Source organism: Aeromonas sp. 96A (assembly GCF_051919165.1).
In the GTDB taxonomy this organism is placed as follows: domain Bacteria; phylum Pseudomonadota; class Gammaproteobacteria; order Enterobacterales; family Aeromonadaceae; genus Aeromonas; species Aeromonas veronii.
The window spans coordinates 1,146,258-1,374,368 of record NZ_JBQBFE010000001.1 but is presented as its reverse complement, the minus strand read 5'-3'; the positions used below and the strand labels follow the sequence as shown (position 1 = coordinate 1,374,368).

Sequence of the window (228,111 nt, the reverse complement as noted above, 5' to 3'; positions counted from 1 at the left end):
GTCCATACGGGATCTTTCAACAGCCAAACGTGATGGCGACGTTTATGGCAACTGGCCTTGCCCTTGCTATCTGGCTGGAATTGCGACGAGAGGGTGGTCGATTGCTGATGGCGTTGCGCTATGGTGTCATTCTATCTACAGCACTGTTGCTGGTTGTGTTGCAATCCCGGGTGGGCCAATTAGGCGGCTTGCTAGCGCTGTTGTTATTGATGCCGCAACTCCATCGCCATCGATTGTTATGGCGTGTATTGGCTCTGGTTATTTTTGCGGTAGCCCTTGGCCTTCTATCACAGTACTGGATGGCAGGAGCAAAGCGCGGATTAGAGATCTATCAGTCCGGTGGATATCGCCCTATCTATTGGATCTATTGCGCCAAACTGATTGCCGAAGCTCCCTGGAGTGGGTGGGGATACGGCAGTTTTGAATCTGTTTTTCTCCATCACTACATGGCTGATAAAGCACTGAATCCGTCTATGGTGCAGATTGAGTACAATCTTGACCACCCCCACAACGAGTTTCTCTATTGGGCTGTTGAGGGCGGTATTGCACCCATGGTCGGCATAGTGATCATGGGGGGCGCATTATTATGGCGTCTGGCGAGTGTGCGTTGGGTAAATGCCATGGGGCTGTTTGCCCTGGTTACGCCGATATTGCTTCATACCCAGACGGAATACCCGCTCTACCATGCGATCGTGTTGTGGTGGCTTTTGCTGACGCTGATTTATATCATCGATACCGAAATTGAAGAGACCAACCTGGCGAGTCAGGGGGGCTCATCATGGTGGGATATGGAGTGCCGACCATGGTTGTTACTGCGATTTATGGCGATCGCTATCCCGCTGCTGGTTGTTCCCTTTATGCTCACAGCAATTCACACCGCATGGGTAGTCACAAAGTACGAAAGAGGTGGGTATAAAGAGCCGACTTTGCTACTTGATATCGTCAATCCCATGGCTTGGTTGACCCGAGTGGAATTTGATGTGAACTCAGTTCGTCTGATGGTGGGCTTGCAGACAAATAACAAGACCGAACTGGAAGCTTATCTGGGGTGGGGGCAGGCATTCGTACGCCATACACCGCGTGCCAACATATACGCCAATATGGTGATCGCGCTTAATGCATTGGGTCGTATAGAGGAAGCCAATGCGATGCGGGCAGAAGCACTTAAGCTCTATCCAACCGAGCCCCTTTTAACTGAATCTGCTTCACAGGCAGTGATTAGCGGTGTTGACCAATCAGGCAAGAATATAACCATAAATAAATAGTGCTATTTGGATACATAGAAAGCCAGCCCTTAAAAACGGCTGGCTTTTTTATTTTTTTTTCCTTCTGGGCAACTAGTATCTGAACAGTCTGTTTTCGGACGTATGCGTCTGTCAAACGGGCGACGAAAAGCATATTTGAAATGTCACACTTTGCTTTCAACTAATTGATTAATATGTAATTTTATTGGTGGCGCTGAATGGGTTGATAGTCAATTGGGAGTATCCCCCTCATCATCAGGTGAAGGGACAGGTTCTAGACGTGTTCATTGCTAAACAGATAGGCACAGTCTTGTCACATGATGTTGAACGTATGGTAGAAATGTGCGCTCAGGCTTATAAAGCAGGCTACCGAGTTTGTTTTGTTGGATGCTGAACTGGAAATTAATGAGTCTTGAAATACTGATGTTTCTTGAACACAAGATGGTAATCACCACTCTACCCAGAAGATCTGCATTCCAGCCAGTTTGTTATTGATAGTGGCAAGCATTCGATCTTGATGGTGAAATTTAAGAAAAAAAAGAACGTTAATATAGAAAAACTGTATGTTCTCGAGAATTGTCCATGCTATTCTGAAACGGTATCCCTGTAACCGACTTTTTTGTGAGGAAATAATGAACGAGTTTCTGAAAGTTCTGCTGAACATTCGCAGTTTGCGTGCGGCTATTCGTGAGCTGCCGTTTGAGCAACTGCTGGAAGCTAAAGAGAAGTTTGATCTGGTTTACCAAGAGCGCGCCGATTCTGTTGAACAGGAGCGTGCTGAACAGGAAGAGCGTCAGCGCAAGCTGAATGAATTCACCGAAATGCTGCAGCAGGCTGGTATTGATCCTCGCGAGCTGCTGGCGACTGCCGCTGCTCCAGCTGCTGCGACTGGCGCTGCCAAGAGCAAGCGTGCTCCGCGTCCGGCTAAATACAAGTACGAAGAAGATGGTCAGGAAAAAACCTGGACCGGTCAAGGCCGTATGCCGAAAGCCATTGCTGCTCAAGTAGCACTGGGTAAAGACCTGAACGATTTCCTGATCTAATTCGTCAGGTTCAGAGATTGAATAATGCCGCCCTTGGGTGGCATTATTTTTTGCCTTTTTACTCGTCGTTATCCAATCCGCCTTCTGCCGCTCTGCTATCTACATCCTCGCTTGTATCCTTTTTACCGTCGTTTTACCGCACTGTTACTTTGCTCAATATCCCTCGCTGTTTGCGATTAATTTTGTCGTGCAGGATTAACTGCGTGATATCGCTATTTGTATGCGTCGTGCAGATATGAGCTTCGGATATGTCGCTCATGATTCACGGGGCGCGGCTCGGCAAGAGCCGAGCTCTCTGCTGATGGAATATCCGGTAACCGTTATCTCCGATCAGGGGGCGTGAGGTAGAGAGAGCAGCAAGGTATGGCCGGGATAGTCAGGGTCGCTGATGCATGTAATTGGCTGCGCTGCCATGACTTCCTCTGATAATGGGCAATGAAGTTCGGCTGCAGTGTGGGAGAGGAAATTCTGTATGGTCTATGGCGATGATATTCCCCACTCTGTAGGCAGAGTGGGGAATAGCTAGGTGAAGCGCTATCGGGGCGCCACGCTATCGCTGCCACCCAGGGCACGATAGATTTTGGCAGTGGTGGTGAGCTGCTCTTTTTGCTGGGCCAGCAGGCTCTGCTGGGCATCCCACAGTCGGTTCTGCTCATCGAGCCAAGCCTGTACACCGGTCGCTCCCGCCTGGAAGCGAGCCTTTGCCAGGCGTTCGGCCTCCTGGGCATAACTCAGTTGTTCCTGCAGATAATCGAGTCGCTGCTGGCCATAGTGGCGGACGGCCAGATTGTCTTCCACCTCCACCAGTGCGGTGTAGAGCTGTTTGCGAAACTCGGTTTCAGCAATCTGGTAATCCAGCTCTGAGCTTTCAATGGCGAGCTGGGTGCGGTTGTATTCGAGGAAGGGGAGGGCAAGGCTGGCTCCCAGCGTACCAACCGGATTTTGCAGCACCTGCGCCAATCTATCGGATGCGGTGCTGGCACTGCCGGTCAGGGTCAGGCTGGGGTAGAAGCTGGTGCGGATCTCATCCCCTTTAGCCAGCGTCTTGCGCAGCCGCAATTCGGCCGCTTTGACATCGGGGCGGCCTGCCAGCACATCGGCCGGAATACCCACCGCAAGCTCAGGAATGGTCTGCTTTGCAAGGGAAGCGGGTGCATACTCCAGCGGCCCGCTGCTGCGGCCCAGCAACAGACGCAGGGCATTGCGAGCTTGCTCCTGCTGCGCCTTGAGGGAGGCCAGCTCGGCCTGTTTTCCGGCCAACTGTTGGCGTGCCTGCGCCAGATCGAGTCGGGTGATGGCGCCAGCCTGGTATTTGGTCTGGGTCAGCTGCTCAGTTCGGGACAGGTTGGCCAACTGCTGTTCTCCGAGCGTGATGGCAGAGCCGAGATAGCCGAGCTGCCAATACTGCTCCAGGGTATTGCCGATCAGCAGTAGTCGGGTGCTGGCGAGATCCTGCTCGCTTGCCGCCGCTTCCCAGCTTGCCTGATCTCGCACCGAGGCAAGCTTGCCCCACAAATCCACTTCGTAACTGAGGCTCAGCGAGGGGCCCAGACTGTTGGTGCCTTTGCCGGTTTTCAGATCCTTGTTGCCACTGGCTGCGATAGTGCCATTGACCGAGGGGGTGAGGTTGGTATCGGCCTGCTCGGCGCCCAGTCTGGCGCTTTTGAGCTTGAGGGCCGCCACATGCATGTCCGGGTTGGCGGCCAGTACAGCCTCGACCAATTTGTCGAGCTGGGGATCATGAAATTCCCGCCACCAGAGGCCAGCCTGCATAGCCAGTTGGGCGCCCTCTGCCTGTTGCCATGCAGGGGCGATCGCCAGCTCGGGTCTTTGATAGGTGCTGTGCTGACTACAGCCGCTGAGGGCCATGCAGAGAGCCAGCCAGGAGAGTTTGTGCATTGTTATTCCCTCGCCAGTGCGACAACAGGGTCGAGCCGCGCCGCATTGCGTGCCGGCAGGTAACCAAACAGGATCCCGATGAGTGACGAGCAGCCAAAGGCCATCAGGATGGAGAAGAGCGAGAACTGCATCTTGATGGAGTCCACCAGCAGTGAAAAGAGCGCACCAATGCCTAGCGAGAGGCCGACGCCGAAGATCCCCCCCAGCAGGCTCACCATCACGGCTTCAATCAGGAATTGCTGCAGGATATCCGACTGGCGGGCGCCCACGGCCATGCGAATGCCGATCTCGCGGGTGCGCTCGACCACTGACACCAGCATGATGTTCATCACGCCCACCCCGCCGACGATCAGCGAGATCACCGCGATAGCCGAGACCATCAGGGTCATGGTGGCGGTGGTTTTCTCTACCGATTTGATTATGCTGTCGCTGCTGAAGGTGAAGAAATCCTTCACCCCGTGGCGCTTGGTGATCAGCTCGATCACCGCCTGCTCGGCCAGTGCCGGTTGTACCCCGTCTTTGACCCGGATGGTGATCTGGCTGAAGTGGTGCTGCGAGATGAGGCGACTCATCACCGCGCTGTAGGGCAGCCAGATATTGACCGACTGGCTGGTGGGGCCGAAGCCGGTCTCCTGCGAAACCACGCCGACAATCCGCACCGGCAAGGTGCCGACCAGTACTACCTTGCCCACAGGATCCTCCTTGCCAAGCAGGCTGGTGATGCTCTTCTTGTCCACCACGGCGACGGCGGCACGCTGCTGGATATCTTGCCACTCCAGTAAGCGACCACTGACCAGCGTCATCCCTTTCACCTTGAAATAGTCGTTACCGACCCCGGTCACGTTGCCGCTGTTGGTCTTGTTGCGGTAGCGCAACTGCCCTGAGCTGCCGATCTCGGGGCTGGCGCCCGCAAGATAGGGTTGCCCCAACAGGGCATCGAGGTCCCCCTTGTTGAGAGTCTGGATGCTGGCCATCTTCTCATCGCCCCATCCTTTACCCGGGAAGATTTCGATGGTGTTGGTGCCCATCGCATTGATCTGGTCGATCACCTTGGCGCGCGCCCCCTGGCCAAGAGCGACCACGCTCACCACGGCGGCGATACCGATGATGATACCGAGCATGGTGAGGAAGGTGCGCATCCGGTGGGCGAGCATGGCATGGATCGCCATCCGTCCCGCTTCCCGATAACGATCCCAGTCGTGACACATGGCGCCTTTAGTGGGCGCTATTTTTTGAGGGGCTACAGCGGTGGCTGGAGCCAACACGGCCGTTTGGCAGGGGCCGCTATCTTGTTCAATCCGACCATCCTTGAGAGTGATGATCCGGTCGGCATGGCTGGCCACGTTCATATCGTGGGTGACCAGAATGATGGTGTGGCCCTGAGCGTGCAGCTCCTTGAGGATCGCCATCACCTCCTTGCCGCTCTGGCTATCCAGTGCGCCGGTCGGTTCATCGGCGAGGATCACTTCGCCGCCATTGGCCAGCGCCCGGGCGATACTGACCCGCTGCTGCTGACCGCCGGAGAGTTGGCCAGGGGTGTGGTAGCTGCGATCGGCCAGACCCAGTCTGCCCAGCATCTGACGTGCGCGCGCCTGGCGATCCGGGCGGCTTGTGCCGGCATAGACGGCGGGGATCTCCACGTTGGCGGCGGCATCGAGATGGGGCAGCAGGTGGTAGCGCTGAAAGATAAAGCCGAAGTGGTGGCAGCGCAGCCGGGCCAGCGCCAACGCATCCATGGTGGCGGTGTCCTGACCGCGAAACAGATACTGGCCGCTGCTCGGGCTATCGAGACAACCCAGCAGGTTCATCAGGGTCGACTTACCGGAGCCGGACGCGCCGACAATGGCGATCATCTCTCCTGCCGTGATAGTGAGATCAAGAGGGTGGAGCACGGTGACTTCGCTGTCGCCGCTCTGGTAGCGTCGCTCGACCCCTTTCAGCTGGATCAACGGCAGCTGGTTCAGGGGCTCACTCATAGCATCACCGCCATCTCATCATTGTCGGCGGGGGCTCCGTGATTGAGCTGCACCTCCTCCTTCTCACTCAGCCCGCTGATCACCTCAATGCGGATCTCATCCTTCATACCGGTTTTGATATGGCGGGTTTCGGTCGTCTCATCGTCCTTGATCACGGTGACTTCATACTCGTTGTCACCCAGCGACTTGCCGAGAGCGGTTTGCGGCACAGTGAGCACCTGCTTGCGCTCGCCGAGCACTATGGTCACCTGGGTGGTCATTGCCACCCGCAGGGTATGATCGGGATTAGGCACATCAAACAGGGCGTAGTAGTAGACAGCCGCATTGCTGGTGGTGGTGCCGGTGGTGGCCTGATCGTTGATGTTGGTAGGCGCTAACTCCACGGCGCGAAGGGTACCCTGATAGCGGGTATCCGGATCGCCGATCAGGGTGAAGTAGACCGGCATGCCAGCGTTGACCTTGGTGACATCAGCTTCGGAGATCTGCGCCTTGACCGTCATGGTCTCGAGATTGGCCAGCTTGAGCACGGTCGGCACCGTCTGGCTGGCAGCCAGGGTCTGGCCCTGACGGGTCACAATGCTGATGACGGTGCCATCCATCGGCGCCAGGATCTTGGTGTAGCCCAGCTCGGTCTTGGCCCGATCAACTTTGATCAGGGCATTGTCGATATTGGCCTGGCTGTTTTGCAATTCGGCGCGGGTGACAGCCAGCAGTGCCTCGGCACTCTCCAGATCGGCCCGTGAGCTCGCCTCCTGCTTGAACATCTGCTGCTGGCGCCGCCAGGCGAGCTCGTTCTGTTTGAGTTGCGCCTGCTTGATCTTGAGCTGGGCGCGGTTGCTGGCAAGTTCAGCCTCGGCCGTCTTGAGGTTGTTCTGGGCAATCAGGGGATCGATCTCGGCCAGCAGGTCTCCCTGTTTGACCTGATCACCGGCCTCGACGGCCAGCTTGGTGACCTGACCGGAGACCTGGGCCCCCACATCAACCTGCTCAACGGCCTGCAGCACACCACTGGCCAGTACGGTTTGGGCAATATCCTCGCGGGTCACCTGAGCGGTCAGCATCGCCTTGGGTGGTTGACTGGGCCAGAGCAGCCAGCCGAGGAGTACCACGGCGATCAGCATGGTGATAGCCAGGGTTCTCTGCTTGGGGGTTATGTTCATCGATCACCTGAATGGAAACGGAAAAGGTTGTGCGCGGCGATTATCCTGCAGCAAAGCCCTGATAAATAACAGCCGCAAATATGTAAGCAAAGTTATGGCGTTAACTGTCAATAAGCCGTGAAAGGAGTAAGCGAGAGACCGCAGTGGTGAGCAAGATGGTCAGCAAGAGGATAGGGAGTGCCGCTGGCGGTGGCGATGAAAAAGCCCTGCGCAGAGGCAGGGCTTTGGAATAGGTGATGGCGAGGGAAGATCAGGCCTTGGCCAGCAGATCCATCACCCAGGGCAGACCCTGCTTCTTGCGGCTGACAAAGCCCGGGTGGTAGCTGGACTCGGCCGGTACTTTGGCGTGCTCGGTAAAGTAGATACGGCTGGCAGCCGCAGTCAGGTCAGTCACCATCAGCACGAAGAAGTCGAGCCCTTCGCTCGCCACGCGCTGGGCCATCTCCTGCTGCAGGGTTTCGATCTGGTCGGCAAGCTGTTGTTCGCTGCCCACTTCGATCTGGCTCATGATGAAGTTCAGACCTTCGGCTTGGAATGCCTTCTCATCCTGCTGCAGCAGTTGAGCCGGAGTCAGGCCGCTCAGGTCGGTTTTCGCCATCAGCAGCTGTTGGCCGAATTCGGCCAGCGATACTTCGGCCAGCGGTGCCAGACGCTCACAAGCGATCTTGTCCTGCTCGGTGGTGGTCGGCGAGGTGAGACAGAGGGTGTCGCTCATGATGGCACCCAGCATCAGGCGAGCCTGGCTGCGGGTCACAGTGCCTTGCTGGCTCAGCAGATCGAAGGCGATGGTGCAGGTGCAACCGACGGCCCGGATCCAGGCATCCAGCGGAGACTGGGTGACCAGAGTGCCGAGACGGTGGTGATCCACCAGACCCAATACATTGGCTTGTGCCAGTGTGGCAGGGCCCTGTTCCAGATCACTGAAATCCACCAGCCAGACATCTTCACCAGTCAAATCTTTGGTCAGCAACTCGGGTTCGCTGACGCCAGCCTGCTCCAGAATAAAACGGGTTTCGGTGCGCAGGTCACCCAGACGCCATGGGGTGGCCTGACGGCCCTGGCCATTGAGCCAGTCGGTGATAACCAGCGCACTGCAGATACTGTCGCTATCAGGATTCTTGTGACCAAAAACGTGGATCATAGACAAAGCCTCACAATTGGATACCCATAAAGGGGGGCAACACTATGCGAAATCCGCCACATGAAGGCAACCGGATCCACGCCCATGTTGCTGCCAGCTTCGCCTAACTCGCCATTTTATTGATCTGGGTCGGTAATCCTGACGCGTGTTCGGTTCTCACTGTTGGCTATTGGCTATTGGCTATTGGCTATTGGCTATTGGCTATTGGCTATTGCGGACTGCGCAGGCAATGGTGCCCGCTTGTGCCTGCGTAGTCAGCATGTTCGGTCAGCCCTGTCAGTCGCCATCGCTGCAAAACGCGTTATCACCTGATTCAGCGGCGTAGCAGCTCGCGAGCATTGGCCAGGGTGTTGTCGGTGATCTGGTCGCCTCCAAGCAGCCGTGCCAATTCATTGAGACGGGCAGCCTCATCAAGGGCACTCATTTGGGTTTCGGTGGTTTTGCCATCGGTATGCTTGCTCACCACCATATGCTGGTGGCCGTTGCCTGCCACCTGAGGCAAGTGAGTGACCACCATCACCTGGGTTGACTCGCCGAGCTGGCGCAGCAGGCGACCGACCACGGCGGCAGTTGGGCCGCTGATCCCCACATCCACTTCGTCGAAAATCAGGGTCGGGGTTGAGACCTTGCGAGCACTGATCACCACGATGGCAAGGCTGATGCGCGACAGCTCACCGCCTGAGGCTACCTTGCCAAGCGGTTGGATCGGTTGGCCCGGGTTGGTGGTGACCATAAATTCCACCCGATCTATACCCAGCGGAGAGAGGCTGCTCTGGGCATCGGGGCGCACCTCGATGGCAAAGCGGCCATCGGGCATCGCCAGTTCGTGCATGCTGCTGGTTACCTTGGCGCCCAGCTCCTGGGCGTAACGCTGACGGCTCTGACTCAGGGCTTCGGCGGCCTGGACAAAAGCCTGACGGGCCTCGGCCAGCTCATCTTCCATCCCCTCTAACCGCTCTTCATCGGAGTTGAGGCGAGCAAGATCAGAGGCCAGCTCCTGATGGTACTGAGCCAGATCTGCCGGTTTGACATGGTGCTTGCGGGCCAGATTGATCGCCTTGGAGAGGCGGGCTTCCAGCTCGTTAAAACGCTCGGGATCCAGTTCCAGCCGATCGAGGTAGCTACGCAGTTCGCTGTGGCTCTCCTGCACGCCGATCAGCGCTTCGTTCAGCATCTCCAGTACCGGGGTAAGGCGGCTGTCCATGCTGACCAGCCCTTCGGCCCGATCAACGGCGGTCTGCAGCAGACCGGCAATAGTGGTCTCTTCGTTGTCATAGAGCAGATCGAGGCAAGCCCCGCACTCCTGCATCAGCTCGGTGCCGTTGGCCAGACGCTGGTGCTCCTCTTCTATCTCTTCGAACTCCCCCGGTTGCAGGGCAAATTCGTCCAGCTCCTGCACCTGGTACTCGATCAGCTGGCGGCGGGCCTCCCGCTGTTGCTGCTCGGCCTTGAGCCGGTTCAGCTCGTTTTGCAGTTGGCGCCACTGCTGATAGTGCTGGCGCACCTCGTCGAGCAGCAGATGGTGACCGGCATAACCGTCGAGCAGAGCGAGCTGGTAATCGGGTTTGAGCAGCATCTGGTGGGCATGTTGACCGTGCACGTTGACCAGTAGCTGGCCCAGATTCTTGAGCTGGGTGAGGGGGACAGGCACGCCGTTGATATAGCTGCGTGAGCGCCCCTCGGCGGAGATGACTCGCCGCACGATACATTCATCTTCGTTTTCCAGCTCGTTGGTAGTGAGCCAGGCGCGGGCGGCCGGATTGTTGTCCAGCAGGAAGCGGGCGCTGACCTCGCTTTTATCGCTATCGGGTCGCACCATGCCCGCTTCGGCCCGCTCTCCGAGACAGAGACCGAGAGCATCGATGGCGATGGATTTACCGGCACCGGTCTCACCGGTGATGCAGGTCATGCCCGGTTGCAGATCGAGTTCGAGAAACTTGACGATGGCGAAGTTGTTGACGGTCAGCTGGGTCAGCATGGTCTCATCCTGTATAGGTCAACATTACTGTGAATGCATCCAGTATATACTGGTCTTATATACAGTAAAGAGGGCGCCGTCATTTTTAACAAAGGAAAGCCGCGCCAGTACGGTATGGCTATGAAAATGCGGTACTGATATGAGAGTGCAGGGGAAGTTGCCACGACAGAAAAGATAAGGGCGCCAATTCAGACGCCCTCTCTGGCAATGCCGTTGTCGGTCAGCGCCGATTAAAACAGCTTGCTGCCCCAGCCGAGCTTGTTGCGCAGCACGTGGAAGTAGCTGTAGTCGAGGGGATGCACCAGATGAAGCTGGTGGTGGCTCTTCTTGATGAGGATCTCGTCCCCCGGGTGGACCGCCAGCGTCACCTGGCCGTCACAGCTCACCTGCATGGCATCGTCCTGATTGTCCGGCGAGACCAGCAGCCGTACTTCGCTGTCGGCATCGAGCACGATGGGGCGACTGCTCAGGGTGTGCGGGAACATGGGCACCAGCGTGATGGCGTTGAGCTTGGGGGTGAGGATGGCGCCACCTGCCGACAAGGAGTAGGCGGTCGAGCCGGTCGGGGTGGCCACTATGATGCCGTCCGAGCGCTGGCTATACATAAAGCTGCCATCGATATAGACCTCGAACTCGATCATGTGGGCGATCTTGCCCGGGTGTAGTACCGCCTCGTTGACCGCCAGATTGCTCGACTTGCGCTCGCCGTGGCGATAGACCGAGGCTTCCAGCAGGAAGCGGTGTTCGCTCTTGTAGTGGCCGGACAGCACCTGCTCCAGTGGCAGCAGGTAATCCTGCGGCGAGAGATCGGTCAGAAAGCCGAGGTTACCCCGGTTGACCCCGATCACTGCTACATCGAAGCGTGACAGCACCCGCGCCGCCCCCAGCATGTTGCCGTCGCCGCCGACCACGATGGCGAGATCGGCCTGCTGGCCCAGTTGCACCAGATCCATCACGTTTTCATCGAGGATGCTCAGGGTCTGGGCGACCCGGCTCTCCACCAGTACCCGAAAGCCGCGGGCGGTCAGGTATTGATGCAGGCCGGTCAGCGTCTGGTTGGCCCCCTCATGGTGGGGTTTGCCAATCAGGGCGATGGTTTTGAACGGAGAATCCATAGTCAGTCAGATCTGGGATGGGTATTGCGGGCCAGTATACAGTGCTTTGCTCCGCTTGTGACGCTCTCCCGTGTGACGGGGCCGGCTATCCCCTTGAGGCTACTGGTTAAACGGTGAGCGGTAACCCGGATAAACCGACGGTTGCGGCTATTCAGCAACCCTGATTGCCCTTTACCCCTTGAAAGCCGGGGATGCATCCCCATAATAGCGCCAACATAGTCGGTCTGTTGTCGTCCGGTCGCTCAACCAGACGTCAGGGCCCTCATAAGTAACCCCGGAATTGGAGATGTCATGAACCACGAAGAGCAAAAGGTTGAAGCGATGGAGCAAGTGGAAGCCCAGCCAGTCGAGCCGACCGATGTAGACAGTGAAGTGACAGCCGAGCAGGCCCGCATTGCCGAACTGGAAGCGCAGCTGGAAACCGCCATCCAAAAAGCGGCGGAAGAGCGTGAACGCGCCCTGCGTACCGCCGCCGAGATGGAGAACCTGCGCCGTCGTACCGAGCTGGATGTGGAGAAGGCGCACAAATTCGCTCTGGAGAAGTTCGCCAATGAACTGCTGCCGGTGCTGGACAACCTTGAGCGTGCCATCGAACTGGCCGACAAGGAGAACGAAGCCCTCAAGCCGATGATCGAAGGTGTCGAGCTGACCCTGAAATCCATGCAGAGCGGCGTGGCCAAGTTTGGTCTGGTGGCGCTCGACCCGATCAACCAGCCGTTTGACCCCAACGCCCATCAGGCGATGAGCATGGTACCGAGTGCCGATGTGGCCCCGAACACCGTCATTGCAGTGATGCAGAAGGGCTATGACCTCAACGGTCGGGTGATCCGTCCTGCCATGGTGATGATCGCCAAAGCGGTCGACTGATTGGCTGTGGGTGCCCGAGCCCGCCCTGTGGCGGGCTTTTTGTTTCGCAGTGCAGCACCTGTTCATCTTGCTCGGTTTTACGGCTCAACGTGACCGCGCAGCCATGACAAAGGGTGTGGTTTTTTAGAGTTGGGGCTTGAAGCTGCGTCTGGCGACCCCATATAGGTAGCAAGGCCGCGGCGGCACAAAAAATTTGATGCCGGGAGCTTGAAAGCCAGATTGGCAGCCCCCACCTAGCCGTTAACGCATTAAGGCGAGTTCCTCGCCGGTTTATTCAAAGTATTTGGAGATTCGTCAAATGGGTAAAATCATCGGTATTGACCTGGGTACTACCAACTCCTGCGTCGCTATTCTGGATGGCGACACTGCTCGCGTGATCGAGAACGCAGAAGGCGATCGTACTACTCCGTCCATCATTGCCTATGCCGATGATGGCGAGATCCTGGTTGGTCAGCCGGCCAAGCGTCAGGCCATCACCAACCCGAAAAACACCCTGTTCGCCATCAAGCGTCTGATTGGTCGTCGTTTTGAAGATGAAGAAGTGCAGCGTGACCTGAAAATCATGCCGTACGCCATCGCCAAAGCTGACAACGGCGACGCTTGGGTTGAAGTGAAGGGCAAGAAAATGGCACCGCCGCAGATCTCTGCCGAAGTGCTGAAAAAGATGAAGAAGACCGCTGAAGACTATCTGGGCGAGCCGGTAACCGAAGCCGTTATCACTGTTCCGGCCTACTTCAACGACGCCCAGCGTCAGGCTACCAAGGATGCCGGTCGCATCGCCGGTCTGGATGTAAAACGCATCATCAACGAGCCGACTGCTGCTGCTTTCGCTTACGGCGTGAACAAGGTCAAGGGCGAGCGCAAGGTTGCCGTATATGACCTGGGTGGCGGTACTTTCGATATCTCCATCATCGAGATCGACGAAGTGGAAGGCGAAACCACCTTCGAAGTACTGGCGACCAACGGTAACACCCACCTGGGTGGTGAAGACTTCGACAACCGCGTCATCAACTATCTGGTAGACGAGTTCAAGCGTGAGCAGGGCATCGACCTGCGTAACGACCAGCTGGCTCTGCAGCGTCTGAAAGATGCCGCCGAGAAAGCCAAGATCGAGCTCTCTTCTGCCCAGCAGACCGACGTCAACCTGCCGTACATAACTGCAGATGCCACTGGTCCGAAGCACATGAACATCAAGGTGACCCGCGCCAAGCTGGAATCCCTGGTGGAAGACATGGTGAAAGACTCTCTTGAGCCGGTTCGTGTCGCCCTGAAAGATTCCGGTCTGGCAGTTGGCGAGATCGACGACGTAATTCTGGTTGGTGGTCAGACCCGTATGCCGCTGGTTCAGAAGACCGTTGCCGAGTTCTTTGGCAAAGAGCCGCGTAAAGACGTCAACCCGGACGAAGCCGTGGCCATGGGTGCTGCCATCCAGGGTGCCGTACTGTCCGGTGACAAGACCGACGTACTGCTGCTGGACGTTACCCCGCTCTCCCTGGGTATCGAAACCATGGGCAGCGTGATGACTGCGCTGATCGAGAAGAACACCACTATCCCGACCAAGAAGTCCCAGGTGTTCTCTACTGCCGAAGACAACCAGTCTGCCGTGACCATTCACGTGCTGCAGGGTGAGCGCAAGCGCGCCAGCGACAACAAGTCTCTGGGCCAGTTCAACCTGGAAGGCATCCGTCCGGCACCGCGTGGTCTGCCGCAGATCGAAGTGACCTTCGACATCGATGCCAACGGTATCCTGCACGTCTCTGCGAAAGACAAAGAGACCAACAAAGAGCAGAAGATCACCATCCAGGCCTCCTCTGGTCTGTCTGATGACGAGATCGAGCGCATGGTACGCGAAGCCGAAGCCAACGCGGCCGAGGACAAGAAGTTTGAAGAGCTGGTACAGGCTCGCAACCAGGCTGATGGTCTGGTCCACTCCGTACGCAAGCAGATCACCGAAGCCGGTGAAGCCCTGCCTGCCGACGACAAGACCAAGATCGAAGCCGCTCTGAGCGAGCTGGAAGCGGCCATCAAGGGTGACGACAAGGCTGCTATCGAAGCCAAACAGCAGGCTCTGCTGGAAGCGTCCCAGAAGCTGATGGAAATTGCCCAGCAGCAGGCTCAGGCCCAGGGTGCAGCCGGTGCTGATGCCGGTCAGTCCTCCTCTTCTGCCAAGGCTGACGACGACGTAGTCGACGCCGAGTTCGAAGAAGTGAAAGACGACAAGAAGTAAGCCCTACCCAGATGGGCGGAGTCCGCTTCGCCCATCGGCTTGGTCAATGAATTCACGGGCGTTGGGTAACCAACGCCCGTCTGCGTAACCACAGGATGAGTATGTCGAAGCGCGATTTCTACGAAGTACTGGGTGTGGCGAAAGATGCCGACGATCGCGAGATCAAGAAGGCGTACAAGCGCCTGGCCATGAAGTATCACCCTGATCGTAACCAGGGTGATGCCGCATCCGAAGAGAAGTTCAAAGAGGTCAAGGAAGCCTACGAGGTCCTGACCGATGCCAACCTGCGTGCCCGTTACGACCAGTACGGCCATGCCGGTGTCGACCCGAGCCAGGGTGGCGGTGGCCACGGTGGCTTTGGCGGCGGTGCCGACTTCGCCGACATGTTTGGTGACGTATTCGGTGACATCTTCGGCGGTGGCCGTGGTGGTGCCCGTCGTGGCCCGGCCCGTGGCTCCGACCTGCGTTACACCATGGAGCTGACGCTGGAAGAGGCGGTACGCGGGGTCTCCAAGGAGATCAAGGTGCCGACCCTGGTTCACTGTGAAGTCTGTAACGGCTCCGGTGCCCACACCGGCAGCAGTGCCCAGACCTGCCCGACCTGCCACGGCTCCGGCCAGGTGCAGATGCGTCAGGGCTTCTTCGCGGTGCAGCAGGCATGTCCGCACTGTCACGGTCGCGGCAAGATCATCAAGGATCCGTGCCGCAAGTGCCACGGTGAAGGTCGCTACCAGCGCACCAAGACCCTGTCGGTGAAAATTCCGGCGGGCGTCGATACCGGCGATCGCATCCGTCTCTCCGGTGAAGGGGAGGCAGGGGAGGCAGGGGCTCCGGCAGGGGATCTCTACGTACAGGTGCACGTCAAAGAGCACGAGATCTTCGTGCGTGACGGCAACAACCTCTACTGCGAAGTGCCCATCAGCTTCACCGCAGCTGCGCTGGGTGGCGAGATTGAAGTGCCGACCCTGGATGGCCGCGTCAAGCTGAAGGTCACTCCGGAGACCCAGACCGGCAAGATGTTCCGCATGCGCGGCAAGGGCGTCAAGTCCGTGCGCTCCGGTCAGGTAGGGGATCTGATGTGCAAGGTGGTGATCGAGACGCCGGTCAACCTCACCGAGCAGCAGAAAGAGCTGTTGCGCCAGCTGGACGAGTCGTTCAGCGGTGCCGCTGCCAAGACCCACAAGCCGAAATCGGAAGGCTTCTTCGAAGGGGTGAAACGCTTCTTCGACGATCTGACCAGCTGATTTCAGCGACCCGAATAAACAGAGCCGGCCTTGTGCCGGCTCTTTTTTTGCCCGCCGTTTCGCCAGGATCCGCCCTATTGAGTGGATCCTGATGAGGGATCCTCCTCACAACTCCCGCCAATTCCTGCTGTACAAATGTTATCCCGCTCACACTGTCGCTGAAACGGTTTAGTTGCTGTATTGAGTTGGCTAAAGCGGTTTAGCTATGCTCCATCTGTCGATAACAACAGCGCCCGTCCGGGCCACAGATGACAGGTGAGGAAGATGATGATGTTCAAGAGCAAGTTGGCGCTGGCGGTAGCGCTGGGATTGGGGATGAGCAGCCCGCTGTGGGCGGCGCAGGCGAGTGTTGCAGGTGAGAGTGTCGAGGCCAGACTGGCGGCGCTGGAGGCGCGGGTACAGGCGGCTGAAGCGAGAGCCGAGGCAGCAGAGAGCCGTGCCAGTCAGGCGGAAGTGAAGGCGAGTGCGGCCAGCGAGCAGGCGCAGGTGGCCAACAACCGCAGCCAGAAGGTGGATGAGAAGACCGCTGGTGCCCAGGGCTTCGAGTTTCACGGCTATGCCCGCTCGGGCCTGTTGGTCAACAGCAATGGCAACGGTGGGCGCGGCGGCCCCTACATCACGCCAGCCGGTTCGGTGGGTGGGGCCGTCGGTCGCCTTGGCAACGAGGATGACACCTACATGGAGGCCAACCTGCTGAAAACCCAGACCTTCGAGGATGGCAGCTGGGCCCGCTACAAGCTGATGCTGGCAGACGGGGTGGAGACCAGCAACGACTGGACCGCCAGCGATTCGAGCCTCAATACCCGTCAGGTGTTTGCCGAGATCGGTAATCTGGCGAGCTTCGACGGCCCCTTCAAGAATGCGGTGCTGTGGGCGGGCAAGCGTTTTGACCGCGACAACTTCGACATCCACTGGCTCGATTCCGACGTGGTGTTCCTGGCCGGTACCGGCGGCGGCGTCTACGACGTGCAGCTGGCCGACAGCTGGAAGGCCAACTTCTCTCTCTATGGCCGCGATTACGGCGACATCAGCGCCAGCGGTCTCTCCGATATCGAGAGCTACATCCTCACCATGAACAACCGCGTCGGCAACTGGCAGTGGATGGTGAACGGTCTCTCGGCCAAGGACAATGACGCCCGCATCAATGACAAGGGGGCGGGCAGCGAGGCGGCGGACAAGGGGGCACACACCCTGTTGGCCTACCACGGCGAGAGCTTCTTTGGCCTCAACCCCGGTTTTGCCAAGGCAGCGGTGCTGTACGGTCATGGGTTGGGGGCCGAGGTCAAGGGGCTGGGCTCTGACAGCGAACTGCTGCCGGACGCCGATGCAGTGCGGGTCGCCGTGTTTGGCGCCACCGATCTCAACTCGCGCTGGCGTTTTGCCCCGGCCCTGCTGGCCGAGCAGAGTCAGGATCGTTACGTGAAAGGGGACGAGTACCGCTGGCTCACCTTCAATACCCGGGTGGCGCAGGTGCTGAGCCAGAACGTCGAACTGGTCTACGAGGCAGCCTGGCAATACATGGACCTTGATCCCAAGGGCTACAAGGGACGCCAGGCGGTGAACGGCAACTTCACCAAGCTCACCTTCGCCCCCACCTTCAAGGCGCAGACCGCCGGTTTCTTCGAACGGCCTGAGCTTAGGGTGTTCGCCAGCTGGATGGACTGGTCCTCCGAGCTCGACAACTACGCCAGCGACGATGCCATGGGCCAGAGCAACTTCACCGCCGGTGGCGAGTGGAACTTTGGCGTACAGATGGAAACCTGGTTCTAGTTCGTTATCCCGATCACAAAAATGGCAGTCGGTGCCGAGATCTGTTGGTTGGCTAAAACGGTTTAGCTGATAATGCCAGCCAACAGAACAGAGTTTGGGTTTGACCGTGGATCCGATGCAGCAGTGGAGTAGCAAGGTGACGAATCGTGTGTGGGTAATGGGGGATGCGGTGGTGGACTTGATCCCGGAAGGGGTGTTGCACTACCTCAAGTGTCCGGGTGGCGCACCCGCCAATGTGGCTGTTGGCGTGGCACGGCTGGGTGGCGATGCGGCCTTTATCGGCCGGGTTGGTGCTGACCCGTTCGGCCGCTTTATGGCCGACACCCTGAGCGGGGAGGGGGTGGATATCGGTGCGCTGTGGCTCGATCCAGACCATCGCACCTCTACCGTGCTGGTGGCACTGGATGATGAGGGGGAGCGCAGCTTCACCTTTATGGTGCGCCCCAGTGCCGACCAGTTCCTCACCCCGGATGAGTTGCCCCGCTTCAAGGCCGGTCAGTGGCTGCTCACCTGCTCCATCGCGCTCGCCAACGAACCGGTGCGCACCAGCTGCCTGCAGGCCATGGCGGCCATCAAGGCGGCAGGCGGGCGGGTCTGTTTCGACCCCAACCTGCGCCCCGAGGTTTGGGGCTACCCCGCCGAGATGCTGCCGCTGGTGCGCGAAGCCATCGCACAGGCGGATGTGGTCAAGCTCTCCATTGAGGAGCTGCAACTGCTGAGTGGCGAGGATGAACTGGTCTCCGGGCTTGCGACTCTCTCTGGCCCGGCGCTGGTACTGGTGACCAGAGGGGCGGCCGGGGTGGTGGCTCGCCTTGATGGCGAGTTGCTGGAGTGGGTGGGGAAGAAAGTGACGCCCATCGACACCACGGGGGCGGGGGATGCCTTCGTCGCCGGTCTGCTGGCGGCGCTGGCCGGGCGCTCGTCGCTGCCGACGCTAGCCGAGCTACCCGCCATCCTGGCTCAGGCCCACGGCTGCGGGGCGCTCGCCACCACCGCCAAGGGGGCCATGACGGCGCTGCCGACCCGCTCCGAACTGGATGCCTTTTTGCGATCAAGCGCAAGCGGCTGTTGAGCTGAGGCTAGAAGCCCGGCTCGACAGCCCTTACTCTCATGTGACAAGGGCCCGCCAGCGTGGCGGGTCATAAGAGGAATAATATGAATATCAGTGCGATAGCCAAGGATCTGGTGCCCCTGCTCGGGGGCAAGGAGAATATCGTCAGCGCTGCCCACTGCGCCACCCGGCTGCGGTTGGTGCTGGCCGATGACAGCAAGGTAAACAAGGCCGCCATCGACAAGCTGGAGGGGGTCAAGGGGTGCTTTAGCAACGCGGGCCAAATTCAGGTGATCTTCGGCACCGGTCTGGTCAACAAGGTCTATGCGGAGTTTGTGGCGCTGACCGGTACCGGCACCGCCAGCAAGGCGGAGCTGACCGACATGGCAGCGGCCAAGCTCAACGTGGCCCAGCGGTTGGCGCGAACCCTCTCCAACATCTTCGTGCCGATCATTCCGGCCATCGTCGCCTCAGGTCTGCTGATGGGGCTGCTCGGCATGGTGCGCACCTACGGCTGGGTCAATGCCGACAGCGCCCTGTTTGTGATGCTCGACATGTTCAGCTCGGCGGCCTTTATCATACTGCCGATCCTCATCGGCTTTACGGCAGCACGTGAGTTTGGTGGCAATCCGTACCTCGGGGCGACCCTTGGCGGCATCCTCACCCACCCGGCGTTGACCAACGCCTGGGGCGTGGCCGGTGGTTTCAAGACCATGGACTTTTTCGGGCTGGATGTGGCGATGATCGGCTATCAGGGCACCGTCTTCCCGGTGCTCTTGGCAGTCTGGTTTATGTCCCATCTGGAGAAACAGCTGCGCAAGCGCATTCCGGATGCGCTGGATCTAATCCTCACGCCGTTCCTCACCGTCATCATCACCGGTTTCGTGGCGCTGCTCTTTATCGGCCCAGCGGGTCGGGTATTGGGGGATGGCATCTCGTTCGGTCTGAGCGCCCTCTATGAGCAGGCTGGCTGGTTGGCGGGGCTGGTGTTTGGCGGCACTTACTCGCTTATCGTCATCACCGGTATCCACCACAGCTTCCATGCCATCGAGGCGGGGCTGCTGGCCAATCCGCAAATTGGCGTCAACTTCCTGCTGCCCATCTGGGCCATGGCCAACGTGGCACAGGGTGGGGCTTGCCTCGCGGTCTACTTCAAGACTCGCGACGTGAAGATCAAGGCCATTACCGTGCCGGCTGCCATGTCCTGCCTGCTGGGTATCACGGAAGCGGCGATCTTCGGGGTGAACCTGCGCTACATCAAACCCTTCCTCGCCGGTCTGTTTGGCGGGGCCTGCGGCGGCGCCTACGTGGTGGCGGCCAAGGTGGGGATGACGGCGGTGGGGCTGACGGGTATTCCCGGCATGGCCATCGTCCAGCCCATGAGCCTTGTTCATTACATCATCGGGCTGGTGATCGCCTTTGGCGCCGCCTTCGCCGCTTCCTACCTGCTCAAGTACAAGGTGGAGTGATGAAGGAAAGCGATCTTCTCAACCAGATTGTCCGGTCGCTGCTGGCCGGACAGCTCAAGGCGGCGGCCGATCCCCATCGGCCCCGCTGGCATCTGGCAGCCCCGGTGGGGCTGCTTAACGATCCCAACGGCTTTATCGAGCACGACGGGCGCTACCACCTCTTCTACCAGTGGAACCCGCTTGGCTGCGAGCACCGCAACAAGGGCTGGGGCCATGTCACCTCCACCGATTTGCTGCATTGGCAGCACGAGCCGGTGGCGCTGTTGCCCACCGAAGCCTATGAGAGCCACGGCTGCTATTCGGGCTCTGCGGTGAGCGACGAGCAGGGGCGTCTGACCCTTATCTACACCGGCAATGTCAAATACCCGGATGGCAGCCGCACCGCCTATCAGTGTCTGGCCCGCGCCGACGGTGAGGGCGGTTTTGCCAAGCTGGGGCCTGTGCTGGATCTGCCCGCAGGCTACAGCGGCCATGTGCGCGACCCCAAGGTGTGGCACGACGGCCAGCAGTGGCTAATGGTGCTGGGGGCCCGCACCCTGGATGACAAGGGCGAAGTGCTGCTCTATCGCGGCGACACCCTGCAAAGCTGGCAGCGGGTGGGCTCCATCGCCGGTAGCGGGCGAGGGGGGCTGGGTGAGTTTGGCTATATGTGGGAGTGCCCGGATCTCTTCCCGCTGGGGGATCAGCATGTGCTGATCAGCTGCCCGCAGGGGATTGCCCCGGCAGGCGAGCATTATCGCAACCTCTACCAGTGCGGCTGGCTTTCTGGCAACTTCGACGGCGAGCGCTTCGAGCATGGGGCTTTCCACGAGCTGGACCGGGGCTTCGAGTTCTATGCGCCGCAAACCACTCGGGACAGTCAGGGTCGCCGCCTCCTGTTTGGCTGGTTGGGGCTGCCGGAGGAGAACGAGATGAGCCAGCCTACGGTCGCTTACGGCTGGATCCACCAGATGAGCTGCCCGCGGGAGCTGTTCTGGCAGGATGAGTGGCTCTGCCAGCGGCCGGTGGCCGAGCTTGCGGCATTGAAGGGAGAGTTGACCCGCTTCGAGGGGACGCTTGGCGAGTTTCCGGGGCTGGCCATCGACTCGGCCTGGCTCGATCTGGACCTGTGTGGTGAGGGGAGCCTCTGGTTTGGGGCCGTGACCGAGCTGGTGTGGCAGCCGGGGCGCATCACCTTGCGGCGCCAGAACTGGCAGAGCAGAGCGTGGGAGACCCGCAGCAGCCCATGGGCTGGCGGGCGGATCACCGTCCTGTGCGATCGCTCCAGTCTGGAGTGTTTCATCGATGAGGGTCGTCACAGCCTGTCGGCGCGCTACTTCCCCGGGGACAAGCCGCAACTTTCATCAGGTAACGGCGATGATGGCTGCAAAATTTGCCTCAATCACTGGCCGCTGTCGGCGTGCCTAGTACAATAGCCCGGTTCTAGTCAGCCGGGAGGCCAGGTGGAGAAGAAGAAACGGATCACGATTGCCCAGATCGCCGAACTGGCGGGGGTGTCCAAGGCGACCGCCAGTCTGGTGCTCAACGGGAAGAGTGCGGAGTACCGGATTGCCGACGATACCCGCAAGCGCATTCAGGCGGTGGCGGAGGAGTGTCACTACCTGCCGAGCTTTCACGCCCGCTCCCTGCGCGAGACCCGCAGTTACACCTGGGGGCTGGTGATCCCCGATCTCACCAACTTCGGTTTTGCCCGCATAGCCCGCGCCCTCGAGGCCCACTGCCGGGAGTCGGGTATCCAGCTGCTGATCGCCTGCTCCGAGGATGATCCCGCCCTCGAGCAGCGGGTGGTGGACAACCTCATCAGCCGCCAGGTGGATGGGCTGATTGTCGCCTCCAGCGGCCACAGCGATGACATCTATGCCCGCATCCACGACCGCCTGCCGGTGGTGCAGCTCGACCGCCATATTGGCGAGTCGCGCCTGCCCATGGTGATCTCCGATGCCTGCAAGGCCACCGCCGAGCTGGTGCGGGACATGACCAGCGAGTGCGGCGAGCAGATCTACTACTTCGGTGGCCTGCTGGATCTCTCCCCTAGTCGTCACCGGCTGGCGGGCTATGAGCTGGGGCTCCATCGCGCCGGTTTTGAAGCCGATGCCGCCCGGGTGCGCCATCGCGACTACCAGCCGAGCTCCGGTTATCAGCTGATGGCCGAGCTGGTGGCCGAGCTGGGGGGCCCCCCCAGGGGGCTCTTTACCGCCTCCTTTACCCTGCTGGAAGGGGTGCTGCGCTACCTCAACGAGGCGGGGTTGATGGAGACGGGGATGCGGCTGTGCACCTTCGATGATCACGACCTGCTCGACTGCATTCCCATGCGCATCGACTCGGTGGCGCAGGATTGTCCGGCGCTGGCCCACGCCGTTTTCGAGCTAATGCAGCAACTGATTGCGGGTAATCCCCCTGCGCAGACGGCCCAGGTGATCGCCCCCAGGGTGCGCTGGCGCAGTCGTCGCTAGCCACTCTTCGCTCATCCATATGAGAAAGCCCCGCCATTGCTGGCGGGGCTTTTTGCCGTTGGTGGATGGAGCCATTCAATCCGTGGTGCTGGCGCGCCAGAATATCTGCTTGATATGGGGATGAATGCCGAGTTTCACCATCAGGGCATCCAGTTCGTCGCCATCAATGGAGGTGGCCAGCAGCACCGCCGAGATCTCCAGATCCCTCTCGCCAAATGGCTCGATGTCGAGCTCGCTCATGGGATAGTTGGCCTGCTCCAGCATCTCTTCGAGCCAGTGCAGCACCTCCTTTTGATGCTCACGGGGGGTCAGGGCAGTCACCTTGTAGGTGACTTCAGTATCCAGATTGTCTACCGGGCGACGGTTGATCTGGTTGACCAGTGGTCGCAGCAGGGTGTTGGCGGCCAGCACGAATAACGCGCCCAGGATTGCTTCCATGGCGAGCCCTGCGCCACAGGCGGCGCCGACCGCTGCCACGCCCCAGAGGGTGGCGGCGGTGTTGATGCCGCGGATATTGCCTGACTCGCGCATGATGACACCGGCGCCGAGAAAGCCGATGCCGGAGACAATATAGGCCACCACATGGACCACGTTGTAGTTGCCGCCGTGCAGGTCATAGATTCGCTGGGCCAAGCTGACGAACAGGGCTGCCCCCACGGCGACCAGCACGTTGGTGCGAAGGCCCGCGGTACGTTGGCGGTACTGGCGCTCCAGCCCGACCAGACTGCCAAGCACAAAGGCGAGCAGCAGGCTGGCCAGGGTGTCGAGCAGGGAGATCATGTCAATTTGTTGCCACATCTTCATGGCGTACTCCTTCTGATGAGCGCTGGTTTGGTGCAATCCATGATGAAACGCCGGGAGGCAGATGGATCAGGGGATGATTGCGCGGATGGCCAGCAGAAAAACAACACAGCGCACCGCCCCTCGGGCACTTGGGGGTGAGCCGAGCATAGGCGCGAACATACGTGCGAGCATGAACGGCGTATCGGCTATCCGATCCGCCGCAGAGCAAGCTGTTGCTCACGACAAGGGGGCCAGCGTGGCTGGCCCCTTTCACTGTGGTTAACGCGGGTGTGCGGTCAGTTGAGTTCGGGATCGCAGTCGATGCGCGGGCGCAGTTGCCAGCGCACCGGATGTGCTACTCCGACCTGATGAACAAACTGCACCAGATAGCGTCGCTGGGGCGGGGTGCACTGCAGGTTGAGCACCAGCTCACGCCCGCCGCCGCGACCCGGCTTCATCGATTGCATCGGTTGCAGCCCGGCCGGTTGCAGGGTGTGGTTCACCATATCCAGCACCTGCTCCATATCGGCGCGATCCTCGCAGCGGATCTGCAGCCGGTAGTGGTGCTGGCGCTGTTTGCCGCCCAGCCAGCGTGGCAGTATGCCACGGCCGAGCCGGCTCAACAGGGGGTGAACCCGGGTAGCAACAGAACCTGTTGCGACCGCGCGATCCGCAGCCGGTTTGATTGAGATAAAACGCATAGCAGCCTCCTTGTGGGAAGCAGAAACTATGCAGGCATGGCGACCGTGGCGGTTGGCCACAGGTCACCAGACGTCAAGTGTAAAAAGGGAGAAGAGGGGAGTGGATTTCCGCTTCTCGCAGGGTTGCGAGCATGCGGCAGAGAAAGACCTGCGGCTAGCTCGCGACCTTGGTACCGACGATGAGGGTCGGTCTACAACTGTCACTTGATGAGTTGCCCACTGATGGTCTCCGCTATTGATAAGAGGCTCGAATGATAGCCGAGGCGGCAGGCAGGGTAAACCCCGCGCTGCCGGCAGCAACATCTTGAAACATAATCGAAAGCCCCGTTTTTGCCGCGCAGGGCCGCCAAAAGCAGACCCGGCGAGGGCCGGGTCTGCGGGGTCATTCGGTCTTGTCGATACCGAGGTATTTGAGCATCAGTTTCTCGTAGATGGGCTCGGTATCCCCCACCTGCATCTTGTGCAGGAAGTACTTCTCAAAGGCGATCTTGGCCAGATGGACCCACTTTCCTTTCTTGAACCAGGCGACGTTGCGCGGCGGGATCTGCGGCATGGCGACGAAGGCGGCGCCGGTGTCCCCCATGTCCGCCAGACAGATGGCATTCCATACTGCCTTGGTCACCGGCGGCTGGCCGCTGAGCTCCGCCTTGATGTTGTGGCTCAGGGTGCGCACCATCGCCTCAATCATGTAGCCGGTCTTGGGCACCCCGGTTGGTACCGGCGTCTTGTGCGGCGGGGCAATGGCGATGCAGACCCCGGCGGCGTAAATCTGCGGGAAGGTGGGGTTGCGCTGGTGTTCGTCGACGATGACAAAGCCGCGGGGATTGACCAGCCCCTCGATGCTCCGCAGCGGCGCAATGCCGACAAAGGCGGGCAGCATCATGGCGTGTTTGTAGGGCAGAGTGTGGGTGCGCTTGATGTTGCCCTCATCGTCCAGCTCCTCCACCGTCATCTGGCCATCTTGCGCCGCCACGGTGCGGGCATTGCAGATCCACTGCACATCGCGCATCCGCAGTTCGCTCTCCAGCATCCCCTTGGAGTCACCCACGCCGTTGAGACCCAGATGGCCGATGTAGGGCTCGCTGGTGACAAAGGTCATGGGCACATTTTTTCTCACCTTCTTGTCGCGCAGGTGGCGATCGAGGATGAATGCGTACTCGTAGGCGGGACCGAAGCAGGAGGCGCCCGGCATGGCGCCGACAATCACAGGGCCGGGCTCATCGACCAGGGCACTGACACTGTGGCGGCACTCTTCGGCGTGGGAGAGGGTACAGACGCTGGTGGTGCCACCGGATTCGGGGCCAGCCCCCGTCACCTCGTCAAAGGCGAGGGCCGGGCCGGTGCAGATCGCCAGAAAGTCGTAACGCAGGGTCTGGCCATCGGAGAGGGTGAGCTGCTGCGCCGCCGGTTGCAGCTCGGTCAGGGCGGCATGGATAAAGCGGATCCCCTTTTTCTTCACATGGGGTTCGATGGGGATCGAGGTCTCCTTGCGCTCCCGCCACTGGACTGCAATCCAGGGGTTGGAGGGGGTAAATTCAAAGTCCGGCTTGTCATTGATGAGGATCACCTCATGCTGCTTGCCCAGTTCGGCCTTGAGTTCGTAGGCGGCAGACATGCCTCCGAGACCCGCGCCGATGACGATTACCGTTGCCATGTTCAGCCTCCTGCGTTTATTACACGCTCATGTGAGCCGGGTCATCCGACCCGTTTATTTAAATCCTATCCGTTTGAGGATCATCGCTGCCGGACAGAAACCGGTGAATGCGCTCTGGATCAGGTTGACCCCGACAAAGGCACTCAACCAGACAAAGCCCGGATGAACCCAGGTGGTAAGGATCAGCGAGAGCAGCAACATGCAACCCGCGACGATTCTGACTCCGTTATCTACTGTCATGGTCTTTCTCCTTATCTACTTTAGATATTGCTAATTTAGTGTTGTTTTATACAATAGAACAAATATCAGCAATTGCTAATTTACTCTTATGAGCCAATTCGACGAGATGAACAGACATGCGACAGCCGCCGCCTCCCTGCTCAAGGCGTTGGCTCATCCCGAACGCCTGATGGTGCTCTGCCAGCTGGTGGAGGGGGAGAAGGGGGTCGGGGAGCTGCTGGCCCATAGCCAACTCGGGCAGTCGGCCTTCTCCCAGCAACTTTCGGTATTGAAGCGCTACGGCCTGATCCGTTCGCGCAAGGTCTCCCAGCAGATCTACTACTCGCTGGTGAGCGAGGCGGCCGCCGATGTGCTGGGGGCGCTGCAAACCCATTTTTGTCACTCGGAAAATAAGGAATCTTGATGATGGAAAGCCAATGGCTGCTCTCTTTGGGCGGTGGCATGCTGGCGGGGCTGTCGGCCCTGATCTTGATGTTGTTCAACGGCCGGGTGGCCGGGATCAGCGGCATTCTGGCCGGTGCGCTGCAACACCGTGCGCCCTGGCGGGTGCTGTTTCTGCTGGGACTGGGGGCGGGAGCCTGGTTGGCGCTGACCCTGGGCTGGGCCACCATGCCTGCATTCACCACGCTGCCCGGCTGGCCCGTTGTGCTACTGGCCGGTCTGCTGGTCGGGGTCGGTACCCGTCTTGGCAATGGCTGCACCAGCGGCCACGGCATCTGTGGCATGGGGCGGCTCTCCCGGCGCTCCATCGTCGCCACCCTGACCTTTATGGCGGCTGGCTTTATCACCGTCTTCGTCACTCATCATCTGCTGTAAGGGGCTGATTGCCATGAAGTTGCTGACAAGTTTGTTTGCGGGTGTGTTGTTCGGACTGGGGATGGCCATCTCCGGCATGATGGATCCCGCCCGGGTCACCGGTTTTCTCGATCTGGCCGGGGCCTGGGATCCCAGCCTCGCCTTTGTGATGGGGGGCGCCCTGCTGGTCTTTATGCCGGGTTACTTTCTGCTGGTGAAACCCCGTCGCCAGAGTGTGCTGGGGGAGCCCATCGCTGCCGTACCGGCCCCTCGGCTGGAGCGCCGGCTGATCGGCGGGGCGGCGCTGTTTGGCATCGGCTGGGGATTGGTGGGTATCTGCCCGGGGCCTGCTCTGAGTCTCATTTCCAGCGGGCAGCCCATGATAATGTTGTTTATAGCGGCCATGGTGGCCGGGATCTTGCTGTTTGACCGAGGGCTGGCCAGGGTGCTGACCAAGGCGCCAGTTCGGGGAGTGGATAAGGTGCGCCAGTCCCATACCGCCTGATCCCGTGAAGTGACAGATTACGCCAGGGAAGGAGAGTAATGATGGAAAAGATCCGGTTGCTGGGGATCACATTGATGGTGATGACATCGCAGGCCATGACATCCCCCTGGGCCTTTGCCGCGGACGGGGAGCCAGAGCCCCTGTTGACAGTAGCGCCACGGCCGGTGACTGACTGGCTGACGCTGGATGGCACCGTCAGTGCCATCAATCAGGGGACGGTGGCGGCCCAGACCAGCGGCCGGGTCTCCCGCATGCTGGTGGATGTGAACGATCAGGTGCAGGCGGGGCAACCGCTGCTGGAGATCAGCGGCAAGGAGCAGTTTGCCGCCGTCACGGGTGCCGAGGCGCGGCTGGCGCGGGCACAGGCTCAGCAAGTGGAAGCCGAGCGCCAGCTCGCCCGCTTTCAGGCGCTGATTGCCAAGGGGGTGATCACCCGCGCCCAGCTCGATAATGCCCAGGCGACGGATCGCGCCGCCCGCGCCGAGGTGAACGCTGCCGATGCAGCTCTCACTCAGGCCCGCGAGGCCTACGGTTATACCCGCATTCTGGCTCCCTACGCCGGAGTGGTGACCAAACGGCTGGTGGAGTTGGGGGAGACTGTCGCCCCCGGTACCCCGCTGCTCTCCGGCTTCTCCCTCGACACCTTGCGGGTGGAGGTGGAGTTGCCCCAATCCACCCTGACGCTTGCTCGTGAGCCTGCGGATGTGCAGGTGCTGCTGCCGGATGGCAGGGCCGTTACCCCGGTCAAATTGACCCGCTTCAACTATGCCGACAGCCAGAGCCATGCCTTCAGGTTGCGCCTCGACTTGCCGCCGCAAACCACCGGGGTATTGCCCGGCATGTGGCTCAAGGTGCAGCTCAAGCAGGGTGAGCGTCAGGTGTTGCAGGTGCCGGATCGCACCTTGCTGCGGCAAGGGGAGTTCAACGGTGTCTACCTGCAACAGCCCGCTGGCTGGGCCCTGACGCCGGTGCGGGTAGGCCATTGCTTTGAAGGGCAGTGCGAGATCCTGGCCGGTCTGCAAGCCGGTGACAAGCTGGCCCCTGATGCTTGGGCGCAGCAGCAGGAGATGGCCCATGAGTAGCGAGCTGAACGGTAACAAGGAGAGACTGGGGCCTGCGGGTCGACTAGCTGCGCTGTTTCAGGGCTCGGCTATCACTCCGCTGCTGGCACTGGTGGGGCTGCTGCTCGGTCTGTTTGCGGTGCTGGTGACCCCCAAGGAGGAGGAGCCGCAGATCGATGTCACCTTCGCCGATGTCTACATTCCCTTCCCGGGAGCCACTCCGGCTGAAGTGGCCTCTCTCGTTACCACCCCAGCCGAGCAGGTGGTCTCCCAGATAAAGGGCATTGATACCCTCTACTCTTTTTCCCAACCCGATGGCGCCCTGCTGGTGGTGGTGTTCAAGGTGGGGGTGAGCCGCGAGCAGGCCATCGTCGATCTCAACAACCAGCTCGACTCCAACCGCGACTGGTTGCCACAGGGGATCGGGGTCGGTCAACCACTGGTAAAACCCCGGGGGATCGATGATGTCCCTATCGTCAGTTTGACCTTATGGAGCAAAGAGGGGAGCAAGCAACTGGGGGCACCCGAACTGACCCAGGTCGCCCATGAGCTGGAGACCGAACTCAAGCGCATTCCCGGTACCCGCGATATTTACACGCTGGGCAGCCAGAGTGCCGTGTTGCGGGTGATGCCGGATCCGGCGGCCCTTAGCGCCCACGGCATCAGCTGGGGCGAGCTGAGTCAGCGACTGGCGGCCGCCAATCAGGTAGGCACGACACAGGCTATCGAGCAGAACAACAGTGAGATTAAGGTACAGGTGGGGCAGTTCCTGCAAAGCGAGCAGGAGGCTAGAGAGCTGGTGATGGGGCTGCACGACGGCAAGCCGGTCTATCTGGGGGAGGTGGCCAGGGTCTCTCTGGGTCAGGAGACTCCGACCAAGCGCAGCTGGATGGGGCTGGGGGATCGCAGCTATCCGGCGGTGACCCTGGCCATCGGCAAGCAGCCAGGCCAGAACGCGGTCGATGTGGCCAAGCGGGTGGAGGCGCGGGTCGAGAGTCTCAAGAATCGGCTTATTCCGGCCGGGGTCGAGGTGACGGTGACCCGGGACTACGGCGTCACCGCCGAGACCAAATCCAACACCCTGATCGGCAAGCTGATTTTTGCCACCACGGCGGTGGTGCTGCTGGTGCTGGTGAGCATGGGCTGGCGCGAGGCGCTGGTGGTGGGCGTTGCCATCGTCATCACCCTGGCACTGACCCTGTTTGCCAGCTGGGCCTGGGGCTTTACCCTCAACCGGGTGTCGCTGTTTGCGCTGATCTTCTCCATCGGCATTCTGGTGGATGACGCCATAGTCGTGGTGGAGAACATCCACCGCCATCGCGGTTTGGGCAAGGGGTCGCTCAAGGAGCTTATTCCGGGGGCGGTAGACGAGGTGGGGGGGCCGACCATACTGGCGACCCTGACCGTCATTGCGGCTCTGCTGCCGATGGCCTTTGTCAGCGGGCTGATGGGTCCTTACATGAGCCCCATCCCCATCAATGCCAGCATGGGGATGCTTATCTCCCTGCTGGTGGCCTTTATCTTCTCCCCCTGGCTGGCGAGCCATTTGCTCAAAGGTGAGGTGCACGGTGCCCACGGCGAGGCCAAGGCGGGTCTTTTTCACCGGCTGATGACCCCTTTCCTGATTGGTGATGGCGCCAAGCGCGCCAGACGCAAACTCTGGCTGGTGGTGTTGCTGCTGGTCGGGGCCGCCACCGCAATGCCGGTGGTGCAGTGGGTGGTGCTCAAGATGCTCCCCTTTGACAACAAGTCGGAATTTCAGCTGGTGCTCGATATGCCGGAGGGGGCGACCCTGGAGCAGACCGAGCGCACCCTGCTGGCGGTCGGACGAGAGCTTGCCAAGGTGGAGGAGGTGAAGGATTACCAGATCTACGCCGGCACCGCCGCCCCCATCAATTTCAACGGGCTGGTGCGCCACTACTTTATCCGCAGCGGCGCTAACGTGGGGGATATTCAGGTCAATCTGGTGGACAAGCATGAGCGGGATCGCAGCAGTCACCAGATTGCCCAGTCGGTTCGGGAGCCGCTGCAGGCCATCGCCAGTGCGGCAGGGGGCAACCTGAAAGTCGTTGAGGTGCCGCCCGGCCCGCCGGTCTGGTCACCTATCGTTGCTGAAATCTATGGCCCAACTCAGGCCGCCCGCGAAGCGGCGGCTCGCGCCGTACAGGCTCGTTTTGTGGCCACGGCGGATCTGGTGGATGTGGATATCTATCTGACCGACCCGCAGCCCAAGTGGCGGCTGGTGGTGGATCGCAGCAAGGCGGCCCTGCTCGGGGTCGATCTCGGGGATCTGGTGAACACCCTCAATGGCGGGGGGGGTTATCAGGATGCCAGCTGGCTGCAGGGTCACGGCGCCAAGTATCCGGTGCCGATCCGTATCGAATTGGCTCCCGGTGACAAACGGGATCTGGCGGGCGTACTGGCCCTCAAGGTGCGCAGCCAGAGCGGCCAGCTGGTGCGGGTCTCCGAGCTGGTGAGTCGCCGTGATGAGGTGGCCCCCAGCTATATCATGCACAAGAACATGCAGCCCATGGTGATGGTGGTGGCCGACATGGGTGGCCATACCGACAGCCCGCTCTACGGCATGTTTGCCGCCGGTGCCGATATCGACCTGCCCCAATATTACGTGCAGCAGCCCGACAAGCTGGGGGAGGTGGCGCTGTTGTGGGACGGTGAGTGGAAGATTACCTACGAGACCTTCCGCGACATGGGTATCGCCTACGGGGTGGGGATGATCCTCATCTATCTGCTGGTGGTGGCCCAGTTCCGCTCCTATCTGGTGCCGCTCATCATCATGGCCCCCATTCCGCTCACCATCATAGGGGTGATGCCGGGCCACGCCCTGTTGGGGGCCCAGTTTACCGCTACCTCGATGATCGGGATGATCGCCCTGGCCGGGATCATCGTACGCAACAGCATCCTGCTGGTGGACTTTATCGAGCAGCAGCGCAGCGCCGGAGTGGCGTTCGAGCAGGCGGTGATCGAAGCGGCGCAGGTGCGGGCCAAACCCATCATGCTGACGGCGTTGGCGGCGATGATCGGAGCCCTGTTTATCCTCGATGATCCCATCTTTAACGGACTGGCCATCAGCCTGATTTTCGGGATCCTGGTCTCCACTTTGCTCACCCTGGTGGTGATACCCTTGCTCTATTATGCCCTGCTCTCCCGACGCTCATGACGGGAGTCACTAGCGAAAGGATGCGCGATGAAGAGAGGTTGGTTGTGGTGGGGAAGTTGCGTCGTGGTAGCGGTGGCTGCGGCAGCATGGTGGTGGCGACCGCAGCCGACGCCGATCAGACTGGCAGAGGTCGGGCGGGGGGATGTGCTGGTCACCGTGGTCAATACCCGGGCTGGCACCATCAAGTCGTGCCAGCGGGCCGGGCTCAGTCTGCCCGGTGGCGGCGTGGTGGAGCAGATCGCCGTCAAGGCCGGGGAGCGGGTAGCCCGGGGAGATCTGCTGCTGACCCTCTGGAGTGACGATATTCATGCCGATCTCGCCCGGGCCCGCGCCCAGCAGGCGCTCGGCAAGACCCAGCGCGAGGAGCGTTGCAGCGAGGCGGCCTACTACGAGCGGGAGGCTAACCGGCTGGCCACCTTGCTGGCCAAAAACCTCACCTCCCGCACCCTCGCCGAGCAGGCCCAGAATCTGGCCGATACCCGCCGCTATGTCTGTCAGGCATCCCGCCAGCAGGAGCGGGTTGACGAGGCGCTGGTCGCCCAGGTGGAGGCCCGCTTGAGCGAGCGTCGCCTGCTGGCGCCGTTTGCCGGGGTGGTGGCGGAGGTCAACAGCAAGCTGGGCGAATACATGACTCCCTCACCGCCCGGGGTTGCCATGCCTCCGGTGATCGATCTTATCGACGATCGCTGCCTCTATGTCTCTGCCCCCATCGATGAGGTGGATGCCGCCCGCCTCAAGGTGGGCCAGTCTGCCCGGGTACTGCTCGATGCCATGCCCGGGCGCGATTTTGCCGCCACCGTCACCCGTATCGCCCCCTATGTGAAGGAGCTGGAGAAGCAGGCCCGCACCGTCGAGGTGGAGGCTACGCTCACTGCCCTGCCCACCGATGTCCCCCTGCTTATCGGCTACAGCGCTGACCTCGAAGTCGAAGTGACCCGCGCTACCGATGTGCTGCGGGTAGCGGCCAGCAGCCGGGCCGACGATGGCAGCGTGCTGCGCCTGGAAGGGGATAAGCTGGTGCGGGTGGTGCCCCGCTGGGGCGTGGAGAACTGGAACTGGATTGAGGTGGCCGAGGGGCTCGCTGCCAGTGATCGGCTGGCAGCCCAGCCCGGACAGATTGTCGGGGAGGGCCCTTTCAGCGCCGCCACGGAGCAGACGGATGAGTGATCTCATTCGCCTTGATGCCGTCAGCCGTCGTTTCACTCTGGGGGGGAGCGAAGTGGCCGCCCTCGACCGCGTATCCCTGCGGGTTGCCGAGGGGGAGTATCTGGCGGTGATGGGCCCCTCTGGCTCCGGCAAATCGACTCTGCTCAATGTGCTGGGGCTGCTGGATCGGCCCGATGAGGGGCGTTACTGGCTGGGAGGGGAGGATACCGCCACCCTGTCAGAGCCGGCGCTGGCCCAGCTGCGCGGCCATCGCATCGGTTTCGTGTTCCAGTCGTTTCACCTTATCTCCCGCCTCACCGCCCGTGAAAACGTCGAGCTGCCGCTGATGCTGTGCGGGATCGCCCCCGCCGAGCGCCATCGCCGAAGCCAGCAGTTGCTGGGGGAGCTGGGGTTGGAAAACCGGGCCGGGCACCGCCCTGCCGAGCTCTCCGGCGGTCAGCGTCAGCGGGTAGCCATCGCCCGGGCCATGGCAATGGCGCCGCGGCTGATCCTGGCCGACGAACCCACCGGCAATCTCGACTCCCGCTCCGGGGAGGAGGTGATTACCCTGCTGGAGGGGCTCAACCGGGAGCAGGGGATCACGCTGGTGGTGGTGACCCACGATCCGCGCCTCGGTGAACGGGCGGGCAGACGGATCCTGATGAACGATGGCCGCATCAACATTGATAGCGGCGGTGGCTGAATGCGGCGGCCCGATGTGATCCGCTTTGCCGCCGTGGCGTTATTGCGTCAGCGTTCACGGGCGCTGGTCTTGATCCTGGCGGTGAGTCTGAGCGTCACCTCGGTGCTGCTACTCACCGCGCTGGGGGAGGGGGCGAGGCGCTATGTGGCCGACCAGTTCAGCTCCCTTGGCAAGGATCTGCTGGTGATGTTCCCCGGCCGCAAGGAGACCACCGGCGGGCTGCCGCCGGTCACCGGCAACAGTCTGCGGCAGATCACTCTCGATGATATGCACTACCTTGGCCAGCATCAGCCAAACGTGCGGCTGGTGCCGCTGGTGATGGGCTTTGCCGAGGCCAAACAGGGGGCGCGGCTGCGCCAGACCATGCTGCTTGGCAGCAGCAACGGGCTGCGCGATACCCACGGGCTGGAGCTGCTCTCCGGCCGCTGGCTACCGGGGGATGCCGCAGAGGATCGCCCGGCCGTTCTGCTCGGGGCCAAGGTGGCCCGTGAGCTGTTCGGTCAGGCCGATCCGGTCGGCCAGTGGCTGCGTTTTGACAATCGTCGCTTTCGGGTGGTGGGGGTCTTCACCAGCCAGAGCAGCAATCTGGGGATGGATATGGCCGAGGCGGCGCTGATCCCGGTGGGCAGCGCCATGCGGCTATTCAACACCGAGGGGCTGTTTCGGCTGCTGATCCAGCCGCTGGCGGGGCAAGCGGTGCCGCCGCTGGTCAAGCGACTGGAGCAGCTGATGCAGGCGCGCCACGGGGTGCTCGATGTGACCGTGGTGCGCCGTGACGCCATGCTGGCCACCTTCTCCACCATTCTCTCGACCCTCACCCTGGCAGTTGCCGGTATCGGTGCCATCAGCCTGCTGGTCTCCGGCATCATGATGATGAATCTGGCGCTGATCAGCACCCGCCAGCGCACCGGCGAGATCGGCCTGCTCAAGGCGCTGGGGGCCGACAGTCGCCAGATCCGCCAGCTGTTTTTGTGGGAGGCGCTGCTGTTGAGCGGCAGTGGCGCGCTGTTTGGCACTGTGTTGGGCTATGCCCTGGTTAGCCTCGCCGGAGTGATTTGGCCCGGATTTCCGGCGGCGGTCCCTCTGCTCGCTACTTTCTGCACCATACCGGCGGCCCTGCTGACCGGGCTGTTTTTTAGCTGGCTGCCCGCCTCCCGGGCGGCACGGCAAGATCCGGTCAGCAGCCTGCGCAGCGGGCAGTGGAGCGGTGGCTGATGCGCGCTGCTGATCTGCTTTTCTGGCTCTGGCGCGCCTTGCTGGCGGGGCGCAGTCGCAGCCTGCTGTCGGCGCTCGGCATTGCCATCGGGATCGCCTCGGTGACCCTGCTCACCGGCATCGGCGAGGGGCTCAGGCTCTATCTGCTCGACAGCTTCTCCCAATTTGGCACCCGGTTGATCGCCGTGACCCCGGGCAAGACCGAAACCGCAGGCGGCCCGCCCGGCATCCTCTCCAGCAGCCGTCCCCTGCTGCTGGAGGATGCCGATGCCCTCGCCAGATTGGCAGGGGTAGAGGCGGCGCTCCCTGTGGTGCAGGGGCAGGGGGAGGTACGCAGCCGCGGGCTCACCCGCAGCACCGCCATTCTGGGCACAGGTCCGGCGGCGCTCTCCGGCTGGCGACTCACCCTGGTGCAGGGGCGTTTTCTGCCCGCGGATGACAGTGCCATGCCCCGCGCCTATGCGGTGCTGGGGGCCAAGGTGGCAGCGGAGCTGTTCCCTGGTGGCGATGCGCCGGGGAGCCTGCTGCGCGCCGGTGATCGCCGTTTTCGGGTGGCCGGGGTGCTGGCCCCCAAGGGGCAATTTCTCGGCTTTGATCTGGATGACATGATCTATCTGCCCGCCGCCCACGCCCAGGCGCTGTTCAACAAGGAGGGGCTGCAGGAGATCGACGTCATCTATCGCGCCGGGCAGAGGGAGGCCGACATCTCGGCCCAGATCAGGCGGGTGCTGATCGCTCGCCACGGCGCCGAGGATTTTACCCTCACCTCCCAGCAGGACATGCTGACCAGCCTCGACAAGATACTCTCCATCATCAAGCTGGCGGTTGGCGGGCTCGGCATTATCTCGCTGCTGATCGGGGCGGTCGGCATCTTCAGCATCATGAGCATCGCCCAGCAGGAGCGGATCCCCGAGGTGGGCTTGCTGATGGCGTTGGGCTGCCCGCGGCGGCGCATTCTATTGCTGTTTCTGCTCGAAGCCGTGGTGCTGGCGCTGCTGGGCGGGGCCATGGGGCTGGCCCTGCTCGGCGGGCTCAAGCTGCTGCTCACCCTGCTGGCGGCCGGCTTGCCGCTCACCCTCCATCCTCTCTATCTGCTGCTGGCGCTCGGTTGCAGCGCGCTGGTTGGCCTATTGGCCGGGGTCGCTCCTGCGCTGCGGGCAGTGCGTCTCGACCCCGTGGTTGCCCTGCGGGGTGACTAGGCGATCCCTTCTGCGATCGACACGCTGCGCTCTGATCTGAACAGGGGGAAGTAGCGGCGATCCGCCTGACTCATGTGGCCGACCACCAGCTCCTGAATGATGAAGTTGAGCAGCTCGTCGTTGCCCAGCGTCCCCGCTTTGGCGGCGTGCAGCAGCTGACCTGCCTTGTTGAGCAGGCGCTGGTGATCCTGATGGTGGCTGACGAGCTCCCGATAGTCGATCTCCGCCAGCATCTGCTCTTCAAAGGCGAAGTGGTGACGAGCCATGTCGAACAGGCTCTCCAGACTCTCCAGAAACGGGGCCGGATCCTCGTGCTGATCTTTCATCCGCTCCAGCAGCCGGTTGGTCAATACGAAGAGCTGGCGATGCTCGGCATCGATGCGCGGGTGACCGCACTCGTGGCCGGGTTGCCACAGCAGGGCGCCCTGCTCGGGATCAAGGCCTTCGGTATAGAGGCAGACCCGGCCGCGGCCGCGATTCTTCGCCTGATACATGGCCTGATCGGCGTGGTGCATCAGGGTCTTGGCATCCTCCCCGTGCTCGGGATAGAGCGCCAGCCCGATACTGCTGGAGATGAGCAGTTCCTGCCCCTCCAGCTGGAACGGATGGCGCAGCTGCTGGTGCAGCTTGTCGGCCACCGCCAGCACTTCGTCGCCACTCTCCGGCAGCAAGATAACGAACTCGTCGCCCCCCAGCCGCGCCACCAGATCCTGTTTGCGCACGCAGTGGCTCATCCGCTCGGCCACCATATTGAGCAGAATATCCCCGGTCTCGTGGCCGAAGGTGTCGTTGATCGGTTTGAAGTGATCGAGATCGATAAACATCAGCGCCAGCGGACGGGGTGCCTCCTGCTCCATCAGCTCCTTGAGCCGTTGCTGCAGCAAGCGGCGATTGGGCAGCCCGGTGAGGGGGTCGTAGAAGGCGAGGCGGCGCATCATCTCCTCCCGCGCTGCCCGCTCGGTGATATCCCGGGTGACCCCGAGGATCGCCTCCGGCTGGGCATTGTGGTTGCCATGGAGGGTGGTGATGGTCTCGGTCGCCACCAGATGGCCATCCTTGTGGCGCAGCTGGGTGCGAATGACCCGGCGGGTCTGGTCGTGCTCACCCCGCTGCCAGGCCTCCAGGGTGGCGGAGATCTCCTCGCGTAGCAGTTGTCTTGAGGCCTCCGGCAGTAGCTGTTTGAGGGGCAGGGCAAACAGCTCGGGGGCCTCGTAGCCGCTCAGGGGGGCGATGGCCGGACTGACATAGCGAAAGCGCAAGCTGGCGGCATCCATGGTCCAGATCACATCGGCGCTGTTCTCCGCCACGAAGCGATAGTGCTGCTCGCTCTGGGCCAGTTCACGGGTCAGCCGCTGGCGATCCCGCGCCTCCTCACGCAGGCGCAGATAGAGGTGCAAAAAGATGCCGAGCAGGGTCATCAGGGTAAAGGTGATGAGCATGGCCACCGCCACGCTCTTGTCGAGCAGTTGCCGTTGCTGGCGCAGCCGCTCCTGCGCCGGATCGTAGATAAAGCGGTCGAGGTTGGGCAATACCGTGAGCATGCCCGCCTCCAGATAGGTTTTGGCGATCTGCAGCCAGCGCTCCTGCTGCATGTAGCCAGGTTCGATCAGATCCGGCTGCATCAGCGCTCTGGTTTCGCGAGCCTCGAACTCCAGCTGTTCACGGCCAGCCCCGGTCGGGTACTGCTCCATGATCAGGTTGATCATCTCTTCGGGGTGGTCCATCGCATAGCGCCACCCCTTGAGGCTGGCCTGCTGGAAGGCGTAGACCCGATCCTGTCGGGTGATCAGCTCCCGTTCGGAGGTAAACAGGTTGTCGCCGTAGAAGTCAAAGTCGATGGTGCGCGGGCTGAAGACCCGATAGGGGATGCCTCTTTGCTGCAGATAGAAGGGCTCGGTAGTGCTGTAGGCGCTGATGGCATCCACCTTGCCCGCCAGCAGTGCCTGTATCCCCTGTTTGTAGGGGAGGGTGACCCAGTCGCGGCTGCGGGTCTGGTGAGAAAGGTAGGTCAGCAGCTCGTTGGAGCCTGGCTCCAGCATCAGTCGCTTGTTGGCCAGATCGGCCGGGTTGCGAATATCTGGCCGATCCAGCGTGAGCAGAACCAGCGGCGAGTGCTGCAGCAGGGCGGCGAGCACCACCACCGGACGACCGGCAGCCCGATCCAGCAGCAGATCACTGCCGCTGATGCCAAAATGGGCCTTTCCCGAGATCACCTCGCTGACCACATCGGTGCGGGAGTCCGCTTCGCGCAGGGTGACATGCAGACCGGCCTCCCGATAAAACCCTTTGGCGATGGCCGCGTAGTAACCGGCAAACTGGAACTGGTGTTGCCACGGCAACTGGACGATGACCTGCTCGCCGGCTCGCACGGGGGGAGAGGTCAGGGTCGCGATGACCATACCGACCAGCATTGGCAGAAACCAGCTGAGGGGCTGGCGGGGGGCTGCGTTCTCCGTCATACAACGTTTCTCTCGGGAGCGGTGTCTAGGCTAGATTCAAGCAATTTTGTGTCACCTGCAAGGGGAGAAAAGGCGTTTGCAATGGGGTATAGGGGGGTTGGAAAGTCATTTTTGTGTCGTTCATCACACGGGATGGATACATGCCGTTTTTTTGCAAGTTATGTGACCAATAAGAGAGTCATATGGCCTATCGAAGTGGTCGCATTCTAGCCACTTTTTCCCGTCTTTATCGTTATCATTGTGGCTAAACTGCATTTTTTCCGTGGTTGCACGTCAAGCTGTGTCGTTATATCAATAGATACTTTTAGGGGGCGGTCAGGTGTGACGCAAATGTGTCGTGGCTGCTGCGCACCGGTTAATGTGCAACGGCTCAGTGATGGTACCCCGTCAGTGTTATCATGCTGTCCCCAGTTCCGGATAAGGTCTTTTTATGTCCCGCTTGCGTCTGCTTGTCTCCGACTCTCACGATCCCCTGTTCAATCTGGCCGTTGAGGAGTGCATCTTCCGCCAGATGGACCCCGGCCAGCGGGTGCTGTTCCTCTGGCGCAATGCCAATACCGTGGTGATTGGCCGTGCCCAGAATCCGTGGAAGGAGTGCAATACCCGCCGCATGGAAGAGGACGGGGTGACCCTGGCGCGTCGCAGCAGCGGTGGCGGCGCCGTGTTCCACGACCTTGGCAACAGCTGCTTCACCTTCATGGCGGGCAAGCCGGAGTATGACAAGAGCGTCTCCACCGCCATCGTGCTGGACGGGCTCAAGCGATTGGGGATCGAGGCGTTTGCCTCCGGTCGCAACGATCTGCTGGTAGCCACCCCGGACGGGGAGCGCAAGGTATCGGGGTCGGCCTATCGGGAGACTCTGGATCGCGGATTCCACCACGGCACCCTGCTGCTGGACGCCGATCTCGGCCGCCTTGCCAACTACCTCAACCCCGACCCCAAGAAGCTGGCGGCCAAGGGGATCACCTCGGTGCGCAGCCGGGTGGCCAATCTGTGCGAACTGCTGCCGGGGATCGACCATCAACAGGTGAGCGAGGCGCTGGTCGAGGCCTTCTTCCACCATTACGGCGCGCGAGTTGAGCCCGAGCATATCTCCCCCGAGCAGATGCCCGATCTGCCCGGTTTTGCCGAGACCTTCGCCCGCCAGCGCAGTTGGGAGTGGAACTATGGCCATGCCCCGGCCTTCAGCCATCTGCTGGAGGAGCGGTTCAGCTGGGGCGGGGTGGAACTGCACTTTGATGTGGAGAAAGGGGTCATCACCCGGGCGCAGCTCTTTAGCGATACTCTGGAGCCGGCCCCGTTTGATCTGCTGGCGGCCGAACTGGCGGGTTGTGGCTATCGACCGGACGCTGTTTCCGCGCGCCTGCAACCCTGGCTGGCGGCCTTTCCGCAGCAGCAGAGCGAGCTGGCGGAGTTTGCCGAGTGGCTGTTGGCCTCCCTGCGTTAAGGGGGACGATGCGCTGATGGTGGTCTGGTAGTGAGGGCGCTGTCAGCCAGGGTGGGAGCAAGATCACGAAATATAAAGAGGCGCCTCAAAGGCGCCTTTTTGCCAGCCCTTGTTATGGCTGATACATGACAAAAAGTAGGGTAGGCCATTAGATATTGTCACTGTTAGCCCCTCTGGTACAGGGGTATAACGGCCGCACATTTGCTGTACTAATGGTATAAAAATGAGTGACTTAGTTTATCTTCAAGACGAAAGCGTCAATGCCGTCCACCCCGATTTTTCCGCCCGTTTCGCCACCGTCAAAGCCAACTTTTTCTCGCGCAATCCCGATCTCTGGCCCGTTTTTCACGAACCCGGATTTGCCACCCTCAACGAATTTCGGGCCCGTGGTCTGGCTCCCGATGCCCGTTTGAATGCCTGGCCAGATGGCCGCGCCCGCCTGGCCGATCTCTGCGAGACCATGCCGGTGCCCGCCACCATGCGCACTCCGGGCGAGCCGATGGCCGAGCTGTTGTTTGCCGCCGCGCTGTCGAAGGATTGGGAGAACCCCTCCAGCGTCGAGAACGTCATCACCATGTCGGCGGATCCCGCCATCTATGGCGCCCAGATGGGTATTTTGGCCAACCCCAATCTGGTCTACTCCGAATATGCCGGAGTGGCCGAGGAGCTGGAGAAGAAGGTGGTGCGCCAGATTGCGCTGCTGGCGGGTTACGACCCGGCTCGCGCCACCGGCATCTTCACCCAGGGGGGGACCTTCTGTAACCTCTATGGCTACCTGCTCGGCATTCGCAAAAGCCTGCCGGAAGCCAAGCACAAGGGGCTTGGCCACTATCAGGATTACCGCATCATCAACTCCCAGGGCGGTCACTACTCCAACATCACCAACCTCTCCCTGCTCGGGGTCGACATCGAGAACAAGACCATCCGCATTCAGGTCGGCGAGAACAACGACATCGATCTCGACCACCTCGAGCGCACCCTGACCGCCTGTTTTGCCCTGAAACACGTGGTGCCCGCCATCATGCTCACCATGGGTACTACCGACACCTTCGGGGTGGATCAGGTGAAACCCGTGTTCGAGCTGCGCAATCGCCTCTGCGAGCAGTTCGAAGTGGCGGTCAAACCGCACATTCACGTCGATGCCGCCATCGGCTGGTCGATGATCTTCTTCCTCGATTACGACTTTGCCGCCAACCCGCTTGGCATCAATGCCGCGACCCTGGCCGGGATCGAGCGCAACGTGGCGCGCTTTGCCGAGCTCAAATATGCCGACTCCTTCACCGTCGACTTCCAGAAGTGGGGCTATGTACCCTACACCTCCAGTCTGGTGATGATTAAAGAGCAGGATGACCTCAAGGCGATGGAGAATGACCCGGAGAACTTCTCCTACTTCGAGCGGGACATTCAGGGCCAGACCCACCTGCAATCCACCATCGAGTGCTCCCGCGGCGCGAGTGGCCTGTTCGGTGCCTATGCGGCGCTCAACTATATGGGGGTGGAGGGGTATCGCATCGTGCTGGCCCACTGCCTGCAAAATGCCAACTACTTCCGCTATCGCCTGAGTCAGCTTGGCAACGTCAAGCTGGTGGCGCAGGAGAATCAGGGGCCGAGCGTCGGCTTCAAGATCTACAACCCCGAGTGGGTGAGCGATCCGGAAGCCGAATTTGCCTTCGAGCTGGCACGCTCCAGCGATCCTGCCTACAAGGCTCGGCTGCAGCGCAATACCGACTATCACCGCAGCCTGTTCAAGGGGCGCGGCAAAGTCGGGCTCTATACCAACTGGGTGGAGGCGGTGGCCCACTCCGACTATGACGCCCGCGGCAAATACTCCTACATCGCCGGGGAGAAGGCGGTATTTATGAACCCTGCCTGCACCCGCGAGCAGATCGACGCCTTTATCGACCATATTCGCGGTTGATGGATGTTGCCCTGACAGCCGAGCGCAGCCTGTGATGGCAAGAGGCGGTCAGGGTACCTCGCCAACAGATAAACAAAGGGCAAGCTGGCTGGCTTGCCCTTCTGTTTTTGCAGCACTGTGCGTAAGTAGTAGGGAAGGCTGGGTTCAGAGGGTCAGCAACTGCTCGTTCTCGACAATCTCGCACCCGGCGGGCAGTTTCGAGAGGGCGATCATGGCGCGGGCCACCTGACTGGCCTCGATGGCACGCCAGCGGGCGAGCTTGCCCACCAGCAGCGGCCGAAACAGCGGGTAGATAGTCTGAAAGATCTGCTCGGAGAGGCGCGGTGGCTGGCGATCCCCGAGCAGCATGGCGGGCCGCACGATGGCGAGCCGTGGCCAGGATTGGGCCAGCAGGGCCTGCTCCATCTCCCCCTTGGTACGCGGATAGAGAGCCGGGGACGATGCACTGGCCCCCATGCTCGAGACCACGATAAGGCGCTGACAGCCGTGACGGCGGGCCAGCTCTGCAAAGGCGACCACATAGTCGAGATCGACCCGGCGAAACGCCTCGGCAGAGCCCGCCTCCTTGCGGGTGGTGCCGAGGGCACAGAAGGCGATATCCACCGGGCGGGAGAGGGTAACGCTGGCCAGATCATCAAAATTGACCGGTAGCCAGTGGTGCGCCTCCTTGCCCGGCTTGCGACAGAGCAGGGTCAGTTCATGTTCGGCAGGCAGTTGCTGCACCAGTTCGCGACCGATCAGGCCGCTGGCTCCGGCAATCAGGATCCGGCTCATGGGGATTCTCCCTGTGTCATTCGATGGTGTTGATGCCATGGTGGCTGCTCATCAGCATCAGGCAATTTGCGGGCAGCTGCAATGGGGAGAAATGACTCAGTGTTGTCGGGCAGGATGAATTACGCGGGGCTGGATAAAACAAAACCGGCGCGAGGCCGGTTTTGCAGGATATCAGAGCGGGGTATTGAAGGCTGCTGGCAGCGGGAAGTCACCCGTCACTGTGGTCAGCCTGTCGTTGGCGAAGGTGACAGTGAGCTCTTTGCGCTCCTTGTCGCCGTGGCCCGGCTGGAATTCATAGAGGTAGTACCAGGTGTTGGGGTCAAAGCCGTCACGCAGCATGGGGGTCCCCAGCACATAGCTGACCTGCTCGCGGGTCATCCCCTGGCGCAGTTTGTCGACCTGTTTTTGTTCCACATAGTTGCCCTGGGGAATATCGATACGATAGACCAGGCTGCAACCGGAGAGGGTGAGGGCGGTCAAAGCCGCGGCAATCAGGTGTTTCATCCGCATATCGAGTTCAGATCATCCATACAGTCTTTTTGGCTCGGCAAATCATACCGACTCCCTCCACGGAAGTAAAAAGCCATTGATCCATCAGCCAATAAAAAGGGCCGCACTGCGACCCTTTCTGGCAATCCGGCAGCCGTTACATGGCGGCGCGGAAGATGGCGACGATCTCTTCGTGGCTCGCCTGTTTCGGGTTGGTGAAGCCGCAGGCATCTTTCAGGGCGTTGCTGGCCAGGGTATCGAAGTCATCGGCCTTGACGCCGAGTTGCTCCAGACCCGCCGGGATCTTCACATCCAGCGCCAGCTGCTTGATGGCGGCAATGGCAGCGGCAGCGCCCTGCTCGTCGTTCATTGCACTCACGTCCACACCCATGTAGCGGGCGACATCCTTCAGACGAGCCGCGCTCACCTGGGCGTTGAACGCCTGAACATGGGGCAGCAGCACGGCGTTGCAGACACCGTGGGGCAGGTCATAGAAACCGCCCAGCTGGTGGGCCATGGCGTGTACGTAGCCCAGGCTTGCGTTGTTGAAGGCCATGCCGGCCAGGAACTGGGCATAGGCCATCTGCTCGCGGGCGTGCAGATCATCGCCGTGGTGAACGGCGGTGCGCAGGTGCTTGGCGATCAGCTCGATGGCCATCACGGCGCTGGCATCGGTCACCGGGGTGGCGATGGTGGAGACATAGGCTTCGATGGCGTGGGTCAGGGCATCCATACCGGTGGCGGCGGTGAGACCGGCTGGCTTGGCCAGCATCAGCTCGGGGTCGTTGACCGACATCAGCGGGGTAACGTGTTTGTCGATGATGGCCATTTTCACGTGGCGCGCTTCGTCGGTAATGATGCAGAAGCGGGTCATCTCGGAGGCGGTACCGGCGGTGGTGTTGATGGCGATAAGCGGCAACTGCGGCTTGGCGGAGCGATCCACCCCTTCGTAATCCTTGATGCTGCCACCGTTGGCGGCGACCAGCGCAATGCCCTTGGCGCAGTCGTGGGGCGAGCCGCCACCCAGCGAGATGACGCAGTCGCAGCCGTTGGCCTTGATCATGGCCAGACCCGCTTCAACGTTGCTGGTGGTGGGGTTGGGTTTGGTCTCATCGAAAACTGCGCTTTCAATGCCATGTTCAGCCAACAGGGTGGTGAGCTTGGCGACCACGCCGATCTGGTTGAGGATTTTGTCGGTGACGATCAGCGCCTTGCGATAGCCGTAACCCTTGATATCGGCGGCAGCCTCTTGCAGACAGCCGGCACCCATCAGGTTGATTGCGGGAATATAGAATTTGAATGTAGCCATGATGGACTTCCTATAGTTAGCCATTAAGTGGTAGTTGAGAGCTAGGCTACCATCTAGAAAGGGATACAAAAGCATCTTGTTTACAACTTTACGGGGTCGATCACGAGTCGTTAATTAAGCGCTGAACCAGGCTTGACTTTCCCGCATCTGACTCGATTGGCAGAAAAACGTTTGTCAATTATTTCATTGAGTTAGCAAACGTTTTGCACAATGTTTGTCACTGTCAATGCGTGGAAGTGTGAGGCGCTTCAAGGAATTGGAAAGCGCTTTCGACCATAGTTGGCGCCTCCCCGAAGAGGGGGGTAAAGGCTTGAAAGTATCATAAAGAATCATCTTAACTTGTGCCCTGACCATGCTGGCAGGGGGCAACCAGGAGTCCAATATGTCTGATGTATTTCACTTGGGTTTGAAGAAAGCGGATCTGCAAGGCGCCACCCTGGCGATCGTCCCCGGTGACCCCGAGCGCGTGAAGCGTATCGCAGAGCTGTTGGATAACCCGGTGCACCTGGCCAGCCATCGTGAATTCACTACCTGGCGCGGCGAGATGGACGGCAAGGCCGTGATCATCTGCTCTACCGGTATTGGTGGCCCGTCCACCTCCATCGCGGTAGAAGAGCTGGCCCAGCTTGGCATCCGCACCTTCCTGCGTATCGGCACCACCGGCGCCATCCAGCCGCACCTGAACGTGGGTGACGTGATCGTGACCACCGGTTCCGTGCGCCTCGACGGTGCCAGCCTGCACTTCGCACCGATGGAGTTCCCGGCTGTTGCCGACTTCGACTGCACCACCGCGCTGGTGAACACCGCCAAAGAGATGGGCTCCAAGCTGCACATCGGTGTGACTGCCTCCTCTGACACCTTCTACCCGGGTCAGGAGCGTTACGATACCGTATCCGGCCGCGTAGTGAGCCGTTTCCAGGGTTCCATGAAAGAGTGGCAAGCCATGGGCGTGCTGAACTATGAAATGGAATCTGCAACCCTGCTGACCATGTGCTCCAGCCAGGGCCTGCGTGCCGGTATGGTGGCTGGCGTTATCGTCAACCGCACCCAGCAAGAGATCCCGAACGCCGAGACCATGGCGAAGACCGAATCTGATGCCATCAAGATCGTACTGGGCGCTGCCCGCAAGCTGATCTGATAGCACCACAAAGAGTGGGGGGTGGGGGCCGTTGCGAAAGCGCGGCCCCTATCTTTATCCGCCGTTTATCGCTTTTCCTCTCCCGTCACGCCTTTCACTGATCCCGTCGCACTCGCACTTGTTGTTCCTACCCATTGCCTCTAAAACGGCGCTGGGCAGCGCACTTGCATCGGCTCGCCGCTCACCGGATGAGCAAAATCCAGCTCGCTGGCATGCAGCATCAGCCGCGGTGCCTGTTCGCAGCCAGGCGGCAGCAGGCCACCATAGAGATCGCAGCCGAGGATGGGGTGGCCCAGCAGCTGGCTGTGGATGCGCAGCTGATGGGTGCGGCCGGTCTCCGGCAGCAGTCGTACCCGGGTCAAAGGCACGGTCTGCCCCTGCATCTGTTGCGCCAGCCGCTCAACTACCTGATAGCGGGAGCGAGCGGGTTTGCCACTGGCGGCGCAGATCTTCATCAGCGGGAAAATGGCCGGGTCCTTGGCGATAGGGGCGTCGATAACTCCTTCATCACTGGCCAGATGACCGCACAGCAGGGCGCTGTAGGCCTTGCTCACCGCCCGCTGACTGAACTGCTGGCAGAGCAGGGCATTGATGGCCTTGTTTCTGGCCACCACCATGATGCCTGAGGTGCCAAAATCGAGGCGATGCACCAAGGTACAGCCGGGGTAATCCTGCACCAGTCGATAATGCACCGAGTCGAGGTTCTGCGGGTTCTTGCCTGACAGACTCAGCAGGCCGCTCGGCTTGTTGATGAGCAACAGGTGCTCATCTTCGAACAGGATCTCGATGGCGGCATTGCAGGGCGGGGCAATAAAGGTGTCGACGATAACGGACATAGGTGGCACAGGCTGGAAACGGGGGGCGATCATACCCGAACCGGCGCGGCCGGGCGAATGGGTGGTGCGCAGCCTCGGAAAATGAACGGCATGACGCCATGCAAACTTTTGATAGTGAGCCGTGTTGAGCGAGGTGGCGTGCCGTGCAAACCGCCCAGGTCAGCAATAAGGCCCCGTTTTGTGACCCCTTCCCGAGTTCATCCGAGGCTTGCTTGTTAAGGTATGGCTCCCTGTTATGTTGTAAGGACTCATCCCATGGCACAGCCCGTTATTCTCGATTGTGATCCCGGCCACGACGACGCCATCGCCCTCATTCTGGCGCTGGCCAGCCCAGAACTTGACGTGTTGGCAGTTACCACCAGCGCGGGCAACCAGACGCCGGACAAGACCCTCAACAATGCCCTGCGCATCCTCACCTTGCTGGGGCGGGACGATATTCCGGTAGCGGCCGGGGCGCCGAAACCGCTGGCCCGCGAGTTGATTATCGCCGACAACGTCCATGGCGAATCGGGCCTCGATGGCCCCAAGTTGCCGGATCCCGCCTTTGTACCGCAGGGGATGACGGGGATCGAGCTGATGGCCAAATGTCTGCGCGAGAGCCCGCAGCCCGTGACTTTGGTGCCGACCGGGCCGCTGACCAATATCGCCCTGCTGCTGGCGGCTCATCCCGAGCTCAAACCCAAGATTGCCCGCATCGTATTGATGGGGGGCGCCGCAGGTGCCGGCAACTGGACGCCTGCGGCGGAATTCAATATTTATGTGGATCCGGAAGCGGCCGATATGGTTTTCAAGTCGGGGATCCCCATCACCATGTGCGGCCTTGATGTGACCCACGAGGCGCAGGTGATGGACGAGGATATCGAGCGGGTGCGCGCCATCACCAACCCGGTAGCCCAGTGCGTGGCCGGGCTGCTCGACTTTTTCATGATCTACCATCGGGATCCCAAGTGGGGATTTGCTGGTGCACCGCTCCACGACCCCTGTACCATTGCCTGGTTGCTGGCTCCCGAGCTGTTCCACGGAGTCGAGTGCCGGGTCGATATCGAGACCAGAGGGGAGCATACCGTGGGGATGACGGTGGTGGATCGTTATGGTCTGACCGGCAAGCCAGCCAATGCGCTGGTATTGTTGGGGCTGGATCGTCCGGGCTTTATCGATCTGCTGGTGACGCGGCTGCGGGCGTTTGACTGAGCGCCGGTTCATTTTTGCAAGAAGGGGCGGGGAATGTGGAAGAGAGGCTTGGTGCTGCTGGCCGGGTTGCAACTGACAGGCTGTGCGACGCCATTCGAGCGGATGTGGCAGGGGCTGGCGACCTGTGAATTTACCGATCTCTATGTGGATGAGACGGGCAGGCCCGCCAATCTACAATTGGCCAACTACACCCCCTACAAGGTGAGCGACGGCTTTGCCTGGTACAAGGTGCACGAGGAGCTGCACGGCTTGCCGGTGGTCGGTTTTATCGTGCCCGCCTCCAGCTTCGAAGTGTATGCCCTGTTTGTCGATACTCCCATCGCCAATGCCCGCCGCTTGACCCACAATGCCTACGGCAGCGAGTTTGGCGACGAGCAGAAGCATGACGAGGGGTTGGCGCCCCTGCTGCTGCGCGACCCCAACAACCCCAAGCGCTCCATCATCGACTGCACCCGCGGCGAGTCTGACGGGGAGCTTGAGGATTCGGCCATGCCCGAGTAGAGCCACCTGTCACGCCATCGACCTGGAAAAAGAGGGGCCAGCCTTGTCGGCTGGCCCCTCTTTAATTTAAAGCAGAGTGCGATTGCAGAGCGGTTCCCGGATCAGGGATAGCTCAACGTCTCTTTGATAAGCGGCAGTTGAGCCTTGATCCACGCCGGATTGATGGGACCCCAGTCGCTGATGCGGTAGTGCCCCTGCAGGTGGCGAGCCCCCTCGGTCTGCTCGAAGGCGCAGCTGATGTCGAGCTCGGCCAGCGCCGTCAGGGTATCCTGCGCGGTGCGGCGCGGCATGCCGGTCGCCTCCATGATGGCAGGCACCGTATCCGTGCCCTGGCTGATCAGCCAGGCCACGTAGAGCCGCCGGTAGAAGCTGGTGCGGGTCTTGCTCGGCTCACTCATATCTCGTCCTCAAGACGATCGAAGTAGCGCCAGGTCGCGATGGCGGCTTTGCCCATCACCAGTGCCCAGAGGCCGAACCAGAACCAGCGGAAGAAGCTCCAGGTGGAGGCGTCAGGCTCAGTGCTCTCAATCTTGGTGACGTTGGGGAACATGGAGAACATGTTCACGCGCCAACCGTAGGAGGTGATGATGGCCAGGCGTTTCTCGAACTCCATGGACTTGGCCTTGGCCTGGACGTCGGCGGCGTTGAACTTGAAGTAGAAGGGCCAGCCCCACTCGGTATCTTCATTGCGAAACACCCGGATCTTCTCGCCGGGGCGTTCGGTGTAGATGTAATAGACGTCGGTGGTGGGGCCGTCAGCCGGGTTTTTCTGGCTGATGGGGCCATCCTTGTCGGTGCGCTTCACCTCGACCCCGGTGATGGTAGCGATGGTGTGCTCCGGCAGGTAGTAGTCGAGCCAGGCGGCGGAAATGAGGGCGATGAGCCCCAGGGCGATAAAAGCGGGTTTCTTGAATCTCAGGCTCATGGTGTGCTCACGTGAGGGGGAGTAACGTGCCTCTACCATACCGATATTTGACAGGGCAGCCCAGCCCCTTATGGCACCAACGGCCAAAAAATGGCGTTTAAAACAGAGACAAAGCCATTGCTCCATCAACAAGAAAGGCCCTTGCGGGCCTTTTTGTCTGGTTCACTTTGTGCGCTTACAGCTGGAATTGGGCCAGCTGCTTGCGTTGCTGCTCGGCGAGCTGCGAGAGTTCGTTGCTGGCACTGGCGCTCTGGCTGATGCCGGCGGAGCTCTGGCTCACGATCTCGTGAATATTGGTGATGTTGCGGTTGATGTCGGCAGTGACGCAGGACTGCTCCTCGGCGGCGGTGGCGACCTGGGCGTTGGCGTCGTTGATCTGGCGCACGGCACCGGTAATGCCGCTCAGCAGATCCTGCACCTGAGCGGACAAGCGCTGGTTATGGCTGAGGATCTCCAGAGTCTCCTGCACGCCGTTGTTGGCGGATTGGGACTGGCTCTGCAGCCGCTCGATGATGGCCTGGATCTCCTTGGTGGAGTCCTGGGTACGGGCCGCCAGCATTCTCACTTCGTCGGCCACCACCGCAAAACCACGGCCCGTTTCACCGGCACGGGCCGCTTCGATGGCGGCATTGAGCGCCAGCAGGTTGGTCTGCTCGGAGATCCCCTGGATCACTTCAATTACCTTGCCGATCTGCTCGGACTGGGATTTGAGCTGGGCCACGATGGCGGCAGCATCTTCCAGACTGCCTGCCATCCGGCTGTTGGCGGCGATGCTTTCGGTAAAGAGGGCGAGCCCCTGTTCGACCCGGCCATTGGCATCCCGCGCCAGCTCGTCGGCGATGGCGGCGTTGTGGTTGACGTTGTCTGCGGTGCTGGAGAGTTCGGTTACGGCGGAGGCGACCTGTTCGATCTCGCTGTGCTGCTGCTTTGCATTGGCCTCGGACTGGGTCATCACGGCGGCCAGCTCGGTGGCGGCGGAGGCGACGCTGTTGCTGATCCCGGTCAGGTTCTCGATGGTGTTGCCGAGCTGGGTAAGGGTGAGGTTGATATCTTTGGCCAGACGGGTCAGTTCGTTGTTGCCCTCCGCTTTGGCGCGCACGTTGAAGCGCCCTTGCGCCACGGCGTGCATCACCTCTTGCAACTGACCGATGGGGCTGACGATGCGCCCAGAGAGGACCCAGCCGCAGATCAGCGCCGCCAGCAGGGTACCGGCGGTGAGCAGCAGGGTACGCAGCAGGGTGGCGTCGTAGTGGGCCTGCTCTTCGGCCAGCTCTTGCTGGATCAGCTGGTTGATGTGGGCGGACATGCTGTCGATCTGCTTGATCAGCTGTTCACCCAGCTCGCGGAAATGGAGGCGAGCCGCCTCGTAGGCGACCGGATCGCCGCCACCCTGATGTTTTTGCGCCAGCAGCGGCAGCATGTTGCTGCGGGTATGGCTGAGGTAGGCCTGCAGGGCGGCAGCGACCTGACGGTTATCCTGCTCGGCACCGGGGAGCACCAGACGGCCGAGGATGGTATTGATCTCCTGCTCGGCGCTGTTGAGGTTTGCGGGCAGTGCGGCAAACAGCTTGGCATCGTAGAGGCCATAGATGGCGCTGGTGCGCAGCCGGTAGGTGGCGTGGATCAGTTTGGCAATATCGTCCTTGTGCTGGACCACGGTCTGGGTCGTCTCATCTATGTCATTGATGGCTTCATCCAGACCCTGTTTGCTGATGGCGATCATCACCATCATCAGCAGGCTGGCCAGCAGCAAAGGTATCAAGACCTGAACGCGTATTGATAGATTATTCAATGACATAAGTGGCTCTAATCCGGAATTGGAGGAGCCGACATCTTACACATGCACATCAGGAGCTGTCACAGGCTTTTATTGCTGAAATGTGCTGAAGAAAAGGTTTTTTCTTGTGAGAAAGGAGCCATTTAGGCATGATTGAGCGCTTTATCCCCTGAATATGTGGTACAACTGGCTGGGTTGTGTCAATCCTGTCCCGTTTTCGTGATTTCCCGCTCTCGTCATATGGAGGTGTGTTGTGTCCAGCTGGATCGATCCGGCCATTCTGGCTCTGTTTATCCCGACCTTTTTCTTTGTCTCGGTGACCCCCGGCATGTGCATGACCCTGTCGATGACCCTGGGGATGAGCCTGGGGGTGCGCCGTACCCTGCACATGATGTGGGGGGAGCTGATCGGGGTCGGGCTGGTCTCGGTGCTGTCGGTGATCGGGGTGGCAGCCATCATGCTCAACTACCCGGGGATCTTCGCCGCCTTCAAATATGTGGGGGGCGCCTATCTGGTGTGGCTCGGCATCCAGATGTGGCAGGCCAAGGGGAAGATGGCCATTCCGGCGGATCTCTCGGCCGGTCAACAGACCAGCGCCATGGGGCTGGCGCTGCAGGGTTTCGTCACCGCCATCGCCAACCCCAAGGGGTGGGCCTTCATGATCTCCCTGCTACCCCCCTTTATCTCTGCCGACAAGCCGATGGCGCCGCAGATCAGCGCGCTGGTGGCGCTGATCCTGGTCATCGAGTTCTCCTGCCTGCTGCTCTACGCCAGCGGTGGCCGCACCCTGCGCCACTTCCTCGCCAAGAGCGGCAATGTCACCCTGATGAACCGCATCGCCGGTACCCTGATGCTGGGGGTGGGAGTCTGGCTGGCGCTCGGGTAAGAGCTGTCAGTGACTCTCGCCACAAAAGAAAAATGCCACCGGTCGGTGGCATTTTTTATGGGCGCCGGGTGGCTCAGCGAGGCTTGAAACGCTCGACCCAGGGGTTGGCGGTGAGGCCGTGCAGGATGACGCTCAATATGATGGTGCAGAGCACGGTGGCGATGATGGGGCGCTGGCCAATCAGGGCAGGCTCGTTTTGCAGCACCATCACCGCAAAGACGATGCTGGCAAGGCCCCGCGGCCCGAACCAGCCGATAAAGAGCTTGAGTTCGGGCTTGAGGCCGGTGCCGATGAGGCTCAGCCAAACCGGCACCATCCGCAGCAGGGTGAGGCTGGCAAAGGCATAGAGCCAGTATTGCCAGTGCAGCAGCTCCGGCAGAATGGGCATCAGGGTCGCGCCAAACACCATCCAGATCACCACGGAGAGCAGGTCGCCGTAGCCTTCGCAGCTGTCCATATAGGCGTGCTTGTGCTCGCCTAGGCGGTGGCCGATAAAGAGGCCGCCGACAAAGGCGGCGATAAAGCCGCTCCCCCCGAGAGTCTGTGCCAGCGCAAAGCAGAGCAGGGCCAGCCCCGGCATGGTGAGCTGGCGCCAGAGCGGCAGTTGCCAGCCGTTGAGATAGGAGATTTTCAGTAGCCGGATGGTGAGGCTGGTCAGCACAAAGGCGACCAGCAGGCCAATGCCGATCTCCTCCAGCATCAGGGTGATGGCCAGGGTGGCGGTGCCTGCGTGCTGCTCCGTGGGGGCGATAAGGGCCAGCAGCAGAAGCAGCACCGGTACGCAGATGCCGTCGTTGAGGCCGCTCTCCTGATTGAGCCCTTCACGCACCGGTGCCGGCACCGCGGGGTTGCTTACCACCGCCTTGCCGAGCGCCGCATCGGTGGGGGCAAGAATGGTCGAGAGGATCGCCATCTCCAGCAGTGGCAGGTCGGGGAAAATCCAGTGGCCAAACAGGGCGCCACAAAGCAGGGTGAGGGGCAGGCCAATCAGCAGCAGCCGGATGGGGAGCTGGCGGTTGGCCAGCAATACCTGCCAGTTGGTGTTGGCGGCATCGTTGAACAGCACGATCACCAGCGTCAGCTCGGCCAGCAGCTTGATGCCAGCGCTGTCGATAGAGAGGGAGAGCAGCTCCAGCCCTCCCGGCCCCAGCAACCAGCCGGTCAGCAGAAAGAGCAGGGGGCCGTTGACCAGTTTTGACTCGAAGCGCCCCGCGATCAGGCTGTAGATCAGCAAGAAGGCGGCGATCACCGCCAGATTCTGGTAAAGCAGGTGTGCATCCATACAACCTCCTTTCTGCCCCCGCAGGGGCGGTTTAATCGGTCAGGCAGTCGGGATCGAACACATACTCCCCGTCCAGCCAGCGCACGATTTCGTCGACGCAGGATTGGTCACGAAACGGCAGATAGCGCGCCTTGAGGGCGGCAATCTGCTCGGGGGTGAGCTGTGCCAGCCCCAGATCCTGAAACAGCGGCAGGTCGGCCTCGATCATCGCCGAGATCTGCGGGCCGCAGGTGGCGTTGAGGGCGGCATGCAGCGCCTTGTCGGGGTCGTACTGCTTGCCGAGTCGGTAGCTCATCGGCAGGGTGGCGAGGGGCAGGGCGGAGAGTGCCGCCTGCTTCATCGGGTTGACCGCGTGGCCAGAGACCAGCTCTGCCAGCTCGGCGGGGCGGTTCTCGAAGGCGCGCAGGTGCAGGTAGCTGCTCGCCTTGCTGCCATCGTTAACCGGGTAGTTGTCCCACAGGAAGGGCTTGCGGCCGAGCAGTTCGGTCACCTGCTTGAGGTGACTGGCTGGATATTCGCTGGAGCAGACCTTGGGGCCGGTCCAGAAGATCTCGAAACGGCGATCGAGCTGCTCGCCAAGCTCCTCCAGATAGCGGGGAGGCATGGCGCCGAACACCTTCTCCAGCACCGGGTCGGTCGAGTAGTAGCTGGGGCAGAAGATGAGGCGGGTCGCCTTGCTGTGGGCCGCGATGTCGTGGGCGATGGTGAGCTGGTGACGGGCCAGATCCGGGGTATCCCCCTTCATATCGTCAAACAGCACCGCCAGAATATCGGGCTGGAGCATCTCGTCGATGAGGCGCACTTTCTCAAGCAGCGCCGAGCGTTTGCGATCGTAGTCGTGATGAGCCCCCATGGGGCTCAAGCCCACCCCGAAGGCGAGCCCGTTGGCGCGGCACTGGCGCGCCAGCTCGGCGAGATCGGCCAGCTGCTGCTCGGGCCAGGGGAGGGCCCAGTGCTTGCGCAGATAGCCATCCTCTTTCGGGGCGTAGATATAGAAGCCGTAACCGTGGCGCGGCAGCCACTGGGCGTAGCGGGCGCGGGCCTGCCAGCTCCATCCCTTGCCAAAAAAGCCTTCAATGACCCCCAGATTGGTTGCGGGGGGCAGGGGGCCGGATAGCAAACTTTGATATGGCATAACACTCTCCCTTCTTGCTGGGGACTTGATACGGGACGGTCGGTCAGACCGGGTCCTCTTCCTGAAAGCGCACCCCGATCTTGCCCGGCACGCTCTCGTCCATTTCGGCCACGGTCCAGATCAGGCCCTGCCATTCGATGTTGTCACCGACCACCAGATTATCGCCCAACTGGCTGGCAATAAAATCGCCCAGTGTCTGATCCGCCACCTCGCTCACATCCAGCCCGTAAAGAGGGGCGAGATCCACCAGTCGTGCCGCCGCTTCCAGCAGGAAGTCACCGAAGAAGCGGGGGCCGAGATCCTGTTCCGGTGCCTGACTGAACAGCTGACCGAGGGCGGGGAGGTCGCGTTCGTGACCGATCACGCAGAGGATGTCATCGGCCTGCAGACAGGTACTGCCCGAGGGGTGGAGCAGCTCGCGGCCGCGAAACAGGGCGCAGATCCGGGTGCCGGTAGGCATCTGCAGATCCCGCAGCGGCGAGCCGATGCACCACTTCTCCTCCCCCAGCTGGTAGACGAAGGTCTCCCACTGGCTGTCGAGATCGATCTCGAGGCCGGAGCGGTTGATGGGCGACGGCGGTGCCGGTACCTCCACCCGCGCCAGTTTTGAGGCCAGCGGCAGCGAGCTGCCCTGCAAAATCAGCGAAACCAGCACCACGAAGAAGGCGACGTTGAAGTAGAGCTGGGCGTTGGGCAGCCCCGCCATCATGGGGAACACAGCCAGAATGATGGGCACGGCGCCGCGCAGACCGACCCAGGAGATAAACCAGCGCTCGCGGGGGGCGAAGTTCTTGAACGGCAGCAGCCCGATCCAGACCGACACCGGGCGGGCAAACAGGATCATCCACATCGCCAGCGCCAGCGCGGGCAGGGCGATGGGCAGCAGCTTGTGGGGGGAGGCGAGCAGCCCCAGCACCAGAAACATGCCGATTTGGCTGAGCCAGGTCAGACCGTCCAGCACCGACAATGTGGTGCTGCGGCTGCGCAGGGCGAGGTTACCGAGCAACAGACCGGTGAGATAGATGGCGAGAATGCCGCTGCCACCGACCGCCGTGGTGAGGGCGAAGATCAGCAGGCCGCCGCTGACGGTGAGCAGTGGATAGAGTCCCGGCGCCAGGCGGGCGGTGTTGATAAGGCGCCACAGCAGCCAGCCGCCGCCAAGGCCAATCCCGGCGCCAAGTCCAAACTGCTTGACCAGTTGCAGCAGCAGGAAGCCCCCATCCAGCCCTTGCTGGGCGGTGGCGAGCACCTCGATCAGGGTGACGGTAAGAAACACCGCCATGGGGTCGTTGCTGCCTGACTCTATCTCCAGCGTCGCGCTCACCCGCTCGTTGAGACTGCGTCCGCCAAGCAGGGAGAAGACCGCCGCCGCATCGGTGGAGCCGACGATGGCGCCGATCAGCATCCCCTGCATCAGACTGAGGTCAAACAGCCAGGCGGCGGCCAGACCCGTCAGGCCGGTGGTGATGGCCACCCCGACCGTCGCCAGCGACAAGGCAGGCCAGAGCGCCACCCGGAACGATGAGACCCGGGTGCGCATGCCGCCGTCGAGCAGAATGATGGCGAGCGCCAGGTTGCCCACCAGATAGGCGATGGAGTAGTCAGCGAAGTGGATACCACCTGGGCCATCCTCACCGGCCAGCATGCCGACGGCGAGGAAGATAACCAGAATGGGAATACCGAGGCGGGAAGAGAGGGCGCTCAACAGTACGCTGGCTCCCACCAACAGGGCAGCGACAAAAAAGAAACTGTTGATGGTAGCGGCATCCAAGGGCGAACTCCTTCCTGGTAATGTGCAAAGTAGGCACATTATATGCAGTTAGGCCCCCCTTGTGTGGCTTATTTGTGCATCAATTTGCACTTTCTTACATTTTTCATCCCTTTTTTCAGCATGGGCGCGCCATATTCTGACAGTGACGGGGTTAACAAAAGCGGAGTCAAAGGAGCGTCGATTTCAGGATACGCAGGGAGGAGAGGGCGGGGAAAAGTGAAACGGCACAGCAGAGGGAGAGGGGAGCACAAGGGCGCTCCCCACGGGATGGGGGCGGGATTCAGTCGTCCTCGTCATCCTTCACTTCGCGGATCTTGTCCTTGTAGTTGGGCAACTGCTTCTCCAGCCGTTTCATGTCTTTGATGGCATTGAGAAACAGCCCGAGCAGGAACAGCAGCGGCAACCCTATCCACAGCCAGAGATTCATGGGATTTTCCTTTCGTCAGGACAGGTGGTGACATAACGGGCCAAAATTTCATCAAGGTTGGCCAATATGGTCGACTTGCCTTCAATATCCGCCTGTTGCAGACAAAGCGCCAGTGCCGCGGGATCGAGTCGCTGCTCGTCGGACTCCAGCGAAAAGCTGATATGCCAGGGCTCGTAGGCGACCCCGCTCTCTGCTCCGACCGGCTTGGCATAAGGGAGGAAGAAGCCGAAGTCGCTCATATGGTCGCTGAGCCACTCGCTGAGATCTGCAAACCAGCCCCCGGCTTCATACTCCCAGGGCTCCAGCGCCAGTTTGGTATCGGCGGGCAGGCAGTCTGGGTCGTAGATATCGAGATCGGTCCCCCAGTGGTGACGGCTGGTGCCGGGCAGAGCGCTCCAGCGCAGGATGGCGTGCAGCCGCTCTATCTCGCCCAGTTGCAGGGCATCGATGGGCTGACTGTTGGCATCGAGCAGCGGCCGTTCGCCGCGCCACTTGCCATTCCAGATGGCGAGCTGGCGCTCGAAGCTGCGCCAGCTGGAGGCCGCCTGCAGGTTGAACCCCTCATAGGCGGCTGCCACCTGCATGTCGTTGAAGGCCGCGGCGGTGGCGGCAGTCAGACGATGGGGGCCGCGCCCCACCAGAATAAGGTGGCTCTCGTCGAGCCCCAGCAGTTGTTCCTGCGTCATGCCAGCAATCTCTCGAGCACCCCTTGGTACATGTCCGCCAGCAGATCCAGATCGTCCGCCTTCACGCACTCGTTCACCTTGTGAATGGTGGCGTTGACGGGACCGAGCTCAATCACCTCGGCGCCGGTAGGGGCGATAAAGCGCCCGTCCGAGGTGCCGCCGGTGGTGAGCAGGGCCGGTCGCTGACCATTAACCAGTTCTATGGCCGCCACGGCCGCATCGAGCAGCGCGCCGGTATCGGTGAGGAAAGGTTGGCCGGAGAGGGTCCAGTTCAGCTGATAATCGAGGCCATGTTTATCCAGCAGCGCTTCGACCCGCTCACGGATATCCATGTCGGTCAGTTCGGTACTGAAGCGGAAGTTGAATTGCACCTGCAACTCGCCCGGAATGACGTTGGAGGCGCCGGTGCCGGCCTGAATGTTGGCGATCTGGAAGCTGGTGGGGGGGAAGTAGGCGTTACCCTCATCCCACACGGTCGCGGCAAGCTGGGCCAGCGCTGGCGCGGCTTTGTGAATGGGGTTGTCAGCCAGATGGGGATAGGCCACATGGCCCTGCACCCCGCGCACCAGCAGATCGCCGGTGATGGAGCCGCGGCGGCCGTTTTTCACTACATCTCCGACCACGGCGGTAGAGGAGGGCTCGCCGACGATGCACCAGCGGATCTTCTCGTTGCGGGCCTCCAGGGTGTCGATCACCCGGGTGGTGCCATTGATAAAGGGCCCCTCCTCATCGGAGGTGATGAGAAAGGCGATGGACCCGGTGTGATCCGGATGCTCGGCCACGAAGCGCTCGACCGCCACCACCATGGAAGCCAGCGAGCCCTTCATGTCGGCGGCGCCACGGCCGTAGAGCACGCCATCCCTGATGGTCGGCTCGAACGGCGGAGTGTGCCATTTGTCCAGCGGCCCGGCGGGCACCACGTCGGTGTGGCCAGCGAAGCAGAACAGCGGCCCCTCACTGCCGCGGCGGGCCCAGAGGTTGGTGGTGTCCTCAAACACCATGGGCTCGATGACAAACCCTAGCTTGGCGAGGCGCTCCGCCATCAGGGTCTGGCACCCTTCATCGAGGGGGGTAACGGAGGGGCGGCGGATCAGATCCTTGGCCAGTGCGATGACATCCGACATCAGTTGTCCTTAGTTGTCCTTAACGGGAGAAGAGGGATTGGTAGTGATCAGCCTTGAAACCCAGAGTCAGTTCGCCGTCACGGTCGAGCAGCGGGCGCTTGATCATGGCCGGGTGCTCCAGCAGCAGGGCGCGCGCCTTGGCGGTGTCGAGCCCCTGTTTGGCCTCATCCGGCAGGGCGCGGAAGGTGGTGCCGCGGCTGTTGAGCAGGGCTTCCCAGCCGAGTTTTGCCAGCCAGCTGTCCAGATCGTCCGGGTTCAGGCCGTCGGCGCGGTGGTCGTGAAAGCGGTAGTCGATACCGGCCTCATCCAGCCACTTGCGGGCTTTCTTGATGGTGTCGCAGTTTTTGGGGGAAATGCCGTAGAGCACAACTTTGCATTCGGTCTTGTTTTCCATGGAGTTCACCGTGTTCCGTTCAATGGGCCATAGCATACAGGCGATCACTATGCAGGGAAATGTGGCTACCTTGGGCTGGTCGTCTGACGATGGGCTGTTCTTCTGCAATGTGGTGATTTCGGTAAAAATAACTTTGATTGCATATTGTGTAAAGTGCCGACCAACTGGTAGGCTCATCCCATCTTAATTTTCAGCCGTGCTCACTTGCTTCCAATGTGAGCCAATAGCAAAGGAGTTGCCATGAGTCGCCCCGTGAAAGCCTATTCCTATATTCGATTCAGTACCCCCAAGCAGGCGCAAGGAGATAGTTATCGCCGCCAGCTTCAGCAGGCTATGGATTACTGTGCTGAGCACAATCTCCAGCTTGATGACAAGACGATTGATGATTTCGGCACGAGTGCATTTCGTGGTGCCAACATGTCTGAAGGGGCGTTAGGTCGCTTCGTTGATGCTGTGAAGCACGGTGAGATTGAACAGGGGTCATACCTGCTGGTTGAGTCAGTAGACCGTCTGAGCAGACAAGCAGTCGAAGAGGCCCTTGAACAGTTCCTAGCTATTGTGAGGGCGGGGATCGTCATTGTAACCCTCTCTGATAAGCAGGTCTTTCGTAGAGGTCAGGTGGACTTCACCAAGCTGATAGTCTCAATCGTCTACATGGCTCGTGCTAATGATGAGTCAGAGATGAAAAGCCGTCGGAGCCGTGCAGCATGGTCAAATGGCCGTGAGCAGGCAAGAAAGAACAACAAAGTGATAGCTAACTCCCGTCTACCTTCATGGCTCACTAGGGATGGGGAGCAGATCGTCCCTATCTCCGAACGAGTAGCTATTGTGAACGAGATGTTTGAAATGGCGAAGTCAGGCTGTGGCTATGAGCAGATTGCTAAGGTATTCCTAGACAAAGGCTACAAAACATTCGGCAAAGAGGCTGACTGGCGTCCGGCAGGTATTCAAGCGGTCATCAAGAGTCAAGCGGTGATCGGTGTTTTCCAGCCACATGTCATTGAGAACGGCCATCGGGTGCCTGCTGATGAGCCAATCTTGGGGTACTACCCCACGATAGTCTCCCCAGCCTTGTTTGAAGAGGTGCAACACCTTATCAGCAAGAGAAACAAGCATAGTGGTTCCTATCGCAAGGGAACCTTTAACAATCTCTTCAGTGGTGTACTTCGCTGTCAGTGTGGTGAGTCATTACGTTATCAAAACAAAGGGCGAGCAGGGAGCCCAAGAAACTATCTGGTTTGTCCCAAGCAAAACACCGCTGGGTGCAAATTACCGAACATGCTTTACGGCAAGGTTGAACCACAACTTTTGCAAGCAGTGTTCTTGCTGAACAGGGTAATGAAGCAACGGGTTGAGGGGGAGGATAAAACAATCGCTCTTAGAACCACGCTAGCCGAATTACGAGTTCAGCTAGAGGTTGAGACCCTGAAGAGAAAGAAGGCAGCTCAACTTGTGCTGGATAACGATAATGATGCGGATTATCGAGTCTTGTTCGAGCAATGCAAGAAGAAGACGCAAGCCTTAGAAAAGCAAATTCAACGAGCTGAAAGTGATCTTATGAGCCGGGAGCTATCAGTGAAAACGCTCAATTACTTCGTAGCTCCTGAAGACCTTCGCAGTACGGAGCAACGCCAACGATTCAACGGCCAGCTGAAAACAGCGTTGAAGGAAATTCGATTCCGCTTTGATGGCGGCTATCTGTGGGCTGAGTATATGGATATTGATGGTGGTCGCGTATTGACGCAGATCTTTGAAGACAAGTTGGCGGGGAGTTCGATTTATGACGGGTCTAGCTACCTAGTAAGAAAGACTCAAACTGAAGCTCCTTATGGTGTTGACCCTTCAGTTATGCAGCAGGAGATGGACGATTACATTCGAAATCTCCAGAAGAATGATGATGGTACAGATCCAGATTTCGAAGATTTGAGCTCGGAATATTCCAAGTAAAAAGCTGTGATGAGGTGCTATTGAACATGACAGCAATTTTCATTGGCCAACCTGCCCGAGGGATTATCGACCCCAGATCATTGCTATCACAAATACCTGGTTTCAATGGGCGGTACAGTCAGTACGTCAGGCGGGCAATCGCCAACATCCGGCAGATGCAGGGGCTTGACCTGCCGGAGGTTCCCGAACCGGATAATGGATTGGGGACGTGGACTCCCTTACAAGCCTTGGCTGTGTTGACCTATGGCCCCAGCTCTCACTTAAACCTGAGGCTAATAGCGGAGATCGAGCAGCTTACCGGGTTGGAGTTACCACATGATGAAAGGCAGAGCCGCCATGAGGCTGCATTTTATGTGGAATACTTGGCCCCGCTGGTTACTTACTTTCAAATGCAGCAACCGGGTTTGCGAATGGAGGTGATCCCGCAGTTCGATTGCGACCCTTACCGGGTGGATTTTCGGGTAGATTTGCAGTGGTTCGACCCAGACGGAAAGTATTTTGACAAACCGACCCGGCAGGAAACCTACTTGCTGGAGTTTGACGAAGCCTATCATCTGGAGCCAGCGAACCGCAAAGCAGACCAGCAGCGTGATACTTATATCGAGCAGCTGACGGGCCTCAGGCCGCTCAGGATTCGCCATGAGGAGCAAGAGCTGTGGGCTACCATTTGCCGGACTCAGGGACGCATATTGAGCGTTGAGGAGTACCTGCAAGAGCTGTTGGTGGCTATGGCAAAGCCGGGTGATGGCCGACATCTTGATATCACGCGAGATTCTGCCCAGAGTGCTTATACCTGCGATCCAGCCGGGTATCTGCGATATCCAGCTCAGCCGGGACGAGACCTTAAAGCGATTGCAGAGCGGCTTGGCTGGCGGTTGAGTCAGAGGCATAGCGGTAATCTGGCATATCACCGTCTGACCCCGCCGTGAGTGACTGCCAATCGACACATTTCGGGGTGATGTGTCTGGTCGATTTGAGTCTCATCGACACATCTGACAACGTGTTCATAGGCTTTTCGGGCGGTTGTGTGCGATGTGTGTGCTGTGCCACCCCGATTTATATATCCACTTATGGACACACCACCTATTCACTACTCATTTACTGCACCGAGGGGGGAACCTACCAGCCACCCGAAGGAGATAAATCAAGAAGATAGCAACGATCCCGCCCCGTTGGCTGCTCTGAAAAAACAATCCCAAACCCCACCAGCTTAAGGAAATCAAGCAGGCAACATTGAGACCCAATGCCGGTATAAGCCAGATGAGACCAACACCATAGGAGAACCCCATGGAATACATCACATCTGGCCCCTTGTCAGGAGCCATCCAGCAAGGAGAAGGCGTATGAATGAGCAGCAAGGAAACCCGTTACTGAAAGCGTTGGAGGCGGCACTGCTGGCAGCCTTGGGCGTCCTCATCAAGGAGGCCGTCAACTCGATGCAGACACCGCCATCCCCACCGAAGGAGCCGGACGCTCAATAGACCATGCCCGTGTGACAGACCGGAAGCCCCCCGGCAACCCCTGTCACACGGGTTGGTTTTCGAGTTTTGACACGTTTTTCTTGCAGGGTCTTGAGCCTATTGGGAGGCCATCATGGCAATCATCGGGTATGCCCGTGTCTCGACCACGGGGCAATCGCTGGAGCAGCAACTGACAGCTCTGGCGGAGTGTGAAAAAGTTTTTCAGGAGAAGGTCAGCGGGAGCAAGACGGATAGGCCGCAACTACAGGCAATGCTTGAATTTGCCCGCTCTGGAGACGTGCTAAAAGTCACCAAGCTGGATCGTCTGGCCCGGAACACCCGGCACTTGCTGGAGATCACAGACCAGTTACACGCCAAAGAGGTAACATTACAGATCCAGAATCTGGGCATCGACACGGCGACACCAACGGGTAAGCTGATGCTGACCATGATCGGGGCCATCGCCACGTTCGAGCGGGAAATCATGCTAGAGCGTCAGGCGGAAGGGATCGCCTTGGCGAAGGCCAAAGGGGTCTACAAAGGCCGCAAACCGACCGCGATAGAAAAGCGGGATGAGGTATTGCACTTGTTTTCGCAAGGCCTTACAAAGGCATCAGTAGCGAAACGATTAGGGATAAGTGTGTCGAGTGTTTATCGAATACTAGGTCACACTTAAATAACGAAAACTCCAACTATGAAAGGACTCTCAGAATGAACAAAAAAGATAGAATAGCTTCAGTGATTTCGTTGTTTGGCCTAGTGCTAATGATCCTTTTCGTATTTGGAGGAGCCGCTCCACTAGCAGTAATTTCATTTCTAATAATTGCAGCGTATTGGGGGTATAGGTTTATTAAGGGTGACATTAGCTTTATTGGTGATAAATATAAAAGTTAGAGTTGGCCAAGGCAATCACTGGTCTTGAACAGTGATTGCCTAATGTCAGGCTTTAATCACAAATTACACTTGAGCCTGCTATTTGACATTTTGAACCATCAGAGCCGAGAATAGTGTTACCGACCCGCCTGTATGTTGTTTTGCTAGATCCGTAAGACAATGAAGGTTGCTCTACAGGTATATATTGATATGTTGACTGGCTTGAACTATCAAGTGACTGCCCGACTTGGTTTAGAGTGTTGCTTAGCGATGCCATCTGAGCATTGTATAAATCTACTTGAGACTTATACATCAAGATATCCTCATATGTCATAGCATCCCGATATCCGGTGTTGTTTTTATCTCCATCCATACAGATAATTCTAGTGTCTGAAACCTGACGATAGACATATTTACAGTTAGAGTCGCCCATCATGTAGTATTTCCCTGCATAGAGGGTTGGGTATGCATTGCTTGAACAACCAGCAATCATAAAAATACTCGCGATACAAAAGAATAGCTTCATGCTCTTCCTCCTTGGGACATATGAATGCTATAAGTTCTACTTCCCAATATAAATCACTGCTGATTGTTAGTTCAATACTCAACGTACAACTTTCAATATCGTAGTATGAGTCAACTCAGACCTCGTGCAGTATAGAAGAAAACCTGTGCAACAAGGCAAGGCATGGTTTATTTTGCGGCTCTTCCACTATGAATGGCTCGCAGTTCTTGATGCCATAGAGGGTGATGGCCATGGGGAGTCCTTCTCTTGTGGGCGCTGGCCGTGGCCGCGCCCGAAAATCCGAATCAACGCAGTGCAAGGGCCCGATTCTGGCATTGTGGCGATCGCATGGCAACGCCGATGGTCCGGCTCGCGGGTTTTACCGGGACTGGTCACACCTGAACGGCGATTTTGAGCACAAGGTCAGAAGCTGTGGGGCTAGTGTGCCCGATGGGGTTGGGTATTGCGGGAGAAGATCGACTATTGCTGGAGAAAAAGAGAAGGGGGCAAACACCAGATAGCCAAAACGCGCCAGCGGGCGCGTTTTGGTCGGCATCATCAAGCACCTCAATCAGTGCAGGGTGGTCCACTCATGGTCAAAGACCCGGGCCCGTTCCCAGGGTGCATCAGGCAGGCTGGAAGAGAGGCCAGTGTATTTGCCCACGTCATCCACCACGATGGCAGAGAGGATCGGCAGGTTGTTTTCGGTGCAGTACATGCGGATGCGTTGCAGCAGGGTGCGCAGTTCATCCTGGCACTGCTCCAGCCCGGCCTGCTTGGCCAGTTTGGAGTAACGAATGGTAGTGCGTTCCTTTGCAGACTCGACGAGGATGTCCCACAGCTTGTAGTCGCAGGTCGAAGCACCTGCGGTGGCTTGGCTTGTCATAACTCTCTCCGGCGCGAAATGGTCGCTATATGTCGAAGCGCATCTTCGCCAGTTCGGCGCCGTCATATGTTGATCCAACGCAAAAAAGAGGGGAGTCGCGTCACACAATTCCCGGATATGGGGTGACAAAGGTTTTTCAGTAGTTGAAATAACGAAAAATTGTTACATGGTCGACATATTATGCTAATGAATCACGGTGACGGCACCTTTATTGATAGGGATCAAAGGCAAACAGTGGTCAGATCACTAGATTTCGCTCTTCGATAAATTTATCAGGAGTGAATATTGGAACTTTTATTCGTCTTGCTCGTTCTGGTCGCCGTGGTCTACGGCATTATCAAGGATTACAACCCGCAGGCGGTGCTGGCGCTGGCGGGCATGGCCATTTTTGCGGTGGCCTACTGGCTGGGGCTGCACCCCATTCTCCCCGCTGACAAGAGCACTGGTTTCGCCCTGTTCGATCTGTTCGAAGTGTTCAAGGGGATCTTCTCCTACCGCGCGGCGGGCCTCGGCCTCACCATCATGGCGGTGGCGGGTTTTGCCACCTACATGTCCCATATCGGGGCCTCCCAGGCGCTGGTGCGAGTGGCGGTCAAGCCGGTGGCGGGCATCCAGTCCAGCTACCTGATGCTCTCCATCTGTTATCTGGTGGCGGTATTCGTCTCTCTGTTCGTCACCTCCGCCACCGGCCTTGGCCTGCTGTTGATGGTCACCATGTATCCGGTGATGCGCAACCTCGGCATCAGCCCGGCCTCCGCCTGTGGCGTCATCGCCACCTCCCAGGCGTTTGAAATTGGCCCGACCCAGACCAACGCCATCTTCTCCGCCGGTCAATCCGGCATGGATCCGACCAGCTATTTCGTTGACTACCAAATCTGGCTGGTGGCCCCCATGCTGCTGGTGACCATGGTGCTGCACTTCTTCTGGCAGCGTTACTGCGATCGCAAGGATGGCTGGGATCCTGCGCTCCATCGTGGCGATCACGCCGAGCTGGACGAGCAGGGCACCGAGAGCGTGCAGGCGCCCACCTGGTATGCCCTGCTGCCGATCATCCCCTTCGTGCTGATGATGACCTTCTCCAAGCTGCTGGTGAGCGACATCAAGATGAGCGTGGAGGTGGCCATGCTGCTGTCGGTCTTTATCGGCATGCTGTGCGAGCTGCTGCGTAGCCGCTCGGTGCGTACCGCGTTTGCCGGGCTGTCGAGCTTCCTCGATGGTATGGGCAAGGTGTTTGGCCCCGTGGTGGCGCTCATCGTCTGTGCCGAGCTGTTTGCCGAATCCCTCAAGGCCATCGGCGCCATCGATACCCTGCTGCACTCTGCCAGCAATGCCGGTATCGGCAGCGGTCTGATGACCCTGGTGATGGTGGCGCTGATCATGGTAGCGGCGGTCATCATGGGCTCCGGCAACGCGGCGTTCCTCAGCTTCTCGACCCTGGCACCGGCGGTGGCGGCCAAGTTTGGCGTACCTGCGGTGACCATGCTGCTGCCGATGCAGCTCGCTTCCAGTATCGGCCGTACCGTCTCCCCCATCGCAGCGGTACTGATCGCCTGTGCGGGGATTGCCAAGGTATCGCCCTTTACCGTGGTCAAGCGCACCAGCGTGCCGATGGCGGGGGCGCTGCTGACGGCGCTGACCCTCAACTATCTGCTGTTTATGTAGTGATGTGGGTTATGTAGTGGTGTTTGGAATTTACCGGTCGGGCGGGTGGCATGGCTGCCCGCCTTTTTCTCACTGTGTCGCATTGTTGCAATAGACGATCGGCCATCAACGCTGATTGTTGCATGGAGAAGATAATGATAGTTGTAAAGAGCCCGTTTTCCCTCGATAGCTATCTGGCCGATCTGGCCCCGCTCATCAACCTCGATTGCGGTACTCGCACCCCGGCCGGGGTGGCGAAGGTGGCCGACATCATGACCGAGAAATATGAGGCCATCGGCTGGCAGGTGACTCGCCACCAGTTCGCTGCCGAGTGCGGCCCCTGCCTCGAGATCACCAATGCGCCGGGTGCCGATCACTACGACGTGATGCTGTGCGGCCACATGGATACCGTCTTCCCCGAGGGGACGGCGGCCAAGCGCCCGCTGAAAATTGAAGGCAATCAAGCCTTTGGCCCCGGCGTCTCGGACATGAAGAGCGGCCTGCTCTCTATCTGGTATGCCCTCAAAGAGATGGATCCGGCATTGCTTGCCAAGCTCAAGGTGCTGGTCTGCTACAACTGCGACGAAGAGATTGGCTCCCCCTGGTCGAAAGATTGGCTGGTGGAGAAGGCCAAACAGAGCGGCTGCGTGCTGGTGGCCGAGGCAGCCCGTCCCAACGGGGATCTCATCAGCGCCCGCAAGGGCAATGCCAAGTACCGCATCACCTTCCACGGCAAGGCCTCCCACGCCGGTTCGGCCCTCACCGAAGGGATCTCTGCCATTACCGAGTTGGCGCACTGGGTGCTGGCCATCAACGAGCAGGTCAACATGACCACGGGTACCACCATGAACGTCGGCGTGGTACAGGGCGGCACCGGTGTCAACGTGGTGCCGGACTTTGCCGAGGCGATCGTCGATCTGCGCTTCTGGAGCAACGAAGAGGCCGCTGCGGTACACGATCGGCTCACCTTTATGGCCAACAATCCCTTCCTCGCGGGTTGTCGGGTCGAGGTTGATCGCCAGACCTTCAAGCCGGCGATGCGCCCGAGCGGTGACACCGAGGCGCTGATGGCACTGGTGGAGGCGGCAGCCAAAGAGGAGGGGATCCCCTTCAACTGGCTGGAGGCCGGTGGCGGTTCGGATGCCAACTTCACCGCCGCCGCAGGCGTGCCGTCCCTCGATGGCTTCGGCCCCATGGGGGGTGGTTTCCACTCGGAGGCGGAATTCCTGCTGCTGGAGAGCATCGAGCCGCGGATCCGCCTGCTGCAGCGGGTACTGGGCAAGCTGGCGAAATAAGCCTGTTTATTCCTTGTTCGGGCGTCATGGCCCGCTCAAAACTGGTCCGCTCAAATCCAAACGGGAGGCTGTTGCCTCCCGTTTTTTTATCTCGATTTTTCGCGCGCTAAGTGAGTTGGCTGCTTGCTTGAGGCCGTTACCCCTGTGGCTCGGCCAGATAGGCCAGATGATCCTGCCGCGCCACCAGCCAGCCATCGAGGCGCAGCGGGGCGGCAAAGCCCGGGCCGTCGGTCACCATGGTGTGGTACTCCCCCTGCTCGCCACAGGCATCGAAGTCCTCGCGCTCGGCCAGTTGTTGTAGCTCGCAGAGGGTGGCGGCATCGAGGGTGCGGCCAGTCCACTCGGGGGCCAGCACCCGGGTATCGACGCAGGAGAGGTGGGCGACGATGCCGCGGGCCAGCATATCCGCCAGCAAGGCTTGGCGAGATTGCTGCCAGAGCGGGGTATGGACGGTGAGCCCGAGCGGGCGGCAGCGCTCGCAGATCCAGTTAGGCGCACCGCCCACGCTGTCGATATCGCCGGTGACTACGCCATCGAGTTGCCACTCTTCCTTGAGCCGTGCCAGTGCCCGCTCATAACCGAGATCGAACGGCGCTTCTATGGTGACCAGCAGATGGGGCAGCCCGAGGGCTTCCGCCTGACGGCGCACCAGCGGCAAGGGGTGAGCGAGAAATCGGGGTTCTGGCGGGGCAAAGGTGGCCAGTGCCATCACCTGATGGCCCGCTTGGCGAGCATGACAGAGGGCCAGCATGGCATCTTTGCCACCGCTCCAGAGCAGGATGACGCGAGACATGGATGAGATTCCGGTGGTGAACGAGGGGGCATGCTACCCAGCGGCGTGGGCAGAGGTAAAGGCATTGTGTCCGGAAATGGCGGCGGGGAAATGGTTGGGGTCACAGAGCGGGAAAAAGCAGGCCCCCGAAGCGGGGGCCTGTATTGCAATAGCGTGGTAAACGCCGCTGCGATCAGAGCAGGATGCTGGTGAGGATAAAGCCCAGCGAGCAGGAGGTCACCACCCCGATCAGCCCCGGAATGATGAAGCTGTGGTTGATGATGAACTTGCCGATGCGGGTGGTGCCGGAGCGGTCGAAACCGATACAGGCCAGATCGCTCGGGTAGGTCGGCAGCACGAAGTAGCCGTAGCTGGCTGGCAGGAAGGCGATCAGCAGCTTGGGTTCGACACCCAGCGCCAGCCCCATGGGGGCGATGGCGGTCAGGGCAGCGGCCTGGCTGTTCACCAGCTTGGAGATGAGGAACAGCACCAGCGCGTAGGTCCAGGGCTGGGCCTGTACCACATGGGCCAGGGTCTCTTTGAGCAGGGGCATGTGAGCCTGGAAGAAGGTCTCACTCATCCATGCCACCCCGAATACGGAGAAGATGGCGACCATGCCCGCCTTGAAGACGGCGCCGTTGGCGATCTCGCCCGGCTTGACCTTGCAGCGCATCAGGATGATGGCACCGGCGATCAGCATCATCATCTGGATCACCAGGTTCATGGAGAGCGGGCCGGTTTTGTCCTTGATGGTGAACACCGGACGCAGACCTTCGTTGGCACCGAGCAATACCACGGCGGCGATGGCGGCGAAGAAGATCCAGGTAGACCAGTAGGCCTCTTTCGGGAACTTGGTGTTGAGCAGGGTTTCACCGCCGCCGTAGATGAAGGCGCGCTGTTCCGGGTCTTTGATCTTGGCCTGGAACTCTTCGTCCTTGTCCAGATCCTTGCCGCGACGCAGGCTCCACAGGGCAGCCACGATGACACCGGTCAGGGAGGAGGGGATGGCGATCATCAGGATGTCGAGCAGGCCGTAAGCCTGACCGATACCGTGACCGGCCGCCAGAATGGAGACCATGGAGACCACGGCAACGGAGACCGGGGAGGCGCAGATGGCCATCTGGGAGGCAACGGAGGCCACTGCCATCGGGCGCTCGGGACGGATGTTCTTCTGCAGCGCGATGTCAGCGATGATGGGGAACATGGTGTAGACCACGTGGCCGGTACCGCACAGGAAGGTGAGGGTCCAGGTGGTGAGCGGCGCCAGGATAGTGATGTATTGCGGGTGACGGCGCAGCAGACGCTCGGCCACTTGCATCATCAGGTTGAGGCCACCGGCAGTCTGCAGGGTGGCGGCACAGCCGATCACCGCCAGAATGGTCAGCATTACCTGAACAGGCGGTTCGCCCGGCACCAGGCCGAAGACGAAGGTCAGCAGGAAGAGACCGATACCACTGATGAGACCGAGTCCCATGCCCCCAAAGCGGGTACCCAGCAGCAAGCAGCCGAGTACCACTAAAAATTCCATCAAGATCATTCCGTTACCTCGTGTGATTCAACCCATATTGCCGCGGGTAGCCTGAACCATGAATTGTCATTGTCTGTTTTATTTAGCCCAAAAGGGTTAGTTGCTATTCTGCTCCCCTGAAAAAGTGAAAAAATTGAGTTACTTCAATAACTCGATGAATTTTTGATTAAACCACTTAAAAACCACGTACTAACAAAAACATCATTTTTGTCACCAAGTGGTATCACTCGGGGCCAAGCCATCGGGTGGTCATGGCGGTAGAGCAGAGCGGCAACAGGGCTGCAGGGGAGGGGCATAAAAAGGGCTCGATTGCGGCAGAAGAGGGTGAAAAAGCCAGCGCTCAGGCTACTTTTGCCAGCAAGGGCTGACTTTGGCGGGTTGGCTCATTTGGCCGCAGGTGCTTGCTGCAGATAGCGGCGCTGATAATCCTCGCTCAGCTTGGCAATATCCAATCTGGCAATGGCCTGCGCCACCCGTTGCTGCAACGCCTGCTGATCGGGGCGAAACATGATGTGCAGGCTCTTGTGTTCGAGGATCTTCGGGTGAAATTGCAATCCGGCGCTGCTCAGCTTGCGATCATGGTTGATGAGCCAGTGGAAGACATTCCGATCGACCACCGCCAGATCGAGCCGGTCGCGCTGCAATTTGCGCAGGTTGAGCAGGTCGGAATCGACGGCGGCAGTGTTGAGGCGCTTGCTAGCCATCAGGGCATCGAATTCACGGGTGTTGACGTACCCCTCCACCACGCCGATCCGGTAGGGGGCGAGATCCGTGAGCTGCTGCCAGGGGATGGGGGGGCCTGAGCGCTGCGCCATACCCAGCACGCTGTCGCCTACGCTGGCGGAGCTGCGCCACAGGGTGGGCAGGGTGTCGGAGAGGTACTCGGGAAAATAGCCGCTATAAGGCTGGGTCGGGTCGGCCGCCAGCCGCACCGCCCGCTGCCACGGATAGAAGTCGAACGTCACTTCCAGTCCAGCCTCGGCAAAGGCGCGCTTGACGATATGACCAGTAAGGCCGCCATCGGGCAGGCTCTGGCTGGTGTAGGGTGGCCACTCCAGGGTGGTCAGACGAACGGACTCTGCCCACAGTTGAACAGGCATGCAGGACAGCAATAGCGAAAGCAGCAGGCGATATCCCATAGGCGACGAGTTCCTTGTGCCGGTTGATCCTGAGTATCACCCATAACGGTGACAATAAAAAAGCCGACCCACAGGTCGGCTTTTGCAATGCAGTGGCAAGATGCCGCTGATCAGAACTCGGCGGTACGCGGAGTACGCGGGAACGGGATCACGTCGCGGACGTTGCCCATGCCGGTCACGTAGACCACCAGACGCTCGAAGCCCAGACCGAAGCCGGAGTGCGGCACGGTACCGAAGCGACGCAGGTCGCGATACCACCAGTAATCTTCCTTGTTCAGGCCCATCTCGGCCAGACGGGCATCCAGCACGTCCAGACGCTCTTCACGCTGGGAACCACCGATGATCTCGCCGATGCCCGGTGCCAGTACGTCCATCGCGGCAACGGTCTTGCCGTCGTCGTTGAGGCGCATGTAGAAGGCCTTGATATCTTTCGGGTAGTTCTTCACCACCACCGGAGACTTGAAGTGCTCCTCGGCCAGATAGCGCTCGTGCTCGGAGGAGAGATCGATACCCCAGGAGACCGGGAACTCGAACTTCTTGCCGCAGTTTTGCAGCACTTCGATAGCGTCGGTGTAGTCGATCTGGGCGAAGTCGGAGGAGACGAAACGCTCCAGACGGCCGATTGCATCCTTGTCCACGTGCTGGGCGAAGAACTCCAGATCGTCGCGACGCTCGGTCAGTACGGCGTTGAAGACATACTTCAGCATGGCTTCGGCCAGTGCGGCGTTATCTTCCAGATCGTTGAAGGCCACTTCCGGCTCAACCATCCAGAACTCGGCCAGGTGGCGGCTGGTGTTGGAGTTTTCAGCGCGGAAGGTCGGGCCGAAGGTGTAGACCTTGGAGAGGGCGCAGGCATAGGTTTCGGCGTTCAGCTGGCCGGATACGGTCAGGAAAGCCTCTTTGCCGAAGAAATCTTCGTTGTAGTCCACCTTGCCGGCGTCGGTGCGCGGCAGGTTTTCCATGTCCAGAGTGGAGACGCGGAACATCTCGCCGGCACCTTCGGTGTCGGAAGCGGTGATGAGCGGGGTCGCAACCCAGAGGAAACCCTCTTCGTGGAAGAAGCGGTGGATGGCTTGCGCCAGGCAGTGACGAACGCGGGTCACGGCGCCAACGATGTTGGTGCGCGGGCGCAGGTGGGCCTGTTCACGCAGGTATTCGATGCTGTGGCGCTTGGCGGCCATCGGGTAGGTGTCCGGATCTTCGACCCAGCCGACTACCTTCACCTCGGTCGCCTGCAGTTCGAAAGCCTGGCCGCTGCCCTGAGAGGCGGCAACCACGCCGGTCACTTCCACGGAGCAGGCAGTGGTCAGACGCAGCACTTCATTCTCGTAATTGGCCAGGGTATTGGGGACAACTGCCTGTACCGGATGGAAACAGGAGCCATCGGAAATGGCCAAAAATGAGATCCCCGCCTTGGAATCACGGCGAGTCCGGATCCACCCTTTGACAGTTTGGGTGGTGCCGACCGGATACTTACCGGCCAGCACATCTACTACGGATGCGTGCGTCATCGAAATATTGTCTCCAGCTTGTTCTTGCAGCGCTATTTGCAACACTAGGGAGTCTGGCCCGGGCACAGATGGCCCACCATGGCAGACTAAGCCGTCAATCTTACCCGCGCGGGTTTGATAAACAAGCAAAAATGTCGGACTCTGGTGGGGTTTTCGGCATGGTTCACTCAACAAGAGTGTCACGGGCGCAGGAGAGGTGGGTGAAAGATCGGCGGCATGGGCCAGATTGGCTGACATGGGTGTTGCAGGGGCTGGTGATGCTCTGCTGGGGCGGCTTTATCGTGCTGCTCTCCCTTTACCACTATGCCCGTCCCGAAATTGCCTACGGTTTTCTGGTCTATGGCGGGATCGAGGTGCGCGATTATTGGGACCCGGCCCTTACCCCCTGGCTGGTCTACGGGCTCTGGAGCTGCTGCGCCCTGACGCTGGCGGTGTTGTTGCTGGAGCGCAAGCGCAGCCGCCGTCAGGATGACTCCCGGCATGTCAATCTGGCTATCCTGCTATTGGTACTGATCGCCAGCTTGCTCTTCTACTACGTCGGTTAAGTACCCGCCTCAGCGGGGCTGATCCGGCTCCTGCTTGCTGGCCTTGGTGCGCTTGCCGAGCTGTCGCTCCACGCTGTCGAGCATCTGGTTGTAGGCCACCGCCACCCGGCCAATCTCGTCGCCGTCATCTCCCTCCAGCCGGTGGCCGAAGTCGTGCAAGTCGGTGGCCTCTTCCATGGAGCGGGTCAACTGGTTGAGAGGGCGCACGATCCAGGTGCGGATGACCCAGAGGGTCAGCAGCAGTCCCATCCCGAAAATGCCGGTGAGGATCAGCGCCGAGGTGAGGATATTCTGCTCGACCCGGGTAAACAGCGAATCGAGGGAGTAGTCAAAGCGCACCGCACCAAGCACGGTGTTCTCCGGCACCAGATGACAGCTGGTGCAGTCGGTGCCGCGAAAATCCTTCTTGGCCAGCAGCGGTCGGGTCACTACCAGACGGCTGTGCATGCCGTTGTGCACCACCTCCAGGCTCCCTTTGCCCGCCAGAGCCAGCTCATCAAACTCATCCTTTACCTGTTCTGTTTCCCGTCCCGGCCCGAACTGTTTGCTCACCGCGTCGCCACGGACGATGCGGGCATCCTCCACATGGGCATGGTCGAGAAACTTGCCGCGCAGGGTATCGCGGGCATCCATCTTGCCGGTCAGCATCAGCATGTTGAGGCCGTCGAAATAGGCTTCGGTCTGCTCGCGGCTCTGCTCCTTGATGAGGGTCAGGATGAGATCGCGCTCGCGCACCGCCTGATAGGCTGCGGAGAAGACCAGTACCATGGAGAAGATGAAGAGCAGGAAAAAGTTGATTTTGGCAGCAATGGAGAGGCGCATGAGCAGTCTTTCTTGATGGTAAAACCGCAGCAGTTTACCCCTCTTGGGGCCTCAGGTCTGGTGTTTTGCTCACATTACGGCAAGTGAAAGCGCACTGAAGTGGATAAAGTTGCCCTCTTTATATATCAAATGCGGGTAGCCAAACGGGCGGCAGCGATGGCCGCCCGCTGTATGCATTAAAACTCGCCCTCGGTGATGGCCTGACGGATGGCGCCGGTCAATACCCTCAACTCTTCAGGGGTGATGACGAAGGGGGGCATCAGGTAGATCAGCTTGCCAAAGGGGCGGATCCAGGCGCCCAGTTCGACAAACTTGCGCTGGATGCGCGCCACATCCACCCGCTCTTTCATCTCCACCACCCCGATGGCGCCGAGCACTCGCACATCCGCGACCGCCGGGTGCAGGGTCAGCTCTACCAGTTCGGTACGCAGCTGATGCTCGATGGTGCGCACTCGCTCCTGCCACGGTGAGGCGAGCAGCAGATCGATAGAGGCGTTGGCCACCGCGCAGGCGAGCGGGTTGCCCATAAAGGTGGGGCCGTGCATAAAGACCCCCGCCTTGCCGTCACAGATGGTGCGGGCAACATGCTCGGTGGTCAGGGTCGCCGAGAGGGTGAGGTAGCCGCCGGTAAGCGCCTTGCCCAGACACATGATGTCGGGGCTGATCCCCGCCCAGTCGCAGGCAAACAGCTGGCCGGTGCGGCCAAAGCCGGTGGCAATCTCGTCAGCTATGAGCAGCACGCCGAACTCGTCGCACAGGGCGCGCACCCACTGCAGGTAGCGGGGGTGATAGAAGCGCATGCCGCCAGCGCCCTGCACTATGGGCTCAAGCACGATGGCGGCGATCTCCTCGTGATGATCCGCCATGAGTGTGGCCAGCTCCACCACGCACTGCTCGTCCCACTCGGCGTGGAAGCGACAGCTGGGTGCTTCGACAAAATAGTGTTCCGGCAGGAATCCCTTGTAGAGCTCATGCATGCCGCCATCGGGATCGCAGACGCTCATGGCGCCAAAGGTGTCGCCGTGATAGCCGCTGCGCAGGGCGACAAATTTGGCTCTGGGCGTCCCCTTGGCGTGCCAGAACTGCTGCGCCATCTTGAGCGCCACTTCCACTGCCACCGAGCCGGAATCGGCCAGAAATACCCGATCAAGCCCCTTCGGAGTGATCTCCACCAGCTTGCGGCAGAGCTCGACCGCCGGGGCGTGGGTGAGGCCGCCAAACATCACGTGGGACATCTTGCCGAGCTGGGCGGTGGCGGCGGCGTCCAACTCCGGCACCTGATAGCCGTGCACGCAAGCCCACCAGGAGCTCATGCCATCCACCAGTTCACGGCCGTCGCTGAGAGTGATCTTCACCCCTTTGGCGCTGGCCACTTCATAGCAGGGCAGGGGGTGAGTGAGGGAGGTATAGGGGTGCCAGATGTGGTGCAGGTCGAATTCTTGATTGGTCATTTGTTGTTCTGTTGTCAATTAGTTTGATCTGGTCGGTGTTGACAGTCTACGCGTGCTCTCTACACTAGCCAACAATTTCAGCCACTTGGCACTGCGCATCACCCTGAGCGCGCGGGCCCGGCGGCGGGTTTTGTGGCCGTCCATCCCAAGATGGCGGGCGCAGGATCCCACTAATAACAACCGGAAGCCATGTATGAATGCTCTCACTGCGGGCGGGCACGCCCTTCGTCATGACTGGACCCTCGCCGAGGTTCAGGCCCTGTTTGCCTTGCCGTTTAACGATCTGCTGTTTCAGGCCCAGACCGTCCACCGCGCCCACTTTGACCCGAACGAAGTGCAGGTGAGCACCTTGCTTTCCATCAAGACCGGCGCTTGCCCGGAAGATTGCAAATATTGTCCCCAGAGCGCCCGTTACCACACCGGTCTTGAGGCCGAGCGGCTGATGGAGGTGGAGAAGGTGCTGGAGCGGGCCCGTGAAGCGAAGGCCAACGGCTCGTCCCGTTTCTGCATGGGGGCCGCCTGGCGCAACCCCAAAGAAAAAGACATGCCCTACATCATCCGGATGATTGAGGAGGTGCGCGGGCTGGGGATGGAGACCTGCATGACGCTAGGGATGCTCACCGCCGATCAGGCGGCGCGTCTTGGCGCTGCGGGGCTTGATTACTACAACCACAACCTCGATACATCGCCGGAGTTTTACGGCGAGATCATCTCCACCCGCACCTATCAGGACAGGCTCGATACCCTGGAGCATGTGCGCGGTGCCGGTATGAAGGTCTGCTCTGGCGGCATCGTCGGCATGGGTGAGCAGGCGAAAGATCGGGCGGGTCTCTTGATGGCGCTCGCCAACCTGCCGCGCCACCCCGAAAGTGTGCCCATCAACATGCTGGTCAAGGTGAAGGGAACGCCGCTGGAGAACGAGGAGAACCTCGATCCGTTCGAATTTATCCGCACCATCGCGGTGGCGCGGATCATGATGCCCGCCTCCCATGTGCGTCTCTCCGCCGGGCGGGAGAAGATGAATGAGCAGATGCAGGCCATGTGTTTTATGGCCGGGGCCAACTCCATCTTCTACGGCTGCAAGTTGCTGACCACCCCCAACCCGGACGAAAACAGCGATATGCAGCTGTTCAAGCGGCTCGGCATTCGCCCCGCCCAGCGGGCCCAGAAGCCGGATCAGGTTCAAGAAGAGGAGCTGCTGGCCGAGGTGAGTCGCCAGAGCGAGCCCACCGAGATGTTTTATGACGCCACCCGCCCCCGTGCAGGGGCTGCGCGGTCATGAACGGCCCTGCAGTAACGGGCCCTTTTGTGTTGGGCACGGCGCTGGCCGAGCGCGAGCAGGTGGGTCTGCTGCGCAACCGCATCGCGACCGACGGAGCGAGTGGCGGGCAGCTCAGGGTTGCGGGGCGCGACTACCTCAATTTTTCCGCCAACGACTATCTGGGACTGGCAGATCATCCCGCCATCAAGGTCGCCTTCAACTCGGGGATTGAGCGTTATGGTACGGGCTCCGGCGCCTCGCCGCTGGTGACCGGTTACAGCCGTGCCCACCAACAGCTTGAGGAGACCCTGGCCGAGTGGCTCGGGGTGGAGGCGGTGTTGCTGTTCAACTGCGGTTTTTCCGCCAATCAGGCGGTGCTGAGAGCGCTGCTCGGCAAGGAGCATCTGCTGTGGCAGGACAAACTCAACCACGCCTCTTTGCAGGAGATGGGCAGCCAGCTCCCTTGCAAGATGAAGCGTTTTGCCCACAACGATATGGCGGCCCTTGAACGACAGCTTGAGCCCAATCGCGGACTGATTGTCTCGGAAGGGGTGTTCAGTATGGACGGGGATCAAGGCCCCTGGCGCGAGCTCGCAACCCTCGCCGCCCAAAGCGGCAACTGGCTGATGATCGACGATGCCCACGGCCTCGGTGTGCTGGGGCCTGAGGGGCGCGGCACCCTGGCGGCGCAGGGAGTAAATCCTGCCAACGTGCATATCCAGATGGGCACCTTTGGCAAGGCGCTTGGCGTCGCTGGCGCCTTTGTCGGCGGCAGCCGCGAGCTGGTGGAGTATCTGGTCAACTTCGCTCGCCACTATGTCTACAGCACCCATATGCCCGCCGCGCAGGCTTGCGCGGTCAGCAAGAGTATCGAGCTGGTGCGCGCCGCCGATGAGTCCCGCACCCATCTTGGCCAGCTGATCGCTCGCTTCCGGCAAGGGGCAAAGGATCAGGGTTGGCAGCTTGGCGCGAGCGATACCCCGATTCAGCCGCTGCTGGTGGGGGAGAGCAGTGTTGCCCTGCAACTGGCTGAACGACTGCGGGAGCGCGGCGTCTGGGTGAGCGCCATCCGCCCGCCCACTGTGCCGGTCGCTACGGCCCGGCTGCGCATCACTCTGAGTGCGGCTCACCGCGAGCAGGATGTGGATCGCCTGCTCGATGCCTTGGGGGTCTGCCCTGCAGTTACAACGCTTGGGGAGGCTCACCATGGCTGAGCGCTTTCAAACGGTCGACAAGGCGCAGCTTGCTCGCCGTTTCGGCGCCGCCGCTCGTCATTACGATGCCCACGCCCGCTTTCAGCAGGAGGTGGGTCAGGCTCTGTTGGAATGGATGCCAGACAGGCTGGTTGGCACTGATCTGACTGTGAGCGGGCTGGATCTGGGCTGCGGCACCGGCTTTTTCTTGCCCCAACTGGCGAACCGTTGTCACCAGCTGGTGGGGCTGGATCTCGCCCCCGGCATGCTGGCGCAGGCCGCCTTGCGTGGCAGCGGTGCTCGCCTGCTCTGCGGCGATGCGGAGCAGCTTCCTTTCGCCGATAACGCGTTCGACTGGGTTTTCTCCAGTCTGGCGCTGCAGTGGTGCGAGCGTCCGGCCCAGGCTTTTGGCGAGCTGCTGCGGGTGGTCAAACCGGGCGGCCAGATCTTTTTCTCAACCCTGCTCGATGAGTCGCTCTGGCAGTTGCGAGCCGCCTGGCAGCAGCTTGATGGTCACGCCCATGTCAATCGCTTCCTCAGCCTGCCACAATTGGAGCAGGCGCTGGCTAGCGCCGGGGTATCTGCTCCCGAGCTGCGTGGTATCACCTGGGATCTCGCCTATCTTGAATTGCCGCAGTTGTTGCGCGATCTCAAGGGGATTGGGGCCAATCAGGTCAATGACAATCAGGGGCGTGCCGCCCCGGCCGGTCTGAGTGGTCGCGCCAGATTGCAGCAGCTGGCTCAGGCGTATGAGGCGTTTCGCCAGCCAGATGGCAGGCTGGTCGCCAGTTATCGGGTGTGCCTCGGCCGTCTCAGCAAGCCTTGCTGAGCGCCGGGAATCGCATTGTGTGCAGGGTAGTCAACGGGCCCTGCCAAGGAGAGAACCGTATGAAATCATTCTTTATCACCGGCACCGATACCGATGTGGGCAAGACGCTGGTGGCGCGCACCCTGCTGCGCGAATTCAGCGCACAGGGAATCAAGTGCGCGGGTTACAAGCCTGTCTCGGCCGGATGTGCCCGCACCCCGGACGGGCTGCGCAACCTGGATGCTGTCCTGTTGCAGGAGGCGGCGAGCCTGCCGCTGCCCTATGAGGTAGTCAATCCGTTCGCCTATGAGCCGCCGATTGCGCCCCATATCGCCGCCAGCGAGGCGCGCCAGCCTATCACCATGCAGGGGTTGAGCGAGGGGCTGCGCAAGATTGAACAGGCCGGGGCCGAACTGGCGGTAGTGGAAGGGGCGGGGGGCTGGTATCTGCCGCTCGATCGCAAGCATCTGCTGTCGGACTGGGTCAAGCAGGAGAACATGGCGGTGATCATGGTGGTGGGGGCCAAGCTGGGTTGCCTCAACCATGCGCTGCTCACCTTTGCCGCCATTCGCAATGATCAGCTGCCGGTGGCGGGGTGGGTAATTAATCGGCTCCATGGTTCCATGAGCCATTATCAGGAAAATCTGGACACCCTGAGGGGCTTGCTGCCAGCCCCCTTCCTCGGCGAAATTCCGTTTATAAACAATCCGCTTGAAGCCGATTTGCAGGGGCGTCTCGATATCTCGCCGCTACTTTGACGGCATATTCAGCGAACATTCATCGAATCTCCCTAGAATGTCGACATTAACATGATCAGGTGGGGATCCCGAGTGATCCCCGGTCATGTCCCTTATCTTCACAAGGAGTCTATATGAAGCGAATTATGCTATTCCTGGTGACCAACCTGGCCGTCATGCTGGTGCTGGGGGTGGTACTCAATATCCTGTTCTCGGTTCTGGGGATCAACAAGTCCAGCATTTCCGGGCTGTTGGTGTTCTGTGCCGTGTTCGGTTTTGGGGGTTCCTTTATCTCCTTGCTGATGTCCAAGTGGATGGCCAAGCGCAGCTATGGCGTCCAGGTCATCGAGCAACCCCGTAACGAGACCGAGCACTGGCTGGTGAGCACTGTGGCCCGTCAGGCCCGCGAAGCGGGTATCAAGATGCCGGAAGTGGGGATCTACGACTCTCCCGAGATGAACGCCTTTGCCACCGGTGCCCGCCGCGATGATTCGCTGGTGGCGGTCTCCTCCGGTCTGCTCTACAGCATGAGCCGTGACGAGGCGGAAGCGGTGCTGGCCCACGAGGTTAGCCACGTGGCCAATGGCGACATGGTGACCCTGACCCTGATCCAGGGGGTAGTGAACACCTTCGTGATGTTCTTCGCTCGCATCGTGGCTGGCGTGATCAGCAACTTCTTCAGCTCCAACAACGAGGAAGAGAGCAGCAGCACCGGCGGTTTTGCCTACATGATCACCGTGTTCGTGCTGGAGATGCTGTTCGGTATTCTGGCCTCCATCATCGTCATGTGGTTCAGCCGTCAGCGCGAGTTCCGTGCTGATGCCGGTGCCGCCAAGCTGGCCGGTCGTGACAAGATGATTGCCGCCCTTGAGCGCCTCTCCCGCGGTGCCGAGCCGCAGCTGGAAGGCTCCATGATGGCCTTTGGCATCAACGGCAAGCGCTCCATGAGCGAGCTGTTCATGAGCCACCCGCCCATCGAGCAGCGTATCGCCGCCCTGCGTGGTTGATAGATACTGAATGACGGGAGATGACCCCGAATAAAAAACGGCTGCCTTCGGGCAGCCGTTTTGCTTTTCAGCGTTCTTTAAAGCTTGAAGTGCCCCATCTCCTGGCGCAGTACCCGTGACAGCTGCTTGAGCTTGGCCGCCTCTTGCGACACGTGACGGGCGGCATCCCCCGATTGCTCGGAGAGGGAGGTGATGTTGCCGACGGTAGAGACTACCTCGTTGGCGGCGGTGGACTGCTCGCGTAGGGTGTGGCTGATCTCCCCCATCAGGCCGGTGAGGTTGGAGGCGTGGCTCTGGATGCTGGCGATCGCCTCGCCGGTCTGGTTGGCCAGCGTGACCCCGCGGGAGACGTTGTTGACCGTGTTCTCCATGCTGCGAATGGAGGCATCCGCCCCGCCCTGGATTTTGCTAATCATCCCGGTGATCTGCTGGGTTGAGGCCGCCGAGCGACTGGCCAGATTGCGCACCTCGTCGGCCACCACCGCGAAGCCGCGACCCTGTTCACCGGCCCGCGCCGCCTCGATGGCTGCGTTGAGAGCCAGCAGGTTGGTCTGATCGGCGATGCCGCGGATCACCCCGATGATCTCCGAAATCTGCTGGGTATGGCCGTTGAGCTCGGAGATGGTGCTGGCCGCATCCCCCACTGTGGTGGAGATATTCTCGATGCTGCCGAGCGTCTCTTTAATGACCCCCGAACCCTCCTCCAGGGTATTGGCTGAGACCTTGCTCAGCTCGTCGGCATGGGTGGCGTTGTCGGAGAGGTGACTGATGCTCACCACCAGCTCCTCGATGGCGGCGGCCATGGTCTGGGTGCTGGTTTGCTGATCGGTGGCAAACTGGGCGGTCTGCTCGGCGATCTGGGCGATGCTGTCGGCAGAGTGGGACAGCTCCTCGGTGGAGTGGGAGACCTTGGCGATGATCCCCTTGAGGGTGGTCTGCATACCGCCGAGCAGGCCGATCAGGCTCTCTTTCGATCCTGGCGGCACCTTGATGGGGCGCGAGAAGTCCCCTTCCGCCATCATATGAAGATCGGTCTTGAGCTGTTCGACCGAGGTGCCCACCAGATCGAGCAGGGAGCGATAGGTGCGCCAGAGGAAGAACATCAACACCAGACCGAGGGCGATAAAGAGATAGCGCAGCATGTCGGTATTGGCGATGGCGCTCTCGACTGCCTCATGGTTGCGCTGCTCCATCATCACGTAGAAGTCATCGATGGGGGACATGATGCGCCCCTTGTTCTGGTGATAGGCCTTGTCATGCATCATGGCGATGGCTTTTTGCTGGTTGGCAACCAGGTCGCCATCAGTCTGCTGTACCAGCTTGAAGGCGGCGACCTCGGTGTTGACCAGCGCATCCGAGTTGTTTTTGGCCTCGTTCAGTTTGGCGAGCTCACCGTCGGTGAAACCGGCATCCTTCATCAGGTCGATCAGGCCACGGCGAACATTGCTGTCGGGGCGGGGATTCTGGCCGTTGGCGGCGACAAAGTCCCAGTAGATACGGTTGTAGCCATCCGGTCTCGGCTGCTCGCCGTTGCGAATGGCCAGGATCCGCATGTACTGCTGTTCGTAGGCTGGATCCTTGGTGATGACGTAGGTGCGCCCGAGTCGGGTCAGATCATCGGAGGATTGGCGCAGTTCGTCGGCCAGCAGGTAGGAGACATATTGTTGTCGATAACTCTCTTCCAGTTGTTTACCCGCCCAGCTGTAGGCGAAAAACACCAGTGACAGCAGGATCAGGGTGATGACGGATAGCAGCAGGTTGAGCTGAAAGGCGGGCTTGTTCTGTTCCATGGTATGGGCGTCCTTTCCCTATGGCTGAGTGTCGTATGGAGCATCGCCAAGTCAATGGCTGGCAAGGCTTTTTGCTCTGAGAGTATAGGAAGGGAAACTCACAGATGAAGGCCGTGGGGACAAATTAAGGGCGGATCAGCTGAACAAGTGTGGATAAAGATGACCGGGGTCAATTCCCCGGTCATCTGGGGTGGCGTGAGTTAATGCGGCCCGATCACCCGATCACCCGATCACCCGATCATAGGATTTCAAGGTCGGTGAGCGGCACGGCGCAGCAGGCAAGGATCTTGCCCTCGGCCAGCTCGGCGGCGGTGATGGCGGGGGCGTCGGGGTGATCCACCTCGCCCGAGATCAGCGTCTGTTTGCAACTGCCGCAGATGCCGGCGCGGCAGCTCCATGGCAGCTCTACACCTTGCTTGTTGGCCTGATCCAGCACAGTGCCCTGATTGTTGCCGGTAAAGGCTTGGGCGCCGATACGCAGTTGCACCGCCTGATGGGGGCGGGCCACCGAGAGAATGGCGCCGCCAAAACTCTCCTGTCTGATCCGTGCGGCCGGTACGCTGAGGGCTGCAACTTTGGCGGCTGCATCGGCCATAAAGCCGTGGGGGCCGCAGATAAAGACCTCTTTTTCGGCCAGCCCTTTGATCCGTTGCAGATGCTCATCATTGAGTCGTCCTTGCAGCCCCTGCCAGTGACTGTCCGGCTGGCTCAGGATCAGGGTGAGGGTCATCCCCTGCTGTGCCATGGCGTGCAGTTCGCTGGCGGCGGGAATGTCCGCTTCGCTGCGGCACAGGTGCATAAAGTGAACCTCTTCCAGCTCCCCGCGTAGCGCCAGGGTGCGGGCAATCGCCAGCATGGGGGTGACGCCGGAGCCTGCGGAGAGCAACAGTAGGTTGCGCTCGCGGCCCAGGTAAAAATCGCCAGCGGGGTTGGCGGCCAGCAGCCGGTCGCCCACCTGCAGTTGCTGGTGCAGCCAGTGGGAGATGCGGCCACCCTCCACCTTTTTGACGCTGATGCTGTAACGCTCCGGGTGATCCGGTGTGGAGCTCAGGGTATAGCGCCGCAGGATCCGTTCATTTTTGATATCGAGGCTGATGGGCAGATGCTGGCCAGGCAGGTAGTCGGGCAGTGGCTCGCCATCGGCTGCTTCGAACCAGAAGGTCTCCAGATCCCGCGCCAGCGGTTCGCGGGCCACGCAGACCAGCTCCCGCTTCTTCGGTGCGGCGGCGGGATAGACCACCGGACGGGTGCGCTCCAGTACTTCGATCTCGCTGCCTGCCTCAATCCATCCCTCGTTCAGCGCCACCAGATTCTGGCCGAAGTAGACCTCGCCATCCTCGCCACGGCGGTAGCGGGTGAGGGTGGCCAGCGGCTCTTTCAGGGCGTTGAAGCGATCGGTGCCCGCTTCCACCGTGGTCATGATGCAGCGGCTGCAGGGCTTGACCACTTTAAATTCCACTTCGCCGATGCGGATACGTACCCAACTGTCCTCCTCGAAGGGCTGGGTATTGCTTGCTACCAGATTGGTGCGGAATTGGCTCATCTGGTGCAGGGCATCGGAGCGCAGATTGAGATCCTCAAGGGAGGCCTGGCTTATCAGCAGCAGCGGATAACCGTCGGCAAAGCTGACCCGGGTGCCGGTCTTCTCGCGAAAACGATCCGAGGTTTCACCCAGCCAGAGCAGTTGCACCGTCTCCCCTGCCACCCGGCTTAGCCACCCATCGGCTTTGGGGTCGGTGTGCAGGGCGGTGAAACGGTCGCTCCAGACTCCGGTAGCTTGCGGGGCGCGGCTGAAGTCGACCTCTTGCAGGGTGAGGGGTTCAAAGCCCGGATAGCGCAGTTGCAAGCCTCCTTCGATGGGGGTGGCCACGACCTGTTGCAGCTGGGGATGGGTACGGGCGGTGATAAAGGTGCCGTCCGGTTTGACCACCATGTAGCGGCGATCCCCTGCCAGTCCCTCTTCGGTCACCCGGGCGCGAGCCAGCGGCATACCTGCAGTCGATTTGATGGGGTAGAGGTGAATGCTGTCTAGCCTGGGCATCTTCATATCCTTGTGACGCGGCGCGATCGCCTGGAAAAAGGGGAACATAACGGTTCCCCGGCGATCCGGCAATCCTTTCAAGGGGGCGGTCTATAGTTGGGAAAAGAGAACAAGAGGGCATCGGGATGAAAATAAGCTGGTTGCTGGCGGGGAGCCTTTTTTGCCACGGGCTCTGGGCGCAGGAGCTGACCCTGACCACGGGAGAGTATCCCCCTTACTGCTCCGAGACGCTGAAATATCAGGGGCTAATCCCTCATGTGGTGAGCGAGGCATTCAAGAGTGAAGGGGTGAGCGTCAAGTTCCAGTTTCTTCCCTGGAAGCGGGCCTTTCGCTTGTCGGAGGAGGGCGTAGTGGATGGCACTGTCCACTGGTATGAGTCGAGCGAGCGGCGCAAAACCCATCTCTACAGCGATCCCATCCTGAGCGAGACCTACGTCTGGTTCTATCTCAAGTCAGATCCGCTGGAATGGCGTGGCTATCAGGATCTGGCGGATCGCAAGTTGGCTGCGGTCAGTGGCTATACCTACAATGCAGATTTTTTTGCAGCCATCGCGCAGGTGCCGCTGCAGGTGCAGTTCGTCACCCGGCTGCGCCAGAGCTTTGATCTGCTGCTTTCCGGCCGCGCCGACCTGACCCTGGAGAACATAGATGTCGGCTACTACTCCCTGCGTCAGTTCTACCCGGCCAGCACGGTCGATCTCTTTGCAACCCATTCAAAACCTGTGATGAAGGTCGAAGGTCACCTGCTGATCAGCCGCAAGCGTGCCAACGCTGACGAGCTGATCAAAACCTTCAATCGGGGCCTCGCCAAACTGAAAGCCAGCGGTCAGCTGGAGAAGATGTTACTTGAGTCACGTTCTGGTCTCTATGAACCATAAAGTGCAACATTTTTTGATCCTGATTCGCTAATCAGTACAAAAAAGCGGCCATTATCGACTTAGTTCCCAGTTTCTAACGCTTTCGCTTCTTCCCCATCCGGCCACCGTCCGCTTCGGCTACACGGTATCAAGCGCCATCGGGTGGGGCCTGTCACACAAAAAGAAGAAAGCAATGTATGAGCAAACAACTGGACATGACCCCATTGCCGGATCTTTCCCTGAAAACGGGAACAGGCCCGGTGCGTACCCGGCTACCCGTCTGGCGGCCGGCCCTGCCACCCTGCAATCACGCCTGCCCGGCCGGAGAAAATATCCAGGCCTGGCTCTCTTTGGCGCAGGCCGGCCGTTTTGAGGCGGCCTGGCAGACCCTGATCGAAGAGAACCCCTTGCCCGCCATTCATGGCCGGGTCTGCTATCACCCCTGCGAGAGCGCCTGCAACCGCGGTCAGGTGGATGAATCCGTCTCCATCCACGCCATCGAGCGCTTCCTCGGCGACGAGGCGCTGGCCCGTGGTTGGCAGCCTGCGCCACCTGCCCCTGCCAGCGGCAAGAAGGTGCTGGTCATAGGCGCCGGCCCCTCCGGCCTCTCCTGCGCCTGGCATCTAAACCGGCTCGGTCATCAGGTGGAGATCCGCGAAGCGGGGCCACTGGCGGGCGGCATGCTGCGCTTCGGTATTCCCGCTTACCGTCTGCCTCGCGACGTGCTGGATCGGGAGGTGGCCCGTATCGTGGCGGCCGGGGTGACCCTGACCCTCAACCACAAGGTGGAGGATGTGCTGCGCGAGCGCGACGAGGGGGGCTTTGACGCCGTCTTTATGGCCATTGGCGCCCATCTGGCCAAGCGGGTCGATATTCCGGCCCGGGAAGCGGGCAAGATCCTCGATGCGGTGAGTTTCCTAGAGCAGGCCAGTCTGGCCGAAGAGCAGGGCTTGCCGCCACCCAAACTGGGACGGCGGGTAGCGATTTATGGGGGTGGCAATACCGCCATGGATGCGGCCCGTACCGCCCGCCGTTTGGGCGTTGAAGAGGCAATGATCATCTACCGCCGCGACCGGGACCATATGCCAGCCCACGCCTTCGAAGCCGACGAGGCCGAGGAGGAGGGGATCAAGATCAACTGGCTGCGCACCATTCGCCAGCTCGATAGCACCAATATCGAAGTGGAGGTGATGGCGCTGGATGCCGAAGGCAAGCCGGTACCCACCGGCAAGTTTGAAACCCTCGAAGCGGACTCCCTGATTCTGGCGCTGGGCCAAGAGGTGGACTTGAGTGTGCTGGAGAGCATCCCCGGCGTGCGGGTCAACAAGGAGGGGGTCGTACAGGTGGCGGGCAACCTGATGACGGATGTGCCGGGTCTGTTTGCGGGCGGCGACATGGTGCCCTCCGAGCGCACCGTCACCATCGCCACCGGCCACGGCAAGAAGGCGGCACGCCACATGGATGCCTGGCTGCGCGGTCGCCACTACCACAAACCGCTCTCCTACCCGCTGGTGGGGCCGGAGCAGTTGCAACTCTGGTTCCAGACCCATGCCCCTGCCAGCAGTCAGCCGGTCAAACCGGCGTGGGCGCGGGATGACTTTGGCGAGATCATAGGCGGGCTGGATGAGGTGGCCGCCCGTTACGAGGCGGCGCGCTGCTACTCCTGCGGCAACTGCTTCGAGTGTGACGGCTGCTATGGCAGCTGCCCCGAGCAGGCCATCGCCAAGCTGGGGCCGGGCAAGGGCTATCAGGTCGATGCGGCACTTTGCACCGGCTGCGGTGCCTGCCATGACCAGTGTCCTTGTCACGCCATCGAGCTGCGCCAACCGGAGGAGTCCCAATGAAACATGAACTGATCATGGTTGACGGCAACGAAGCCGCGGCCCGGGTGGCGTACCAGCTGAGCGAAGTGTGTGCCATCTACCCCATCACCCCGAGCTCGACCATGGCCGAACTGGCCGATGCCTGGGCGGCGGAGGGGCAGACCAACCTCTGGGGCAACATTCCCACAGTCGTGGAGATGCAGAGTGAAGGGGGAGCTGCCGGCACGGTACACGGCGCCCTGCAGGCGGGGGCGCTCGCCACCACCTTCACCGCCAGTCAGGGGCTGATGCTGATGCTGCCCAACATGTACAAGATTGCCGGTGAGCTCACCTCGGCAGTGTTCCATGTGGCGGCCCGCTCGCTGGCGGCGCAGGGGCTGTCGATTTTTGGCGACCATCAGGATGTGATGGCGGCGCGCAGCACCGGCTTTGCCATGCTTGCCTCCGGCTCGGTGCAGGAGGCGCAGGACTTGGCTTTGGTCGCCCACAGCGTCACCCTGCAGTGCCGGGTGCCCTTTATCCACTTCTTCGACGGGTTCCGTACCTCCCACGAGGTGAACAAGATAGTCGCCCTGCACAAAGATGAGATCCGGGCCCTTATCGACAACGACTGGGTGCGCGCCCACCGTGCGCGGGCGCTGAACCCGGATCATCCAGTGATGCGCGGCACCGCCCAGAACCCGGATACCTATTTCCAGTCCCGCGAGAGCGTCAACCCCTTCTACGAGGCGGTACCGGCGCGGGTGCAGCAGTGCATGGACAACCTGGGCGAGTTGACCGGCCGCCACTACCGGCTGGTGGAGTATCACGGCGCAACCGATGCCACCGACGTCATCGTGCTGATGGGCTCGGGGGCGGCTACCGCCCGCACGACTGTGGATTGGCTCAATCGGCAGGATCGCAAGACCGGCGTGCTGGTCATTCGCCTCTATCGCCCCTTCCCGGTACAGGCGCTGCTCGACGCGCTGCCGCAGAGCGTGCGGCGCATCGCCGTGCTGGATCGCACCAAGGAGCCGGGGGCGGGCGGCGAGCCGTTGCTGCTGGATGTGCAGAGCGCGCTGATCGACGGTTTACAGCGCGGCCTTATCAAGCGGCTGCCCTGGCTCAGTGGCGGCCGTTACGGCCTCTCCTCCAAGGAGTTCACCCCCGCCATGTGCGCGGCTGTGTTCGAGGAGCTGGCATCCGATACGCCGCGCCCCCGCTTTACCGTGGGGATAGTGGATGATGTATCGGGCCTCAGTCTGGCCTGGCACCCCATCGGCGATCTGGAGCCAGCCAGCAGGGTACGGGCGCTCTTCTTCGGCCTTGGTGCCGATGGCACTGTGGGCGCCAACAAGAACAGCATCAAGATCATCGGCGAGCTGGAGGGCTTCCACGCCCAGGGCTACTTCGTCTACGACTCCAAAAAGTCGGGCTCACGCACCGTCTCCCACCTGCGCTTTGGCCCCGAGCCCATCGATGCCCCCTGGCTTATCGAGCAGGCGAGCTTTATCGGTTGCCACCAGTGGGGCTTTGTCGAGTCGGTAGACCTGCTGGAGCATGCCGCCGAAGGGGCGACCCTGCTGCTCAATGCTCCCTATGAGCCTGACCGGGTCTGGGCCGAGCTGCCCGAGCGGCTGCGCGCCCGCATCCGTGCCCTCGATATCCGCCTCTACTGCATCGACGGCGATCGGGTGGCCGAGCGCAACGGCATGGGCAATCGCATCAACACCATTATGCAGACCTGTTTCTTCGCGCTGGCTGGCATCTTGCCGCGGGATGAGGCGATTGCGCTGATCAAGGAGAGCATCGAGAAGAGCTATGCCCGCAAGGGGCCCGAAGTGGTTGAGCGCAACTTCGCGGCGGTGGATGACACCCTGGCCCACCTCCATCAGGTGGCCATCCCGGCCGGTGAGGAGCAGATCAGCGACTATCCGCTGCCATTGGCGCCCGGCGGCAGTGAGTTTGTCCAGCGGGTCACCGGCGAGATGCTGGCGGGGCGCGGCGATCTGATCCCCGTCTCCATGCTGCCGGTGGATGGCACTTACCCCACCGCCACCAGCCGCTTCGAGAAGCGGGATATCGCCCGCGAGATCCCGATTTGGCATTCGGATATCTGCATCCAGTGCGGCAACTGTGTCTTTGTCTGCCCCCACGCGGCGCTGCGGGCCAAGTTCTACCATCAGGACTGGCTGGCGACGGCCCCCGAGGCGGCGCAATCGGTACCCGTCACCGCCAAGGGGTTTCCCGACAGCCGCTACACATTGCAGCTCTATCCGGAGGATTGCACCGGTTGTGGCCAGTGCGTGCAGGCTTGTCCGGTGCGGGCCGGAGCGGATGAGAGCCATGAAGGCGAGCGGGCCATCGCCATGATGGACAAGGCGCCCCATCTGGCTGGCCAGAAGCAGGCGCTGCGCTGGTTCGAGAGCCTGCCCTGGCCTGCCCGCGAGCGGGTGGACTTCTCCACGGTGCGCGGTGCCCAGTTCCTCGAACCCCTGTTCGAGTTCTCCGGTGCCTGCGCCGGCTGCGGCGAGACTCCGTATCTCAAGCTGCTGACCCAGCTGTTTGGCGATCGCATGCTGGTGGCCAACGCCACCGGTTGCTCCTCCATCTACGGCGGCAACCTGCCGACTACGCCGTGGGCCAAGAACGGCGAAGGGAAGGGGCCGGCCTGGTCGAACTCCCTGTTCGAGGACAACGCCGAGTTTGGCTTTGGCTTCCGTCTCACCGCCGATCAGCATCACGGTCAGGCGGTGGCGGCCCTCGAAGCGATGAAAGGGGAGCTGGGGGAAGCGTTGGTCGAGTCGCTTATCAACGCCCCGCAGCGGCTGGAGTCGGAGATCCGCGCCCAGCGCACCCGGGTGGCGCAAGTGCGCGAGCGGTTGGAAGAGGTGAAATCCGGCAAGGCTCGCGAGCTGCTCTCCTTGATTGATCAGCTGGTGCGCCGTTCGGTCTGGATCATCGGCGGCGATGGCTGGGCCTATGACATCGGCTCAGCGGGGCTCGATCATGTGCTCGCCTCCGGACGCGATGTGAACGTGCTGGTGATGGATACCGAGGTCTACTCCAACACCGGTGGCCAGATGTCGAAATCGACGCCGCTCGGCGCCGTCGCCAAGTTCGCGGCGGGAGGCAAGACGCTGGCCAAAAAGGATGTGGCGTTGCAGGCCATCTCCTACGGCAACGTCTATGTTGCCCGCATCGCCTTTGGTGCCAACCCGCAGCAGGCGCTGCAGGCCTTGCGTGAGGCGGAGGCCTATCCGGGCCCGTCGCTTATCATCGCCTACAGCCACTGCATCGCCCACGGCATCGACATGGAGTTTGGCCTGACCCAGCAAAAACGCGCCGTGGCCTCCGGTCACTGGCCACTGATGCGCTACAACCCGGTACTGCGCAGATCGGGGCAGAACCCCTTCAGCCTCGACAGCCTGCGCCCCTCCATCCCCCTCGCTGAATACCGGCAGGAGGAGACCCGTTATCGGGTGCTGGCCCAGAGCCATCCGGAGGAGGCCGAACGGCTGATGCAGGTGGCGCAAAAAGTGGCGTGGCAGAAGTGGGCCACCTACGAGGAGATGGCCACCCGCGAGGCCAGCCATTTCCATCCGCCGGTGTGAGGATGGAGTGAGTGAAATATAACCAAGCGGGCCATTGGCCCGCTTTTTTAGGTTAAATAGAAAACAGGAAACCTATATATCCCAGAGTAGGGCTGGCAATTATGACTGTTAATAATTGAAAGCAAACAAAGTTTGAATTAATGTACTGGTATGATTGATAAGGCTGCAAATAACATAATTCTTTATCTATTTAGGTCATAGGGGAGAGTATGGATTGGTTTGAAGAATATAAGAAGTTGGTGTTTTCCAATACAACATCTGTAGAGCAAATTAAAAAAGCTATTTCTCTTAAGTATGAACACATACCTAAGATTCTTTATAAATATCGCTCGGTAAATGATAACTCTATAAAAAATTTATTGGATGACACAATATGGTTATCAGACCCGAAAAATTTTAATGACCCTTATGATTGCTCATTTCATTATGATATAGAGCTGGATCCTGATAATAGGGAGTCAGTTTTATCAATGGCTCAAGAGAATGGATTAATAGAGCAGTTAACTGAAGAACAAGTTCAGTCAATTGCAGAAAGTCCTCATCCAATGGTAAAGCTACTTGAGCTTAGTTATCCAGAAAGACCTGATTATGGTCGTACTTGTGGAGAAGCTATACGTACTGTAATGAAAGATAGAGCAAAAAACCTTGTGAGAGAAACATCTGAAGGTTTTAAGCAAATGTTCAAGATTTGTTGTTTTTCTGAAAATCCAAAATCAATATTAATGTGGTCGCATTATGCCAGTTATCATACTGGTTTTTGTATAGGTTATGATTTTTACGAATTAGGAAAGGAAGATCTAAGAGCAAGTTCAATCTACCCTGTTATTTATTCAGATGAAATGTTTGATGCCAGTAACGTTTTTGGTAAAAATAAAACCACTAATAATGTTCTTTATCTTAATCAAGTTGCCCTGATGAAAAGTACAGAGTGGGCTTATGAAAAAGAATGGAGGCTTGTGTTTGGGAATATGATTTTCCCAAAAGAAATGCCTTATAGTATGCCAAAACCAAAACATGTTATTTTAGGTGCTAGAATTTCCTCTGCTCATGAAGATGAAATTAGGAGGGTATGTGAGGCTAAGAATATAGATGTTTTGAAAATGACAATGTCACACAACCGGTTTTCTTTAAAGATTAACAAGTGATCGTATAGGTCAGATATAGTATTTTAATTACTGATATTGTTAGCGAATGGGAAGCATGTACCACCACATTGTCGGCATTTATATATCTGCAAGCCAAGGCTTCCTTTTCCTACCAAGGCAGGTAAGCTGCGGGGCAAATAGCGTCAAGCAGGAGAAGGGACGATGACAGAGCAACATTTCGCCGGGACGATCGGCATTCTGGGGGCGGGGTGGCTGGGGCTGCCGCTGGCGCGGGCCCTGCTGGCGGCAGGCAAGCAGGTTGCGGTGACGGTCAGCAGCGCCGAGAAGGCGACCCGTCTGCAGGGGGAGGGGATCGATGCCTATCCGCTGACGATTTCTGCCCATATGTCGGATGCGTGGCCCATCCCCTGCGAATCGCTGGTTATCTGCGTACCGCCCAGCAAGACCGATGACTATCCGCAGGCGGTGGCAAGGGCTTGCGCGTTGGCCAAAGCGAATGGCACCCGGCGGGTGCTGTTTGTCAGCGCCACCTCGGTATGGGGCGCGGGGCAGCAGGAGGGTGAACAGCCCAAACCGCGCCATGCCCGTGGTGAGCGGATGCTGGCGGCGGAGCAGGCGGTGCTGGCGGCCGGTTTCGAGTCGGTGATGATAGTGCGCCCCTCCGGCCTTTATGGCCCGGATCGCCATCCCGGCCGTTTCCTCGCGGGCAAGACGCTGGATGGTGGCGCCCAGTCGGTCAATCTGGTCCATCTGGACGATGTGGTGGCGGCTTGCATGCTGCTGCTGGAGCGGGGCAAGGACGGGAATGTTTTCAATCTGAGTGCGCCTGTGCATCCGCGCCGCGAGCAGTTCTACCCCTTTGCGGCGCGCCAGCAGGGGCTGCCCGTGCCGGTCTTTATCGAGCCTGCCGGTGAATTTCAGCCCATCGACGGCCAGCTGATTTGTCAGCAGATGGGATTCAACTATCGCTGGCCCGATCCGGCCCACTGGTTTGCCGAGCTCGCCGCCTCGGGCAATTGAGGTTTGCCAAGGGGGTGATCGCCCCCTATCATGCCGCCATCCATGAGAGAGAGGCGGTAATGATGGTAGATACAAAACGTCACCCCGATGGGGAGTTGTTGCTGAGAACCCTGGCAATGCCAGCCGATACCAACCCCAATGGCGACATCTTTGGTGGCTGGATCATGTCCCAGATGGATATAGGTGGGGGCATTATGGCCAAGGAGCTGGCAAAAGGACGTATTTGTACCGTATCCGTCGAAGGCATGACCTTTCACAGTCCGGTCAAGGTGGGCGATGTGGTCTGCTGCTACGGCCGCTGCATGAAGATCGGCCGCAGCTCCATGAAGCTCAAGCTGGAGGTGTGGGTCAAGCCGGTACTGCGGGAAAACGATGCCCAGCGTTACTGTGTGACCGAGGGGATCTTCACCTATGTCGCCATCGACGAGCAGGGCAAATCCCGCCCGGTTCCGGTGAGTGCCTGATTAAATCAGCCGGGCATTGATGATGGATATTTCCTGCTCAAGCCCGGTTTTTTGCCGTATCATGCGTTCCAGCATCTCTTCCGAGCCCACATATTGCAGGGTGTCGAACAGGCAGAGATCGCATTGAGGGTCTCGTCTTATCTGATAGACGGTGGACAGCTCCACTTGATGACAATTTCCTTGTTGATCATAAAACGTCACGTTGTACCGAAGTTCTTTCGCCATGAGACAAGGTCCTTCTGGTTGGGTGGAACAGGGACTATCAGCTTAGTCGGCGTGGATGACGTTTGTGATGGTCGCAACAAAAAGCAAAGGCGGGCGGTTGTTAGCCAATGAAAAATAGTTATCGCATTCTTGGCACCTCCCTGCTGACCCTGGGGTTGGTAGGCTGTTTTGAGGTGCCGGATCAGAACCATCTGGTCACAGCTCAAGGGATTGTGCCGGGACTCGACTGCCAGCGTCCGCCGCTGGTAGCGTTGGCGACCACGGCGCTGCCCCGTGAATTCGGGGTGACGGTGTGGAATCTCTACAAGGGCCAGCGCAAGAACTGGCGTGAAGGGATGGACAGTTATGCCAAGGGGCAGGATCTGGTGCTGCTGCAAGAGTCGGCCACCCGTCCCGATATGCTCGACTGGCTGCGCGCCGGTGATTTCCAGTGGCAACAGCTGCAAGCCTTCACCCAGGGCGGCGTCTCGTTCGGGGTGATGACGGTGGCCAAGACCCCGCAGGCGTTCGTCTGTGGCGTGCGCTCTCCCGAGCCCTTGCTACGTATCCCCAAATCCGGGCTGGTGAGCCTCTATCCGCTGCAGGGCGATCCTGATGGCGTGATGGTCATCAATATCCATGCGGTCAATTTCGAGCTGGGGATGGCCACCTTCCGCGAGCAGCTCAACGATTTGACTGCGCTAGTGCGCCGCCATCAGGGGCCGGTTATTTTGGCCGGTGATTTCAATACCTGGAGTGACAAGCGCCAGTTCTGGTTAAGCAAATTGGTAGACGAGCTGGGCCTGCAAGAGGCCGTGCCGGTGCCTGACTTGCGCCGCACCGCCTTCGGTCGCCCGCTGGATCACCTCTACTACCGCAATCTGGATTTGGTCGAGGTGAGTTCACCGGCCACCGACAGTTCGGATCACAACCCCATCATTGCGCGCTTTGCCGCCCAGTCTGTGACTCCCTGACAAGAGATGGTGCGAGTTCCGCTCATAAAAAAATCCGGCGCCTGATGGCGCCGGATTTTTTATATGCTCTGGCGGTCAACCCGCTCGGGATGACCCGCAGGCATTACTGGTAGAGACCCAGATTCGCTTTGGCGTAGGCTTCGAAATCGGTGCAGCCACCGATGTGCTGCTCATCCAGGAAGATCTGCGGCACGGTATTGACCGGCTTACCGGCGCTCTTGGCCAGATCTTCTTTGGTGATGCCTTCGGCATGGATGTCCACGTAGCGGAATTTGAAGTCATCGCGCTGTTCGGTCAGCTGCTCGGCGATCTGTACGGCACGGACACAGTAGGGGCAACCCGGGCGACCAAAAATCACTGCAAACATATTTTCTCTCCGTTTTTTAAGCCGTTTATGTATGGCCGTTGATATGAGGCAGGCAACAGCATAGCCCTGCCTCGTGGCGACTTGAAGCCGAAATTATCGATACCCTGATTCGAGCGGGCCTATTGGATCAGCTCTCATCGGCGATCTGGATCGGCTGCTGCTGATAGATGCTCTCCAGCACCCCCTTCTCGAATACAGTCCAGGGCCACGGCGCCTTGCTGGCACGATAGCGCTCATGGGTGGCAGGATCTTGGGACAGGCCGCGCTGGAACATCACGAACGCCTTGCGCTGGCCGCCCGCGGTATCGATAAAGCCCACCAGATTGGAGGTGCCGGTGATGGTACCGGTCTTGGCGTGGACCTTGTTCTTCATCATGGGAGCGGTGACGCTGCGGCGCCACGCCAGGGTGCCATCCACCTGGGAGCTTGGCAGCAGCTTGATCAGGCCAAGTTCGGCATCATTTTTCTGGATGAAGTTCAGCACCGACATCATCTGACGGGCGCTGATGAGATTGTGAGCGGAGAGACCGGAGCCGTCTGCCAGGGTGGCGTTGCCCAGATCGATGCCGTTCTTGGTCAGGATAGCGCGCACCGCCATGGTGCCGCTGCGATAGCTGCCCGGCTTGTTGTAGTAGTGGCGGCCCACGGTTTTGAGGAAGGTATCGGCATAGAGGTTGTCCGATTTCTTCAGCATCTTGGCGAGCATCACCGGCAGGGAGACCGAGTAGTGGGTGCCGAGGGTCTCTGCTCCTTCAGGGGCCTTGTGGGTGACCCGCAGCAGGCCATCATGCTTGATGCCGGCCCGGTTCATCGCCCAGCGGATGTTGTCCCAGCCCCAGGCTTCCACATCGTGAATGGCGAAACGCAGACCCTGCGGCTCCTTGTTCGGGGTGATGCAGCCCTTGAGCTCGTAGAAGTTGCCCTTGGCCATGTCCACTTCCAGTGCGCAGAACTGGCGTGCCATGTCGCCATAGCTCATCACCTCCACGTTGTCGGCACCGATGCCGATGGGGACGCCGGTGGCCACGTTGCCGACTGCCGGTTTGCCAATCTGGGTGGCTGTGATGGTGCCGTAGGCGCAGTTCTTGTCGATGATGACCGAGGAGACAGGAGCGGCGAAGCAGAGGGTCTGATCCCCCCACGACCAGCCGTTGCCGCGCTCGTAGCCGTTGTAGGCGCCGGTGTTGACGTAGACATTGCCCTTGATGCTGGTGACGCCGAGCTGTTTGAACAGGGCCAGCAGATCCATGCGGGAGAGGGTGGGGTCGCCGACGAAGTTGATCCAGATATCGCCGTTGATGGTGTCACCCTGTTTGGCACCGGGCTGGGCCTGAATATCGGTGGCGAAGCGGAAGTCGGCACCCAGCTCGAGGCGGGCCGCCAGTGCGGTGAGCACCTTCATGGTGGAGGCGGGGGCGATCATCTGATCCGCGTGGCGGGCGAACTCGACGCCGTTATTGCCCTGCACCATGATGGCGTACTGGCCACCCTGAGGGGGCGTCAGCGGGGCGGCATGAGCCGCCAGAGAAGAAAAGAGAGCACAAAAACCAATCAACAGCCGCTGCATAACATCCTCTAACGTGACGAAGGGCCCGGCAGTGGTGCCGACCCTGATAATTCAACCCGCCGATGCGGGATCGACGGGATAACGCAATTCATGCCATGTAGGCCGGTCGCCATCATGCCATCGAGTTGGCGGTACGATAGCGGCCCTCATAATCAAAAATTTTCTCTTTTATCTGCCAGAAGCGACCCGATTTGCGGGCGATGACAAAATCCGGATGACGGAACTGGCTTTGCGCGGCCAGCACGCTCGCCAGGGTGGCAAATTCGGGCTCCAGCCCCGGGGCGGGCCAATGATGACGCACAAAGTGCTGTTGAAACAAGCGCCGTGCGCCCGGGGAGTGAAATCCGAAGTATTCGCTGAGGGTCAACCCATCCTCATCGTGATAGGTCACCTCCAGCCGCTCCCCCTGTTTGCCGCGCCCGGCTGTGAGGGTTAGCCCCGCACAGCGGATCACCATGCAATCCTTGAGATTGAGCGCCTCTTTAAGCTTGTCGTCAGGGTCCACCAGCAGCTGATCGCAGCTCTGGCAGCGGCGGGCGGCGATGTCGTTCTCCGCGCCACAGCCGGGGCAGATCTTGGCGCGAAAGCGGTAGTCACACTCTTCGCGGTTGCCCTCGTCATCTTCAAACAGTCCCTGACAGCGGCGGCCGTAGTGCTCGATCACCTTGCCATCCTCGTCGGTCTTGCCCCAGAAGGTGTTGGCAAAACCGCAGGCGGGGCAGGGCACCTGCACCGGCTCGGTACCGGCGTGGGGGCGGGGCTCCCCCACTTCGGGGGCGAACAGGTTGAAGTTGTTGCCCGCATAGTCGAGCACCAGACAATCGCTCTTGCCCGGCGAGAGACGCAGGCCCCGTCCGACGATCTGCTGGTAGAGGGAGACCGACTCGGTAGGTCTGAGCATCACGATAAGATCGACATGAGGGGCATCGAAGCCGGTGGTGAGCACCGCTACGTTGACCAGAAACTTGAGCTCCCGCGCCTTGAAGGCGCTGATGAGGGCATCGCGCTCCGGCCCCGGCGTCTCGCCGGTGATAAGAGCCGCCAGCTGGCCCCTGGAGCCAAGCAGGCCGTGAATTTCCCGTGCATGCTCGACGGTGGCGGCGAAGATCATCACCCCCTGCCGGTCGGCGGCATACTCCAGCACCTGACTCAGGATATGGGGTGTGACCCGCTGCTGGCGTTTGAGCTCGCCGTTGAGATCTGCCTCGCTAAAGAGGCCGTTCTCCCGCGCCACCAACTTGCTGAAGTCGTAGTGAACGATGGGGGCATCCACCATGCGCGGCGGCGTCAGGTAGCCGTTTTTGACCATAAAACGCAAGGGCAGCTCGAACACGCAGTCGCCAAACAGCCGCTCGCCGTGGCTCTTGACCATGCCGTGATAGTGGCGCCGGTAGATCCAGCCCAGCCCGAGCCGATAGGGAGTGGCTGTGAGACCGAGGATCTTGAGGGCCGGATTGGCGGCCTTGAGGTGGTCGATCACCTGATGGTACTGGCTGTCATCATCGAGCGAGACCCGATGGCACTCATCGATGATCAGCAGCGAGAACGCCCCGTCGAAGGCATCCAGATTGCGGGCGACCGACTGCACCGAGCCGAACACCACCTGGGCGCTCGCCTCCTTGCGATCCAGGCCGGCAGCGAAAATATCGGCCTTGAGCCCCCACGCCTCGTACTTGGCGTGGTTCTGCTCCACCAGCTCCTTGACGTGGGCCAGCACCAGCACCCGACCGCGCGCCTTGCGGGCCAGTTCGGCGATCACCAGACTCTTGCCAGCTCCGGTGGGCAGTACCACCACGGCGGGATCCGGGTGTTTGCGAAAGTGGCAGATCACGGCGTTGACGGCGTCGGTCTGATAGGGTCTGAGAACGAACATGGGGGCGTGGCGTTTGGGCATGGTGCGGCGCAGGGTGGCGCCATTATAGGGTGCTTGCCGCCACAAAAACAGCGGGCCAGCATGATGCCGGCCCGCAGGGTGCTTGGTTGCTGATCAATGGAACGGGAAGATGTAGTTCATCCAGCTTGCCATGCGCAGCAGTACTTTGCGCATCACAGATACATGGTGGAAGTACTGGGTGTAGACCGCAGCCTGCCCGCTGGCACCGGCAATCATCTGATACTTGGCCCACTCGGGGTCGGTAATGGAGATGACTACCGGCAGGCGACCCGGACGCACCGCCGTGTTCTGATCCAGCAGACCGGCGTTGGCCTGCACGTTACCGGCGGCAATGGCCGGAACCACGGCTGTCACCTTGCCTTTGAAGATTTTGCCGGGGACGCCATCGATCACTACTTCGGCCTCATCGCCCACCGCCAGTCGCTGCATGCTGTTCTGCCAGAACCAGCCGACGTAGGCGGTGTCATCCTTGTGGATGAAGGTCATCACCGGACGATACATGAAGGGGGTGGCGATCATGCCGGGGCGCAGGGCCAACTGCACCACATGACCATCGCTCGGGGCATAGACCACAGTTTGTGACTGCTGGTATTTGGCTTCCATCAGCTGGGCCTGCAGATCGTTCAGGGTAGCTTTCTGCTGGTCAATCTGGGCCACGATATCGTCCACGTTGGCCTGGGTGACGTCGAGGTCACGCTGCTTGCCCACGCCACGGCGCATCAGGTCGCTGGCGCGATCCCGATCCAGCCTGGCTGAGCGCAGTCTTGCCTCGATGGACTTGAGGTGCTCGCGGTTGGATTCGACCCGTGCGGTGAGGCTCTCCACTTTCAGGCGGAACGGCTCATCATCGAGGCGAAACAGCACATCTCCTTTCTTCACCGGCTGATTGGCCTGCACCGGAACCTCAACGACCCGGCCCTTGACCAGCGGCACTATGGGGGTGGAGACGTAGTAGTTGCGCGCCATCTCGGAGTAGGGGTGGTTGTAGTTCATCAGCATGATCAGGGTGCCGATGAGCAGCACGCCACCCAGTGCTGCGGTGGGGACGGTCCACTTGTTGAGCGGGATGCGGAAGATTTTGAATATGGCGACACACAGCGCCGTGTAGGTCAGGATCAGTAGCAGGTCCATGGTTTATCCCTGTTGCTCACTCTGTTCGATAGTGTTGATACGGCTCTTCAGATCCGCCAACTCCTGCTTGAGGGCCGCCAGCTCTTCTTCATCTTTTTGCAGCCGCTGGCTAAAGCCCCAGCCGCGATCGGGGCGATAGATGGTTGCCCAGATCCAGAGGAAGGGCCACAGCACATGCAGGGTAAACAGGCTGACCCAACCTGCCACGTGAATGGCATCCTGATGAGGGTGATTCCGATGTTTGGCAATCTCGTAAGGAATATCGTGGATAACGATGACTCCATAAAAAATGACCAGCCCGACAAAGACGAGCAGACCAAGTGCAAAATAATCAAGGGCCATTTATAACCTCCACTGGCATGACGCACAGCTTAATCATTGGTTCCAACAAGCACTAAAGCAATTAAGAATCACACATTTATCGTCAGTTCGCCCGGAATCTTAAAGCTATTCGCTGTATTGAAGCTGAAGCCGTTCAACAGTTGCATTATTAGTCTTTTTGTCATTAAAAAAGGCGCCATCAGGCGCCTTTTTTGTGCTGCTTTCGCTGCATTTTTTGCTGTTTTTACCCTTCGCTGGTACTGCTGACCAGCGGCTGGCGGAACTTCATCAGGAAGGCCACGGTAATGGCCGTCGTTGCAGTCAGGCCGATGATGGTGGAGGTCCCCATCTCCAGCCCGAACCCGATGGGGGCGTTGGCCAGATAGGTGATCACCACAGCAGTCATGAACATGGCGGGAATGGTGCAGATCCAGTGCAGCTTGCCCTCTTTGATGAGGTAGGCAGCCGCAGCCCACAGCATGATGACGGCGGTGGTCTGGTTGGCCCAGCCGAAGTAGCGCCAGATCACCCCGAATTCAGCCTTGGAGATGATGAAGCCAATGATAAACATGGGGATGGCGATCAGCAGACGCTTGGCCAGCGGCTTCTGGGTCATCTTCAGGAAGTCCGCCACGATCAGGCGAGCACTGCGAAACGCGGTGTCACCGGAGGTGATGGGCAGGATCACCACGCCGAGGATGGCCAGAATACCGCCCACGGTGCCGAGCAGGCTGGTGGAGACTTCGTGTACCACGGCTGCCGGGCCGCCGTTGGCCATAGTAGCGTTGAGCGCTTCGGTGCTGTCGTAGAAGGAGAGACCCAGGGTGCACCAGATAAGGGCGATGATCCCTTCACCGATCATTGCACCGTAGAAGATGAAGCGGCCGGATTTTTCGTTCTGCATGCAGCGCGCCATCAGCGGTGACTGGGTGGCGTGGAAGCCGGATACCGCGCCACAGGCGATGGTGATGAAGAGCAGCGGCCACAGTGGCAGCTCGGTCGGGTGCAGGTTGGAGAAGTCCATCCCTGTGTTGTAGAAGCCTTTGCCGGAGGCGATCAGGCCAACGATGAGGCCGACCGACATGAAGACCAGCAGGGCGCCGAAGATGGGGTAGAAGCGACCGATGATCTTGTCGATGGGGACTATGGTCGCGAGGATGTAGTAGGCAAAGATTGCCACGATCCAGTAGACCAGATCGGTGGAGGTGAGGTTGGCCAAGAGGCCCGCCGGGCTCAGCACGAATACCACGCCCACCAGCATCAGCAGCACCACGGCAAACAGGTTCATGAAGTGCTTGGCGGCGGTGCCCAGATGCTCACCGACCACGGTTGGCACCGAGGCACCCTTGGCGCGCACCGACAGCATGCCGGAGAAGTAGTCATGTACCGCACCGGCGAAGATGCAGCCAAAGACGATCCACAGCATGGCGACCGGGCCGTAGAGGGCACCCAGGATGGGGCCGAAGATGGGGCCGACACCTGCGATGTTGAGCAGTTGAACCAGATAGACTTTCTTGTCCGACATCGGGACATAGTCCACCCCGTCAGCCATGGTGATGGCGGGGGTTTTCAGCTCGGGTTTCGGGCTGAATATCCGTTCGATGAATTTGCCGTATATGAAGTAGCCGGCCACAAGTAAGCCGACACAGAGGAAGAACCAGATCATTGCTACGCTCCTGCATTGTTATTTTTTAGTGTGCAGAGCGAGTCTAAAACGGTTGCGCCTGACTGGCAGGTGAAACTCCCCGAGCGGCGCTTTGGCGCGCCGAGCGGTCGGCGGCTGTGATCAGGCGCACACTCCGCAGTTCAGTCCAGCCCCAGCTGATCTTTGAGCTCCTTGAGATAGCGACGACTGACCGGCACCCGGGCGCCGCTCGGGGTGACAATCTCTGCCAGCTGGTTATCCAGCAGCCGGATCTCGAAGATGGCGTTGGGGGAGACCAGATACTGGCGGTGGCAGCGCAGCAGCGGGCTCTTTTCTTCCAGCGATTTGAGGGTGAGCTGGGTGTGGAACAGCTCGCCCTGAGGCCACATGGACCCCGCCCAGATCGGAGAAGGCATACTCCACCTGCGCGATGGGGAGCAGCCTGACCCGATTGTGCAGATAGCCCGGAATATGTTCGATGGTGGGGGCCAGCCGCTCGATGGGCTGCGGGGAGATATCCTGCTTGAGGCGAGCGAGGGTCTTGGCGAGCCGGGCGGGCTCAACCGGCTTGAGCAGGTAGTCGAAGGCGTTCTCTTCAAATGCCTGAATGGCATATTCGTCAAAGGCGGTGACAAAGACGATGCGGGGCAGGGGGTCGAGCATGGCGACCAGCTCCATGCCGCTCAGCTTGGGCATCTGGATATCGAGGAACACCACGTCGGGCTTGAGGCGCTGAATAAGCGGCAGCGCCTCAATGGCGTTGGCCGCTTCCCCCACGATCTCGATGGCGGGATCGCAGGCCAGCTGCTGCCTCAGCTCTTCGCGGGCGTAGTGTTCGTCATCGACTATCAGGGTGCGGATCATGGTTGCTCCTTGGGGATGGTGAACGACACCCGGGTCCACTGTTCCGGCTCGCAGGCAATAGTCACGCCATAGCGCTCGCCAAAGGCGCTTTTCAGTCGCCGGTCTACGATGGTCATGCCCAGACCGTCGCCAGCGGGGTGCGCTTGCCAGGTGCCTGCATTATCTTCCACATGGATGGTGACGCTGGTGGGATGCTCTTCGGTCCAGAGGCGAATGCGCCCCTGCTCCAGCAGGGTCGAGATGCCGTGCTTGATGGCATTCTCGATCAGCGGTTGCAGGGTGAAGCTGGGCAGTCGCAGTGTGGCCAGATGGGGCGGGATCTCGTTTATCACCGTCAGCCGATCGCCAAAACGGGCCAACTCGATCTCCAGATAGGATTGGCAGTGCTCCTGCTCCTCTTGCAGGGTCGCAAGGCCGCTCTGGCGTTTGAGGTTCTTGCGAAAGAACAGTGACAGATGCAGCAGCAGATCCCGCGCCTTGTCCGGATCGCGCCGGGTGATGGCACTGATGGTGTTGAGGGTGTTGAACAGAAAGTGGGGGTTGATCTGGGCCTGGATCAGCTTGAGTTCGGACTGCACCAGCAGCCGCTGATGCTGCTCCAGCCGACCGGCCAGCAACTGCTGTGACAGCAGGTTGGCAATCCCTTCCCCCAGGGTGTGGTTGATCTTGAGAAACAGCCGCTTCTTCGGCTCGTAGAGCTTGATGGTGCCGATCACCCCCTTGTCCCCCTGCAGCGGGATCACTAGCACCGAGCCCAGCTGGCATGCGGGGGAGAGGCTGCAGCGATAGGGTTGACTGTTGCCATCGGCAAACAGCACCTTGTTCTGGGCGATGGCCTGCATGGTGATGGCTGACGCGATGGGGGTACCCGGCAGATGGTGATCTTCGCCGGTGCCGATAAAGGCGAGGATCTGCTCGGTGTCCGTGATGGCGACAGCCCCTACGCCGGTCTCCTCTTGAATGATGCGGGCAATCTTGTTGCTCGCCTCCGGGGTAAAGCCCTGACTCATGATCCCCACTGTGCGGTTGGCGATATTGAGCGCCTTGGCGGAGAAGACCCGGGAGAACTTCTCATACATCCGCTGCTGGTCGCGGATCATGCTGATAAAGAGCGCCGCGCCACAGGAGTTGGCGAGAATCATCGGGGTGGCGATGGTGCGCACCAGCAGCAGGGATTTGTCGAACGGGGTCGCCACCAGCAGGATGATCACCATCTGCATGATCTCGGCGTAGAGGGTGGTAAAAAAGGCGATACGCGGTTCAAACAGGGCATCCGTTCGTCCCGAGCGCATCAGTCGCCAGTGCACTATGCCCCCAAGCAACCCTTCGCAGGTGGTGGAGATGGCGCAGGCGAGATCGGTAAATCCCCCCAGCGTATAGCGGTGCAGACCGCCGGTCAGCCCCACCAGAAAGCCCACCAGCGGCCCCCCCAATAATCCCCCCAAGACGGCGCCGACCGCCCGGGTGTTGGCGATGGCATCGTCGATATCGAGGCCCACATAGGTGCCGAGGATACAAAAGCTGGAAAAGATGATGTATATCAGTATCTTGTGAGGTAGTCTCACGGAATAGTTGGCAAGCGGGCGCAGCAGCGGGCTTTTCGAGAAGAGATAGGCGATCACCAGGCTGACGCTCATCTGTTGCAGCAAGGAGAGGACCAACTGCATAAAAAACGCTCCTCATAAGCCAGCTGAAAAAATGTTCAGCCCGTGAATAAGTGTGATCAGGATCTTGTTCTGTTGGCCCAACTGGGCGCAACGGGACGCCAGTTTGCCAGAACAAGTTGATAAAACCATATTAAATCAGCATGTTAAATTGATATTTGTGTAAGCGGCAGCGGGTTGATATTGATGGATGGAGCATGAATGTATCCGCTGGATACGCCACACGGAGGTGGCATGCTCCGCCCGGCCCCTTGGCTGGGCGTTTTTTATACATGGTCAGTTGGCAACCTTCTGATGGGGGGTTGAGCAATTATTCCGGTTTGTCCAATGAGTTATCCCCAGCTTCTGGGGATAACTCAGAATGCAAAGTAGTAGCAGAAGCGGCGGGTCAGGTTGAAGAACTGCCGTTGTCCCTCATCGAGCTCTTCCTGTTTGATAAAAGCAGTGATGGTGCGTTCATCTTCCCGCAGATCGATCATGGCGACGGCTTCCGGCCGCTGGGCCTTGATATAGGGCAGGATCTTCGGCTTGAGGGGCATGGTGGGTTCGGTAGAGAGCACCAGTGCGATGCTCTCGTCGGAGAGTTTCACCAGTGAACCCGGTGGATAGACCCCCAGCACCTTGACCAGCAACTTGACCAGATTCTGGTCGAACTTCTTCTGGGATAACTTGTAGAGCTGGCTGATGGCCTGACTCGGCGCGGCCGGGTTACCGCTGTTGCGGGGATGGAGCAGCTCGTCGTAGAAGTCGACCAGCCCGATCAACCGCGCCAGCGGCGGGATCTCCCCGCCCTTGATCCCGAGCGGATAACCGCTGCCGTCGAGCCGCTCGTGGTGCAGATGGGCGACCTGACGGATTTTCGGTTCAAAGGCGTTGAGCTGGGTCAGCATCTCCAGCCCGTACTGGGGATGCATATTGAGGAAGTTCTGCTCGGCCTTGTTGAGATCCCCCCGTTTTTGGGTGATCTGGCTCGGGATTTTCAGTTCGCCGATATCGTGGATAAGTCCCGCAAGTCCCGTCTCCTCAATCTCGATGGGGTTCATGCCGAGTTCGCGGGCCATCAGCATGGCAATGAAAGCCACATTGAGGCTGTGTTGCAGCAAGATATCGGTGTGGGGGCTGCGAATAAGGTGGAGCCCGAGAGGCCCTTCATGCTGACTGAGGGTGAAGGCGGCATTGCGGACGATCTGGGCGGTATTGGCCAGCCCCTCATCCGGTTTGAGGTTCAGCGCCCCGAGTGCATCGCGCAGCTCGCTCATGGATTGGCCAAAGGCTTTGTCGGCGGCGCGCATGGAGCGGCGAAAGGCCTTTTCGTCAAAGGGGGGCGGGCCCGAGGCAATCAGCTCTTCCAACTCGTCAAGGTCAGGCCCGGCATCCGGGATATCGCCGCGCAGCAGCGGCTCGATGGGCAGATCGCTCTTGTCGGGGTCGACCATCAACAGGGTGAGATCAAGATGACGGAGAATGTCGAGTTGCTGCTGATCCTTGATCTTGAAGGTATTGAACATAAACGGGTGGTTAGTCCATCCCGTGGGGAGATGGATATAGTGGCCTACTCTCAATTGCTCTATCGAGGCTTGGATCAGTGCCATCGGTTAACCTGCATTTCATGAATGCCTACTCAACAAGCTAGCAAAATCCGATGGATAGACAACTAAAAATCCATTTCGGGGCTGCGGAGCACCCCGTGCTGTGATGGGGCGCACGAGCGCCGTGCTTCTCCTCTTAATTCGCGCTTAAGTTTTACTTCCTACGCTGGCCCCGTCGTTTTTGTTGGCTTGGCCGGCCCGCTGCGCTGCAGGTCGGTATGTAGGAGTTGTTTATGCGTGTAACTCTCGGTGTATTGCAGACCAATTTGTTGCTGGTGCTCTTTTTCGCCCTGGTACTGAATTGGCCAATCTTTTTGCATTTCTATACGGTGCTCAGCGCCCTGACCCATGTCAAAGCCGGATTTGCCATCTCGATCCCGCTGGTGCTGATCGCGGCGCTCAATGCCGTGTTTATTCCCTTCACGTTCCGGTTTGTGCTCAAGCCCTTTTTTACCGTGCTCATTCTGACTGGCTCCATCGTCAGCTACGCCATGCTCAAATACGGCGTCATCTTTGATGCTGGCATGATCCAGAACATAGTGGAGACCAACAGTGGTGAGGCGGGGGCCTATTTGAATGGCTCGGTTGCGCTCTGGTTTCTGCTGACCGGGCTGCTGCCTGTTCTGGTGCTCTGGTCACTGCGGATCCGCTATCCGGCTCGCTGGTATCAGGGGTTGGCGTGGCGGGCAGGTGTATTGGCTATCTCTCTGCTGTTTATCGGGGGCGTCGCGGCACTTTACTATCAGGATTACGCCTCGGTCGGTCGCAACAACAAGTCGCTGGCCAAAGAGATTGTGCCTGCCAACTATGTGCACGGCCTCTACAAATATGGGCGGGATGTGCGGTTTGCCACGCCGATCCCCTACCAACACTTGGGGACCGATGCCAGGGTGGTGGCCCGGGGAAGCAAGCCGACTTTGATGTTCCTGGTGGTGGGGGAGACGGCGCGCAGCCAGAACTACTCCCTTAACGGGTATGGCAAGGCAACCAACAGCTTCACGGCCAAAGAGCAGGGGGTTGTGTCGTTCAGGAATGTGCGCTCCTGCGGTACGGCTACTGCGGTTTCGGTGCCCTGCATGTTCTCCAACCTCACGCGCCGTGGCTACGATGACCAGCTTGCCAGCTCCCGTGACGGCCTGCTCGATGTGCTGCAACATGCCGGAGTCTCGGTATTGTGGAAAGAGAATGATGGCGGCTGCAAAGGGGTGTGCCGCAATGTGCCGACCATCGAGATCCTCCCCAAATCCTATCCTACGCTCTGTCAGGGGGAGTCTTGTTATGACGAGGTGCTGCTGGAGGGGCTGGATCAGCAGATTGCCGGCATGAAGGGCAACAAGTTGGTGGCTTTTCACCTGATGGGCAGCCATGGCCCGACCTATTTTCGTCGTTACCCTGCCAGCGAGCGCGTCTTTATGCCGGACTGCCCGCGCAGCGACATCGAAAACTGCAGCAACGAAGAGCTGGTCAACACCTATGACAACACCATCCGCTACACCGACAAGGTGGTGGGGCTGCTGATAGACAAGCTCAAGTCGCTGGAGAGCCAGTACGATGTGGGACTGGTCTATCTCTCCGATCACGGCGAATCCCTTGGGGCCATGGGGCTCTATCTGCACGGCACGCCCTACAAGTTTGCGCCGGATGATCAGACCCGGGTGCCGCTGCTGACCTGGTTCTCGCCTCAGTTACAGGCCGATCGCCAGCTGGATATGGGTTGCCTGGCGGCGGAGGCGAGCAGTCAGCGTTTCTCCCATGACAACCTCTTTCACTCCATGCTGGGGATCATGGATGTGCAGACCCGTGTTTACGACAACAAGCTGGATCTGTTCAAGCCATGTCGGGCGGGCTAAACCGCCAGCAAGCACACAATAGAAAACGGCAGCCACTGGCTGCCGTTTTGTTATCTCGCAAGATCAGTGTCTTACTTCTGCTCCATGATGATCTGCAGCAGATCTCCCTCCAGCAGGGCGCGCTTGACCAGCGCAAAGCCGCCATAGGTCGGCTGGTTCTGGAAGCGGGCTTTCACGATGGGCAGGCCACGGTGGAAGCTCGGCAGGGATTGATGCTCGACGCAGCGACGGATGGCCGGGAAGAGGATCTCTTCGGCGGCGGTGATTTCGCCGGCGATCAGCACCTTCTGCGGGTTGAACAGGTTGACCGTGATGGCCACCGCCCGTCCCAGATGCTCACCCACGTTCTCGATCACGCTGCGGGCCAGTTCATCGCCCGCCAACGCCGCCTTGCACACCTCCTGGATGGTGATGTGTTTCTCCTGCAGCGCGCTCTGGTGACCGCGGCTGATGAGCTCCTTCACCTTGTCGATGATCGCTTCGTTGGAGGCGATGGTCTCTAGGCAGCCGAAGTTGCCACAGTGACAGCGCTTGCCGAGCGGCTCGACCTGGATATGGCCGATCTCGCCGACGTTGCGGTTCTGGCCGAGGAACACCTGACCCTTGGTGATGATCCCCGAGCCCGTCCCCTGGTGAACACTCACCAGAATGGAGTCCATGCAGTCGCGGGACTCGCCGAAGAAGTGTTCGGCCAGTGCCAGCGAGCGGGTGTCGTTGCCCACGTAGCAGGGGAGGTTGAAGTGGTTCTCAAGCAGCTTCGCCAACCCCAGATTACGGATCTGGTACTTGGGGGTGTAGATGACCATGCCGGATTCCGGGTTGACCAGACCCGGCATGGTCAGCGCGATGCTGATGAGGTTGCGACAGCGTTCGCGGTTGGCATCGATAAAGGCGCCAATCTCCCGTAGCAGCATGTCGACCACGGGTTGCTGGTCGATCTCGGTCACCTGAATGACGTGCTGGTCGAGCTCCTTGCCATCTAGGTCATAGAGACTCAGTTGCAGGTAGCCGCGGCCCAGCTTGGCAGAGACAAACTGAAAGCGATGTTTGATGGTGGTCAGGGAGATGGCACGCCGCCCGCCGGTTGAGGCTTGCGGAGAGGTCTCCTTGATCAGGCCATGCTCGATCAGTTGCCGGGTTATTTTGGTCACGCTGGCCGGGGCCAGCTGACTCAACTCGGCAATCTTGACCCGGGAGATGGGGCCTTGCAGGTCGATGAGCCGATACACGGCTGCACTGTTGACCTGCTTGATAAGATCTACGTTTGCTATTTGTCCGCCAGTCATGATGTCACTGTTGTGTGTAGTGTCCGTTAACCACGGTCCCACGGACCGTGAAGTCCTGATCGAAGACAGTGAGGTTGGCTACTTTACCGACCTGGATACTACCGAGACGTGAGTCCCATCCAATGGCGCGAGCGGGGTAGAGGCTGGCCATTCTCAGTGCTTCATCGAGCGGTAATCCGACCTGCTTGACCAGATTTTCCACCCCCTCAATCATGGTGAGGGAGGAACCGCCGAGTGTACCATTCTCGTCGACACACTGACCATCGCGTAAAAAGACGGTGGTGCCACAAAAATCAAATTTCTCAAAGCCTTCCGGCGCTCCGGCTGCCGCGGTGGCATCGGTGACCAGCACCAGTCGCTCCCCCAGCGCCTTGTGAGCCAGACGCACGTTGGCCCAGTGCACATGGTGGCCATCGACGATGATGCCCGCATAGACATCTTTGCGATCGTAGATGGCGCCCACGACGCCCGGCTCGCGACCGTTGAGGGTCGGAGTCATGGCGTTGTAGAGGTGGGTCGCAAAGCGAATACCGTTATCGAACCCGGCCATCGCCTGATCGTAACTGGCGGCAGTGTGACCGGCCGAGACCAGAATGCCCGCTTCCACCAGACGGCGGATATGGGCCGGCTCGTTGCGCTCCGGAGCAAGGGTGATCTTGGTGATGGCATCCGCGTTGGCGCAGAAGAAGTCGATCATCTCGTCCGCTGGCTGGCGAATTTGCGCGGCAGGGTGGATCCCCTTGCGCTTGAGGTTGGTGTAAGGCCCTTCCAGATGGACGCCCAGCACCTCGTTGGGGTGTGCCGCCATGTAGTCACGGGTCACCGCAACGGCCTGCTTCATATCCGCATCCGGACTGGTGATCAGGGTCGGCAGGAAGCTGGTGGTACCGGATTTGAGGTTGGCCGCCTGCATGGTTGCCAGGGTCTCGACCGTGATGTCGGTGTTGAACATCACACCGCCACAGCCGTTGAGCTGCACATCGATAAAACCGGCGGTCAGGTTGGCGCCTTTGAGGTCAATCTGCTCGATGCCCGCAGGCAGTTCGGCCAGGTGAGAGATGGCGACAATCTTGTCGCCCTCGATAAGCACCCCGTAGCCGGTCAGCACGCAGCTGCCGGTGTAGAGGGTGCAGTTGGTCAATGCGTACATGGCGACTCCTTACAGACGGCCGATGTTGGCGGCTTCCAGTTGCTGGAAGTAGCGAACGGTCTTGACCTTGAGCTCCATGGTAGAGGGCTCGTCGCACACCATCATTCCCTTCGGATGCAGTTGCAGGGTGGAGATGGTCCACATGTGGTTGACGCTGCCTTCCACGGCGGCCTGCAGGGCCAGTGCCTTGCCGTGACCGGTGACCAGGATCATGATCTCTTCCGCATCCATCAGGGTGCCGACACCCACGGTCAGGGCCAGTTTGGGCACCTGCTCCATGTCGCCACCGAAGAAGCGGGAGTTGGCGATACGGGTATCTTCGGTCAGGGTCTTGACCCGGGTGCGGGAGGAGAGGGAAGAGGCCGGCTCGTTGAATGCGATGTGGCCGTCGTTACCCACGCCACCCATGAACAGGTGGATCTTGCCGTAGGACTTGATCTTGTCTTCGTAGCGCTTGCACTCGGCCACCAGATCCTCGGCATTGCCGTTGAGGATGTTGATGTTCTCGGGACGAATGTCGATGTGGCTGAAGAAGTTGTTGTGCATGAAGCTGTGGTAGCTCTCCGGGTGATCTTCCGGCAGGCCGACGTACTCGTCCATGTTGAAGGTGACCACATTCTGGAAGCTCACTTCACCGGCTTTGTGCAACTCGATCAGGCGCTTGTAGGTGTTGAGCGGGGTGCCACCGGTGGGCAGGCCCAGTACGAAAGGGCGATCGCTGGTCGGCTTGAACGCGTTGATGCGGTCAACGATGTAACGAGCAGACCACAGGCCTACTTGGCTGGCAGATTTCAACGGGATCAGGCGCATATGGGATACCTCTGTGTCGGGTTGCGACCGGTTTGGCGGTGGCAATTGGCTAAGACGGATTCAAGTTGTTTTATAGCGTAAATAAAGATTGCGAACTAAGCCACATCTATCCACCACCTTTATCTTGTTTGGGTGATAACGATCACGATTATCGGTTTATTAATTTGCGCAGCGAAATAAAAGCCCTAGACTGCCAATCAAGCCTTGATGGCTTATGCGTCAAACGTGATAAGCACTTAATTTCTAGAAAAACATTAACTAAGGAGAGGAACCGTGAACATTCTCGGTTATTTGCAAAAGATCGGCCGTGCCCTGATGGTGCCGGTAGCGGTATTGCCTGCCGCAGCGATCCTGATGGGGGTTGGCTACTGGATTGACCCGAATGGTTGGGGTGGTGACAGTGCGCTGGCTGCCTTCCTGATCAAAGCGGGCGCAGCCATTATCGATAACATGTCCGTACTGTTCGCAGTCGGTGTCGCTTACGGTATGTCCAAGGATAAAGACGGTTCTGCTGCTCTGGCAGGTCTGGTCGGCTTCCTGGTCGTTACCACCCTGCTGAGCCCGGGTGCTGTGGCCCAGATCAAGAGCATCCCGGTGGAGCAGGTTCCTGCCGCGTTTGCCAAGATCAGCAACCAGTTCGTGGGTATCCTGTGTGGTGTTATCGCCGCTGAGCTGTACAACCGCTTCAGCAGCGTCGAGCTGCACAAGGCACTCTCCTTCTTCTCCGGTCGTCGTCTGGTACCGATCGTAACCTCCGTGGTGATGATCGTCGTATCTTTCATCCTGATGGCCGTATGGCCGGCAATCTACGGTGGTCTGGTCTCCTTCGGTGAGTCCATCGTGAGCCTGGGCTCTACCGGTGCCGGTATCTACGCCTTCTTCAACCGTCTGCTGATCCCGATCGGTCTGCACCACGCCCTGAACTCCGTGTTCTGGTTCAACGTGGCCGGTATCAACGACATCCCGAACTTCCTGGGTGGTCAGGCTACCATCGATGCCGCTCTGGCCGCTGGCAAGAGCCTGGAGCAGGTGAAAGGCGTGGTCGGTATGTACCAGGCTGGCTTCTTCCCCATCATGATGTTCGGTCTGCCGGGTGCCGCTCTGGCCATCTACCACTCCGCCAAGAAAGAGAACAAAGAGAAAGTTGCCTCCATCATGATTGCAGCTGCCTTTGCTTCCTTCTTCACCGGTGTAACCGAGCCGCTCGAGTTCTCCTTCATGTTCGTGGCGCCGGTACTGTATGTCATCCACGCCGTACTGACCGGTATCTCCGTGTTCATCGCTGCCTCCATGCAGTGGATGGCCGGTTTCGGTTTCAGTGCCGGTCTGGTGGATATGGTGCTCTCCAGCCGTAACCCGCTGGCGACCAACTGGTACATGCTGATCCCTCAGGGTCTGGTCTTCTTCGGCCTCTACTACACCGTGTTCCGCGTAGTGATTGCCAAGCTGAACCTGAAAACCCCGGGTCGTGAAGATGACGAAGATAGTGCTCCGGCTGCCGCTCAATCTACCAACCGTACCGAGCTGGCCAAGCAATACCTGGAAGTGCTGGGTGGTCAAGAGAACCTGGTCTCCATCGATGCCTGCATCACCCGTCTGCGTCTGACTCTGAAAGACCGCAGCATCGTCGATGAGCGCAAGCTGAAAGCCCTGGGTGCGGCCGGTGTGGTCAAACTCGGTGAGCAGAACCTGCAGGTGATTCTGGGCCCATTGGCCGAAATCATCGCCGGTGAGATGAAAGCCCTGCGTTAATCGAGCGACTCGCTCACCTCAAGTCTAAGTCCATTGTTGACATAACTAAGGGCCCCGCTCAGGGGCCCCATATAAAAAAGCCAAGAAAATCCAACCTTTACTTCAAATGAGAGCAGCAGTTATGAACTTGAAACATTCTCTGTTAGCCATTGCCATGTCTACCGTTTTTGTCAGCCAGGTCCAGGCAGCCGATGCCGCCAAGCAGGCCGTGGTCGACTCCCTCGCCAACAACCTGGTGGTCAAGTATGAAGTGGTCACCAACGACGGTGCCGGTGCCGGCCTCGATTGCCAGGCGCTGGGTTCCGAGTGGGCGAGCTGTGGCGTTGCCAAGCTGCACCTGACCAATACCGGTGCGGACGTGACCTCCAAAGACTGGAGCATCTACGTCTCCTCCATCCGTCGTATCCAGCGTGTGGATAACGACCAGTTCACCATCACTCACCTGACCGGCGATCTCTATCGTTTGACGCCAACCGAGAAGTTCCAGGGCTTTGCCAAGGATGCCACGGTCGAAGTGCCGCTGGTGGTGGAATACTGGGTACTGTTCGAATCTGACATCATGCCGAACTGGTATGTCGCCAGCGAAGGTGCCGAGCCGAAAGTACTGGCCAGCATGAGCAACATCAATGATGCCAGCACCTACGAGAAGCCGATGCCAGCTGATGGCTGGAAGCGTACCAAGGATGACAAGAACATCCTGATGAACAGCGAGACCCGTTTCGCGGCCAACCAGACCAGCACCCTGCTGCCGGCTGGCAAGATTGACAACCAGATCCTGCCGACCCCGATGAAGCAGGTAGTCAAAGCTGGTCCGCAAATCGACTTCTCTACCATCAAGCTCAATGCCCTGGACTTGCCGAGCGATCGCGCCGATGCCTTGAAGGCTCAACTGACCAAGCTGGGTGTTACCCTCTCCGACACCGGCTACCCGGTGACCATCAAGCTCGGCAGCAAGCTCAAGCAGGCTGAAGGCTATGACATGACCATCGGTCAGAAGGGCACAGTGATCCAGGGTCGCGACATCGATGGGGCATTCTGGGGTGCACAATCCCTGATCTCCCTGCTGGGTGTTGATGACAAGCTGGTGAGCCCGATGACCGTCGAGGATGCGCCGCGCTTTGAATACCGTGGCATGCAGACCGACGTGGCCCGCCACTTCCGCAGTCTGGATACCATGAAGAAGCTGGTTGACCAGATGTCTGCCATGAAGCTCAACGTGCTGCACCTTGGCCTGACCAACGATGAAGGCTGGCGTCTGGAGATCCCGGGTCTGCCGGAGCTGACCCAGGTCGGTAGCCAGCGTTGCCACGACGAGTCCGAAACCAAGTGCCTGATGCCGCAACTGGGTTCCGGCCCGACCAGCGACAACCAGGGTTCCGGTTTCTACAGCAAGTCTGACTACGTGGATCTGGTGCGTTATGCCAAGGCCCGCGGTGTGACCGTGATCCCCGAGATCAACATGCCGGCCCACGCCCGTGCTGCCGTGGTCTCCATGGAAGCGCGCTACAAGCGTCTGATGGCGGAAGGCAAAGAAGCGGAAGCCAACCAGTTCCGTCTGACTGATCCGGCTGACACCTCCAACGTCACCTCCGTCCAGTTCTACGACAAGATGTCCTTCATCAACCCTTGCCAGCCGGGTGCTGCCACCTTCGTGGCCAAGGTAATGGATGAAGTTGCCCAGATGCACCAGGCCGCCGGTCAGCCGCTGACCGCATGGCACTACGGTGGTGATGAGGCGAAGAACATCATGCAGGGCGGTGGCTATCAGGATCCGGCCGTCACCAAGAAAGAAGAGCTGGTCGCCTGGAAAGGCAACGTCGACTCCAGCAAGCAGGACAAACCGTTTGGCAAGTCCCCGATGTGCCAGAAGATGATCGATGAAGGCAAGATCAAGGAAGTGGGCGAGCTGCCGGTTTACTTCGCCAAAGAAGTGGGCCAGATGGTCAAAGACCGCGGCTTCTCTACCCTGCAGGCGTGGGAAGATGGTCTGAAGTACGCCAGCGGTGCCAAGGACTTCGCCACCGACAACACCCGTGTCAACTTCTGGGAAACCCTCTACTGGGGTGGCTTCAACGAAGCGATGAAGTGGGCCCACAAGGGTTACCAAGTGGTGCTGTCCAACCCGGATTACCTCTACTTCGACTTCCCGAACGAAGTACACCCGGCCGAGCGTGGCTACTACTGGGCAACCCGTTTCAACGACACCCGCAAGGTGTTCGCCTTCGCCCCGGAAAACCTGCCGCAGAACGCCGAGACCTCGGTTGACCGCGATGGCAACGCCTTCGTGGCCAAGGGTGACCAGGATCCGGTCAAGTTCAAGGGGATCTCCGGTCAGCAGTGGAGTGAAACCGTGCGTACCGATGCTCAGTACGAGTACATGGTCTACCCGCGTATCTTCTCCGTGGCCGAGCGTGCCTGGCACAAAGGTGGCTTCGAGCTGAACTATGTGAAGGGTCGCGAGTTCTCCGGCGAGACCAAGTTCGTTAACAAGGCCACCCTCAACAAAGAGTGGAACCAGTTTGCCAACGTACTGGGTCAGCGCGTGCTGCCGAAACTGGATCAGGCCGGTGTTGAATACCGCCTCTCAGTACCGGGTGCCAAGGTAGTGAACGGTGTGCTGGAAGCGAACGTGGATCTGCCGGGTCTGCCCATCCAGTACAGCCTGGACGGCACCAACTGGAGTGCCTATGACGCCGCGGCCAAGCCGAGCGTGAATGGCAAGGTCTACCTGCGTACCACCAGCTTCGATGGCAAGCGCACCAGCCGCGTCACCGAACTGAACTGATAGCAGTCAACCGTTAACATGAGGTGGGTCGCAAGACCCGCCTTTCCCAAGGGCGATGGCGCATCGGATTTGGGAAAGGTTGACTGTGCGTGTGAGCCTTTGTTGTGTGTAATTGTCTGTTTTGTGTTTTTCATCACTTTCAGCCCCGCCCAGTGCGGGGCTTTTTTATGCATTTGGTGTGCAATGTGCCAAGCCACGCCGTTTTTAGCGGTGCAATGGCCGGGAAATGGCCCGGAAGTGCCAAATTCAGGTTGAGACAGCGCCCGTAATAAGGGATCATACCCGGCTTGACGGCGGGGGGATGAGGGTGCCAGCCGGCACAACTTCCGCCAGTGACGCTTTTTTGAGGTGAGCCATGAGTCAGGCGAACAGCCCAACTAACTTTATTCGTCAGATCATTGATGAAGATCTGGCCAGCGGTAAGCACAGCAGCGTGCATACCCGTTTTCCGCCCGAGCCGAACGGTTATCTCCATATCGGCCACGCCAAGTCCATCTGCCTGAACTTCGGCATCGCCCGCGACTATCAGGGCCAGTGTAACCTGCGTTTCGATGACACCAACCCGGTGAAGGAAGATATCGAGTACGTAGAGTCCATCAAGCAGGACGTACAGTGGCTCGGCTTCCAGTGGAACGGCGAGATCTGCTACTCCTCCGACTATTTCGACAAGCTGCACGGCTACGCAATCGAGCTGATTGAAAAGGGTCTGGCCTATGTGGACGAGCTGACGCCCGAGCAGATGCGCGAGTACCGTGGCACCCTGACTGAAGCTGGCAAGAACAGCCCGTTCCGCGATCGCAGTGTGGAAGAAAACCTGGCGCTGTTTGCCAAGATGAAGAACGGCGAGTTCGCCGAAGGCACCGCCTGCCTGCGCGCCAAGATCGACATGGCATCTCCCTTCATGGTGATGCGTGATCCGGTTATCTACCGTATCAAGTTTGCCCACCACCACCAGACCGGTGACAAGTGGTGCATCTACCCGATGTATGACTTCACCCACTGCATCTCGGACGCGCTGGAAGGGATCACCCACTCCATCTGTACCCTGGAGTTCCAGGACAACCGTCGTCTGTACGACTGGGTGCTGGACAACATCACCATCGACTGCCACCCCCGTCAGTACGAGTTCTCTCGTCTGAACCTCGAATACACCGTCATGTCCAAGCGCAAGTTGAACCTGCTGGTGACCGAGAAGCACGTTGATGGTTGGGATGACCCGCGCATGCTGACCGTCTCCGGTCTGCGTCGCCGTGGTTACACCCCGGCCTCCATCCGCGAGTTCTGCAAGCGCATCGGCGTCACCAAGCAGGACAACATCGTCGAGATGAGCATGCTGGAAGCCTGTATCCGTGAAGACCTCAACGAGCATGCACCGCGCGCCATGGCCGTGCTGCATCCGGTGAAAGTGGTTATCGAGAACCTGGCTGCCGACGAAGTGCTGACTGCCCCAGCCCACCCGAGCAATGCCGAGATGGGTACCCGCGAGCTGAACTTTACCCGCGAAATCTTCATCGACGAAGCGGACTTCAAAGAAGAGGCGAACAAGCAGTTCAAGCGTCTGGTGCTGGGCAAGGAAGTGCGTCTGCGCAATGCCTATGTGATCAAGGCCGAGCGCATCGAGAAAGATGCCGATGGCAAAGTCACCTGCATCTACTGCTCCTACGATCCCGAGACTCTGGGCAAGGATCCGGCCGATGGCCGCAAAGTGAAAGGGGTGATCCACTGGGTCAGCGCCACTCACTCCCTGCCAGCGGAAGTGCGTCTCTACGACCGTCTGTTCAAGGTGCCGAACCCGGGCGCCGAGGATGACTTCGAAGCCGCCCTGAATCCGGAATCCCTGGTGATCATCGAGGGAGCCCGTGTTGAGGCGTCGCTCAAGAACGCCAAGCCGGAGCAGGCTTACCAGTTCGAGCGTGAAGGTTACTTCTGCGCCGACAACAAGCTCTCCAGCCCGGAGCATCTGGTGTTTAACCGCACCGTTGCCCTGCGCGACTCCTGGGGAAAAGTCGAAGGCTAACTCAGTAGGGCAGGGGAGACCCTGCCCTGTGCGATGCCACGGCCTTCGCCGGACAATAAAAAAGCCAGCATCAGCTGGCTTTTTTATTGTCCGTTATCTGCAAGTCGCGGGCGATTATTCGTCGTGCTTGCACTCACCGGTAGCACAGTGACCGTAGAGGTAGAGGCTGTGATTGGTGAGACGGATATTGAATTTCTTGGCGATCTCGCGCTGACGCTGTTCGATCACTTCGTCGGAGAACTCGATCACCTTGCCGCAGTCGAGGCAAACCAGGTGGTCGTGGTGCTCCTGAGTGGCCAGCTCGAATACCGACTTGCCACCTTCGAAGTGGTGACGGGTAACGATACCGGCATCATCAAACTGGTTGAGAACGCGATAGACGGTAGCGAGACCAATCTCTTCACCCAGGTCGATCAGTCGTTTATAGAGATCTTCGGCGCTGGTGTGCTGGCAGTCCGGCTGTTGCAGGATTTCCAGGATTTTGACCCGGGGCAAGGTGATCTTGAGCCCGGCCTTTTTTAACGCTTGGTTGTTGTCTGCCATATTCTACTTATTCGCATTCTCGAAGGTGGGGTTATTCTGATGGACTGCCGCAGGAATGGCAACCTTGAACTCGCTTGGCCTGTCATTATAGGTCGTAGCCTCCCTAAAAATAAACCCAGCAATTCAAGGGGTTTAGCTATAAATGGCCGGTTGGATTGAAATAATCAATCGTGTCGTCCGACTTGCTGGCATGGCAGATGTTGATAAGATGTAACTTTCATATTCTGGTCGGATGAGATCCATGGATTGGCTTTTTGACAATGCGGCCTGGGTGCGCCGCGCACTCAACGCCTGGCCCCCTTTCTGGGGCGCCGGTATCAAGATAGAGACCCTGAGCGATGACTTTCGCTACTGCCGGGTGACCCTCAAATCCCGCTGGTGGAATAAGAATGCCAACCGCACCCAGTTTGGCGGCAGCATGTTTGCCATGACTGACCCCATCTATCCGCTGATGCTGATGGGCTACTTCAAGAATCGCTACTACGTCTGGGACAAGGCGGGCAGCATCAACTACATCAAGCCGGGCAAGGGCAAGCTGGTGGCCGAGTTTAACCTGACCGAGGGCAAGCTGGCCGAAATCGTGGCGGCGACCGAAGGTGGCAACAAGCACTTCCCCGAATTCGAGGTCACGGTGCAGGACAAGAGCGGCGAGCTGGTGGCGCAGGTCAAGCGCACCCTCTATGTGCGGGCCAAACCGGAGCACAGAGGGGAATAACAGGGGTGAATAAAGGCAGGCATCGCCACTTGCAGATACAACAAGGGCCCCGTCGGGGCCCTTGTTGTCAGAGGTATGAGGGGAAGCGGATTACTCCAGCTCGCCCAGGCACATCTCTTCGTGCAGTTGCTTGCACCAGCCCTTGACGCGCTCGGCGGTCAGCTCCGGCTGGCGATCTTCATCGATACCCAGACCGACAAAGTGCTTGTCATCGACCAGTGCCTTGGAGGCTTCGAACTCGTAGCCGGCAGTCGGCCAGTGACCGATGATGATGGCGCCTTTGGCTTCGACGATGTCGCGCAGGGTGCCCATGGCGTCGAGGAAGTACTCGGAATAGTCTTCCTGATCACCGCAACCGAAGATGGCGACCAGCTTGTTGGTGAAGTCGATTTCGCCCAGATCGGGGAAGAAGTCGTCCCAGTCGGCTTGGGCTTCGCCATAGTACCAAGTCGGGATGCCGAACATCAGCAGATCAAAGCTCTCGATGTCGGCCTTGCTGCTCTTGGCGATGTCACGGACTTCAATCAGGTTTTTGCCCAGCTCTTTCTGGATCATCTTGGCGACAGCTTCGGTGTTACCGGTATCGCTGCCAAAAAACAGACCTACACTTGCCATAGTGTTTAGTTACCCGTATTTGGTGTTAATGCTCAACGCTCAGACTGCAATGTCCACCGCAAAGGCGGACTCAATCTGTTGTTTCAGGATAGATTGGATCAGCTCGGCTCGGCTGATGTTCTGTTGCAACGCAAGTTGGTTCAGGCGCTCCAGCAACTCGGCCTCCACCTTTAACTCTACCCGCTTCAGCCCATTTTCCCGATCGCGCTTAAGCTGGTTACGCTTGTTGATCTTGAGCTGGGTCTCGCGGGGGAGTGGATTGGTCTTTGGCCTGCCGGGGCGCTTCTCATTTGCGAACAGATCCAGTGTTGTTCGATCAGTTTGCTGTTTGGCCATACATCACAGATGAAAGTAAGTTAGCCGAGTCCTGAGCCTTCCCAGCCCAGTTCGATCAGCCCCTTGGCGACAAAACCCGCACAACCCAGAAACAGTACCAACCAGACGATAAAACGACCGAAACGGGGCACGTTGCCGCGCTTGAGCACGTCCTGAATGGCCAGGCCAATCAATATGAAAATGGCCACAAAGAATAACTTGAGGCCCAAACTTTCGATCAGGTCGATATGTTCACTTAGCATGGATTGCGCACACTCCTTATGACCGGCGCACTATATCACAAAGGATTTGAAACTGTTAACCGCCTGTCGACAGGAAATCCACAACCAATTTGTTGAACAGAGCCGGTTTTTCCGCATGCAGCCAGTGGCCGGTACCTGCGATGACACGCACCTTTGCCGCCGGGAATTGGGCCAGGGCTGTCTCGCTGTATTGGGGCTGCATATAGTCAGAATTCCCCCCCTTGATAAAGAGCGCCGGCCCCTCGAAGCGGCGGTCATCCTCTGGCCAGCCCATGATGTTGGCGTAGTTTTGCTCAAGGGCGGGCACATTGAAGCGCCACCCCCAGCCATGCTCGCCTCTGGCGAAGGATTTGAGCAGGAACTGGCGCACCCCGGCGAGCTCGATATGCTGCGCCAGCATGGCTTCCGCTTCACTGCGGCTTTGCGGCGGCGTGCGCAGCGTGGCGTTGAGTCCGGCAAAGACATTCTGGTGGCGGGAGTGGGGATAGGCGACCGGTGCCATGTCGGCCACCACCAGCTTGGTCACCCGCTCTGGCGCCAGCTTGGCGACCTGCATCGCCACCTTGCCACCCATCGAGTGGCCAATCAGGGTCGCTTCGACAATCTCCAGCCGATCCATCAGGGTCAGGATGTCGGCCGCTTGCGCCGGATAGCTCATCTCGCTGCTATGAAAGGAGGCTCCGTGGTTGCGCAGATCGACGCTGATGACCCGGTACTGTTCGCATAGGGCTCGGGCCAGCAGGCCGAGGTTGTCGAGGCTGCCAAACAGGCCGTGGATCAGAATGACTGCCGGGCCCTGACCCTGCTCCTTGAAGTTCAATATGCTGTTTTGTTGCAAAATGACACCTTGTCGGTCGTGGGTGCGTATCGCTGTTTTATTTAACGCACTGGAAAGAAAAGGATTTCGTCCAATGGATTGGGATTTTATGTGGTTTTTTTTCTAAAAAATCCTATCCGGATCGGCTATCAGTGCGGCTGATCACACACTTGGCCCGCTATTATGCCGTATTCTCGATGAGATTCATGTACATCTGCCAGCCCCTTGCTTGGGCTGTCGGGTTTGCCTATGTATAATCGCCGCATCCGAATTTCGACGAGTCCAGCGCATCCCTATGAAAACCATCGAGCTTGATGACGATCTCTACTTCTATATCGCCAGCCAGACCCGGCACATTGGTGAGAGTGCCTCCGATATCCTGCGCCGTCTGCTGGAACAACCTGCTAACCAAGGTGTGCCGGTTGCCGAGCCCGTTGCCGTCGCGCAGCCCTGTACGGTAGCCACCCAACAAGGGCTGCAAGCCCTGCTCGATTCCGGTGAGCTGCAAAAAGAAGAGAAGTCCATCAACCGCTTTATGCTGGTGCTGAGAACCCTCTACCGGGATAACCCGGAAGGCTTTACCCAGGCCACCGAAATCAAGGGGCGCAAGCGCGTCTATTTCTCGCAGGATCCCGAGGCTCTGCGTGCCAGTGGCAGCACCACCAAGCCCAAGCCGGTACCGGAGACCCCGTTCTGGGTGATCACCAACACCAACACCAGCCGCAAGCAGAACATGGTGGCCCAGCTGATGGCCAGCATGGGCTATGGCGAAGAGGTGATCGCGCAGGTGTGTGGCGCAATTTAACGATTCTTCAAGACTCAGGCCTTGCCCGCCAAGGCCGCCATTACGCAAGGAAAATGCCATGGCTCAGCATTCCCACGCCGGTCAACCGGCCCGTTTAAGCGACCTGACCAACATCCCCCGTCTGGTCAGCGCCTACTACCTCAACAAGCCGGACATGAGCCGCCCCGAGCAGCGGGTGGCCTTTGGTACCTCCGGCCACCGTGGCAGTGCCTTGCACAGCGCCTTTACCGAATCCCATATTCTGGCGGTGACCCAGGCCCTGGTGGAGTATCGCCAGCAGGCCGGCATCACGGGCCCGCTGTTTGTCGGTATGGATACTCACGCTCTGTCCGAATCCGCCTTTGCCAGCGCCGTCGAAGTGCTGGCGGCCAATGGCGTCGAAACCCGCATTCAGGCTGGCCTCGGTTTTACCCCGACCCCGGTCATCTCTCACGCCATCCTGCGCCACAATGCAGGCAAACCGGCTGCCCGTGCTGACGGCGTGGTGATCACTCCGTCCCATAACCCGCCGGAAGATGGTGGCTTCAAGTACAACCCGCCCCACGGCGGTCCCGCCGAAGGGGAGATCACCAAGTGGGTCGAGGACCGTGCCAACGCCATTCTGGAAGCGGGTCTGGCTGGCGTGAAACGGATGCCGTTCGCCGAGGCGCTCAAGAGCCCGTTCGTGGCCCTGCACGACTATGTCACCCCCTATGTGGATGATCTGAAGAACGTGCTGGACATGGATGCCATCAAGAACGCGGGCATCAAGATCGGTGTCGATCCGCTGGGCGGCTCCGGTGTCGCCTACTGGGACGTCATCGCCAAGACCTATGGTCTGAACATCGAGGTGGTGAACTACAAGGTCGACCCGACCTTCTCCTTCATGACCCTGGATAAAGACGGCAAGATCCGGATGGACTGCTCCAGCCCGTTCGCCATGGCGAGCCTGATCGCGCTCAAGGACAAGTTCGACATCGCCCTTGGCAACGACCCTGACTACGACCGTCACGGCATCGTCACCAAGTCCGGCCTGATGAACCCGAACCACTATCTGGCGGTGGCAATCCAGTATCTGTTTACCCATCGCACCGGCTGGTCTGCCGATGCGGCCGTTGGCAAGACGCTGGTCTCTTCCTCCATGATCGACCGGGTTGCTGGCGAGATTGGCCGTACCCTCAAAGAGGTGCCGGTCGGCTTCAAGTGGTTCGTGGATGGCCTCTACAGCGGCGAGTTCGGCTTTGGTGGCGAGGAGAGCGCGGGCGCCTCTTTCCTGCGCAAAGATGGCACCGTCTGGACCACCGACAAGGATGGCTTCATTCTGGCGCTGCTGGCGGCAGAAATTCTGGCGGTGACCGGCAAGGATCCGCAGGCTCACTACGACGCACTGGAAGCCAAGTTTGGCCGCTCCAGCTATCGCCGTATCGACGCCCCGGCCAACAGTGCCCAGAAAGCGGTGCTCTCCAAGCTGGATCCGGCACTGGTAGAAGCCTCCACTCTGGCGGGTGAGCCCATCATCGCCAAGCTGACAAAGGCGCCGGGCAACGATGCCGCCATCGGCGGCCTCAAGGTGGTGACCGAGAACGGCTGGTTCGCGGCGCGCCCCTCCGGCACTGAGTCTATCTACAAGATCTACATGGAGAGTTTCAAGGGCGACGCGCACCTCGACCTCATCCAGCAAGAGGCCCAGCAGATCGTCTCTGCTGCGCTGGCCAAGGCAGGCGTATAAGCCACCTTCCAGTCGCTGACCGCTGACTAAAAAGAGGAGCCGTAATGGCTCCTCTTGTTTATGCATGGGTTGAGGTGGTCTGGTGTTTACACCTCGTTACAGATCCCTGTACTCGCTCGGCGGGCTTGCCAACGTTTGAAGAAGGGGCGTGCTGGCAGCTTCATCAGGAACAGGGAGAGCAGGATCACCCCGATGCCGAGCCACTGGCTGACATCCAGGGTTTCACCCACCATCAATACCCCAAGCGACACAGCCATCATGGGATTGGTGAGGGCCAGCATGCCCATCACCTCCGGGCCGTGGTGCTTTAATCCCCACAACCAGGCCCAGTAGCCCAGCGCGGTGTTGAGCAGGATCAACCAGAGCAATCCCGGCACACTGGCCGGATCCGGTAACGGCATTGGGCCAGCTAGCCACCAGGCGAGCGGGATCAGCATCAAGCCCCCAAGCAGCAATTGCCAGGCGGTCAGCGCCAGCAGATCGTTTACCGGCCAGTGGCGCATCCAGCGGCTGGATTGGCCGATCAGCACTGTGGCCAGCATGGCGCATGCAACTCCGACAGGATCCAGATTGGCAGAGGGGTTGAGCAACAGTAATACCCCAGCCAGCCCCATCAATCCCAGCAGTAGCCATTTCAGGCTTGGTCGTGTGCCATCTTGCAACCAGGCCAGTAGCATCAGCACCAGCGGCAGGGTGGCACCAAGTGTACCTGCTACTGCCCCCGGCAGCCGGAAGGCCGCCACAAACAGCAAAGCGAAGAAGGCGGCAATGTTGCAAAACGCCAACAGGAACTGCTTGCCCCAGGGCAGAGGCGGCATGCGCGGATGCAACAGTAACAAGAGCAGCCCGGCAGGCAGTGCCCGCCATACGGCAACCCAGTAGGGTGAGTAGTCAGTCAGGTAGAGGCTGACGACAGCATAGGTGCTGCCCCACAGCAGTGGAGCCAGCAAGGCGATCAGCATTGGCATTATTTATCTCTTCACAAAGTATCTTTAAGTGAAGATAAGTTAGCGCCAAATTGATTTATCATCAAGTATCTCGATATAAAGATAAGTGGTTGGCGATGGAATCAGATCATGTAGACCTGCTGCTGGCTCAGTGGGCCCGGCAGCGACCGGATCTCGACTGTTCTCCTATGGGGGTGCTGGGTCGGGTAGCCCGGATGGCGGCAATTGCCGGTCGTGAGGTGAGTGAAGAGCTCAAGGAGTGCGGCCTGCTTGGCACGGACTTCGACATTTTGGCGACCCTGCGTCGGTCGGGTGAGCCACTGACGCCGACAGTGCTCTACCAATCGGCCATGTTGAGTTCGGGTGCCATGACGGCCCGGCTCGACAAGCTGGCCGAGCGGGGACTGATAGAGCGGCAAGCGGCGCCCAGCGATCGGCGCAGCCTGCTGGTCTGCCTCACCGAATCGGGCAAAGCGCTTATCGACCGAGCGGTTGAGCTGCACGTGGCCAACGAGCGTCGCCTGTTGGCGCCACTGACCGAGGCGGAGCAGGCTCAGTTAGCGGCACTGCTCAAACGCTGGTTGCTGGAAAACGAATAACAAAAACGGGCCAGCAGGCCCGTTTTTGTTGGCAAATCAGTACCTGACTCAGTAACCGCCTTTGGCCTTTTTCACCGCCAGCCCCAGCTGCCACACCGCCATGGCGTAGTGGGTGCTGTGGTTGTAGCGGGTGATGGTGTAGAAGTTGGGCAGGCCGTACCAGTATTGGTAGCCGGTGCCGACATCGAGGCGCAGCAGGCTCGACTCGCTGTGGTTGCCCAGGCTGCTGGTGGGGGTGAGCCCTGCGCGGCGCAGGGTGGCAACTGGGTAGCGGGTCTGGAAGCCATGTTCATAGCCGGGCAGTTGGCCCTGACCGCGCACCGCCACCGGTTGGCCTTTCTCCCAGCCGTGGGCCTTGAAGTAGTTGGCGACGCTGCCGATGGCATCTACCGGATCCCACAGGTTGGTGTGGCCGTTGCCATCAAAGTCCACCGCATAGCGCTGGAAGCTGGAGGGCATAAACTGGCCGTAGCCCATGGCGCCTGCATAGGAGCCCTTGGGTTCGGTGGGGTCCATCCCCTCGTCGCGGGTCATCACCAGGAAGGCTTCCAGCTCGCTGGTGAAGAACTCGGCGCGACGCGGATAATCAAACGCCAGGGTGGCCAGCGCATCCAGAATGCGGGTCTTGCCCATCACCCGGCCCCAGCGGGTCTCGACCCCGATAATGCCGACGATGATCTCAGGCGGCACCCCGTAGATCTGCTCCGCCCGGTTCAGCTCGCTTGCGTATTCACGCCAGAAGTTGACGCCGTTCTGTACGTTGTCCGGGGTGATGAACTTGGCGCGATAGCGGTTCCAGGCACCGGTCGGGCCGGTGGGCTTGGCGGTGGTCGGCGCTTGGGCATCCATCAGGCGGATGATCCAGTCGTAACGCTCTGCCTGTGCCAGCACCTGATGCAGCTGGGCGTTGTCAAAACCGTGCTTCTCGACCATTTTCTGGACGAATCTGTCCACGTTGGGGCGATTGGCGAAGTCCCCCTTGCTAACCCCTTGTGTATAAACGGGTTTGCTCGATGGCGCCTGATTGATAAAGGCGCTCTTGGGTTGGGGGACGACCACGGGCTTTGGCGCGGGGGCGCTGCTGCAGCCACCGAGCAGGGGGAATAATGACAGAGTGAGAAGAGAGGCAAGGCGACGCATAGGGTTCTCAAAGAGACTGATAAAAGTGCCGCCATGGTAAAACATTGTCATCCGGGCGCAAGTGTTCCGTGCGCCGCACCCAGCGCCAATTCATCGCGTGATGGATTAGCCCTTCTGTGAGGACTGTGCTGTTTAGGGCTGGGGGGGACGCAGGGTGTGGTAACCGCTCCAGAGCCGGGTCAGGGTGGTGATGGCGCAGAGCAGGGCAAAGCCGTAGGCGAGCGGGGCGAAGGCGGCGGGCCACAGGCACATCAGCACAAAGAGGGCAATGGTCTCGCTCCCCTCGGTGAGGCCGCCCAAATAGTAGAGGGATTTGTGGTGGTAGACCGGATTGTCGATCCCCCGCTTGCCCGCCATGATGGCAAATGCCAGAAAGCTCGAGCCGGTGCCCATAAAGGCAAACAGCAGGGTGGCGGCGGGCAGCGCATTGGCAGGGGCGGCGAGGGCAAAGCCCAGCACCACGGCGGCGTAGAAAATAAAGTCGAGCGTGATGTCGAGAAAGCCACCGCAGTCGGTGATGCCGGTTTCCCGCGCCACGGCGCCATCGAGCCCGTCCAGCAGCCGGTTGAGCAGGATGGTCGCGAGTGCCCACTGATAGCTGCCAAAGGCCAGCAGCGGCAGCGCCAGCATGCCGATGGCAAAGCCGGTGAGGCTCACCTGATTGGCACTGATCCCTGCACGGCAGAGCGGTTTGGCAAGCTGGGTGAGGGGGCTGCGGATCACGGGGATCAGATGGCGATCAAACAAGGTGAACACTCCTCGGTTAACAGTGGCATTCGGTGAGGTTGAGTATGGTGCCCGGCGCGTCTTCCGCATCGTGGGTCACCAGGATGGCGGGGATGGCCAGCGCTTTGATCTGCGCGAACACCAGTTCGCGAAAGGCGGCCCGCAGCGGCTTGTCGAGGCGGGAGAAGGGCTCGTCCAGCAGCAGGGCGTCGGGTTCCGCCAACAGTGCCCGCAGCAGGCTGACCCGCGCCCGCTGCCCCCCTGACAGCAGCTGTGGCAGCTTGTCAGCCTGATCTGCCAGTGCGACCTGCGCCAATGCGGCCAGTGCCTTTTCCCGCCGCGCACGTTTTCCCTTGATGATCGCAGGCATGCCGAACATCAGGTTCTCCGCCACCGTCAGATGGTCGAACAGCAGGTCATCCTGAAACAGCATGCCGATGCGCCGTGCTTGCGCAGGCAAAGTGTTGAGTGGCCGCTCGCCGAGCCTTATCTCTCCCTCCAGCCGGATCGGGCCATTTCCTGCCAGCGCGCCGGGCAGTACCCCGGCGAGCCCTGCCAGCAGGGAGCTTTTACCGCAGCCGCTGGGCCCCATCAGGGTCAACACCTCGCCGGGGGCCACTTGCAGGGCAGGGAGTGAAAGCAGCGGATTTTCAGCAAGGTAAAGTCGAAGAGGCGTGGTGCTCAGCATATGGCTGTTTCCATCATGAGAGTTCATCGTGAGCCGCCCCCCTTGAGCGCCGGATTGATCCGCGCCGGCAGCCAGAGCGCCAGCAGGTAGATAACGAGTGGCAACAGCAGTTGCAGCAGGCCGTATAGACCCGCCAGCCGCCGATTGAGGCCGCTGCCGATGGCCACCGCTTCGGTGGTGATGGTGACCACTCTGCCTGCGCCAAAGAGCAGGGTCGGCAGATATTGGGCCAAACTCACCGCCGCCCCGACGCTGAAGGCAAACAGCAGCGGGCGCGCCAGTAGCGGCGCTTTGACCTGCCACCAGGCTCGCCATGGCGTAGCCCCCAGCAGCAGGGCGCTCTGGGTGATCCGCGGATCGAACTGGCGATAGGGGCCGTGCAGGCACAAATAGACATAGGGAAAGACAAACAGCAGCTGGCTCCAGAGCACCCAGCCCCAGCCAATACCTCTGCTTATCGAGTCATGTGCAAGCCAGTCCAGCCCGAGCCGGATGCCAAACAGCAGGCTCGCCTGCGGCAGCAACAACGGCAAGCAGATAAGCCAGAGCGGCCAGGGGCTGCGGCCGGCTTGTGCCTCCAGACTACACACCGCGATCACCAGTGCCAGCAAGCCGCTCGTCAGCGCCAGCAGCGCGCTGGTTGCCAGAAGCGGCAGCAGGTTTGGCAGCAGATCCAGCCAGTAATGACTGCTCCACTGGCTGGGCAAAAGGGCGGGAAAGGGCCAGCGGCGCGCCAGCGACCAGAGCAGCAGCGCCGCCAGCACCGCCAGATTGAGGGTGATCAGAGTGAATGCAGAGCCCGCTGCGAGCCGGTTGGCAAAGGAGTGGGGCGCCGCCCGTTTGCCATCGAGCCAGCAGCCTTTGCCCACCTCTTGATGAAGCCACTCCAGTAATTTGAGCAGGGCGATGAGCAGTGCCGTGATGGCGAGCAGCAGCAGGGCGCCGCTGGCGGTGGCGCCGCGCCAGAGCAGGTCCGGGTCCTGATACCAGAGCCACAACCGCACCGCCAGTGGGGCGGGGGCATCGGGCCCGAGCAGTTGGGCGAGATCCACCACCGCCACTCCGTAGGCCGCCACCGCATAGATGGGCAGGCGCAGGGCAGGCCAGAGCGCTGGCAGCAGCAGGCGCCACCAGACCTGGGGGGCGCTGAAACCGAGGCTCGCCCCCAGCCACTGCTGGCGTGCCAGCAGGATGGGTTGCTGTGCAGCCATCGCCATCAGCAGCAAAAAGGGGGTCTCCTTGAAAACGAGCAGTGCAATCAGCCCAAGCCCTAGAGGGTCGCGAATGGTTTGCCAGTCGGGAGGCAGTTCAAACCCGGTCAGCGCTGGCGAGACGAGCCGCAGCAGCCAGCCGGAGGGGGCGAGCAGAAAGGCAAAACCGATGGCAAAGGCGACATGGGGCATGGCCAGCATGGGCGAGAGCAGACGGTGGAGCAGCCCGAAAGCCCGGCTGTTGCTGTGGGCCAGCAGCAGGGTGGTCAACAGCAGAGTACCGAGGGTCGAGGCGGCGCCAATCCACAGACTCAGCGCAGCGGAGTGCCAAAGACCGGGTTGGGCGAGCAGCAAGGCGAGATGAGAGGCGGCCATCCCCTCCGCCAGCAGTTGCCACAGTCCCGCCAGCAGAGGGATGACGAAGATCGCCAGATAAATGACCGCCATCCCCGTACTCATACTGGGGTGGCGTGTCAACCGGCGCCACGGTCGGGAGCAGGAATGCGGGTGACCAGCAGCACTCATCAGTGACCGTAACGCTCGGCCCAGGCCGCTTCCAGCTTGAGCTGCCAGCTGGGGTGAGGCTCGGCTACCGCTTTGAAGCGCAGTGCCGGTTGCCCCTTGGCTGAATCAGGCAGCGCATCGGCCCGCAGCACGCTGGGATCACCCCAGAAGGCCGGATTGGCCTTGCGCGCCTGCGCCGCCGGGCTCAGCAGGAAGTTTGCCACCACTTTGGCACCCGCACGGGCACTGGCGTTGAAGGGGATGGCGAGAAAATGGCTGTTGGTGAGTGCCCCTTTCTCCATGGCGACGGCTTCCACGCTGGGGGGCAGGGCGCCAATCTGGGCGGCGCTCTGCGCCTCCTGCGGATTGAAGCTGATGGCCATGGCCAGTTCGCCATCATCGAGTAGCTGGCGGGTTTCGGCGGCGCTGGTGGGGAACAGTTTGCCCTTGCGCCAGAGTGCCGGATGCAGCTCATCGAGCCAGGCCCAGAGCGGGGCGGTGAGCTTGGCAAAGTCGCTCTCGGTCGCCTCCCGATAGAGGGGGGCTGGGTTTGGCGTCAATTCCAGCAGGATCTGCTTGAGAAAACTGGAGCCATGGAACTGGGGCGGCTTGGGATAGGTGAAGCGACCGGGATGGGCCTTGGCCCACGCCAGCAGAGCTGCAGCCGAGGTGGGCGCTCTGGCGACCTCTTCGGTGTCGACCATCAGATTGAGCTGGCCGATGCCCCAGGGGGCTTCCAGCCCTTCCACCGGCAGGGTGAAGTCCTCACTCACCGGCAGGCTGCTGTCTACCAGCGCCATGTTGGGCAGCTCGGCGGTAAAGGGGGCGCCGAGCAGCCCCTGCTCCTTGAGCGCCTTGAAATTCTCGCCGTTGACCCAGAGCAGGTCGATGGGGCCGCCAGCTTGCTTGCCCGCCAGCTTGTTGGCCAGCAGCTGGCTGACGCTCTGGGCGATATCATCCACCTTCACCTGCACCAGCTTGACCTGATAGTCGCGCGCCAGCTCCTGCCCAGCCCACACCAGATAGGCGTTGATCTCCGGGCTGCCGCCCCAGGCGTTGAAGTAGACGGTCTGTCCCTTCGCCTCCTCAAGGGTTCGTTGCCAGTTGTCATCAGGAGTGGCTAACAGCGGGCCGCTGGCGAGCAGTGGCAGGGTGCACAGCAGCGCATTTAGCCGCTGTTTGAGTTGTGAGAATGGCTTGAGCATAAACGTTTCCCTGATTGTCAGGCGCCACGGCGCCAGCGGTGATAACGGGCCAGCAACGCCAGCACCCGGGTGGGCTGGTGGGCCCGTTTCCATTCACCCGCCACATATTTGTTCCCCTCCATCAGGGTGGGATAGGCGTGAATGGTGCCGAGGATCTTGCCAAGACCGAGGCGGTGACGCATAGCGAGCACAAATTCGGCGATCCGTTCACCGGCGTGAGTGCCCACTATGGTGGCGCCAAGGATAGTATCCTTGCCCGGCACGGTGAGCACCTCGACAAAACCGTGGCGCTCGCCATCGGCAATGGCTCTGTCCAGCTCAGCCAGCTCGAAGCGGGTCGCCTCGAAGGGGATCCTCTGCGCTTCGGCCTCCTTGCGATTTAGGCCGACCCGGGCAATCTCCGGCGTGGTGTAGGTGGCCGCCGGAATGACCCGATAGTCCGCCCGAAAGCGCTTGAACTGGCCAAACAGGGCATTTACTGCCGCATACCAGGCCTGATGGGCGGCAAAGTGGGTGAACTGGTAAGGACCCGCTACGTCTCCCACTGCCAGTATGCTGGGGAAGTTGGTGGCAAGAAAGCCATCGACTGCGATGGTGCCGCGGGGGGCCAGCTCGACCCCCAACGCTTCGAGCCCGAAGCCGCTCACATTGGCGACCCGACCCAGTGCCAGCAGCAGTTGATCCCCTTCCACCACCTGTGTCTCATCGCCACGGCGCAGTTGCAGCCTGATGGGGAGAACCCCCTCGGCTGCGGGCAGATAGTCGGCTCGCTCGGCGCGCCAGCCGGTGAGTAGCTGCACACCATCGCGGCTCATCTGCCCTGCCAGGGCGTCGGCTACCTCTCTCTCTTCGCGGGGCAGCAGTTGCTCCGAGAGTTCCACCAAGGTCACGGGAATGCCGAGCAGCGCGAAGCTCTGGGCCAGCTCGCAGCCGATGGGGCCGCCGCCCAGCACCAGCAGGCGGCGCGGCGGGGTGCGCAGTTGCCAGAGGCTATCCGAGGTGAGGTAAGGCACCTGATCCAGCCCCGGCAGGTTGGGCACCAGCGGTCGGGCGCCGGTGGCGATAACGATATGGCGGCTGGCAAGGCGCTGGCCGTTAACCTCCACTTCCCAGGGGGAGACCAGTCGTGCCTCTCCCTCGATGCACTCCACCCCGAGCCCCTGATAGCGTTCGATGGAGTCGTGTGGCTCGACCTCCTTGATAACTTCAGCCACCCGCTCCATCACGGTGGCAAAATCGGCGCGGGAGTGGCTTTGGCTAAAGCCCAGCTCGTCGGCCTTGCGCTGCTCTGCGGCAAAGCGGGCGCTGCGGATCAATGCCTTGGAGGGGACACAGCCGCTGTTGAGGCAATCGCCCCCCATCTTGTGCTTCTCGATGAGCGCCACCTTGGCCTTCACCGCTGCCGCGATATAGCTGGTAACCAGCCCACCGGCACCGGCACCTATCACCAGCAGGTTGTAGTCGTAGCGAGCGGGTTTGCGGTAGGGAGAGAGCAAGCGGTGCAGCGCGAGCTTGGCGGTCAATTTCTTGACCAGCCAGGGCATCAGCCCCAGCAGGGTCAACGCGATCATCAGGCCGGGGGAGAGGATATTGCCGGTGCTGGTTAACTGGCCAAGCTCGCTCCCCGCCAGCACGTAGACGAAGGTGCCGGGCAGCATGCCAAGCTGGCTGACCCAGTAGTAGGTGCTGACTCTGATGGGGGTGAGCCCCATCAGCAGATTGACCAGAAAGAAGGGAAAGATGGGGATGAGGCGCAGGCTCAGCAGATAGAAGGTCCCCTCCTTCGCCATGCCGGACTGAAAGGTGGCCAGCTTGCCGCCAAAGCGGGTCATCACCCAGTCGCGCAGCAGAAAGCGGGCGCTGAGAAAGGCCAGGGTTGCGCCTAGGGTGCTGGCAAAGGAGACCAGCAGCAGCCCCCAGGCGACGCCGAACACAGCGCTGCCACCCAGGGTGAGCAAGCTGGCGCCGGGCAGGGAGAGGGCGGTGCTCAGCACATAGATAAGCACGAACAGCAGGCTGGCCGAGACAAAGTGGCTGTCGACCCATTGCGCCACTGCCGCCTGCTGGGCCTGCAAGGCGTCCAGAGTGAGGTAACGGCCAAGATCGAGGGCAAAAAAGGTGCCGATAAGGCTCCCCATCACCAGTGCAAGCAGCAGGCGGGTCCGGTTCATCAGGCGTCCTTGCTGTCTGGCTGGGCGGGGCGTTCCGGTTGCACCGGCAGCTGGCAGAAGCCCTGCGGCGCGATATCGAGGGCGGCGTTGAACTTGGCCGACATGTTCTGAAAGGCGATAAGACCGGTCAGCTCCACCATGGCATCGTCATCGAACCAGGGTTTGAGGCGGGCCGCCTGCTCATCGCTCACCCCATCGAGGCCAGTCATCGCTTCGGTGTAGTCGAGCACCGCTTTTTCCCGCTCGTCAAACAAGGGGCTTTCGCGCCAGTTGGCTAGCGCCTCCACCTTCTCGCTTGAACCGGCTCTCTTTACCAGGGTCATGGCGTTGATGTCGACGCAAAAACGACACCAGTTGAGCTGGGAGACCCGCACCGTCACCAGCGAGCGCAGCACGGGGTCGATGGGGGAGCGCTTGCGGTTGATGACGCCGTAGAGGGTGGCGACGGCGGCAAAGAGGCGCGGCGAGCGGCCCCAGCATTTGCCCGGAATAAGCACCTGACCATAGTTGCGCTTTTGCAGCCAGAAAAAGGGGCGGATAAACCAGGCATATTCCCGGTCGGGTTTGACCTCAACGCGCATCAGTTACCTTCTTGTTGTTTCACACTTACGGTTTCAAATTGGGTTTGTAGGCCTGACCGAGGCGCTCGTTCAGGCGGGTCAGGAAATCCTCGATCCGCGCCCGGTTGGTGCCCAGATCGCTTTGCCCCTGACGGGAGGCTGATCGCATATCGATGCGGGTCTCTTTGGGGCCAGCAAAGACCCGCAGCGCCACATCATCCTGAAAGCCGAACCAGCCGGTGGTGACCACTGCATCCAGACCATCCTGGCTCGGTCGTACCTGCCAGCCCAGCTCCTGCATCAGTTCGCTGGCTTCAATCACTACCTCGGCAGGAGAGGCCCTGGTAAAGAGAGGACCGGGTTTTGCCTCAACTGCTTTCAGCGGTGCGCTATTTATTGGCAGATCCTGCGCCGTTCTGAGCTCTGCCGCCCAGCGTAGCTGGGGGGGATTGTAGGGATCTGTGCTCACATCGTTGATCAGCGGCATGCGCAGCGCCTGTGCCACAAATGTCAGCGGCAGCAGTAGCGGCAAGGCGCCAAGGCCGCTGGCGTAGCGGTTGCGGCTCCAGGGCAGACGCACCAGCAAGATCAGGGAGACAAGGGCTCCGATGAGACAGATCGCAAAACCTATCCACCAGGGCCAGAGATGAAGGCGGCTGCCGAGGGCGCCAGCGAGCGGGAGTAACCAGGCCAGCAGGGGCCACAAGCAAGAGCGGGGCATAGCACGGGATCCATCGTCGAATGTGGACAATGCCGAGAAGGATAAACTTAATTGCCTGATAACGTTAGTAAATTGATGAGAGTTTGGCGTGGTTTTGGTCAGTTTTGCGAGGGAGATGCAGAGGTCGGTGAAGCCCGCCTGACGGGAGCTTCACCGAGAAAATGGTCAGTTGCGATGACTTAGTTGCGATAGAGCACTTTGATCAGATGGAAGCCGAACTTGGTGCGCACCGGTCCCAGCACCTTGAGCAGTTCGCCCTTGAAGACGGCATCGTCAAAGGGCTTGACCATATCCCCCTTGTTGAACTCCCCCAGATCGCCGCTGCGTTTTGCAGAAGCGCAGGTGGAGAAGCGCTTGGCCATCTGGCCGAAGTCGGCTCCCTTCTCAATCTTCTCCTTGATCTCCAGACACTGTTTTTCGGTCTTGACCAGAATGTGCTGGGCACAGGCTTTTTTCATCGGGGCGCTCCTGGGAGTGATGGCGAAGGTTGTTAACGCCAAGGGTGGTAGCAAATCGGGGCGCAAGAGTACCCCAATTTGCCACCGGCGTCAGCCATCACAGCCCGCCCTTTATCGGCCGTATTATTGGCGAGCGCGGGTGGCCAGCACGGCGCGGGGACGCGCTTGCCAGATGATCTCCAGCCCGAGCAGGGCGTAGAGGCTCCAGATGGCCAGCGGATTGAGCCACTCTCCCCCCAGTTGCAGGGTCATCAGGGCGCAACCTGCCAGCAGCAAGGTGATGCCCGGCAGCCGCCAGTGGACGGGCAGGGGGGCCAGCAGCGCCATCGCCAGCAGAATGCCGAGGCCAAACGGCAGGTTCAGGGCGGTAAAGGCCAGTGCCTGTTGGCCACTCATGCCGGTCAGCAGGGCCAGCAGGGCGCTGCAACAGGCGAGGAAGGTGATGAACTCGAGACGATCGGCAATATAGTCAGCCATTTGTTCGCTACGTGCATGCATGATGTGTCTCCTTCAGTTGATGGTTCAAGTGTGAGGGAGGGACGTTCGCAAAGGCAGCGGGATAATTCGATTGCGCTGAACGAGCAATTCTTAATCACCCGCTACGGCGGGCTTTAGGGTGTGCCGGGCTGGTTAAACGGTGAGGGTGGGGCTATGCCGACAAACTCTGTCGTGGTGGGTTTCTGGTTGCAAAGAGAGGAGGAGAGGTGACAAATGGTGCCTGATGGTGGGGTGAGCCTTATTCAGGGCAGGTCAATTCGCTTCCATCGGGAAAGCGGGCGGCGTCATTGTCACCAAAATGTGTGATTTGTGGTCAACCTCTTAAAAGATATGGCGAATTTGCCAATGGCGCCGCGCTGTCGCTGGCCGATGCCTATGTTAGGATAAGGTTCGCCATTTTTCTGGCGCGCATTTTTGTGTCACGGCCATGCACGGCATGGCGTGCTGCGCCGCATTCGGGGTTGGCCCGAAAGGGCGCTGGTTTCCTTCACCACAGATTCAGGAATATTGACCTTTGACAGGATGCATTTCATCCCTGCTGGCAGGGCGTTCACTGTCCGGCCCTGCGTTTCGCCGCGGCCTGCGGGTACTGGGGGTGGGCCTGTTGCTGTCGCTGCTGGCTTCGCCCGCGTTTGCCGCCAAGCTCACCTATCAGGTCAAGGGGTTGAAAGGGGAGAACAAGGATAACGTTGAAGCCTACCTCAATGCCCTGCCAGTCTATCAGGAGCGGCAATACCGTCCGGCCCGCGCCAAAATCACCGAGAGCGTGAAAAAGGCGCTGCAGGTATATGGCTACTACCAGCCGAAAATCACCCTGAGCCGCGACAAGAAAACCCCGTCCAAAGTGGTGATTGAGGTGGACAAGGGGGAGCCGGTCATCGTCTCCCGCCTCGATATTCTGTTGGAGGGGGATGCGGGCAGCGACGAGCTCTACAGCGCCCTGCTGGACAAGTTGTCCCTCAAAGAGGGCGAGCCCCTTAATCACGCCAAATATGAATCCATCAAGGCGGATCTCGGCAGCCTCGGGCTGGCCCGCGGTTACTTTGATGCCAAGCTGAGCAAGAGTCAGGTCAAGGTGTTCCCGGACAAGGGGACGGCAGAGATCTTTATTCTGTTCGAATCGGGCCATCGCTACCGTTTTGGCGAGATCCGCTATGATGCCACCCCCGAAGCGCTTCACCTGATCCGCCCGCTTATCAACATCAAGAGCGGCGACCCCTATCTCGCCATCCGTCTGGCCGAAATGTCGCAGGATGTCTCCTCCACCAAGCTGTTCCGTCAGGTCGATATCAAGCCGGTATTGAGCGAGGCGAGCAACTATCGGGTACCCATCGCGGTGACGCTGGATAACCGGGTCGATCACGAAATCGAGACCGGTATCGGTTACGCCACCGACGTGGGGCCGCGGATGAGTGCCACCTGGGAGAAGCCCTGGGTCAACCGCTACGGCCACCGCCTGTTTGCCACCGCCAAGGTGTCGGCGCCGGAGGCCGAGCTCAGCTTCGACTACCAGATCCCGGTGGGTAACCCGTTGCGGGACTACTACTCCATCCAGACCGGCTACCAGTACAAGGACAACAACGATACCCGCTCCGATCTCACTACCATCGGTGTGCACCGCTGGACGCGACGGCCGGAGAGCTGGGATCGGGACGTCTTTATCCGGCTGGAGAACGAGATCTATACCCAGGGCGCCGACGAGGGGAACAGCTTGCTGCTGATCCCCGGGGTCTCCTGGTCCCGACTGCGGGTGCGCGGCACTCTGGTGCCCGACTGGGGGGATCGCCAGCAGTTGACGCTGGAGTTCTCCGACCCCAGATGGGGTTCCGACATCAGCTTTATGCGGGTATGGGGGCGCAGCAAGTGGCTGCGAACTCTTGGCGATAACCACAGATTCCTGATGCGGGCAGAGCAGGGGGCCATCATAGGTGACAGCTTCTCGCTGGTGCCGCCGTCCTTGCGCTTCTTTACCGGTGGCGATCAGACGGTGCGCGGCTTTGGTTATGAGAGCATCTCCCCCACCGGGCCGGATGGCAAGCTGACCGGTGGTCGCTACACCAGCGTGGCCAGTCTGGAATACAACTACCGCTTCAGCGAGAAGTGGCTGGGGGCCATGTTTGTGGATGGCGGCACCTCCACCACCGATTACAGCGAGCCCTGGAAAATAGGTACCGGCGTCGGTGTGCGCTGGGTCACCCCCATCGGTCAGGTCAGGCTGGATCTGGCGGTCGGGGTATCGGAGGAGGACAAGCCCTTGCGGCTGCATTTCGCATTGGGGCCTGAATTATGATGTTGTCTAAACGCTTTTTTCTTTGGCCGCTGCGGCTGTATCTTGCGCGGGGGTCTGCATTGTGATCTGGCTAAAACGTATTTTTCTCTGGCTGATGGGGCTGGTGTTCCTGCTGCTCATCGGCGTCAGCCTGCTGGGCTTTACCCATCAGGGCAACAAGTGGTTGTGGCAACAGGCCAAGGGAGCGCTGCCTTCTCTTAAGGGGGAGCTGGTGGCGGGTCAGCTTGGCTATGGCTGGACCCTGGAAGGGGCCGGCTGGCAGGATGAGCTGGTGGATGTCACGGTGGATCGCGCCGTGCTCGACTGGGATCTCGGCAAGTTGCTGCAGGGCAAACTCTGGATCAAATCGCTTGAAGTGACTCATCCGGTGGTGAAGGTGGCCGACTCGGAGCCTGCCCCGGAAGAGCCGTCGGAGCCTTTTGTCTGGCATCCGCTCCCCCTCAAAATTCAGGTCGACAGCCTTAAGGTGGCCGATCTCGATCTGGCGGTGCCCGGTGTTGCCGTGACGCTGGGGTCCCTCGATATCGGCGCCACCCTCAATCGCAAGGGGCTGATTGTGCGCGGCCCGGTGCTCGATAACCTGAAGGTGACGCTGGATGATGCGGCACCCGCCAGCGCAGCCAAATCTGCCAAGCAGCCGGCCGCTAACGAGAAGCAAGCCGGTGCTGCGGTGGCGCGCAACGACAAGGCCAGCGCCAAGACCGTCAAACAGGGCAAAGGGACGCCAGCTGCGAACACGGCAAAGGCTGCCCCCATTCTCCTGCCCGCCATTCATCTTCCTTTCCCCATCCAGCTGGAAGGGGTCAGCGCGACCCGGGTGCAATATAAGCAGGGCGAGCTGATTGAAGGGCTCGACAAGCTTCTGCTGTCGGCCACCGCCGTCGATGATCGCATCGAGGTGCGCGAGCTCTCGCTGCGCCACGCCATAGCCGATCTGGCGCTCAAGGGCCACATTCAGCTAAGTGATGACTACCCGCTGGCGGTGACGCTGGATGCCAAGGCCCGCAAGGGGCTGCTGGATGGCGAGCTGCAGGGTGAGCAGGCCACGCTGGCGCTGAACGGTTCGGTCGGCAAGCTGGGGCTGGTGTTGTCGGCCAAGGGGCCGGTCGCCGCCAATCTCAAGGGCTCGCTGGCCGCCCTCGACCCGGATCTGCCTTTTGATTTGGCCCTCGACTGGAAGAGCCTCGGCTGGCCGTTGCACAAGCCTGCCAAAGATGAGCCGAGCTATCGGCTGGACAAGGGGGGCCTGACTGCCAAGGGCAAGCTCTCCGGCTACCAGTTTGCCCTCAATACCTCCGGCAAGGGAACCGATGTCCCCCCCTTCAAGCTTGCGCTGGACGGCAAGGGGGATCTGGAGCGGCTCAGCAAGATCGCTTTGCAGCTCAACGCCCTCAAGGGGGAGCTGAAGCTCGATGGCAAGCTCGCCTGGAACAAGGGGATCGAGTGGCAGGGGACCACACTGTTCAAGGGGATCAATCCGGCCGAGCTGCTGCCCGAGCTGAAAGGGACGCTGGCCGGTGAGCTGGAGAGCCGTTTCGTGATGAACGAAGCGGGTCACTGGGAGCTGAAACTGCCCAAGCTCAAGGTGGATGGCAAGCTCAACCAGTACCCGCTGGCCCTCAAGGGGGAGCTTAGCGGCAACGACAAGATGGAGTGGCAGATCCCGGCGATCTCGTTGCAAAGTGGCCCCAACCAGTTGCAGGCCAAGGGCAGCATCAGCACTGCCCAATGGAAGCTTGATGCCAACCTGCAGGCTCCCCAGCTGGGGGGTATCTATCCCGGCCTGAAAGGGGATATCAAGGGACAGGTGAAGGTCAGTGGCAATCAGCAGACGCCAAAAATCGATGCGGATCTGGCCTCCGACCGGCTCTACTATGCCGGCACCGACCTGAAGGGTATTAGCCTCAAGGGCAATGCGGTGATCGGCGCCAAACCGGCCGGTGAGCTCGCGTTGTTGGTGGCGCAGCTGAAACAGGGCGAAACCAAGCTCAGCCAGCTGGCCCTGAACCTCAGCGGCGATATCAGTCAGCATCTGTTGACCCTGACCATGAAGGGTGACCCTGTTGCGGCCAACCTCAAGCTCGGTGGCGGCGTGCGGGGGGATCACTGGCGCGGAGCGCTCTCCGAGTTGCAGCTGAAAACCCCGCTGCGCCGTTGGGACTTGAGCTCCCCCTGGGCACTGGATTTCGATCTGCCGCGTCAGCGGCTAGCGATGGGAGATCTCTGCCTCGGCTCCCAGGGGGCCAGCCTCTGCGTCAAGGGGAGTCAGGTCTCCGCTGCGCAGGGTACCCTGGAGTTTGCCCTGAGCGAGTTTGATCTCAAACGGCTGCGCCCCTGGTTGCCGGACAACTTCCGCTGGCAGGCGATGCTCTCGGCCGATGGCCGCGCCAGCTGGCGTGGCAATCAGCCGACCCTGCATGCGGTGGTGCGCACCACGCCGGGCACTTTTGTGGCAGATGGTCTCAAAACCGACTATCAACAGCTGGCTCTGGCCTTGGATTTCGAGCGGCAGCAGGCGGCCATTCGCCTCGATTTTGCCTCCAAGCAGATCGGCAATATCGATACCGACCTGCTGATCAGGGAGCCTGCCGGTCGCGGTCTGCTCGGTGGTCAGCTCAAGTTTGACGATCTCAAGCTCAATACCTTCGCGCCGCTCATCCCTGAGGTGCGCTCCCTGCAAGGGATCATCTCCGCCGATGCCCGCTTCGACGGCACGCTGGCGGCGCCCCTGCTGTTTGGCCAGCTCAACCTGCGTGACGGTGAAGTGCAGACCCACTCCGACATGGTGACCCTGACCAAGCTGGTGACCCGCCTCAAGATCGAGGGCAACCGTGCCGAGCTCGATGGCTCCATGCTGGTGGGCAAGGGGCCGCTGGCGTTGGGCGGCTGGCTCAGCTGGGCCAAGATGCCGGTCAACGGCAGCCTCACCATTCAGGGTAAGGATCTGGAGGCGCAATATCCGGGCATGGGCCGGGTCAGAGTCTCGCCCGATATCGCGGTGTCGCTGGGGGAGGAGACCCGCATTACCGGTCAGGTGGATATTCCCTGGGCACGTATTCTGGTCAAGAGCTTGCCGGATTCGGCGGTGGCGGTCTCAGACGATGTGACCGTGGTCTATGACGATCTGCCCCCGGCTCCCAAGCAGGCCAGCCTGCCGCTGGCGATGAAGGTGGCGATCCGCCTTGGCAACGATGTGAAGCTTGATGCCATGGGGCTGAAGACCGATGTCTCTGGCGGTCTCAATATCCGTCAGGATCCCGAGAAACCGCTGGCAGGCAACGGCCAGCTGGTGCTGACCAATGGCCGCTTCAAGGCCTATGGTCAGAACCTCATCATCAAGGAGGGGCGGATCCTCTTCTCCGGTCCGCTGGATCGGCCGTTCCTCAACATCGAGGCCAACCGGGATCCCGATACCATCGAGGGTCAGGTGACGGTCGGGGTGCGGGTGACTGGCCCTGCCAGCAAGCCGGAGATAACTGTCTACTCCGAGCCGCAGATGGCGCAGTCAGAGCAGCTCTCCTATCTGCTGCGCGGCAAAGGGCTGCAAACCAACGGAGAAGATGGCGGTTTCAACGGTCTGCTGGTGGCCGGTGCGGTCAATCAGGCCAATGGCGTGGTGTCGAGCATCGGCGAGTCGCTGGGGATGAGCGATGTCTCCCTCGATACCGCGGGCAGTGGTGACAACACCCAGGTGACGCTGTCTGCATATCTGCTGCCGGGCTTGCAGTTCCAGTACGGGGTCGGGGTCTTCAGCCCCATCGCCGAATTCAAGCTGCGCTACGAGGTATTGCCACGACTCTATCTGCAGGCGATGAGCGGGGTGGCTCAGGCGGTCGATATCTTCTATCGCTTTACTCTGTAACGCATCATCCCGTAACAGGGCTGATATGAACGTAAACGGGAGGCGCAGGCCTCCCGTTTTTTATTGCACGATCGGCTGCAGGCAAACAGCGATAAGGGGCTGGAGGGTAGAGGAATAACGGATTGGGCAGACCAGAAATGCGAAAACCCGGCGCTAGGCCGGGTTTTCTGAATGATGGTGGAGGGAGAAGGATTCGAACCTTCGAAGGCAGAGCCGTCAGATTTACAGTCTGATCCCTTTGGCCGCTCGGGAACCCCTCCACGGGGTATTGCTTTCAAATTGTCGCACTTGAAATGGTGGAGGGAGAAGGATTCGAACCTTCGAAGGCAGAGCCGTCAGATTTACAGTCTGATCCCTTTGGCCGCTCGGGAACCCCTCCACAAGTGCGAGGCGCATACTAACAGATCTTCCGGTTTTGTGAACCCCCAAGCAGGATTTTTCCATTAAAAGAATTGGATTTGTGGCCGATAACCAGTGAAATCGCCATTTTCGAGAGTTATCTCATGCTGCCCAGTTCAATCCGTAATCACCTGCTCGTCGATGAGGGCCAGTTGGGGCAGCGCCTCAACCGTGACCTGCAGCATGGCGATCGCGCTGATTTTCGGTTGCATCTGGCCCTGCTGACCGATGCGGTGGAGGAGCAGCCCTGGTTTGATGCCAAACCGGCGGCCACTTCCCAGAGCCGTGACTGGCGTCTGCACTTTGACCTGAGACCGGCAGAGGTGCTGGTGGCTGAAGGGGCGGGGAGTGACTGCAGTGCCATCAATGAGCGGCTGCAGCAGGGGGGAAGTATGGTGGATGTGCGGCTCTGGCTGGCGCTGCAAACACCGCCGCTGGCGGTCAAGCAATCCTTGCTGGATGAGGCAGTCTACGACAACCTGTCGCCGCTGGCGCGGGAGCGGTTGCAAGGAAAGCTGGCCGATATGCCACGACAGGAGGATCCGCTGGTATTGCTGCCGATCCTCGATCGTTTGCAAGAGGGGGTGGATACCCGGTTGCACTGGCTCAGCTGATGGCGCCTGTTCACTGACGTAACGCTGTGCTTGTCGGCAAATCACAGGCAACATAAAGGCGGGTAACCCCGCCTTTATGCTCTTTGGAATTTTTAGCCTTGCGGCATGCTATCAAGCGTCAGCTTCATCCGGTTGCGGCTGCTCTTTGAGGGCGGCATTGGCACGACGGGCAATCGGCTTTTCGGTATGACGGTTGAGTTGGCGCTCCAGTTTTTGCCCCAGTTCGTTGATGGCGGCGTAGAGATCCTCATGCTCTGCCTGGGCAAACAGTTTGCCGTTGGGGATGCCAGCACTGGCTTCGACAGTGAACATCAGACGCTCTTTGGAAACAATCACATGGGGTGTGATGAGAGGCACCTGAAGACGTTCGAGCTTTTCAAAACGGGATTCGATGCGCTCGCGGATAGCCGGGGTGATGTCGATGATTTTGCTGGTAATTTCGATTTTCATATTGGCCCCCTTCGGGTCGTCTTGCTTGTGTCTTCACCTTCAGATTACTCATTGGCAAAGATTGAAATGTGATCAATGTCACATAACCTTCCCTTGGCTATTCAGCAACTTATAAATTGTGATCTTTTCCGGTTTCGTGCCAAAAACAGCTTGAGCTCCATGAAACTGGCAGGCAGTATGACGGGAATAGGATCGTTTCTGTCCCTTCTTGGCAGCACTTCGTGTCGACCTCATGTCCGGTTTCCACTGCTTGATATCGCATGTTTGTACTCTTCCCTCGCAACCTCTGATCTGATGAGCGGATGCAGGGGGCGTTGTTATGCCTGATTGGACATCAAACGTGGTTGGTTGTTGTGTTGGAGTGGTAAATGAAGCAGCAGGCCACGCAAGTCATGTGGTTTTTCGATCGGCAACATGATCAGTGGAGTCTCTCTGATCAGGGGGCCTACCAGCAGTGGCAAGGGGAGGGCAATCATCCCTGGGCCGCTCGCCTGTTACCGGAAGATGAGGCAGGCTTTGCCGACTTTCTCGTCCGGCTTCATGAATCACATCTGCCTGAACAGTTTATCGGTCATCTGAAAGATGATCAGGGGCAGCTCAACCATGTGCTCTGGAGCGGCCAGTTTGTGCCCACCCAGCAGATCTGCTGTGGCTGGCTGGCCCCTCTTGATACCGCCAACAGTGCGGTCTCCTCCCTCAATCTCTCTTTGCCGTTGCTGCAAACCACCCTGCTCACCCAGTTGGCGCAGGCGCTCTCTGCCCGCACCGGGCTCGATTTCTTCAATACCCTGGTCAGCCAGTTGGCCCATATCCTCAAGGTGGATGCGGTCTGGGTGGGTGAGTTGTGCGGTGCCGACCGGGTCAAAGTGCTGGCCGCCGACGGGCTGGCGCAGAAGGATTATCCGCTGGCGGGATCCCCCTGTCAGGAGCTCTACAAGCAAGGGGCCATCTGTTTCGAGGTGATCGACCAGTCGCAGGAGTATCAACCCTGGCTGGCGGCCGGGCAGACTTATTATGGTCAGCCGCTGTTTGATGCCAGAGGCCAACTTCTGGGCCATCTGGCGCTGCTCTATTCGGCTCCGGCAGATACCAGCAACCTCACCTCGGTACTCAATACCTTTTCGGTACGGATGGTGGCCGAGCTGGAGCGCCTGCAATCAGATGCCCAGATGCGCCTCTCTGCCGTTGCATTCGAGACCCACGAAGGGATCATCATCACGGATCCGGGGTTCAAGATCCTGCGGGTCAACAACGCCTTCAGCCAGATCACCGGCTTTGACAGCCAGTCGGTGCTGGGCCTGCATCTGGAAGAGGATCTCTGGCCAAATCTGGGTGGGCTCGGTTACGAGCTCAATACCCTCAGCCGCTGGCAGGGGGAGACCCAGCGTCGCCATGTCGATGGTCACTCCTATCCCCAGTGGGAGATAGTGACGCCGGTGCAGGACGAGAAGGGGGTGATCAGCCACTTTGTCATCTGCTTCGAGGATATCTCCGAGCGCAAGGCGGCCGAGCGACGCATTCAGGATCTCGCCTATTACGACGAGCTGACCGGATTGCCCAATCGCCGTCAGCTCCACGAGACTCTGGTGCAGACCTTCAACGAGGCGACCCGCGACGGTCTGATTGGCGCCCTGCTCTTTATCGATCTCGATCACTTCAAGACCATCAACGACTCCCTCGGCCACGCTACCGGTGACTGGCTGCTCAAGGAGGTCGCCGCCCGTCTCAAACGGTTGGTGCGACAGGGGGATTGTCTGGCCCGCCTCGGTGGTGACGAGTTTGTGCTGCTGCTGCCATCGCTCTCGGCCAGCCCGCCCCAGGCGGAGATGCAGGCCGATATCATTGCCGAGCGGCTCATCACCGAGATTGCCGCTCCTTATACCTATGTGGGGCAGGTGCTGCACATCGGCGCCAGCGTTGGCATTACCCTGTTTCCGGATCGGGAGCAGGGGGTCGATGATCTGCTCAAGCAGGCGGATACCGCCATGTATCAGGCCAAGTCCGCTGGCCGCAAGACCCGTCGCTTCTTCGATGCCTCGATGCAGCAGCAGGCGGATCGCCGTTTGCTCATTCACAACGAATTGCGCAACGCCCTCAGCCAGCAAGAGCTGACCCTCTACTATCAGCCCCAGCATATGGTCGATGGCGGCGATATCATTGGTGTCGAGGCGCTGATCCGCTGGCAGCCAGCCGGTCGCTCGCTGGTCTCGCCGGCCGAATTTATCCCCATCGCCGAGGAGACGGACCTGATTGTCGATATCGGCAACTGGGTGCTGCACGAGGCGTGCGCCCAGTATGTGCTGTGGGAGGAAAACGGCATCCACATTCCGCAGATCTCGGTCAACGTCAGTGCCAAGCAGTTCCATGCCACCGATTTTGTCGAGCGGATCCACGATGTGTTGGCGCAAACCGGCATGGATCCGGCCTGCCTCAATCTGGAGATCACCGAGTCCGTGGTGCTGGGTCATGCCGAGGACACCATCAGCAAGATGACCGAGCTCAAGGAGCTCGGCATCAGCTTTGCCATCGACGATTTTGGCGCCGGTTACTCCTCCCTGAGCTACCTCAAGCGGCTGCCTGCCGATGAGCTCAAGATCGACCGCTCCTTCATTCAGGACATCCCGAAAGATGGCGACAACATGGCCATCGTCGAGGCGGTGATCGCCATGGCTCGACATATGGGGTTCAACGTCACGGCGGAAGGGGTGGAATCCCGCCAGCAACTGGAGTTTCTCAAGGCGCAGGGGTGCAGTTTCTATCAGGGCTATCTCGCCTCCAAGCCGCTGCCGGTGCCCTATCTGGAGAAATATGTACAGCGGCTGACCAGACCGGAGCAACTGCGTGAAATGCAGCTGAGCGAGGCAGAAAAATAGTCCTTGCTCCCCGCTGTAGCGCTGCCCGGCAACGGGTAGAATGAGAGGCAGTAGACCCACCGCCAGCGGGCGGTGTATTGCCCTCAATGGAGATGCTCAGTGAAAGCTGTATGGGGAATTGTTTTGTCGGCGCTGTTCGTGCCGACCCTGATGGCGCAGACTGCCGACCAGACGCTCTACCGTCAGGCGTATGACGCCGTACGGGCCAATGATCAGGCCCGTTTCCAGCAAATTCGTGCCCGGTTGACCCATTACCCCCTGCTCCCTTACCTCGATTACTATCAGCTCGCCTTTCGTCCGGGGGCGGCGGATTACAACGATGTGACCCGCTTTATCCGCCAGCATGGAGATACCCCCCAGTCCAACCGGCTGGAGCGCAGCTATCTGACCTATCTGGCCCAGAGCCAGCAGTGGTCGCAGTTCCTGCGCTTCTATCCGGCCAAGCCGAGCTCCACCGATCTGCTCTGCATGCACTATCAGGCGCTCTATTACACCGGCAAGCCGAAAGAGGCGTTGCAGGGGGCGGGCAAGATCTGGATGAGCGGTCAATCGCGTCCCGATGCCTGCTCCCCGCTGTTCCAGCTGTGGCAGGCATCCGGTCAGCGAACCCAGGAGAAGATCTGGCAGCGGATGACGCTGGCGTTCGAGGCGGAAAACCCCAACCTGATCCGCCACCTTGGCGCAACCCTGGGTAGCGGCTTGCAAAGCTATGGCGATCAGATGGTGACCCTGTTCGAGCAGCCTGCCAAGGCGATGAACCCGGCCTATTTCAGCAGCAATCCTTATTCTCGCAAGCTGCTCTCCCTCGGTTTGACCCGCTATGCCAATCAGGAGCCGGAGTCGGTGCTGCGCCAGCTTGCGCTGTTTCGCAGCCGTTTCGGCCTGACCCAGGCCGAGGTGAAACCGGTAGAACGTGCCATTGCCCGCCGCCTGCTGCTGGATCGCTCCATTGCCCAGCGTAGCTGGGTCGACAGCACGGTGAAAAAGCTGGCGGATCCCGACATTACCGAGCTGCGGGCGCGACTGGCCATCTGGGAGCAGGATTGGCGTGGCCTCTCCGGCTGGGTGAAGATGATGCCGATGGCCCGTCAGAAAGAGGATCGCTGGCGCTACTGGATGGCGCGCTCCCTTGAAGTGCAGGGGCAGCAAAAACCGGCGCGGGATCTCTATCTGGAGACCGCCAACCTGCGCGGTTTCTACGGTTTCATGGCCGCCCAGCGCACCGGCGTGCCTTATCGCATCAAGAACCAGAGCGTCAAGCATGTACCGGACTGGCGCACGGCCAGCCAGCGCTGGCCCTTCCTGTTGCGGGTACGCGAGCTGCTGGCGATGAACGAGATTGCGGCGGCCCGCTCGGAGTGGATCCACAACATGGATCGCAATCCGGTGGCCCAGCGCATCGAGTTTGGTCATATCGCCCTCAATCAGGGGTGGCACGAGCTGGCCATTCTCGCCAGCATTCGCGCCGAAGCGTGGGATGCTCTCGACCTGCGCTTCCCGCTGCCGCTCAAACGCACCTTCTCCCAGATGGCGCAAGAGCGCACCATGAACACCAGTTTGCTCTATGCCATTTCCCGTCAGGAGAGTGCCCTCTATCCGCTGGCCCAGTCGCCGGTGGGGGCGCGCGGCCTGATGCAGCTGATGCCTGCTACTGCCAAAGAGACCGCCGGCAAGCTGGGGGTGCCCTATCGCAACGAGCAGCAACTGTTTGATCCGACGATGAATATTCGTCTGGGGAGCGCCTATCTCAAGCGCTTGCTGGATGTCTATGACGGCAACCGGATCCTGGCGGCGGCCGCCTACAACGCCGGGCCGGGACGGGTAAAACGCTGGCGAGAGCAGAGTGAAAACAAGCCGATGGACGTGTGGGTCGAGAGCATCCCCTACAAGGAGACTCGCAACTACGTGCAAAACGTGTTGTCGTTCGATCTCATTTATCAGCACAAGCTGCAGCAGCCGCTGCGCTTCATGTCAGAGCGGGAGCTCAATCACGCCTATTGAGTCGGGGGCCGCCAGCCGGCCCCTGTTTTCAAATTTCCCTGCTGCCGGGTATCATCGGGTAAGGTTTTGTTACCAAAGGAAACATGCCTGGTGACCTGGCTCCGGGAATTGCATCAGGCCGCAGGGTATACTCGGGCGTCGGCATCGACAGGTTCCCCCACAATAAAGGAATGGATAGTGGCAACGATTAAAGACGTTTCTCAGCTGGCAAATGTGTCTATCTCCACCGTGTCGCGGGTTATCAACAACACGGCACAGGTAGCACCGGAAAAGCGTGAGGCCGTACTGGCGGCCATGAAGGAACTGAATTTTCGACCCAACAGTTTTGCCCAGGCACTGGTCAGCAAGCGTTCCAACTGCATTGGCGTGCTGGTTGGCGACCTCTGCGGCGGCCCCTTCTTTGCCCAGATGATGCGTGGCATCGAAACCATGGTCGATCAGGCCAACAAGTTCACCATCGTTATGTCTGGCAACCACGATATCGCGCGCGAGCGTCACGCCATTCAGGCGCTGCTGCAGCGCCAGTGCGATGCGCTGATCCTCCACAGCAAGGCGCTTCCGGACGAGGAGCTGAGCGAGCTGGCGGCTGGCTCTACCCCCATCGTGTTCATCAACCGTCAGGTGCCGGGCGCTGAAGATCGCTGCGTCTGGCTCGATAACCAGGCGGGGATCACCACCGCGTGCCAGCACTTGCTGGATGCCGGTCATCGCAACATCGCCTTTATCACCTCCGATGATGAAGAGTTTGTCGATGGTCAGCAGCGGATGGCCGGTTACACCCAAACTCTGGCCAGAGCCGGGATCGCCTTTGATCCTGCTCTCGTCAGCCGCGCCTATGCCGACGAAAATGGCGGCTATGTGGCGATGAGTGAACTGCTGGCCCGTGGTGTCGAGTTCACGGCCGTGCTCGGTTTCAACGACGGTATGGTGGCCGGCGCCATCTCTTGCCTGCTGGAGCGGGGTTACAAGATCCCGCAGCAGGTGTCGGTGGTGGGGTTCGACGATATCCCCTACGCCCGCTACATCTATCCCAAGCTCACCACGGTGCGCTACCCCATCGAGGAGATGGGCAGCCGCGCAGCCGAGCTGGCGCTGCGTCTGCTCGATCACAAGCCGGTGGACGGCTTGGCGCTCAAGTTTGAAGCCCAGCTGGTGGAGCGTGAGTCAGTCGCCTGACGTGCGTCAAACAGTGAACAACAAGGTGGCCCCATCGGGGCCACACTCTTTTCTGCGTTATCTCTCTAATCCGCCATTTATCCCGCCAGGGCGACCCGCTGCTGACGGCGCGCCTCAACCCCTTCTGCCACCATATCGAGCAGTTGTCTTGTCTGTTCCCAGCCGATACAGCTATCGGTGATCGACTGGCCGTAGCGCAGCGGTTTGCTGCCGATATCCTGACGCCCTTCGCAGATAAAACTTTCCACCATGATGGCGGCGATGGCATGGCTACCAGCACCCAGCTGGTCGGCAATGTCACGGGCAACCAGCAGCTGGCGGGCATGCTGCTTCTGGCTGTTGCCGTGGCTGCAATCAACCATCAGGCGAGGGGAGAGATGGTGCTGGCGCAGCAGCTCGCCAGCCTCTGCCACATGACAGCTCTGATAGTTGGGCTGGCGGCCACCGCGCAGGATCAGGTGGCAGTCGGGGTTGCCATGGCTGCGCACCAGTGCCAGCTGGCCATCACCGGAAGGCTGGGTATAGAGGTGGGCCGCCCGGCTGGCGAGGATCGCCCCGACAGCGATCCGGATATTGCCATCGGTGCCGTTTTTAAAACCGATGGGACAGGGGAGAGCTGAGGCCAGCTGGCGGTGGAGCTGGGATTCGGTGGTGCGGGCACCGATGGCGCCCCAGCTGATGAGATCCCCCAGATAGAGCATGCTGGTGAGATCGAGAAATTCGGTGGCACAGGCGAGCCCTTCCTGTCCAAGCGCCAACAGTAACTCCCGGGCCTGGGTTAGTCCCTTTTCCAGTTGATCGCTGTCATCAAGGTCGGGATCGAAGATAAATCCTTTCCAGCCGAGCGTCGTGCGCGGCTTTTCGAAATAGGTGCGCATTACCAGTTGCAGCTGCTCCCCGTATTGGCCCTGCAGTTCAGCGAGCCGGCCACCATAGTCGCGGGCGGCTGCCGGATCGTGAATGGAGCAGGGGCCGATCACCAGCAGCAGGCGATCATCCTCTCCCTGCAGAATATGGCGGGCTTGCAGGCGGCTGCGAGCGATCTGGCGAGTAAGCCGTGCCGGACAGGGTCTGGCCTTTAACATCTCGTCAGGGGTGGGCAGGGTGGCAAGGGGTGAAGCATTCAGAAGTGAGGTGAACATGAGCGATCCTGATGACAAATGGAAATCTGCATGCTCTTTGCTGTCCAGTGGGGATCTTCCCCTTATTCTCTTGGTTAACAGAGCGCGGGCATGGGCCCGCGCTCTGTTATATCGACCTTGGCTACCTTAGAAGCGGGCTGAGCCGCTGACGTAGTAGCTGCGACCCGGTTCGACGTTCTGGAAGACAGTATCTTTCTCTTGCAGGCGCACGTCGGTCAGGTTGTTGATCCCCAGTCGCAGGTCAAAGTTCTCGGTGACCTTGAAGCCGGTGCCGAGATCGAAGGTCTGATAGCTGGGCAGCTTGTGCAGTACGACAACCTTGTTGACGGTCTGCTCGGCAAACTGGGTGCCGGTGTAGGTGGTGCCGACAAAGGCATTTACCCGCTCGGTGGCCTGCCAAGTGATCTTGGCGTTGGCCTTGTGCTCCGGCCGCTCGGGCAGAGCCTGACCCTGATCGCCTTCCGCCTTGAGGTAGGTGTAGTTGGCACCAAGGTTGATATTGTCGGTCAGATCGAGCTTGCCGGTCAGCTCCAGCCCCTTGGTGGTGGCTTTCTCCAGGTTGTACCAGGTGCGGTCAGTGGAGTTCGGCAACTGCTTGAAGGTGAGCATGTCGTCGATGTCGGAGTAGAAGAGGGTGGCGCTGGTTTCCCAGATCCCTTCTCCTGCGATGACACCCAGCTCGTAGTTGGTGCTGGTTTCCGGCTTGACCTTGTCGCTGCCATAGATGCGGCAGCTGCCGCCGCAGCTCTCGATGCTGTAGCCGTTGGAGTACTGGTGCGGCGCCGGTGCCTTGAAGGCCTGGCTGACACCGCCTTTCACTGTCACCACATCGTTCATCTCATAGACCAGATAGCCGCGCGGGGTGAAGTGGCTGCCGTAGATCTCGTGGTGATCGTAACGGCCGCCCAGCGTGAAGGTCAGGCTGTCGGTCAGGCCGATCTCGTCCTGAGCGAACAGCGCCTCCTGGGAGTGACTCTCTTTGCCGCCGATATCCTTGTAGCTCACCGCATCCACCAGCTCCCGATCCAGATATTCACCACCCAGGGTCAGGTAGTGGTTGGCCAGCGCCAGGTTGGTATAGCCCTTGAGGGTCAAGGTGTTCTCTTCCAGCTCCCGCTGCTGCGGGGCAGAGTAGCTGGTGTTGAAGTCGTCGATCTGGGAGGTCTCGTAGTTGGCCATGACAGTGGTGTCACCCCAGCTCCAGTTCCCCTTGTGGGTCAGACCAAACAGGTTGCGATCGTTTTGCTGCTGGCGGCGGTGCACCTTGTTGCCGGTTTTGCGGAAGATATCGAGAGGCCGCTCATCCTGGTTGTAGAGGTAATCCAGCTCGAAGCGCTGCTGCTCATCCACCAGCCAGCTGAGGGTGGAGGCGAAGTTGCGGGTCTGTTTGGCTTCGATAAGGGGGATGCCGTCAGCAGCTTCGGTGGGGGTCCAGGCTTGACGGTCATACACCTCGCCGTTCATCCGGATCAGCAGGTTGTCGGTCAGCGGGCCGGTAAAGCCCAGGTTGGTTCTGTGCTGATCGCCGCCATCCTTGCCTTCGATAGCTTTGAAGTCGGCATCGGCCGCCCCTTGCCAGGTTTTGCCCGGCTGCTTGGTGATGATGTTGATGACACCACCGATGGCATCGGAGCCATAAAGTGCCGACATGGGGCCACGGATCACCTCGACCCTCTGGATCATGCCAAGGGGAACCGGAGTGTTGTCGAAGTTGCCGCCGCGCCACAGGGCATTGGAGGAGGAGAGGCGTTTGCCATCCACCAGTACCAGCGTGTATTTGCCGGACATGCCGCGAATACCGATATCGCTGCGGCCATTGGTGTCAGCTTCAGCCTGAATGCCCACTTCATGGCGCAGCAGGTCGGCAAGGTCATTGACGGGCGCTGCGGCGATCTGTTCGGCCGTGATGACAGAGATGGAGGCCGGTGCCGAGCGGGTATTGTGCGCCGTGGTGGTGACGGTAATCACCTCATCGGCTTGAGGGGCGTTGCTGGCGGCGATCGCTTGCTGGGTCAGCAGAGTGACGATGGTAGTAGCCAGCAGGCTGGGAGCAATAAAACGGGAGGTTGAGGATTTCATTATTTACATCTTCCATAATATACAAATGATAAGCGTTATCATTATCAAATTGAATTTGCTCCGATCGCAACTCTTTTTTATCGGCGAAGCTCAGTTTCGTTCGTCACCCTCTTTTGACTAAAAAGAAGTTAATGAAATTGATTCTCATTTGTATTGATCGTTTTTTCGCTCCTTGTTAGGATGCCGTTCACCCTGATATCTGGTGAGTCAAATGACTCACTTCTTTAAGTCGTATCAGGCAGTGATTCATTCCAAGGAGTAGCACCGTCATGTGTGACCATGCACTGGAAGGAGAGTGGCCCGCCACAGCGGTCGGGCTGGATAAAGTGTGCTGTTTTGCAAGCGGTGACAGGGTATTGGTCGCTTCCGGTATCCACGACAGTTTTACCGGCATCCCGCCGGAGAAGCTGCTCGCCCATCTGCGTCAGTTGCGCCAGCAGGGGATGGTCAATCCCATCGCCATCGGCGCCATTCCGTTTGATACCCAATCCCCCTGGCATCTGGTGATCTCGGCGCAATCGCAGTGGGTCGCAAGGGATGCGATGTTGCCCGCCAGCTGTTGCCAGCTCCATGGCGAGGTGAGCGAAGTGACCGGCTCCGCCCACTATCAGGGGGCTGTGCGGGCAGCGTTGCAGCAGTTCAGCGAGGGGCAGCTCGAGAAAGTGGTGTTGTCGCGCGCCATCGATGTGCAGAGCGCAGAGCAGACCTCCCCCGCACACGCCTATGGCTCTCTGTTGGCCCAGAATCCGGGCGCCTATGTGTTCCAGATCCCGCTGCCGGAGGGGGAGACCCTGCTTGGCGCCAGCCCCGAGCTGCTGGTATCACGCAGCGAGATGGCGGTGGTGAGCAATCCGCTGGCGGGCTCCCGTCCGCGCCACGCTTTTTCCGATCAACAGGCGGCCAGTGCCGAACTGCTGGGGGCCCAGAAGGATCGCTATGAACATGCGCTGGTGGCCGATGCAGTCGCCGCCGCCCTCGCTCCCTTCTGTCGCGAGCTGGATGTCCCTCTGGAGCCGCAGGTGATCGCCACTCCTACCATGTGGCACCTCTCGACCCGCATCGCCGGACGGCTCCATGAGCCCTCTCCCGTGCTGGCACTGGCGCTGGCGCTGCACCCGACACCAGCGGTATGCGGCACACCGCTCTCGGCAGCACGTCAGGCCATCGCTCAGCTCGAGGGGTACGATCGCCGCTTCTACTGTGGCGCCGTCGGTTGGATGGATGCCGATGGTAATGGCGAATGGGTGGTCACCATCCGCTGTGGTGTGCTGGCCGGCAGGCAACTGCGGCTCTATGCCGGCGCCGGGGTGGTGGTGGGCTCTTCGCCGGAAGCGGAGTGGCAGGAGACCGCTGCCAAGCTCGGCACCATGCTGCGTGCCTTCGGCCTCGAAAGCCGGGAACCGGAGGTAACTGCATGAAGCCGCTGGTGCCCTTTACCCCCTGGCCCGCCGAGCTGGCAGCCCACTACCGGGCGCAAGGGTGGTGGCGCGGACAACCGCTCACCGCCCTGCTCGATGACTTTGCCGAACGTTATCCCGAGCGCACGGCCCTGATCTGCGGCGAGCGAGCCCTCAGTTATGGCCAGTTAAAACGTGAGGTTGATGCGCTGGCGGCGCGGCTGGCCGCGCGCGGGCTGGGTCACGGCGATACAGCGCTGGTGCAGTTGCCCAACTGCGCCGAGTTCTATATCTGCTGGTTTGCCCTGATCCGCTGCGGAGTAGTTGCGGTGCATGCCCTCTACAGCCATCAGCGGCGCGAGCTGGTGGCCTTTGCCCGCCAGATTGAGCCCGCCTTGCTGGTACTCAGCCCCTCCCATCCCGGCTTTGCCGGTAAAGCGGGGAACTTGGCGGCCCTTGATGAGCTGGTATCGCCTTCTTGCCAGACACTGCTGTTCGAGCAGGTAGAAGGCTCCGATCTTCAGTCGGGATTTGCATGGTGTCAGCCTGACCCGATAGCCCGTGCTGATGGTTCGTCGCTGGCGGCCATCGAGCCAACTCCTACCCCGGCCGATCAAGTCGCTTTTTTCCAGCTCTCCGGCGGCAGCACCGGCACCCCCAAACTGATCCCCCGTACCCACGATGACTATGGCTACAGCGTGCGCCAGAGCGTAGCGGTGTGCGGCTGGGATGAGCGGGTGATCTATCTCTGCGCTCTGCCAGCGCCCCACAACTTTCCCCTGAGCTCCCCCGGGGCACTCGGGGTGTTTTATGCCGGTGGCTGCGTGGTGCTGGCAAAGGATCCTTCCGCAGCAACCTGTCTGCCGCTGGTGCAGCACCATCAGGTCAACTGGGCGGCACTGGTGCCACCGGCTCTGGCGCTCTGGCTGGAGGCGGCCAGCCACTATCCGCAGACCTCTCTGGAGTGTGTGCAGGTGGGGGGCGCGCGCCTCAGCCCGGCTCATGCCGATGCGGTAGCGAGCCGCCTTGGTTGCCGCTTGCAGCAGGTGTTTGGCATGGCCGAGGGGCTGGTCAACTACACCCGCATCGAGGATGACCAGTGGCACATCGTCAATACCCAGGGCCGCCCGATGAGCCCGGGCGACGAGGTGGAGGTGCGAGACAGCGACGGGCGCCCCTTGCCCGATGGCGAGTGCGGCGAACTCTGGACGCGCGGCCCTTATACCTTTCGTGGCTACTTCAAGGCTGATGCCCACAATCAGCGGGCTTTTGACCGGGACGGTTTCTACTGCACCGGCGATCTGGTCTGCCGCTTGCCCAGTGGTCATCTGATGGTGGTGGGGCGCAACAAGGATCAGATCAACCGGGGTGGGGAAAAGATCGACGCCCTCGAGATTGAAGAGCTGTTGCTGACCCACCCGGAGGTGCGGCAGGCGGCGCTGGTCGCCATGCCGGATCCCATGCTCGGGGAGCGCAGCTGCGCCTTTTTGATGTGCCGCGAGCCCCTCAATCTGCCCCGCTTGCGCCGTTTCCTGCGCGAGCAGGGGGTGGCCGATTACAAACTGCCGGATCGCCTGGTGCTGGTGGAGCAACTACCCCACACCCCGGTCGGCAAGATAGACAAACAGAGGCTGCGCGAGCAGCTCGCCAAGGAGTGTGCATGACCATTCAATCCCTCGCCGCCTACCCGCTGCCCACCGCCGAGGAGCTGCCCACCGGGCGGGTGAACTGGCCCTTCGAACCGGGCCGCGCCGCCTTGCTGGTCCACGATATGCAGCACTATTTCGTCGACTTCTACGGGCCGGACAATCCGCTGATCAATCAGGTCATCGACCATATCGCCACCCTGATCCGTCAGGCGCGAGCTCTTGGCATGCCGGTGGTCTATACCGCCCAGCCCGCCGAGCAGAGTCAGGCCGATCGGGCGCTGCTCAACGACATGTGGGGGCCCGGATTGACCCGAGCGCCGGAGCGTCAGCCGATTGTTTCGGCGCTGGCCCCCGAGCCGCAGGATACGGTGCTGACCAAGTGGCGCTACAGTGCTTTTTGCCGCTCTCCGCTGGTAGAGCTGATGGCCGAATGGGGGCGGGATCAGCTGGTGATCTGCGGCATCTACGGCCATATCGGGGTGATGCAGACGGCGGTCGATGCCTTTATGCACGATATCCGCCCCTTCCTGGTGGCAGATGCCATCGCCGACTTCTCCCGCGAGGATCATCTGCTGGCGCTCTCCTACGTCAGCCGCAATGCCGGTCGCGTGATTACCGTGGCCGAGGTGATGGCGGCCAGCAAACGTCCCCTGACTCGAGAGTCACTGCGTGCTCAGGTGTTGGCGCGGCTGCCCGCCGAGATGCAGCAGGAGCAGCCCACCGAGGATGACAACTTGCTCGACTACGGTCTCGACTCGCTGGCTGTGATGGGGCTGGTGGAAGAGTGGCGTCAGCAGGGGCTGGTGGTGGATCTGGCCGAGCTGGCCCGCACGCCGACCCTGGCTCACTGGTGGGATCTCCTCTCCCGTCAGCACAATGTCAGTCAACCCAATGTCAGTCAGGCCACGGCTTATCAGGTCAACGAAGTGCACGTCAGCGAACCGGAGTGCACCCCATGAGCGAGTGGCAAGGCAGAACCGTCTGGGTGACCGGCGCGGCGCAGGGAATTGGCCATGCGGTGGCGCGCACCTTTGCCGAGGCGGGGGCCAGCGTGGTGGCGCTCGATCAGCAACTGGCCGAGGCGCTGCCCGGCAACGTGAAGGGAGTGGTGATCGATGTCAGCGACAGCGAGGCCGTGACCCGCTGCTGCGAACAGCTGCTGGATGAGGGGCTGGGGCCCGATGTGCTGGTCAATGTCGCCGGCGTACTGGCGACCGGCAGGCTCGATGAGGTGGATGACGCCCTCTTGCAGCGCACCTTCGCCATCAACACCTTCGCCCCTTTCTACCTGATGCGGGCCCTGACCCCCTGGTTTCAGGGACGGCGCAGGGGCGCCATCGTCAATGTCTCCTCCAATGCCGGTCGGGTGCCGCGAGTGGGGATGGGCATCTATGGCGCCTCCAAGGCGGCGCTGACCAGTCTCACCCAAACGGCAGGGCTGGAACTCGCCCCCTATGGGGTGCGCTGCAATCTGGTGTCACCGGGCTCGACCCGTACCCCGATGCTGTACGGCATGTGGCAGGAGGGGGAACAGCGCGAAGGGGAGCTGCGCACCATCGCGGGCCTGCCCGGGCAGTTCAAGCTGGGGATCCCCCTTGGCAAATTGGGAACACCCGACGAGGTGGCTGCCTGCGTGCTGTTTCTCGCCTCCGATGCCGCCAGCCATATCACCCTGCAGGATCTGGTGGTCGATGGCGGTGCCACATTGGGGGTCTAGCCCGCGCGCTGCCGATCTGTCAGGCGTGACACTCTCTTAATGGAGGAGGCCTTGCCTCCTCGCTTTTCAGCCATGCGGGCAGGGGTAAGTCGCTGCCCGCTCGATGTTTGCGCAAGGACATTCCCATGGAACAGACAATGGCGATGCGCGCCACCCACCAACGTGGTGAGCACCCGCGCTGGCCGCTTACCACTGCTCAGGCGGGCATCTGGTTTGCCCAGCAAAAATACCCGCAGAGCCCCGCCTGCAATACCGGCGAGTACTGGCTGCTGGAGGGGGTGCTGGCTCCCCATCACTTCACCCGCGCGGTGCGCCAGACCATCGACGAGATCCCCGGTCTGCACTGCGCTTTTGTGGCTACTGCCGATGGCCCGCAGATGGTGGCCAACCCCGCGTGCTGGCAGCTGAGCGAACGGGATCTGCGCAGCGAAGCCGATCCGCTTGCGGCCGCGCAGGCCGAGATGCGTGCTCAGCTGGCCGTCCCCTTCAATCTGGCCGGGGGGCCGCTGTTTGCCACCACCCTCTATCGCCTTGGCGAGGGGCAGTGGGCCTGGTTTATCGCCGTGCACCATATCGCCATCGACGGCTTTGGCCTGAGTTTGCTCTGCCAGCGGGTGGCGAGCTGGTATGAGGCGCTCTGCGCCGGCGAGCAGCCAGCCCCCTGCCGTTATGCGACCCAGCAGGAGTTGTTGGCCGAAGAGGCGGCCTATCAGGATTCACCGCGCGCCGCGCGGGATCGCGATTTCTTCGTGCAGCAGCTGGCCGGGGTGGATAGCCCTGCGTCGCTCTCCCGTCGTCCGGCGCAAGGGCCGGGCCCCACTTATCGTCTTGAACAGCGTCTGGCTGGCCGCCAGTGGCAGGTACTGGTGGCACGGGCGAGTCGCTCGGCCTGTCACCCCTACAGCTTGCTGCTGGCGGCAGTGGCCAGCTATGTGCAGCGAATGAGCGGCGCTGGCGAGGTGGTGCTGGGTATTCCGCTGATGGGGCGGCTGGGCTCAGTGGCGACCGATACCCCCTGCATGAAGGTCAATGTAGTGCCCCTGCACATCGAGCTGAGCGGCACCAGCCGGGTAGGGGCGTTGCTGGCACAGGTCGAGCGGCAATTTGCCGCCCTGCGCCGCCATCAGGGCTGCCGTCAGGAGTGGTTGCAACAGCGTCAGCCGGGCCAGTCGCTATTTGGCCCTCAGGTCAATTTGATGCCCTTTGCCCGCACCCTCAGCGTTGGTGAAGGGCACAACCAGGTTCGTGGCGAGGTGCAGGTGCTGGCGGCGGGGCCGGTGGAGGAGTGCGCCTTCTACTTTGCCGAGGAGGCAGGCGCTATGACCCTGACCCTTGAAGCACATCAGGGGCGCTTCAGCCAACAGGAGAGTGAACGTCATCTGGCCCGGCTGGTAGCTTATCTGGCGGCCTGGAGTGAGGCGGGTGACGAGGCCCTGGCAGTGCGTTTGCCGCTGCTGCTGCACTGCGAGCAGGCTGAGCTGGCGCGCTGGAACCAAACCGACCATCCGTTGCCGACCACCACCCTGAGTGCACTGCTGGCCGGGGGGCTGGCGGCCGCGGATCAGAGTGCCATCGCGCTGGAGTGTGGCGCCGAACGCTGGAGTGTTGCCGAGCTGCGCCAGCGTACCCGCCAGCTGGCCAGCTATCTGGCGGGAAGGGGCGTGGGCCCCGGTTGTCGGGTGGCGGTGGTGATCCCGCGCTCTCCCGAGCTTATTCTCGCCCAGCAGGCCATCATGGCGGTGGGGGCCGTCTATGTGCCCGTTGACCCGGACTATCCGGCGGAGCGGATTGGCTACATTCTCGCCAGCAGCGATCCTGCGCTGGTGTTGACCAGCCATACGCTTCAGATGCCGCTCGACGTGGCCGCGCCACTTGTCTGCCTCGATGCCCCCGGTGTGGCAGAGCAGCTGGCGGCGGTAGCACCTTGTGATCTGCCAGCCCCCAAACCGGAAGATGCGGCCTACATCATCTACACCTCCGGTTCGACCGGTCGGCCCAAAGGGGTAGTGGTGAGCCATGGCGCCATTGTCAACCGGCTGCTCTGGATGCAGCACATGTATCCCATCGGCCCGGCGGATCGGGTGCTGCAAAAGACCCCGGCCGGTTTCGATGTCTCCATCTGGGAGTTCTTCTGGCCCTTTATGACCGGGGCGCGGCTGGTGCTCGCTAAACCGGGTGGCCACAAGGATCCCGCCTACCTTGCTGAGCTGATTGAGCAGGCCGGGATCACCACCTTGCACTTTGTCCCCTCCATGCTGCAGATCTTCGTCGCACAAGCCGAGCCTGCCCGTTGCCGCGCCCTGCGGCAAGTCTTCTGCTCCGGCGAGGCGCTGCCCGCGGATCTGGTGCAGCGTTGGTATGGGACATTCTCAGCCCCGCTGCACAACCTCTATGGCCCGACCGAGGCGGCGGTGGATGTCACCTGGTATCCCTGCCGGGCAGACGAGGCGGTGACCAGCGTGCCCATCGGCTATCCGGTCTGGAATACCAGTATCCACATTCTTGACCCCTGGTTGCAGCCGGTGCCCTCCGGTGTGGCAGGCGAGCTCTGGATCGGCGGCGTGCAGGTGGCGGAGGGCTACTTTGGCCAGCCCGAGCTCACCGCCGAGCGCTTTATTGCCAACCCCTTCGGAGCGGGACGGCTCTATCGCAGCGGCGATCTGGCCGCCTGGCGCGAGGATGGCGCCATCGAGTATCTGGGGCGCCTCGATTTTCAGGTGAAGATCCGTGGCCAGCGCATCGAACTGGAGGAGATCGAGCAGGTGCTGCTGCGCCATCCCCGAGTGGCGCAGGCGGTAGTGTTGGCCCCCGAATTTGCCCCCGGCGATCGCCGTCTGGTGGCCTACGTGGTGGCCGCAGATAGCAGAGAGCTGACGCTGGCCGAGCTGGCACCCGCCCTTGGCGCTGCCTTGCCCGACTACATGGTACCGGGGCTCCTGGTAAACCTGGCTGAGCTGCCGCTCACTCCCAATGGCAAGCTGGATCGCAAGGGGCTGCCGCTGCCCGATATGTCATCGGCAGTGGGTCAGTCGCTGCCGAAAACCCTGCTGGAGGAGCGGCTCTGCCGCCTCTTCGCCGAGGTGCTGGGGCTGGCGCGAGTCGGCGCCGACGATAACTTCTTTGCGCTCGGTGGCCACTCCCTGCTGGCGGCGCAGCTGGTGGTGCGCATTGAAGAGTCGACCGGACAGGCGCTCACTTTGGCCTGCCTGTTCGAAGCCCCCAGCCCCGCCCAGCTGGCGCGTCGTCTTGGCGGTGAGCGGGAGGCCATGCCTATGCTGTTGCCCCTGCGGGCGCATGGTGCGCAGTCGGGCGCATCGTGCCCCACCCTCTTTTGCGTCCACCCCGCGGGGGGGCTCGGCTGGTGTTATGCGCCGCTGGTGCCCCATCTGCCGGCCGACATGGCCGTCTATGCCCTGCAGGCGCGGGCGCTCTGTCAGCCCGATGCCCCGCTGCCCGCCAGTTTCGACGAGCTGGCGCTCGATTATGTGACCGAGCTGCGTCGTCAACAGAGCGAGGGGCCCTACTGGCTGCTCGGCTGGTCGCTCGGGGGGATGCTGGTGCACCGGATGGCCGCCATGCTGCAGGAGCAGGGACAAGAGGTGGCCATGGTGCTGCTGCTCGATGCCTACCCCTGTCAGCAGTGGCAGACCCAGCCGTTGCCCGACGAGCAGCGGATGCTCGATGCGCTGCTGCGGATGGGGGGGATTGCGGTTGCGGACGAGGCGCTCGACTCCCTCACTCGAGACGAGGTGGTGGCCCGACTGGGGGCGGAGGGGAGTGCGCTGGCCATGCTCGACGAGCAGGTTGTGAGCGCCATGATTGAGCTGGTGGGCCACAACAACCGGCTGATCCGTCAGCCGGTCGACTACTGCTACCACGGGGAGGTGATCTTTATCGAGGCGTCAGCCTCCCGCCAGCCCTGGCTGGATGGACGTGGCTGGGAGCCGCTGACAAAAGGCGAAATCCGCTATGAGCGCTTCCCCTGTCTGCATCAGGAGATGGTGCATCCCGACTGGCTGGCAAAGATCGGCGCCCTTATTTGTGAGCGGGTCTATGGGGTCGGGCAACAACCATACATCCGACAGGAGGGGGACGCATGACCCCTGTTGCTGCCATCCGGGAAGCCTTGCTGGCGGGCAAGTTGGTGGGGCTGGGGGAGCCGCATTGGCACCCGGATTATATCCGGCGCCAGCACGCCTGGCTGTGTGATCCGGCGCTCTGGGGAGTTATGACTGATCTGGTGCTGGAGTGCGGCAATCGCCATCATCAGGGCTTGTTCGATGCCTGGCTGGCGGGGGAGGAGAGCTGGCAGGGGGCGCCGCTGACGCTGGCACGACTCTATCCGGTCTGGCTCGACTCCTGCGCCTTTCCCGCCTGGATGGCCCCCGAGTTTCCGGCTCTCTTTTCCGCTCTGCGCCAGAGCAATATGGCGCGCCCTGAACATATGCGGCTGCGGGTGCATCTCTGCGAGCCCTTATTCGAGTGGCAGGAGATGAGCTCGGAGCGCTGGCAGCAACACAACAGGGGGCGGGATCAGGCGCTGGCCGACTATCTTCTAACACTTCCCCCGCGCGGCGTGGTGGTGCTGGCAGGGGCGCGCCATCTGCTCAAAGCTGCAGGGGATCCCCACTTTGCGCAGCCGACGCTGGGCCAGTTGCTGGAGGCCGCACGGCCGGGCTGGCTGCAGGTGCTTCACCCCTGGCCAATGGTTGATGAGAAGGGAGATGAGGAGGAGCGGGTGTGCGAGCTGGCCGGGATCGCGACTGCCGACCTCTATCCCCACTGGCCGACGCATCCGCCGCTGGAGACCCTCATCGATCGGTTGGTGCGCGTGGCTGACCGGGGACGGGAGATGCGAATTTGCCCCACCTTGCTGGCTGAGCCCTGGCGCAGCCGCTTGTTGAGTCGCGCTCACTTGCTGCCAGCGGGCATGGCCCGCCAGCTGCAACAGTGGTTGGCGTAACTGCTGGTTGGCGTAACCGCTGACTTGAGTAACAGAAGGGGGAGCAGGCTCCCCTTTTCAATATTTGGCATCCTGCATTCAGCGCTGCAAAGTTGCACCATTTACGGCATACCTTGCCACTCATCGCCGAAAATTCAGCTCCTTCGCTACTTTAAAGAAGTTTCTACTGGTCTTACCTGAGTAAATCCCTTTGCTTTTTATTTAACAAGGTATTTACATCTAGGTGTCACCAGCATCGGTGACGCTCACAACGGCAAGGAGCCAGTTATGACCCATGTCGACATCCCTTTCCTTCGTTACCTCGATGCGGAAGGGTGCCCGGTCGCCACCTTACCGACCTGGCTGGACAAGGCGATACTGCACACCTTCTATCGCAATATGGTGATGGTGCGCAGCTATGACAAAAAAGCGATTGCGCTGCAACGAACCGGCAAACTCGGTACTTTTCCCTCCCATCTCGGCGCAGAAGCCGTGGGGATTGGCATTGGTCTGGCCATGCAGCCGCAGGATGTCTACGTCCCCTACTATCGGGACATGCCCACCCTCTATGTGCGTGGCGTGCCGATGGAGAAGAACTTGCAATATTGGGGTGGGGACGAGCGGGGCAGTTATTTTCTCAAACCCGATGGGACTCCCTCTGAAGATCTCCCCATCTGCGTCCCCATCGCCACCCAGATCACTCACGCCTGCGGCATTGCGTCTGCCTTCAAACTGCGTAATCAACCGCGCGTCGCCGTAGTCACCATCGGCGACGGCGGCACCTCCAAGGGGGATTTTCTGGAGGGGCTTAACTGCGCCGGTGTCTGGCACCTGCCGATGGTCATCATCGTCAACAACAACCAGTGGGCCATCTCGGTGCCGCGCAAGCTGCAATCGAGCGCCCCTACGCTGGCCCAGAAGGGTATTGGCGCCGGGGTACGCAGCCTGCAGGTGGATGGCAACGATGTGGTCGCGGTCTACGATGCCGCCCGCAGTGCCGTCGAACGGGCCCGCAGCGGCAAGGGGCCGACCCTGATCGAGGCGGTCAGTTATCGCCTCGGCGATCACACCACGGCCGACGATGCCACTCGCTATCGCGATGGGGCCGAGGTCGAGGCAGCCTGGGCGAAAGAGCCGGTCAAGCGGCTGCGCCAGTTTATGAATAGCAAAGGCTGGTGGGATGAAGAGCAGGAGCAGAGCCTGCTGGCGGAAGCCACCCGGGAGGTAGAGCAGGCGGTCGCCCGCTATGAGGCGATGGCGCCCCAGCCGCCGGAGGCGATGCTCGATTATCACTACGCCAGCCTGCCCGCCGAACTCGTGCCCCAGCGCGAGCGAGTGATTGCCAAGGGGATGAAGCAGGAGGTTGGCCATGAGTGAGATCAGTTTGCTGGAAGCGGTCAACATGGCCCTTCACTACGAGATGGAGCACGACCCGGATGTGGTGGTGCTCGGCGAGGATGTCGGGGTCAACGGCGGGGTGTTTCGCGCCACTGTGGGCCTGCGCGACAAGTTCGGTTTCAAGCGGGTGATCGACACGCCGCTGGCCGAGGGATTGATCGCCGGGGTGGCGGTCGGCATGGCGACCCAGGGGCTCAAGCCGGTGGCGGAGTTCCAGTTTCAGGGCTTCATCTTCCCCGGGATGGAGCAGATCATCTGTCAGGCGGCACGGATGCGAAACCGCACCCGTGGCCGCCTCTCCTGTCCCCTCGTCTATCGCTCCCCCTATGGCGCGGGCATTCATTCGCCTGAACACCACAGCGAGAGTGTCGAGGCGCTGTTTGCCCATATTCCGGGGCTACGGGTTGTGATCCCTTCCAGCCCGAGACGCGCCTATGGCCTGCTGCTCTCGGCCATCCGCGATCCGGATCCCGTGATGTTTTTCGAACCGGATCGCATCTACCGCTCGATGAAATCCGAGGTGGTGGATGACGGTGTCGGCCTGCCGCTGGATGTCTGCTTCACCCTGCGCCCGGGCCGGGATATCACGATAGTGGCCTGGGGGGCCTGCATTCAGGAGGTGATGCGGGCGGCGAACCTGCTGGCCGAGCAGGATATCCAGTGCGAGGTGCTGGATCTGGCCACCATCAAGCCGCTGGATATGGAGACCATCCTCACCTCGGTACGCAAGACCGGCCGGTTACTGGTGGTGCATGAGGCGTGTGGCAGCTTCGGGGTCGGAGCCGAAATCGTGGCGCGGGTGACCGAGCAGGCACTTCCCAGCCTCAAGGCGCCGCCCAAGCGGCTGACCGGCGTGGATGCCGCCGTCCCCTACTATCGCAACGAGGCGTATTACCTCATCACCGAGCAGGATATCGCCGATGCCGCTCACCAGCTGATGGAGAACCAGTGACTATGAAATTTTTCAAATTACCGGATCTGGGTGAAGGGTTGGCCGAAGCCGAGATCGTCGAGTGGAAGGTGAGTGCCGGTGATACCGTTGCGGTCGATCAGGTGCTCTTGTCGGTGGAAACGGCCAAGGCGCTGGTGGACGTACCCTCTCCGGTGGCCGGGGTGATTGCCCGTCTCTGCGGCGCCGAGGGAGATATCCTCCATATTGGTGCGCCGCTGGTGGAGTTCGAGGGGGGTGAGGATGATGGTACCGTGGTGGGCAAGGTGAGCGCCCATCAGCAGCATATCGAGGATCACTTCGTGGTGGGGGCCATTGCCCCGGGGGGATCGCTGGTGCAAGCCATGCCTGCCGTGCGCCTGCTGGCGCAGAAGCTGGGTCTGGAAATCGACCGGATCAAGGGAAGTGGCAGCGGCGGCATGGTGACCGAGCTGGATGTGCAGCAGGCATTCGAGGCCCAGCAAAGCAGTGGCAACGAATTCCTCAAAGGGTCACGGCGTGCCATGGCCAAGGCGATGGAGCTCTCTCATCAGACTGTGGTGCCGGTCAGCATCACCGATGAGGTGGATTTGCGTCACTGGCGCCCTGATGAGGATGTGACGGTGCGCCTTATCAAGGCCATTGGCGTGGCGTGCCGCGCCGAGCCCTCGATGAACGCCTGGTTTGATGGCGACACCCTGTCACGGCGGCTGTTCAAAGAGGTCAATGTGGCCATCGCGGTGGATTCAAAGCATGGTCTCTATGTGCCGGTGATGGAGAACGTGGCCGAGCGGGAGGGGGCAGATATCCGGCAGGGGCTGGATCGGATGATCGCTGATGTTAAGGCGCGCGCCGTGCCGCGCGAGATGTTGCAGGGGGCGACCATTACGCTCACCAACTTCGGCGCCATCGCAGGCCGCTATGCCAGCCCCATTGTCACGCCGCCGCAGGTAGCCATCATAGGGGCAGGCAAACTGTTCGAAAAAGTGGTGTTCATCCATGGTGAAGCGCGTCCCGTCAGGGCATTGCCGCTGTCGATGACATTTGACCACAGAGCCTGTACTGGCGGGGAGGCGGCTCGTTTTCTCAGAGCGCTGGTCGAAGCGTTGGAAGCGGCCACCTTATAACGGTTTGTGCCCTGTCATTGGCAGGGCACAAATTTGTTTGCGTAATCTACAAAGCCACGTATAATCCAAACCAGCTTGAAAGGGCGATAGTTATGTCAATGAATACGATGTTTCACATCTTGTCCTGTTGTTCATAAGTTAATCCCGTTTTTTGAGCTTTACCCGCTGAAAAGCATAAGTAATTATTTTGAATACAGGTTTAAAAGATATGTCTAACATGATCACCGGTACCGTTAAGTTTTTCAACGAAACCAAAGGTTTTGGCTTCATCCAGCAAGAAAACGGCCCGGACGTTTTCGTTCACTTCAGCGCCATTCAAGGTAACGGTTTCCGTACCCTGGCTGAAGGTCAGCGCGTACAGTTCTCTGTGACCCAAGGTCAGAAAGGCCCGCAGGCTGAGAACGTAACCGCTCTGTAATTCTTACAGAATTTAAGAAAGCCGTGGTACCTCTGGTGCCACGGCTTTTTGTTTATCTGGCTTCTGCTACTGACTCCCATGTGCTGAATCATGCTGCTATCGCTCCTGCTTGCTGCCACCTTGACTCCGACGTCCGATGCGCCGGTACCGGTTCAATCCGCGATGGAAGCGCAGGTGATCTGCCAGCAGTTTGTCCAGGTCCGAATAGGTGCTGCGCTGCAACCCGATGAGGTAAATGCGCGACTGGTACCTGAAAGGGAGGGGGAGTGGCTGGTGGATGGCAAAGTAAAAGGACCCGAAGGTCCTTTGCTGTTTGCCTGTCATCTTCACCAAGGGGAGCGCTGGGAGCTACTCAACTTTTCGCTCTGGGCACCACAGCCGGTCAAAGCGGTTTGAGTGCGACCAACAGATGTTGCAGGTGTTCAACCATGGTCATGCCAAACGGGGTGAGATAGCCGCCATCTTCTGCGCTGATGAGCCCCTGTTGGTGCAGACGGGCTGCCGCTTGGCACAACTCTTCAGACATATCGCTGCGTAATTTAATCCCTAGGCTCATGTTGGCCGGATCAAAGCATGCCAGTATTTTCAAATCGTTCACGAATTCGTTAGAAACCTGGTCGATCCCAATCATGGATTTACTCCTTACGCTAAAGATGTATGCAAACTAACATCCCCGGATCCACTTTAGTGGGCGCTGGCTCAAATTATTGATCTTTGGCTGGATGCTGCGTTTCAAATGCTGTTTTTTTCGGCGTAATCAGATGGTTGGCTGACAGCTTCGCCAAGGGCCGAGCCGGACCAAACGTGGTAGGATAGGGCACTTCTTTATATCGGACGGTCTATTGGTGGCTGTTCGCCCTGTTCAAGGTATCGCTCATGGTCAAGATCACTCTGGTATCCCTGCTGCATTCACTTTGTGCCCGCTTTCCTGTCTACCCCGCTGCTTCGTTGACGTCCCTGCTGGATGCCCATCAGGGCGAGGTGTGGTTACCTGCACGCAAGGGGGCCGACATTGCACTGTTACGCAAGCATGCCAATGGGGCTCATGAGCTGGCGTCACTCGATGCGGGCTGGTGCGATTTTGCCGCCAGCGACAGCGGTGATACACCCGAGCTGGATGCACTGGCCAACTACGACAGCGAGATGATGGATAACCTGCTGATGTACTGGCACTGCGCCGCCAAGATCAACAGCCCGATCACCGATAACCTGTTCGAGTTGCGCCGCGAAGTGGTGGATGAAGCCCACGGGGTGAAACTTGCTGCCGCCTGGGAGCAACAGCAACAGCAGCGTTTTGAACAATTGATGACGATGGCGGCCAATGGCCGGGATCTGCTCTGCTTTGTCGAGGTGGAGTCCGCCTACTGGCTGCGGCAAAAGCTGAGCGAGCAGCCTGATGTGGAGCTGATCACCCCTGCGCTGTAAAAGGGGCAATATGATGGCTGGCGGTCTCGCTATCGAGGAGGCTGCTCTATCCTTATTTGCGTCATTGTCCTCCCCATCCGGTGCCAAGGGGCTGCAAGCTGGACAAGCTGACGACAAGATGTGAACATGGCGCCCTTTATCGAGAGAGAGACTTGGCCAATGAGCTATGAACTGAGCGACACCGAGCGCAATGCCGCGCTGCAACTGAACGCTGATTACCGTTACGATCACTTCATCAGCAAGCTGGTCGAGCATGAAGAGCTGTTCGTCCTGACTGACGAGCATGGCGTCATGATGCTGACCACCGACGATGAAGATTGCATCCCGGTATGGCCGCACCCGGAGTACGCCAAGGCGTGGGCCGAAGGTGAGTGGGCCGATTGCAAGCCGCAGTCCATCACCCTCAAGGTGTGGCTGGAGCGCTGGGTTGACGGTATGGAGCAGGACGAGCTGTGTGTTGCCGTGTTCCCGACCCCGGATCAGGAAGGCATCGTACTGGAGCCGGCTGACGTGGCTGACGCCATTGCCGAGAAGCAGGCCAAACGCGGCTGATCACCGAGCTATTCGCAACACCGGTTGCCAACAAAGACCCCGCTATCTGGCGGGGTCTTTTGTTTTAAGGACTTTTGCCGATGGGCTGATGGAATCAGGGCTGGCGATAAGTGGTGTCGATGATAGGCTCGGCCGGGAAAGTCTTGCCACTCTTGATGGCTGCCCTAGTCTCGGATTTTAGCTCTTCATCAATCCATAGCAGACCGCCATAGCTGTAACCGCTGTTGTCGCCCCCAAGAGGCCAGTAAAGCTGCTCGCTCTTGGGTGTTGCAGGTACTTTTGGCAGTTTTATCCAGCGCCAGGCGCCTTCCCGGGTGTAGGGCACCTGATAGGCGGGGACGAAGCTTGCCAGCTCATAGAGCCGCTGCTGGATCTGCCGTGACAGGGCCGCCTTTTTGGCAAAGTCGAACTCCTTGTCATACTGCTCCACCAGAGCCGTGATGGCATCGTCATCGATGTTCATGATGTTGTTGGTCTGGGGCTTGTTGGCGTTGACCTTGTGGAAGAACTCCCAATAGGCGGGATAGCGGCTGCCCGCCCAGGCCATCCAGGCGCTCTGGTGCTTTTTCTCCAGCATCGATTTGAAACCGGCCGATGCATCCATCAGGTTGAGCTCCAGATTAAGCCCCGCCTTCTTGGCCTCTTCCCGCAACAGCGTGAGCCGCTGGGCGTGCTCCGCCGTGGTGTAGGTGATAGCGAGGGTCAGTGACTGCCCCTTGTCGTTTTGCAAAATTCCCTGCGGCCCCACTTTGTTGAAACCGGCTTTGGCAAAGTATTCCCGTGCCAGTTTGGGAGCGAACGGACGGGCCTTGATCTCGCTGTTGGTAAACTCACCCTGACCTGAGCCATAACTGTTGAGTCGCTGGTAATCCCCCCGCAGCAGGGTGGTGAGCATCTTGTCGAGGTTGAGGGCATGCTGGATCCCGAGCCGCACATCGAGATTATTCAGCAGCGGATCGGCGGTGTTGAGATAGAGCCCCATTGGCGATTGCGGGGTCTGGTTGTAGAACCAGGTACGCGCGATATAACCCTTCTCGAACTCTGCAGTTTTGGTCTTGTCGTGCCACCAGTTGGGCATCACCAGCGGGAAGGTGTCGAGATCGCCGCGCAGGAAGTGCTGCCAGGCGATGTTCAGATCCCTGAGCACCTTGATCTCGATCCGCGCAGGATTGAAGCGATGCTGGAAGTAGCGCTCGTCATCCCCCCACCAGTTTTCAATCCGCTTGAAGGTGACCGATTTACCCTTTTTCACCTGATCGATCTGATAGGGGCCGGTGACTGGCAACACCTTCCAGTTGTACTCCTTGACCCAGTTGGCGGTGAGCTTGATGGCGTGGCTCGGCTCCGGGCTGATGGGCAGTGACTCGAGCAGATCCTGGCGGCTCTTTTCGGTGCCGCTGGTGATGGCCAGGGTGTGATCATCAAACTTGGTGATATCGGCTATCTGGGTGCTGTAGTAGTTGTTCTACCAGGGGTCGTTGATCTCTTTGCTGCGCATCATCTTGAGGGTAAAGAGCCAGTCATCGGCGGTGACCGGCTGGCCGTCTGACCAGCGCGCCTTGGGATTGATGCGAAAATAGAGGGTCTTGTTGTCGGCGCCGAAGGCCCACTCATTTGCCAGCATCGGCATGGGGTTGCCGGTAACGGGATGAGTGCTCAGCAGTGGCAGGTTGGTTTCCCGCACGTAACCGGCAAAGCCGCCGTTGGAGTCGGGGCCATATTTGCGCAGGGTCAGAGGGAAGCTGGTCATAAAGGTGCGAAAGGTGCCGCCGCGTTTGGCGGCCGGATCGGCATAGAGATGATCCTGGTTGTTTCTCTCCCACTTCAAGTCGGCGGGCAGCGTGGCACTCCAGCCAAACGGGCTCCAGCACAGGGCCAGGGTGATGGCGGTGGCGCGAATGATAGGGGAGAGTCGGCGCTCCCCGGCGGTGATGGTCGATGGCATGTCCTTGCTCTCCTGAAGTCTGCTTCCTGCAGCTCACACACTGGTGATGTCAGTCCCGATGGGGACTGGCTCATCATGGAAATTTTATCCTGTCAGGTCAATGAAATAGCGTGAATTAGCGGGCGGCCTAGGCCGCAACGCAGTGCAGGCTGATCCCCTTGGCCGCGATGGCGGCCCGCATGGGGGCGGGCAGGGCATCGTCGGTAACCAGCACGTTGATCTGGCCCGGCGCGCCAAGCTGGCTCGGGTGGATGGCGCCAAATTTGCTGCTGTCGGTGATCACCACATTGGTCATCCCCTTGGCCAGCACGCTGTTGACCACGTCGGCCCGCATCATATCGCGGCCGGTGAAACCCATCTCGGGATGAAAACCGTCGACCCCGATAAAGGCCTTGGAGAAGTGCACCTGCTCGATGCAGAGGCGCGTGAGCGGCCCCACCACGCTCTCGCTCTGATGCTGGAACAGCCCGCCGAGAAGCACCACCTGAGCTGGGGTGTCTTTGAGCAGATGGGCGATATAGCTGCTGATGGTGATGATGGTGACCCGTTTGTGCAAGGCTAGATGGCGCGCCAGCATGGCGTTGGCGCTGCCCCCCTCGATAAAGACCGTCTCGCCATCTTCCACCAGCTGGGCGGCTCGCTCGGCGAGGCGCTCCTTGAGCAGGTAATTGATGTTCATCCGTGCATCCGGGTCATCGGTCTCCAGCGCCATGGCCGAGCCGTGTACCCGTCTGAGCAGTCCCTGCTTCTCCAGCGCGGTGAGGTCGTTGCGCACCGTCACTTCAGACACGCCTGTGTGTCGGGAGAGTTCACTCACGCTCATCTTGCGAGCCTGATGGACCAGAGTGAGGATCAGTTGGTGGCGTGGATTCATGGTGCGCTCACATGCAAGGTGGTGGAAAGCGGCAAGCCACCCGTGGGGGTGGCTTGCCAATCATATGACGTCACTGGCGCAATGGGGGCGCCCCGTCAGAGACTGTGCTCGGTGCGGGCGATGATATCATCTTGCGCATCCGGGGATAAGGCGGTGAAGAAGGCTGAATAGCCCGCCACCCGTACCACCAGATCCCGGTACTGATCGGGATGGGCCTTGGCTGCCAGCAGGGTCTCCCGCGAGACGATGTTGTACTGCACATGCCACCCCTTGTGCACCTCGAAGAAGGTGCGTAACAGGCTCATCAGCTTGGCTTTGTCCCTCTCGTTCTCAAGGCTCGCCGGGCTCAGCTTCTGGTTGAGCAGCACCCCGCCGAGAATGGCCGCCGTGGGCAGCTTGCCGATGGAGTTGAACACCGCCGTGGGGCCGAGACGATCCGAACCCGACGAGGGGCTGGCCCCTTCCGCCAGCGGGGTGCGGGCATGGCGACCATCCGGGGTGGCCATGGTGGCGGCACCGAAGGGCACGTTGGCGGAGATGGAGGAGGTGCCCGCATAGTAGGTACCGCCGATGGGGCCACGGCCGAAGCGGGTGTTGTGCAGACCTTTGAGCTCGTCGATGTAGCTCTGGTAGGCCCGCACCAGCAGCAGGTCAACCTCGTCCAGATCGTTGCCGTATTTGGGGGCTGCGTTGGTGAGGCGCTGGCGCAATTGCTCCCCTGCCAGCCCGGTAAAGTCTTGCTCGAGTGCTTCGGCCAGCTCTTGCTGATCCACAATCCCCTGCTCGAACACCAGCTTCTTCAGGGCCGCCAGACTGTTGCCGAGGTTGGCAATTCCCACCTGCAGACCGGAGACCCAGTCATAGACGGCGCCTCCCTCCTTGATGGTCTTGCCACGCTCGATGCAGTCATCCACGAGGGTGCTGCAGAGGATGTCGTGGGCTTGAGCCTCCAGCACGCTGTCGACCACACAGTCGATCTCGATGGATTTGCGGGTGAAGTAGCGCACCTGCTCATCCCAGCGGGCCATCACCTCGTCAAAGTTGCCAAAGCTCCCGTCTCGCAGCGACTGAGGCTGGGGCAGGAATACCTTGTCGGTGGTGGCATCGCGGCCGCCATCCAGCGCCGCCAGCAGGATGCGGGCGAAGTTGATAAAGCTCATGCCGGTGCAGCGGTAGCCCCACTTGCCGGGCACAGCAGTCTCGATGCAACCGATGGCGGCGTAGTGGTGGGCATCTTCCACACTAACCCCGAGCTTGATGAACTCGGGGATCACCACTTCGTCGTTGTTGAAGGCGGGCATGCCGAAGCCGCAGCGGATCACCTGAATGCAGGCGTCGAGAAAATCCTCGCTCATCCCGGCATGGTAGCGCACCGAGAGGTTGGGCTGAGTTGAACGCAACTGGCCGCAGGACTCCAGAATCACGTAGGAGAGGCCATTGACCGCGTCATGGGCAGTGCCATCCCGCCAGTTCTGGCCGCCGATGGTGACGTTCTGATAGAGCGGGCTGCCGGCGGAGGCTTTGGAGTGGGTTCCGGAGCGGATCTTGTTCACCTCCAGCAACTTGAGCCAGCACCCTTGCAGCAGTTCGATGGCGCGGGGGCGTGACAGCGATTCCGACAGCTCCACCTCGCGGCGATACCAGGGGTAGAGGTACTGATCCATCCGGCCAAACGACACCGAGTGACCGTTGGATTCGATCTGCAGGATGAGCTGGATAAAGTAGCAGAGCTGCAGCGCCTGCCAGAAGGTCTCGGGGGACTGGTGGGCGATATGGGCGCAGTTGAGCGCTATGGTCTCAAGCTCGTTTCGGCGCTCGGGGCGAGATTCTTGTGCTGCCATATCATGGGCAAGTGCGGCGTAGCGCGAGATATGAGCGCTGACCGCATCCAGAGTGATGGCGACGGCGTGCAGGAACTGCTCGCGCTGCAGATCGGCCCAATCCGCCAAATCCAGCCGACTGCGGCGCTCGGCCACCTTGGCCTTGAAGCCATCGAGACCCAGCGTGAGCAGCTCCTCATAGTTGACCGCGAGGTGAGCATCCCCCGAGGTCATGTTGCCCTCGGCCTTGATGATGCCGCTCTCCAGCAGTGCTTTCTGCTCATCGGTAAAGAGGCCGAAGCAGCGATCCTGCACCGTCTGGCCTCGCCAGAAGGGGGTGAGGGCGTGGATGATCGCCTTGTCGGTTTCGCTGACGGCAAAACCGGCGCCGGGGCGGTCGGCCAGCTCGTCGATCTCCTTCTCAATCCAGCTCACCGTGTATTCGGGAAACAGTGGCGCCGCCCGCACCTGACTGGCCTGATTGCCGACGATCAGCTCGTCGTGCTTGATCCAGATGGTGCGCTCCTTGAGGTGATGAGCCAGCGCAAGAGCGCGGCGCACCGGCAGCGGTCGGGCGAGATGAGCCTGATAGGCCTCGGTGTAGTGGCGGACACGCTCGGTGCAGACCGGTGGCTGAACGATGTGGATCAGGCTCTCTTTGTGGGCGCGGATCCGCGGGCTGAGGGTATTGAGGTCGAGCTGGGTCATGATCTTATCCTCTGGTCACAGGGGTCAGCCCCTGACGTTGGGCGTATGCGTGGGCAAAGCTGAGTAAATCGGGGTCATCGAGCGGTGTCTCCGGCGCCTGATAGGGCAGATCCAGCAGGGCATATTTGCCCACGCCTAAGGTGTGGTAGGGGAGGAAGTGGATCTCCTGCACGGTGCCGAGGCTGGCGGCGGTGTCGGTGATGGCGCTGATCGATGTGCGGTCGGCATTGAAGCCGGGAATGAGCGGCACCCGGATCTGCATCGGTACGCCGTGCTCGGCGAGGCGTTTGAGGTTCGCGATGGGTAGCTCCACCTTGCCGCGGGTCCAGTTGAAGAATCGTTCTTTATCAACGTGTTTGAGATCCGCCAGCACCAGATCCAGTGAGGGGAGGCTTGGCTCAATCTGGTGCCAGGGCACATGGAGGCAGCTCTCGACTGCGGTGTGCAGCCCTTCGGCCTTGCAGCGGGCGAGCAGGGACGCGGCAAAGTCGGGCTGCATAAACGGCTCGCCACCGGAGAGGGTGACGCCACCGCCGCTGCGCTCGAAGAAGGGGCGATCCCGCAAGATGGTGTCCATCAGGGTGTCCAGCGTTTCATCGCGGCCGCACACCTGCAGCGCTTCGCTTGGGCAGAGGCCGCGCAGCCGTTCCACATCGTCGGCCTTGAGGGCAGAGCGACTGAGCTGGACGCCCTTGCTGTCACGCAAGATTGCCGGACACGCCTGGTTGCAGAGCTGGCATCCCTCGATGCATTGGCGCCGGTCGAGTAGTATGTCCGGCTTGGGAGAGCGGCTTTCCGGGTTTTGACACCACAGACAGGCCAGCGAGCACCCCTTGAGAAACACCAGGGTGCGAATGCCGGGGCCATCGTGAGTTGAATATCGTTGCAGGTCGAAAATCATACCGCCTCCTTTTGTATTTGCATTCTATTTGCTTTCATTCGAAATGTAACTTGATTTCGATCAAGCTGTTTGCAGATGTTTTATCGCTAGAATGGCGATATATTGAACATCCCGTTAAGGAGTTAGAGATGGAGCTGTATCTCGATACCGCCGATGTGGCGGCAGTACGTCGCTGGTCACGGATCCTGCCGTTGGCCGGTGTCACCACCAATCCTTCCATTACCGCCGCCGGGGGATTGCCGCTCTGTGAGCTGCTGCCCGCCCTGCGCGATGTGCTGGGGCCCAAGGCGCGCCTGTTTGCCCAGGTGATGGCCAAAACCGAAACCGAGATGGTGCGCGAGGCATTTGCCCTGCGTGAACTGGACCCGGATCTGGTGATCAAGATCCCGGTGTGCGCAGAAGGGCTGGCTGCCATCAAGAGCCTGACAGCCAACGGTGTGCCGACCCTGGGCACCGCTGTCTATACCCCGCTGCAGGGCTGGCTGGCGGCGGTAGCGGGGGCGGAATATGTCGCGCCCTACGTTAACCGGCTGGATGCCCAAGGTGGTGATGGCATTGCCACCGTGCAGGAGTTGCAACAGCTGCTTGCGCTGCACGCACCGAATAGCAAAGTGCTGGCTGCGTCATTTCGCACTCCCCGTCAGGCCCTTGACTGCCTGCTGGCCGGTTGCCAGTCCATCACCTTGCCGCTCGATGTGGCGGAGCAGCTGCTGAACGTGCCAGCGGTGGATGCGGCGCTAGCGAAGTTTGATCAGGATTGGCAGCGCGCCTTCGGTCGCTGATTGCAGTGACAAGCGGATTGTTGTGATAAAGGGGGGAGGGTGAAGCGCAAGTTGTGGGGATTGACCGACTAGACTTGAAAGAGGGGGCCAGGTTCGCTGGCCGCCCTGCAGTCTACCGGAGGTATCCCATGAGCGACCATCTGCTACTCCCCCATGGTGAAGATTTGCGTCGTGCGGTGCTTTGGCTCAGTGAGCACCACCAGTACGATATCTCTGCCATTGAAGAGGCCAGCCTGCGTTTTGATCTCTCGCCGCTGGATGAGGAGTTTCTGATCCAGCACTGGCTCGACAGCCAGCGCCAATCATGAATATCCGAGGTGAGAGATTTAGAAGAAGTTGGCGAGGTTGATGCCAAACTCTTTGGGGTCGACCGTGTTTTCGATGCTCTCCTGCACCCCTGACTTGGCCAGATCCAGCCACTGTACGTCGAGGTAGTGACGCTGGGTGGCGTGATAGATCACCTTGACCACCGGCTTGAGCGGCTGCTGCTCGTTGCGCTGCATCACGATAGCCAGGCGCTGGTTTGAGAGCTGTACCAGAGTGCCCACCGGATAGACCCCCATGCACTTGATGAACTTGGTAACCAGTTCGGCATCAAAGTGCTGATTGATCCCCTTGAGCAGAATGCGGAAGGCCTGGGTCGGCTGCATACCCGCTTTGTAGACCCGATCTGCAGTGATGGCATCATAGACATCGACGATGCCGCTCATCCGGGTATAGAGAGAGAGCTGCTCTCCCTTGAGTCGCTGCGGGTAGCCGGAGCCATCGAGCCGCTCGTGGTGGTTGGCGGCCACTTCCAGCATGGTGGGGGTGATGCCAGGGGTATTGCTGAGGATCTCGTAACTGTGCACCACATGCTGACGCATGATGGCGAACTCCTCATCGGTCAGTTTGCCCGGTTTGTGGAGCACCTCGTCCGGGGTCATGATCTTGCCCACGTCGTGCAGCAGGCCACCTAGGGTCAGCTCCTTGAGCACGCTGCGCTCAAGTCCCAGATAGCGGCCGAAGTTGGCCAGCAGAATGGCCACGTTCATGGAGTGCTCCATCAGGTAGGCATCCTTGGCGCGAATACGGGCCAGACAGAGCATGGCATCGCCGTGGGTGAACATGGTGTCCACCATCTCTTCGGCAACTTCGGCCAGCGGGGTGATGTCGATGGGCTCACCCGCTTTGAGGTGGCGAATGAACTTGCCTTGCAGCTCGCGCGCTTCCTGATAGAGGCGGCGGATTTTAAGCTCCCGTCCTTCGCCGTTGGCACTGGCACGGCGCCCTACCTGGGCGCTGTTGGCATTGAGATCGGGGGAGGTAACGGCGTCGCTTTCGGCACTGCCCAGCTTGCTGCGGGCCAGATCGATGCGTACCGTGAGCACCCCCTGACGTACCAGATTGGCAATTTGCGCCACGCTGGTCACCAAGCCCATCTGGGCGATCTCCATCCCACCTGTCTGGCTGGCGATAGCAATGACATACATGCCGGGTTTCAGCTGGTTGACGGGAATGACGGGATAGGATGCTTGAGACTTCATGAGGGCTTCCTGACTCTTATTATTATGAGTATCGTTCGGATGGGTCACACCGGAGAAGTGTAACATCGGATGACCAGTTCGTCATAATTGGCAACCCCTTAACAGTGGCGTTGTCGCCCCCGCCCGATATAATGACGCCCCTTTACTTGTTGGACTCCGAGGTTGTGAATGCGGCTTGATAAATTTCTGTGCGATTGTTCCGATTTGACCCGCTCGCTGGCAGGCAAACTGATCCGTCAGGGTGAGGTCATGGTGGATGGCATTGTGGTCAAGCAGCCCGCTTTTCATATCAATGAGCAGAGCCAGATCGAGTTTGACGGCGTGCTGCTGACGCTGGAGCAGCGCAACCGCTATTTCATGCTGCACAAACCGGAAGGTTACGTCTGCTCCAACGAGGATCCGGATCACCCGACTGTCTTCTTCCTGATGGATGAACCGGCGATGGGCAAGCTGCACGTAGTGGGTCGCCTCGACCTCGATACCACGGGTCTGGTGCTGGTGACCGATGACGGTCAGTGGTCCCACCGCATCACCTCGCCGCGTCACGAGTGTGCCAAGACCTATCACGTCTGGCTGGCCGATCCGGTGAGCCCGGATGCAATCGCGCTGTTCGCCGAAGGGGTCTACCTGCGTAACGAGACCGATAAAACCCGTCCTGCCCAGCTGGAAATTCTCGGCGAGTGCGAGGCCCGCCTGACCATCCACGAAGGCAAGTACCATCAGGTCAAGCGGATGTTTGCCTCCATCGGCAACAAGGTCATTGGCTTGCATCGCGAGCGGGTGGGGGGCTTGACGCTTGACGAAGAGCTGGCCCCTGGTGAATACCGCGAGCTGACCGCTGAGGAGATAGCCCTGTTCTGATCAGGGATAGCGCCGGGGGTCAGTGAGTGCTGAAACCCAGCACCAGCGCCGTGCCCAGGGTGGCAATCAGTGCACCCGCCCAGGCGGCAACGGATGGCCGCTCCCCCGAGTGCCACCACAACAGCGGCAGCAGCAGTACCGGCGTGGTGGAGGAGAGAATGGCCACCATGCCCACCTCGCCCTGCCGCAGCGCCATCAGGATCAGCGTCATCCCCAGCCCCATCGCCAGAAAACCGTTGGTGGCAATCATGGCGAGGATATGGCGATTGACCGGTTTGAGCGGCATGGCCAGCGGCAAGCGCCCCAGCCGCAGGACGCAGTGGGCCAGCAGGGCACTGCCCATCCGGATACCCGATGCACTCACCGCATCCACCTCACCACTCATCATCACCGGCTTGGCGATGATGGCTCCCACGCTCTGACACAGTGCCGCCGTCAGGCCAAGGCCAATTCCCAGCGCCAGATTGCCACGGATCTGCTCCCACTCGTTGCTGCTACTGCGTCTGCCAAACAGGATCGCCAGCATCACGCCAGCAAAGACCAGCATGGCCCCCAGCAGTCGCCAGCCCGTCAGCTGTTCATTAAAGAGCCATAGCCCAAGCAGGGCGGAAAACAGCGCATGGCAGGAGAAGAGCAGGGCACTGCGCCTTGGCCCCAGCCGATTCATGCAGGCAAACAGCGCCGTATCGCCCACGAAGATGCCGACCAGCCCCGAGATGGCGAGCAGAGGCAGGGCGCTTGCGGTGAGGGTTTGCCAGCCACCGGTGAGCAGACTCATGGTGCCGAGCATCAGGCTGACCAGAAACATGCGCCAGCGGCTGTAGGCAAATGCGCCGAGATGACGGGCCGGTTTGACCGAAATTAGCGCTGCAATTGCCCATAAACTGGCCGACGCGAGGGCCAGCCACTCATAACCCATAAAAACTCCTGAAAAAATTAACCCGAAAGACTCCATCTCCCGGGCAAGCCCGATACAATACGGGGCGTTTTCGGGGATAACAAGAGCGGCATCAGGCATTCATCAGGCGCATCGCCGGCCTTCCCCTCCTGCAGTGGTGTTATTCGAGGTTTTGTCATGAGGTATGGTTTCTTCCCCAAGCTGGCGCAACGCTGGCTCTCCCCGCTATTGCTTGCCGTGCTGGCAGGGCCCCTGGCCCATGCCACCACCGTTGAGCAGCAGCCTCTGCTTGCCGATCGGCAAACCCTGGTCAAGGGCAACGGTGCCGAGCCGGAGTCGCTGGATCCTGCGCTGGTGCGCTCCGGTTTTCCGGGGGAGGTCGTGCTGGTCGATCTGTTTGAAGGGCTGGTCAGCGAAGATGGTCAGGGGCATATCGTTCCTGCTCAGGCACAGCGCTGGGAGGTGAGTGAAGATGGGCTGGAGTGGCGATTCTTCCTGCGCCCCCAACTGAAGTGGTCCAATGGTGAGCCGCTGGTGGCCGCTGATTTTGTCTATGCCTGGCGCCGTCTGCTCGATCCGGCCATCAACTCCCCTTCTGCCGGATTGCTGCTGGCAACGGGGATCAACAATGCTCAATCCATCTATGCCGGCGCGCTGGAGCTCGGCAATCTGGGCATTGAAGCGCAAAGCGATCAGATCCTGAAAATCACCCTGGAGCGGCCGGCTCCCTATTTCCTGCAGCTCATCAGTCAGCGCCCCTTTGTGCCAGTCAATCAGAAGGCGATAGCCAAATTTGGCAAGCAGTGGACCGAACCCGGCAAGCTGGTGAGCAATGGTGCTTACCGGCTGACAAGTTGGACGCCAAACGAGCGGATAGAAGCCGAGCGCAATATCCACTACTGGGATGACCTTCACACCCGTATCGGACGGGTCACCTATCTGCCTATCACCTCGCAACATGCCGAACGGCTGCGCTATGAGGCTGGTGAAATCCAGCTCACCAACAAGGTCTCCCTCGGCTATTACCAGAAGATGAAGCGCGAATCTCCGGAGCGGCTCTGGGGCTTGCCGCTGTTTGGCACCTATCTCTATGCGTTCAATCTGAAGCGCCCCGAACTGCAGGATGTGCGGGTGCGTCAGGCGCTCTCCATGGCGGTTGATCGACAGCAGCTCATTGGATCGGTGAGCGGGCAGGATGAACAGGCGGCATGGTCGCTGTTGCCGGAGATGCCGGGTTACCCCCGGGTGATATTGCCTGTGGCGCTTGAAGATATGCCAACCCGCCAGGCCAAAGCGGCAGCGTTGCTGTCAGCGGCCGGGTATAACAGTGCCAATCCACTCAAGCTGAGCATTGCCTACAACAGCGCAGAAACCCACAAGCAGATGGCGATGGCCATTGCCGCCATGTGGCAGAAGCTGGGGGTACAGGTCACCCTCAACAGTCTGGAGTGGGGTGCCTATCAGGTGGCCAAGGATAGCGGTGATTTCCAGGTGGCCAGAAGCTTCCTGTTTGGCGATTACGTGGAGCCGTCTGCCATGTTGGGCAGCTTCCGTTGTCAGGATCTGCGTAACGAGAGCGGCTACTGCAATCCCGACTTTGATCTGCTGCTGGAGCAGGCAGCCAATACGCTGGACAGCGCGAGCCGGGTTGAACTCTACCGGCATGCCGAACAGTTGCTGCTTGAGGAGGCACCGATCCTCCCCGTGTATCATTACAATCAGATGAGACTGGTCGATCCCGCGCTGCGAGGGCTGCCCAGCCAGAATTTGAAAGGGACGATTGCTACCAAGGATCTCTATTTCAGCCCGCAGTGAGGTGCATTTCATGAAACTTGCCATCATTTCCGACATCCACGGCAGCATCATTGCGCTGGAGCGGGTGCTGACCCAACTTGAGCCCTGGCAGCCGGATCACTATCTGCTGCTCGGCGATCTGCTCAACCATGGCCCGCGCAATCCTCTGCCGGAAGGGTATAACCCGGCCGCCGTGGCCGATCGGCTCAACGAGCTGGCGCCACAGATCATCGCTGTGCGGGGCAATTGCGATTCCGAAGTGGATCAGATGCTGTTGCGCTTTCCCATCACAGCTCCCTACAACCAGTTGCTGATCGACGAGCGGCGCTGGTTTGCAAGCCATGGCCATCTTTATCGCCCGGACGAGGTACAGCTACCGCCGGGCAGTCTGTTCCTGAGCGGTCACACCCATGTGCCGGTGCTGGAGTGGCAGGGGGAGCGGGTATTGATGAACCCGGGGTCGATCTGTTTCCCGCGCGGCGAGTTGCCTGCCAGTTACGGGTGCTATGAGGACGGGGTGCTACGCGTCAATGCGTGTGAGGACGGGCGAGAGTTGTTGCGACTGGTGCTTTAAAACGGAGATCAAAAATGCAAGGCCTGATAAGAGATGTCAGGCCTTGATACCGTAGGAGCGGGTGCCAGAGCGAGTATTACCCTTGGCGTCATAGGTCAGGCTGTTGCGATCGCGCAGCTGACTCAGAAAGGTTGCCAGACGACGGTTTGAGACGATGCTCAATTCAAGCAAGCGACCGTTGATATCATTTTGTGCCTGGCAAGCATCCAGTTTTGCACGAAGCTGTGCCATCTCGTCGGGATAGGCTGCCAGCTGCAGTGCCAGTTCCGGCATCTCTGCCAGTGTCTTGTCCAGAGTTTCTATCGCAGCAAGCAACTGCTGTTTGCGCTCGGTCAGTGCGGGCAGGGCCAGTGCCTGATGCTGTTCGAGCAAGCTGAACTCCTCTTCCAGAATGCCTTGCATCTGGCTGAGGTAATCATCTTGGGTGTGCAGTAACGAAGGTAAATCCATCATCCCAGAACTTTGTCCAGATTGGCCTCGAAACTGAACATCTTCTTGGCCACAGCGTCGCTGTTAACCTGATATTCACCACTCGCGACGGCTTTTTTCAGCCGTTCGACCTTGCTCTCATTGCCGGTCGAGGCGGTATTGAGGTTTTGTTGCATCTTTTGCAATTGTTGCGCCTCACTGGTCAAGGAGACGGAGTCCAGCTTGACAGTAGCCGCTTTGTTTTCGGGCGATGAGGTGACTGACTTGCTGCCTGTCCCCTGGCTATTAGCGGTATTTTGCAACCGATTATTCGCCAAGTTGTTGATATTGTTGATGGCCATTTTAGTTACCTTCGTCTGCTTTAAGGTTTGCTTACCTGTTTATCGGTGCGGCAGATCAAAACTTTAGAAAAAAGTTGTCAAGGATCCGGATTTAAAAAGTGACCGATACGGCACCTACTGCACTGACTTTACCCTCAACGGTTTTGCCGGAGCGAATATTGACGAGTTTGATGATCTCTCCGAAGCTGCCATCTTGCAAGGCTCGGGCCATGGTTTTGATCTGGAAGTTGCTGTTTTCTGCCGTCAGGGTGACCTGATCCCCTTTGCACACGACACAAACCTGGCTCAAACGGATGGGTTGCCCCGGTTTTAGCTCCCGCTTGCTGCGTACTCCGATAAGAGGGGCTGTGTCAGTCAGGTAGTCGCCGCGGATCAGGGTCTGATCTTGATAGGCCAACACCAGCTGGCTTTCACTCAGCAGGTCCCCCTTGGCGATGGGGTTGGTCACAGTGACATAGGGCTTTTGAATGCTGACCCGCACCGGGAGATAGACGTCCCAAGGTTTGTCTTCCTCACATTTAAGGTAAACTGTTGTATTACGGCGAATTTCCATTTTTGCTGGTAAGCTGATGGTGAGCAGATCTTCGCAGCGGGTCAGTGGGAGCCGTTCATCCAGCGTGGCAGAGGTGACCTCGGCTCTGGCATCCAACGGAATATCCAGCTGGCTGTAAACGAACTCTTGTGCCTTTTCTTGCAGATAAGTAGTGACGTCCGAGGCGTAGCTGGAAGATATGCTGCCAAAAAAGAGGCTGATGAGTAAAAGTCGGTTAATCATTTTCGCTCGTTGGTCGATAAGTTGTTCACGCATATCACCATATTTAACTATGATTGCTTCAGAATCTGTTCGTTGTCACATCGATAGTCTGACGCAATCCATCACGCATGCATGATTAATGCCAAGCGTTTTTAGGGAGTGTTTATGGCCAGTATCCTGGACTCGGTCAACCAACGTACCCAGCTAGTGGGGCAAAACCGGCTGGAGTTGTTGTTGTTTCGTCTCAATGGACGTCAAAGATTTGGCATCAACGTATTCAAAGTGCGTGAAGTGTTGCAGTGTCCCCCCTTGACCGTGATGCCCAAACTGAACTCCTGCATCCGCGGGGTTGCACATATTCGTGGCCAGACTATCTCGGTCATCGACCTCAGCATGGCGGTTGGCAAACGCCCGATTGATGACCTGAGCAAATGCTTCATTATCATCTCCGAGTACAACCGCTCTATTCAGGGTTTTCTGGTGCATTCGGTCGAGCGCATCATCAATATGAACTGGGAATCCATCCTGCCTCCGCCTAAAGGTGCGGGTCGCATCAACTACATGACAGCCGTGACTGAAGTCGACGGCGAGTTGGTCGAAATTCTTGATGTTGAGCGGATATTGAACGAAATTTCGCCGGTTGCAACGGATGTTAGTGAGGAGTTGGTTCAGGCCAGTGTCGACCACCCGACTCTGGGGCGTCCTGTTCTTGTTGCGGATGACTCCTCAGTGGCACGCAAACAGGTACAACGTGCACTTGAGGCTATCGGTGTCGAGTGCGTGTTGGCTAAAGATGGTCGCGAAGCATTGAACATGCTGCTGGAAATGACCAAAAATGGTCCTATCAAGGATCAGGTTGCGCTGGTTATTTCGGATATCGAAATGCCGGAAATGGATGGCTATACCTTCACTGCCGAGATCCGGAATAATCCCAATCTCAAGGATTTGCATGTTATTCTGCATACCTCGCTCAGTGGAGTATTCAACCAGGCAATGGTGCAGAAAGTTGGTGCGAACAATTTTATCGCCAAGTTCCAGCCTGATGAATTGGCCAAGGCCGTACAAAACGCACTCTAATAAAGAAGAACTGCTGCATGAAGACACTTTCGGACGACTTATACAAACAGTTCAGCAACTTTCTGGCGGTACAGAGCGGAATTGTGCTGGGGGATAACAAACAGTATCTGGTGAAGAGCCGTCTTTCACCTTTGATGGCTCAGTTTGGCATCGAGAGTCTGTCTGATCTGGTTACCCGTGCAATGAGTGTGCGAGAGCGTGACCTGAAAATGGCCGTGGTGGATGCTATGACGACCAACGAGACCCTCTGGTTTCGTGATACCTATCCGTTTCAGCTTCTTACCGACAAGATTTTCCCCGAGTTGGGGAAAAGTGGCCGCCCCATCAAGATCTGGTCGGCTGCATCCTCGTCAGGTCAGGAACCCTATTCCATTGCCATGACGGCACTGGAGCAGCAGATGAAAAAGCCGGGGACCTTGCCTGGTGGCGTACAGATTGTCGGGACGGATATTTCGACGACCATGCTCAATCAGTGTAAGGAAGGCGTTTACGATAGCCTTGCTCTGGCGCGCGGTTTGTCACCGGAGCGCAAGAAGATGTTTTTTGAGCCTTACGGTGACAACAAGATGCGGGTTGCCGAGCGAGTCAGAAAATTGACCACCTTCCGGCCACTCAACTTGCTGGAGAGTTATAGTCTGCTCGGCAAGTTTGACATTATCTTTTGCCGTAACGTGCTCATCTATTTTGCGCCGGAAGTGAAGTCGAAGATCCTCAACCAGTTTGCTGCCAGTCTCAACCCCGGTGGATATCTGATGTTGGGCGCGTCGGAGTCACTGGCCGGGTTGACCGACCGGTTCGAGATGATCCGCTGTAATCCGGGGATTGTCTACAAGGTCAAATAGGCCTGATGGCCTTGATATTCGGGGTCTGCCGAATATTGCCAGTTCATGCAAAGAGGGAAGCAGCGAGCTTCCCTCTTTCTTTATCTACAGCTCAGTCTTTCTATTTACCTACCATATCTTGCCACTGCAAAAGTGGTTAAAACCTTAAGGTGGCCAAATGATGCCGTCTGACTCAGGGCACGAGATGTTCCTGTCGTTTTCGGTTTGCAATGTGCTCATACCAAAACCATCGAACTGAGTGATTTGCTTATGGCACACCTCTTGCAAACAAAATAAACCAAGCAGGAGGTGTGCTATGGCTCTTTCATTTGACAAGGCATTCGGTGTGCATCAACACACCATAAGCGTTCGCGCCAAGCGTGCTGAGGTGCTTTCCAGCAATATTGCCAACGCAGATACCCCGGGCTTCAAAGCCAGGGATATCAATTTTGCTCAGGCATTGCAGGAGGCCCAGTCGCATCAGGGGTTTGGTTTGGCAACGACCAGCGAAAAGCACTTTGCCTTGAATATGGACGCCCCAGGTACCGTGCAATATCGCAACCCGCTGCAACCGGATACCGGTGACGGCAATACAGTCGATGTGCAGCAGGAGCGCAGCGAATTTCTGCGCAATAGCCTCGAGTATCAAACCTCCCTTGAATTTATGAATAGCAAGATCAGTGGCCTGCTCAAGGCCCTGAAAGGAGAGCAGTGATGAGTTTGTTCAAGGTCTTTGACATAGCAGGCTCGGCTATGAGCGCACAGTCAGTGCGCCTCAACACGGTTGCCAGCAACATGGCCAACGCGGACAGCGTCAGCTCCAGTGTGGAAAATACTTACCACGCCAGGCGGCCAGTCTTTGCCGCCCAGCTCGATCAGGCGATGTCTGACAAGCAGGGCTCGGTCGGGGTTGAGGTGAAGGGGATTGTCGAGAGCAAGGCGCCACTGCTCAAGGAGTACAACCCCAACCACCCGATGGCGGATAAAGACGGTTTTATCTTCAAGCCAAACGTCAACATGGTTGAAGAGATGGCCGACATGATCAACGCCTCGCGCAGCTACCAGACCAACGTACAGGTTGCAGATTCGGCCAAGAAGATGCTGCAGCAGACGCTCCAGCTTGGCAAGTCCTGATAGGAGGGATGCAGCATGGTCGATACAACCAGTAATGTGAACGGCATCAGCCGTACCACGACCCAGACGACAGGCAGCACAACGGCGCCAAAGAAAGAGCTGGATCAGGCTTCATTTATGAAGCTGCTAACAATGCAATTGTCGTATCAAGACCCATTCAAACCTGTCGACAATGCCCAGATGCTCTCCCAAATGGCGTCCATGTCAACTTCGGAGGGGATCAGCAGTTTGTCTACCCAGATGGGGAAACTCAATGACCAGATGATTTCCAGTCAAGCCCTGCAAGCGTCCTCTTTGGTAGGTCAAAATGTGCTACTGCCAAGCAATATAAGCTATTTAGACAAAGAGGGGCCACTATCAGCAGTCGTAGCGGTTGGTACTACTAATAAATATGCGAATATCAAAATCACTATCGAAGACGAAAAAGGACAAGTTATCAAAGAGTTTCCCCTGGAAGGAGAGCAAAAAGGTAACGTTGAAGTTGCTTGGGATGGTACTGACAAGGCTGGTAACCGAGTTTCTGCAGGCAAGTATGTCGTCAAAGCCAGCGGTACTATTGATGGCAAGTCGGAAAATATTGCTGCATACGCTTATGCCAAAGTGGATAGCGTTGCCTTGGGTAATGCCACCAACCCGACTCGCCTCAACTTGAGAGGGCTGGGGAGCGAATATCTGAACAATATTCTGCAAATTTCAGGCACCAATTCAAATCCGACGGTTACACCGTCAAAAACCACGTCGACAGCATCGATCTAAGGAGCTGGATATGTCATTTAACAATGCCTTGAGCGGTGTCAACGCGGCACAAAAAGACTTGAACGTCACCGCCAACAACATTGCCAACGTTAACACCATGGGCTTTAAAGAGTCCCGTGCCGAGTTTGCGGATGTCTACGCCAACTCCATCTTTGTCAATGCCAAGACCCAGGTCGGTAACGGTGTGGCAACCGGCGCGGTTGCCCAGCAGTTCCATCAGGGAGCGCTGCAATTCACCAATAACGCACTGGATCTGGCGATTCAGGGTAATGGCTTCTTTGTGACCTCTGACGGTCTGACCAACCTGGATCGCACCTACACCCGTGCCGGTGCCTTCAAGCTCAATGAAAACAGCTATATGGTCAACAATCAGGGCCATTATCTGCAAGGTTATGAAATTAATACTGATGGTAGCCCGAAAGCAGTTAGTATCAATGCAACCAAGCCGATCCAGATCCCGGATCGTGCAGGTGAACCGGTGAAGACGACTAAAATAGAAGCAAGTTTCAACTTACCTTCAACTTCAACAACCAAACCGCAACCATTCAATCCTTCAACATTTGATCCAAAAGATTCAAAAACGTACTCGTCATCCACCTCTGTGGTTATTTATGATTCTTTGGGAGAACCTCATACTATTACTCAATATTTTGTCAGGGATGCGGATACCGTTGATCCGACCAAACCAGCAGATCCACCTGCTTGGCGCATGTATCTTTATCAGGGTGACAAGCCTATTGATATCGAAAATGGAACCGCCCCGACGATGGCTGCTGGCCTGAACCCAGCACCCAAAGCAGCCCAAATTACCTTTGGGTCTGATGGTAAAATGACGGGAATGATTCCTACTACGCTCAAAACTGAACCACTTGGGACTGTCGGTGCAACTGGTGCGGGCATTATTACTAATGGTGCCGACCCGACTCAGCAGATTGATATCAGTCTTGATTCGGTGACTCAATATGCTTCACCTTTTGAGGTCAGCAAATTGACACAGGATGGTTCTACTGTCGGCCGTTTGACCAAGGTGGAGATCACGCCAGATGGTATTGTGTCTGCAACTTACAGCAACGCCACCACCATCAAGGTAGCGATGGTCGCCATGGCCAAGTTTGCCAACTCACAAGGATTGACTCAGGTTGGTGATACCTCCTGGCGACAATCCCTGCTCTCTGGCGATGCTTTGCCGGGGACACCCAACTCGGGCACGTTTGGCACCATCAAATCTTCGGCGCTGGAGCAGTCCAACGTGGATTTGACCTCCGAGCTGGTGGACCTGATCACTGCCCAGCGTAACTTCCAGGCCAACTCCCGTTCTCTGGAGGTCAACAGTTCGCTGCAGCAGACCATCCTGCAGATCCGTTAATCTCGCAATAAATGATAATGAGAGGGGGCTTGGCCCCCTCTCTGTTTCTGTCGCATTCCCATCCTTATCCCCCCATATTTCTGCTGTTGGCACTCTAATTGCATTTCTCCTGTCAGAGTCATCTGTTTGACGGAGAATTCCATGGATCACCTGCTTTATATCGCCATGTCCGGGGCCAAAGAGACCATGAACAGCTTGGCTGTTCGCGGCAACAACCTCGCCAATGCCAATACAACCGGCTTCAAGTCCGATTTTGAGCAGGCCAGAAGCATGCAGGCATTCGGAGAGGGCTTGCCAAGCCGGGTGTTTGCCATGGCTGAGCGCCCGGGTCAGAACCTGCAGCATGGCATGCTGATGACCACCGGACGGGATCTGGACGTGGCGGTGGATGGGCCGGGCTGGATTGCCGTGCAGGATCCAAAGGGCGGCGAGGCCTATACCCGCATGGGGAATTTGCAGGTCAATGCGACCGGCAACTTACAAACCTCGACCGGCCTGAATGTGGTGGATGACGGCGGTCAGCCAATCGTGTTGCCGATGCCGATGGAGAAACTCGAGATCAATCGGGATGGCACCATCAGCGGTCGACCGGAAGGGGCTGCCGCCAACTTGCCGGAAGATTTCCAGCGGATCAAGCTGGTCAACCCGGCCGCCGATGCGGTGGAGAAGGGGCAAGATGGTCTGTTTCGCCGCAAGGATGGTCAGAATGAACCCGCCTCAGCCAATGTCGGCCTGATTGCCGGCTCCCTTGAGGGGAGCAACGTCAATGTGGTGGATGAGATGACCAACCTGATCCGGCTGCAACGCCAGTTCGAAACTCAGGTCAAAATCATGAAGACGGCCGAAGAGAATGATGAAGCTCAAACCCAACTGCTGCGAATCAGCTAATCAAGGAGTTACCTATGAATCCCGCACTCTGGATCAGCAAGACCGGGTTGGATGCACAGCAGACCAATATTTCGGTCACCTCGAACAACCTGGCGAACGCCAGCACCGTGGGCTTTAAAAAGTCACGGGCCATCTTTGAAGATCTGCTGTATCAAAACATCAACCAGCCCGGTGGCCGCTCTTCTGCCGATACCGAGCTCCCCTCCGGCTTGATGCTGGGGGCGGGTGCCAAGGTGGTGGCGACCCAGAAAAACCACAGCCAAGGTAACGTACAAACCACTGACAACTCGCTCGATTTGATGATCAGTGGTCGTGGCTACTTTGAAATTCAGCTGCCAGATGGCAGTGCTGCCTATACCCGTAATGGTCAGTTCACCCTCAACGATGAAGGGACCATAGTGACCCCGGGTAATGGCTACCCGCTGCAACCGGAAATCCAGATCCCGGAAAACGCCCAGAGCGTTACGGTGGGTGAAGATGGCCAGGTCTCGGTGCAGCTCAAGGGCGATGGCGCTTCTCAGGTCGTCGGTCAGATCAACATCTCCGACTTCGTTAATGCCAGCGGCTTGCAGCCGATGGGGGAGAACATGTTCGTCGAGACCCAATCCAGCGGCGCTGCTGCGCAGGGGACTGCCGGTGCCGATGGCTTGGGGGTGATCAAGCAGGGGATGCTGGAGACTTCCAACGTCAACGTGACCGAAGAGCTGGTGAACCTCATTCAGGCTCAGCGGGTCTACGAGATGAACTCCAAGGTGCTCTCCGCCGTGGACGGCATGATGTCCTTCCTGATCCAGCGTACCTAATTAGGAGGTGCATGATGAAAGCCGTATGGATGCTGGGATTGCTGGTGCTGGGAGGGTGTAGTAGCACTCCCAATACGCCCAAGCCTGATGATCCCGAGTTTTCCCCCGTCTACGGGGAGTCGGAGCCGGTGTCGGTGCGACCGACAGGGGCGATTTTCCAGCCGGATCAGGTCAATGGCATCTATTCGGATATCAAGGCACACAAGGTAGGCGACATCATTACCATCGAGTTGTCGGAGTCGACCTCCGCCTCGAAAAAGGCCAATACCCAGAGTGGCAAGGACAATAAATTTAATCTGGATCCGGTCAAGCTGGGTGGCGTGCCGGTCACCGCCAGTCCCTATGATCTTTCGGCTTCCATTGGTCAGAACAGCGCGTTCAAGGGGCAGGCCAAAGCGGATCAGAGCAACAGCTTGCAGGGCAATATTTCGGTCAGTGTGGCCAAGGTGCTGCCCAACGGCAATCTGGTGGTGCGCGGCGAGAAGTGGATCATGCTTAATAATGGCAATGAATATATCCGGATCACCGGCCTTATTCGCCCGGAGGACGTGACGTCTGATAACAGCGTTTCGTCCCAGAAAGTGGCCAATGCCCGCATTTACTACGGTGGTACCGGCGATCTGGCCAATAGCCAGGAGCAAGGGTGGCTTACCAGCTTTTTCAATGGTCCCTGGTGGCCGCTCTAGGAGATGTTATGAAGTCACTCCGTCTTGTCACTCTGCTTTGCTGTCTGCTGCCCTTGGGTGTGGCCAATGCGGCCCGGATCAAGGACATCAGCTCGGTTGAAGGGGTGCGTAACAACCAGCTGATTGGTTACGGTCTGGTGGTGGGGTTGCCCGGCACTGGCGAGAAGAACAACGCCTTCACCGAGCAGACCTTCCGTACCATGCTCAACAACTTTGGCATCAAGGTGCCGGACAACATCAAGCCCAAGATCAAGGATGTGGCTCCGGTGGCGATCCATGCCGACCTGCCCCCCTTCTCCAAGCCGGGCCAGACCATCGATGTGACGGTCTCTGCCATTGGCGAGGCCAAGAGCCTGCGGGGCGGCACTCTGCTGCAGAGCTTCCTGAAAGGGCTCGATGGGCGGGTTTATGCGGTCGCCCAGGGCAGTCTGGTGGTCGGTGGTCTGGGGGCCGAGGGGGCTGATGGTTCCAAGGTGGTGATCAATACCCCGACCGTCGGGCGGATTGCCAACGGTGCAACCGTGGAGCGGGAGGTGCCCAACTCCTTCAGTCAGGGGGACACCATCACCTTCAACCTTCACCGCCCAGACTTTACCACTGCGCGCCGTCTGGCCGATGTGGTCAACGATCTGGTGGGGCCGAATACCGCTCAGGCGCTCGATGCCACCTCGGTCAAGGTCTATGCCCCGCGAGATCCGGGTCAGCGCGTCTCCTATCTCGCCACCATCGAGAATCTGGAGGTGGATCCGGCCAACGAGGCGGCCAAGATCATCGTTAACTCCCGCACCGGCACCATAGTGATCGGCAGTCAGGTCAAGCTCAAACCTGCGGCCATCAGCCATGGCGGGTTGACGGTGACCATCGCCGAAAACCAGCAGGTCTCCCAGCCCAACCCGTTGGCAGGAGGAGAGACAACGGTGACCAACAACTCGACCATCAATGTCCAGCAGGAGCCGGGGCGGATGTTCAAGTTTGATACCGGTGCGACCCTGGACGATCTGGTCCGGGCGGTCAATCAGGTCGGGGTCGCCCCGGGTGATTTGATGGCCATCCTTGAGGCGCTGCAGCAGGCAGGCGCCATCGAAGGGCAACTGGTCATATTGTAACAAGCGGCAAGTGGTTGCCACGGGTGGCAATGAGGTAAGCAAAATGGCGGAGTTTGACAGCAACAGCGGCATGAATCTCGGGATGGTACAGGACATCAAGAACCTGGACCGTTTGCGCCAGATGAGCCAAAGCAAAGAGGGACAGGCCGAAGCGCTCAAGAGTGCGTCACGCCAGTTCGAGTCAATCTTTACCCAGATGCTGTTTCAGAGCATGCGTCAGGCCAACGGGGTGTTGACTCAGGACAACCCGATGAACAGCAGCTATACCCAGTTCTATGAAGGGATGCTGGATGAGCAGCGAGTTGCCGACATGTCCAGCAAGGGGGGGCTGGGATTGGCTGACATGGTGGCCAAGCAGCTCTCTCCCGAGACCTTTACCCATCAGGATGGACGGGTGCTCAAGATGCCGCAGCGCACCGAAAGGACCTACAAACCCTATCAGCCCCCTACGGCGGCTGCCGATGATTTGATCGCGGTATCAAAAGTTGGCAAAGATTTTGCTGAAAAAGAGATGGTCGAGGGGGCAAAGGAGAGTCACACACTCACTATGCCCCGTCGACCGCACCGCAGCATTCCGCCCATGGGACGCATGACCAGCGAAGAGAGCAGTGCCACCGGTAGTGGGGGCAAAGAGTTCGATACACCGGAAGAGTTTGTCAATCGCCTGATGCCGCTGGCCAAGAAAGCGGCCGACAAGCTGGGGTTAAGCCCGGCGGTACTGGTCGCCCAGGCGGCACTGGAGAGCGGTTGGGGCAAGCGGGTGATCAAGGATGGCGAGGGGCAGGTGACCCATAACCTGTTTGGCATCAAGGCCGATCCGCGCTGGGAAGGGCCAAAGGCGGTGGTCAGCACGCTCGAGTATGAGCAAGGCGTCGCCTCCCGCCAGAAAGCGGCATTTCGCTCTTATGGGTCGTTTGAAGAGAGCTTCAACGACTATGTGGACTTCCTCACTTCCGGCTCTCGCTACAAGGGAGCCCTGGCGAAGGTGGATAGCCCTGATCGCTACTTCGAGGCGCTGCAACAGGCGGGTTATGCCACCGACCCGCACTACGCCAGAAAATTGAAACAGGTATTGCGCAGTGATGCCATTGCCCAATACAACGAGATGGAGCTGTAACGTATGGCAAGCGACCTGCTTGGGATTGGTTCATCGGGCGTGCTGGCACAGCAACGCCTGCTGCAGACCACCAGTAACAACATAGTGAACGTCAATAGCCAGGGCTATGTGCGTGAGCGTACGCTGGTGTATACCAATACCATCGGTCTGGGGACCGGTGACATCAAGACCCAGCGGGTGATCAACGACTATATGCAGGGGGAGGTGCGCCGTGATACCTCTGCCTATCATGCCTCCCTGACCCATTATGAACAGCTGGCTGGCGTTGACAGCTTGCTGGGGAATACCAGCAACAGCGTGGGGGCGGCCATCACCTCCTACTTCAAGTCATTTCACTCTGCCAATGAATCGCCTGCCGAGATCGGTGGACGCAAGGTGGTGATGACGGAGTTGAGTGGCATGGTCAACCGTTTTCATACCCTCTCAGCGCAGCTCGACAAGCAGAGCGATACCCTCAACACCCGCATTGAAGATGAAACCAAGCAGGTCAACAGCCTGCTCACCAGCATCAATGATCTTAATCAGGCCATCATCCGCACCCAGGGGTCACCCGAAGAGAACCTGATGCTGTTTGATCAGCGGGATGAGGCGATCCGCCAGCTGTCGGAGAAGATGGATATTCGCACCGTAGCCCAACCTAACGGCAGCATGCTGGTCAATATGAGCACTGGCCATTCGTTGATCCTCGATGGGGGTGTCGCCCAGTTCAAGGTGATTGCAGGAGACCCTGACTCCCGGGATCAGGAGTTGCAACTGACTCTGGGGGATAATCAGGCAACCATCGACCACGATACGTTTGGTGGCGCCATGGGGGGGCTGTTCAAGGCGCGTACCGACCTTGAGCCTACCAAGCGCGAACTGGGGCAGCTGGCCGTGGCGATGGCCGATGCGATGAACCAGCAGAACCGCCTCGGGATGGACCTGGATAATGAAATTGGCGGTGATATATTCACCCTGCCAACCAGCAAGGGATTACCCTACGACGACAACACGGGGACGGTCGGGGCGAATGTCAGCTTCGTGCCGGGTAAGGGGACATCAGTGACCCCGTTTGATTACGAAGTGCGCTTTAGCAGCGCCACCGGTTATGAGGTGTTCTCGCTGGACAAGTCTGGTAATCGAACCTCTGTGGCGACTGGCACGACCCCTCCTGCAACGTTTGAACTCACGGGTCACGGCATTTCAATCGATCTCACCGGTGCGCCGGCTGCGGGTGACAGACTGTTGCTGCAACCGACCAAAAGTGCGGCCGCCGGTCTGGATCAGCTGATCACCCGACCGGAAGACTTGGCCTTGGCCTCTCCGCTTAAAGCGGAAAAGACCACCAATAATGGCGGCGGGGCTGATATCAAACTGGGTGGCGTATTTAATACAGGTGCGGGGTCAGGTTTTGGTACCAATAGTCTGAGCCCGACAGCGCCTCAGGTGGTCAAAATCGATGGCAGTGGTAACTATCAGGTGTTTCAAGCCGATGGTACTACCTTGATTGGCACGGCCCCTGCGAGCAGCAAAGGGCAAGACCTGATGTCAGCGATGATTAACCCCTTCCCCATTGGGACTGCGGTCTATGCCAACCCGAAACAGGCTCTCGGCTACGAGTTCAGCATCACCGGAACGGTGGATGCCGGTGACAGCTTCAAGCTCAGTTACAACAGCAATGGCTTTGCCGATAACAGCAATGGCCTGGTTCTGGCCGAGCTGCAAAACAAGGATCTGGTGCGCAAGAGCACCAATGGTGGGACGACCAACGACAAGATGACCTTCAATCAGGCCTATTCCGGGTTGGTGATGGAAGTGGGTAACAATACCAGCCAGGCAAAAACGCTGCTCAAGGCCAATGAGTCCAAGCTTATCCAGAGCACCGGCATCTTTGAAAGCGTGTCAGGGGTCAATCTGGAGGAGGAGGCGGCCAATCTGATCCGCTTCCAGCAATCCTATGCGGCATCGGCGCAAATCGTCAGCACGGCCAAAACCATTTTCGATACACTGCTCTCTTCCGTGAGGTAACGTCATGCGCATCACCACCAACATGATCTACGACCGGAATATCTATTCCCTCAACAGTGCCAACGAGCGGTTGAATACTGCCTACCAACAGCTGCAAACCGGTAATAAATTTCAGACTGCCGGCGAAGATCCCGCGGGGATGAGCCAGAAGATGGCACTGACCAAGGAGATCGACCTGTTCAAGCAGTACAGTGTCAATGGCAGCTTGCTGGAAAACAGCCTGGGACATGAGGAGACGGTATTAACGTCGATTAATAATGCGATGCTTAGTGCCCAGACCCTGATCCAGAAGTCAAATAATGGCGCTATCAGCATGGATGATCGCAAGGCTATTGCCAGCGAGCTGGAAGGGTTGCAGCAGCAGATGTTTGACCTGATGAATAGCAAAAACTCCTCGGGTGAATTTATATTTGGCGGTAATCAGAGCAAGACCCAGCCATATATCAAAGACGCCAACGGGAAATATATTTATCAGGGGGACCCTGGTCAGCGAAATATTCAGGTCTCACCCACAGTACAAATTGCTGCCAATGATTCCGGGCAGGACCTGTTTGAAATCGTGGCGACCAGAAGAACTGCCAGTGCAACCACCGCAAATATCAAGGTCGGAGTCGGCGATCAGGGCAACTTTGATAATTTCTATAAGTCCAATTATAACTCTGCACTGCCCAGCAACACCTATACCGTATCAACCACCATAGGCCCGCCTGATACCTATGATATCAAGGATGCCGGTGGTACTACCCTGCAAACGGGTAACTACACTGCTGGCACCAAGATCCCCTTCAATGGTCTGGAGTTGACCCTTGATTTGCCTGCAGGTGGTGCGGCTCAGCAGTTTGACCTTAATCCACCAAAAAATGACAACGTGCTGAACGGGATGTCGGATTTTATTACCGCTTTGCGTGATCCCGCTATTACTGCTGACAACTTTGCGTTGGAAGTAGCCGATGCTACCGTCCATATGAAAAATGCTCGCTTGAATATCGATCATGGGTTGGGTGAGCTGGGTGGCAGGATGAACAGTCTTGAGGCAGTCATGGATTCTAACGAGGGGTTGAGTACCCTCAACGCCGAGGCGAGAGCCAAGGTGTCGGAAGCGGATCTCTATGAAGTGATTTCCGCGCTGTCAAAAGAGGATGCGGCATTGAGTGCCTCGCAACTCTCTTTCAGCAAAATAAGCCGTCTGACGCTATTTGACTATATTCGTTAATTAAAGAAGGGCCCCTTTGGGGCCTTTTCTTTTATCCAGGTTTTGTAAATTGGTTCCGTGTCATCTCCTGCCAATTGTAACAAGCTGTTGCCGTTGCCAATTTAATGGTGGTTGCGGGGTTGACCTCCCAGCGGGATTGGATAATCATGCCGCCCGCACAACAGAGGGTTGTGCGAATTATTTGCAGCATCTCGTTAGGCGAGGCTCCTGTATAAACACAGGCCACTGATCTCACGACGTCCAGAGACGCCCAAGATCAGGACAGTTTTCATCGGATTAAGGTGTAAACCCAAGTGGCTTCCGGCATGCCGGATACGTTATACAGTGCTAAAGCTGGTACGTGGGGATGATGACACGCCGAACGGCGTCATTTCCTGCCTATTACTCGTCAATCAAATTGCTGTTTTCTTGTCGTTGCATCCGGCTATTTCCGGAGGCATTCAGGCTCGCCTGAAATCACATGAGGATATCTGTGATGAAGAAAACACATACCATTCTTAACCGTCACCAACTGCTCGATCTGGCCGCCCTGCAGGGTTGGCTGGAACATAATCTGGATCCGGTTCAGCGCGCCGATCAACTGCTGACCCTGCGTCCGGAAGAGCTCAACTGCATCTTTGATACCCTGCCAATTCCGCAAGGTGCCGAACTGCTCGGCTCACTCTCGGCCGAGAGTGCCGGGCGCCTGTTGCAGCGGCTCCATGGCAGCATCGTCAGCGTGTTGCAGGAGGCCATTCCCCGCCGCGAGATGGTCGCCATCCTGCGCAAACTGAGTCGTCAGGATCGCACTATGTTGCTGGCTCGCTTCCCGACCCAGGCGCAGGCCATGTATTACTCCCTGCTGGATTGGCCCACCGAGTCGGTGGGGGCCAACATGCGCCACGAATATCTGGCGGTGCGGGAGGAGGACACGGTCGGTCACGCCAAACAGCTGATCCACGATGCCTGGGACAATGCCCAGCTGTTTCGCCATATCTATGTGGTCAACGGGGATGGTCGTCTGCAAGGGAGCCTCTCCCTCAAGACCTTGCTGATCGCCGACCCGCTGGCCAGTGTCGCGACCCTGATGGATCGGGAGACGGTGCGGATCAACGCCCGTGCGGATCAGGAGTTGGCAGCGCGCCTGCTCATCGACCGCGATCTCTCGGTCCTGCCTGTCGAGGATCAGGGGCGACTGGTCGGTATTTTCCACGTCGATGATGCGGCGGATATTCTGGAGCTCGAATCCACCGAGGATGCCGAGATGCAAGGGGGCTCATCACCGCTCGATACCCCTTACTTGCAGGCGACGCCCTGGCAGCTGTGGCGCAAACGGGTGGGCTGGCTGCTCATCCTGTTTGTGGCGGAAGCTTACACCGGTACCGTGCTGCGGGCATTTGAGGAGCAGCTGGAAGCGGCCATCGCGCTGGCCTTCTTTATCCCCTTGCTGATCGGTACTGGTGGTAACAGCGGCACCCAGATCACCACCACCATAGTACGAGCCATGGCGGTCGGGGAGGTGAGTCTGCGCAATCTCGGCACAGTGCTGAAAAAAGAGCTCTCCACCGGTCTGCTCATCTCGGGTGCCATTGCCATGGCGGCCTGGGTACGGGCATGGAGTCTCGGCGTCGGTCCCCAGATTGGCATGGTGGTGACCTTTACCATCATCGCCATCGTGCTCTGGAGTGCCACGGTCGCATCCATTATTCCCATGGTGCTGCGTCGTTTCCGCATCGATCCGGCGGTGGTCTCTGCGCCATTCATAGCGACACTGGTGGATGGCACCGGCCTTATCATCTACTTCGAGATGGCCAAGTGGTTGTTGCCCGAGTTGCAGTAACCGGGAGATTGAGATGCAAAAGGCAGCCAGTGGGCTGCCTTTTTCATTTATCTTTCCGGTTTAGCCGAGCTGGAACAACAGTGGCCAGCCCTGCTCCTGGCAATAACGATGCTCCTTCTCCAGATTCTGCATCAGGAGACGGTTCTCCTCGCACCAGTCGATCGGCAGGGTCACGACCAGCTGATCGCCTTGTACCGCGACTTTCCACTCGGGCAACAGGTTGTCCTGCCGCTTGTGGTGAGCGGCGACTGCGAGGCGCAGGATGCGGATGCAACGCAGCACCGTCTGCATGTCGTGGTTGGGCAGGGGAGGCAGCTCGGAGAGCTTGAGCCCCTTGCGCTGAAAGCGTACCAGCGCTGCCAGCAGGGCCTGATCGTCCTGGTTGAAGCCAGGCAGGTCGGTGTGTTGCAGGATATAGGCGGAGTGGCGATGAATGCCGCTGTAGTTGATGGCAAGGCCAATTTCGTGCAGCCGCGCCGCCCAGCCGAGGATGGCTCGATAGGGCTCTATCTCCATCTGCCAGGGCTCTTGCAAGGAATCAAACAGGGTCAGCACGCTCTGCTCCACCCGGGCTGCTTGTTTGCGGTCCATCCGGTAGTGGGTGCCTAGCGCCTGTGCGGTACGCTCGCGAATATCGTGGTGCTGCAAGCGCTCCTCGAACTCATACAGCAATCCTTCGCGCAGAGCACCATCGGAGTAGTCGAGCCGCTCGATGGGCAATGAGGTAAACAGCCCGAGCAGGATGGCGACCGCAGCGGCAAACACTTCCTGACGCTCCTCGGTAAGCCCTGTCAGCTTGAGGTTATCGACTCGCTTGCGCTCAATCATCAGCGCCTTGAGCCGCTCCAGCCCTTCCAGCGTAATGCTGCCGTCAGTCAGCCCTTCACCCTGCAGCACGTCGCGCACGGTACGAATGGAGCCTGAGCTGCCAAGGCAGCTCTGCCAGCCCAGCTTGCGATACTGGTTGACGATGGGGGCGAGCTGGTGCTGCGCCTCCAGCACGGCATTGGTGAAGTGCTTGTCGCTCAGCTTGCCGCTGGCAAAGAAGCTCTGGGTAAAGCTGACGCAGCCCATCTTGCGGCTGGTGAGGGCCTTGTGTTCAAACCCTTCACCGATGATGAGCTCGGTGCTGCCGCCGCCGATATCGATCACCAGTACCTGGCCCTCGATATGCTGGGTATGGGCAACCCCCTGATAGATGAGGCGTGCTTCTTCCTGCCCGCTGATGATCTCGATAGGGTGGTTGAGCACCTTGGCTGCTTCACTCACAAATTCGCGCGCGTTGCTGGCACGGCGCAATGTGTAGGTACCGGCGATGCGGATCTGATCCGGTTTGATGTTGGTGAGCCGCTCGGCAAACAGCGACAGGCAGGCGAGGCCGCGTTCCATCGCCTCCGGGCTCATCCGCTTTTGCTCATCCATCCCTTCCGCCAGCCGCACCCGCTCCTTGATGCGATCGACGATGCGAAAACGCCCTTCGCTCAGATGGGCGATCACCATATGAAAACTGTTGGAGCCGAGATCCACGGCGGCATAGAGACTATTGTCCATTGTTTGACTCGATACGTTTGAGATAGTCGTAAATCGCCACCTGAGAGCGGATCTTGCGGCGGTTGCCCCGCTTCACATATTCGTTCTGCTGGTCGGCATCAATGACCCGCGCCTTGCAGGTATCACTCAGTTGTAGCTCGAGAATGTCCATGATGCGCTGCTTGAGCCGCTCGTCATAAATGGGGGTGCCCACCTCGATCCGGCCGTCGATATTGCGGCTCATCCAGTCGGCGCTGGAGATGTAGAGCTGGGGGTTGCCCTTGTTGTGGAACACCATCACCCGCGGGTGCTCGAGGAAGCGGTCGATGATGCTGATCACCTTGATGTTGTCACTGAGGCCCGGTACGCCAGGACGCAGGGCGCACATGCCACGGATGATCATCTGGATCGGTACTCCCGCCTGACCGGCGGCATAGAGGCGGTTGATGAGATCCTTGTCCACCAGATTGTTGATCTTGAGGATGATGCCGCTTGGCTGGCCCGCCTTGGCGTTGGAGAGCTCGTTGTCGATGAGACGATAGAGCTGACGTCTGCTGTTGATGGGGGAGACCAGCAGGTGGTTGAATTTGTATCGCTTATAGGGGTACTCGATGTATTCAAACACCCCTTCCACTTCGGCGGTGATATCCGGATTGCGGGTCAGCAGCGAGAAGTCGGTGTAGATCTTGGCTGTCTTCTCGTTGAAGTTACCGGTGCCGATATGGGCATAGCGCACCGCCTCGCCATTTTCGTGGCGGGTGATGAGGCAGAGCTTGGAGTGGATCTTGAGGCTCGGTACCCCGAATACCACCTTGACCCCGGCATCGGTAAGGATATTGGCCCAGTCGATGTTGGCCGCCTCGTCGAAACGGGCGCGCAACTCGACCACCACGGTCACCTTCTTGCCGTTGTTGGCGGCATCGATGAGGGAGTGGATGATCCGCGACTTCTTGGCGACCCGGTAGATATTGATGCGAATGGCGCTCACCGCCGGGTCGAACGCCGCCTGGCGCACCAGCTCGGTGAAGTGGTGGAACTTGTGGTACGGGTAGTAGAGCAGGATATCCTGCTTGGTAATCGCATCGAAGGCGTTGACGAAGCCGTCAAAATCGCGGCAATCGAGGGCCGGCAGCTTGGGGTTTTCCAGATAGTCACGGCCCACGTTGGGGAAGCCGATGAAATCCTTGAAGTTGTGGTAACGCCCGCCCGGCATGATGGCATCGTAGGAGCTGATCTGCAGCTTGAGCTTGAGGAAGCTGATCATGGCAGCGGGCATCTCCCGCTCGTAGACGAAGCGCACCGGCATGGCGGTGAGGCGCTGCTTCAAGCCGTCACTCATCTTGTCCACCAGGCTCAAGTCCAGCTGGTCGGAGAGATCATATTCGGCATCCCGGGTCAGCTTCACCGCATAGGCGGCAATCTCGTCGTAGTCGAAGAAGCCTTTGAAGATCTCGTCGAGGCAGAAGCGGATGACGTTATCCAGAATGATGATCTGCTTCTTGCGGCGGGTCCCTTCCGGCGGCAGCTGGAAGAAGCGGGGCAGGTCGTCGGTCGGCACTTCCACCAGGGCGTACTGGATCACCTGACCGTTCTTCTTCATCTCGATGGCCAGATAGGTGTACTCATCCTTGAGGAATTTGACCGGATTGACCTCCTTGTTGAGCAGGATCGGGATGATGTGACGCAGCACCTTCTCCTTGAAGAAGACCCGCAGCCACTTCTGAATGGCATCGGAGAGCTGGTTCTCGTTGACCAGGAAGATGTTGTGGCGGGCCAGCGCAATCAACAGCTCTTTATAGGTGTTGTCGAACGCTTCACCGAGCGCCATCACTTTTTGCTGGATGGCGCGCAGCAGCACTTTCGCTTCATCGTCGCCACCATGTACTTCATTGATGAGGATGCGACGCTTGACGTCCGATACCCGTACCTTGAAGAACTCATCCTGGTTGGAGGAGAAAATCCCCAGAAAACGAACCCGCTCGATGAGGGGCACCGTCTTGTCCATTGCCTCTTGCAACACCCGTTCATTGAATGAGAGCCAGCTCAGCTCTTTCTCTTCATACTGCTTGTCGGTGCTCATCTTGTGCCTCTGTTTCAGGTCGCGTCTGCGCGGCAGTTATGGCGTTAATATATGACAAATAAATGACAGTATTGTTACTGTTCGCTGAACGCTTCGTCGATGTCGACCACCAGATCGTCGGAGAGGGATTCCAGCGCGGTGATAAGCGTATCCATCGCGAGCCCGTCGGGCAGGGCAACCAGCGCATGGGCATAGAAGAGCGGGGCGCCGGAGTGGGGAGCCGGTTCACAGCCGGTAGTGAGATCGGCCACGTTGATCTCGAGTTGGCGCAGGATGCTGGCTACTTCATGGACGATGCCGGGGCGGTCGTTGCCGGTCACTGTCATCATGACTTGATGGGCTGGCTCGGCGGTAGGTGTCCCTTCGGCAAAGCTGATGGTCAGACCCGGTAGCAGGGCCAGTGCTTCGCACAGGCTGCGATAGTGCTCATCGGGGACAGAGACATGGAGGATACCGGCAAACTGTCCCGCCAGTTCGCTCATGGCGCTGCCCAGCCAGTTGCCCTTCTCGCGGCTGATGACGGCAGCCAGACTCTCGACGATCCCGGGTTTGTCTGCACCGATCACGGTGACCACCAATTGCTTTTGCATCCTGCTCTCCTTGAAATGGGATTTCTTGCTCTATCCCTATTGTGCCTGCTGGGGCTGGTCATATGAACCCCCGCCTGCTGACAAATAGATAAAAAGATGGGACTTTTCACTTTCTATACACGGGTCTGCTGCCTTGCTCCGTGGCGGCTGTGGTAAAGTAATTCCCCTTTCATGTCGTGAACTGGATCGTGCTCTCATGAATACCCTTGTCCTATCGGGATTGTTGTTGCTGGCGCTGCTTGTGCTGGCGATCTTCTGGAGCAGAGGCAGACAGCAAAAGCGCCTGCCCTATGATATGCAGGAGACCCTGTTCAGTCCCGCCGAGCGATCCTTCCTCGGGGTGCTGGATCTGGCGGTGGGTGACAAGGCCCGGGTCTTTGCCAAGGTGCGGGTGGCCGATGTGCTGACGCCGCAGGCCGGGATCGGCAAAAGCAAATGGCAGCAGCACTTCAACAAGATCAGTGCCAAGCATTTCGACTATCTGCTTTGCCACCCCGCGGATCTCTCCTTTATCTGCGCCATCGAACTCGATGACAGCTCCCATCGTCACCAGAAGCGCAAGGCGCGGGATCTCTTTCTGAAAACCGCCTGCGACAGCGCCGGTCTGCCGTTGCTGCAGATCTCGGCAAGTGCCAGCTATCTGGTGGAAGAACTGCGCGAACAGATCCTGCCGCTGCTGGTCAAAACCAGTGAACCATTGATCGACGATTTGCCGCACGGGGCGCGCCGCGAGCCGACGTTCAACCCTCTGTTGCTGGACGGAGTGGATGTCGGTGCCGGGATGCGTGGCCGCACTCCCCATGCCGAGGCTGTCTCGCACTCGTCATTTCACGAACCAGTCATCCAGTCCAAGGGGGGAGAGACGCCGCAGAGTGAGGGTGAACTGGTCGATGGCTTGTTCGCCGATGTGGAGGATGATGAAGAGCACGAGGTGCAGCACTGCCCCCGCTGCGATGCGCCGCTGGTGGAGCGGGAGGCGAAAAAAGGCCCCCACGCCGGTCGACTCTTTCTGGCTTGCAGCCGTTTTCCCGAATGTCGTTACGCGGCGCCGCACCACCATAATCGCCACTGAATGCGCTTCACCATGTCCCATGCTGCCCTCTGACGAGGGCAGTTTTCTTTCCGCTATTGGCGGCGTTTGTTAACGGCGCCAATGCAGAAAATTCCTCGGCAAAATTTATCTAATCTCCCGTTTCTGTCGATACACTTAGCCTGAATACGACAATTTTTGACAATGTGTCGGAATTTTGGCACTTTGTGTGCCAGCAAAAAGACAGTCGGTAGCTGTTTTATCATCAAATAAAACAATAAGTTAGTTCAGGACATCGCGAGGAATGGATATGGTGGAGATGGGCGTGTTGATTGTTGATGCCGATGCGCAGCGGCGCCAACAGTTGGGAACCGTGCTCTCGTTTATGGGGATCCCGTGGCAGGAGGTGGCACAAAGCGATCTGGATGTGGCCATCGAATCCTCCGGTCCGCTGCAAGGGGTGCTGGTGGGTGAGCTGACCGACCGTCCCTTGTCAGAGCTGCTGGCTGCCTTCCCTCGCACGCCATTCCTCTCGCTGGTTGAGGCCGACCTGCCCAACAGCAACTTTATCGGGGTGGCGCTCTCGCCTTTTACCTATGAATCCCTCACCCGTCATCTGCACTTCTGTCAGGCCTTTGTATCCTTGCATCCCCGTCAGCAGACCCATGACAAGGGGCAGGCCCTGCTGCGCTTGCTGGTGGGTAAAGGGAAGGGGATCCAGGAGGTACGCCGCCTCATCAGCCAGGTGGCCGAGACCGATGCCAACGTGCTGATCCTCGGGGAGTCTGGCACTGGTAAAGAGGTGGTGGCGCGCGCCATCCACGAACTCTCTTCCCGCAGCAGCGGCCCCTTCGTGCCCATCAACTGCGGCGCCATTCCGGCCGAATTGCTGGAGAGCGAACTGTTTGGCCACGAGAAGGGGGCGTTTACCGGCGCCATCGCGGCCCGTCGCGGTCGCTTCGAGCTGGCGCAGGGGGGCACCCTGTTTCTCGACGAGATCGGCGACATGCCGATGCCGATGCAGGTCAAACTGCTGCGGGTATTGCAGGAGCGGTTGTTCGACCGGGTCGGTGGCGGCAAGCCCATTCAGGCCGATGTGCGCATCATAGCGGCGACCCACCGGGATCTGGAGGCGATGATCCGCACTCAGGGTTTCCGCGAAGATCTCTACTACCGCCTCAACGTTTTCCCCATAGAGACGCCGCCGCTGCGGGATCGCATCGATGACATCCCGCTGCTGCTGCAAGAGCTGCTCAACCGCCATGCCGATCAGCACCACGGCTTTATCCGGCTGACCCAGCGGGCGCTGGAGTCACTGATGCAGTACCCCTGGCCCGGTAACGTGCGCGAGCTCTCCAACCTGCTGGAGCGGCTGCTGATCCTCTACCCGCACCAGATTGTCGATGTGGCCGATCTGCCTAGCCGTTATCGCCTGCTGCCGAGCGAGCCGCGTGATGAGCGGCTGACCGAGATGGATGAACGGGATGCGCTGGCGGCGGTGTTTCAGGAGCCGCCCGAGCTGGATCACTCCCTCGCCTCGGCCCGCACCATGCAGTTGCCGGAGGAGGGGGTCAACCTCAAAGAGATGCTGGCCGACCTCGAAGTGGAGCTGATCCGTCAGGCGCTGGAGTCTCAGGACGGGGTGGTGGCCCGCGCCGCCGATCTGCTCGGTATGCGCCGTACCACTTTGGTGGAGAAGATGAAAAAGTACGGGATGAGCAAGGACGTCTGAGGGTCAAAGCCTTGACGCAAATACGCAATTCATTGTTTTAGTACATATAATTTAGTGGCATGGAAATTGAATAACCTGACCCAATAGCCAGTTTGAGGTCAGGTTTATGACAATCCAGCAGCAGGACATGCCACTCCAGTCCCACGAAGTGAGCCAGCTCTATGCCATCTTCAAGGCGCTCCCCACCGGGGTGTTGCTGCTTGACGGGGCAGGGGTGGTCACCCGCGCGAATCCGGCGGCCATCTCCCTGCTGGGGGAGCCGTTGGAAGGGGAGCTCTGGCGTCACATCATTGCCCGCTGCTTCGAGCCGCGCGAGGATGATGGTCACGAGATCTCCCTGCGTGACGGGCGCCGGGTCCAGCTCTCGACCCAACCGCTGCCGGATCAGCCCGGCCAGCTGGTTTTTATCAATGACCTGACCGAAACCCGTAAACTGCAAGACCGCATCAACCACATGAAACGGCTGTCGGCGCTGGGCAATATGGCGGCCTCACTCGCCCACCAGATCCGCACGCCGCTCTCCGCTGCCATGCTCTATGCCGCCAATCTGGCCAACCGCACCCTCAAGCCGGAATCTCGCACTCAGTTTCAGCAAAAGCTGATGGCCCGTTTGCAGGATCTGGAGAAGCAGATCAACGACATCCTGCTGTTCGCCCGCAATGGCGACAATCAGGTGGTCACCCCCATCTCGGTACAAGGGCTGCTGGCCGAAGTGCAGGCTGGTGCCGAGGCCTTCTGTCAGCAACAGGGCTGCGAGCTGCACATGGAGGCGCCAGAGCCCGATCTCTGTCTGCTGGCCAACAGCAGCGCGTTGGCGGGAGCCATCAACAATCTGATTGCCAATGCCCAGCAGGCGGGGGCCACCTCGCTGCTGGTCAGCGCGGTGCGCAGCGGCGCCCGGGTGGAGATGCGCGTCATTGATAATGGCAAGGGGATCCCTTCCCATCAGCTCGGTCAGGTATTCGAACCCTTCTTTACCACTCGCTCCCAGGGCACTGGCCTCGGTCTGGCGGTGGTGCAATCTGTAGTGCGTGCCCATCAGGGGGAGGTCGGTGTGGCCTCGGTTCCCGGTGAAGGCACCTGCTTTACTCTGTCGTTCCCCCTGCACCAGCAACCGGTGCAGCTTGGAGGTGTAGCATGACACAGGCCAGGATCCTGGTAGTTGAAGATGACAATGGCCTGCGCGAAGCGCTGGTGGATACCCTTTTGCTCGGCGGTTATGAGTGCCGTGAAGCGGACAGCGGCGAGCGGGCTCTGCTGGCCCTCTCCCGTCAGCCATTTGACATGGTGATCTCCGATATCCAGATGGGGGGGATGGACGGCCTCACCCTGCTGGCCACCATCCGCCAGCAATATCCGCAGATACCTGTGCTGCTGATGACCGCCTACGCCAATATCGACGGTGCAGTGCGCGCCATGCGCGAAGGGGCCATCGACTATCTGGCCAAGCCATTTTCGCCGGAGGTGCTGCTCAATCAGGTCAGCCGTTATGTGCCCGCCCAGAAGGTGGAGAAGCGCGCCGTGGTTTACGGGGATCCCAAAACTGCCGAGCTGTTCCAGCTGGCGACCCGGGTGGCCAGAAGCGAAGCGACAGTGATGGTGACCGGCCCGAGCGGGACGGGTAAAGAGGTGCTGGCCCGTTACATTCACGATAACTCCAGCCGCGCCGAGCAGCCGTTCGTTGCCATTAACTGCGCCGCCATTCCGGAAAACATGCTGGAGGCGACCCTGTTTGGCTACGAGAAGGGGGCGTTTACCGGCGCGGTGCAGGGGTGCCCGGGCAAGTTCGAGCAGGCGCAGGGGGGCACCCTGCTGCTCGACGAGATCACCGAGATGGATCAGGGGTTGCAAGCCAAATTGTTGCGGGTGTTGCAGGAGAAAGAGGTAGAGCGGCTCGGCAGTCGCAAGATGATCCCGCTGGATGTGCGGGTCATCGCCACCAGTAACCGGGATTTGAAAAAAGCGGTGCAGGATGGCCTGTTCCGCGAAGATCTCTACTATCGCCTCAACGTCTTTCCGCTGCGCTGGTCTGCCCTGTGCGAGCGGCCCGGTGACATTCTGCCGCTGGCGGAACATCTGCTGGCGCTTCATGCCAGTCAGCAGGGGCTGCCGACACCGCAGTTGACGGATGCCTCGCGGGAACGGCTGCTGGCCCACCCCTGGCCCGGCAATGTGCGGGAGTTGGACAACGTGGTACAGCGTGCCCTGATCCTCAGCCCCGACGGGGTCATTGATTGTGACCACCTCATTCTGGAGGAGCTGGACGAGCAGGAGATGGAGTTTGTCAGCGTCGAGCGCAGCTATGGCGGCGATCGCCTCGGCAGCGAACTCAAGCAGCAGGAGCACCAGATCATCCTCGACACCCTGCAGGAGTGCAACGGCAGCCGCAAGGAGGTGGCCGACAAGCTCGGCATCAGCCCGCGCACCCTGCGCTACAAGCTGGCCCAGATGCGTGACGCCGGCATAGAGCTGCCCGCCTAGCACCTGTTGCCGGTGTCATGGCCTTGCCGGCCCGGCTCGATTATCATGGGGCCCTCGGCATCATGAGCCTGGGCCCCGTTGTGACTGCAGACAAGAGCCTGATCGCAGTCAAGGGGGAGCAGCGCCTTTACAAGGGACTCCTATGATCTCTCATCGCAAACTGGAAACCGTGCTCAACCACCTGCTCGAGCCTCACGCCATCAAGGACTACTGTCCCAACGGGCTGCAGGTGGAGGGGCGCGAGCGCATTCGCCGGGTGGTCACCGGCGTCACCGCCAGCCAGGCCCTGATCGATGCGGCCGTGGAGCAGGATGCCGATGCCATCCTGGTCCATCACGGCTACTTCTGGAGCGGAGAACCGCCCCAGATCACCGGCATGAAGCAGCGCCGCCTCAAGACCCTGCTGACCCACGACATCAACCTGTTTGCCTACCACCTGCCGCTGGACGTGCACCCCGAGGTGGGCAACAACGCCCAGCTCGCAAAGCTGCTCGGCATCAAGGTGCGCCGTGGTCTCGAACCCTGGAACAGCAAGAGTGTGGCCATGGTGGGCAAGCTGGAAGAGCCCATGAGCGGAGCCGACTTTGCCAGACTGATTGCCGAGCGGCTCGGTCGCGAGCCGCTCCATTGCGGTGACAGCGGCCCCGAGCTCATCAGCTCAGTGGCCTGGTGCACCGGCGGCGGCCAGAGCTATATCAACCAGGCGGCCGAGCAGGGCATCGATGCCTTTATCTCGGGTGAGGCTTCAGAGCAGACCATCCACACCGCCCGCGAGATGGGGATGCACTTCTACGCCGCAGGTCATCACGCCACCGAACGGTACGGCGTCAAGGCGCTGGGGGAGTGGCTCGCCACCGTGCACGGGCTGGAGGTGACCTTTATCGATATCGACAACCCGGTGTAGGGTCGATTAGCCGCATGGCGGCGTCATCGGACATGAATGCATGTCATGACGTCGATATGCAGAAATAACAAGGGAGGCCAAAGCCTCCCTTGTTACATTTTGCATGCAGCGAGCAGCGGTTACTCGCTGGCGTGACCCGCCAGGCCGAGTTCGGCGCCATCCAAGAGGGCGGCACCCTCCCGCATCTTGAGCCGTCCCTCGCAGAACCACTGCACCACCAGGGGGTAGATGCTGTGCTCCTGGACCTGGACCCGGGCAGCTACCTCGTCGGCACTGTCCCCTTCGAAGATGGGGACGCGAGCCTGCAGGATCACAGGGCCGCCGTCCAGCTCCTCGGTGACGAAGTGGACGCTGGCGCCGTGCTCGCGCTCCCCATCGTCGATGGCGCGCTGGTGGGTGTGCAGCCCCTGGTATTTCGGCAGCAACGAGGGGTGGATGTTGATCATCCGCCCGGCGAAGTGACGCACCAGATCGGCACTCAGGATCCGCATAAAGCCGGCCAGCACCACCAGATCCGGCTGATAGTCCGCCATCAGGGCGAGCAGGGCGACGTCATACTCCTCCCGGCTGGCAAACTGCTGCTGGGCCAGAATGGCGGTGGCCACCCCGGCTTCCTTGGCGCGAACCAGACCATAGGCATCGGCCCTGTTGCTGATGACGCCGACCACCTCACCGGCAACCTTGCCGCTGGCGCAGTGGTCGAGAATGGTCTGCAGGTTGCTGCCGTTGCCGGAGATCAACACCAGGATCCGTTTCATGGGGGAGGTCATTTTATGATGACTTGCTCCTCGCCATCGGCCGCCTTGGCGATGTGGCCTATGTGCCAGGCGTTCTCGCCTTCGGCCTTGAGCAGGGCCAGCGCCTTGTCCAGCTGATCCGCCGGCAGGGCGATGATCATGCCGACACCGCAGTTGAAGGTGCGGTACATCTCGTGACGGGTGACGTTGCCGGCCTGCTGCAGCCAGCTGAACACCGCCGGCCACTGCCAGCTCTGCTCGTCGATCACCGCCTGGGTATTGGCGGGCAGCACGCGGGGGATGTTCTCCCAGAAGCCGCCACCTGTGATGTGGGACAGGGCGTGGATCTCGCACTCCTTGATGAGCTTGAGCACCGGCTTCACATAGATGCGGGTCGGCTCCAGCAGGGCGTTGGCCAGGGTGGTGTCACCCAGCGGCTGATGCACGTCGGCCTGGGAGACTTCCAGGATCTTGCGCACCAGGGAGAAGCCGTTGGAGTGGGGGCCGCTCGCGGCCAGGGCGATCAGGGCATCCCCTTCGCCGACCTTGCTGCCGTCGATGATCTCGCTCTTCTCCACCACACCGACGCAGAAACCGGCGATGTCGTAGTCTTCCCCTTCATACATGCCAGGCATTTCGGCGGTCTCGCCGCCCACCAGGGCACAGCCGGACTGCTCGCAGCCTGCACCTATGCCGGTGACCACGGCGGCGGCGGTGTCCACATCCAGCTTGCCGGTGGCATAGTAGTCGAGGAAGAACAGGGGCTCGGCGCCTTGCACGATGAGGTCATTGACGCACATGGCCACCAGATCGATGCCCACGGTATCGTGCTTCTTCAGATCGATGGCCAGACGCAGCTTGGTGCCCACACCGTCGGTACCGGAGACCAGTACCGGCTCCTTGTAGCCAGCAGGGATTTGACACAGGGCCCCAAAGCCGCCAAGACCACCAAGGACTTCAGGACGACGAGTGCGCTTTGACACGCCCTTGATACGTTCAACCAGTGCATTGCCGGCATCGATATCCACGCCAGCATCCTTGTAGCTCAGTGAGGTTTTGTCAGTCACGCGTATTCCCCGTCATATAGAGAAGTGGAGGGTAAAATTCGGGGCGTATTCTACCAGTGGGCGGGTAAAAGCAGAAAGAAAATCGTTTGCGCGTTTTTGCGTGGAAAAGCTCTACAAGCCGCGGCTTTTGTTGTATGATTCCGCGATTTTTTGGCGCCGGTTCGAGGAGATAATAATGAAAGTCGTTGAAGTCAAACACCCCCTGGTCAAGCACAAGATCGGCCTGATGCGCGAAGGCGACATCAGCACCAAGCGTTTCCGTGAACTGGCCAAGGAAGTGGGCAGTCTGTTGACCTACGAAGCGACCTCTGACTTCGAAACCGAGAAAGTTACCATCGATGGCTGGAACGGGCCAGTGGAAGTTGACCAGATCAAGGGCAAGAAGGTCACCGTCGTGCCTATCCTGCGCGCCGGTCTTGGCATGATGGATGGTGTGCTCGAGCACATGCCGAGTGCCCGCGTCAGCGTGGTCGGTATCTACCGCGATGAAGAGACCCTGCAACCGGTTCCCTATTTCGAGAAGATCGTCAGCAACATCGAAGAGCGTCTGGCGCTGGTCATCGATCCGATGCTGGCCACCGGCGGCTCCATGATCGCCACCATCGATCTGCTGAAGAAGAAAGGCTGCCAATCCATCAAGGTGCTGGTACTGGTTGCCGCGCCGGAAGGGATCAAGGCGCTGGAAGCTGCTCACCCTGATGTAGAGCTATACTGCGCTTCTGTCGACCAGGGGCTGAACGAGAAAGGCTACATCGTGCCGGGTCTGGGCGATGCCGGCGACAAGATCTTCGGTACCAAATAAGTTAATGCCTTGAACCGCTTCCCATGTGGAAGGGGTGATCGGAGCCGGCGCATCGCCGGCTCTGCTGTTTGTGGCCGCTTGTGCCAGCCTTGCCGCAGGATGCGCCTTGCCGCTACCATAAGCACACTCTCCCATTTCGAGACTCTGTTCATGTTCAAACGTGTTGTGACCGCCCTCTGCTGCGGCTTGTCATTCATGGCCTCGGCCGCTCAGGTGACCGACCTCTATCAGGGCAAGGCCCCGACCAGTGGCGATATGGTGGCCGCTCAAGGGCAGGCTCTCGGTCAGGTGCTGATCAAGGTCACCGGCAAGCGCGACATCCTCACCCAACCTGTGGTGGTCAAGGCGCTGGCGGCCCCGGGCGACTATGTCAAAAGCTATGGCTATCAGGATCAGGACTCCGTCAAGTATCTGAAAGCCGAGTTCAAGAGTGACAAGGTCAACAGCCTGGTTTCCGAGAGCCAGTTTGCCCTGCTTGGCCCTGCGCGTCCCCAAATGGCCATCTGGCTGGTGGTGGATCAGGGGGAGCGTCACCTGCTGGCGGACCAATCCAGCGATGGTTGGGCGCAAGCCTTGCGCGAGCAGGCCCAGACGCTGGGGCTGCCCATCAGCATTCCGCTTATGGATCTCGATGACAACATGGCGGTCAGTGCCACCGACGTCTGGGGACGCTTTGCCGACCCGATTTTGCAGGCAAGCCAGCGCTATGGTGCCGAGATGGTGGTGTTGGGCAAGCTGACACCGGAAGGTGACAAGTGGAGCATCGATTGGGGACTCTACGGCCCCAAAGCGGCCGGTGAAGTGACCGAGCTGACCCGTGGCAATAGCACCGGCTCTCAGGCCGAAGTGGCGCAAGGGTTTGCTGATACCTTGGCGGCCTGGCTGGTGAAAAACTACGGTGCCCGCATTTCGGGTCCGGCAACCAGCCAGACCCTGGTGGTAGATGGCCTCTCCGAAGTGGACAGCATGATCGCCGTGCAGAAGATGCTGCAGGGGATGGCAAACGTAAGCAAGGTGGCGATCGGCAAGCTGGAGGGGGACCAGGTCACCTTCAACTTTACCCTGCAAGGGGATCAGGCCGAACTGGTGCGGGCGCTGCAGCTCGAGAGTCGTTTGCGCAAGGTTGACGATAATGGCAGCGGTTTGCGTTACCAATGGTCGCAGCCCTGATTTTATAAGGCTTTTGTAGACCGCCCGGCCTGTCCGGGCGGTTCTCTATCTGCCTTTGCGATGATACACTTAGCCACAAATGTCACAGTCAAAGCCCAACGAGTGAAGCAACCGGCCCAACTGTCTTTAGCCGTACAACTACCGGATGATGAAACCTTCGTCAGTTTTTATCCCGGCAACAATGCTCATCTGATCACCGCCCTCAAGAATGCGGCCATCGGTCAGGGGTCGCCTTTCCTCTATTTCTGGGGAGCCAAGGGATCCGGACGCTCTCATCTGCTCCACGCCACCTGTGCCGAGGTCAACGCCCGCGATGCGGCGGCGGCCTATCTCTCCCTCGATCAGTTTGAACAGCTCGACCCCAGCATGCTTGATGCCCTCGAAAGCCTGCCGCTGGTCTGTCTCGACAGCCTTGAGGCGATCGCCGGCAATGCCGTGTGGGAGCGGGCGCTGTTCGATTTCTACAACCGCTGGCAGGAGAAGGGCGAGGGGACGCTGGTGGTCACCGGCTGCAGCGCACCGCGCAAACTGGGACTGCAACTGCCGGATCTCGCTTCGCGCCTCGACTGGGGTGTCAGTTTCCATCTCGAAGAGCTGGATGATGAAGGCAAGCTCAGTGCCCTGCAGCTTCGTGCCGAGCTGCGGGGCTTCAAATTGCCCATCGATGTGGGCCGCTTCCTGCTCAACCGACTCTCCCGCGATATGCGCACCCTGCTCACCACTCTCAATCAGCTCGACAACGCCTCATTTCGCGCCAAGCGCAAGCTCACCATCCCCTTTGTCAAAGAGATCCTCGAGCTCTGAGCTTCTCGACTGTGTGCGGTTGTGGCCTGACTTTCGTTTGAATGGCAGATAAAAAGAAACCCCGGCTTCAGGCCCAATGCTGATCAGTTAAGGATCCATTGACCGATCCTTCTGCTGTAGGACAATCCGGAACCAATCACTGGTTCCGGATTTTTTTATGTCTATTGCAAACGACCTGAACGATGTTATTGAGGCATCTGGCGACATGCTGGCTCGGCTGGCCATTTTTGCCGACCATATTCCCGACGAATGGATTACTGCCGCTGCCGCCTTGTCTGAAAAGGCCACTATCCGCCGACGCCGCCTGCCTTCTGATATGGTCTTGTGGCTCGTCGTGGGGATGGCCTTTTTCCGCAATGAGCCCATCTCCGAGGTCGCTCGGCGCCTCAACATCTGTGCAGAAGGGTTGGCCAATGATGCCTTGCTCGCTGACAGTGCCCTGTCTCAAGCCCGTCAGCGACTCGGCAAACAGCCACTCGAGTGGCTGTTCAAGCAGTGTGCCTATGTGTGGGGGCGGGAACGTTATCCTGAAGACCATTGGCTCGGTTTACAGGTCTTTGCCATCGATGGGGCCCTGTTCCGAACTCAGGATATGCCTGAACTCAGAGCGCATTTCGGCTCGGGTAACACCTCAACCAACCGGCAGACACCCTACCCGATGCTGCGGTTGGTCACGCTGATGAATGTCCGCTCGCATGTCATTGCCAACGCGGCCATCAGCCCGTACCGCAAAGGGGAAATCCCCCTGGCCAGCGAGTTCATTCACTCATTGCCGGACAATTCGGTGACCCTGCTGGATAAAGGTTTCTTCGGTACCGACCTGTTGCTGCGTATTCAGGCCGAAGACACTGACCGTCACTGGCTCATCCCGGAACGCAAGGGGTTGGTATACACGGAACTTGAGCGCTATGGCGATGGTGACCGTCTATTGCAAATGAAGGTCTCACCTCAGGCTCGCAAGAAAAACCCGGCGTTGCCGACGCACTGGCAAGTTCGCGCAGTGACCTATGAGGTGGCCGGCAAGGAGAAAACGGTCTTTACCTCCCTGCCCGTGGCTCGATTCAGTGCAGCTCAGGTGGCGACCCTGTACCACGAGCGCTGGGAAATCGAGCTGGGATACCGGGATATCAAAAGCGCGATGCAGCACAACGCCATCACGCTGAGAAGCAAGAAAGTGGACTTGGTTTATCAGGAGCTGTGGGGATTGCTGCTTGGATACAATCTGGTCAGGCGGGAGGCGAGCCAGGCCGCCGTAGCTCATCAGCGCGCGCCTAATGAGGTGAGCTTCAAGTTTGCCTGTCAGTTCATCGCGAACCAGATGGCAGTGATGGCGGGCGCGTTATCGCCAGCCCATACCCCACGGAGGTTGGCAGAGTTGCGGGGCTGCATAGGCGTCATGTTTATAGAAAAATGCCCCAGGCCATCGAGACCTAGGGCGGTGAAGATATCAAAGACCCGTTTTCCGGTAGATCGCAATGCGGCTCCGCTTAAGTGAACAGCATTGCGGCTTCAGGCCGGGGTTTTGCTATTTCAAGGCAGCTCTCTTATTAGTGGAACTGATCTTCTTCGGTGGAGCCGGTCAGCGCGGTGACCGATGATTGGCCACCCTGAATGACGGTGGTCACCTTGTCGAAGTAACCGGTACCAACCTCCTGCTGGTGTGCCACGAAGGTGTAGCCACGGCTGGCGGCGGCAAATTCCGGCTCCTGCACCATCTCGACGTAGTGCTTCATCCCTTCGCCACGGGCGTACTGGTAGGCCAGTTCGTACATGTGGAACCACATGTTGTGGATACCCGCGAGGGTGATGAACTGGTACTTGTAGCCCATGTCGGAGAGCTCCTGCTGGAAGCGGGCGATGGTGGCATCGTCCAGATTCTTCTTCCAGTTGAAGCTCGGGGAGCAGTTGTAGGCCAGGATGCGATCCGGGAACTTGGCCTTGATTGCTTCGGCAAATTTACGCGCTTCGTCCAGATCCGGCTTGGCGGTTTCACACCACACCATGTCTGCGTAGGGTGCGTAAGCCAGACCGCGAGCGATGGCCTGATCGATACCGGCACGTACCTTGTAGAACCCTTCGGCAGTGCGCTCGCCAGTCAGGAAGTCTGCATCGTACGGGTCGGCGTCGGTGGTCAACAGGTCAGCGGCGTTGGCATCGGTACGGGCGATCACCAGGGTGGTGGTGCCGCATACATCGGCTGCCAGACGAGCGGCAACCAGCTTCTGCACCGCTTCCTGAGTCGGTACCAGCACCTTGCCGCCCATATGACCGCACTTCTTGACTGATGCCAGCTGATCTTCGAAGTGCACGCCAGCGGCGCCCGCTTCAATCATTCCCTTCATCAGTTCGAAGGCGTTAAGCACGCCGCCGAAACCGGCTTCTGCATCGGCCACGATCGGCAGGAAGTAGTCGATAAAGCCCTCATCCTGCGGCCCTACCTTGTTGGCCCACTGGATCTGGTCGGCACGGGCGAAGGAGTTGTTGATGCGCTCCACCACGGACGGTACGGAGTTGGCCGGGTAGAGGGACTGATCCGGATACATGGTGGAGGACAAGTTGTTGTCCGCCGCCACCTGCCAGCCGGAGAGGTAGATCGCCTCGATCCCCGCCTTGGCCTGCTGCACCGCCTGACCGCCGGTCAGGGCGCCGAGGCAGTTGACATAGCCTTTCTTGGCGTCGCCGTGGATCAGGCCCCACAGCTTGTCGGCACCGCGCTGAGCCAGGGTGTGCACCGGCTGCAAGCTGCCGCGCAGGTTCACCACATCTTCGGCGCTGTAGCCGCGCTTGATCCCTTTCCAGCGGGGGTTTTCCGCCCAGTCTTTCTCGATAGCCTGGATCTGTTGCTCACGGGTCAGTGCCATATCAGTTCCCTCTTTCATTGATTTCACGTTTCCATTGACTTGTTATTGGCGAGCCCCGCTGGGGGCCCGTGATTCAGAGCCGCTCGTAACCGGGCAGCGTCAGAAAATCGATCAGGGTGTCGGCGCAGGTGATCTCTTCCATCAGCTCGCTCGCCTCGGCAAAGCGACCTGCCTGCCAGCGTGCGGCGCCCACCTCGGCTTTGACCACCTCCAACTCCTCGGCCAGCATCTGGCGGAACAGCTCTTTGGTCACTACCTTGCCATTAGACAGGCTCTTGCCGTGGCGGATCCACTGCCAGATGGAGGTACGGGAGATCTCGGCGGTGGCGGCATCTTCCATCAGACCGTAGATGGGGACGCAGCCGTTGCCGTTGATCCAGGCCTCCAGATATTGCAGGGCAACCCGGATATTGGTGCGCATCCCCGCCTCGGTGCGCTCGCCCTCACAGGGGGCCAGCAGGTCGGTGGCGGTGATGGGGGCATCCTGCTCGCGCAGCACGCCGATCTGGTTCTTGGCACCCGCCGCAATGGTGGCGTTGAACACCGCCATGGCGGTATCAGCGAGGCCAGGGTGGGCGACCCAGGTACCGTCGTGGCCGTTGTTGGCTTCGCGCTCCTTGTCGGCCTTGACCTTGGCGAAGACCTGCTCGTTGACGGCCGCGTCCTTGGCCGGAATAAAGGCAGCCATACCGCCCATCGCCAGCGCTCCGCGTTTGTGACAGGTCTTGATCAGCAGCCGCGAGTAGGCGGAGAGGAACGGCTTGTCCATGGTCACCACCTGACGATCAGGCAGTACCCGATCCGGATGGTTCTTCAAGGTTTTGATATAGCTGAAGATGTAGTCCCAGCGGCCGCAGTTGAGGGCAACGATGTGATCCTTCATCTGATAGAGCAGCTCATCCATCTCGAATACGGCCGGTAGGGTTTCAATCAGCACGGTGGCCTTGATGGTGCCGCGGGGCAGGCCGAACTTGTCCTCGGTCCAGGCGAATACCTCGCTCCACCAGCGCCCCTCCAGATGGCTCTGCAGCTTGGGTACATAGAAGTAGGGGCCGGAGCCTTTGGCCAGCAGCGCCTGATAGTTGTGCAGGAAGTAGAGGGCAAAATCGAACAGGCCGCCTGGGATGGGCTCGCCATCGAAGGTGACATGTTTTTCCGGCAGGTGCAGACCGCGCACCCGGCAGATGAGGACGGCCGGATCGGTGCTCAGGGTATAAGCCTTTCCTTCCGGACTGGTGTAAGAGATGGTGCCGTTGACCGCATCGCGCAGGTTTATTTGGCCCTCGATCACCTTATTCCAGGCGGGGGCCAGTGAATCCTCAAAATCCGCCATGAACACTTTGACGTTGGCGTTGAGGGCGTTGATCACCATTTTGCGCTCGACCGGGCCGGTGATCTCCACACGGCGATCTTGCAGGTCGGCGGGAATGCCGCGAATGGTCCAGTCACCTTCACGGATGTGGGCGGTTTCCGGCAGGAAGTCCGGCAGCTCGCCACCATCGATACGGGCCTGACGTGCCACACGTTGTTTCAGCAATTCCCCTCTTTGGGGAGCAAAACGTTCCACCAGTTCGGAGACCAGAGCCACCGCGTCCGGCGTCAGAATTTGCGCGTATTCGGGCAGCATCTCGCCCTGGATGCGAAGGCGGGCGCTGCAGTGGGTCTGAGCCGGTGCCGACATAAGGTTCACTCCTTTGAGAATTACATTTTGAACTTACTAACTACGACTAAAGTCGAATCCCTGTTCCTGAAACGTTCCCGCAACAACGGGGTAACACGATTGATAAGGTGCGAAATATTGTTGAGTACGTCAACAGTTTTTTTTAAACGCCTGTTTTTTGGATATAGTTAAGTTTATGTTTTTTATTGCTTTATTGGGTTGGTATAAAAGCTCTACGCAGATGGTTATGCTCCTGCTTTTTCCCATCGGACAACGGCTAATTTGGGCCGTTACCCAGCCTCTTACTTTGTAACTTATTACGTAATAAAATTACAAATGCAAAAACAAATCCCGACCTAACTCCAAGCTTTGCCAAAACAGCCGTATAAAGCGCGTTTGAATGTGGCAATGAATGTTTTGCTAATACTAGGCCTGATTGGTGAACGTGCGTTTTAAACTTGGTGTGGTGATGCAGGCTCTGTTGGCACCAGCGGTTGCAGCTATGAAAAGTGAAGCGCAATAACGTAGGTTTGTATCAGTTGTCGGGGGGAATGCCGGAGAGGGAAGGGGGAGATACATCAGTCAATAATACTGCCATCCTTGATAGAATTAGCAGTTTGTCGTTTTTTGCAGATTTCTCGCCAAGGGCCTGAAACGGAGAGCGTTGAACAGGCGATGTGCCGGTGATTGAACAGCCATCTGGCCGTGCTCAATAGTCATCATCCGGTTCGGCCAGATCGATCACATCCAGCTGGATGACCTGTTCATTTTCGCTTTCGGTGTTGCAAGGGGTGTCGTGAGGAACGGAATAAAGCGTAATGGCGGGTGCGAAATTGGTGTTCTGGTTCATGCCTGGTCCTGTGTTGCACGCAAGCCGGACAGTGATCCCTTCACTCGTGTTTCCACCTCCCTGTGTTGTCTACCGGCGGAAAGTTGCGCATCTTAATGAGTTCGGAAAAAAGATTCAAGTGGTTCTGAGTGTTTTTTGTGCTTGATAGGTAGGCATCCTCAGGAGGATAAATCGGAGGCAAAAAAATAGCCCAGTCGTTTGACTGGGCTATTCTCGGGGAAAATGGTCGGTGTGAGAGGATTCGAACCTCCGACCCTCTACACCCCATGCAGATGCGCTACCTGGCTGCGCTACACACCGACGGAGTCAGACTCGGCTGACGGGGAGGAAGTCTAATAGCATGGCCAAACGGGTGCAACTCCTTTTTTATCATAGAGATGCCGATTGCTTCTTTATTGCTCAGTCGGGATGTGGCTTGGGTCTGACGTGCAGATTTGGCATAATCGCCGCCCTGTCACCGCGAGCTATCATGCCTGCTATCTATGGAATTATCTGACAGATGTGGATAGCTGGAATGCAAACAGCACAATTGAACAATATAAAGAGGGGATGGGCGTGAAACCATCAGAGGTCCCAGAAATACCGAGTCAGGCACAGAGTCAAACCGAGCAGGACGAACAGTGGATGCGCCATGCCATGGCATTGGCCGCCCGGGCCGAAGGAATTGGCGAGATCCCGGTCGGTGCCGTACTGGTGCTTGATGGTCAGGTGGTGGGAGAGGGGTGGAACCGCTCCATCAGCGAACACGATGCCTGTGCCCATGCCGAGGTGATGGCGATCCGGGCGGCGGGCAAGCAGCTGGCGAACTACCGCCTGCTCGACACCACTCTTTATGTGACGCTGGAGCCCTGCTGTATGTGTGCCGGTGCGCTGATCCATAGCCGGGTCAAGCGGGTGGTTTACGGCGCCCGAGATCTCAAGACCGGTGCCGCGGGGTCGGTGTTCGAGATCTTGCAGGACCCGCGCCACAACCACAGTGTCGAGCTGACCGGCGGCGTGCTGGCCGATGCCTGCTCGGCCCAGTTGTCGGCCTTCTTCAAGCGTCGCCGTGCCGAGAAAAAGGCGGCCAAACTGGCTCTGCAACAATCAAACGATACCCTTTCCTGAATCATTCGGGGGCAGCGCAGGCTGCCCTTGCTGATTATCAGCATAAATATCCCTTTATAAACAATATATTACGCTCGCCCGCCTTCGAAGGGATCCCCGCCCATTTTTCCGCTAACAACCTCTGTTAAAGCGTTCTCGATGTAACAAAACTGTCATGCAACCGCCATATAATGCCGCGAAGCCTAGCTTACATTGAGGTCTTGCATGTCATCGGAATCGTTAAACCTGGTCATGGCGGGCAGTAGAAAACGCCGGATCAAGGATAAATTGGCCAAATATGGCGTCACCACAGGCGGAGCCCTGGTACTGGTGGCGCTGCTGCTTATCTTCTTTTATCTGCTCTATGTGGTGAAACCCATCTTCAATGGCGCCTCCATGGAGCCGACCGCCTCGTTTACCCTGCCTGCCGCAGGGAAGACCGCCTGGCTCGGCGTGGAAGAGCAGAACGAGATCGGCTATCGCTTCAGCGATAAAGGGCAGGTCAACTTCTTTGCGGTGCAGGGAGATGACAAGATCAAGGTCGGCCAGTCACTGGGTCAGGCTCAGGTTGCTGGTGACATCACCACGGTAGCGACCCCGGCACCGGGCCAGCGGCTGATCGCTTACGGCTTTGCCGATGGCAAGGCGCAGGTCGTCCAGCCAGCGTTCAAGGTCTCCTATCCCAACGATGTGCGGGTGATTGAACCCAGCCTGCAATATCCCTTCGGCGAAGAGCCTGTGGTGATCGACCCGCAAGGGAAGGCATTGCAACTGATGGTGTTCGAAGCCACCAAGGACAAGATGGCGACCGCCGCCGTGACCGAAGATGGTCGTGGCGTGATGACGGTGATGAACGGTGAGGAGAACTTCATCTCCGGGGAGATTGAGTGGAGCAGTGAAAACTACACGATTCCCTCCCTGCCGCGCCATGTGGATCAGATGTTGCTGACCCCCAATCTGCGCATCCTGTTCGTGCGCGAGGGCAATCGCCTCTCCGTCTATGACATTCATAACCTGAGCGAAATCTCCCTGCGCAACGTGCTGGAGATCAATGCCCCCAACGCCAATGTGGCCCGGGTTCAGCTGCTCTCCGGCGCCTCTTCACTGCTGGTGGGTAATGACAACGGCGTGATTTCCCAGTGGTTCGAAGTGGCGAAGGATGGCAAACGCCAGTTCACCCAAATTCGTGACTTCAAGGGCGATGGCGCGGTAGATCTGCTGACTCCCGAGCACTTTCGCAAAGGCTTCATCAGTGCCGACAAGGATGGCATCATCAGCTTCTTCCACGCCACCGGCGAGACCAAGCTGCTGACCGAGACGGTGGAAGGGGGCGAACTCTCTGCCCTGGCCATCTCCCCCCGTCACAACCTGTTGCTGATGCAGCAAGGGAATACCTTCAAGCTCTTCTCGGTGGAGAACGAACACCCCGAAGTGACCTGGTCTGCCCTCTGGCAACAGGTGTGGTACGAAGGGTATCCGGAGCCCCAGTATGTGTGGCAATCCACCTCCGCCAGCAACGACTTTGAAGCCAAGCTGAGTTTGGTGCCGCTGGTATTCGGTACGCTGAAAGCCTCTTTCTACGCCATGGTGTTTGCTGTGCCGCTCGGCGTGGCCGGTGCCATCTATACCGCCTACTTCATGTCGGCGGGGCTGCGCAAATACGTCAAGCCGACGGTCGAGATCATGGCGGCGCTGCCGACCGTTATCCTGGGCTTCCTGGCGGGTCTGTGGCTGGCGCCCATCATCGAGGGGGCGCTGCCCGGGGTGATCCTGCTGCTGATATTGCTGCCGATGGGGATGTTGCTGACTGCATTGCTCTGGAACTATCTGCCGGAGCGCGGTAAGTCCTGGCTGCCGGAGGGGTGGCACGCCATCCTGCTGATCCCGGTGCTGCTGCTGATTGGCTGGGGTGCCTTCGCCTTGAGCCCGCTCATCGAGAATGCCTTTATGCACGGCGATTCGCGCATCTGGCTGACTCACGAAATGGGCATCAAGTTTGACCAGCGCAACTCGCTGGTGGTCGGTATCGCCATGGGCTTTGCGGTCATCCCCACCATCTTCTCCATCGCTGAAGATGCGGTCTTCTCGGTGCCCAAACACCTGACCCAGGGCTCGCTGGCGCTGGGGGCCACCCCGTGGCAGACCCTGAGCCGGGTGGTGATCCTCACTGCCAGCCCGGGCATCTTCTCTGCGGTGATGATGGGTCTTGGCCGCGCCGTGGGCGAGACCATGATCGTGCTGATGGCTACCGGCAACACCCCCATCATGGACTTCTCCATGTTCCAGGGGCTGCGCACCCTCGCCGCCAACATCGCGGTAGAGATGCCGGAATCGGAAGTGGGCAGCTCCCACTATCGGGTACTGTTCCTCGCGGCCTTCGTCCTGTTTGTGTTCACCTTTTTGTTCAACACCCTGGCCGAGTTTGTCCGTCAGCGGTTGCGTGAAAAATACAGCTCGATGTAAGGGGCGACTCTGTAATGGACAAGGAATCGACAATGGGTAAGTGGTTTAAATCAGGGGCCCCCTGGATCTGGATGACCGGCGGTGCCGTCAGCCTGAGTCTGGTGGCGGTACTGGGTCTGCTGCTGCTGATCGGCTGGCGTGGTCTGGTCTACTTCTGGCCGCACCCCATCTATGAGTGGCAGCTTGAAGACGCAAATGGCAACAAGAGCGTACTGATCGGCGAGATCAACGATCGCGAGCAGGTTCCGGTGGAGCGACTGCGCGCCGCAGGGCTGCCATTGGAAGGGGAAGAGCGCGAGCTGCTGACCCGCTATCTGGTCAAGACCGGCAACCGCGAGTTCGTTGACCTCGATTTTCGCTGGGTACTGGAGACGGACATCAAGTCCCAGAGCCAGCCAGCCGAGCTGGCCATGGTTGAGCGTGCCACCAACGGCAACTTCTATGGCTATATCGTCGGGGTGAAAGAGGATGGCCGCGAGCTCACCTCTGATCTGCATCCTGCCCTGCAGCGGGTGCTGGCGCGAGCCAATGCCCTCTCCGAACAGGCCAACGATCTGCAAAAAGGGGACATCGGCAGCATCAACTATCAACTGGAGCGGCTGCGCCTGAAAGAGCGCAAGGCCGAGCTGGATGACAAGCTGACCGATCAGCTCAAAGCCGAACTGGCCAGCGAGCGTCAGGCCCTCAACGATCGCTATCAGGTGCTGGAAAAAGAGCTCTTCTCACTGCGTAGCCAAGCGGACCGCGACGCCATCACCGTCAAGGATATGCGTGGCGAGCTGGTGACCATGCCGATGTCCAAGGTACTGGACGTGGTATGGCCCAACGACATGAGCCTGCTGGCCAAGGTGGGTCACTGGTTCCACCAGATCGGCAAGTTCGTCTCTGACGATCCCCGTGAAGCCAACACCGAGGGCGGGGTGTTCCCGGCCATCTTCGGCACCGTGTTCATGGTGTTCCTGATGGCGATCATCGTGACCCCGCTGGGGGTGGTAGCGGCAGTCTACCTGCACGAATATGCGGGCAAGAACAGTCTGACCAAGATCATCCGCATTGCGGTGATCAACCTGGCGGGCGTGCCCTCCATCGTTTACGGCGTGTTTGGTCTGGGCTTCTTCGTCTACACGCTCGGTGGTTCGCTGGATCAGCTGTTTTACCCGGAAGCGCTGCCGAGCCCGACCTTTGGCTCACCCGGCGTGATCTGGTCGGCGCTGACCCTGGCCATCCTGACCCTGCCGGTGGTGATTGTCTCCACCGAAGAGGGGTTGGCGCGGATCCCGAGCACCATCCGTCAGGGCTCGTTGGCACTGGGTGCAACCCAGGCCGAGACCCTGTGGCGCATCGTGCTGCCGATGGCGAGCCCGGCCATCATGACCGGCCTTATTCTGGCGATTGCCCGTGCGGCCGGTGAAGTGGCGCCGCTGATGCTGGTGGGGGTGGTGAAACTGGCACCGACCCTGCCGATGGATGGCAACTTCCCGTATCTGCATGTGGAGCGCAAGTTCATGCACCTGGGCTTCCACATCTATGACGTCGGCTTCCAGAGCCCCAACGTCGAGGCGGCCCGCCCGCTGGTCTACGCCACCTCCTTCCTGCTGGTGACGGTGATCGTGGGCCTGAACCTGACCGCTATCGGTATTCGTAACCACTTGCGCGAGAAATTCCGGTCGCTGGAGCATTAATCCGGCGCCGCTTGAGTGATACAAGAGTGAGATAACAGAGGGGCGGCCGAGCGCGAGCCGCCATCTCTCTGCACCAATACGTGAGGGGCGCCGGCAGCTGTCCGGCCACTCCAGATAGATTTTGAGGTAACAGATGATCAACGTAACGACCACGTCTACCCAGCACACCGCGCTGGACCTGCTCAACCTGACCCCGGAGCAGACCGCGCTGGAGGTGAAGGATCTCAACCTGTACTACGGCAGCAAGCAGGCGCTGTTCAACGTCAACATGAAGATCCCCAAAGGGCAGGTGACCGCCTTTATCGGCCCGTCAGGCTGTGGCAAATCGACCCTGCTGCGCTGCATCAACCGGATGAACGATCTGGTGGAGATCTGCCGCATCGAGGGGGAAATCCAACTGCACGGCCACAACATCTATGACAAGAGCGTTGATGTTTCCGCCCTGCGCCGTCAGGTGGGCATGGTGTTCCAGCGCCCGAACCCGTTCCCCAAGTCCATCTACGAGAACGTGGTCTATGGTCTGCGCCTGCAGGGGATCAACGATCGCCGCACCCTGGATGAGGCCGCCGAGCGCTCCTTGCGTGGTGCGGCCCTGTGGGACGAGGTGAAGGATCGTCTGCACGACAACGCCTTCGGTCTCTCCGGTGGTCAGCAGCAGCGTCTGGTGATTGCCCGTGCCATCGCCATCGAGCCGGAAGTGTTGCTGCTCGATGAACCGACCTCGGCGCTCGACCCCATCTCCACCCTCACCATCGAGGAGCTGATCAACGAGCTCAAGAGCCAGTTCACCGTGGTGATCGTGACCCACAACATGCAACAGGCTGCGCGCGTGTCGGATCAGACCGCCTTCATGTATATGGGCGAGCTTATCGAGTATTCGGATACCAACACCATTTTCACCACCCCGGCCAAGAAAAAGACCGAAGATTACATTACCGGTCGTTACGGCTAAGGAGAGGAGAGGATGAATCTCAGCAAACAGATTGGCAGTCGGTTCAACGGCTAAGGCATAATCGGAGCAATCAAGGATTATTTGTATGGACAATATGAATCTCAATAAACACATCTCCGGTCAGTTCAATGCCGAGCTAGAGAGCGTGCGCAACCAGGTGCTGGTGATGGGCGGTCTGGTAGAGCAGCAGCTCACCGACGCCATCGCGGCGATCCACGATCAGGATCTCGATGCTGCGCGCAAGATTGTGGCCAACGACCACAAGGTCAACGCCATGGAAGTGGCGATCGACGAGGAGTGCACCCGCATCATCGCCAAGCGTCAGCCGACTGCCTCCGACCTGCGACTGGTGATGGCCATCATCAAGACCATCACCGATCTGGAGCGCATTGGCGACGTGGCCGACAAGATCGCCCGCATGCTGACCGACAACGCCAACAAGCCGCAGCCGCCGCTGGTGTCGCTGGAGAACATGGGCCGTCGTACCATCAAGATGCTGCACGATGTACTCGACGCCTTCGCCCGCATGGATCTGGATGCGGCGCTGGCGGTCTACAAGGAAGATGACAAGGTAGACCGCGAGTACGAGTCCATCATCCGCGAGCTGATGACCTATATGATGGAAGATCCCCGTACCATCCCCCAGGTTCTCAACGTCCTGTGGGCGGCGCGGGCCATCGAGCGGGTCGGCGATCGTTGCCAGCACATCTGCGAGTACATCGTCTACTACGTGAAAGGCAAGGATGTGCGCCATACCAAGGCGGACGATCTGGGCACCTTGCTGGGCAAGGGCTAACCGGAAGTGAATAAAAAGGCGCGTGAAGCGCCTTTTTTGTTGCATAACTGGTCGGAGTAAGATAAAGCCCCCAACTGGCTGTTTTCTGATAGAATACTCCCCCTGTGTGAGTCTCGGATGGGCTCACGGTCCGGTCTCCCGGGCCCAGTTTGCCGTCTTGTGCTAAGGCGGGTGTAGCAATAGGTTAATCATGAGTTTTGCCGATAGTTTGTTCTTTTTAATGCTGCTGGTTGGCGGCAGTGTGTTCTTCTCCCTCTCCGAGATCTCTCTCGCCGCGTCTCGCAAAATCAAATTGCAGGTGATGGCGGATGAAGGTAATCGCCAGGCCGAAAAGGTGCTGGCCCTGCAGGCCCAGCCGGGCAACTTTTTCACCGTGGTGCAGATTGGCCTCAATACCGTCGCCATTCTGGGCGGTATTCTGGGTGAGTCTGCCCTCAACCCCGCCATCAAGGGGATTGTCTCCCAGTTCTACCAAGGGCCCTGGCTTGGCGAGATCAGCTCCGGTGCCTCCTTCGTGTTCGTCACCGGCATGTTTATCCTGATCGCCGATCTGATGCCCAAGCGTCTGGCCATGACCATGCCCGAGCAGATTGCCGTGGTGGTGGTGCGCCCGATGCTCTTCTTCGTCACCGTGTTGATGCCGCTGGTGTGGGTCTTCAACGGATTGGCCAACTCCCTGTTCCGTCTGATGCGCGTCTCCACGGTGCGTAACGACGAGATCACCTCCGACGATATCTATGCGGTGATGGATGCCGGTGCAGAGGCGGGGGTTATCCAGCGTGAGGAGCATCAGCTCATCGAGAACGTGTTCGAGTTGCAGTCCCTTGGTGTCACCTCTGCCATGACGGCCCGCGAGAGCCTCATCTACTTCACCCTGCAAGAGAGTGAAGAGAGCATCAAGGCAAAGATCGCCGAACATCCCCACAACAAGTTTCTGGTCTGTGACCACAACCTCGACAGCATCAAGGGCTTTGTCGATGCTAAAGAGCTGCTGATCCGCGTTATCGGCGGCCAGAGCATCGACCTTATCGGTGGCAACCTGGTGCAGAACGTCATCATCATCCCCGATACCCTGAACCTCTATGAGGCGATGGAGTACTTCAAGAATCATCGTGGCGACTTTGCCGTGGTGATGAATGAGTACGCGCTGGTGGTGGGGATTGTCACCATGAACGACCTGATGAGTACCGTCATGGGCGAGTGGGCGACTCATGTGGTGGAAGAGCAGATCGTCCAGCGCGACGAGAACTCCTGGCTGGTGGACGGGGTTACCCCCATCTCCGACGTGATGCGCGCCTTCGATATCGAAGAGTTCCCCGAGAACCAGAACTACGAGACCATCGCCGGCTTTATCATGTATATGCTGCGCAAGATCCCCAAGCGCACTGACTCGGTCAAATACGCCGGTTACAAGTTCGAAGTGGTGGATATCGACAGTTACAAGATTGATCAGCTGCTGGTTACCCGGGTCGAACCGGCTGTGGCCGAGAAGCCAGCTCAGGAATCGTAAAAGGAGCGACATAAGAGTCATGAAGATGCAGTCTCATTCCCGTGCGCTGGCCTGTGTCGCGCTCGCCCTGGCACTGGGTGCCTGTAGCCAGAGTGCGCCGCGCAAAGCCACAGTGGCAGCCAAGCCGGTTGCCCCCAAGCCTGCTGTGGTCGTGCCGCAGCCGGATCCCGATGCGGTGGTACAAAGTGGCATGGCCGAGCCGAGCCCGGTCTTTGACGAGCAGTATCACGGCCCGGATCAGGGGTCGCTGGAGTCGGTTACCGCCCTGTTTGCCCGTGGCTACATCGAGTCCGCCATGCGCGAGACCATGCTGGCTGCGGTGCACAATGACTATCCGCTGCTCGGCATGCGGGATGTGCGGTTGACCGATCCGGTCTCCAAATTCCTCACCTCCGAGCATGCGGCTACCACGGCCCATGACTACCTCTATGCGGGTGTGCAGCGTCGCCTCGGTCGTCCTCTCAGCCCTGCCCAGTGGGAGCAAATCTGGCGCGGTCTGCCGCAGCAGGGTCGGGTCTCCGACTGGGTCAAGCAGATCAAGCGAGTGCTGGCCGGGCGTTAAGTCGCCAGCTGATCAAGATTGTGATGAGGCCACCTTCGGGTGGCCTCTTGCATTTCTGCGTTTGCCTCGCCGTTTGCACGCTGATTTCTGCTGATACTGATTGCCGCCCGTGGCACTTTGTTTTATCTTGTTTTGGCCATCTAAACATCTGTATGTTTTTATGGCTGCATAATGAAAGGGCTTCCCAGGATGAAGCAGGACGATCTGCAGCGATTCAGCGTGAAACCGCAGATCAACAAAACAAACAGATAAATACGCAAATAAACAACGCACATAACAAAGAGACACGACAGATGGAAACCAGGGAATTGTGGGTGCTGGATGGGGGCATGGGGCGCGAGCTGGCACGGCGAGGGGCCCCGTTTCGTCAGCCGGAGTGGTCGGCGCTGGCCTTGATGGAGGCGCCAGAGACGGTGCGCGAGGTGCATCGGGCCTACGTGGCGAGCGGTGCCCGGGTCATCACCACCAACAGCTATGCGCTGGTGCCGTTTCATATCGGCGATGAGCGTTTCTTTGCCGACGGGGAGGGGCTGGCGGCGCTGGCTGGGCAACTGGCCCGCGAGGTGGCTGACGAGCAGAAGGGCGCCGTGCAGGTGGCGGGTTCCCTACCTCCGCTGTTTGGCTCCTACCGTGCCGATCTGTTCAAGGCGGACAAGGTGAGCGAGCTGGCTATCCCGCTTATCCGGGCGCTATCCCCTCATGTGGATATCTGGCTGGCCGAGACCATGAGCCTTGTCGCCGAGCCCTTGGCCCTCAAAGCGCTGTTGCCTGACGATGGTAAGCCGTTCTGGGTCTCCTTCACGCTGGAAGATGAGGCGCCGGGCAACGAGCCGCGACTGCGCTCCGGCGAGCGAGTCGCCGATGCGGTGACCGCGCTGGTGGCGGCTGGAGTCGATGCCATCCTGTTCAACTGCTGTCAGCCCGAGGTGATCGAGGGAGCGCTCAAGGTGGCAAGTGCTGCGTTGCAGGCAGAGGGTCGCAGCGACATCCGCCTCGGTGCCTATGCCAACGCCTTCCCGCCGCAGCCCAAAGAGGCCACCGCCAACGATGGCCTGGACGAGATCCGCGCCGATCTGGGGCCGCTGGATTACCTTGGCTGGGCCGAGCGCTGGCGCGCGGCCGGGGCGAATTTGATCGGCGGTTGCTGCGGTATCGGCCCCGAGCATATTCAGGCGCTGAGCAGCCGGTTGCGCTAAGGAGCATCCATGAAAGAGAGCAAGATTGGGCTCTGGTCACTCACCGCGCTGGTGTTCAGTTCCATGGTGGGGGCGGGGATTTTTAGCCTGCCCCAGAACATGGCCGAGGTGGCAGGCGCCCGCGCCGTGCTGATCGGCTGGGGCGTGACGGGGGGGGGTATCCTGGCGCTCGCCATGAGTTTTCTCTATCTGTCGCGGTTAAGGCCGGATCTCGACGGCGGTATCTACAGCTACGCCCGCGCCGGTTTTGGCGAGCTGGTGGGATTCTTCTCCGCCTGGGGTTATTGGCTCTGTGCCACCATCGGCGTGGTGGGTTATCTGGTCATTGCCTTTGCGGCGCTGGGCATTTTTATCGATACCCCCGAGCAGGTCTGGTTTGGCGAGGGAAACACTTTGGCTGCATTTGTCGGCGAGTCCTGCATCCTCTGGGCTGTGCACCTGCTGGTGGCCCGTGGCGTGCAGCAGGCGGCGCTGTTCAATCTGGTTGCGACTCTGGCCAAGAGCCTGCCGCTGCTGCTGTTTATCCTGTTCGCTTGCTACTGGTTCGACCCGGTCACCTTCGCGGCGGATCAGCAGGGCAGCACCCTGGCGGTGCCGGTATCCGAGCAGGTGCGCAACACCATGTTGATTACCCTCTGGGTCTTTACCGGCATCGAGGGGGCGGCGGTGTTGTCGGCCCGCGCCAGAAACCGGCGGGATGTGGGCACGGCCACCGTGCTCGGCGTGGTGCTGGCGCTGCTGCTCTATGTGCTCATCTCGGTGCTGGCGCTGGGAATATTGAGCCGCCCGGAGCTTGCGGCCCTGCCCAACCCCTCCATGGCTGGGTTGATGGCCCAGATGACCGGCTCCTGGGGCAAGCTGCTCATCAGTGTCGGTCTTATCGTCTCGGTGCTCGCCTCCTATGTGAGCTGGACGCTGTTCTCGGCCGAGGTGCCGTTCAGCGCGGCACGCCATGGCGCATTTCCCACCATCTTCCGGCGCCAGAACCGCAATGGGACGCCTATCGCATCACTCTGGCTCACCAGCCTGACGGTGCAGACTTGCCTGCTGCTGGTGTGGCTGCTCGGCAAGGGCTACACCAGCCTGCTGCTTATCTCTACCTCGATGATTTTGGTGCCCTACCTGCTGATCGGCCTGTTTTTGCTCAAGCTTTCGTTCAGCAGGAAGGGGGAGAGCGGGCAGGGCCGCGGTCTGATGCGGGCGGTGGCGCTGGTGTCGAGCGGTTACGGCTTCTGGCTGCTCTATGCCGCCGGGGTTGAGTATCTGTTGCTCTCCTTGCTGCTCTACGGGCCGGGTCTGCTGCTGTTTCTCTACAGCCGCCGTCAGCTGGGCGCAGATCTTTGCCTGAGCGGCCGCGAACGGCTATTGGCCGGAGTGACCTTGCTGAGCCTGATCCCCGCCGTCTGGTCGTTCGCCCATCTCTGATATCGAAGAGGTGACTGACCATAAAAGAGAGCGCTACTGTGGCGCTCTCTTGTTATCAGGGACTGGTTATCAGGGGCTTGCTATCCGGGAGTTGCTATTCGATGCGAAGGCTCAACGGCTGGCAGGCCCGGCCGGTTTGCCAAACAGCACCGCGAGTTTTTGTCGCCACGGCAGGCCACGGGCGTCACGCAGCATATCGTGCCACTCGTGGAAGGTGAGAGTGAGGGGGTTGAAGCTGTGGATCGGCTTGGTGATGCCGAAGCGGCACGGCTCGGCCGGGTCCTCCTCGACAAAGGTGCCAAACAGCCGATCCCAGATGATCAGCACCCCGGCGAAGTTGCGGTCTATGTACTTGGCGTTGCTGGCGTGGTGCACCCTGTGGTGGGAGGGGGTGTTGAAGATCCACTCAAGCCAGCCGAGTCTGCCTACCACCTGGGTGTGGACGAAGAACTGGAAGCCCAGACTCAGCAGCACGGTGGCGACCACCGCCTCGGGCGGGAAGCCGATGACAATCATCGGGATCCAGAACAGCCACATGCCGGAGATCGGATACATCAAGCTCTGGCGAAAGGCGGTGGAGAGGTTGAGCCGCTCCGAGCTGTGATGCACCACATGGGAGGCCCACAGCCAGCGAACATGGTGGCTGGTGAAGTGGAACAGCCAGTAACAGAGATCCTGCAACAGGAACAGCAGTAGCACACTCCAGAGATTCAGCTCGATATCGAACAGTCGCCAGCCCCAGAGGGTGTCATACAGATAAGCAATAGCGATGGCCGCCAGCGCATCGCCCCCTTGGTGCATCAGAGCCAGGGCTGCGTTGGCGAACAGATCCCGCCACTGGTAGGTGGCGGTGGGAAAGGCGGCGCCATGTTTGCGCAGGTAGAGCATCTCCCAGCCGACAAAGGCCAGAAAAACCGGGGAGAGGTAGAGCAGAAGCAGTTGCACATCCATATGCGGCCATCCATTCAGAGCAATTGCTCTCCAGCATAAAGGATGGCTTTAATATTTCATTAACATTTTTCTGCCAACGAAGAGATGGCATGAAATATGGCGCGGCAGCAGAGGAAGGCGCGGCGGATGGCTATGCTTGATGCAGGCTTTTTCAGGAGGTGCTGGCTTATGCGCGTCTGGTGTTGCTTGTTGTTGGGGTTGTGCATGATGGCGCACGCCAAGACCCGGGTCGAGATCCTGGCGGATGCCGCCTATCCCCCCTACTCCTGGCAGGAGGGGGAGGAGGTCAGGGGGATCTATGCAGACATCAT

193 protein-coding genes, 3 tRNA genes, 2 pseudogenes and 1 riboswitch (2 of these 199 running past the window's edge) are annotated in these 228,111 nt (G+C 59.7%); of the genes and pseudogenes, 109 read left to right on the top strand and 89 right to left on the bottom strand.

Features of this window, described 5'->3' with window-relative positions; genetic code table 11:
- Together ACTG2W_RS06190 and ACTG2W_RS06185 are read left to right on the top strand one after the other, a co-directional pair.
- Positions 1-1,265, top strand: the 3' portion of a protein-coding gene (locus tag ACTG2W_RS06190; protein ID WP_106842588.1) for a PglL family O-oligosaccharyltransferase. 451 nt of this gene lie to the left of the window's left edge; only the last 1,265 of its 1,716 coding nucleotides appear in the window; its start codon lies beyond the left edge, outside the window; it ends in the stop codon at positions 1,263-1,265.
- Positions 1,266-1,876: 611 nt separating this feature from the next.
- Complete coding sequence (locus tag ACTG2W_RS06185) at positions 1,877-2,287, top strand: H-NS family histone-like protein (RefSeq protein WP_005344269.1); 411 nt, start codon at positions 1,877-1,879, stop codon at positions 2,285-2,287.
- A gap of 534 nt (positions 2,288-2,821) precedes the next feature.
- Here ACTG2W_RS06185 and ACTG2W_RS06180 read toward each other — a convergent pair.
- From ACTG2W_RS06180 to nadK, 6 genes are all read right to left on the bottom strand, one after another.
- Complete coding sequence (locus tag ACTG2W_RS06180; RefSeq protein ID WP_106842544.1) at positions 2,822-4,186, bottom strand: efflux transporter outer membrane subunit; 1,365 nt, start codon at positions 4,184-4,186, stop codon at positions 2,822-2,824.
- A gap of 2 nt (positions 4,187-4,188) precedes the next feature.
- A complete protein-coding gene (locus ACTG2W_RS06175) occupies positions 4,189-6,162 on the bottom strand; it encodes a MacB family efflux pump subunit (protein WP_106842545.1) in 1,974 nt (657 codons plus the stop codon).
- Entirely contained in the window at positions 6,159-7,322 is a 1,164-nt protein-coding gene (gene macA, locus ACTG2W_RS06170; RefSeq protein ID WP_106842546.1) for a macrolide transporter subunit MacA, read from the bottom strand. Before macA ends, ACTG2W_RS06175 begins: the two co-directional genes overlap by 4 nt.
- A 250-nt stretch (positions 7,323-7,572) precedes the next feature.
- Positions 7,573-8,463 carry a manganese-dependent inorganic pyrophosphatase gene (locus ACTG2W_RS06165; RefSeq protein WP_100646371.1) on the bottom strand — a complete coding sequence of 297 codons (891 nt, stop codon included), beginning with the start codon at positions 8,461-8,463 and terminating at the stop codon, positions 7,573-7,575.
- Positions 8,464-8,776: 313 nt separating this feature from the next.
- Entirely contained in the window at positions 8,777-10,441 is a 1,665-nt protein-coding gene (recN, locus tag ACTG2W_RS06160; RefSeq protein ID WP_440016105.1) for a DNA repair protein RecN, read from the bottom strand.
- 230 nt (positions 10,442-10,671) lie between these two features.
- A complete protein-coding gene (gene nadK, locus ACTG2W_RS06155) occupies positions 10,672-11,556 on the bottom strand; it encodes an NAD(+) kinase (protein WP_005338038.1) in 885 nt (294 codons plus the stop codon).
- A gap of 291 nt (positions 11,557-11,847) precedes the next feature.
- Between nadK and grpE the strand changes: the two genes are divergently transcribed.
- The 8 genes from grpE (at position 11,848) to ACTG2W_RS06115 (ending at position 22,637) form a co-directional block, all read left to right on the top strand.
- Complete coding sequence (gene grpE, locus ACTG2W_RS06150; RefSeq protein ID WP_005338036.1) at positions 11,848-12,423, top strand: nucleotide exchange factor GrpE; 576 nt, start codon at positions 11,848-11,850, stop codon at positions 12,421-12,423.
- Positions 12,424-12,721: 298 nt separating this feature from the next.
- A complete protein-coding gene (gene dnaK / locus ACTG2W_RS06145; protein WP_005338034.1) occupies positions 12,722-14,650 on the top strand; it encodes a molecular chaperone DnaK in 1,929 nt (642 codons plus the stop codon).
- Between the two features lie 101 nt (positions 14,651-14,751).
- The gene (gene dnaJ, locus ACTG2W_RS06140; protein ID WP_005338032.1) at positions 14,752-15,894 is read left to right on the top strand and encodes a molecular chaperone DnaJ; all 1,143 of its coding nucleotides are present in this window, start codon (positions 14,752-14,754) and stop codon (positions 15,892-15,894) included.
- Between the two features lie 264 nt (positions 15,895-16,158).
- Positions 16,159-17,664: a carbohydrate porin gene (locus ACTG2W_RS06135; RefSeq protein ID WP_227273316.1), complete on the top strand. Its 1,506-nt coding sequence runs from the start codon at positions 16,159-16,161 to the stop codon at positions 17,662-17,664.
- A gap of 115 nt (positions 17,665-17,779) precedes the next feature.
- Positions 17,780-18,736: an aminoimidazole riboside kinase gene (locus ACTG2W_RS06130; RefSeq protein ID WP_440016104.1), complete on the top strand. Its 957-nt coding sequence runs from the start codon at positions 17,780-17,782 to the stop codon at positions 18,734-18,736.
- Positions 18,737-18,819: 83 nt separating this feature from the next.
- Entirely contained in the window at positions 18,820-20,184 is a 1,365-nt protein-coding gene (locus tag ACTG2W_RS06125) for a sucrose-specific PTS transporter subunit IIBC (RefSeq protein WP_040094833.1), read from the top strand.
- Complete coding sequence (locus ACTG2W_RS06120; protein ID WP_106842550.1) at positions 20,184-21,599, top strand: glycoside hydrolase family 32 protein; 1,416 nt, start codon at positions 20,184-20,186, stop codon at positions 21,597-21,599. The genes ACTG2W_RS06125 and ACTG2W_RS06120 overlap by 1 nt, the downstream gene beginning before the upstream one ends.
- A gap of 27 nt (positions 21,600-21,626) precedes the next feature.
- Complete coding sequence (locus ACTG2W_RS06115) at positions 21,627-22,637, top strand: LacI family DNA-binding transcriptional regulator (RefSeq protein WP_106842551.1); 1,011 nt, start codon at positions 21,627-21,629, stop codon at positions 22,635-22,637.
- 75 nt (positions 22,638-22,712) lie between these two features.
- Here ACTG2W_RS06115 and ACTG2W_RS06110 read toward each other — a convergent pair whose 3' ends face one another.
- The 4 genes from ACTG2W_RS06110 to ACTG2W_RS06095 all read right to left on the bottom strand — a co-directional run bounded on the left by ACTG2W_RS06110 (position 22,713) and on the right by ACTG2W_RS06095 (position 26,015).
- A complete protein-coding gene (locus ACTG2W_RS06110; RefSeq protein WP_106842552.1) occupies positions 22,713-23,441 on the bottom strand; it encodes an MgtC/SapB family protein in 729 nt (242 codons plus the stop codon).
- Between the two features lie 275 nt (positions 23,442-23,716).
- Positions 23,717-24,121 (bottom strand): hypothetical protein, encoded by a 405-nt coding sequence (locus ACTG2W_RS06105; RefSeq protein WP_058055967.1) that lies wholly within the window; start codon positions 24,119-24,121, stop codon positions 23,717-23,719.
- A gap of 382 nt (positions 24,122-24,503) precedes the next feature.
- Positions 24,504-25,775: an NAD(P)/FAD-dependent oxidoreductase gene (locus ACTG2W_RS06100; protein WP_106842554.1), complete on the bottom strand. Its 1,272-nt coding sequence runs from the start codon at positions 25,773-25,775 to the stop codon at positions 24,504-24,506.
- Between the two features lie 54 nt (positions 25,776-25,829).
- Positions 25,830-26,015: a YgaP family membrane protein gene (locus ACTG2W_RS06095; RefSeq protein ID WP_005344304.1), complete on the bottom strand. Its 186-nt coding sequence runs from the start codon at positions 26,013-26,015 to the stop codon at positions 25,830-25,832.
- Between the two features lie 88 nt (positions 26,016-26,103).
- Here ACTG2W_RS06095 and ACTG2W_RS06090 point away from each other — a divergent pair, with 88 nt between their 5' ends.
- Genes ACTG2W_RS06090 through ACTG2W_RS06050 form a run of 9 tightly spaced genes read left to right on the top strand, consistent with a single transcriptional unit; the run spans position 26,104 to position 35,817 of the window.
- Positions 26,104-26,418, top strand: a complete 315-nt coding sequence (locus tag ACTG2W_RS06090; RefSeq protein ID WP_005338008.1) for an ArsR/SmtB family transcription factor — start codon at positions 26,104-26,106, stop codon at positions 26,416-26,418.
- A complete protein-coding gene (locus tag ACTG2W_RS06085; RefSeq protein WP_181281556.1) occupies positions 26,418-26,831 on the top strand; it encodes a YeeE/YedE family protein in 414 nt (137 codons plus the stop codon). The genes ACTG2W_RS06090 and ACTG2W_RS06085 overlap by 1 nt, the downstream gene beginning before the upstream one ends.
- A 13-nt stretch (positions 26,832-26,844) precedes the next feature.
- Positions 26,845-27,315 (top strand): YeeE/YedE family protein, encoded by a 471-nt coding sequence (locus tag ACTG2W_RS06080; RefSeq protein WP_005338003.1) that lies wholly within the window; start codon positions 26,845-26,847, stop codon positions 27,313-27,315.
- A 41-nt stretch (positions 27,316-27,356) separates the two neighbouring features.
- The gene (locus ACTG2W_RS06075; protein ID WP_106842555.1) at positions 27,357-28,397 is read left to right on the top strand and encodes an efflux RND transporter periplasmic adaptor subunit; all 1,041 of its coding nucleotides are present in this window, start codon (positions 27,357-27,359) and stop codon (positions 28,395-28,397) included.
- On the top strand, positions 28,390-31,554 hold the full coding sequence (locus ACTG2W_RS06070; protein ID WP_362774240.1) for an efflux RND transporter permease subunit: 3,165 nt from the start codon (positions 28,390-28,392) through the stop codon (positions 31,552-31,554). Before ACTG2W_RS06075 ends, ACTG2W_RS06070 begins: the two co-directional genes overlap by 8 nt.
- Before the next feature lie 27 nt (positions 31,555-31,581).
- A complete protein-coding gene (locus ACTG2W_RS06065) occupies positions 31,582-32,721 on the top strand; it encodes an efflux RND transporter periplasmic adaptor subunit (RefSeq protein WP_139747575.1) in 1,140 nt (379 codons plus the stop codon).
- Positions 32,714-33,403 carry an ABC transporter ATP-binding protein gene (locus tag ACTG2W_RS06060; protein WP_040066014.1) on the top strand — a complete coding sequence of 230 codons (690 nt, stop codon included), beginning with the start codon at positions 32,714-32,716 and terminating at the stop codon, positions 33,401-33,403. The genes ACTG2W_RS06065 and ACTG2W_RS06060 overlap by 8 nt, the downstream gene beginning before the upstream one ends.
- Positions 33,404-34,618, top strand: coding sequence for an ABC transporter permease (locus ACTG2W_RS06055; protein ID WP_362774242.1), 1,215 nt, complete (start codon positions 33,404-33,406; stop codon positions 34,616-34,618). It abuts the gene before it with no gap.
- Positions 34,618-35,817: an ABC transporter permease gene (locus ACTG2W_RS06050; RefSeq protein WP_362774245.1), complete on the top strand. Its 1,200-nt coding sequence runs from the start codon at positions 34,618-34,620 to the stop codon at positions 35,815-35,817. Before ACTG2W_RS06055 ends, ACTG2W_RS06050 begins: the two co-directional genes overlap by 1 nt.
- Here ACTG2W_RS06050 and ACTG2W_RS06045 read toward each other — a convergent pair.
- Positions 35,814-38,276, bottom strand: coding sequence for a diguanylate cyclase domain-containing protein (locus ACTG2W_RS06045; RefSeq protein WP_421308224.1), 2,463 nt, complete (start codon positions 38,274-38,276; stop codon positions 35,814-35,816). The two genes, ACTG2W_RS06050 and ACTG2W_RS06045, sit on opposite strands and share 4 nt — an antisense overlap.
- A 430-nt stretch (positions 38,277-38,706) precedes the next feature.
- Here ACTG2W_RS06045 and ACTG2W_RS06040 point away from each other — a divergent pair, with 430 nt between their 5' ends.
- On the top strand, positions 38,707-39,723 hold the full coding sequence (locus tag ACTG2W_RS06040; RefSeq protein WP_362774248.1) for a lipoate--protein ligase A: 1,017 nt from the start codon (positions 38,707-38,709) through the stop codon (positions 39,721-39,723).
- Between the two features lie 223 nt (positions 39,724-39,946).
- On the top strand, positions 39,947-41,641 hold the full coding sequence (locus ACTG2W_RS06035) for a pyridoxal phosphate-dependent decarboxylase family protein (protein ID WP_106842562.1): 1,695 nt from the start codon (positions 39,947-39,949) through the stop codon (positions 41,639-41,641).
- A gap of 144 nt (positions 41,642-41,785) precedes the next feature.
- On the opposite strand, the gene ACTG2W_RS06030 is transcribed toward ACTG2W_RS06035, so the two are convergent.
- From ACTG2W_RS06030 to yiaY, 3 genes are all read right to left on the bottom strand, one after another.
- Positions 41,786-42,415 (bottom strand): NAD(P)H-binding protein, encoded by a 630-nt coding sequence (locus tag ACTG2W_RS06030; RefSeq protein WP_106842563.1) that lies wholly within the window; start codon positions 42,413-42,415, stop codon positions 41,786-41,788.
- 171 nt (positions 42,416-42,586) lie between these two features.
- Positions 42,587-42,925: an outer membrane protein assembly factor BamE gene (gene bamE / locus ACTG2W_RS06025; protein ID WP_005337980.1), complete on the bottom strand. Its 339-nt coding sequence runs from the start codon at positions 42,923-42,925 to the stop codon at positions 42,587-42,589.
- A gap of 136 nt (positions 42,926-43,061) precedes the next feature.
- Positions 43,062-44,213 carry an L-threonine dehydrogenase gene (gene yiaY, locus ACTG2W_RS06020; protein WP_005337978.1) on the bottom strand — a complete coding sequence of 384 codons (1,152 nt, stop codon included), beginning with the start codon at positions 44,211-44,213 and terminating at the stop codon, positions 43,062-43,064.
- 382 nt (positions 44,214-44,595) lie between these two features.
- On the opposite strand from yiaY, the gene udp reads away from it, so the two are divergent.
- Complete coding sequence (udp, locus tag ACTG2W_RS06015; protein WP_005337975.1) at positions 44,596-45,351, top strand: uridine phosphorylase; 756 nt, start codon at positions 44,596-44,598, stop codon at positions 45,349-45,351.
- 140 nt (positions 45,352-45,491) lie between these two features.
- Here udp and ACTG2W_RS06010 read toward each other — a convergent pair whose 3' ends face one another.
- Positions 45,492-46,220 (bottom strand): RluA family pseudouridine synthase, encoded by a 729-nt coding sequence (locus ACTG2W_RS06010; RefSeq protein ID WP_181281557.1) that lies wholly within the window; start codon positions 46,218-46,220, stop codon positions 45,492-45,494.
- A gap of 222 nt (positions 46,221-46,442) precedes the next feature.
- Between ACTG2W_RS06010 and rihA the strand changes: the two genes are divergently transcribed.
- Together rihA and ACTG2W_RS06000 are read left to right on the top strand one after the other, a co-directional pair.
- On the top strand, positions 46,443-47,378 hold the full coding sequence (gene rihA / locus ACTG2W_RS06005; RefSeq protein ID WP_362774251.1) for a pyrimidine-specific ribonucleoside hydrolase RihA: 936 nt from the start codon (positions 46,443-46,445) through the stop codon (positions 47,376-47,378).
- A gap of 33 nt (positions 47,379-47,411) precedes the next feature.
- Positions 47,412-47,879 (top strand): hypothetical protein, encoded by a 468-nt coding sequence (locus ACTG2W_RS06000; protein WP_128836098.1) that lies wholly within the window; start codon positions 47,412-47,414, stop codon positions 47,877-47,879.
- Positions 47,880-47,980: 101 nt separating this feature from the next.
- On the opposite strand, the gene ACTG2W_RS05995 is transcribed toward ACTG2W_RS06000, so the two are convergent.
- From ACTG2W_RS05995 to ACTG2W_RS05985, 3 genes are all read right to left on the bottom strand, one after another.
- Positions 47,981-48,277: a winged helix-turn-helix domain-containing protein gene (locus ACTG2W_RS05995; RefSeq protein ID WP_005337957.1), complete on the bottom strand. Its 297-nt coding sequence runs from the start codon at positions 48,275-48,277 to the stop codon at positions 47,981-47,983.
- Positions 48,274-48,804 carry a DUF1523 family protein gene (locus tag ACTG2W_RS05990; RefSeq protein ID WP_005337948.1) on the bottom strand — a complete coding sequence of 177 codons (531 nt, stop codon included), beginning with the start codon at positions 48,802-48,804 and terminating at the stop codon, positions 48,274-48,276. The genes ACTG2W_RS05995 and ACTG2W_RS05990 overlap by 4 nt, the downstream gene beginning before the upstream one ends.
- A 175-nt stretch (positions 48,805-48,979) precedes the next feature.
- Positions 48,980-50,602 carry a methyl-accepting chemotaxis protein gene (locus tag ACTG2W_RS05985; RefSeq protein WP_106843220.1) on the bottom strand — a complete coding sequence of 541 codons (1,623 nt, stop codon included), beginning with the start codon at positions 50,600-50,602 and terminating at the stop codon, positions 48,980-48,982.
- A gap of 232 nt (positions 50,603-50,834) precedes the next feature.
- Between ACTG2W_RS05985 and ACTG2W_RS05980 the strand changes: the two genes are divergently transcribed.
- Entirely contained in the window at positions 50,835-51,467 is a 633-nt protein-coding gene (locus ACTG2W_RS05980; RefSeq protein ID WP_005344345.1) for a LysE family translocator, read from the top strand.
- A gap of 73 nt (positions 51,468-51,540) precedes the next feature.
- Here ACTG2W_RS05980 and ACTG2W_RS05975 read toward each other — a convergent pair whose 3' ends face one another.
- The 7 genes from ACTG2W_RS05975 to ACTG2W_RS05945 form a co-directional block, all read right to left on the bottom strand.
- Complete coding sequence (locus tag ACTG2W_RS05975; protein WP_106843219.1) at positions 51,541-52,749, bottom strand: cation:proton antiporter; 1,209 nt, start codon at positions 52,747-52,749, stop codon at positions 51,541-51,543.
- Positions 52,750-52,780: 31 nt separating this feature from the next.
- Positions 52,781-53,884 (bottom strand): beta-N-acetylglucosaminidase domain-containing protein, encoded by a 1,104-nt coding sequence (locus ACTG2W_RS05970; protein ID WP_106843218.1) that lies wholly within the window; start codon positions 53,882-53,884, stop codon positions 52,781-52,783.
- 43 nt (positions 53,885-53,927) lie between these two features.
- Positions 53,928-55,655, bottom strand: a complete 1,728-nt coding sequence (locus ACTG2W_RS05965; RefSeq protein ID WP_257687710.1) for a potassium/proton antiporter — start codon at positions 55,653-55,655, stop codon at positions 53,928-53,930.
- Positions 55,656-55,935: 280 nt separating this feature from the next.
- A complete protein-coding gene (locus ACTG2W_RS05960) occupies positions 55,936-56,082 on the bottom strand; it encodes a hypothetical protein (protein ID WP_005337933.1) in 147 nt (48 codons plus the stop codon).
- Entirely contained in the window at positions 56,079-56,768 is a 690-nt protein-coding gene (locus ACTG2W_RS05955) for a M15 family metallopeptidase (protein ID WP_100646344.1), read from the bottom strand. Before ACTG2W_RS05955 ends, ACTG2W_RS05960 begins: the two co-directional genes overlap by 4 nt.
- On the bottom strand, positions 56,765-57,892 hold the full coding sequence (gene dapE, locus ACTG2W_RS05950; RefSeq protein WP_257687711.1) for a succinyl-diaminopimelate desuccinylase: 1,128 nt from the start codon (positions 57,890-57,892) through the stop codon (positions 56,765-56,767). The genes ACTG2W_RS05955 and dapE overlap by 4 nt, the downstream gene beginning before the upstream one ends.
- Before the next feature lie 19 nt (positions 57,893-57,911).
- A complete protein-coding gene (locus ACTG2W_RS05945) occupies positions 57,912-58,286 on the bottom strand; it encodes an ArsC family reductase (RefSeq protein WP_111901255.1) in 375 nt (124 codons plus the stop codon).
- A gap of 240 nt (positions 58,287-58,526) precedes the next feature.
- Here ACTG2W_RS05945 and ACTG2W_RS05940 point away from each other — a divergent pair, with 240 nt between their 5' ends.
- The 4 genes from ACTG2W_RS05940 to ACTG2W_RS05925 all read left to right on the top strand — a co-directional run bounded on the left by ACTG2W_RS05940 (position 58,527) and on the right by ACTG2W_RS05925 (position 62,369).
- Positions 58,527-60,233 carry a recombinase family protein gene (locus tag ACTG2W_RS05940; protein WP_440016103.1) on the top strand — a complete coding sequence of 569 codons (1,707 nt, stop codon included), beginning with the start codon at positions 58,527-58,529 and terminating at the stop codon, positions 60,231-60,233.
- A 26-nt stretch (positions 60,234-60,259) separates the two neighbouring features.
- Positions 60,260-61,162 carry a hypothetical protein gene (locus ACTG2W_RS05935; RefSeq protein ID WP_440016102.1) on the top strand — a complete coding sequence of 301 codons (903 nt, stop codon included), beginning with the start codon at positions 60,260-60,262 and terminating at the stop codon, positions 61,160-61,162.
- Between the two features lie 414 nt (positions 61,163-61,576).
- Positions 61,577-61,714, top strand: coding sequence for a hypothetical protein (locus ACTG2W_RS05930; RefSeq protein ID WP_440016101.1), 138 nt, complete (start codon positions 61,577-61,579; stop codon positions 61,712-61,714).
- A 112-nt stretch (positions 61,715-61,826) separates the two neighbouring features.
- Entirely contained in the window at positions 61,827-62,369 is a 543-nt protein-coding gene (locus ACTG2W_RS05925) for a recombinase family protein (RefSeq protein ID WP_440016100.1), read from the top strand.
- A 270-nt stretch (positions 62,370-62,639) separates the two neighbouring features.
- Here the strand turns inward: ACTG2W_RS05925 and ACTG2W_RS05920 are convergent, their stop codons facing one another.
- Together ACTG2W_RS05920 and ACTG2W_RS05915 are read right to left on the bottom strand one after the other, a co-directional pair.
- On the bottom strand, positions 62,640-63,092 hold the full coding sequence (locus ACTG2W_RS05920; RefSeq protein WP_440016099.1) for a hypothetical protein: 453 nt from the start codon (positions 63,090-63,092) through the stop codon (positions 62,640-62,642).
- A gap of 550 nt (positions 63,093-63,642) precedes the next feature.
- Positions 63,643-63,957, bottom strand: a complete 315-nt coding sequence (locus tag ACTG2W_RS05915) for a hypothetical protein (RefSeq protein ID WP_005337929.1) — start codon at positions 63,955-63,957, stop codon at positions 63,643-63,645.
- A gap of 285 nt (positions 63,958-64,242) precedes the next feature.
- On the opposite strand from ACTG2W_RS05915, the gene dcuC reads away from it, so the two are divergent.
- Positions 64,243-65,619 (top strand): C4-dicarboxylate transporter DcuC, encoded by a 1,377-nt coding sequence (gene dcuC, locus ACTG2W_RS05910; RefSeq protein WP_005337927.1) that lies wholly within the window; start codon positions 64,243-64,245, stop codon positions 65,617-65,619.
- A 134-nt stretch (positions 65,620-65,753) separates the two neighbouring features.
- The gene (locus tag ACTG2W_RS05905) at positions 65,754-66,893 is read left to right on the top strand and encodes a M20 family metallopeptidase (RefSeq protein WP_005337919.1); all 1,140 of its coding nucleotides are present in this window, start codon (positions 65,754-65,756) and stop codon (positions 66,891-66,893) included.
- Positions 66,894-67,029: 136 nt separating this feature from the next.
- Here ACTG2W_RS05905 and ACTG2W_RS05900 read toward each other — a convergent pair whose 3' ends face one another.
- From ACTG2W_RS05900 to asnS, 4 genes are all read right to left on the bottom strand, one after another.
- A complete protein-coding gene (locus tag ACTG2W_RS05900; RefSeq protein WP_005337918.1) occupies positions 67,030-67,686 on the bottom strand; it encodes a hypothetical protein in 657 nt (218 codons plus the stop codon).
- 172 nt (positions 67,687-67,858) lie between these two features.
- Positions 67,859-69,202 carry an anaerobic C4-dicarboxylate transporter gene (locus ACTG2W_RS05895; protein ID WP_005337916.1) on the bottom strand — a complete coding sequence of 448 codons (1,344 nt, stop codon included), beginning with the start codon at positions 69,200-69,202 and terminating at the stop codon, positions 67,859-67,861.
- A 374-nt stretch (positions 69,203-69,576) separates the two neighbouring features.
- Positions 69,577-70,332 (bottom strand): substrate-binding periplasmic protein, encoded by a 756-nt coding sequence (locus ACTG2W_RS05890; protein ID WP_005337915.1) that lies wholly within the window; start codon positions 70,330-70,332, stop codon positions 69,577-69,579.
- Between the two features lie 110 nt (positions 70,333-70,442).
- Positions 70,443-71,843 carry an asparagine--tRNA ligase gene (asnS, locus tag ACTG2W_RS05885; protein WP_005337914.1) on the bottom strand — a complete coding sequence of 467 codons (1,401 nt, stop codon included), beginning with the start codon at positions 71,841-71,843 and terminating at the stop codon, positions 70,443-70,445.
- Positions 71,844-72,043: 200 nt separating this feature from the next.
- Between asnS and ACTG2W_RS05880 the strand changes: the two genes are divergently transcribed.
- The gene (locus ACTG2W_RS05880; protein ID WP_005337913.1) at positions 72,044-72,388 is read left to right on the top strand and encodes a hypothetical protein; all 345 of its coding nucleotides are present in this window, start codon (positions 72,044-72,046) and stop codon (positions 72,386-72,388) included.
- A gap of 9 nt (positions 72,389-72,397) precedes the next feature.
- On the opposite strand, the gene ACTG2W_RS05875 is transcribed toward ACTG2W_RS05880, so the two are convergent.
- Complete coding sequence (locus ACTG2W_RS05875; protein WP_005337912.1) at positions 72,398-73,210, bottom strand: HAMP domain-containing protein; 813 nt, start codon at positions 73,208-73,210, stop codon at positions 72,398-72,400.
- 176 nt (positions 73,211-73,386) lie between these two features.
- A complete protein-coding gene (gene bioA / locus ACTG2W_RS05870; protein WP_274160989.1) occupies positions 73,387-74,661 on the bottom strand; it encodes an adenosylmethionine--8-amino-7-oxononanoate transaminase in 1,275 nt (424 codons plus the stop codon).
- A 193-nt stretch (positions 74,662-74,854) separates the two neighbouring features.
- On the opposite strand from bioA, the gene bioB reads away from it, so the two are divergent.
- The 5 genes from bioB to htpX all read left to right on the top strand — a co-directional run bounded on the left by bioB (position 74,855) and on the right by htpX (position 79,667).
- Positions 74,855-75,943, top strand: a complete 1,089-nt coding sequence (bioB, locus tag ACTG2W_RS05865) for a biotin synthase BioB (RefSeq protein ID WP_064338334.1) — start codon at positions 74,855-74,857, stop codon at positions 75,941-75,943.
- Positions 75,940-77,136 (top strand): 8-amino-7-oxononanoate synthase, encoded by a 1,197-nt coding sequence (gene bioF, locus ACTG2W_RS05860; protein WP_421308217.1) that lies wholly within the window; start codon positions 75,940-75,942, stop codon positions 77,134-77,136. The genes bioB and bioF overlap by 4 nt, the downstream gene beginning before the upstream one ends.
- Positions 77,129-77,944 (top strand): malonyl-ACP O-methyltransferase BioC, encoded by an 816-nt coding sequence (bioC, locus tag ACTG2W_RS05855; RefSeq protein ID WP_335844538.1) that lies wholly within the window; start codon positions 77,129-77,131, stop codon positions 77,942-77,944. The genes bioF and bioC overlap by 8 nt, the downstream gene beginning before the upstream one ends.
- Positions 77,945-78,003: 59 nt before the next feature.
- A complete protein-coding gene (gene bioD / locus ACTG2W_RS05850; protein WP_005337893.1) occupies positions 78,004-78,681 on the top strand; it encodes a dethiobiotin synthase in 678 nt (225 codons plus the stop codon).
- A 113-nt stretch (positions 78,682-78,794) separates the two neighbouring features.
- Positions 78,795-79,667: a protease HtpX gene (htpX, locus tag ACTG2W_RS05845; RefSeq protein WP_005337890.1), complete on the top strand. Its 873-nt coding sequence runs from the start codon at positions 78,795-78,797 to the stop codon at positions 79,665-79,667.
- Between the two features lie 77 nt (positions 79,668-79,744).
- On the opposite strand, the gene ACTG2W_RS05840 is transcribed toward htpX, so the two are convergent.
- The gene (locus tag ACTG2W_RS05840; RefSeq protein ID WP_440016098.1) at positions 79,745-81,457 is read right to left on the bottom strand and encodes a methyl-accepting chemotaxis protein; all 1,713 of its coding nucleotides are present in this window, start codon (positions 81,455-81,457) and stop codon (positions 79,745-79,747) included.
- Positions 81,458-81,695: 238 nt separating this feature from the next.
- Positions 81,696-83,546 carry an MOSC N-terminal beta barrel domain-containing protein gene (locus ACTG2W_RS05835; protein ID WP_421308213.1) on the bottom strand — a complete coding sequence of 617 codons (1,851 nt, stop codon included), beginning with the start codon at positions 83,544-83,546 and terminating at the stop codon, positions 81,696-81,698.
- A 77-nt stretch (positions 83,547-83,623) separates the two neighbouring features.
- Here ACTG2W_RS05835 and ACTG2W_RS05830 point away from each other — a divergent pair, with 77 nt between their 5' ends.
- From ACTG2W_RS05830 to yciA, 6 genes are all read left to right on the top strand, one after another.
- The gene (locus ACTG2W_RS05830) at positions 83,624-84,376 is read left to right on the top strand and encodes a substrate-binding periplasmic protein (protein ID WP_005337880.1); all 753 of its coding nucleotides are present in this window, start codon (positions 83,624-83,626) and stop codon (positions 84,374-84,376) included.
- A 176-nt stretch (positions 84,377-84,552) separates the two neighbouring features.
- A complete protein-coding gene (locus tag ACTG2W_RS05825; protein WP_106843203.1) occupies positions 84,553-86,199 on the top strand; it encodes an NAD(P)-binding protein in 1,647 nt (548 codons plus the stop codon).
- Complete coding sequence (gene nifJ, locus ACTG2W_RS05820; RefSeq protein WP_106843202.1) at positions 86,196-89,771, top strand: pyruvate:ferredoxin (flavodoxin) oxidoreductase; 3,576 nt, start codon at positions 86,196-86,198, stop codon at positions 89,769-89,771. Before ACTG2W_RS05825 ends, nifJ begins: the two co-directional genes overlap by 4 nt.
- A 209-nt stretch (positions 89,772-89,980) precedes the next feature.
- Entirely contained in the window at positions 89,981-90,916 is a 936-nt protein-coding gene (locus ACTG2W_RS05815) for a DUF2971 domain-containing protein (RefSeq protein ID WP_106843201.1), read from the top strand.
- Between the two features lie 162 nt (positions 90,917-91,078).
- A complete protein-coding gene (locus ACTG2W_RS05810) occupies positions 91,079-91,897 on the top strand; it encodes an NAD-dependent epimerase/dehydratase family protein (RefSeq protein ID WP_106843200.1) in 819 nt (272 codons plus the stop codon).
- A gap of 59 nt (positions 91,898-91,956) precedes the next feature.
- A complete protein-coding gene (gene yciA, locus ACTG2W_RS05805; protein ID WP_005337875.1) occupies positions 91,957-92,361 on the top strand; it encodes an acyl-CoA thioester hydrolase YciA in 405 nt (134 codons plus the stop codon).
- Here yciA and ACTG2W_RS05800 read toward each other — a convergent pair whose 3' ends face one another.
- Positions 92,362-92,586 carry a hypothetical protein gene (locus ACTG2W_RS05800; RefSeq protein ID WP_005344394.1) on the bottom strand — a complete coding sequence of 75 codons (225 nt, stop codon included), beginning with the start codon at positions 92,584-92,586 and terminating at the stop codon, positions 92,362-92,364.
- Positions 92,587-92,693: 107 nt separating this feature from the next.
- On the opposite strand from ACTG2W_RS05800, the gene ACTG2W_RS05795 reads away from it, so the two are divergent.
- Positions 92,694-93,539, top strand: a complete 846-nt coding sequence (locus ACTG2W_RS05795; protein WP_005350508.1) for an endonuclease/exonuclease/phosphatase family protein — start codon at positions 92,694-92,696, stop codon at positions 93,537-93,539.
- A 103-nt stretch (positions 93,540-93,642) separates the two neighbouring features.
- Here ACTG2W_RS05795 and ACTG2W_RS05790 read toward each other — a convergent pair whose 3' ends face one another.
- The 9 genes and pseudogenes from ACTG2W_RS05790 to ACTG2W_RS05750 form a co-directional block, all read right to left on the bottom strand.
- Positions 93,643-93,939, bottom strand: coding sequence for a GrxA family glutaredoxin (locus ACTG2W_RS05790; protein WP_223849348.1), 297 nt, complete (start codon positions 93,937-93,939; stop codon positions 93,643-93,645).
- 94 nt (positions 93,940-94,033) lie between these two features.
- Positions 94,034-95,473, bottom strand: coding sequence for a D-alanyl-D-alanine carboxypeptidase/D-alanyl-D-alanine endopeptidase (gene dacB / locus ACTG2W_RS05785; RefSeq protein ID WP_005350510.1), 1,440 nt, complete (start codon positions 95,471-95,473; stop codon positions 94,034-94,036).
- A gap of 112 nt (positions 95,474-95,585) precedes the next feature.
- Positions 95,586-97,346, bottom strand: coding sequence for a DEAD/DEAH box helicase (locus ACTG2W_RS05780; protein ID WP_106843243.1), 1,761 nt, complete (start codon positions 97,344-97,346; stop codon positions 95,586-95,588).
- Between the two features lie 114 nt (positions 97,347-97,460).
- A complete protein-coding gene (locus tag ACTG2W_RS05775; protein ID WP_106843199.1) occupies positions 97,461-98,498 on the bottom strand; it encodes an HlyD family secretion protein in 1,038 nt (345 codons plus the stop codon).
- Positions 98,499-98,501: 3 nt separating this feature from the next.
- Complete coding sequence (locus ACTG2W_RS05770; protein WP_005337862.1) at positions 98,502-98,840, bottom strand: DUF3302 domain-containing protein; 339 nt, start codon at positions 98,838-98,840, stop codon at positions 98,502-98,504.
- 223 nt (positions 98,841-99,063) lie between these two features.
- Positions 99,064-100,485, bottom strand: a complete 1,422-nt coding sequence (locus ACTG2W_RS05765) for a carbon starvation CstA family protein (RefSeq protein ID WP_106843198.1) — start codon at positions 100,483-100,485, stop codon at positions 99,064-99,066.
- Positions 100,486-100,625: 140 nt separating this feature from the next.
- A pseudogene (gene btsR / locus ACTG2W_RS05760) lies at positions 100,626-101,328 on the bottom strand (two-component system response regulator BtsR).
- Positions 101,325-102,995 (bottom strand): LytS/YhcK type 5TM receptor domain-containing protein, encoded by a 1,671-nt coding sequence (locus ACTG2W_RS05755; protein ID WP_374879957.1) that lies wholly within the window; start codon positions 102,993-102,995, stop codon positions 101,325-101,327. The pseudogene btsR and the gene ACTG2W_RS05755 overlap by 4 nt, the downstream one beginning before the upstream one ends.
- Before the next feature lie 353 nt (positions 102,996-103,348).
- The gene (locus ACTG2W_RS05750) at positions 103,349-104,584 is read right to left on the bottom strand and encodes an HD-GYP domain-containing protein (protein WP_040066103.1); all 1,236 of its coding nucleotides are present in this window, start codon (positions 104,582-104,584) and stop codon (positions 103,349-103,351) included.
- A gap of 230 nt (positions 104,585-104,814) precedes the next feature.
- On the opposite strand from ACTG2W_RS05750, the gene ACTG2W_RS05745 reads away from it, so the two are divergent.
- A complete protein-coding gene (locus tag ACTG2W_RS05745) occupies positions 104,815-106,431 on the top strand; it encodes a phosphoethanolamine transferase (protein ID WP_440016097.1) in 1,617 nt (538 codons plus the stop codon).
- A gap of 71 nt (positions 106,432-106,502) precedes the next feature.
- On the opposite strand, the gene nagC is transcribed toward ACTG2W_RS05745, so the two are convergent.
- From nagC to nagB, 3 genes are read right to left on the bottom strand one after another with little or no spacing between them, the layout of a single operon-like run.
- A complete protein-coding gene (nagC, locus tag ACTG2W_RS05740; RefSeq protein WP_005334312.1) occupies positions 106,503-107,717 on the bottom strand; it encodes a DNA-binding transcriptional regulator NagC in 1,215 nt (404 codons plus the stop codon).
- A gap of 4 nt (positions 107,718-107,721) precedes the next feature.
- Positions 107,722-108,867, bottom strand: a complete 1,146-nt coding sequence (gene nagA / locus ACTG2W_RS05735) for an N-acetylglucosamine-6-phosphate deacetylase (RefSeq protein ID WP_021231107.1) — start codon at positions 108,865-108,867, stop codon at positions 107,722-107,724.
- A gap of 9 nt (positions 108,868-108,876) precedes the next feature.
- Positions 108,877-109,677 (bottom strand): glucosamine-6-phosphate deaminase, encoded by an 801-nt coding sequence (gene nagB / locus ACTG2W_RS05730; protein ID WP_005334308.1) that lies wholly within the window; start codon positions 109,675-109,677, stop codon positions 108,877-108,879.
- 273 nt (positions 109,678-109,950) lie between these two features.
- Between nagB and nagE the strand changes: the two genes are divergently transcribed.
- The 3 genes from nagE (at position 109,951) to glnS (ending at position 116,231) form a co-directional block, all read left to right on the top strand.
- A complete protein-coding gene (gene nagE, locus ACTG2W_RS05725) occupies positions 109,951-111,429 on the top strand; it encodes an N-acetylglucosamine-specific PTS transporter subunit IIBC (protein ID WP_005359399.1) in 1,479 nt (492 codons plus the stop codon).
- Between the two features lie 121 nt (positions 111,430-111,550).
- Positions 111,551-114,214, top strand: a complete 2,664-nt coding sequence (locus ACTG2W_RS05720; protein WP_201903730.1) for a beta-N-acetylhexosaminidase — start codon at positions 111,551-111,553, stop codon at positions 114,212-114,214.
- 355 nt (positions 114,215-114,569) lie between these two features.
- The gene (gene glnS, locus ACTG2W_RS05715; RefSeq protein WP_005334302.1) at positions 114,570-116,231 is read left to right on the top strand and encodes a glutamine--tRNA ligase; all 1,662 of its coding nucleotides are present in this window, start codon (positions 114,570-114,572) and stop codon (positions 116,229-116,231) included.
- Positions 116,232-116,345: 114 nt separating this feature from the next.
- Here the strand turns inward: glnS and fur are convergent, their stop codons facing one another.
- Entirely contained in the window at positions 116,346-116,774 is a 429-nt protein-coding gene (gene fur, locus ACTG2W_RS05710; protein ID WP_005334301.1) for a ferric iron uptake transcriptional regulator, read from the bottom strand.
- A gap of 241 nt (positions 116,775-117,015) precedes the next feature.
- On the opposite strand from fur, the gene ACTG2W_RS05705 reads away from it, so the two are divergent.
- Positions 117,016-117,489, top strand: coding sequence for a DUF4442 domain-containing protein (locus ACTG2W_RS05705; RefSeq protein ID WP_005334300.1), 474 nt, complete (start codon positions 117,016-117,018; stop codon positions 117,487-117,489).
- A gap of 90 nt (positions 117,490-117,579) precedes the next feature.
- Here the strand turns inward: ACTG2W_RS05705 and fldA are convergent, their stop codons facing one another.
- The 4 genes from fldA to ACTG2W_RS05685 are packed head-to-tail and all read right to left on the bottom strand — an operon-like array spanning position 117,580 to position 119,520.
- Positions 117,580-118,104, bottom strand: a complete 525-nt coding sequence (gene fldA, locus ACTG2W_RS05700; protein ID WP_005334298.1) for a flavodoxin FldA — start codon at positions 118,102-118,104, stop codon at positions 117,580-117,582.
- A gap of 39 nt (positions 118,105-118,143) precedes the next feature.
- Entirely contained in the window at positions 118,144-118,440 is a 297-nt protein-coding gene (ybfE, locus tag ACTG2W_RS05695; protein ID WP_005334297.1) for a LexA regulated protein, read from the bottom strand.
- A gap of 20 nt (positions 118,441-118,460) precedes the next feature.
- Positions 118,461-118,682: a DUF2788 domain-containing protein gene (locus tag ACTG2W_RS05690; protein WP_005334296.1), complete on the bottom strand. Its 222-nt coding sequence runs from the start codon at positions 118,680-118,682 to the stop codon at positions 118,461-118,463.
- A gap of 55 nt (positions 118,683-118,737) precedes the next feature.
- Positions 118,738-119,520, bottom strand: coding sequence for an alpha/beta fold hydrolase (locus ACTG2W_RS05685; RefSeq protein WP_234888408.1), 783 nt, complete (start codon positions 119,518-119,520; stop codon positions 118,738-118,740).
- 274 nt (positions 119,521-119,794) lie between these two features.
- On the opposite strand from ACTG2W_RS05685, the gene seqA reads away from it, so the two are divergent.
- Positions 119,795-120,304: a replication initiation negative regulator SeqA gene (gene seqA, locus ACTG2W_RS05680; RefSeq protein WP_181281598.1), complete on the top strand. Its 510-nt coding sequence runs from the start codon at positions 119,795-119,797 to the stop codon at positions 120,302-120,304.
- Positions 120,305-120,362: 58 nt separating this feature from the next.
- Complete coding sequence (gene pgm, locus ACTG2W_RS05675) at positions 120,363-122,012, top strand: phosphoglucomutase (alpha-D-glucose-1,6-bisphosphate-dependent) (protein WP_106843191.1); 1,650 nt, start codon at positions 120,363-120,365, stop codon at positions 122,010-122,012.
- Between the two features lie 86 nt (positions 122,013-122,098).
- On the opposite strand, the gene ACTG2W_RS05670 is transcribed toward pgm, so the two are convergent.
- Positions 122,099-122,980, bottom strand: coding sequence for a DMT family transporter (locus tag ACTG2W_RS05670; RefSeq protein ID WP_106843190.1), 882 nt, complete (start codon positions 122,978-122,980; stop codon positions 122,099-122,101).
- Between the two features lie 95 nt (positions 122,981-123,075).
- Between ACTG2W_RS05670 and ACTG2W_RS05665 the strand changes: the two genes are divergently transcribed.
- Entirely contained in the window at positions 123,076-123,558 is a 483-nt protein-coding gene (locus ACTG2W_RS05665) for a MarR family winged helix-turn-helix transcriptional regulator (RefSeq protein WP_005334289.1), read from the top strand.
- A gap of 48 nt (positions 123,559-123,606) precedes the next feature.
- Here the strand turns inward: ACTG2W_RS05665 and mltB are convergent, their stop codons facing one another.
- From mltB to ACTG2W_RS05615, 10 genes are all read right to left on the bottom strand, one after another.
- Positions 123,607-124,698, bottom strand: coding sequence for a lytic murein transglycosylase B (gene mltB, locus ACTG2W_RS05660; protein ID WP_106843241.1), 1,092 nt, complete (start codon positions 124,696-124,698; stop codon positions 123,607-123,609).
- 132 nt (positions 124,699-124,830) lie between these two features.
- Positions 124,831-125,445: a CDP-alcohol phosphatidyltransferase family protein gene (locus ACTG2W_RS05655; protein WP_106843189.1), complete on the bottom strand. Its 615-nt coding sequence runs from the start codon at positions 125,443-125,445 to the stop codon at positions 124,831-124,833.
- 16 nt (positions 125,446-125,461) lie between these two features.
- Positions 125,462-126,112 carry an ATP-binding cassette domain-containing protein gene (locus ACTG2W_RS05650; RefSeq protein WP_106843188.1) on the bottom strand — a complete coding sequence of 217 codons (651 nt, stop codon included), beginning with the start codon at positions 126,110-126,112 and terminating at the stop codon, positions 125,462-125,464.
- 23 nt (positions 126,113-126,135) lie between these two features.
- On the bottom strand, positions 126,136-127,770 hold the full coding sequence (locus ACTG2W_RS05645) for an ABC transporter permease (RefSeq protein WP_106843187.1): 1,635 nt from the start codon (positions 127,768-127,770) through the stop codon (positions 126,136-126,138).
- Between the two features lie 77 nt (positions 127,771-127,847).
- Entirely contained in the window at positions 127,848-129,032 is a 1,185-nt protein-coding gene (locus ACTG2W_RS05640; RefSeq protein WP_181281597.1) for an ABC transporter substrate-binding protein, read from the bottom strand.
- A 17-nt stretch (positions 129,033-129,049) separates the two neighbouring features.
- Positions 129,050-131,203, bottom strand: coding sequence for an FAD-dependent oxidoreductase (locus ACTG2W_RS05635; RefSeq protein WP_106843185.1), 2,154 nt, complete (start codon positions 131,201-131,203; stop codon positions 129,050-129,052).
- Positions 131,203-131,784, bottom strand: a complete 582-nt coding sequence (locus tag ACTG2W_RS05630; protein WP_021231092.1) for a carboxymuconolactone decarboxylase family protein — start codon at positions 131,782-131,784, stop codon at positions 131,203-131,205. Before ACTG2W_RS05630 ends, ACTG2W_RS05635 begins: the two co-directional genes overlap by 1 nt.
- A gap of 25 nt (positions 131,785-131,809) precedes the next feature.
- A complete protein-coding gene (locus tag ACTG2W_RS05625) occupies positions 131,810-132,484 on the bottom strand; it encodes a DUF1499 domain-containing protein (RefSeq protein WP_106843184.1) in 675 nt (224 codons plus the stop codon).
- A 179-nt stretch (positions 132,485-132,663) separates the two neighbouring features.
- Positions 132,664-132,942: a peptidylprolyl isomerase gene (locus tag ACTG2W_RS05620; protein WP_005334269.1), complete on the bottom strand. Its 279-nt coding sequence runs from the start codon at positions 132,940-132,942 to the stop codon at positions 132,664-132,666.
- Between the two features lie 123 nt (positions 132,943-133,065).
- Complete coding sequence (locus tag ACTG2W_RS05615) at positions 133,066-133,440, bottom strand: hypothetical protein (protein WP_043818464.1); 375 nt, start codon at positions 133,438-133,440, stop codon at positions 133,066-133,068.
- Between the two features lie 514 nt (positions 133,441-133,954).
- On the opposite strand from ACTG2W_RS05615, the gene tamA reads away from it, so the two are divergent.
- Together tamA and tamB are read left to right on the top strand one after the other, a co-directional pair.
- Positions 133,955-135,730 (top strand): autotransporter assembly complex protein TamA, encoded by a 1,776-nt coding sequence (gene tamA, locus ACTG2W_RS05610; RefSeq protein WP_440016096.1) that lies wholly within the window; start codon positions 133,955-133,957, stop codon positions 135,728-135,730.
- Between the two features lie 61 nt (positions 135,731-135,791).
- A complete protein-coding gene (gene tamB, locus ACTG2W_RS05605) occupies positions 135,792-139,592 on the top strand; it encodes an autotransporter assembly complex protein TamB (protein WP_440016095.1) in 3,801 nt (1,266 codons plus the stop codon).
- 175 nt (positions 139,593-139,767) lie between these two features.
- On the opposite strand, the gene ACTG2W_RS05600 is transcribed toward tamB, so the two are convergent.
- Both ACTG2W_RS05600 and ACTG2W_RS05595 read right to left on the bottom strand, forming a co-directional pair.
- A tRNA-Tyr gene (locus tag ACTG2W_RS05600) sits at positions 139,768-139,852 on the bottom strand.
- A gap of 34 nt (positions 139,853-139,886) precedes the next feature.
- Positions 139,887-139,971 (bottom strand) — tRNA-Tyr (locus ACTG2W_RS05595).
- A 124-nt stretch (positions 139,972-140,095) separates the two neighbouring features.
- On the opposite strand from ACTG2W_RS05595, the gene ACTG2W_RS05590 reads away from it, so the two are divergent.
- A complete protein-coding gene (locus tag ACTG2W_RS05590) occupies positions 140,096-140,605 on the top strand; it encodes a VC2046/SO_2500 family protein (RefSeq protein ID WP_106843240.1) in 510 nt (169 codons plus the stop codon).
- A gap of 111 nt (positions 140,606-140,716) precedes the next feature.
- Here the strand turns inward: ACTG2W_RS05590 and hpf are convergent, their stop codons facing one another.
- The gene (hpf, locus tag ACTG2W_RS05585; RefSeq protein ID WP_005334257.1) at positions 140,717-141,055 is read right to left on the bottom strand and encodes a ribosome hibernation-promoting factor, HPF/YfiA family; all 339 of its coding nucleotides are present in this window, start codon (positions 141,053-141,055) and stop codon (positions 140,717-140,719) included.
- 368 nt (positions 141,056-141,423) lie between these two features.
- On the opposite strand from hpf, the gene ACTG2W_RS05580 reads away from it, so the two are divergent.
- From ACTG2W_RS05580 to ACTG2W_RS05570, 3 genes are all read left to right on the top strand, one after another.
- On the top strand, positions 141,424-143,928 hold the full coding sequence (locus ACTG2W_RS05580) for a putative bifunctional diguanylate cyclase/phosphodiesterase (protein ID WP_106843180.1): 2,505 nt from the start codon (positions 141,424-141,426) through the stop codon (positions 143,926-143,928).
- A 99-nt stretch (positions 143,929-144,027) separates the two neighbouring features.
- Positions 144,028-145,929, top strand: coding sequence for a transglycosylase SLT domain-containing protein (locus tag ACTG2W_RS05575; protein ID WP_106843179.1), 1,902 nt, complete (start codon positions 144,028-144,030; stop codon positions 145,927-145,929).
- A 177-nt stretch (positions 145,930-146,106) separates the two neighbouring features.
- Entirely contained in the window at positions 146,107-147,105 is a 999-nt protein-coding gene (locus ACTG2W_RS05570) for a LacI family DNA-binding transcriptional regulator (RefSeq protein WP_005350588.1), read from the top strand.
- Between the two features lie 77 nt (positions 147,106-147,182).
- On the opposite strand, the gene ACTG2W_RS05565 is transcribed toward ACTG2W_RS05570, so the two are convergent.
- Positions 147,183-148,247 carry a 3-deoxy-7-phosphoheptulonate synthase gene (locus ACTG2W_RS05565; RefSeq protein ID WP_106843178.1) on the bottom strand — a complete coding sequence of 355 codons (1,065 nt, stop codon included), beginning with the start codon at positions 148,245-148,247 and terminating at the stop codon, positions 147,183-147,185.
- A gap of 126 nt (positions 148,248-148,373) precedes the next feature.
- Complete coding sequence (locus ACTG2W_RS05560) at positions 148,374-150,326, bottom strand: TonB-dependent receptor domain-containing protein (RefSeq protein ID WP_106843177.1); 1,953 nt, start codon at positions 150,324-150,326, stop codon at positions 148,374-148,376.
- A gap of 269 nt (positions 150,327-150,595) precedes the next feature.
- Between ACTG2W_RS05560 and ACTG2W_RS05555 the strand changes: the two genes are divergently transcribed.
- The 11 genes from ACTG2W_RS05555 (at position 150,596) to ACTG2W_RS05505 (ending at position 164,298) form a co-directional block, all read left to right on the top strand.
- Entirely contained in the window at positions 150,596-151,744 is a 1,149-nt protein-coding gene (locus ACTG2W_RS05555; protein ID WP_106843176.1) for an isochorismate synthase, read from the top strand.
- Positions 151,741-153,387: a (2,3-dihydroxybenzoyl)adenylate synthase gene (locus ACTG2W_RS05550; protein ID WP_106843175.1), complete on the top strand. Its 1,647-nt coding sequence runs from the start codon at positions 151,741-151,743 to the stop codon at positions 153,385-153,387. Before ACTG2W_RS05555 ends, ACTG2W_RS05550 begins: the two co-directional genes overlap by 4 nt.
- Positions 153,384-154,331: an isochorismatase family protein gene (locus ACTG2W_RS05545; RefSeq protein WP_106843174.1), complete on the top strand. Its 948-nt coding sequence runs from the start codon at positions 153,384-153,386 to the stop codon at positions 154,329-154,331. Before ACTG2W_RS05550 ends, ACTG2W_RS05545 begins: the two co-directional genes overlap by 4 nt.
- A complete protein-coding gene (gene dhbA, locus ACTG2W_RS05540; RefSeq protein ID WP_106843173.1) occupies positions 154,328-155,089 on the top strand; it encodes a 2,3-dihydro-2,3-dihydroxybenzoate dehydrogenase in 762 nt (253 codons plus the stop codon). The genes ACTG2W_RS05545 and dhbA overlap by 4 nt, the downstream gene beginning before the upstream one ends.
- 125 nt (positions 155,090-155,214) lie before the next feature.
- Complete coding sequence (locus ACTG2W_RS05535) at positions 155,215-159,189, top strand: non-ribosomal peptide synthetase (RefSeq protein WP_106843172.1); 3,975 nt, start codon at positions 155,215-155,217, stop codon at positions 159,187-159,189.
- Positions 159,186-160,052, top strand: a complete 867-nt coding sequence (locus tag ACTG2W_RS05530; RefSeq protein WP_106843171.1) for a hypothetical protein — start codon at positions 159,186-159,188, stop codon at positions 160,050-160,052. Before ACTG2W_RS05535 ends, ACTG2W_RS05530 begins: the two co-directional genes overlap by 4 nt.
- Before the next feature lie 267 nt (positions 160,053-160,319).
- Complete coding sequence (pdhA, locus tag ACTG2W_RS05525) at positions 160,320-161,408, top strand: pyruvate dehydrogenase (acetyl-transferring) E1 component subunit alpha (protein WP_106843170.1); 1,089 nt, start codon at positions 160,320-160,322, stop codon at positions 161,406-161,408.
- Positions 161,401-162,381: an alpha-ketoacid dehydrogenase subunit beta gene (locus ACTG2W_RS05520; RefSeq protein WP_106843169.1), complete on the top strand. Its 981-nt coding sequence runs from the start codon at positions 161,401-161,403 to the stop codon at positions 162,379-162,381. The genes pdhA and ACTG2W_RS05520 overlap by 8 nt, the downstream gene beginning before the upstream one ends.
- 2 nt (positions 162,382-162,383) lie before the next feature.
- Entirely contained in the window at positions 162,384-163,484 is a 1,101-nt protein-coding gene (locus tag ACTG2W_RS05515; protein ID WP_100646300.1) for a dihydrolipoamide acetyltransferase family protein, read from the top strand.
- A gap of 208 nt (positions 163,485-163,692) precedes the next feature.
- Complete coding sequence (locus ACTG2W_RS05510; protein ID WP_005302803.1) at positions 163,693-163,902, top strand: cold-shock protein; 210 nt, start codon at positions 163,693-163,695, stop codon at positions 163,900-163,902.
- Between the two features lie 90 nt (positions 163,903-163,992).
- Positions 163,993-164,298, top strand: a complete 306-nt coding sequence (locus ACTG2W_RS05505) for a hypothetical protein (protein WP_021231075.1) — start codon at positions 163,993-163,995, stop codon at positions 164,296-164,298.
- Here ACTG2W_RS05505 and ACTG2W_RS05500 read toward each other — a convergent pair.
- Positions 164,285-164,533 (bottom strand): TIGR02647 family protein, encoded by a 249-nt coding sequence (locus ACTG2W_RS05500; RefSeq protein WP_005334209.1) that lies wholly within the window; start codon positions 164,531-164,533, stop codon positions 164,285-164,287. The genes ACTG2W_RS05505 and ACTG2W_RS05500 overlap by 14 nt on opposite strands.
- A gap of 245 nt (positions 164,534-164,778) precedes the next feature.
- On the opposite strand from ACTG2W_RS05500, the gene ACTG2W_RS05495 reads away from it, so the two are divergent.
- Positions 164,779-165,327, top strand: a complete 549-nt coding sequence (locus ACTG2W_RS05495) for a hypothetical protein (RefSeq protein ID WP_106843168.1) — start codon at positions 164,779-164,781, stop codon at positions 165,325-165,327.
- Between the two features lie 159 nt (positions 165,328-165,486).
- The gene (locus ACTG2W_RS05490; protein ID WP_005334204.1) at positions 165,487-165,879 is read left to right on the top strand and encodes a DUF2750 domain-containing protein; all 393 of its coding nucleotides are present in this window, start codon (positions 165,487-165,489) and stop codon (positions 165,877-165,879) included.
- A 94-nt stretch (positions 165,880-165,973) separates the two neighbouring features.
- Here ACTG2W_RS05490 and ACTG2W_RS05485 read toward each other — a convergent pair.
- From ACTG2W_RS05485 to ACTG2W_RS05470, 4 genes and pseudogenes are all read right to left on the bottom strand, one after another.
- Positions 165,974-167,824: pseudogene (locus ACTG2W_RS05485) on the bottom strand (extracellular solute-binding protein).
- Between the two features lie 127 nt (positions 167,825-167,951).
- Positions 167,952-168,698, bottom strand: coding sequence for a DeoR/GlpR family DNA-binding transcription regulator (locus tag ACTG2W_RS05480; RefSeq protein ID WP_005334200.1), 747 nt, complete (start codon positions 168,696-168,698; stop codon positions 167,952-167,954).
- 95 nt (positions 168,699-168,793) lie between these two features.
- The gene (locus tag ACTG2W_RS05475; RefSeq protein WP_106843166.1) at positions 168,794-171,226 is read right to left on the bottom strand and encodes a formate C-acetyltransferase/glycerol dehydratase family glycyl radical enzyme; all 2,433 of its coding nucleotides are present in this window, start codon (positions 171,224-171,226) and stop codon (positions 168,794-168,796) included.
- Positions 171,227-171,230: 4 nt separating this feature from the next.
- A complete protein-coding gene (locus tag ACTG2W_RS05470) occupies positions 171,231-172,127 on the bottom strand; it encodes a glycyl-radical enzyme activating protein (protein WP_106843165.1) in 897 nt (298 codons plus the stop codon).
- 128 nt (positions 172,128-172,255) lie between these two features.
- On the opposite strand from ACTG2W_RS05470, the gene fsa reads away from it, so the two are divergent.
- Both fsa and ACTG2W_RS05460 read left to right on the top strand, forming a co-directional pair.
- Positions 172,256-172,909: a fructose-6-phosphate aldolase gene (gene fsa / locus ACTG2W_RS05465; protein ID WP_042080204.1), complete on the top strand. Its 654-nt coding sequence runs from the start codon at positions 172,256-172,258 to the stop codon at positions 172,907-172,909.
- Between the two features lie 128 nt (positions 172,910-173,037).
- Entirely contained in the window at positions 173,038-173,217 is a 180-nt protein-coding gene (locus ACTG2W_RS05460) for a hypothetical protein (protein ID WP_106843164.1), read from the top strand.
- Between the two features lie 18 nt (positions 173,218-173,235).
- Here ACTG2W_RS05460 and ACTG2W_RS05455 read toward each other — a convergent pair whose 3' ends face one another.
- Entirely contained in the window at positions 173,236-174,435 is a 1,200-nt protein-coding gene (locus tag ACTG2W_RS05455) for an HD-GYP domain-containing protein (protein WP_005350638.1), read from the bottom strand.
- Between the two features lie 168 nt (positions 174,436-174,603).
- Here ACTG2W_RS05455 and rsuA point away from each other — a divergent pair, with 168 nt between their 5' ends.
- On the top strand, positions 174,604-175,296 hold the full coding sequence (gene rsuA, locus ACTG2W_RS05450; protein ID WP_106843163.1) for a 16S rRNA pseudouridine(516) synthase RsuA: 693 nt from the start codon (positions 174,604-174,606) through the stop codon (positions 175,294-175,296).
- A gap of 19 nt (positions 175,297-175,315) precedes the next feature.
- Here rsuA and ACTG2W_RS05445 read toward each other — a convergent pair whose 3' ends face one another.
- Positions 175,316-176,215, bottom strand: a complete 900-nt coding sequence (locus ACTG2W_RS05445; RefSeq protein ID WP_043823314.1) for a DMT family transporter — start codon at positions 176,213-176,215, stop codon at positions 175,316-175,318.
- Between the two features lie 156 nt (positions 176,216-176,371).
- Here ACTG2W_RS05445 and ACTG2W_RS05440 point away from each other — a divergent pair, with 156 nt between their 5' ends.
- Entirely contained in the window at positions 176,372-178,009 is a 1,638-nt protein-coding gene (locus ACTG2W_RS05440; protein ID WP_440016094.1) for a peptide ABC transporter substrate-binding protein, read from the top strand.
- A 10-nt stretch (positions 178,010-178,019) separates the two neighbouring features.
- Positions 178,020-178,562, top strand: coding sequence for a phosphodiesterase (yfcE, locus tag ACTG2W_RS05435; RefSeq protein ID WP_440016093.1), 543 nt, complete (start codon positions 178,020-178,022; stop codon positions 178,560-178,562).
- A 36-nt stretch (positions 178,563-178,598) separates the two neighbouring features.
- Here the strand turns inward: yfcE and ACTG2W_RS05430 are convergent, their stop codons facing one another.
- The 3 genes from ACTG2W_RS05430 to flgA all read right to left on the bottom strand — a co-directional run bounded on the left by ACTG2W_RS05430 (position 178,599) and on the right by flgA (position 180,107).
- Complete coding sequence (locus ACTG2W_RS05430; RefSeq protein WP_040066163.1) at positions 178,599-179,015, bottom strand: flagella synthesis protein FlgN; 417 nt, start codon at positions 179,013-179,015, stop codon at positions 178,599-178,601.
- The gene (flgM, locus tag ACTG2W_RS05425) at positions 179,012-179,332 is read right to left on the bottom strand and encodes a flagellar biosynthesis anti-sigma factor FlgM (protein ID WP_005334177.1); all 321 of its coding nucleotides are present in this window, start codon (positions 179,330-179,332) and stop codon (positions 179,012-179,014) included. Before flgM ends, ACTG2W_RS05430 begins: the two co-directional genes overlap by 4 nt.
- A gap of 91 nt (positions 179,333-179,423) precedes the next feature.
- Entirely contained in the window at positions 179,424-180,107 is a 684-nt protein-coding gene (gene flgA, locus ACTG2W_RS05420; RefSeq protein WP_081990713.1) for a flagellar basal body P-ring formation chaperone FlgA, read from the bottom strand.
- A gap of 144 nt (positions 180,108-180,251) precedes the next feature.
- On the opposite strand from flgA, the gene ACTG2W_RS05415 reads away from it, so the two are divergent.
- From ACTG2W_RS05415 to mgtE, 14 genes are all read left to right on the top strand, one after another.
- Complete coding sequence (locus ACTG2W_RS05415) at positions 180,252-181,163, top strand: chemotaxis protein CheV (RefSeq protein ID WP_005334174.1); 912 nt, start codon at positions 180,252-180,254, stop codon at positions 181,161-181,163.
- A 17-nt stretch (positions 181,164-181,180) separates the two neighbouring features.
- Positions 181,181-182,005 carry a CheR family methyltransferase gene (locus ACTG2W_RS05410; protein ID WP_005350656.1) on the top strand — a complete coding sequence of 275 codons (825 nt, stop codon included), beginning with the start codon at positions 181,181-181,183 and terminating at the stop codon, positions 182,003-182,005.
- 295 nt (positions 182,006-182,300) lie between these two features.
- Positions 182,301-182,699: a flagellar basal body rod protein FlgB gene (gene flgB / locus ACTG2W_RS05405; RefSeq protein WP_005334169.1), complete on the top strand. Its 399-nt coding sequence runs from the start codon at positions 182,301-182,303 to the stop codon at positions 182,697-182,699.
- Positions 182,699-183,118, top strand: a complete 420-nt coding sequence (gene flgC, locus ACTG2W_RS05400) for a flagellar basal body rod protein FlgC (protein WP_005350658.1) — start codon at positions 182,699-182,701, stop codon at positions 183,116-183,118. The genes flgB and flgC overlap by 1 nt, the downstream gene beginning before the upstream one ends.
- 15 nt (positions 183,119-183,133) lie before the next feature.
- A complete protein-coding gene (locus ACTG2W_RS05395; protein ID WP_106843160.1) occupies positions 183,134-183,874 on the top strand; it encodes a flagellar hook assembly protein FlgD in 741 nt (246 codons plus the stop codon).
- A gap of 10 nt (positions 183,875-183,884) precedes the next feature.
- Complete coding sequence (flgE, locus tag ACTG2W_RS05390) at positions 183,885-185,240, top strand: flagellar hook protein FlgE (protein WP_106843159.1); 1,356 nt, start codon at positions 183,885-183,887, stop codon at positions 185,238-185,240.
- A 141-nt stretch (positions 185,241-185,381) separates the two neighbouring features.
- Positions 185,382-186,128: a flagellar basal-body rod protein FlgF gene (flgF, locus tag ACTG2W_RS05385; RefSeq protein WP_005334159.1), complete on the top strand. Its 747-nt coding sequence runs from the start codon at positions 185,382-185,384 to the stop codon at positions 186,126-186,128.
- 14 nt (positions 186,129-186,142) lie between these two features.
- Positions 186,143-186,931, top strand: a complete 789-nt coding sequence (gene flgG, locus ACTG2W_RS05380; RefSeq protein ID WP_005334158.1) for a flagellar basal-body rod protein FlgG — start codon at positions 186,143-186,145, stop codon at positions 186,929-186,931.
- Between the two features lie 14 nt (positions 186,932-186,945).
- Positions 186,946-187,617, top strand: a complete 672-nt coding sequence (flgH, locus tag ACTG2W_RS05375) for a flagellar basal body L-ring protein FlgH (protein WP_005334152.1) — start codon at positions 186,946-186,948, stop codon at positions 187,615-187,617.
- 8 nt (positions 187,618-187,625) lie between these two features.
- Positions 187,626-188,723, top strand: a complete 1,098-nt coding sequence (locus tag ACTG2W_RS05370) for a flagellar basal body P-ring protein FlgI (protein ID WP_106843158.1) — start codon at positions 187,626-187,628, stop codon at positions 188,721-188,723.
- 43 nt (positions 188,724-188,766) lie between these two features.
- Positions 188,767-189,840 (top strand): flagellar assembly peptidoglycan hydrolase FlgJ, encoded by a 1,074-nt coding sequence (gene flgJ / locus ACTG2W_RS05365; protein ID WP_106843157.1) that lies wholly within the window; start codon positions 188,767-188,769, stop codon positions 189,838-189,840.
- 3 nt (positions 189,841-189,843) lie between these two features.
- The gene (locus tag ACTG2W_RS05360) at positions 189,844-191,847 is read left to right on the top strand and encodes a FlgK family flagellar hook-associated protein (protein WP_106843156.1); all 2,004 of its coding nucleotides are present in this window, start codon (positions 189,844-189,846) and stop codon (positions 191,845-191,847) included.
- A 4-nt stretch (positions 191,848-191,851) separates the two neighbouring features.
- Complete coding sequence (flgL, locus tag ACTG2W_RS05355; RefSeq protein WP_047437649.1) at positions 191,852-193,060, top strand: flagellar hook-associated protein FlgL; 1,209 nt, start codon at positions 191,852-191,854, stop codon at positions 193,058-193,060.
- A gap of 183 nt (positions 193,061-193,243) precedes the next feature.
- Positions 193,244-193,413, top strand: a riboswitch (M-box (ykoK) riboswitch).
- Between the two features lie 122 nt (positions 193,414-193,535).
- A complete protein-coding gene (gene mgtE / locus ACTG2W_RS05350) occupies positions 193,536-194,879 on the top strand; it encodes a magnesium transporter (RefSeq protein WP_058056049.1) in 1,344 nt (447 codons plus the stop codon).
- A 60-nt stretch (positions 194,880-194,939) separates the two neighbouring features.
- Here mgtE and ppx read toward each other — a convergent pair whose 3' ends face one another.
- From ppx to ACTG2W_RS05335, 3 genes are all read right to left on the bottom strand, one after another.
- Complete coding sequence (gene ppx, locus ACTG2W_RS05345; protein ID WP_106843155.1) at positions 194,940-196,430, bottom strand: exopolyphosphatase; 1,491 nt, start codon at positions 196,428-196,430, stop codon at positions 194,940-194,942.
- The gene (ppk1, locus tag ACTG2W_RS05340) at positions 196,420-198,489 is read right to left on the bottom strand and encodes a polyphosphate kinase 1 (RefSeq protein WP_005350671.1); all 2,070 of its coding nucleotides are present in this window, start codon (positions 198,487-198,489) and stop codon (positions 196,420-196,422) included. The genes ppx and ppk1 overlap by 11 nt, the downstream gene beginning before the upstream one ends.
- A 74-nt stretch (positions 198,490-198,563) precedes the next feature.
- Positions 198,564-199,079, bottom strand: coding sequence for a glycine cleavage system protein R (locus ACTG2W_RS05335; RefSeq protein ID WP_106843154.1), 516 nt, complete (start codon positions 199,077-199,079; stop codon positions 198,564-198,566).
- Positions 199,080-199,275: 196 nt separating this feature from the next.
- Between ACTG2W_RS05335 and ACTG2W_RS05330 the strand changes: the two genes are divergently transcribed.
- The 5 genes from ACTG2W_RS05330 (at position 199,276) to ACTG2W_RS05310 (ending at position 205,226) form a co-directional block, all read left to right on the top strand.
- Positions 199,276-200,151 (top strand): DUF2726 domain-containing protein, encoded by an 876-nt coding sequence (locus tag ACTG2W_RS05330; RefSeq protein WP_106843153.1) that lies wholly within the window; start codon positions 199,276-199,278, stop codon positions 200,149-200,151.
- A gap of 268 nt (positions 200,152-200,419) precedes the next feature.
- Positions 200,420-201,841 (top strand): sigma-54 dependent transcriptional regulator, encoded by a 1,422-nt coding sequence (locus ACTG2W_RS05325; RefSeq protein ID WP_181281595.1) that lies wholly within the window; start codon positions 200,420-200,422, stop codon positions 201,839-201,841.
- A 106-nt stretch (positions 201,842-201,947) separates the two neighbouring features.
- A complete protein-coding gene (locus ACTG2W_RS05320; protein WP_005334126.1) occupies positions 201,948-202,982 on the top strand; it encodes a sensor histidine kinase in 1,035 nt (344 codons plus the stop codon).
- Positions 202,979-204,322: a sigma-54-dependent transcriptional regulator gene (locus ACTG2W_RS05315; protein ID WP_440016092.1), complete on the top strand. Its 1,344-nt coding sequence runs from the start codon at positions 202,979-202,981 to the stop codon at positions 204,320-204,322. Before ACTG2W_RS05320 ends, ACTG2W_RS05315 begins: the two co-directional genes overlap by 4 nt.
- Before the next feature lie 142 nt (positions 204,323-204,464).
- Positions 204,465-205,226 carry a Nif3-like dinuclear metal center hexameric protein gene (locus ACTG2W_RS05310; protein WP_429107578.1) on the top strand — a complete coding sequence of 254 codons (762 nt, stop codon included), beginning with the start codon at positions 204,465-204,467 and terminating at the stop codon, positions 205,224-205,226.
- A 119-nt stretch (positions 205,227-205,345) separates the two neighbouring features.
- Here ACTG2W_RS05310 and purN read toward each other — a convergent pair whose 3' ends face one another.
- Complete coding sequence (purN, locus tag ACTG2W_RS05305; protein WP_440016091.1) at positions 205,346-205,984, bottom strand: phosphoribosylglycinamide formyltransferase; 639 nt, start codon at positions 205,982-205,984, stop codon at positions 205,346-205,348.
- Between the two features lie 8 nt (positions 205,985-205,992).
- Positions 205,993-207,030 (bottom strand): phosphoribosylformylglycinamidine cyclo-ligase, encoded by a 1,038-nt coding sequence (gene purM / locus ACTG2W_RS05300; RefSeq protein WP_182788445.1) that lies wholly within the window; start codon positions 207,028-207,030, stop codon positions 205,993-205,995.
- Between the two features lie 175 nt (positions 207,031-207,205).
- Between purM and upp the strand changes: the two genes are divergently transcribed.
- The 4 genes from upp (at position 207,206) to ACTG2W_RS05280 (ending at position 211,301) form a co-directional block, all read left to right on the top strand.
- Positions 207,206-207,832, top strand: a complete 627-nt coding sequence (upp, locus tag ACTG2W_RS05295) for a uracil phosphoribosyltransferase (protein WP_005320172.1) — start codon at positions 207,206-207,208, stop codon at positions 207,830-207,832.
- A gap of 150 nt (positions 207,833-207,982) precedes the next feature.
- Positions 207,983-209,002: a DUF2066 domain-containing protein gene (locus ACTG2W_RS05290; RefSeq protein WP_440016090.1), complete on the top strand. Its 1,020-nt coding sequence runs from the start codon at positions 207,983-207,985 to the stop codon at positions 209,000-209,002.
- Between the two features lie 102 nt (positions 209,003-209,104).
- Positions 209,105-209,806 (top strand): DnaA inactivator Hda, encoded by a 702-nt coding sequence (gene hda, locus ACTG2W_RS05285; RefSeq protein ID WP_013723920.1) that lies wholly within the window; start codon positions 209,105-209,107, stop codon positions 209,804-209,806.
- A gap of 157 nt (positions 209,807-209,963) precedes the next feature.
- On the top strand, positions 209,964-211,301 hold the full coding sequence (locus tag ACTG2W_RS05280) for an IS4 family transposase (protein WP_440016089.1): 1,338 nt from the start codon (positions 209,964-209,966) through the stop codon (positions 211,299-211,301).
- 52 nt (positions 211,302-211,353) lie between these two features.
- Here the strand turns inward: ACTG2W_RS05280 and aceA are convergent, their stop codons facing one another.
- From aceA to ACTG2W_RS05260, 4 genes are all read right to left on the bottom strand, one after another.
- Positions 211,354-212,667 carry an isocitrate lyase gene (gene aceA, locus ACTG2W_RS05275; RefSeq protein WP_005344572.1) on the bottom strand — a complete coding sequence of 438 codons (1,314 nt, stop codon included), beginning with the start codon at positions 212,665-212,667 and terminating at the stop codon, positions 211,354-211,356.
- Between the two features lie 73 nt (positions 212,668-212,740).
- On the bottom strand, positions 212,741-214,348 hold the full coding sequence (aceB, locus tag ACTG2W_RS05270; protein WP_440016088.1) for a malate synthase A: 1,608 nt from the start codon (positions 214,346-214,348) through the stop codon (positions 212,741-212,743).
- 688 nt (positions 214,349-215,036) lie between these two features.
- Positions 215,037-215,177, bottom strand: coding sequence for a hypothetical protein (locus tag ACTG2W_RS05265; protein ID WP_440016087.1), 141 nt, complete (start codon positions 215,175-215,177; stop codon positions 215,037-215,039).
- A gap of 223 nt (positions 215,178-215,400) precedes the next feature.
- Positions 215,401-215,477, bottom strand: a tRNA-Pro gene (locus ACTG2W_RS05260).
- Positions 215,478-215,726: 249 nt separating this feature from the next.
- Here ACTG2W_RS05260 and tadA point away from each other — a divergent pair.
- The 9 genes from tadA (at position 215,727) to ACTG2W_RS05215 (ending at position 226,849) form a co-directional block, all read left to right on the top strand.
- Positions 215,727-216,284: a tRNA adenosine(34) deaminase TadA gene (tadA, locus tag ACTG2W_RS05255; RefSeq protein WP_041202119.1), complete on the top strand. Its 558-nt coding sequence runs from the start codon at positions 215,727-215,729 to the stop codon at positions 216,282-216,284.
- Between the two features lie 204 nt (positions 216,285-216,488).
- Positions 216,489-218,726 carry a phosphate ABC transporter permease gene (locus ACTG2W_RS05250; protein WP_440016086.1) on the top strand — a complete coding sequence of 746 codons (2,238 nt, stop codon included), beginning with the start codon at positions 216,489-216,491 and terminating at the stop codon, positions 218,724-218,726.
- 32 nt (positions 218,727-218,758) lie between these two features.
- A complete protein-coding gene (gene pstA / locus ACTG2W_RS05245; protein WP_106843146.1) occupies positions 218,759-220,408 on the top strand; it encodes a phosphate ABC transporter permease PstA in 1,650 nt (549 codons plus the stop codon).
- A gap of 133 nt (positions 220,409-220,541) precedes the next feature.
- Entirely contained in the window at positions 220,542-221,360 is an 819-nt protein-coding gene (gene pstB, locus ACTG2W_RS05240) for a phosphate ABC transporter ATP-binding protein PstB (protein ID WP_005334102.1), read from the top strand.
- Positions 221,361-221,445: 85 nt separating this feature from the next.
- A complete protein-coding gene (gene phoU / locus ACTG2W_RS05235; protein WP_005334097.1) occupies positions 221,446-222,156 on the top strand; it encodes a phosphate signaling complex protein PhoU in 711 nt (236 codons plus the stop codon).
- 190 nt (positions 222,157-222,346) lie between these two features.
- The gene (locus ACTG2W_RS05230; RefSeq protein ID WP_005334094.1) at positions 222,347-223,666 is read left to right on the top strand and encodes a hemolysin family protein; all 1,320 of its coding nucleotides are present in this window, start codon (positions 222,347-222,349) and stop codon (positions 223,664-223,666) included.
- A gap of 19 nt (positions 223,667-223,685) precedes the next feature.
- On the top strand, positions 223,686-224,228 hold the full coding sequence (locus ACTG2W_RS05225; RefSeq protein WP_069555291.1) for a hypothetical protein: 543 nt from the start codon (positions 223,686-223,688) through the stop codon (positions 224,226-224,228).
- Positions 224,229-224,521: 293 nt separating this feature from the next.
- Positions 224,522-225,424 carry a homocysteine S-methyltransferase family protein gene (locus tag ACTG2W_RS05220; protein ID WP_106843145.1) on the top strand — a complete coding sequence of 301 codons (903 nt, stop codon included), beginning with the start codon at positions 224,522-224,524 and terminating at the stop codon, positions 225,422-225,424.
- Between the two features lie 9 nt (positions 225,425-225,433).
- The gene (locus tag ACTG2W_RS05215; RefSeq protein WP_106843144.1) at positions 225,434-226,849 is read left to right on the top strand and encodes a basic amino acid/polyamine antiporter; all 1,416 of its coding nucleotides are present in this window, start codon (positions 225,434-225,436) and stop codon (positions 226,847-226,849) included.
- Positions 226,850-226,960: 111 nt separating this feature from the next.
- Here ACTG2W_RS05215 and ACTG2W_RS05210 read toward each other — a convergent pair whose 3' ends face one another.
- A complete protein-coding gene (locus tag ACTG2W_RS05210) occupies positions 226,961-227,800 on the bottom strand; it encodes a sterol desaturase family protein (protein ID WP_106843143.1) in 840 nt (279 codons plus the stop codon).
- Between the two features lie 168 nt (positions 227,801-227,968).
- On the opposite strand from ACTG2W_RS05210, the gene ACTG2W_RS05205 reads away from it, so the two are divergent.
- Positions 227,969-228,111: the start of a substrate-binding periplasmic protein gene (locus tag ACTG2W_RS05205; protein WP_005334089.1), read on the top strand. 649 nt of this gene lie beyond the right edge of the window; only the first 143 of its 792 coding nucleotides appear in the window; it begins with the start codon at positions 227,969-227,971; the stop codon falls past the right edge of the window.

What these genes read in the sequence shown, in the direction of transcription:
- ybfE (WP_005334297.1), bottom strand. Translation starts at nt 118,440, where the DNA reads ATGGCCAAACAGCAAACTGATCGAACAACACTGGATCTGTTCGCAAAT.
- ACTG2W_RS05835 (WP_421308213.1), bottom strand. Translation starts at nt 83,546, where the DNA reads ATGTTCCCCTTTTTCCAGGCGATCGCGCCGCGTCACAAGGATATGAAG.
- ACTG2W_RS05650 (WP_106843188.1), bottom strand. Translation starts at nt 126,112, where the DNA reads ATGCTGAGCACCACGCCTCTTCGACTTTACCTTGCTGAAAATCCGCTG.
- ACTG2W_RS05830 (WP_005337880.1), top strand. Translation starts at nt 83,624, where the DNA reads ATGAAAATAAGCTGGTTGCTGGCGGGGAGCCTTTTTTGCCACGGGCTC.
- fsa (WP_042080204.1), top strand. Translation starts at nt 172,256, where the DNA reads ATGGAGCTGTATCTCGATACCGCCGATGTGGCGGCAGTACGTCGCTGG.
- ACTG2W_RS05795 (WP_005350508.1), top strand. Translation starts at nt 92,694, where the DNA reads ATGAAAAATAGTTATCGCATTCTTGGCACCTCCCTGCTGACCCTGGGG.
- udp (WP_005337975.1), top strand. Translation starts at nt 44,596, where the DNA reads ATGTCTGATGTATTTCACTTGGGTTTGAAGAAAGCGGATCTGCAAGGC.
- ACTG2W_RS05800 (WP_005344394.1), bottom strand. Translation starts at nt 92,586, where the DNA reads ATGGCGAAAGAACTTCGGTACAACGTGACGTTTTATGATCAACAAGGA.
- bioD (WP_005337893.1), top strand. Translation starts at nt 78,004, where the DNA reads ATGAAATCATTCTTTATCACCGGCACCGATACCGATGTGGGCAAGACG.
- purN (WP_440016091.1), bottom strand. Translation starts at nt 205,984, where the DNA reads ATGAAACGGATCCTGGTGTTGATCTCCGGCAACGGCAGCAACCTGCAG.
- flgG (WP_005334158.1), top strand. Translation starts at nt 186,143, where the DNA reads ATGAATCCCGCACTCTGGATCAGCAAGACCGGGTTGGATGCACAGCAG.
- dacB (WP_005350510.1), bottom strand. Translation starts at nt 95,473, where the DNA reads ATGCAGCGGCTGTTGATTGGTTTTTGTGCTCTCTTTTCTTCTCTGGCG.
- ACTG2W_RS06060 (WP_040066014.1), top strand. Translation starts at nt 32,714, where the DNA reads ATGAGTGATCTCATTCGCCTTGATGCCGTCAGCCGTCGTTTCACTCTG.
- nagC (WP_005334312.1), bottom strand. Translation starts at nt 107,717, where the DNA reads ATGACTGGCGGACAAATAGCAAACGTAGATCTTATCAAGCAGGTCAAC.
- ACTG2W_RS05210 (WP_106843143.1), bottom strand. Translation starts at nt 227,800, where the DNA reads ATGGATGTGCAACTGCTTCTGCTCTACCTCTCCCCGGTTTTTCTGGCC.
- upp (WP_005320172.1), top strand. Translation starts at nt 207,206, where the DNA reads ATGAAAGTCGTTGAAGTCAAACACCCCCTGGTCAAGCACAAGATCGGC.
- ACTG2W_RS05510 (WP_005302803.1), top strand. Translation starts at nt 163,693, where the DNA reads ATGTCTAACATGATCACCGGTACCGTTAAGTTTTTCAACGAAACCAAA.
- ACTG2W_RS05290 (WP_440016090.1), top strand. Translation starts at nt 207,983, where the DNA reads ATGTTCAAACGTGTTGTGACCGCCCTCTGCTGCGGCTTGTCATTCATG.
- ACTG2W_RS06130 (WP_440016104.1), top strand. Translation starts at nt 17,780, where the DNA reads ATGCAGCAGTGGAGTAGCAAGGTGACGAATCGTGTGTGGGTAATGGGG.
- ACTG2W_RS05920 (WP_440016099.1), bottom strand. Translation starts at nt 63,092, where the DNA reads ATGAAGCTATTCTTTTGTATCGCGAGTATTTTTATGATTGCTGGTTGT.
- ACTG2W_RS05360 (WP_106843156.1), top strand. Translation starts at nt 189,844, where the DNA reads ATGGCAAGCGACCTGCTTGGGATTGGTTCATCGGGCGTGCTGGCACAG.
- ACTG2W_RS05395 (WP_106843160.1), top strand. Translation starts at nt 183,134, where the DNA reads ATGGTCGATACAACCAGTAATGTGAACGGCATCAGCCGTACCACGACC.
- ppx (WP_106843155.1), bottom strand. Translation starts at nt 196,430, where the DNA reads ATGGACAATAGTCTCTATGCCGCCGTGGATCTCGGCTCCAACAGTTTT.
- glnS (WP_005334302.1), top strand. Translation starts at nt 114,570, where the DNA reads ATGAGTCAGGCGAACAGCCCAACTAACTTTATTCGTCAGATCATTGAT.
- yciA (WP_005337875.1), top strand. Translation starts at nt 91,957, where the DNA reads ATGATGGTAGATACAAAACGTCACCCCGATGGGGAGTTGTTGCTGAGA.
- ACTG2W_RS06075 (WP_106842555.1), top strand. Translation starts at nt 27,357, where the DNA reads ATGGAAAAGATCCGGTTGCTGGGGATCACATTGATGGTGATGACATCG.
- pstB (WP_005334102.1), top strand. Translation starts at nt 220,542, where the DNA reads ATGATCAACGTAACGACCACGTCTACCCAGCACACCGCGCTGGACCTG.
- ACTG2W_RS06175 (WP_106842545.1), bottom strand. Translation starts at nt 6,162, where the DNA reads ATGAGTGAGCCCCTGAACCAGCTGCCGTTGATCCAGCTGAAAGGGGTC.
- pdhA (WP_106843170.1), top strand. Translation starts at nt 160,320, where the DNA reads ATGACCCATGTCGACATCCCTTTCCTTCGTTACCTCGATGCGGAAGGG.
- ACTG2W_RS05945 (WP_111901255.1), bottom strand. Translation starts at nt 58,286, where the DNA reads ATGGAAAACAAGACCGAATGCAAAGTTGTGCTCTACGGCATTTCCCCC.
- ACTG2W_RS05515 (WP_100646300.1), top strand. Translation starts at nt 162,384, where the DNA reads ATGAAATTTTTCAAATTACCGGATCTGGGTGAAGGGTTGGCCGAAGCC.
- ACTG2W_RS05335 (WP_106843154.1), bottom strand. Translation starts at nt 199,079, where the DNA reads ATGCAAAAGCAATTGGTGGTCACCGTGATCGGTGCAGACAAACCCGGG.
- ACTG2W_RS05925 (WP_440016100.1), top strand. Translation starts at nt 61,827, where the DNA reads ATGGCAATCATCGGGTATGCCCGTGTCTCGACCACGGGGCAATCGCTG.
- ACTG2W_RS05550 (WP_106843175.1), top strand. Translation starts at nt 151,741, where the DNA reads ATGAAGCCGCTGGTGCCCTTTACCCCCTGGCCCGCCGAGCTGGCAGCC.
- seqA (WP_181281598.1), top strand. Translation starts at nt 119,795, where the DNA reads ATGAAAACCATCGAGCTTGATGACGATCTCTACTTCTATATCGCCAGC.
- ACTG2W_RS06165 (WP_100646371.1), bottom strand. Translation starts at nt 8,463, where the DNA reads ATGATCCACGTTTTTGGTCACAAGAATCCTGATAGCGACAGTATCTGC.
- ACTG2W_RS05635 (WP_106843185.1), bottom strand. Translation starts at nt 131,203, where the DNA reads ATGAACCGGACCCGCCTGCTGCTTGCACTGGTGATGGGGAGCCTTATC.
- flgM (WP_005334177.1), bottom strand. Translation starts at nt 179,332, where the DNA reads ATGGCCATCAACAATATCAACAACTTGGCGAATAATCGGTTGCAAAAT.
- ACTG2W_RS05960 (WP_005337933.1), bottom strand. Translation starts at nt 56,082, where the DNA reads ATGAATCTCTGGCTGTGGATAGGGTTGCCGCTGCTGTTCCTGCTCGGG.
- nagA (WP_021231107.1), bottom strand. Translation starts at nt 108,867, where the DNA reads ATGTACGCATTGACCAACTGCACCCTCTACACCGGCAGCTGCGTGCTG.
- ACTG2W_RS05985 (WP_106843220.1), bottom strand. Translation starts at nt 50,602, where the DNA reads ATGTCATTGAATAATCTATCAATACGCGTTCAGGTCTTGATACCTTTG.
- mgtE (WP_058056049.1), top strand. Translation starts at nt 193,536, where the DNA reads ATGAAGAAAACACATACCATTCTTAACCGTCACCAACTGCTCGATCTG.
- ACTG2W_RS05445 (WP_043823314.1), bottom strand. Translation starts at nt 176,215, where the DNA reads ATGGGTTATGAGTGGCTGGCCCTCGCGTCGGCCAGTTTATGGGCAATT.
- ACTG2W_RS06035 (WP_106842562.1), top strand. Translation starts at nt 39,947, where the DNA reads ATGAGTGACTTAGTTTATCTTCAAGACGAAAGCGTCAATGCCGTCCAC.
- ACTG2W_RS05705 (WP_005334300.1), top strand. Translation starts at nt 117,016, where the DNA reads ATGGATTGGCTTTTTGACAATGCGGCCTGGGTGCGCCGCGCACTCAAC.
- pgm (WP_106843191.1), top strand. Translation starts at nt 120,363, where the DNA reads ATGGCTCAGCATTCCCACGCCGGTCAACCGGCCCGTTTAAGCGACCTG.
- ACTG2W_RS05750 (WP_040066103.1), bottom strand. Translation starts at nt 104,584, where the DNA reads ATGGCACTGATCCAAGCCTCGATAGAGCAATTGAGAGTAGGCCACTAT.
- nadK (WP_005338038.1), bottom strand. Translation starts at nt 11,556, where the DNA reads ATGGATTCTCCGTTCAAAACCATCGCCCTGATTGGCAAACCCCACCAT.
- ACTG2W_RS06090 (WP_005338008.1), top strand. Translation starts at nt 26,104, where the DNA reads ATGAGCCAATTCGACGAGATGAACAGACATGCGACAGCCGCCGCCTCC.
- phoU (WP_005334097.1), top strand. Translation starts at nt 221,446, where the DNA reads ATGGACAATATGAATCTCAATAAACACATCTCCGGTCAGTTCAATGCC.
- ACTG2W_RS06185 (WP_005344269.1), top strand. Translation starts at nt 1,877, where the DNA reads ATGAACGAGTTTCTGAAAGTTCTGCTGAACATTCGCAGTTTGCGTGCG.
- pstA (WP_106843146.1), top strand. Translation starts at nt 218,759, where the DNA reads ATGGGTAAGTGGTTTAAATCAGGGGCCCCCTGGATCTGGATGACCGGC.
- ACTG2W_RS06000 (WP_128836098.1), top strand. Translation starts at nt 47,412, where the DNA reads ATGTGGAAGAGAGGCTTGGTGCTGCTGGCCGGGTTGCAACTGACAGGC.
- ACTG2W_RS05530 (WP_106843171.1), top strand. Translation starts at nt 159,186, where the DNA reads ATGACCCCTGTTGCTGCCATCCGGGAAGCCTTGCTGGCGGGCAAGTTG.
- ACTG2W_RS05975 (WP_106843219.1), bottom strand. Translation starts at nt 52,749, where the DNA reads ATGGATGCACACCTGCTTTACCAGAATCTGGCGGTGATCGCCGCCTTC.
- ACTG2W_RS05535 (WP_106843172.1), top strand. Translation starts at nt 155,215, where the DNA reads ATGGAACAGACAATGGCGATGCGCGCCACCCACCAACGTGGTGAGCAC.
- ACTG2W_RS05280 (WP_440016089.1), top strand. Translation starts at nt 209,964, where the DNA reads ATGTCTATTGCAAACGACCTGAACGATGTTATTGAGGCATCTGGCGAC.
- ACTG2W_RS06180 (WP_106842544.1), bottom strand. Translation starts at nt 4,186, where the DNA reads ATGCACAAACTCTCCTGGCTGGCTCTCTGCATGGCCCTCAGCGGCTGT.
- ACTG2W_RS06095 (WP_005344304.1), bottom strand. Translation starts at nt 26,015, where the DNA reads ATGACAGTAGATAACGGAGTCAGAATCGTCGCGGGTTGCATGTTGCTG.
- ACTG2W_RS05490 (WP_005334204.1), top strand. Translation starts at nt 165,487, where the DNA reads ATGAGCTATGAACTGAGCGACACCGAGCGCAATGCCGCGCTGCAACTG.
- ACTG2W_RS05810 (WP_106843200.1), top strand. Translation starts at nt 91,079, where the DNA reads ATGACAGAGCAACATTTCGCCGGGACGATCGGCATTCTGGGGGCGGGG.
- ACTG2W_RS05875 (WP_005337912.1), bottom strand. Translation starts at nt 73,210, where the DNA reads ATGCGCCTCTCCATTGCTGCCAAAATCAACTTTTTCCTGCTCTTCATC.
- ACTG2W_RS06110 (WP_106842552.1), bottom strand. Translation starts at nt 23,441, where the DNA reads ATGAAGATGTGGCAACAAATTGACATGATCTCCCTGCTCGACACCCTG.
- ACTG2W_RS05630 (WP_021231092.1), bottom strand. Translation starts at nt 131,784, where the DNA reads ATGCGCGTTGAGGTCAAACCCGACCGGGAATATGCCTGGTTTATCCGC.
- yfcE (WP_440016093.1), top strand. Translation starts at nt 178,020, where the DNA reads ATGAAACTTGCCATCATTTCCGACATCCACGGCAGCATCATTGCGCTG.
- ACTG2W_RS05720 (WP_201903730.1), top strand. Translation starts at nt 111,551, where the DNA reads ATGAACTTGAAACATTCTCTGTTAGCCATTGCCATGTCTACCGTTTTT.
- ACTG2W_RS05615 (WP_043818464.1), bottom strand. Translation starts at nt 133,440, where the DNA reads ATGCATGCACGTAGCGAACAAATGGCTGACTATATTGCCGATCGTCTC.
- dhbA (WP_106843173.1), top strand. Translation starts at nt 154,328, where the DNA reads ATGAGCGAGTGGCAAGGCAGAACCGTCTGGGTGACCGGCGCGGCGCAG.
- bioF (WP_421308217.1), top strand. Translation starts at nt 75,940, where the DNA reads ATGAACGGCCCTGCAGTAACGGGCCCTTTTGTGTTGGGCACGGCGCTG.
- bioB (WP_064338334.1), top strand. Translation starts at nt 74,855, where the DNA reads ATGAATGCTCTCACTGCGGGCGGGCACGCCCTTCGTCATGACTGGACC.
- bioA (WP_274160989.1), bottom strand. Translation starts at nt 74,661, where the DNA reads ATGACCAATCAAGAATTCGACCTGCACCACATCTGGCACCCCTATACC.
- ACTG2W_RS06125 (WP_040094833.1), top strand. Translation starts at nt 18,820, where the DNA reads ATGAATATCAGTGCGATAGCCAAGGATCTGGTGCCCCTGCTCGGGGGC.
- flgB (WP_005334169.1), top strand. Translation starts at nt 182,301, where the DNA reads ATGGCTCTTTCATTTGACAAGGCATTCGGTGTGCATCAACACACCATA.
- ACTG2W_RS05905 (WP_005337919.1), top strand. Translation starts at nt 65,754, where the DNA reads ATGATAGTTGTAAAGAGCCCGTTTTCCCTCGATAGCTATCTGGCCGAT.
- ACTG2W_RS05545 (WP_106843174.1), top strand. Translation starts at nt 153,384, where the DNA reads ATGACCATTCAATCCCTCGCCGCCTACCCGCTGCCCACCGCCGAGGAG.
- ACTG2W_RS06080 (WP_005338003.1), top strand. Translation starts at nt 26,845, where the DNA reads ATGAAGTTGCTGACAAGTTTGTTTGCGGGTGTGTTGTTCGGACTGGGG.
- ACTG2W_RS05220 (WP_106843145.1), top strand. Translation starts at nt 224,522, where the DNA reads ATGGAAACCAGGGAATTGTGGGTGCTGGATGGGGGCATGGGGCGCGAG.
- ppk1 (WP_005350671.1), bottom strand. Translation starts at nt 198,489, where the DNA reads ATGAGCACCGACAAGCAGTATGAAGAGAAAGAGCTGAGCTGGCTCTCA.
- ACTG2W_RS05325 (WP_181281595.1), top strand. Translation starts at nt 200,420, where the DNA reads ATGGTGGAGATGGGCGTGTTGATTGTTGATGCCGATGCGCAGCGGCGC.
- ACTG2W_RS05815 (WP_106843201.1), top strand. Translation starts at nt 89,981, where the DNA reads ATGGATTGGTTTGAAGAATATAAGAAGTTGGTGTTTTCCAATACAACA.
- ACTG2W_RS05315 (WP_440016092.1), top strand. Translation starts at nt 202,979, where the DNA reads ATGACACAGGCCAGGATCCTGGTAGTTGAAGATGACAATGGCCTGCGC.
- ACTG2W_RS05765 (WP_106843198.1), bottom strand. Translation starts at nt 100,485, where the DNA reads ATGATCTGGTTCTTCCTCTGTGTCGGCTTACTTGTGGCCGGCTACTTC.
- ACTG2W_RS05580 (WP_106843180.1), top strand. Translation starts at nt 141,424, where the DNA reads ATGAAGCAGCAGGCCACGCAAGTCATGTGGTTTTTCGATCGGCAACAT.
- ACTG2W_RS05645 (WP_106843187.1), bottom strand. Translation starts at nt 127,770, where the DNA reads ATGGCGGTCATTTATCTGGCGATCTTCGTCATCCCTCTGCTGGCGGGA.
- ACTG2W_RS06085 (WP_181281556.1), top strand. Translation starts at nt 26,418, where the DNA reads ATGATGGAAAGCCAATGGCTGCTCTCTTTGGGCGGTGGCATGCTGGCG.
- ACTG2W_RS05415 (WP_005334174.1), top strand. Translation starts at nt 180,252, where the DNA reads ATGGCCAGTATCCTGGACTCGGTCAACCAACGTACCCAGCTAGTGGGG.
- fldA (WP_005334298.1), bottom strand. Translation starts at nt 118,104, where the DNA reads ATGGCAAGTGTAGGTCTGTTTTTTGGCAGCGATACCGGTAACACCGAA.
- ACTG2W_RS05555 (WP_106843176.1), top strand. Translation starts at nt 150,596, where the DNA reads ATGTGTGACCATGCACTGGAAGGAGAGTGGCCCGCCACAGCGGTCGGG.
- ACTG2W_RS05330 (WP_106843153.1), top strand. Translation starts at nt 199,276, where the DNA reads ATGAATACCCTTGTCCTATCGGGATTGTTGTTGCTGGCGCTGCTTGTG.
- ACTG2W_RS05970 (WP_106843218.1), bottom strand. Translation starts at nt 53,884, where the DNA reads ATGCCATATCAAAGTTTGCTATCCGGCCCCCTGCCCCCCGCAACCAAT.
- dapE (WP_257687711.1), bottom strand. Translation starts at nt 57,892, where the DNA reads ATGTCGGATGTCATCGCACTGGCCAAGGATCTGATCCGCCGCCCCTCC.
- bamE (WP_005337980.1), bottom strand. Translation starts at nt 42,925, where the DNA reads ATGCGGATGAAACACCTGATTGCCGCGGCTTTGACCGCCCTCACCCTC.
- dnaK (WP_005338034.1), top strand. Translation starts at nt 12,722, where the DNA reads ATGGGTAAAATCATCGGTATTGACCTGGGTACTACCAACTCCTGCGTC.
- ACTG2W_RS05225 (WP_069555291.1), top strand. Translation starts at nt 223,686, where the DNA reads ATGAAGATGCAGTCTCATTCCCGTGCGCTGGCCTGTGTCGCGCTCGCC.
- ACTG2W_RS05825 (WP_106843203.1), top strand. Translation starts at nt 84,553, where the DNA reads ATGAGCAAACAACTGGACATGACCCCATTGCCGGATCTTTCCCTGAAA.
- ACTG2W_RS05475 (WP_106843166.1), bottom strand. Translation starts at nt 171,226, where the DNA reads ATGACCCAGCTCGACCTCAATACCCTCAGCCCGCGGATCCGCGCCCAC.
- nifJ (WP_106843202.1), top strand. Translation starts at nt 86,196, where the DNA reads ATGAAACATGAACTGATCATGGTTGACGGCAACGAAGCCGCGGCCCGG.
- hpf (WP_005334257.1), bottom strand. Translation starts at nt 141,055, where the DNA reads ATGAAAATCGAAATTACCAGCAAAATCATCGACATCACCCCGGCTATC.
- ACTG2W_RS05665 (WP_005334289.1), top strand. Translation starts at nt 123,076, where the DNA reads ATGGAATCAGATCATGTAGACCTGCTGCTGGCTCAGTGGGCCCGGCAG.
- bioC (WP_335844538.1), top strand. Translation starts at nt 77,129, where the DNA reads ATGGCTGAGCGCTTTCAAACGGTCGACAAGGCGCAGCTTGCTCGCCGT.
- ACTG2W_RS05780 (WP_106843243.1), bottom strand. Translation starts at nt 97,346, where the DNA reads ATGTTCGTTCTCAGACCCTATCAGACCGACGCCGTCAACGCCGTGATC.
- asnS (WP_005337914.1), bottom strand. Translation starts at nt 71,843, where the DNA reads ATGACGCACGCATCCGTAGTAGATGTGCTGGCCGGTAAGTATCCGGTC.
- flgL (WP_047437649.1), top strand. Translation starts at nt 191,852, where the DNA reads ATGCGCATCACCACCAACATGATCTACGACCGGAATATCTATTCCCTC.
- mltB (WP_106843241.1), bottom strand. Translation starts at nt 124,698, where the DNA reads ATGCGTCGCCTTGCCTCTCTTCTCACTCTGTCATTATTCCCCCTGCTC.
- aceB (WP_440016088.1), bottom strand. Translation starts at nt 214,348, where the DNA reads ATGTCGGCACCGGCTCAGACCCACTGCAGCGCCCGCCTTCGCATCCAG.
- ACTG2W_RS05500 (WP_005334209.1), bottom strand. Translation starts at nt 164,533, where the DNA reads ATGATTGGGATCGACCAGGTTTCTAACGAATTCGTGAACGATTTGAAA.
- ACTG2W_RS05480 (WP_005334200.1), bottom strand. Translation starts at nt 168,698, where the DNA reads ATGAATCCACGCCACCAACTGATCCTCACTCTGGTCCATCAGGCTCGC.
- ACTG2W_RS06100 (WP_106842554.1), bottom strand. Translation starts at nt 25,775, where the DNA reads ATGGCAACGGTAATCGTCATCGGCGCGGGTCTCGGAGGCATGTCTGCC.
- ACTG2W_RS05505 (WP_021231075.1), top strand. Translation starts at nt 163,993, where the DNA reads ATGCTGCTATCGCTCCTGCTTGCTGCCACCTTGACTCCGACGTCCGAT.
- ACTG2W_RS05440 (WP_440016094.1), top strand. Translation starts at nt 176,372, where the DNA reads ATGAGGTATGGTTTCTTCCCCAAGCTGGCGCAACGCTGGCTCTCCCCG.
- ACTG2W_RS05640 (WP_181281597.1), bottom strand. Translation starts at nt 129,032, where the DNA reads ATGCTCAAGCCATTCTCACAACTCAAACAGCGGCTAAATGCGCTGCTG.
- ACTG2W_RS05250 (WP_440016086.1), top strand. Translation starts at nt 216,489, where the DNA reads ATGTCATCGGAATCGTTAAACCTGGTCATGGCGGGCAGTAGAAAACGC.
- ACTG2W_RS05265 (WP_440016087.1), bottom strand. Translation starts at nt 215,177, where the DNA reads ATGAACCAGAACACCAATTTCGCACCCGCCATTACGCTTTATTCCGTT.
- ACTG2W_RS05770 (WP_005337862.1), bottom strand. Translation starts at nt 98,840, where the DNA reads ATGGCCCTTGATTATTTTGCACTTGGTCTGCTCGTCTTTGTCGGGCTG.
- ACTG2W_RS05430 (WP_040066163.1), bottom strand. Translation starts at nt 179,015, where the DNA reads ATGATGGATTTACCTTCGTTACTGCACACCCAAGATGATTACCTCAGC.
- ACTG2W_RS05495 (WP_106843168.1), top strand. Translation starts at nt 164,779, where the DNA reads ATGGTCAAGATCACTCTGGTATCCCTGCTGCATTCACTTTGTGCCCGC.
- ACTG2W_RS05410 (WP_005350656.1), top strand. Translation starts at nt 181,181, where the DNA reads ATGAAGACACTTTCGGACGACTTATACAAACAGTTCAGCAACTTTCTG.
- ACTG2W_RS05455 (WP_005350638.1), bottom strand. Translation starts at nt 174,435, where the DNA reads ATGAAGTCTCAAGCATCCTATCCCGTCATTCCCGTCAACCAGCTGAAA.
- ACTG2W_RS05460 (WP_106843164.1), top strand. Translation starts at nt 173,038, where the DNA reads ATGAGCGACCATCTGCTACTCCCCCATGGTGAAGATTTGCGTCGTGCG.
- ACTG2W_RS06050 (WP_362774245.1), top strand. Translation starts at nt 34,618, where the DNA reads ATGCGCGCTGCTGATCTGCTTTTCTGGCTCTGGCGCGCCTTGCTGGCG.
- ACTG2W_RS05560 (WP_106843177.1), bottom strand. Translation starts at nt 150,326, where the DNA reads ATGAAATCCTCAACCTCCCGTTTTATTGCTCCCAGCCTGCTGGCTACT.
- ACTG2W_RS05320 (WP_005334126.1), top strand. Translation starts at nt 201,948, where the DNA reads ATGACAATCCAGCAGCAGGACATGCCACTCCAGTCCCACGAAGTGAGC.
- ACTG2W_RS05620 (WP_005334269.1), bottom strand. Translation starts at nt 132,942, where the DNA reads ATGAAAAAAGCCTGTGCCCAGCACATTCTGGTCAAGACCGAAAAACAG.
- dnaJ (WP_005338032.1), top strand. Translation starts at nt 14,752, where the DNA reads ATGTCGAAGCGCGATTTCTACGAAGTACTGGGTGTGGCGAAAGATGCC.
- flgF (WP_005334159.1), top strand. Translation starts at nt 185,382, where the DNA reads ATGGATCACCTGCTTTATATCGCCATGTCCGGGGCCAAAGAGACCATG.
- ACTG2W_RS05930 (WP_440016101.1), top strand. Translation starts at nt 61,577, where the DNA reads ATGAATGAGCAGCAAGGAAACCCGTTACTGAAAGCGTTGGAGGCGGCA.
- tadA (WP_041202119.1), top strand. Translation starts at nt 215,727, where the DNA reads ATGGGCGTGAAACCATCAGAGGTCCCAGAAATACCGAGTCAGGCACAG.
- flgA (WP_081990713.1), bottom strand. Translation starts at nt 180,107, where the DNA reads ATGATTAACCGACTTTTACTCATCAGCCTCTTTTTTGGCAGCATATCT.
- ACTG2W_RS05900 (WP_005337918.1), bottom strand. Translation starts at nt 67,686, where the DNA reads ATGTCTCGCGTCATCCTGCTCTGGAGCGGTGGCAAAGATGCCATGCTG.
- ACTG2W_RS05890 (WP_005337915.1), bottom strand. Translation starts at nt 70,332, where the DNA reads ATGGGATATCGCCTGCTGCTTTCGCTATTGCTGTCCTGCATGCCTGTT.
- ACTG2W_RS05310 (WP_429107578.1), top strand. Translation starts at nt 204,465, where the DNA reads ATGATCTCTCATCGCAAACTGGAAACCGTGCTCAACCACCTGCTCGAG.
- ACTG2W_RS06065 (WP_139747575.1), top strand. Translation starts at nt 31,582, where the DNA reads ATGAAGAGAGGTTGGTTGTGGTGGGGAAGTTGCGTCGTGGTAGCGGTG.
- ACTG2W_RS05565 (WP_106843178.1), bottom strand. Translation starts at nt 148,247, where the DNA reads ATGTTCACCTCACTTCTGAATGCTTCACCCCTTGCCACCCTGCCCACC.
- ACTG2W_RS05955 (WP_100646344.1), bottom strand. Translation starts at nt 56,768, where the DNA reads ATGACGCAGGAACAACTGCTGGGGCTCGACGAGAGCCACCTTATTCTG.
- ACTG2W_RS05370 (WP_106843158.1), top strand. Translation starts at nt 187,626, where the DNA reads ATGAAGTCACTCCGTCTTGTCACTCTGCTTTGCTGTCTGCTGCCCTTG.
- ACTG2W_RS06120 (WP_106842550.1), top strand. Translation starts at nt 20,184, where the DNA reads ATGAAGGAAAGCGATCTTCTCAACCAGATTGTCCGGTCGCTGCTGGCC.
- ACTG2W_RS06010 (WP_181281557.1), bottom strand. Translation starts at nt 46,220, where the DNA reads ATGATCGCCCCCCGTTTCCAGCCTGTGCCACCTATGTCCGTTATCGTC.
- flgC (WP_005350658.1), top strand. Translation starts at nt 182,699, where the DNA reads ATGAGTTTGTTCAAGGTCTTTGACATAGCAGGCTCGGCTATGAGCGCA.
- htpX (WP_005337890.1), top strand. Translation starts at nt 78,795, where the DNA reads ATGAAGCGAATTATGCTATTCCTGGTGACCAACCTGGCCGTCATGCTG.
- ACTG2W_RS05230 (WP_005334094.1), top strand. Translation starts at nt 222,347, where the DNA reads ATGAGTTTTGCCGATAGTTTGTTCTTTTTAATGCTGCTGGTTGGCGGC.
- ACTG2W_RS05670 (WP_106843190.1), bottom strand. Translation starts at nt 122,980, where the DNA reads ATGCCAATGCTGATCGCCTTGCTGGCTCCACTGCTGTGGGGCAGCACC.
- nagB (WP_005334308.1), bottom strand. Translation starts at nt 109,677, where the DNA reads ATGCGCCTGATCCCGTTGAAATCTGCCAGCCAAGTAGGCCTGTGGTCT.
- ACTG2W_RS05215 (WP_106843144.1), top strand. Translation starts at nt 225,434, where the DNA reads ATGAAAGAGAGCAAGATTGGGCTCTGGTCACTCACCGCGCTGGTGTTC.
- ACTG2W_RS05915 (WP_005337929.1), bottom strand. Translation starts at nt 63,957, where the DNA reads ATGACAAGCCAAGCCACCGCAGGTGCTTCGACCTGCGACTACAAGCTG.
- recN (WP_440016105.1), bottom strand. Translation starts at nt 10,441, where the DNA reads ATGCTGACCCAGCTGACCGTCAACAACTTCGCCATCGTCAAGTTTCTC.
- ACTG2W_RS05625 (WP_106843184.1), bottom strand. Translation starts at nt 132,484, where the DNA reads ATGCCCCGCTCTTGCTTGTGGCCCCTGCTGGCCTGGTTACTCCCGCTC.
- ACTG2W_RS05520 (WP_106843169.1), top strand. Translation starts at nt 161,401, where the DNA reads ATGAGTGAGATCAGTTTGCTGGAAGCGGTCAACATGGCCCTTCACTAC.
- rihA (WP_362774251.1), top strand. Translation starts at nt 46,443, where the DNA reads ATGGCACAGCCCGTTATTCTCGATTGTGATCCCGGCCACGACGACGCC.
- ACTG2W_RS05940 (WP_440016103.1), top strand. Translation starts at nt 58,527, where the DNA reads ATGAGTCGCCCCGTGAAAGCCTATTCCTATATTCGATTCAGTACCCCC.
- ACTG2W_RS05935 (WP_440016102.1), top strand. Translation starts at nt 60,260, where the DNA reads ATGACAGCAATTTTCATTGGCCAACCTGCCCGAGGGATTATCGACCCC.
- ACTG2W_RS06045 (WP_421308224.1), bottom strand. Translation starts at nt 38,276, where the DNA reads ATGACGGAGAACGCAGCCCCCCGCCAGCCCCTCAGCTGGTTTCTGCCA.
- ACTG2W_RS06030 (WP_106842563.1), bottom strand. Translation starts at nt 42,415, where the DNA reads ATGAGCCGGATCCTGATTGCCGGAGCCAGCGGCCTGATCGGTCGCGAA.
- ACTG2W_RS06040 (WP_362774248.1), top strand. Translation starts at nt 38,707, where the DNA reads ATGTCCCGCTTGCGTCTGCTTGTCTCCGACTCTCACGATCCCCTGTTC.
- ACTG2W_RS05775 (WP_106843199.1), bottom strand. Translation starts at nt 98,498, where the DNA reads ATGGACCTGCTACTGATCCTGACCTACACGGCGCTGTGTGTCGCCATA.
- ACTG2W_RS06105 (WP_058055967.1), bottom strand. Translation starts at nt 24,121, where the DNA reads ATGCGTTTTATCTCAATCAAACCGGCTGCGGATCGCGCGGTCGCAACA.
- ACTG2W_RS05745 (WP_440016097.1), top strand. Translation starts at nt 104,815, where the DNA reads ATGCGTGTAACTCTCGGTGTATTGCAGACCAATTTGTTGCTGGTGCTC.
- ACTG2W_RS05690 (WP_005334296.1), bottom strand. Translation starts at nt 118,682, where the DNA reads ATGCTAAGTGAACATATCGACCTGATCGAAAGTTTGGGCCTCAAGTTA.
- flgH (WP_005334152.1), top strand. Translation starts at nt 186,946, where the DNA reads ATGAAAGCCGTATGGATGCTGGGATTGCTGGTGCTGGGAGGGTGTAGT.
- fur (WP_005334301.1), bottom strand. Translation starts at nt 116,774, where the DNA reads ATGGCAGACAACAACCAAGCGTTAAAAAAGGCCGGGCTCAAGATCACC.
- yiaY (WP_005337978.1), bottom strand. Translation starts at nt 44,213, where the DNA reads ATGGCTACATTCAAATTCTATATTCCCGCAATCAACCTGATGGGTGCC.
- ACTG2W_RS06135 (WP_227273316.1), top strand. Translation starts at nt 16,159, where the DNA reads ATGATGATGTTCAAGAGCAAGTTGGCGCTGGCGGTAGCGCTGGGATTG.
- rsuA (WP_106843163.1), top strand. Translation starts at nt 174,604, where the DNA reads ATGCGGCTTGATAAATTTCTGTGCGATTGTTCCGATTTGACCCGCTCG.
- ACTG2W_RS05470 (WP_106843165.1), bottom strand. Translation starts at nt 172,127, where the DNA reads ATGATTTTCGACCTGCAACGATATTCAACTCACGATGGCCCCGGCATT.
- ACTG2W_RS05755 (WP_374879957.1), bottom strand. Translation starts at nt 102,995, where the DNA reads ATGCAGTTGGTCCTCTCCTTGCTGCAACAGATGAGCGTCAGCCTGGTG.
- ACTG2W_RS05840 (WP_440016098.1), bottom strand. Translation starts at nt 81,457, where the DNA reads ATGGAACAGAACAAGCCCGCCTTTCAGCTCAACCTGCTGCTATCCGTC.
- ACTG2W_RS06055 (WP_362774242.1), top strand. Translation starts at nt 33,404, where the DNA reads ATGCGGCGGCCCGATGTGATCCGCTTTGCCGCCGTGGCGTTATTGCGT.
- aceA (WP_005344572.1), bottom strand. Translation starts at nt 212,667, where the DNA reads ATGGCACTGACCCGTGAGCAACAGATCCAGGCTATCGAGAAAGACTGG.
- grpE (WP_005338036.1), top strand. Translation starts at nt 11,848, where the DNA reads ATGAACCACGAAGAGCAAAAGGTTGAAGCGATGGAGCAAGTGGAAGCC.
- ACTG2W_RS05990 (WP_005337948.1), bottom strand. Translation starts at nt 48,804, where the DNA reads ATGAGCCTGAGATTCAAGAAACCCGCTTTTATCGCCCTGGGGCTCATC.
- flgJ (WP_106843157.1), top strand. Translation starts at nt 188,767, where the DNA reads ATGGCGGAGTTTGACAGCAACAGCGGCATGAATCTCGGGATGGTACAG.
- ACTG2W_RS05995 (WP_005337957.1), bottom strand. Translation starts at nt 48,277, where the DNA reads ATGAGTGAGCCGAGCAAGACCCGCACCAGCTTCTACCGGCGGCTCTAC.
- ACTG2W_RS06070 (WP_362774240.1), top strand. Translation starts at nt 28,390, where the DNA reads ATGAGTAGCGAGCTGAACGGTAACAAGGAGAGACTGGGGCCTGCGGGT.
- ACTG2W_RS05590 (WP_106843240.1), top strand. Translation starts at nt 140,096, where the DNA reads ATGCTGCCCAGTTCAATCCGTAATCACCTGCTCGTCGATGAGGGCCAG.
- flgE (WP_106843159.1), top strand. Translation starts at nt 183,885, where the DNA reads ATGTCATTTAACAATGCCTTGAGCGGTGTCAACGCGGCACAAAAAGAC.
- ACTG2W_RS05895 (WP_005337916.1), bottom strand. Translation starts at nt 69,202, where the DNA reads ATGATCTTGATGGAATTTTTAGTGGTACTCGGCTGCTTGCTGCTGGGT.
- macA (WP_106842546.1), bottom strand. Translation starts at nt 7,322, where the DNA reads ATGAACATAACCCCCAAGCAGAGAACCCTGGCTATCACCATGCTGATC.